Below are 230,686 nucleotides of genomic sequence, written 5' to 3'. Positions count from 1 at the left end.
GAAGGATGGAGCGTATTCCTTTTCATATGAGGAATTGATGGAAGAGATGGAAAGAAGTCCGGAACGCTTTAGTAATAATGTTGTAACGCGCCCTCTTATGCAAGAGTATCTATTTCCTACGCTCGCGTTTATTGGAGGACCAGGGGAATTAGCTTACTGGAGTGAATTGCAACAAGTTTTCCATACGATTGGTTTCCAAATGCCGCCTGTCGTTCCGCGTATTACAATCACTTATGTAGAGAGGGATATAGCGACAGATTTATACGATTTGCAATTGCAAGACAGTGATCCTTTTTTAAATAACGTAGATAAGTTGCGTGAAAACTGGTTATCTAATCAAATAGAGGAACCGATAGATGATCGATTTGTAGAAGCGAAAAAAGAAATAATTGATATCCATACGTCATTACAACAGTTTGTGAAGAAAATAGATCCTGGATTAAGTGCGTTTGCAGGGAAAAATGAATTCAAAATTAATGAACAAATTGAACTGTTGGAAAGAATGTTGAAAAGAAATGTTGAGAAAAAACATGAAGTACAGCTAAATAAATTCCGTCGTATACAATTTGCACTTCGTCCATTAGGGGCGCCGCAAGAGCGTGTGTGGAATGTATGTTACTATTTAAATCAGTTTGGTTTGGATTTCGTTGATCGTGTAATGGAAAAATCGTTTTCTTGGGACGGAAAACATCATGTTATAAAACTATAGAATCTTGCTCTTAGGAGCAGGATTTTATTTTTGTCTTGTTGAATTTACTGTGAAGTGAAATTTTTCTGAATTATCAATTTTAAAAAAGTGAATATCGTAATTATGCAGGATACTTAAATATATGACAAAATAGCACAAAATGTAAACGTATTATCATCTTTTTCGACAGTTTTTTATTTAAATTCCCGCAAAAGATGATAAAATTTAGTATATAATAAAAGAAAATAGCGATTTGTATAGTATGCTGCTTTTGTAGGCAAGTTAAATGAGTCGTTCTTTCATAGTATTTCGTTCTCTAATCGTGAAATATGCGTTTGGAGGAGGAGATGCATTCAACATAATTAATTGGAAAAAGAGTAGGTGCAACAATGTTTAAACACGTAACAGTGCTTTTGAAGGAAACAGTAGACGGCTTAGATATAAAGCCAGGTGGTACATATGTAGATTGTACACTGGGGGGAGGAGGACATAGTTCTTATTTATTATCCCAATTAACTGAAGGTGGAAGATTAATCGCGTTTGATCAAGATGAGATAGCGATTCAAAATGCGAAAGAAAGATTCTCTTCATACGGTGAGCAGTTCATAACAGTAAAGAGTAATTTCCGTTATTTATCTGAAAAACTACAGGAATTAGGTATAACAGAAGTAGATGGTATTTTATTTGATTTAGGTGTTTCATCCCCACAATTAGATACACCAGAGCGTGGCTTTAGTTATCATCATGATGCACCGTTAGATATGCGGATGGATCAAGATGCCCCATTAACAGCATATGATGTTGTAAATAGCTGGTCATATGAGCAACTTGTAAGAATTTTCTTCCAGTATGGTGAAGAGAAATTTTCAAAACAAATAGTAAGGAAAATTGAAGCGTATCGTGAGAATAAAGCTATTGAAACGACAGGAGAATTAGTAGAACTAATTAAAGAGGGTATTCCAGCTCCTGCTCGTAGAACGGGTGGACACCCTGCGAAGCGAGTGTTCCAAGCAATCCGTATTGCGGTAAATGATGAATTGAAAGTATTTGAAGAAGCGTTGGAATCTGCAATTGAGATGGTCAAGCCGGGCGGAAGAGTTAGTGTTATAACATTCCATTCTTTAGAAGACCGTATTTGTAAAACGACGTTTAAACGAAATAGCACAACGCCACAATTGCCACCAGGATTACCGATTATTCCTGATGAATTTAAGCCAAAATTAAAGCTTATTACGAGAAAACCGATTTTACCTTCTGATATAGAGTTAGAAGAAAATAATCGAGCGCGTTCTGCGAAATTGAGAATCGCTGAAAAACGATAAAAAGGGGAGAGAGGTATGAGTAACTTAGCTGTAAAGTACAAACAACAAGCGCAAGAAGAGATACAGATTCAAACGCCCCCACAGCAGATGGTTCAGCCAAAAGCTAAAGCGAAGATTACAAGAATCGAAAAACTGTTGTATGTAGCATTTATTGGCTTTTTATTGTATGCCTGTGTAGCGTTTATTGGAAATAAAGCAGGCCTTTATCAAGTTAATGTAGAAGCAGCGACGATAGAACAAAAAATTGTACAGAAGCAAAAAGAAAATCAAGAGTTACAGGCTGAAGTAGAGAAGTTAAGTCGCTATGAACGAATCGCTGAAGTTGCAAAAAAACACGGGCTAGAAATTAATGCGAATAATGTGAAGGGCCTCAAATAAGGCAATAGGTGTGAAGGGAAAATGAAGAGAAATATGACTAAATTTCATACCAATAAGGGAGCAGGGTATTTTATGATTTTATTCCTCCTGCTCTTTTTGCTATTATTAGCCCGATTTTTTTACATACAAGCAACAGGAACAGTGCATAATCAAGATTTGGATAAACTCGCTCAGCAAAAACATAGTAAAGCAGGAGTTCTCGAAGCAAATCGAGGAACGATTTATGACCAAAATGGTCATGTATTAGCGCAAGATGCAAACTCTTATAAACTTGTAGCGGAATTAAAAGGTGCGAAGCCGGTTGAGAATAAAGAGGACACTGCAAAGAAAATTGCAGGAGTACTTGGAAAAGGCGAAGAAGATATTTTAGCTGCGTTAAATAAAGATAAAAGTCAAGTGGAATTCGGGAAATTAGGTAAGGGCTTGACGAAAGAACAGAAAGATCAAATAGAAGCATTAAAATTGCCAGGTATATCTTTTATTACTGAAAATGCCAGAGTATATCCAAACGGTGATTTCGCATCTTATGTCGTAGGTCATGCGAGACCTGATGATAAGGGGATTGCTATAGGACAATTTGGTTTAGAAAAGAGTTTGGATAAGTATTTAGGAGCTTCTAACGGAGAAGTAGCTTATACAGGCGATCGTAGAGGCGTATCTCTTGACGGCGGAAAAGTGAATGTAAAGGCACCTAAAAATGGAGATAATGTATATTTAACGCTTGATCAGCGTATTCAAAGTTTTTTAGAAGACGCAATGAAAGAAGCGAGTAAACATTATGAACCAGAAAGCTTAATAGGGATTGTTGCGGATCCAAAAACAGGGAAAATATTAGGAATGTCTACTAAACCTAGTTATGATCCGAACCGAGAGGATATTAAATATTTTTATAATGACGCAATTGCAAATGCATTTGAACCTGGATCAACAATGAAAATTTTCACGCTAGCAGCAGCTATTAATGAAGGTGTGTACAAAGGACAAGATTATTATCAGTCTGGTACATATCAAGTCGGAAACCGAAAAATAAAAGATCATAACGGTGGCGCTGGATGGGGATCTATCACATTTGATGAAGGGGTAGAGCGCTCTTCCAACGTAGCGTTTGCAATTTTAGGGGATCAAAAACTTGGACCAGAACGATTCCGAAAATATATTCATAGTTTTGGATTAGATGAAAAAACGAAGATTGATTTACCTGGTGAAGGTTCAAATACAATTATATTCGATCAGCAAATACAGCAAGTAACAACAGCTTTTGGACAAGGTTCTACTGTAACACCAATTCAGCTTGTGCAAGCTGCAACTGCTATTGCAAATGACGGAAAAATGATGAAGCCTTATACAGTTGATAAAATTGTAAATCCAATAACAGGGGAAGTAAAATTAGAACATAAGCCAGAAGAAGTGGGAAAACCTGTTGCAAAAGAAACAGCAGCGCAAGTAAGACAGTTATTAGAACGTGTTGTTACATCGCCGAAAGGAACAGGAACCGCTTATAAAGTCGATGGTTATTCAGTTGGTGGTAAAACAGGAACAGCCCAAATTCCGGATGGAAAAGGTGGCTATATGACAGGGAGAGAGAATTATATATTCTCGTTCTTAGGTATGGCACCTATGGATGATCCGCAACTTGTTGTATATGTAGCTGTTAAACAACCGAAATTGAAAGATGATGAGAGTGGCGCACAACCTTTAGCTGATATTTTTAAATATGTAACGAAGAATAGTTTAGAGTATTTAAAGATTAAGCCTAATGAAGTGAAAGATCCGAAGAAATATGTGAAAGAGCAGCAAACTGCTGTTCCAGATGTAACCGGAAAAACGATGGAAGAAGCGAAAAAAGCTATTGATAAAGCAAAACTTCGTCCAATCGTATTAGGTGAAGGGAAAGTACAGCAACAAGTACCGAAAGCGACTGAACAAACATTGAAGGGTGACCGAGTCTTCTTAGTGGGAGATAAACCTACAATGCCAAATATACAAGGCTGGGCGCTTCGTGATGTTATGAATTTAGCAAAAACATTAAAGCTTAACCTAAAACCTACTGGTACCGGATACGTAACCGAACAAAGTGTGGCAGAAGGAACATTGTTACAACCTGGTACAGAGTTAGGTGTAACGCTTGTACCGCCACTTGAACCACAACAAGAAGCAGAAGAACAGTAATGGTAAAAGAGAAGAAGTTCTAATTAAATAAGTACAAGCATATATTGGAACAAGCTAGGCGTAAGGGAGGCTTGTTCCAATATGCGTGTATCAAATGTAACGGTTAGAAAACGACTTATTTTTATACTCATATCAGGTATACTTATTTTCACTATCATCGATATTCGTCTTGGATATGTGCAATTTTTTCTTGGCAATATGTTAACGGATCGTGCGAAGGATTCATGGAGTCGAAATATTACTTTTGAACCTGAACGTGGGAAAATTTTAGACCGGAATGGTGTGGAACTTGCTACGAATAAAAGTGCCCCAACTGTCTTTGTTGTACCGAGGCAAATTGAAAAACCAGCAGAGACTGCAGAGAAGTTAGCTGCAGTATTAGGTGTGGAAAWAGATGAGATTTATAAGAGAATTACAAAAAAAGAATCAATTGTAAGGTTAGATAAAGGCGGAAGGAAAATATCACATGATAAAGCGAAAGAGGTACGAGGATTAAGTTTGAAAGGTGTTTATATCGCAGAGGACTCTATCCGGTACTATCCATTTGGCAACTTTTTATCACACGTATTAGGGTTTGCAGGTAGTGATAACCAAGGTCTTATGGGACTGGAAAAATATTATGATAAAGAGCTAAATGGTGATGAAGGTCATGTGCGTTTTTTTGCAGATGCAAAAGGACAAAGGATGCCTAATGTTGGCGATGATTTCAAAAAACCAGAAGCTGGTTTGAATTTAGGTTTAACAATTGATGCACGTATTAATAGAATTATGGAAAGAGAAATGAATATTGCAGAGTCGACATATAATCCAGATGGTATGATTGCGATTGCAATGAATCCGAAAAATGGTGAAATTTTAGGTATGTCGAGTCGGCCGAGTTTTGATCCAGCAGATTTTCAAAGTGTTTCTCCAGAAGTGTATAATAGAAATTTACCAGTATGGAGTACGTATGAGCCTGGTTCAACATTTAAGATCATTACGTTAGCAGCAGCCTTGAATGAAAATTTAGTAGACTTAGAGAAAGATACGTTTTATGATGATGGAGCAGCTGAAGTGGGTGGAGCTAGATTGAAATGCTGGAAAGCGGGAGGCCATGGTAGCCAAACGTTTTTAGAAGTAGTTCAAAACTCATGTAACCCAGGATTTATTGAACTTGGTGATCGTCTTGGTAAAGACCGATTGTTTAAATACATTCGTAATTTTGGCTTTGGACAGAAAACCGGAATTGATTTGCAAGGTGAAGGTAGTGGGATTTTATTTAATTTAGATAAAGTCGGTCCAGTCGAGCAAGCAACTACTTCATTTGGTCAAGGAGTTTCTGTAACACCAATTCAACAAGTAGCAGCAGTAGCAGCGGCTGTAAATGGTGGGACATTGTATCAACCGTATATAGCTAAGGAATTTATTGATCCGAAAAATAATCAAATTGTAAGTAAAAAGACACCTGTGGAAAAAAGAAAAGTTATTTCCAAGGAAACTTCAGAAAAAGTTCGGTATGCATTAGAGAATGTTGTAGCAAAGGGATCTGGTAAAGGTGCTTTCATTGATGGGTATCGTGTAGGTGGAAAAACAGGTACGGCTCAAAAGGTGAAAGATGGTAAATATTTAGAGAATAATTATATAGTATCTTTTATCGGTTTTGCTCCAGCGGATGATCCGGAAATTGTTGTCTATGTTGCTGTTGATAATCCGAAAGGTGTAACGCAATTTGGTGGAGTAGTAGCAGCTCCAATTGTTGGGAATATTCTTCGGGATGCACTTCCTGTTATGGGAGTGAAACCGAGAAAAGAACAAGTTGAGAGAGAATATAAATGGGGCGATACACCAACTGTGGAAGTTCCGAATTTAATTGGTATGAAAAAGAAAGACTTACAGACACAACTCGTCGATTTGAAGCTTGATATAAGTGGAGACGGAGAGAAAGTAATTAAACAATCCCCAGAAGCAGGAGCTAAAGTGAAAGAAGGCTCAAAAATTAGAATTTACTTCGGGAATTAAAGGTAACCTAGTACGTTTTATGGTACAATTGGTGGAAGTGAGTTCTTTATAGAAGAGTTACTTAATTTGAGGCTGTAAGAGCCCCAATTATAAATAAGTCTATTTATTAGACACAGTAGCACTTACCTCCTATTTTACATATTTAGGAGGTAACGTGTTGCTTATTAAAAAAGAGATAAATACACAATGTAGAGAGGGTTTAGTGAAATGAAGTTGCATACACTTTTATCATGTTTGCATGATTTTCCAGTTGTTCCAAAAGAAAATCCAGAAATCACATCTATAGAAGCTGATTCACGTAAAGTGAAAGAGGGAAGCTTATTTGTATGTATGAAAGGATATACGGTTGATAGCCATGATTTTGCTAAGCAAGCAGCGGCACAAGGAGCGGCTGCTATTGTTGCGGAAAGACCAATTGATGTTGACGTTCCAGTTGTACTTGTGAAAAACACTTTTCGTTCGTTAGCGGTTTTAGCTGATTATTTTTATGGTCAACCAACACACAAGTTACATTTAATCGGAATTACAGGTACAAATGGAAAGACAACAACATCGCATATTATGGATGAGATTATGCGCGCACATGGTCATAAAACGGGGCTAATTGGAACGATTAATATGAAAATCGGTGATGAAACATTTGAGGTGAAAAATACAACACCAGATGCACTAACACTTCAACAGACATTTTTAAAAATGGTTGAGCACGGTGTAGATAGTACAGTAATGGAAGTTTCGTCACATGCTTTAGATCTTGGTCGTGTACACGGATGTGATTACGATGTAGCAGTGTTTACAAATTTAACACAAGATCATTTAGACTATCATAAAACGATGGAAGAATATAAACATGCAAAAGGGTTGCTATTTGCACAACTTGGCAATAGTTATAACCATGATCGTGAAAAGTACGCGGTACTGAATAACGATGATGCTGTAACTGCGGAATATATGAGAAGTACTGCGGCAACTGTTGTAACGTATGGAATTGATACAACAAGTGATATTATGGCCAAAGATATCGTTATGACGAGTGCTGGAACTACATTTACGCTTGTAACACCGTATGAAAGTGTAAATGTTACGATGAAATTGATTGGGAAATTTAATGTATATAACGTACTAGCGGCAACAGCGGCAGGACTTGTTTCTGGTGTAAGTTTAGAAACGGTTATTGATGTAATAAAGCAACTAGCTGGAGTTCCAGGACGTTTTGAAGTAGTTGATGGTGGACAAAATTATACAGTTATTGTTGATTATGCACATACACCAGATAGCTTAGAGAATGTATTAAAAACAGCAAAACAGTTTGCAAAAGGCGATGTATATTGCATCGTCGGTTGTGGTGGAGATAGAGATCGAACAAAGAGACCAATCATGGCAAGTGTTGCAACAAAATATGCAACTCATGCAATTTACACTTCAGATAATCCAAGAAGTGAAGAGCCAGGAGCTATTTTAGATGATATGGTGCAGGGTGCAAATGGGAATAATTATGAAGTAATTATTGATAGAAAAGAAGCGATATACCATGCAATTGCTAACGCGAAAGCTGAAGATATCATCATTATTGCTGGTAAGGGTCATGAAACGTATCAAATTATTGGTAAAGACGTTCATCATTTTGACGATCGTGAAGTCGCTAAAGAAGCAATTACAGAGCGTTTAAACAACGAAGAGTAACAACGTGAGAGGAGGACTACATGTGCTTGAGCAAGGTTTATTAGTAACGGCTGGGGTAGCATTCTTAATTTCTGTTGCCCTTTCGCCATTGTTTATTCCATTTTTAAGGAAATTAAAGTTCGGACAGAGTATTCGTGATGAGGGACCAAAGTCACATCAAAAAAAATCAGGGACACCTACAATGGGTGGTATTGTCATATATGTATCTATGATGGTAACTTCACTTATTATGGCGATTAAGTTTAATCATTTAGGTGCAGAGGTTTCGTTATTATTATTAGTGACATTTGGCTACGGATTAATTGGATTTTTAGATGACTACATAAAGGTAGTTAAGAAGAGAAATCTTGGTTTAACATCAAAACAAAAATTAGTAGGTCAGCTTGTTATTGCTATTGCGTTCTTTTTAATTGGAAAAGGGCAAGCGCTCCACACATACATCATGATTCCGGGAACAGATGTTAAGTTTGAACTAGGTTGGGCGTATTTTGTACTTGTATTATTTATGCTTATTGGTGGATCAAATGCAGTTAACTTAACTGACGGTTTAGATGGTTTATTATCAGGAACAGCTGCTATTGCATTTGGAGCTTTTAGTATTATTGCAGTAGCGCAAGAGCAATTTGGAGTAGCGATATTCTGTATGGCAGTTGTAGGAGCTGTACTTGGATTTTTAGTATTCAATGCAAATCCAGCGAAAGTGTTTATGGGAGATACAGGTTCCTTAGCTTTAGGTGGAGCCATTGCAGCTGTAGCGATTTTATTAAAACAAGAATTACTACTTGTAATCATTGGTGGAGTATTCGTAATGGAAACTTTATCTGTTATTATTCAGGTCATTTCTTTTAAAACAACAGGAAAACGTGTCTTTAAAATGAGTCCATTACACCATCATTATGAATTATGTGGTTGGTCAGAGTGGCGTGTTGTTGTGACATTTTGGTCTGTAGGATTTTTATTAGCTGTGTTAGGAATTTATATCGGGGTGTGGATGTAATTGAAAACTGTAACTGAATTTCAAAATAAAAATATTCTTGTATTAGGCATTGCAAAAAGTGGTTATGCAGCAGCTACGTTGTTACAAAAATTAGGGGCAAATGTTATTGTAAATGACGGAAAGCCTTTAGCAGATAATGTACTTGCTGCAGAATTACAAGCAAAAGGAATGGACGTTGTATGCGGTGGTCATCCTTTAGAATTGTTAGAGAGAAATATTTCTCTTGTAGTAAAAAATCCAGGAATCCCGTATTCTAATCCAATATTAGTTGCTGCGAAAGAAAAGCAAATCCCAATTGTTACGGAAGTTGAATTAGCATATCGTATTTCAGAAGCGCCATTTGTTGGGATTACGGGGTCTAACGGTAAAACGACGACGACAATGCTTGCATTTGAAATGCTAAAAGAAGGACAAAAGCATCCTATAATTGCAGGGAACATAGGAACTGTAGCGTGTGAAGTAGCACAGGGTGCAAAAGAAAATGAAGTTGTAGTTACAGAGCTTTCATCGTTCCAACTGATGGGAGTAGAATTGTTCCAACCTAAAATTGCTGCGTTTTTAAATTTATTTGAGGCCCACTTAGATTATCACGGGACGAAGAAGGAATATGGTTTAGCAAAAGCAAATATTTTTAAAAACCAAACAGAAAATGATTATAGTGTAATAAATGCAGATGATGCAGATGTGATGGCTTTATCTGCTTATAGTAAAGGGCAAAAAGTACTATTCTCGACAAAGAAAGAAATTGAAGATGGTGCGTGTATAAAAGAGAATGCTCTTTGTTTTAAAGGTGAAAAAGTTGTTGAAGTAGGCGATATCGTTTTACCTGGTCAACATAATTTAGAAAATATTTTAGCAGCGATGAGTATCGCAAAATTATTGGGTGTTTCTAATGAAGCGATTACGGTGGTATTAAAACGTTTTACAGGTGTAAAACATCGTTTAGAATATGTAACAACTATTAACAATCGTAAGGTTTATAATGACTCAAAAGCAACGAATATGTTAGCGACTGAGAAAGCTTTATCTGCGTTTACACAACCGATTGTGTTATTAGCAGGTGGGCTTGATCGTGGAAATGAATTCGATGATTTAATTCCATATTTCAAAAATGTAAAAGCAATTGTAACATTTGGACAAACAGCTCCAAAACTAGTAAGAGCTGCAGAAAAAGCGGGATTAGATACAATTGAAAGTGTCGATACTTTAGATGAAGCGGTAGTGAAAGCTTATGCTCATTCTACAGATGGCGATGTAATTCTTCTTTCTCCAGCATGTGCAAGCTGGGATCAATTTAAAACATTTGAAGAAAGAGGAGACATTTTTATACAAGCTGTGCATAAACTTATATAAAGTAAATCAAAACATCAGTAGGCTAACACCTACTGATGTTTTGTTACATAGGGCAAAAGTTTCTGCCTAAAGAGGTGGTGTTTATGGGTAATGAAGAAAACGCCTGATTTTATTCTCATCATCGTTACACTTGCGTTGTTAACAATCGGAATGGTTATGGTGTATAGTGCGAGTGCGGTTTGGGCCTCTTATAAAATGGGGGACTCATTCTTTTTTGCAAAAAGGCAATTGCTATTTGCAAGTATTGGTGTAGTGGCTATGTTTTTAATTATGAAAATTGATTATTGGGTGTGGCGTACGTATTCAAAAGTAATTTTGCTAGTTTGCTTCATTCTTCTTATTCTTGTTCTTATTCCTGGGGTAGGACTTGTTCGAGGAGGGGCGCGAAGTTGGATTGGAATCGGGGCATTTTCCATTCAACCGTCAGAATTTATGAAGTTTGCGATGATTATTTTCTTAGCAAAATTTTTAGCGGAACGACAAAAATTAATTACCTCTTTTAAACGTGGTTTACTACCAGCTCTTAGTTTTGTATTTCTTGCTTTTGGGATGATTATGTTACAGCCAGATCTTGGCACAGGAACCGTAATGGTTGGGACATGTATTATTATGATATTTATCTCGGGGGCAAGGGTCTTTCACTTTGCAATGTTTGGTTTGCTTGGTGTAGCAGGATTTGTAGGGCTAATTGCATCAGCACCGTATCGAATGAAACGTATTACATCATATTTAGATCCGTGGTCAGATCCGCTTGGAAGTGGATTTCAAATTATTCAATCGTTACTCGCAATTGGACCTGGTGGATTATTCGGGCTTGGACTTGGACAAAGTAGACAAAAGTTTCTTTATTTACCTGAACCGCAAACAGACTTTATATTTGCGATCTTATCGGAGGAATTAGGTTTTATTGGTGGTTCATTTGTGTTATTATTATTTAGTCTATTATTATGGCGTGGGATTCGTATAGCTTTAGGAGCGCCAGATTTATATGGTACGTTTTTAGCAGTAGGTATTGTGGCGATGATTGCGATTCAAGTAATGATTAATGTTGGTGTTGTAACAGGATTGATGCCTGTAACAGGTATTACTTTGCCGTTTTTAAGTTATGGTGGATCAAGTTTGACATTAATGTTAATGGCAGTAGGTGTATTATTAAATATAAGTCGCCATTCTCGCTACTAAACCCTGTTTTATAAGACAGGGTTTTTCGTATGTGCGCGAAGAAACATGATGTATATAGAAATAAATACGACTGAAATAAGAAAAGAGAAGCGGAGGAGTTAGTAGTGCGTGTATTAGTAAGTGGTGGGGGCACTGGAGGTCATATTTATCCGGCTCTTGCTCTAATAAGAGAAATAAAAAAATTAAATCCGGAAGCAAGGTTTTTATATATTGGTACGGAGAGTGGATTAGAGAGCACGATCGTTCCAAAAGCAGGCATACCGTTTCAATCTATTGTTATAAGTGGATTTAAGCGTAAAATATCGTTAGATAACGTGAAAACGGTGATGCGTTTCCTAAAGGGTGTACAAGATAGTAAACGATATATTCGTCGTTTTAATCCAGATATTGTGATTGGAACGGGTGGATATGTATGTGGACCAGTTGTATATGCTGCAGCAAAATTAGGTATTCCAACCATTGTACATGAACAAAATAGTGTACCTGGTGTAACGAATAAATTTTTAAGCCGCTATGTTGATAAAGTTGCGGTTTGTTTTGAAGCGGCTGCAGAACATTTTCCACAGTCAAAAGTGGTGATGACAGGAAATCCAAGAGCATCAGAAGTAATGGATCAGAATGGAATGAAAGGAAAACGTTCAGTAGGTTTATCTCTTCCTAAAAAATCGGTACTTATTTTTGGTGGAAGTCGTGGGGCTAGACCGATTAACGATGCTTTCGTAGAGGCAATTGAACAGTTTGGAAATAAAAGTTACGAAATATTGTATGTAACAGGTGAAGTTCATTATGACAAAGTGATGGAAGCAGTGAAGCAAAAAGGGAATCCGAATAATGTTATTATTAAACCTTTCATTCATAATATGCCAGAGGTACTTACAGGTGTAGATCTTGTTGTTTCAAGAGCGGGGGCAACAACACTTGCAGAATTAACCGCGTTAGGTAAGCCAAGTGTGTTAATACCGAGTCCTTACGTAACAAATAACCATCAGGAAAAGAATGCACGTTCCGTTGTCGATAAAGGAGCAGCAAAAATGTTGCTTGAAAAAGATTTAACAGCAGAAACGCTTATTCGTGATATTGATGAGATTTTATTGGATGCACAAACATTACAAAATATGAAGCTGGCTGCGGGGCAATTAGGTATTCCAGATGCAGCAAATAAGCTGTATGAAGTAATGAATAAGCTTGTAAAAAAATAACGTTAGGTGAACGCCCTGCATACTACTGTAATAAGGATACTTAGTATGGGGGAGATTGTTTATGGAGCAATTAGTAAATGAGCTTATAGAAGCAAATGTTGGTCGCGTGTTAGTGAATGAAGCGTTAGCGTGTTATACCACTATGAAAATAGGTGGACCAGCTGATATTTTAATTGTGCCAAAGCATGTTGCCAGTATTGAAAAAACGTTGCAGTTAGTAAAAAAATATAAAACAAAGTGGACTGTAATTGGTCGAGGTTCGAACCTTCTTGTATCTGATCTAGGTATAGAAGGTGTCGTTATTCGTTTAGGAGAAGGATTAGACCACTTAGAAGTCGAAAAACATAGAGTAAGAGTTGGTGGTGGGTATCCCCTTATTAAATTATCAACTTTACTTAGTCGTCAAGGGTTATCCGGCCTGGAATTTGCCAGTGGTATTCCAGGAAGTGTTGGTGGTGCAGTGTATATGAATGCAGGAGCACATAAATCGGATATATCAAACATATTATCAAAAGCTCTTATTTTGTTTGAAAACGGAACAATTGATTGGTTAACACATGAAGAAATGGAGTTTTCCTATCGTACTTCTGTATTGCAAACGAAACGTCCTGGTATTGTTTTGGAAGCTGAGTTTCAATTGCAGGTAGGGGAGCGTGAGGGAATCGTAAGCGTCATGCAAAAGAATAAAGACTACCGTCGTGAAACACAGCCGTGGAATCATCCTTGTGCAGGAAGCATATTTCGGAATCCAATCCCATACTTTGCAGGAGACTTAATAGAAAAGGCGGGGCTTCGTGGTTATCAAATAGGCGGAGCTCAAATTTCTGAAATGCATGGGAATTTTATTATTAACACTGGGGGAGCCAGTGCGCAAGATGTCTTATCTTTAATTGCATTAATAAAACAAACAATCGAGGATAAATTTGGCGTAGAAATGCATACAGAAGTAGAAATCATTGGAAGATAACGGTTATTCGTTCCGCTCATTATCATTTATGTTATAATAAGAAGATAAGAACGGCATGAGGAACATGCCGTTTTTTATGTTACGTAGGGGGATCGTACATGAAAAATAGTAAAGTGATTAAACTACAGGATCGTGTACCAAAGTTAAAAAATCAACAGAAGAAAAACAAGAAAAATGTTAATCATCGGTTGATTTTATACATATCAATTTTATTTTTATTAGTGCTCTTTTTAATTTATTTTCGGTCTCCGCTAAGCAATATCAAAAAGATAAGTGTGTTTGGAAATCATTATATGACAGATGAACAAGTGATGAAGGAATCAGGTGTGACGTATGATACAAGTTATTTCCGAGTGACAGCACATAAAGCAGAAGAAAACCTAACGAAACGAAAAGAAATTAAAGCAGTAAATGTAAAAAAACGTTTTCCAAATAAAATTGATGTTCATATTGAAGAATATTTAACGATTGGTTATATAAACAAAGATGGGAAATTACAACCGTTACTAGAGAACGGGAAAACACTTGATGTACTTCCGAACGGAAAACTTCCTGTTGCAGCACCAATTTTTGAACCTTTTAAAGAGGAAAAAATGAAGGAGTTAATTGCTGAGCTTGAAAAATTAACACCAACTATTTTAAGGTCTATTTCTGAAATTCGTTATTCACCGACGAATGCGAATGAAGATCATCTTACTTTATATATGAACGAAGGGTACGAAGTGAGCACTACGATTCAAAATTTCGCAAAGCGTATGGAAGCTTATCCGCTTATCTTAAAAACAATTGAGCCGGGTAAAAAGGTATTAATTGATTTAGAAGTAGGGGCATATACGAAAGAATTAGGAGCGGAAGAAAAAAAAGAATAGAACGATAGTTTTTACTACGTTCCTGTAGAAAAAACGAAACGAACGTTCTATTGAATGCATCTGAATTTACAAGAATGGTTCATTTGATGAAAAAGATGTAAAAATTCTTAGATTCATACTAGGATTGGTACAAGTTTCACTTTTCTATGAGTACATCTTAGTGTAGACTTATACTTGGCGGTAATCTTTACACTTGAAATAGAATTATTTCAAGATAAGCAGTTATTCACAGTTTACTGCGATATTCTTAAATGAATGTTAAATAAAAATAAGAAAAATATAGGGTTAAAAAAGGGAAACGTATAAAGACGTTGAATATTTTTCTTATAAATAGTAAAGTTGCGATTGTTGTTCCATATATTGAGTTGTATGGTATAAATAAAGAAGGAGGTGCCAAAGAATGAACAGCAATGAAATATATGTTAGTCTTGACATCGGTACATCCAATGTTAAAGTCATCATTGGTGAAATGGTTAATGACAGCTTAAACATTATTGGTGTTGGAAATGTAAAATCAAATGGTTTAAAGAAGGGATCGATAGTTGATATAGACGAGACTGTTCGATCAATTAAAAAAGCAATTGAACAAGCTGAGCGCATGGTGGGAATCCACATTGAGCAAGTTGTAGTAGGTGTCAATGCAAACCAGGTACAGCTACTTCCTTGTCACGGAGTAGTCGCTGTTTCAAATGAAGATCGTGAAATCGGGAATGAAGATGTCTTACGCGTTCTAGATGCAGCACAAGTTGTGTCAATTGCTCCAGAGCGTGAGTTTATTGATGTGGTACCTCGACAGTTCATCGTAGACGGTCTTGACGAGATTAACGATCCACGCGGGATGATCGGTGTAAGATTAGAAATGGAAGGTACACTTATAACAGGCTCGAGAACTTTACTACATAACCTACTTCGTTGTGTAGAAAAAGCAGGTCTTGAAATAGTTGATATTTGTCTTCAACCTTTAGCGGCTGCAACAGTTGCTATATCTTCAGATGAAAAAAATAGAGGAGTAGCCCTTGTTGATATGGGGGGAGGATCTACAACTTTATCTATTTTTAAAGATGGAGAGTTACAAGCGACGAGTGTATTACCGTTAGGTGGAGACCATATAACGAAGGATATTGCGATTGGGTTGAAAACTTCAACAGACAATGCAGATCAAATAAAGTTGAAATATGGACATGCTTTTTATGATACAGCATCTGAAGAAGAGATGTTTACGGTTCCTATTATGGGAAGCGATCAAACAGAACAATATTCTCAGTTGGAATTATCGGATATAATAGAGGCTCGTGTAGAGGAAATTTTAATGTTTGTTCAAGATGAAGTGCGTAAGTTAGGAGTAAAGCAAGTAGCTTCTGGCTATGTACTAACTGGTGGAATTGCTTCTATGCCGGGTGTTCTTGATCTTGCATATGATATTTTACATGAAAATGTTCGTATAGCGACTCCTGATTATATTGGTGTGCGTGAGCCCCAATATACAAGTGGAGTAGGATTAATTAAACATTCTTATCAAAAAGCTAAATTACGTGGAAAAAATGTGCAGGAAAAGCAAGAACATTTTGAACCAGTACCAGCACCAGCACCAGCACCAACGCCGGTACAACAGCAACCTGCGAAACAAAAAACTCGTAATCAAAACAATAATAATCAAAATGATGAACGTATGRTGTCAAAAGTAAAACGTGTATTCCGTTATTTATGGGATTAAAATTGGACACGAAAAATGAGGTTCTAGGGGGATTTCGACATGTTAGAGTTTGATACTACTCAAGATCAATTAGCGAATATAAAAGTTATCGGTGTCGGCGGTGGCGGAAACAATGCTGTAAACCGTATGATTGAACACGGTGTACAAGGTGTAGACTTTATCGCTGTGAATACTGATGCACAAGCATTAAATCTATCAAAAGCTGAAACAAAAATGCAAATTGGTGGAAAATTAACACGTGGACTTGGTGCAGGTGCAAACCCTGAAGTAGGGAAAAAAGCTGCAGAAGAAAGTAAAGAACAGATCCAAGAAGCACTTCGTGGTGCGGATATGGTCTTCGTAACTGCTGGTATGGGCGGCGGAACTGGAACTGGTGCAGCTCCAGTTGTTGCTCAAGTTGCAAAAGAATTAGGTGCATTAACAGTTGGTGTTGTGACACGTCCATTTACATTTGAAGGACGTAAACGTGCAACGCAAGCAGCATCTGGTATTGCGGCATTTAAAGAAAATGTAGATACACTTATTGTAATTCCAAACGATCGCTTATTAGAGATTGTTGATAAAAATACGCCGATGTTAGAAGCATTCCGTGAAGCAGATAACGTATTACGTCAAGGTGTTCAAGGTATTTCTGATTTAATTGCAACACCAGGTTTAATTAACTTAGACTTCGCAGACGTAAAGACAATTATGTCTAATAGAGGTTCTGCTTTAATGGGTATTGGTTCTGGTAATGGAGAAAATCGTGCTGCTGAAGCTGCGAAAAAAGCGATTTCTAGTCCATTATTAGAAACATCTATTGATGGAGCTCAAGGTGTTATCATGAACATTACGGGTGGAGCTAACTTAAGCTTATATGAAGTACAAGAAGCGGCAGACATTGTAGCTTCAGCTTCAGATCCAGAAGTAAATATGATCTTCGGTTCTGTTATTAATGAAGGATTAAAAGATGATATCGTTGTAACTGTAATTGCAACTGGTTTTGATGATAGTGCTTCGACGCAGCCACCAAAACCAATTATCCGTCCGACTGCGAATCACACGCAACAACAGCAACAGCAAGTAGCTCAACCTTCAAAACAACGTGAAGTTAAGCGTGAAATGAAACGTGAAGAGCCGGTTGTGCATGAGCGTCATACAGATTCAGATGACATCGATATTCCAGCATTCTTACGTAACCGTCGTAGACGATAAAAGAAAAGGAGCTTTTATGCTCCTTTTTTGTTTTATACAGGGAAAAGATCTGCTAAGCAGGTCTTTTTTTATTTTATATATTTTGATTTAGCCCGCTATTTGCTGGGCAGCCTGATTGGTGCGGGGTGATTAAAGTTTCACTTAATATATAAGTAAAAAGATATAGTATTCTATGAAACATATACTTTTATTTTTTACCGACAGATTTTGTCTAGAAAGCACAAAATAACAAAAAAACACCTCCGCAAATTGACACACTTTCCTATTGGATATGCATTATACTAGTCTCAACTTAAAAAAAGAGGTGAATTGTTTGGTTGTTTACGCCGACGTTGTTTGGTTGTTAAACGCCTGCATTGATTTTCTTTTACTTTTATTAACAGCAACCGTGTTAAAAAAGAAGATCAAAAGATGGAGGCTTGTGTTAGGGGCATTTATAGGTTCAACCATTGTTATTTTTGCCTTTACTCCTTTTGCTTCTATGATGACACATCCAATTATGAAACTACTGTACTCGTTACTTATTGTGTATACAGCATTTGGGTTTACAACGTTTAGAAACTATGCACAAACTGTTTTTACTTTTTACTTTGTAACCTTTATGGTTGGCGGAGGGTTAATTGGGACTCATTTCTTTTTGCAAACGAATGAAATGGTAAATGGATTGGTTCAATCTCAATCAATTTCTTACGGTGATCCAATTAGCTGGCTGTTTGTTGTTTTTGGTTTTCCAGTAATTTATTATTTTTCTAAAAAGCGTATTGAAAGCGTAGAGGTTACAAAAATACACTATGACCAAATTGTGAAATTGAAAATTCAATTAGCTGAAGAGGAACTAGAACTCGCAGGTTTAATTGATAGTGGGAACCAACTTTACGACCCGTTAACAAAAACACCCGTTATGATTATGCATATTTCATCATTAGAGCATTGCTTGCCAGCTTGGTTAACAGAACAAATTTATTCCAAAACAGAGATTCCTCAAATACCAGAAAATGATTCTGGCTGGGCGACAAAATTACGCTTAATTCCTTTCAGAGCAGTAGGAGTAGAGAATCAATTTTTATGGGCAATTAAGCCAGACAGTGTGCAAATTTATCATGAAGGTAGTTCTATTGTAGTCAGCAAAGTATTGATTGGATTAAATACACAACAGTTGTCAACCAATGGAGAGTATCAATGTATTGTGCATCCGAAAATGTTAATTTCGCAAAAAATGGTAATTGCTTAATAATGGGAGGCGGGATAATATGATGAAATTAAAATTTTATTTAGTATACCTTTGGTATAAAGTATTGTTGAAATTAGGAATTAAGACCGATGAAATTTATTATATCGGTGGAAGTGAAGCGTTGCCACCACCGTTAACGAAAGAAGAAGAGGAAGTTCTTTTGAATAAATTGCCAAAAGGAGATCAGGCAGCAAGATCGTTACTGATTGAACGCAACTTACGGTTAGTTGTATATATAGCAAGAAAGTTTGAAAATACAGGGATAAATATTGAAGATTTGATTAGTATAGGAACAATCGGCCTTATTAAAGCAGTGAATACATTTAATCCGGAAAAGAAAATAAAATTAGCGACATATGCCTCACGTTGTATAGAAAATGAAATTTTAATGCATTTGCGTCGGAATAATAAGAATCGTTCAGAAGTTTCTTTTGACGAACCGCTTAACATCGATTGGGATGGGAATGAACTTTTGTTATCAGATGTATTAGGTACAGATGATGATATTATTACAAAAGATTTAGAAGCTACTGTAGATCGTCATCTTCTAATGAAAGCATTGCATCAATTAAATGATCGTGAAAAACAAATTATGGAACTTCGGTTTGGGCTTGCTGGAGAAGAGGAAAAGACGCAAAAAGATGTGGCGGATATGCTTGGGATTTCACAGTCATACATTTCGCGTTTAGAAAAAAGAATCATAAAAAGATTACGAAAAGAATTTAATAAAATGGTGTAAAGAATAAGACCAGCCGTTATCTAGGCTGGTCTTATTCTCTTTCGTTGTATGAGAAGAGACAACGAAAATGAAAAATGAAGAGAAAACCGCATGCATAAAATCCCCTTCAAAGGAAATACTTTACACTGTACAGCAACTCCCGATAGGAGGGAACACTTTGACGAGAAACAAAGTAGAAATTTGCGGTGTTGATACAGCTAAACTTCCCGTACTAAAAAATGATGAAATGCGTAAATTATTTCGTGAAATGCAAAGTGGAGAGATAAGCGCAAGAGAGAAATTAGTGAATGGAAACTTACGTCTTGTACTGAGCGTCATCCAAAGATTTAATAACAGAGGAGAATATGTTGACGATTTATTTCAAGTTGGTTGCATCGGACTTATGAAATCCATTGATAACTTTGATTTAGGCCAAAATGTAAAATTTTCAACGTATGCTGTGCCGATGATTATTGGGGAAATACGCAGATATTTGCGTGATAATAATCCGATTCGCGTATCTCGATCATTACGAGATATTGCGTATAAAGCGTTACAAGTAAGAGAGAAATTGATTGCAGAAAATTCAAAAGAACCAACAGCAATGGATATTGCAAAAGTGCTTGAAGTGACTCATGAAGAAATTGTTTTTGCATTAGATGCGATTCAAGATCCAGTTTCATTATTTGAACCGATTTATAACGATGGGGGAGATCCTATCTTTGTTATGGATCAGTTAAGTGATGAAAAACAAAAGGACGAGCAGTGGGTTGAAGAGTTAGCACTGAAAGAAGGGATGAAGCGTTTAAATGATCGTGAGAAAATGATTATTCGAAAACGTTTCTTTCAAGGAAAGACACAAATGGAAGTTGCAGAAGAAATTGGGATTTCTCAAGCACAAGTGTCACGTTTAGAGAAATCAGCTATTAAACAAATGAATAAAACGATTCAAGGATAAGGTTTCACCATTTATGGTGAAACCTTTTTATATGTAATATAGTTTGTCTTCGCTCATAGTAGGGAAGCTGTGTTCATATAATGAAAATAATATGGGATTAGTAGAGGGTGCTTCCTGTTAATTTGAGAAACAGTGTTTTTTCAATTCGTCATATATAAGGGAGAGGATGAAAATGATAAGAATTTCGGAGTTGCAGATGAAAGAGGTAATAAATATTTCAGATGGAAAAAGGCTTGGGAATATTGGAGATATTGAAATTGATATGAACACAGGGAAGATCGGGTCTATTATTATTTCCAAACAGGCACGTATGTTAGGGATCTTTGGGAAGGATGTAGAAATTGTAATTCCTTGGGAGGAAATTATGAAAATTGGGGAAGATGTCATACTTGTTAGAGTAAATCCTGTTAATTCTGTAACAGAATCAATACAAACACCGACAATTTCATAAAGAATATTACAAATTCCTCTTTTTTTTCTGTTGGCATTATGAAAAAATAAAAGTATGGTAAAATAGACAGGAAGTACCATGCTTTTTTATGTTATTTTAATTAAAAGGAGTCACTTTATGAGACAACCATTTAAATATGTGGACGGTATACTGTATTTACAAGCGTGGAAAGAACTTGGAAACATTACTGCTGGATTTACGACAAAAGATGGTGGGGTAAGTACGGGCTCCTTTCATGCGATGAATTTAGGATTACATGTGAATGATATCGTGGAGAACGTTCATGAAAACAGACGCATTTTAGCAAATAAGTTACAAAAACCATTAGAAAACTGGATTTGCTCTGAACAAGTTCATGATCATCATGTTGAAAAAGTAGGACAACAGGAAAAAGGAAGTGGCGTCTATTCATATGAAGACGGCATTTCAAAAACAGATGGCATTTATACGACTAATAATGATGTTCTTCTAACATCATGTTACGCGGATTGTGTTCCACTCTATTTTTATGCACCATCACATGGTATGATAGGACTTGCGCATGCTGGATGGAAAGGGACTGTAAAAGAGATTGCAAAGGAAATGATTCAAAAATGGAATGCAGAAGGGATTTCAAGTGATGAAATTCATGTTGCAATTGGACCAGCAATTGGATCTTGTTGTTACGTTGTTGATGATCGAGTGTTAACAGCAGCAGAGCAAGTAGTAAACGGCTCTGTCCCTTATAAAAAAATTTCTGATGGGCAGTACGCAATTAATTTAAAAGAAATTAATCGTATATTATGTGTACAATCAGGCATAAAAGAAGAGAATATTGTAATGTCATCTCTTTGTACAAGCTGTGAAGAACAACTATTTTTCTCTCATCGTCGTGATCAAGGTAAGACAGGAAGAATGTTGAGTTTCATAGGTTTTAAGGAGGAAGAAAGCAAGTGACAGTACAAAAAAATTTAACAACTGTAAATGAAGCAATTAAACAATCTTGCGTACGAGCGGGACGTTCGTTGCAAGATATTAAACTCGTTGCGGTTACAAAAACGGTAGGAATTGAAAAAACAAACGAAGTAATTGAAGCTGGAATTATCGATTTAGGTGAAAATAGAAATGAAAGTTTCTTACAGAAGTACGAACATTTCGGTTCAAAAGTGAATTGGCATTTTATTGGATCATTACAAACGAGAAAAGTAAAAGAAATCATTAATGAAATTGATTATTTACATTCGTTAGATCGTCTTTCACTTGCAAAAGAAATTCAAAAACGTGCTGATAAGAAAGTGAAATGTTTTATTCAAGTGAAAACATCATCTGAAGAATCAAAGCAAGGATTGGCAATAGAAGAAACCGTTTCTTTTATTCAAAGTTTGCAAGAATTGGATAAGATTGAAGTGGTGGGACTAATGACAATGGCTCCGTTTACAGAAGAAGAGGAAGAAATCAGACGCTGTTTTAAGGAGTTGTGTATGCTACAAACAGAGGTGCAGGAGCTAGAATTATTACATGCGCCATGTAAAGAATTATCAATGGGAATGTCTAATGATTACACGATTGCAATTGAAGAAGGTGCTACATATATTCGTTTGGGGACGATTTTAGTAGGAAAAGCGTAAAAGGAAGGAGAATCTTATTATGAGTTGGTCAAAAGTAAAATACTTCTTTTTTGATACACCGGAAGAAAAAGAAGCAGCTCAATATAGTTATGAAAAGGAGCAAACAGACATGAAGAAGCAGCAAGATCCGCCAGAACAACAAGATGTTGCGTTTCCAAAAGCGCAACCGAAACAAAATGTTGTGAGCATTGAAACGGCAAAGCAATCTTCAAAAGTTGTTTTATTAGAACCACGCACATATTCGGAAGCACAAGGGATTTCGGACCATTTAAAAGGTAGACGAGCTGTTGTGATTAATTTACAACGAATGTCTACTGATCAAGCTGTACGTATCGTTGACTTTTTAAGTGGTACTGTATACGCTATAGGCGGGGACATTCAAAAAATAGGACCGAAAACATTTATGTGTACCCCTGAAAATGTAGATATTGTTGGTGCAATTTCAGAGTTATTCGGTGAAGAAGAAGACACAAATATAAAGAGGTGGTAATACGCCATGGTAACAGTTTTAAACGTTTTAATTACTGCTATCGAGATCTACTCGTGGGCACTTATTATTTACATTCTTCTATCATGGTTCCCTGGTGCAAAGGAATCAACTTTTGGAGAAATTCTTGCGCGTATTTGTGAACCGTATTTAGAACCATTTCGCAGATTTATTCCGCCGCTTGGTATGATTGATATCTCTCCACTCGTTGCGATTTTCACGTTAAAGCTTGCTACGAATGGTTTAATAAGTATATTCAACTATTTCTTATAGTAAGAGGTTAAATACATGAGCATCTATGAACATTTCAGACCCGATGAAGAGGTCTTTGTGGATAAGGTGTTAGAGTGGAAGCGAGCAGCGGAGTACCATCAAGTGAAGTTAACAGACTTCCTTGATCCAAGACAACAACAAATTGTCACTATGGTAATAGGACAAGGGGATGTTGCTGTACAGTTTGATGGTGCAACGCCTCATGCAGAGCGTAAGAGAGCACTCATTTATCCGGACTATCTAGTAGTGAATGAAGAGGAATTTCAAGTAGAAGTATTGGAAATTGACTATCCTTCCAAGTTTTATACGCTAGAACATAGGCAAATATTAGGTACATTTATGTCTCTTGGTTTAACGAGAGAAAAATGTGGTGATATTTTGCTTCAAGAAGATCGTGCCCAAATTGTAGTCGCGAAAGAAGTTGTATCTTATATTGAGATGAACTTACAATCTATAGGGAAAGTGAAAGTCTCCTTATCACCAGTGCAAGGAGAAAAAATTCTACAGATGCAAGAAACGTGGGGAGAGAAATCTGGAACGGTTTCTTCACTTCGTTTAGATGTTATGTTAGCTGAAATGTTACATATATCCAGACAAAAAGTACAACCTTTCATAAAAAATGGTTTAGTAAAAGTTAATTGGAAAACAGTGGAGCAAACTTCTTATGAATGTTATCCAGGAGATGTTTTTTCAGTGAGAGGATATGGACGAAGTAAATTGTTTTCTGTAGAAGGTAGAACAAAGCGCGACAAATGGAGAATTTTGTATGGTATACTAAAATGATTGGTTTTTTAGAAGGAAATCCTCCTATTTTGTCGAAGAAAAGATATAATTGAAATAGGAAATTTAGATAACTACTTGGAGGTGGCGTTGTGCCGTTAACACCATTAGATATTCATAACAAAGAATTTGGTCGCGGATTCCGTGGCTATGATGAAGATCAAGTAAATGAGTTTCTTGATCAAATTATCAAAGATTATGAATTAGTCATTCGTGAGAAAAAAGCTCTAGAAGAAAAAGTTGCGCAATTAGAAGGGAAGTTAGATCATTTCTCTAATATTGAAGATACGTTAAACAAATCTATCATCGTTGCACAAGAAGCAGCGGAAGAAGTAAAACGTAATGCGCAAAAAGAAGCAAAATTAATCGTACGTGAAGCTGAAAAGAATGCAGACCGTATTATTAACGAAGCGTTAGTAAAATCAAGAAAAGTTGCCTTTGATATTGAAGAGCTAAAGAAACAAGCGAAAGTATTCCGCACTCGTTTCCGTATGTTATTAGAAACACAGCTTGAAATGTTAAACAACGATGATTGGGATAAACTAATTGAGTTAGAAGACGAAGTAGATGAACTGTTGAAAAAAGAAGAAACAGTGTAAGCTTGACGTTTTTCTCATTATTACATATAATTTTAAACAACATATTTATTAAGAAAAACGAAGATAGGGATAAGTACCTTTTTCATACCTTATATAGCGAACTGAGGATGGTGTAAGCTCAGGATAAGGAGATAATGGGAATATCACCCTGGAGTTCCGCGCTGAACAAATAGAGTAAGCGTAGGCGTATATTCGCGTTAAGAATATAAAGAGGATTGTATACATACGTATAGGATCTACTAGGGTGGTACCGCGGGAGACTTTCTCGTCCCTTTTTGGGATGAGAAGGTCTCTTTTTTATTCCGTTTTTTAAGTGTTTCTTTTATACATGTAAGGAGGAATTGAGCATGGAGTACAAAAATACATTACTAATGCCAAAAACAGAGTTCCCAATGCGTGGGAATTTACCAAAACGTGAGCCTGCAATGCAAGAACAGTGGGCTGAAATGAATATTTATGAAAAGGTACAAGAACATACGAAAGGTCGTCCTTTATTTGTACTGCATGATGGACCTCCATATGCGAATGGTGACATTCATATGGGACATGCATTAAATAAAGTGTTAAAAGACTTTATTGTTCGTTATAAATCAATGACTGGTTACTGCGCACCATATGTACCGGGTTGGGATACACACGGTTTACCAATTGAGCAAGCTTTAACAAATAAAGGTGTAAAGCGTAAAGAAATGACAGTTGCTGAGTTCCGTAAGTTATGTGCAGAGTATGCATATGAACAAGTAGAACGTCAACGTGAACAATTTAAGCGTTTAGGTGTACGTGCAGATTGGGATAACCCATATATTACTTTAGAGCCGGCTTATGAAGCGCAACAAATTAAAGTGTTCGGTGATATGGCGAAAAAAGGTTATATCTATAAAGGGCAGAAACCAGTTTACTGGTCTCCAACGAGTGAATCAGCTTTAGCAGAAGCTGAAATTGAATACCAAGATAAAAAATCAGCATCTATTTACGTAGCATTCCCTGTAAAAGACGGAAAGAACGTATTAGAAGGTGATGAGAAATTCATTATCTGGACAACAACACCTTGGACGTTACCTGCAAACTTAGGTATTTCTGTTCACCCAGAACTTGAATACGCTATTGTAAAAGTAAATGCTGAAAAATATATTATTGCTTCTGAACTATTTGAGACAGTTGCAAAAACGTTAGAGTGGGAAAATGCTGAAGTTGTGAAAACGGTAAAAGGTAGCGAACTTGAGTATACAGTTGCAAAACATCCATTCTACGATCGTGATTCATTAGTTATGCTAGGAGATCACGTAACAACAGATGCAGGTACAGGTTGTGTTCATACAGCACCAGGACACGGGGAAGATGACTTCGTTGTTGGTAAAAAGTATGGATTAGAAGTACTTTGCCCAGTTGATGATAAAGGTGTATTAACAAATGAAGCACCTGGATTTGAAGGCTTATTCTATGATAAAGCTAACAAGCCAATTACAGAAAAATTAGAAGAAGTAGGCGCGTTACTGAAGCTAACATTCATTACGCATTCATACCCACATGATTGGAGAACGAAAAAACCAATTATTTTCCGTGCGACAGCACAGTGGTTTGCATCTATTGAAGCGTTCCGTAAAGAATTATTAGAAGCTGTTGCGGAAACAAAATGGGTACCAGCATGGGGAGAAACTCGTCTTCATAATATGGTTCGTGACCGTGGTGACTGGTGTATTTCTCGTCAGCGTGCATGGGGTGTGCCAATCCCTGTATTCTATGCAGAGAATGGTGATCCAATTATTACAGATGAAACAATTAACCATGTAGCAGATTTATTCCGTGAGCACGGTTCTAACGTATGGTTTGAGCGTGAAGCGAAAGATCTATTACCAGAAGGATTTACACATACAGGTAGCCCAAATGGTGAATTCCGTAAAGAAACAGACATCATGGATGTATGGTTCGATTCAGGTTCTTCTCACCAAGCAGTATTAGAAGAGCGCGAAGACTTACAACGTCCAGCTGATTTATATTTAGAAGGATCTGACCAGTATCGTGGTTGGTTTAACTCTTCATTATCAACAGCAGTTGCTGTAACAGGTAAAGCTCCATATAAAGGCGTACTAAGCCATGGTTTCGTATTAGATGGTGAAGGACGTAAAATGAGTAAGTCGATTGGAAACATCGTCGTACCGAAGAAAATTATGGATCAATTAGGTGGAGATATTTTACGCTTATGGGTATCTTCTGTTGACTATCAATCTGATGTACGTATTTCAGATGATATTTTAAAACAAGTAGCAGAAGTGTATCGTAAAATCCGTAACACATTCCGTTTCTTATTAGGAAACTTAGATGACTTTAAGCCAAGTGAAAATACAGTAGCTGTAGCTGAACTTCGTGAAGTAGATCGTTACATGTTAGTGAAATTAAATGACTTAATTACAAAAGTAAAAGAAGCATATGAAACATACGACTTCGCTGCTGTGTATCATGCAATTCATAACTTCTGTACAATTGATTTAAGTTCATTCTACTTAGACTTTGCAAAAGACATTTTATACATTGAAGGTGCAAACCATGAAGATCGTCGTGCAATTCAAACTGTATTATATGATGTTCTTGTTGCATTGACGAAACTTGTAACACCAATCTTACCGCATACAGCTGATGAAGTATGGCCATACATTCCGGGTGTAACAGAAGAAAGTGTACAATTAACTAATATGCCAGAAGCTGTACAATTAGATGGTGCGGAAGCATTAAAAACAAAATGGGATGCATTTATGACGCTGCGTGATGACGTATTAAAAGCGTTAGAAGTAGCTCGTAATGAGAAAGTAATCGGTAAGTCATTAAATGCAAGTATTACGCTATATCCGACTGTAGAAATGAAAACTATGTTAGAGTCTATTAGCGAAGACTTAAAGCAATTATTCATCGTTTCTGAGTATAAACTTGGTGGTATGATGGAAGAAGCGCCAGCAGATGCGCCGAAGTATGAGCATACAGCGGTTGTTGTTGCTCAAGCAACTGGTGAAACATGTGAACGTTGTTGGGTAGTTTCAGAAACAATTGGTAAAGACGCTGAACATGAAACATTATGTGAGCGTTGTGCAACAGTTGTTAAAGAAAACTATGTAAAATAATAAAAAAACTGACTGTGCGTAAGTACAGTCAGTTTTTTTGTTGATGATATATTAAAATAACTTTCACTCTCTTTCCTATGAAGGAAAAATGTGTGTGAGGTAAGCATAGAAATTTCGGACACACTAATCGTACATTGCAGCTGGGAGGAATGTACACGTGAATGAAATGTATATGGAAATCAAAGAAGAATTGCAATTGATGCGAAAAGAGTTACAAGAGAGGCTAGCTAAAGAGGTCATGCACAAATATGATACAGAGTTTAGCGAAGAGCTTGGATATGAAATTAAGGAAGAGATAAAGAAAAAACTCCTATTACATGATATAAAAGAGGACTTAAAAGATGTAGAACGTGCATTATTTAAAATGGAAATAGATATGTATGGTATTTGTGAAGAAACGGGGAGAGCAATTTCGGTAAAACAAATGAAGACGATGCCGACTGCCCGTACCATTCATGAATTTTTCTATGAAAAAGTAAATGTATGAATGCGCACAATGATATTATATTACCTTTTTTTAATTTATTTTATTCTTCTATAAAGGTTCATTGTGAAAAGGTTGCAGCTATGCTAAAATTTTGAGGTACACTGTCTTTGTGGGGGAAATGAAAATGATATATTATGTAATAGCGTTATTTGTCATTGCCATCGATCAAATATCGAAATGGCTAATTGTAAAGAACATGGAATTGGGTACGAGCATTCCGATTATCGATAATGTATTATACATAACATCACATCGAAATAGAGGAGCTGCCTGGGGGATTTTAGAAAATAAAATGTGGTTTTTCTACATTATTACAGTCGTTTTTGTAGTATTTATCGTAATTTATATGCAAAAATATKCGAAAACAGACAAACTTCTAGGGATTTCATTAGGTCTAATATTAGGCGGAGCAATTGGTAATTTCATTGATCGTGTATTTAGACAAGAAGTAGTGGATTTCATTCACGTGTATATTTTCTCGTACAACTATCCAGTATTCAATATAGCTGATTCAGCATTATGTATTGGTGTTGTATTAATTATTATTCAAACATTATTAGAAGGCAAGAAAACGAAGGAGTAATTGGATGAGTGAAGTAGTACAAGTAACAGTTGCAGAAGAACAAAAAAGTGAGCGAATTGATAAATTCGTTGCAGAAATAAACAGTGAATGGTCACGTTCACAAGTACAACAATGGATTAAAGATGATGTCGTTACAGTTAATGGAAAATCGGTAAAAGTGAATTATAAAGTTAAAGAAAACGATGAAATTACAGTAACGATTCCTGATCCAGAAGAGTTAGATATCCAAGCAGAAGATATGGGCTTAGAAATTTATTATGAAGATGCAGATGTACTCGTTGTAAATAAGCCACGTGGTATGGTTGTACATCCAGCTCCAGGGCATACAAGCGGTACGCTTGTAAACGGACTTATGCACCATTGTACAGACCTGTCAGGTATTAACGGTGTAATGCGTCCTGGTATTGTGCATCGTATTGATAAAGATACATCTGGACTATTAATGGTTGCTAAAAATGATGTGGCGCATGAGTCACTTGTAAATCAACTTGTAGCAAAAACAGTAACAAGACGTTACAAAGCGATTGTACACGGTGTGATTCCGCATGATAAAGGAACGATCGATGCGCCAATTGGTCGCGATAAGAAAGAACGTCAAAGCATGACAGTTGATGAAAATGGTAAGAATGCTGTTACACACTTCCAGGTGTTAGAACGCTTTAAAGATTTTACACTTGTAGAATGTCGCTTAGAAACGGGACGTACGCACCAAATTCGTGTTCATATGAAATATATTGGCTATCCACTTGCAGGAGATCCGAAGTATGGTCCGAAGAAAACATTAGACATGAATGGACAAGCACTTCACGCAGGTATTTTAGGGTTTGACCATCCTCGTACTGGTGAATATATTCAGTTTGAGGCACCGATTCCAGAAGTGTTTGAAGACGCATTAAATATTTTACGGAAATAGTATTGACAAATCATAAGAAAACTGAGATACTGACAACAGTTAAATAATGATCCTTTAACACAGCCCCGTGAGGTTGAGAAGGTAACGGTTTGAAATACATAGGGTATGCTGTACCCTTTTTTCAAAAGTCCTCTCGCACACGCTGAGAGGACTTTTTTTATACGATTACTCTCACGCAAGAAAAAAGCTTGGAGGTGTAGAGCATGCAAGAGAAAGCTGTCGTTTTAGATGACCAAATGATTCGCCGCGCTTTAACACGAATTAGTCATGAAATCGTGGAACGAAATAAAGGTGTCGATAATTGTGTTCTTGTCGGAATTAAAACTCGTGGAATTTTTATTGCACAACGTTTGGCAGAACGAATTGGTCAAATTGAAGGAAAAGAAATGGAAGTTGGAGAGCTAGATATTACGTTATATCGTGATGATTTAACACTACAATCGAAAAATGAAGAACCGCTTGTAAAAGGTTCTGATATCCCTGTAGATATTACGAAGAAAAAAGTTATCCTTGTGGATGATGTATTATATACAGGAAGAACAGTTCGAGCAGCAATGGATGCTCTTATGGATTTAGGTAGACCATCACAAATCCAACTGGCGGTTCTTGTTGATAGAGGTCATCGTGAACTACCAATTCGCGCTGATTATGTAGGAAAGAACATTCCAACATCAAGTGAAGAGCGTATCGAAGTTGATTTGCAAGAGACAGATCAACAAGATCGAGTAAGCATATACGATAAGTAAAGCCCTTTTAAATGTAGTCCTGTGAGGCTGCCAAAGGGTCTTGGCTTTCATATGTCAAATTTGGCATACGAAAGTGTAGGACTCTTTGTGCACAGGCACAAAGAGTTTTTTTATTGCAAAGATTTAAACTGAAGGAGGATGTAACAATGGAACAAAAGCCAGTGTTAGACGTTAATGAAGTACCGAAACCGGGAAAATGGTTATTTTTAAGTATACAACATTTGTTCGCGATGTTTGGATCAACAGTGCTTGTTCCGTTTTTAACAGGATTGAATCCGTCAGTAGCATTAATATCAAGTGGATTAGGAACGCTAGCGTTTCTTCTTATAACGAAAGGTCAAGTACCTGCCTATCTAGGATCATCATTCGCCTTTATCGCACCGATTATAACAGCGAAAACAGCAGGTGGACCTGGAGCAGCAATGCTTGGTGGTTTGTTTGCAGGACTTGTGTACATCTTAATCTCACTCGGAATTAAGAAGTCAGGATCAGAGTGGATTATGAAATTACTTCCGCCAATCGTAGTTGGTCCAGTCGTAATGGTAATCGGTCTAGCTTTAGCACATACAGCAGTTAACATGGCGATGAACGGTGCGGATGGCAAATATAGCTTTACACACTTTTCAGTAGCATTAGTAACATTAGCAATTACAATTATCTGCTCTATATTCGGAAGAGGGTTTTTCAGTATCATACCAGTGTTACTGGGCATTATCGGCGGATATATCTTTGCTTACTTCCAAGGGCTAGTAAACTTAAAGCCGGTAGCTGAGGCAAAATGGTTTGTTGTACCAGATTTCACAGTACCATTTGTAACATATACTCCGGAGTTTTCGTGGAAGATTGTACTCTTGATGGTACCAGTAGCATTAGTAACAATTTCAGAACATATCGGACATCAAATTGTACTAGGAAATGTTATTAAAAGAGATTTAATTGAAAAACCAGGTTTACATCGCTCAATCTTCGGTGATGGAATAGCAACATTGATTGCATCGCTAATAGGTGGACCACCGAATACAACGTATGGTGAAAACATCGGTGTGTTAGCAATTACGAGAGCATACAGTGTATACTTATTCATCGGCTCAGCAGTGTTTGCAATCATGTTCGGATTTATCGGTAAGATTTCTGCACTGATTCATTCCATCCCAACACCAGTTATGGGTGGTGTATCAATCTTACTATTCGGTGTAATTGCATCAAGCGGATTACGCATGATGGTAGATGATAAAACAGACCTAAGTGACAAACGAAACTTAATGATTGCATCAGTAATACTAGTAATCGGTATTGGTGGAGCGGTACTCCACGTAGGAGAATCGTTCCAAGTAGAAGGAATGGCACTAGCAGCAATTGTGGGTGTACTATTAAATCTACTACTACCAGAAACGAAACAAATAAAACAATCTAAGCAGATTGCTTCATAATAATAACCTTTTAATTCAGTCCTGTGAGACCGGAAAGGGTGGCTTCTTCCTTGCACCCTAGTCTCAAATGACTAGGGTATTTTTATGCAAAAGTTGTTATAAAAATACAAAAGTGGTAACATAAAAATCAGAAAGATGAGGGATGACGATGAGCCATTTGTTAACGATGAGTGAATTATCGGAAGTAGAAATTTCAGAAATCCTAAAAGACTCAGAAGATTTCGCGAATGGAAAAGAGAGCAAAACGACAGAGCAAACTTTTGTTGCGAACTTGTTCTTTGAGAATAGTACGAGAACGAGATTTAGCTTTGAAGTTGCCGAGAAGAGATTAGGACTTGAAGTTTTAAACTTTTCAGCGGATGCATCAAGCGTACAAAAAGGAGAAACTTTATACGATACGATAAGAACACTGGAATCAATCGGAACAAAAGCGGTGATCGTCCGCCATGAGCAAGATCGCTACTTCGATGAACTAAAAGAACAGGTAAATATCCCAATCTTAAACGCTGGAGATGGATGTGGAAACCATCCAACGCAGTGCCTACTCGATCTTCTTACAATTAAACAAGAGTTTGGAAGATTTGAAGGATTAAAGATTGCGATAGTAGGAGATATTCGTCATAGCCGAGTAGCACGTTCTAATGCAGAAGCATTAACGAAACTGGGTGCAACAATTTACTTTGCAAGTCCAGAAGAGTGGAAAGATGAAGACAGCACGTTTGGAACATACAAACCATTAGATGAACTTGTTCCAGAAGTGGATGTAATGATGTTACTTCGTGTACAACATGAGCGTCATGATCATTATGAAACAGACATTATGAAAGAGTATCATGAGAAACACGGATTAACAGTGGAAAGAGAAAAGCGTATGAAAGAAGGAAGCATTATTATGCATCCAGCTCCTGTAAACCGTGATGTTGAAATTGCAAGTGAACTTGTTGAGTGTGAGCGTTCACGCATATTTAAACAAATGGAAAATGGAGTTTACGTAAGAATGGCTGTACTAAAACGCGCCTTACCAAATGTATTAGGAGGAATGAAACATGAATTACTTGTTTAAAAATGGTCGTTATATGAATGAAGAAGGAAAAATCGTAGCAACAGATCTTCTCGTACAAGACGGTAAAATCGCTAAGGTAGCAGAAAATATTACGGCAGATAATGCTGAAGTAATCGATGTGAACGGAAAGTTAATCGCACCTGGATTAGTAGATGTACACGTACATCTTCGTGAACCAGGTGGTGAACATAAAGAAACAATTGAAACAGGTACACTAGCAGCGGCAAAAGGTGGGTTCACTACAATTTGTGCAATGCCAAATACACGCCCAGTACCAGATTGCAGAGAACATATGGAAGACTTGCAAAATCGTATTAAAGAAAAAGCGCATGTCAACGTACTACCATACGGAGCAATTACAGTACGCCAAGCTGGTTCTGAAATGACAGATTTCGAAACATTAAAAGAACTTGGAGCATTTGCTTTCACTGATGACGGTGTAGGCGTACAAGATGCTAGCATGATGTTAGCTGCTATGAAGCGTGCAGCGAAATTAAATATGGCAGTAGTTGCGCATTGTGAAGAGAATACTCTTATTAATAAAGGTTGTGTACATGAAGGGAAGTTTTCTGAGAAACACGGATTAAACGGTATCCCATCAGTATGTGAATCTGTACATATTGCAAGGGATATACTGCTTGCTGAAGCGGCAGATTGTCACTATCACGTATGTCACGTAAGTACGAAAGGTTCTGTACGCGTAATTCGAGATGCGAAACGCGCTGGAATTAAAGTAACAGCAGAAGTAACACCTCATCACTTAGTGTTATGTGAAGATGATATCCCATCAGCTGATCCTAACTTTAAAATGAACCCGCCGCTTCGTGGAAAAGAAGATCACGCAGCACTAATTGAAGGTTTATTAGATGGAACAATTGATATGATCGCAACTGATCATGCACCGCATACAGCGGAAGAGAAAGCGCAAGGAATTGAAAGAGCACCATTCGGAATTACTGGTTTTGAAACAGCATTCCCACTTCTATACACAAACCTTGTGAAAAAAGGAATTATTACATTAGAGCAGTTAATTCAATTCTTAACAGAAAAACCAGCTGATACATTCGGCTTAGAAGCAGGTCGCCTGAAAGAAGGTAGAACAGCTGATATTACAATCATTGATTTAGAACAAGAAGAAGAGATTGACCCAACAACATTCTTATCAAAAGGAAAAAATACACCATTCGCAGGTTGGAAATGCCAAGGATGGCCGGTAATGACAATCGTTGGTGGTAAGATCGCATGGCAAAAGGAGAGTGCATTAGTATGAAAAGACAACTTATCTTAGAAGATGGAACAGTATTAATTGGAAAAGGTTTCGGAGGAGAAATCGAAAAGTCAGGTGAGGTTGTATTTACAACAGGAATGACTGGATATCAAGAAACATTATCTGATCCATCATATTGCGGTCAAATCGTAACATTCACGTACCCATTAATCGGAAACTACGGCATCAACCGTGACGATTTTGAATCAATTCACCCATCTGTAAATGGTTTAATCGTAAACGAAATTTGTGATCATCCATCAAACTTCCGTAATGAAATTTCGTTAAATGATTACTTAAAAGAAAGAAATATCCCAGGGTTAGCAGGAATTGATACAAGAAAATTAACGAGAAAAATTCGTCAATACGGTACATTACGTGGACGTCTATGTAACATGGATGCAGATGTAGAATACATCGTGAGCCAATTAAAAGCGACAGTATTTACAGATCACGTGAAACGCGTATCAACGAAAGATCCATACCCAAGCCCAGGCCGTGGACACCGAGTTGTACTTGTAGACTTCGGAATGAAACATGGTATTTTACGAGAATTAAATAAACGTGACTGTGATGTAATTGTAGTACCTTACAATACAACAGCAGAAGAAATTTTACGTCTTAGCCCAGATGGAATTATGTTAAGTAACGGACCTGGAGATCCAAAAGATGTACCAGAAGCAATTGAAATGTTAAAAGACATTATCGGTAAAGTTCCTTTATTCGGAATTTGCTTAGGACATCAACTATTCGCTCTAGCATCTGGTGCGAATACAAGTAAGTTAAAATTCGGTCACCGTGGTTTAAACCATCCGGTAAAACATCTTGCAACTGGAAAAGTAGCAATTACATCTCAAAATCATGGTTACGCAGTAGAAGAAGAATCAGTTAAAAATACAGAACTTGAAATTACACATGTTGCTTTAAATGATGGAACAGTAGAAGGTCTTCGTCATACGAAGTTCCCAGCATTTACAGTGCAATACCATCCAGAAGCTTCTGCAGGGCCAGAAGATGCAAACGATTTGTTCGAAGATTTCTTAGCAATGATTGAAAACTTCAAGAAAGAAGGGGAAGAGTTATGCCAAAACGCCTAGACATTAACACAATTTTAGTAATCGGATCAGGACCAATTGTAATTGGGCAAGCAGCAGAGTTTGACTACTCTGGTACACAAGCTTGTCAATCTCTTAGAGAAGAAGGTTACAAAGTAATCCTTGTTAACTCTAACCCAGCAACAATTATGACAGATACTGCAACGGCAGATAAAGTATATATAGAACCATTAACACTAGAATTCGTAAGCCGTATCATTCGTAAAGAACGTCCAGATGCAATCTTACCAACATTAGGTGGTCAAACAGGCCTGAATATGGCTGTTGAACTTGCGAAATCAGGCATACTTGAAGAGTGCGGAGTTGAAATTTTAGGAACAAAATTGTCAGCAATCGAGCAAGCGGAGGATCGTGATTTATTCCGTACCTTAATGCAGGAATTAAATGAACCAATTCCATCTAGTACCATTATTCATACGCTAGAAGAAGCACATGAATTTGTAAAAGAAATTGGATATCCAGTTATTGTTCGCCCAGCATTTACAATGGGGGGAACAGGTGGCGGAATCTGTAGTAATGAAGAAGAACTAATTGAAATCGTATCAGGTGGATTAAAACATAGTCCGGTAACACAATGTTTATTAGAAAAGAGCATTGCTGGTTGTAAGGAAATTGAATATGAAGTAATGCGTGATTCAAATGATAACGCGATTGTAGTATGTAACATGGAAAATATCGATCCAGTTGGGGTTCACACAGGTGATTCTATCGTTGTAGCACCGAGCCAAACATTAAGTGACCGTGAATATCAAATGTTACGAAACACTTCATTACGAATTATTCGTGCATTAGGAATTGAAGGTGGATGTAACGTTCAGCTTGCACTTGATCCACATAGCTTCCAATATTATGTAATCGAAGTAAACCCGCGTGTAAGTCGTTCATCTGCACTAGCATCTAAAGCAACTGGATATCCAATTGCGAAGCTAGCGGCAAAAATTGCAGTCGGTTTAACATTAGATGAAATTATAAATCCAGTAACACAAAAAACATATGCTTGTTTCGAACCAGCATTAGACTATGTTGTTTCAAAAATTCCACGCTGGCCATTTGATAAGTTTGAATCAGCAAACAGAACACTGGGTACACAAATGAAGGCAACTGGTGAAGTTATGTCAATCGGACGTAACTTAGAGCAATCATTATTAAAAGCGATTCGTTCTTTAGAACTTGGTGTTTATCACTTAGAGTTAGAGCATTTAAAAGAGCTTGATAAAGAGACAATGAAAAAACGCATTATAAAAGCTGATGATGAGCGACTGTTTATTGTAGCAGAAGCAATTCGTCAAGGTGTAACGAAAGAAGAAATCAACAATTGGTGTGAAATGGACTTCTTCTTCTTACAAAAAGTTGAAAATATCGTAAACATGGAACGCGAAGTAAAAGCAAATGTAGGAAATATGGAAGTATTACAATCAGCGAAGGAAATGGGCTTCAGTGACCATTACATCGCCAATGCTTGGAACAAAACAGAGCGTGAAATTTACGATATGCGTAAAGAAAGCAACATAACTCCTGTTTATAAAATGGTAGATACTTGTGCGGCAGAGTTTGAATCTGCAACACCATACTACTACAGCACATATGGTGACGAGAATGAATCAGTTAGAACAGATCGTAAGAGTGTAGTAGTTCTAGGATCTGGTCCAATCCGTATCGGTCAAGGTGTTGAGTTTGACTATGCAACAGTTCACTCTGTATGGGCAATTAAAGAAGCGGGATATGAGGCAATCATTGTTAATAACAATCCAGAAACAGTTTCAACAGACTTCAGTATTTCTGACAAATTATACTTTGAACCATTAACAATCGAAGATGTAATGCACATTATCGATTTAGAAAAACCAGAAGGTGTTATCGTCCAATTCGGTGGACAAACGGCAATTAACTTAGCTGCTAAATTAGAGGCTCACGGTGTGAAAATCTTAGGAACATCACTTGAAGATTTAGACCGTGCAGAAGATCGTGATAAGTTTGAAGCAGCTCTAACACAACTTGGTATTCCGCAACCAGTTGGTAAAACAGCAACGACTGTAGAGCAAGCGGTAGCAATCGCTGACAAAATTGGTTACCCAGTATTAGTAAGACCATCTTACGTACTAGGTGGACGCGCGATGGAAATCGTATATCGTCAAGAAGAACTGCTGCACTACATGAAAAATGCGGTTAAAGTTCACGCAGATCACCCAGTATTAATCGATCGTTACATGGTTGGTAAAGAAATTGAAGTAGATGCAATTTCAGACGGTAAGAATGTATTCATTCCAGGTATTATGGAACATATTGAACGCGCTGGAGTTCACTCTGGTGACTCAATCGGAGTATATCCACCGCAAAGCTTATCTGCAAAACTGAAAGAACAAATTATTGAACATACAATTGCACTTGGAAAAGGTTTAAACATTGTTGGATTACTAAACATTCAGTTTGTAGTATTCAAAGATGAAGTGTATGTAATTGAAGTAAATCCACGTGCGAGTCGTACAGTACCATTCTTAAGTAAAATTACAGGCGTACCGATGGCGAATGTTGCAACGAAAGTTATTTTAGGTCAAGATCTTGTAGAACAAGGATATGGAACTGGTTATCACCCAGAAGAGAAAGAAGTGTATGTAAAAGCACCGGTATTCTCATTTGCGAAGCTACGTTCAGTTGATACAACATTAGGACCTGAAATGAAATCAACAGGGGAAGTAATGGGTAAAGACTTAACACTTGAAAAAGCATTATACAAAGGGTTAGTTGCTTCAGGAATTAACATCCCAACGCACGGATCAGTAATCATCACTGTAGCGGATAAAGATAAAGAAGAAGCAATGGAAATTGCAAAACGTTTCCACGAAATCGGTTATAACTTATTAGCAACAGCTGGAACAGCACAATCGTTAGCAGAGCAAAACATTCCAGTGCAAGTTGTAAATAAAATTGATTCTGAAGAATACAACTTACTTGATATTATCCGTCAAGGAAAAGCACAGTTTGTAATCAATACATTAACAAAAGGCAAACAACCAGCGCGTGATGGTTTCCGCATTCGCCGTGAATCAGTAGAAAATGGTGTGGCTTGCTTAACATCACTTGATACAACGAGAGCAATCTTACGAGTACTAGAATCTATGACATTCTCAGCTCATTCAATGAAAGAAATTACGCAAACGAAGCGTCACGAGGTGGTACATGCATGATGCAAAAGCAAAATATGATCGTCGTTAACCAAAAAGAAATCGCAAAAAACATTTACGAATTAGTGCTTCAAGGGGATCTAGTGCAGCAAATGAACGATCCAGGGCAGTTTGTACACATTAAGGTAGCAGAGGGCATTACGCCCCTTCTGCGCCGTCCAATTAGTATTTGTAATGTCGATCAAGACAAGAACGAATTTACAATGCTATATCGTGCGGAAGGACAAGGAACAAAAACATTAGCGAAAAGAAAACAAGGCGAACTTGTAGATGTGTTAGGACCACTTGGACATGGTTTTCCTGTAGAAGAAGCGGAAGCTGGACAAACGGCTCTATTAGTTGGAGGGGGAATTGGTGTACCACCACTATATGAATTGTCACAGCGTCTTGTAGCAAAGGGAGTACGCGTTATTCACATCTTAGGTTTCCAAACGAAAGATGTTGTCTTCTATGAAGAGAAATTCGCAGAGCTTGGTGATACGTATGTTGCAACAGTTGATGGTACGCATGGTACAGAAGGCTTTGTAACAGATGTAATTGATAGCTATGGAATTGACTTTGACATTCTATACTCATGTGGACCTTTAGCGATGCTTCGTGCATTAGAAGGACGCTATAAAGAGAGAAAAGCCTACATTTCATTAGAAGAGCGTATGGGCTGTGGCATTGGAGCATGTTTCGCATGTGTATGTCATTTACAAGCAGATCCGAGTGGACATTCTTACAAGAAGGTGTGTAGCGACGGACCAGTATTTCCAATCGGGGAGGTTGTACTATGAACAGATTGCAAGTTGAATTACCAGGGTTATCATTAAAAAATCCAATCATCCCAGCATCTGGTTGCTTCGGATTTGGTCGTGAGTATGCACAGTTCTATGATTTAAGTGTACTTGGATCAATTATGATTAAAGCGACAACAGAACAGCCTCGTTACGGAAACCCAACGCCTCGTGTTGCGGAAACACCAGGCGGAATGCTAAATGCAATCGGGCTTCAAAATCCTGGATTAGAAAAGGTAATGAATTCTGAATTACCTTTTCTCGAGCAATTTGATCTTCCGATTATTGCGAATGTTGCTGGCTCACAAGCTGAGGATTATGTAGCAGTTGCGAAAGAAATTTCAAAGGCACCTAATGTTCATGCGCTAGAATTAAATATTTCTTGTCCAAACGTAAAAACGGGTGGTATCGCTTTTGGTACGAATCCTGAAATTGCTGCTGATTTAACGAAGCGAGTAAAAGAGGTTTCTGAAGTACCGGTATATGTGAAATTGTCACCGAACGTGGCAAACATTGTGGAGATTGCAAAAGCAATTGAAAATGCGGGTGCGGACGGTTTAACGATGATTAATACATTGCTTGGTATGCGTCTAGATTTAAAAACAGCTAAACCAATTTTAGCAAACCGTACAGGCGGATTATCAGGTCCTGCGATTAAGCCAGTAGCAATTCGTATGGTACATGAAGTAAGCCAAGCGGTTAACATTCCGATTATCGGAATGGGTGGTATTGAAACTGCGGAAGATGTAATTGAATTCTTCTATGCTGGCGCAAGCGCGGTTGCAGTTGGAACAGCGAACTTTATCGATCCGTTCGTATGTCCGACAATTATTGAAGAATTACCAGCATTACTAGATGAATTAGGATTTGATCACATTTCGGAATGTCAAGGAAGGAGCTGGAAGCAAACATGTCACAGTCGTTAATCGTTGCACTAGATTTTCCAGGGAAACAAGATGTAGAACAATTCTTACACCACTTTGAAGGGGAAGAGTTATTTGTCAAAGTGGGTATGGAGTTATTTTACAAAGAAGGCCCTGCGATTATTACGTACTTAAAAGAAAAAGGGCATAAGATCTTCCTAGATTTAAAACTTCATGATATTCCGAATACAGTAAAAAGCGCTATGCGTAGCCTAGCTAGTCTAGATGTTGATATGGTAAATGTTCATGCTGCTGGGGGAAGCAGTATGATGAAAGCTGCGATTGAGGGATTAGAGGAAGGTAAGCAAGAAGGAAAAGAGAGACCGATTTGTATTGCAGTTACACAACTAACAAGCACTTCGGAAGCTATGATGAAAAAAGAGATTGGCATTGAGAAAACGTTAGAAGAAGCGGTTGCTCATTATGCAAAACTAACGAAAGAAAGTGGACTTGATGGTGTTGTTTGTTCAACACTTGAAGTTCCGAAATTACGTGAAGTATGCGGAAATGAATTTGTAACAGTAACACCGGGGATTCGTCTTGCAAGCGATGATGTAAATGACCAGGTGCGCGTAGCAACACCGAAACGTGCGAGGGAACTTGACTCAAGCTACATCGTAGTTGGACGTAGTATTACAAAAGCGGAAAATCCGCTTGAAGCGTATAAAATAGTAAAACAACAGTGGGAAGGTGTAACAGTATGAAAAAAGAAATCGCATCGCATTTATTAGAAATTGGAGCAGTATTTTTACAACCGAATGATCCATTCACTTGGTCTTCAGGTATGAAATCACCAATTTATTGTGATAATCGTTTAACTTTATCTTATCCAAAAGTACGTCAAGCGATTGCAGCTGGATTAGAAGAGTTAATTAAAGAGCACTTCCCAACTGTAGAAGTTATTGCAGGAACAGCAACTGCTGGTATTGCGCACGCTGCATGGGTAAGCGATCGTATGGATTTACCAATGTGCTACGTACGTAGTAAAGCAAAAGGTCACGGTAAAGGGAACCAAATTGAAGGAAAAGCTGAAAAAGGTCAAAAAGTAGTAGTAGTAGAAGACTTAATTTCAACTGGCGGTAGTGCAATTACATGTGTAGAAGCACTTCGCGAAGCTGGATGTGAAGTATTAGGAATCGTATCAATCTTCACATACGAGCTAGAAGCAGGAAAAGAAAAACTAGAAGCAGCTAACGTAGCATCATACTCTTTAAGCGACTACAGTGCATTAACTGAAGTAGCAGCAGAAAAAGGTATGATCGGACAAGCTGAAACGAAAAAATTACAAGAGTGGCGTAAAAATCCAGCAAACGAAGCTTGGATCACAGCGTAACACGAAAAAGACGACCGCGGGGGAACGCGGTCGTCTTTTTTATATTATTGTTAAAACTTCATGTAAAGAACAGATAGTAGGAACATCAAACTTGAGTTGCAAGTTATCCCGATTTAACCATATCCCATGCATTCCAGCTGCTGTACTACTAATTGCATCTGTTTCTAATCGATCGCCAATATAATAGCAATCTTTCATTTCAAGATTTGATTGTAATACAGTTCTTTGAAAAATTTTAGGGTCTGGTTTCGATATCCCAATTTCACTAGAAGTAAATATGTATTTGAAATATTGTAGAATGTTTAGAGTAGTTAACTTTTCGACTTGTTGCTCATATTCACCATTACTAATGATACCTAATGAGTGCCCTTTTTCCTGCAAGGTCTGTAATGTATAGTTTACATCTTCAAACGCGGCCAGTTGTTCTTATATAGTTCTATATATTGATTGAATTTATGCTGAGATTCCTCGGGAGATAAGTTTACTCCATATGCTTTAAATAAATGATACATTCGCATACTTTGTTGTTCTTGAAAAGATAATTCTTTGGATAAAAATTTGTTGAAATATTCTTCTGATAATTCATGCCAGACTTTCGTTGCCTCTAATTCATTGCCTGAAAAAATAGTATTATATATTTGAAAAAAATCTATAATACCATTTCTTTCAGCGGCCTCATAATCAAGTAAAGTTCCATCAATATCAAAGAAAACCATATTCCTGTCTCCTTGCTAACAACTATTTAGCATTTTCCGCAACTTCATATCCTCTTACAAACAATAGCGTCATATAAGAAACAATAAATGAGAAAATGCTATACATGCCAACCCAAAAGAAAAATTTTGGAGTAAAGGCGATAACACCTATTATTAAAAAACTAGCAAACGTTACAATCGGCATTACGTAATACGTTTTCGTCTTGCGCGTTCCAATAACAGAAACGATAAAGATAAGTAATGGACAAATTAATAAGACGAAAATCAATTCATTCATAGTTATGTCCCCTTTTCTAATGGAAGTAATCTGTTTCTCGTAAACGTTTTGGAATAAATACTCTCTTAATATAATTTCGCTAACATATACATAACTCCTTTTGAAAGCCAGTAATTCATGATGAATTTTACAATAAAAAAACATAAGCAAGAGAACACTTGCTTATGTTATAGGATAAACATCGCAACGATTGTGGTGACAATTAAGCCAATCACAACCGGTAAAAAATTTCGTCTTGCAAGTTCAAATGGATCCACTTTACAAATGGCAGCGGCAGGAATAAGCGCCCAAGGAATTAAAGTCCCGCCTCCGGTCCAGATTGCAGCAATTTGCCCGAGTGCTGTTAATGTAGCTGTTCCATGCCCAAGTGCTGTTCCGAAAAGATTGGCAATTGAACCAGCAAGTGATATACCGGAAAAACCAGACCCATCTAAGCCTGTTATGACACCAACGATAGTTAATGTTCCCGCCGATACATATTGGTTTAAAGGAACAGTTTGAGATAAGGCGATCCCTAAGTCGTTAATGATTCCATGTGAACCTTTCGGTAAATAGTCTCCGATAATTTTTACAAAACCGCTATCTCCTAAATAAAAGAGTGCAGCAATTGGAATAACTGGGCCGAAAATTTTAAATCCAAATTGGAGCCCTTCTATAAAATAATCGGTCGTTTTATTCAGTCCATTTCCTTTGTAAGCGATGAGGGAAATAATGATAATCATAATAACAGTCGTCCCGCCGATAAGTGCAGTTGCGTCGCTTCCTTGTAGTTTAAATTGAATCATGCAAAGGATATCGATGGCATATACGATCGGAATACAAATAGCGAGCCATTTTTTTGTCCGAGGAGATAATGAAGTGAGCGTTTTAGAAGACTCAGTTGATGGGATAGATTCTTGTATAGATAAGCCTGTATGGAATTCTTTTCGTAAGAAGAAAAATGCGACGGAAGTTGTCACAATACCCATAACGATAACGAGGGGAACACTGGCAGAAACAACGCTGGAAACAGGAAAACCAGCAGCATCCGCTGTTAATTTCGGTGCACCTTGAATAACGAAGTCACCAGATAAGGCGATGCCGTGTCCGAACAAGTTCATAGCAATGGCAACTCCAATTGGTGGAAGGCCGACGCGTACAGCGACGGGTAATAAAATAGCTCCCATTAAAGCGACAGCTGGAGAAGGCCAAAAGAAGAAAGAAATTGTCATCATTAAAAGGCCGATAATCCAGTAGGCGAGGGTAGGGGTACGAATCATCTTTGTAAATGGTGAAATCATCGTATCATTTATGCCAGTATGAACGAGTAGATTGCTCATTGATACGATAATGGAGATGATTAATATAGTTGGTAATAGTTCAGTAATAGCGTAAATGAAACTTTGAAAAATACCGCTAACGGCAAGAGGGATAGAACTTGTAGCGGTTAATGCTAATAAAAAGATAAAAACGATACAAATAATCGTCGTATCTTTCCGGAGAATAAAAAAAGTAATAATAGTGAGTAAACAAAGAATATAGAGAGCATGCAACAGCGTTAATTCAACTCCCATAACATTCACATCCTTTAGGCATTCGTGTAGTTTATTGTATGAAAGCAGTAAAAGTATGTGAGTATAGGAAAAAGAAAAAAGTGAAATTTCATGTACTGTAATGGTAAGAAGTAGAAATGGATGTTACAATACAATTAATCCTAAAAATGGAATTTAAGGAGGGTTTATGCGCAAAAAAATTGGGTTTTGGGGATTCATCCTTTCTTGTAGTCTATTAATCATTTTGAATCTGTTTACAAGTAATGAATGGATCAGTATTATACCTGTTTTCGGGTTTGTATTTATACTTTTATATAACTGGGAAGATATGAAACAATATAGTAAGAAAAGTATCGGAATGATGATAGGTATCATTGTTATTTGCTCATTTTTCGTAGGGTTTATTTTAATAGAAGGGCAGAAGCAAATGGAGAAAATGTCTATTTTTCAAGAATGGATGTCTTCTGCAAAAGGTCTTTATCTTGTAATTGTCGTTGTTGTTTTTCTAAGAATTGTTATAAGCGTAGTAAGTTACATATTAAAGGAGAAGTAGAATGAGAAAATAGGTTATTATGGTGTGCTCGTTTGTTTACTATTATCAGTTGTTTCAGGGCATATGTATAGGAGTATTGATTTTTGCACCTATGTATCGCTGGAAAGAATGGAAGGCATATAGCCGAAAAAAGAAAATTGTTTTCAGCATCGAGTTTGTCATTGTAATAAGCACGATTCCATTTTTGTTATTGAAAGGAAATGAGATAATAGATGGAATTGTAATGTTTCAAGGCTGGTTATTTATTGCGAAATCGATATATTTAATATGCATTTTAATGTTGGTAGCGGTAGTCGCTAAAAAAGTAAATGAAAAGCTATTCGCTAATGAATAAAAGAAAATGCCACCTTATTCGGTGGCATTTTCTTCTATGATTTCAACAAGGGATAACAATTAGTTCCCGATTTGATTTTGTAATAACTTCATATCCGTCTTTTGTGATGACAATATCATCTTCAATTCTACAACCGCCCCAGTTTGGTATGTAAATACCAGGTTCAACGGTAACAACCATACCTTCTTCTAAAGTAGCCTTACTTTCTTGGGATAGACGAAGAGGTTCATGTATTTCTAATCCAAGACCATGACCAGTAGAGTGTCCAAAATATTGACCGTATCCATGTTCTGTAATGTAATCTCTCGTTATATCATCGATACTTTTCGCAGTTTCTCCAGGCTTAATTGCTTCAGTCCCACGTTTTAACGCTTCTCGTACAACATTGTATATCTTTTTGAATTCTTCGGATGGTTCTCCGATTGCTACAGTACGAGTTATATCGGAACAATATCCATCGTAAAGTGCACCGAAATCTAATGTAACAACGTCGCCTCGTTCGATTATTTTATTTGATGCAACTCCATGAGGAAGTGAAGAACGAACGCCAGAAGCTACAATGATTTGGAATGAAGAGGATGTAGCTCCTTTTTTTCTCATGAAAAATTCTAACTCATCTCGTACATCATTTTCACTTATTCCTGGTTTTAGAAACGTAAGGATGTGGTGAAATGCTTCGTCAGCAATATTAGCTGCGATTTTCATTGTTTCTATTTCAGGCATGTCTTTAATAATACGAATATTTTCGATGATTTCGCACACTTGAACCATTTCTACATGTACGTATTTTTGTAAGTTTTTATATTGTTGCAATGTCATGTTGTTCTCTTCAATTCCGAGTTTTTGAATGTTTAATTTTGATACTTGATTTGCAATTTCTTTTTCTAAATTTCCTTTATGCATAATAATTTCAGCATCTTTTATTTGTGATTTTGCTTGATCTACATAGCGAAAATCAGTTATAAAAACAGCTTTATCCGCAGAGATTAAGACGACGCCAGCACTACCTGTAAAGCCTGTTGCATATTGGCGATTTTCTTTTTTTGTAATAAGCAATCCGTCAATTTCATAATTTTGTAGTTGATTTTGGATTTTATTAATTTTTAAAGTCATGTTAATTCCCCCTATTCACAGTATTGAATAAAGCAAATAGCGTGCCAAAAAATATTGTTAGAGAAAAGATAACAGAAATTGCATATCTTTTAGGTAGGGAATTTATCCCGCTTTAATGGGCAGTAAGACCCACACCTCAAAATTCAGCGAAAGCAAAGGAGTTAGGTGGGGGATGAAGAAAACCCCCACTGATTAAAGTTTCACTTTATCCCGCTATTTATGGGTGGTGGGCTGCTCGTGAAATACAGATTATTTCAATTATCAGTGGGAGAATGAGAAAAATATCGATCACAATTTCAGTTTCTTTACAAGGTGTCAAAAATTTTATACAAATTCGAAAGAGCGCTGTCAATTTTTTTGACAATATGGAAGAAAAGGATAAGAGGTTTTTAGTATATATTTTGAAAGTATGTCCTTTGTTTCGTTCTGATATAAAATTTAATATATAAATAAACAACTGTTATTGATATAATAGGTAATTGTTGGATTTCTCTCGGAAATAGGGAAACGTAACGAATATGAAGGAATAAGGATTGTGAGTACATGAAGAAATTAAGTAAAGTAATATCATTTTGCTTGACTGCTAGTATGCTAGTTGTAACAGGTTGTGAAAAAGGTGAAAACAAAGTTCAAGTAAATGAAACGATTGAACAGCTTGATGAAGCGCCAGAAGTGAAAGAAAAAGAAGCGAAAAAGATTGTAAGAAAGAGTGTAGATGCAATAGCAAATGCATTTAGTGAGATGGAAAAAGAAAATGGATGGAGCCGAAATAATCCTGGAGATTTAGCTACAGCTAAAAAAGGCGTTGAGGGGCTAGTTTCAGATAAGTTTGTGGAGAAGGAGCTTCCAGGATTGCTTGATACATTTAATAGATCAAGGGAAACAGATATGTTACCATTTCCGATTCATATTGAGCCGGACGTGAGGACAACTTATTCACAGAAAAATGATGTCTTAAAGATTGAGACGCTTACTCTTGCAAATGATATGGGTAATGAAGCGGAGATGTGGGAATTTGTCTTAGTGTATACCGATGGAAAATGGTTAATGGATAGATGGTCATCAAATACGTCAGTAGATTTAAAGTTAACTAAAGAAGAAGCTAAAGAACTTCTTAGAGTACAAGGTTTCAAGAATGTCTCTTTCGTTAGAGAAGAGAATAGTGGAAATAAAAAATATATTTTTAAAGAAAGTAACGGAGTAGTTGCTGTCGACGCAAAAAACTCGGTTATTACTCACAATGTAGATGATGAAGAGCAAGAAAAGGTAACGAAAAAAGATTTTGTTCAAGAGCAAGAAACAGTTAAGGGGAATGATTCTAGTACGTCTACTAGTTCAAAAAAAGAAACTTCGTCAGCGGTGGGGAAAACTAAGGTTTTAAATGAGTTAGCAGCTCTAGAAAACCAAGAAAAACATACAAATGTTATGTCAACAAATGACATAGTAAATGAAATAGAAGGAAATTATCAACTGTGGGATAATAAACTAAATGAAATTTACAGCACATTAAAAAATACGATGTCAGCTGATGCGTTTCAGTCGTTGAAAAAGAAACAAGTTGCATGGGTTAAAGAAAAGGAAAGTAAGGTTAAAGCAATTGCTATGGATGAAAATAATGGAACGATGAAATATATTGAAGCAGCAGATGAAAAATACAAGATGACAAAAGAAAGATGTTATGAATTAGTGAATGGGTATATGAACTAGTGTGAACGAATGTAAAAAATGCGTTGCTTATAAGCAACGCATTTTTTATTTACGCTTTTAATTTCATTACAGTATCAGCATCAGGTGTTACATATACGGTTTGCTGATTGTCGTACGTAACAAAACCAAGTTTTGCACCACTCGGTTTTTTGACATGGCGTATTTTGGTGAAATCTACAGGAACAGAACTAGAATCTTTTGCTTTACTGAAATAGGCAGCGATTTTAGCAGCTTCTAACACGGTTTCTTCGGTAGGTTCAAGAGAACGAATGACAACATGAGACCCAGGGATATCTTTCGTATGTAACCAAATTTCATCACGACGGGCAAACTTCGTTGTTAAATAATCATTTTGCTTGTTGTTTTTACCGACGAAAATTTCTGTTCCGTCACTAGCTAAATATTTGTCTAATACCGGTTTAGTTGGTTTCTTCTTAGCATTTTTTGCTTTACGATTGCGCATATAACCTTCTTCAGCTAATTCCTCGCGAATTTCTTCAATATCTTTTGAAGAAGCAGCTTCCATTTGTTGAAGTAAGCTATCAAAATAAATAATTTCTTCATTTGTTTTTTCGATTTGTTCTTCTACAACAACAACTGAATTTTTCGCTTTTTGGTACTTTTGGAAATAGCGTTGCGCATTGTCAGATGGTGTTTTTAAAGGATCTAATGTAATTTTTACAGTTCCGCCATTTTCGTCGTAATAGTTAACGACTTCAATATCTTTATCACCTTTTTTCAAAGCGTACATATTGGCTGTAAGTAGTTCTCCGAATAGTTGATATTTATCTGCTTTTCCGGCATCTTGTAATGTTTTTTCTAGTTTAATGAGTTTCTTCTCATTTTTATTTTTTTCGTTTTGCATAAAGCGCTCTAAATCATAAGCTTGTTGTTTTACACGGTCGCGCTCTGCTTTTCCGAAAAAGAAACGGTCTAGCAATTCACTAACAGATGAGAATGTCTTGTCTTCTCCTTGCAAGTGTGCAAGAGGGAAAAGATAAAAGAATTCTTTCCCATTTGAAGTAGTCATTGTTGGTGAATATGTATGAGTTAGTAATGGTTTTTGTATGGAGAAAAATGCGTCCGCTAATGCTTTTTCATTTACCATACCTGCTTTTTTCACTACTTCTTTTGCGAATAACGGCGAAATTCCCGTGAAGGTGCCGACAAGCTGTTTATCCATATTTCCAGATAGAAAGTCTAGCGGTCTAATAAATGCATCATTTGTTTCAATCTGGAGTGGGTTAATTTTATGTTGTGCTGGTGGTGCAATGTACTCCGCTCCAGCATATACAGTTCGATGTCTGTTTACCGCTAAAGAAACGTGTTTTAAGCTATCTAAAATATTGTTTGTTTTTGTGTCTACTAAAATGATGTTACTATGTCGTCCCATTATTTCAATTACTAATGTTTTTAGCGATTCGTCACCAATTTCATTTCTGCTACGAACGGTAATTTGAATAATGCGCTCTAAATCAATTTGTTCAATTTTTTCAATGAACCCACCTTCTAAATGCTTACGAAGAAGCATACAAAACATTGGCGGAAGTGCAGGTGAATCGTAATTTTGATTTGTTAAGTGTAAACGTGCATATGTCGGATGAGCGGAAAGAATTAGTTTTTGATTTTTTCCGTTTGCTCGAATATGTAATAAAATCTCGTATTTTGAAGGTTGATATATTTTGGAAATTCTTCCTGTGTAAAGAGAATTTGCAATTTCATGTGTAATTGCTCTTGTAAATAATCCATCGAATGCCATAAATGAACACTCCTTTCTAACTAAAAGTTAATTATAGCATTTTTTTGGACGAGGCTGAATAAGCTTTCAATAGAGTATGTCTGGAATCAGGAGGTCGATAGCGGGATGAACTGGTATGGAATGCGCGCACACGAAGTGGAAGAAAGAACGAATACGAATGTGAAGGTTGGGCTTACAGAGAAGGAAGCAGAAGGGCGAATAAAAAAATTTGGTACAAATGAATTAGATGAAGCCAAAAGGCCTTCTGCACTGATGGTATTTTTGGCGCAGTTTAAAGATTTTATGGTACTTGTTTTATTTGGTGCAACAATAGTTTCAGCTTTTTTAGGTGAATACATTGATTCTATTGCGATTGTTGCGATTGTTATTATCAATGGTATTCTTGGCTTTTTTCAAGAAAGAAAGGCTGAAAAGTCACTGGAAGCTTTAAAAGAGCTAGCCGCCCCGCAAGTTACTGTAATGCGGAATGGAAATTGGGTAAAAGCACCGTCTAAAGCACTTGTTTTAGGTGATATCATTAAATTTTCTAGTGGTGATCGTATTGGGGCGGATGTACGTCTTGTTGAGGCATCAAGTTTATATATCGAAGAATCAGCTTTGACAGGAGAGTCAGTACCGGTGCAGAAGAAGGTAGAAGCTCTGCAGGGGCAAGATGTTTCAATTGGTGATCAAAAAAATATGGCTTTTATGGGTACGATGATTACACGAGGAGCTGGAACAGGGGTCGTTGTAGCAACTGGTATGAATACAGCGATGGGCCAAATTGCAAATATGTTACAAAATGCAGAGCAAATGGAAACACCACTGCAAAGAAGATTAGAGCAACTCGGGAAAATATTAATTATTGTGGCTCTTATTTTGACAGCGCTTGTCGTATTAGCCGGTGTGTATCAAGGGAATGAAGTGTATCATATGTTTTTAGCAGGCGTGTCGCTAGCTGTTGCTGCTATTCCTGAAGGATTACCAGCAATTGTTACAGTAGCTTTATCGCTTGGTGTACAGCGTATGATTAAAAAGAGAGCAATTGTAAGGAAGTTACCAGCGGTAGAAACGTTAGGATGCGCTTCTGTTATATGCTCTGATAAAACAGGAACAATGACGCAAAACAAAATGATGGTAACACATATGTGGTCAGGTGGGGAATTATGGAAAGTTACGGGTCAAGGATATGAACCTAATGGCTCTTTTTTGAAAGGTGAAAAAGAATGCGATCCAGCTAAAACAAAAGCACTGTATCAACTACTAACATTTGGTTCACTTTGTAATAACGCAAATATTATTCAAAAGAAAAAGGCGTATGTATTAGATGGAGATCCAACTGAGGGAGCACTTGTAGCTGCAGCAATGAAAGCGGGGATAACACGTGAGGCACTGAAAGGGAAATTTGAAATTATTCGTGAATTTCCATTCGATTCAACTCGAAAAATGATGAGTGTTATTGTGCGAGATAGAGAGGGGAAAAAGTTTCTTGTTACGAAGGGAGCACCAGATGTCCTCCTGCAAATGAGTCAAACGATTTTATGGGGGGATAAGCAACAACCGTTAAGTGAGTTGTATAGAAAAGAAGTACAGGCGGCTATTCATAGTTTAGGTAGTCAAGCGCTCCGAACAATTGCAATTGCATTTAAGCCATTAAAAGTAACAGATTCTATTGAACATGAAAGAGACGTTGAAAAAGATTTTATGTTGGTCGGGATACAGGGAATGATTGATCCGCCAAGACCAGAGGTAGAACAGGCTGTAAAAGAGTGCAGAGAAGCTGGTATTCGAACAGTGATGATTACAGGAGATCATAAAGTGACAGCAATGGCAATTGCGGAACAATTAGGGGTTTTACCACCTGGTGGACGTGTTGTTGAAGGAGTAGAACTCGCGAATATGGATGTAGAGGAACTAGAAAGTGTTGTAGAAGATACGTATGTATTTGCTCGAGTATCACCTGAACATAAATTGAAGATTGTTAAGGCGTTGCAAAATAAAGGGCATATAGTAGCGATGACAGGTGATGGAGTAAACGATGCTCCGGCTATAAAAACAGCGGATATTGGGATAGCGATGGGAATTACAGGGACAGACGTTGCGAAAGAAGCTTCTTCTCTTGTTTTGCTAGATGATAATTTTGCTACGATTAAATCAGCAATTAAAGAAGGTAGAAATATATACGAGAATATACGTAAGTTTATTCGTTATTTATTAGCATCGAACGTAGGAGAAATTTTAGTCATGTTATTTGCAATGTTACTTGCATTACCGCTGCCGATGGTTCCCATTCAAATTTTATGGGTGAACTTAGTGACTGACGGATTACCGGCGATGGCATTAGGATTGGATAAGGCGGAAGGAGACGTTATGAAGAGAACGCCGCGTCATCCGAAAGAAGGGGTATTTGCTAGAGGGCTTGCCTGGAAAATTATAAGCCGTGGCTTTCTAATTGGAGCAGTGACGTTAGTGGCGTTTATTATTGCATATAATCAACATCCAAATGAACTGAAATATGCACAAACTGTGGCGTTTGCGACGTTGGTACTTGCACAACTTATTCATGTATTTGATTGCCGGAGTGAACATTCTATCTTCCACCGTAATCCGTTTGGGAACGTGTATTTAGTAGGAGCGGTTATTATTTCTTTACTGTTAATGTTAGTGGTTATATATTATCCACCGCTACAACCGATCTTTAGTACAATGCCAATACAAGCGAGAGATTGGTTGTTAATTGGAGGTTTGTCATCAATTCCGACCTTCTTGTTAGTAGGTTCTTTATTAACAGGGAAAAAGGGGAAGAAGGAAAAGCCAGTATTATATAAGAAGGGATTAAACTTGAAATAGTCAATGATATGAAAATGTGATATAATTTACAGAAGGTAGTAGAGCCTTGTCTCTATTACCTTTTTCATTGAGTTATTTCATGGCTTGGATGTGATAAAAATGATTTGTAGTATGACAGGATTTGGAAGATCGAAAGTGGAAAATGATACTTTTCAAATTACAGTAGAAATGAAATCGGTGAACCACCGTTTCCTAGAGATGAGTATTCGACTTCCGAAGCAAATGATGATATTTGAAGAAAAAATTCGTAAAATAATTGCAGAACAAGTTCGGCGTGGACGCATTGAAGTGTCTATTAGTATAACGGGTGAAGGGCTTGTTGAAAGAAAATTAAGTGTGAATTGGTCGCTTCTTGAGCAGTACCAATCGATTATGGAAGATATAAAAGGAAAATTTCAATTACAAGATTCTATTACACTTCAGCAATTAATGGAAATGCCAGAAGTAACAGCGATTGAAGAAGTAGAAAATGTAAATGAACAATTTGAGAACGGTTTATATGAGGCTGTTCGCCAAGCTGCTCATATGTTAAAAACGATGAGAGATGGCGAAGGAGAACGATTACATAAAGATATAGCGTATCGTTTACAAGAGATTCACAATTGTGTAAATGCAATTATTCCGCATGTACCGATTGTTACACAAAAATATCGTGAACGATTAGAAAATCGCTTAAAAGAATTACATAATCAAGATCTAGATGAACAAAGATTGTTAACAGAAGTCGCAATCTTTGCAGAGCGTTGTGATATTCACGAAGAGTTAGTTCGTTTGCAAAGTCATTTAGAGCAATTTCGTGAAACACTGCAGATTGAAGAGCCTGTTGGAAGGAAAATGGATTTCATCGTGCAAGAGATGCATAGAGAAATTAATACGATTGGTTCTAAGGCAAATGACTTAACAATTTCAAAATATGTTGTAGAAATGAAAAATAACCTTGAAAAAATTCGTGAACAAGTACAAAATATTGAGTAGCTTTCAAAAAATATATAAAGTTATACGTGGTGGAGAAATCGGATAGACTTACTAGGAGGCGCAAACTATGGCCATGCGGTTTTTAAATATTGGATACGGAAATATTGTATCTGCTCATCGAATTATTGCTATTGTAAGTCCGGAGTCAGCTCCTATTAAACGAACAGTACAGGAAGCACGCGAACATAATGCTTTGCTTGATGCTACGTATGGGAGAAAAACAAGGGCGGTTATTGTTATGGATGATGGGCATGTGGTATTAAGTCCAATTCAGCCAGAGACGATTGCACATCGTTTGAATAATAAAGAAGATTTAAGTGAGGAAGGGTAGGTTTTACATATTTATGAGAAGTAGAAGAGGATTGCTCATCGTTCTTTCAGGACCTTCTGGGGTTGGTAAAGGAACGGTTCGAAAAGAGCTGTTTAGTCATGAGGATACACGTTTTCAGTACTCCATTTCAGTAACGACACGTAAGCCACGTGAAGGTGAAGTAGATGGTGTGGATTATTTCTTTAAAGAGAGAGAAGAATTTGAGGAAATGATTCGTAATGAAAAATTACTTGAGTGGGCTGAGTTTGTAGGTAATTATTACGGAACACCGATTGACTATGTTGAAAAAACATTACAAGAAGGAAAAGATGTATTCTTAGAAATTGAAGTGCAAGGAGCAATTCAAGTTAAGAAAGCTTTCCCAGAAGGTGTATTTATTTTCTTAGCACCTCCAAGTTTATCTGAACTAAAGAACCGTATTGTCGGCCGTGGTACAGAAACTGAAGATGTTATTGAAAATCGTTTAACGGTAGCGAAAGAAGAAATCGAAATGATGGACGCTTACGACTATGTTGTAGAAAACGATCAAGTTGAATTAGCTTGTGAAAGAATTAAAGCAATTGTGGTTGGTGAACATTGCCGCCGCGAAAGAGTAGCAAAATATTATAAAGAAATGACGGAGGGTCTATAATTATGTTAAATCCATCAATTGATTCATTATTAACAAAAATCGATTCTAAATATACACTTGTAACAGTAGCTGCAAAACGTGCGCGTGAAATGCAACTTGCTGATAACTGTGTTATCGAGCAACCTGTTTCTCATAAATGTGTAGGTAAATCATTAGAAGAAATCGATGCAGAAGTATTAAAATATGTACCAAGCGAAGGCAAAATCATCGATTAAGACATTCTTTTCGACAAATTAAAACATAGACTTTATAATTTTCTATGTAACGGTAACAACCTATTTACAAGTAGGTTGTTATTTTTTTACGATAGGGAAGAAATATTGGTACTGATGAGCTGGGAATTCTGTTTCAGTATTATAAGTTTGAAAAAGAAAGAGGACGAGCCATATGCTAAAAGGGAAAAAGATACTTCTATGTGTAACAGGAGGCATTGCGGTCTTTAAAGCGGCTGCGTTAACTAGTAAATTGACACAAGCTGGTGCTATTGTAAAAGTAATGATGAGTGGGTCGGCAATGAAGTTTGTTACGCCTCTTACATTTCAAGCACTTTCTCGCCATGATGTATATACAGATACATTCGATGAGAAAGACTCGGCTGTTATTGCACATATCGATTTAGCAGATTGGGCAGATGTAGTACTTGTTGCACCTGCTACTGCCAATTGTATTGGGAAGTTAGCTGGTGGTATTGCAGACGATATGATTACAACTACTTTGTTAGCTACTACAGCCCCAGTGTGGATTGCACCTGCTATGAATGTGCATATGTATGAAAACAAAATTGTACAAAAAAATATGATGACGTTGAAAACGTTAGGATATACATTTATTGAGCCTGGAGAAGGTTTTTTAGCGTGTGGTTATGTTGCGAAGGGAAGACTAGAAGAACCGGAAGCAATTATTGCACGGTTAGAAGAGGCTTTTTCCGAACAAAAACCGTTGCAAGGAAAAAAAATATTAATAACTGCTGGCCCAACTCGTGAAAAGATTGATCCAGTGCGTTTTATGACCAATTTTTCTTCTGGGAAAATGGGATATGCAATTGCGGAAGTGGCAGCGAACTTAGGTGCTGATGTCATACTTGTTTCGGGACCGACAGCATTAAACCCACCATTACATGTAAATACGGTACAAGTGGAATCTGCACAAGATATGTTAGAAGTAGTTCTGCAACAGTATCAAAACGTAGATGTTGTCATTAAAACAGCAGCAGTTGCAGATTATCGCCCGAAATATGTTCATGATAATAAAATGAAAAAGAAAAATGGAGATGCTGTAATCGAACTCGAGAGAACAGTAGATATTTTAAAAACGTTAGGTGAGATGAAGGATCAACAGTTACTTATCGGTTTTGCGGCTGAAACGACAAAGGTAGAAGAATACGCAACAAAAAAATTACGTGAGAAAAATGCGAATATGATTGTTGCGAACGATGTAAAGGCACAAGGAGCTGGATTTGGTACAGATACAAACATTGTAACAATGTATAGAAAAGATGGAGAAGTCATCGAGTTACCACTTTTAACGAAGAAAGAGGTTGCTCGTGAAATATTAAAGCAAATTGAAATGATGTTAGAAGATGATCGTCTATGAAATTTGCAAGTGTAATTGTTGATGTACCTGCACGTCAGACAGATCGACCATTTGATTATATTATCCCTAAAAAGTGGGAAGATATTGTCCAGACAGGCATGCGTGTAGTAGTTCCATTTGGCCCAAGGAAATTGCAAGGCTTTATTATTGGGATCAAAGATTCGGCTGAAGTAGAAAGTAAGAAGCTAAAGACAATCCATGAAATATTAGATGTAACACCAGTTTTAAACGAGGAATTATTAAAGCTTGGATATTGGCTTACAAGCGAAACGTTATGTTATATGATTTCAGCCTTTCAAGTCATGCTTCCAACGGCGATAAAAGCTACGTATAAAAAGCGTCTACAACTTCGTAAACAAGAAGTAGTAGCACCTGAACTACTGTTTTTATTTCAGGACAAAGAAGCGATAGATTGGGAAGCTATTGAGACGCAGCCGCATCTATACCGCACGATTCAACAAGAAATTAAAAATGGCACGATTGAAGTTGTTTATCAGGTAAAAGATAAAGTGCAAAAGAAGAAACAAAGAGTCGTTCAACCGGAGTTGTCAGAAGATAAATTGGAGTTAGCAGCATTTGAACTGAAAAGTAAAAAACAACAAGATGTACTCTATTATTTTGTGGAAAATTATAAAAGTGTGCCGTTGAAAGTGATAACAGAAGAGTTGCAAATAACAGACGCTCCGATTAAAGCACTTGTTAAAAAGGGGCTAATTTCAGAAAAGTATGTGGAAGTGTACCGAAATCCGTATGACGATGATGATTTTGAACAAACGAAACCATTCCCACTTACGGAGGAACAAAAGCAAGTTATTGCACCGATTTTATCATCAATTACAAATGAAACTTACAATCCATTTTTACTATATGGTGTTACAGGAAGCGGAAAAACAGAAGTATATTTACAATCTATAGCAGCGGTGCTCGCGAAAGGGAAAGAAGCTATTGTACTTGTTCCTGAAATTGCACTAACGCCTCAAATGGTAGATCGTTTTAAAGGCAGATTTGGCTCGCAAGTTGCGGTTCTTCATAGTGCGCTGTCTGTTGGAGAAAAATATGATGAATGGCGTAAGATTTTAAGAAAAGAAGTGAAAGTTGTAGTTGGTGCACGTTCAGCTGTATTTGCTCCTTTTGAAAATTTAGGGATTATTATTATTGATGAGGAGCATGAATCGAGCTATAAGCAAGAAGATAATCCGAGGTATCATGCAAGGGATGTAGCTGTCTGGAGGGGGCAATATCATAAATGTCCTATCGTTCTTGGTAGTGCAACACCGACACTTGAATCGTTTGCAAGAGCGAAAAAAGGTGTGTATGAATTACTAACGATGGAAAAACGTATGAATAAACAAGCGTTACCAACAGTAGAGATTGTTGATATGCGTGAGGAACTTCGTGACGGGAATCGTTCCATGTTTTCGAAGGCATTGCATGAAAAAATAGCAGATCGATTAGAAAAGAAAGAACAGATGGTGCTCTTTTTAAATAGAAGAGGTCATTCTACATTTGTTATGTGCCGTGATTGTGGGTATGTTGTACAATGTCCGCATTGTGATATCTCGCTGACATATCATAAAATGAACCATCGTTTAAAATGTCATTACTGCAGTCACGAAGAGAATATGCCGACTGCGTGTCCTGCTTGTCAAAGTACATATATTCGTTTCTTTGGTACAGGTACACAAAAGGTAGAAGAAGAAATTACAAAACTATTTCCAGAGGCACGAGTCATTCGAATGGATGTAGATACGACAAGTCGCAAAGGAATGCATGAAAAATTATTAAAGGCGTTCGGGGAAGAAAAAGCGGATATACTACTTGGAACACAAATGATTGCGAAAGGATTAGATTTTCCTAAAGTAACGCTTGTCGGGGTTTTAACTGCAGATACGATGCTTCACTTGCCTGATTTTCGAGCGAGTGAAAAGACGTATCAGTTATTGACGCAAGTAAGTGGACGAGCAGGCAGACATGAATTGCCAGGGGAAGTTATAATTCAAACGTATACGCCAGAACATTATAGTATAGAGTTAGCAAAGAACCAACAATATGATGTGTTTTTTGACCAAGAAATGCAAATGAGACGAACAAGACAATATCCACCTTATTACTATGTTGTACTTGTAACAGTATCTCATCCAGAATTATTAAAGGCGGTGCAAGTGACGGAAAAAATTGTCGGTCATTTACGGGCGCACTGCACAGAACAAACGATGGTGTTAGGACCGGTTGCTTCAGCAATTCCAAGGATAAAAGATAGATATCGTTATCAATGCATGATAAAATACAAACGGGAACCAAACTTAAAGAACGTGCTCAAAATGGTAAATGAACATTATCAAGCAGAAATGCAAAAAGAGCTACAAATCTCAATTGATTTTAATCCAACAATGTTAATGTAGCGGAGGGAAATATGGCAGTTTTAGAAATAGTAAAGCATCCAAATGAAGTGTTAGAAACACCATGCGAAAGAGTAATTAACTTTGATAAAAAGTTAGTGAAATTGTTGAAAGATATGCATGAAACAATGTTAATTGCGGACGGAGTCGGTTTAGCTGCGCCTCAAGTAGGTGTAAGCTTGCAAGTTGCGGTAGTTGATATCGGTGATGATACGGGGAAAATCGAGTTAATCAATCCATCGATACTAGAAAAACGTGGTGAACAAGTAGGTCCCGAAGGCTGTCTAAGCTTCCCGGGACTTTATGGTGAAGTGGAACGTGCGGATTATATTAAAGTACGTGCTCAAAATCGCCGAGGTAAAGTATTTTTACTAGAAGCAGAAGGATTTTTAGCACGTGCAATTCAACATGAAATCGATCATTTACACGGTGTGTTATTTACATCGAAAGTGACAAGATATTATGAGGAAAACGAATTAGAATAGGTATTAAAAGGAGCGGTTTTTGAATGATAAAAGTAGTATTTATGGGAACACCGGACTTTTCAGTGCCGGTGCTTCGTCGTCTTATCGAAGATGGCTATGATGTAATAGGTGTTGTGACGCAGCCTGATCGTCCGGTAGGTAGAAAAAAAGTATTAACACCTACGCCTGTTAAAGTTGAAGCAGAAAAACATGGTATTCCGGTGTTACAACCGTTAAGAATTCGTGAAAAAGACGAATATGAACAAGTCTTGGCATTAGAGCCTGATTTAATTGTAACAGCTGCTTTCGGTCAGATTGTACCAAATGAAATTTTAGAAGCACCGAAGTATGGATGTATTAACGTCCACGCGTCTTTACTACCTGAACTTCGTGGTGGTGCACCAATCCATTATGCAATTATGGAAGGTAAAGAAAAAACGGGTATTACAATTATGTATATGGTAGAGAAATTGGATGCTGGTGATATCTTAACACAAGTAGAAGTCGAGATTGAAGAGCGTGAATCGACAGGCTCTTTATTCGATAAGTTAAGTGAAGCAGGGGCACACCTTCTATCTAAAACAGTACCTTTATTAATTCAAGGTAAGTTAGAACCAATTAAACAAAACGAAGAAGAAGTAACGTTTGCATATAATATAAAACGTGAGCAAGAGAAAATTGATTGGACAAAAACAGGTGAAGAAGTATACAATCACATTCGCGGATTGAATCCATGGCCAGTCGCTTATACGACTTTGGCAGGACAAGTTATTAAAGTATGGTGGGGAGAGAAGGTCTCTATTACAGAGAAAGCTGAACCAGGTACAATAGTAGCTCTTGAAGAAGATGGATTTGTTGTTGCAACAGGGAATGAGACAGGTGTTAAAATCACTGAATTGCAACCTTCTGGTAAAAAACGTATGAGTTGTTCGCAATTTTTACGTGGCACAAAACCTGAAATTGGAACGAAGTTAGGAGAAAATGCATGAGACAAAATGTTCGTGAGTTAGCTCTTGATGGCTTAATTCAAGTAGAAAAAAGTGGTGCATACAGTAACTTACTTTTAAATAATCTAATTGAAAAAAATGCAATTGATAGAAAAGATATTGGTTTGTTAACTGAAATTGTATATGGAACGATTCAACGTCGTGACACATTAGATTATTATTTACAGCCTTTTTTAAAAAAGAAGGTTGAGGCGTGGGTAAGAGTATTACTTCGCTTATCTTTATATCAAATGATTTATTTAGACCGAGTGCCAGAAAGAGCGGCTATTCATGAAGCAGTTGAAATTGCAAAGCGTCGCGGGCATAAAGGGATTGCTGGTATGGTAAACGGGGTATTACGTTCGATTCAGAGAGAAGGGGTACCTTCTGTAGATGAAATCAAGGATCCAATAGAACGTTTGGCAATTGCAACAAGTCATCCAATGTGGCTTGTGCAAGACTGGGCTTCTGAATATGGTTTAGAGACAGCAGAGAAAATGTGTGAAGTGAACATGTTACCCCCGGTACCAACAGCGCGTGTAAATGTTGATAAAATAACAGTAGAAGAAGCAATAGAGTTGTTGGCTGGTGAAGGTATAGAAGCGAAGCGCGGCGATTTATCAGAGGATGCAATTCAAATTGAAAGAGGGAATGTAGCGCATACAGATGCGTTCAAAAAAGGTTTTCTTTCTATTCAAGATGAAAGTTCTATGCTTGTAGCACGCGCTTTAGAACCGAATGAGGGAGATGAAGTTCTTGATAGTTGTGCTGCTCCGGGCGGAAAGACAACGCACATTGCAGAGCGATTAAAAGGAACAGGTCAAGTTATGTCTCTTGATTTACATGCACACAAAGTACGTTTAATTAAACAACAAGCGGAGAGACTTGGTCTAGAAAATGTCGAAACAAAAGCACTAGATGCTAGAAAAGTGCAAGAACACTTTGCGAATGAAACATTTGATAAAATATTAGTAGATGCACCATGTTCTGGATTTGGTGTGATTAGACGTAAACCTGATATTAAGTTAGGTAAAAATAAAGGCGATAGTGAAAGATTATCGACGATTCAACTTGCAATACTAGAAAAAATAGCACCGTTATTAAAACAAGGTGGTCGCCTTGTTTATAGTACGTGCACAATAGAAAAAATAGAAAATGAACAAGTAATAAAGCAATTTTTACAAGAGCATCCTGAATTTGAATGGGATACTACGATAAAAGATCGCATGCCAGAAAAGTTAAATCCGTATATTGATGAAGGTCAAGTGCGAATTTTACCGCATTATTTTGCAACAGATGGCTTTTATATTGCTTGTTTAAGGAAGAAGGTGTAGCATCGTGGAAACGACTGTGAGAAAACAAAAGAAAAATCTAGAAACGAAGAAACCATCAATTTATTCTTTACAACTTCATGAAATGCAAGATTGGTTAAAGGAACAAGGAGAACCTAAATTCCGTGCAGGACAAATCTTTGATTGGCTATATAAAAAACGTGTAAAAAATTATGACGACATGTCGAATCTTTCTAAAGGATTACGCGATAAATTGTCGAATTCCTTTGATATTACTACTTTAAATACATTAGTAAAACAAACATCTTCTGATGGAACAATTAAATTTTTATTCCAATTATATGATGGTTATTCTATTGAAACAGTGTTAATGCGACACGAATATGGAAATTCTATTTGTGTAACAACACAGGTTGGATGCCGTATTGGTTGTACGTTCTGTGCATCTACACTTGGTGGGTTAAAACGAAACTTAGAGGCTGGAGAGATTGTAGCGCAAGTAGTAGAAGTGCAACGTGCACTTGATGAAACAGAAGAACGTGTAAGTTCGCTTGTTGTTATGGGAATTGGAGAGCCGTTTGATAATTACGACAACTTAATGTCATTCTTACGCATTGTAAACCATGAAAAAGGAATTCATATTGGTGCAAGACATATGACAGTTTCAACAAGTGGAATTGTTCCAAAAATTTATAAGTTCGCTGAAGAAGATATGCAAATTAATTTTGCGATTTCATTGCATTCTGCAAATACAGAGTTACGTTCAAAATTAATGCCGATTAACCGTGCTTATAAGCTACCAGACTTAATGGAAGCTGTTAAATACTATGTAAATAGAACAGGGCGTCGTATTACGTTTGAATATGGCTTATTTGGAGGAGAAAATGACCAAGTTGAGCAAGCTGAAGAACTTGCTGCGCTTTTAAAAGGTGTAAAATGTCATGTAAACTTAATTCCGGTAAACTACGTACCTGAACGTGATTATGTACGTACGCCACGTGAACAAATTTTCTTATTTGAAAAAACGTTAAAAGATCGTGGAGTGAATGTAACAATTCGCCGTGAACAAGGTCATGATATTGATGCAGCCTGCGGTCAGTTACGTGCGAAGGAGCGTAAAGAAGAGACGAGGTGACGAGATGAAAGCCGTGTTTCTATCAGATAAAGGAAAAGTTCGTCAACATAATGAAGATAGTGCGGGAGTTTTTCACAATTTAGATGGAAATATTTTAGCGGTAGTAGCAGATGGAATGGGAGGTCATCGAGCTGGTGATGTAGCTAGCTCGATGACCATTCAATTATTTCATGATTATTGGAAGCAAACGCATAATATGAATGAACCAAAAAAAGTAGAAGAGTGGTTACATACGAGTGTTGGGATTATTAATGAGCGTATATATGAGTACTCTAAGCAACATGTAGAATGTAATGGTATGGGAACAACACTTATAATAGCGATTTGTACGCCAAACTTTGTGACAATAGGTCATATAGGAGATAGTCGTTGTTATATGGTATCAGAGGGAGAAATCTCGCTTGTAACGGAAGATCACTCACTTGTAAATGAACTTGTAAGACATGGTGAAATTTCAAAAGAAGACGCAGAATATCACCCGAAAAAGAATGTTTTGTTAAGGGCATTAGGAACAGAAGAAAAAGTCGGATTAGATGTTAAAACATTGGTGCTTGAGGAAGATGATCAGTTACTTCTTTGCTCGGATGGGTTATCTAACAAAGTTTCTATTGCTGATATGCAACAAATTTTACAGTTAAATGAACAGCTTGAAACTAAGGGACAACGTCTCATTCAATTGGCGAATGATCGTGGCGGGGAAGATAATATCACCCTTGTTCTTATTGATTATGCGGGTTCGACAAACGAAAGTAGGTGAAGTGCAACGTGCTGATTGGAAAACGCTTAAATGACCGTTATAAGCTGCTGAAAATGATTGGTGGTGGTGGAATGGCCAATGTGTATTTAGCTCATGATGATATACTTGGCCGAGATGTAGCGGTAAAAATATTAAGACTCGACTATTCAAATAATGAAGAGTTTATTAAACGTTTCCATCGAGAAGCGCAGTCTGTTACAACGTTGTCGCATCCAAATATTGTGAATATGTATGATGTCGGAGAAGAAGATGGTATATATTATCTTGTAATGGAGTATGTACCAGGACAAACATTGAAGCAATACATAATTGAGCGAGGGATGTTACCTATAGGAGAAGCTCTTGATATTATGGAGCAGTTAACATCCGCCATGGCACATGCCCATCATTTTGAAATTGTGCACCGTGATATTAAACCGCACAATATTTTAATTCGAGCTGATGGAGTAATAAAAGTAACAGATTTTGGAATTGCGACAGCTACAAGTGCAACAACAATTACACATACAAATTCGGTACTCGGTTCGGTACATTACTTATCACCAGAACAAGCACGCGGCGGGATAGCAAATAAACAATCAGATATTTATTCCCTAGGAATCGTTATGTTTGAGTTGTTAACAGGAAGACAACCGTTTTCTGGCGAATCTGCTGTTGCTATAGCTTTAAAACATTTACAAAGTGAAATTCCGTCTCCAAAGAGATGGAATGAAAATATTCCGCAAAGTGTTGAAAATATTATATTAAAGGCAACTGCGAAAGATCCGTTTCACCGATATCAATCTGCCAATGCGATGAAACGAGATATTGAAACTGCGCTATATCCAGAGAGGATAAATGAGCAGCCATTTTACATACCGGAAGATATGGAAGCGACAAAAGCGATTCCGATTATTCAACAAGAACAATTATTCGAAAATGTAACTGATGAAACAATTGTTTTAAAAGGAAGTAAAGTGGATGAACAGAAAAGAAAAGAAGAAACGGAATTATATAAGAAGAAAAAACGAAGTAATAAATGGATTAAAGTTTTAATTACGACATTTTTACTTTTAGCAATTGGAATAACGTTAGCGCTTACTGTTATTCCGGGATTCTTTATTCCAAAAGATGTAAAAGTCCCTGATGTGGCTGGTATGAAGTATACGACAGCAGTAAATACATTAGTTGAAAAGGGTTTTGAGGTTACGGAACCTAATATTGTATATACAGATGATGTTGAAACCGGTGATGTGATAAAAACAGACCCTGTGGCAGGTAGAGTCGTGAAAGAAAACTCTAAAATTACTATCTATCAATCAGGTGGAAAAAAGAAAAGTAAGATGAGTGATCTCACAGGAAAAGATTTTGAGAGTATAAGGAATGAATTAGAAGAAAAATATAAGCAAGTTACAATAAATTATATTGAAAATGATAGGCCAAAAGGTGAAATCGTAGAGCAAATTCCGACGCCTGATCAAATGGTAGTAGAGGCGGAACAAGAACTGAAAATTTGGGTAAGTAAAGGTCCTTATCAAATTAGACCAGGTGATTTTTCAGGATGGACTGAAAATAGCGTAAATGGTTATTTGAATGAGAGAAAACTAACTCCAGATATAAAACGAGAGTATTCCGATACTGTTGATAAAGGACTTGTAATTTCGCAATCTCCAAAACCAGGAACGCCGTTAAAAGAAGGAGATAAAGTGACGATTATCATCTCAGAGGGGCCTAAGCCGAAAGTAACGAAAACAGTGAAAGTGGATAATATTTCTATTCCGTATGAGTCTTCTATAATTGGTGAGAAAAAACCGCAAACAATAGAAATTTATAAAGAAGATATGCAACAAAAAATGGATAGACCAATTGAAACTAGAACAATTTCAGAGTCGGCAACTATTTCTTTAGAATTTGTAATTCAAGAAGGTACAAAAGGACACTATAAAATTGTACGAGATGGTGTAACAATTATCGACAAAGAAGTACCATACCCAACTCAATAATAATGACTTCCATTTTCTTTCTAGAGGGGATGGAATGTATTACTCTTGCCTGTTATGCTGTCTACATATAGTGGACTGTATAACAGGCAAAAATATATGATTCAAAAAGCTATAAAAGTGATACTGTTATAAATAATATTTTAAATTTGATGGTAGATTAAATATATTAACTTGTATATATGACGGGTTTTGAAATAAGTATTTAAAGAATTTTAAACCATTTAATATTAATGACAGCTTCACTTTATACAAAATAAAGGAGAATTATATGCCAGAAGGAAAAATTGTAAAAGCTCTAAGTGGATTTTATTATGTGCAGCATGAAGAAGGGATTACACAATGCCGTGGGCGTGGTGTGTTCAGAAAAAATAAAATTACGCCATTGGTAGGAGACCAAGTTGTCTTTCAAGCAGATAATCCAACTGAAGGATATGTGCTTGAAGTATTTGATCGGAAAAATGAACTTGTTAGGCCTCCTATTGCTAATGTTGATCAAGCGATTCTCGTTTTCTCTGCAGTAGAACCAGATTTTAATCCGGGACTATTAGATCGATTTTTAGTGCTGATTGAATATCATAACATTAAGCCGATTATTTGCATTAGTAAGATGGATTTAGTGGATGAAAAAATGAGAGAGACTGTTGAATCTTATGCAAATGACTATCGTGAGATGGGATATGATGTATTATTTACTTCTATAAATACATCGGAAAGTATTGATATTTTAAAACCATTCTTAGAAGGGTGTATTTCTGTCGTTGCAGGGCAATCTGGTGTTGGGAAATCTTCTATGCTTAACGTTTTACGTCCAGAGTTAGAACTGAAAACGAATGATATTTCCTCGCATTTAGGACGCGGGAAACATACGACAAGACACGTGGAATTAATTGCGGTTGGAAGCGGACTAGTTGCAGATACACCTGGTTTTAGTTCACTGGATTTCATAGATATAGAGGTAGAAGATCTTACATATTGTTTTCCAGAGTTGAAAGAAGCGAGCCAATACTGTAAATTTAGAGGGTGTACACATCTTTCTGAACCGAAATGTGCTGTGAAGACAGCAGTTGAAGAAGGGAAGATTACAGAATATCGTTATAAAAATTACAAACAATTCGTAGAAGAAATTAGAGAGAGAAAGCCGAGGTATTAGTTATGATTAAAATTGCACCATCGATCTTATCAGCAGATTTTTCAAAATTAGGGGAAGAGATTAAAGATGTAGAAAAAGGTGGAGCGGATTACATTCACGTCGATGTAATGGATGGACATTTCGTACCAAATATTACGATTGGACCATTAATTGTAGAAGCTATCCGTCCAATTACATCTTTACCATTAGATGTACATTTAATGATTGAAAATCCTGATAACTATATCCCGACTTTCGCAAAAGCGGGAGCAGATATTATTACTGTTCATGTAGAGGCGTGCCCTCATTTGCATCGTACAATTCAGCTAATTAAGTCTCATGGCATTAAAGCGGGAGTTGTATTAAATCCGCATACGCCAGTTTCGACGATTGAGCATGTATTAGAAGATATCGATATGGTATTGCTTATGACAGTAAACCCTGGATTTGGTGGACAGAAATTTATCCATTCTGTATTACCGAAAATTAAACAAGTGGCAGAAATGGTTAAAGAGCGCAATCTAGAAGTAGAAATTGAAGTTGATGGTGGTGTAAACACTGAAACAGCACGACTTTGTGTTGAAGCAGGAGCAAATGTACTTGTAGCTGGATCAGCAGTATACAATCAAAAAGACCGTGGTGAAGCAATTCGTGTCATTCGTGGATAATGAATGAACGAGTCTTTATCCTAGTGAAACTGCTAGTGTAGTAAGTTTTCACTATTTATAAAGGATAGAGAAAAAATATGTAAAAAGGCAATCTACCGAATGGCAGATTGCCTTTTTACAATAGAAGGGGAAGGAAACATGATTATTCATATTTTAGCGGGTGGACCTGCGGAATATTGTGCAGATTTTTCTCGATATGAAAATGAGAAAGTAGTGTGGGCGGCAGTTGATAGAGGAGTATATCGTCTATTAAAAGGAGGGATTACTCCAGCTGTTGCATTTGGAGATTACGATTCAGTTACTGAAGAGGAATTAGTATGGATGGGCCAGCAAACAAATGACTTACATATTGTTCCTCGTGAAAAAGATCAAACAGATTTAGAAATTGCGATTAACTGGGCGTTAGAACAAAATCCGACATTGATTCGTATTTTTGGTGCCACCGGTGGAAGGCTGGATCACGGTTTAGCAAATATACAGATGCTTTTAAGAGGGTTAGAAGTAGGGATAGAAATGTGTATTGTAGACAATAAAAATGAAATAAGCGTGAAAAAAGTGGGTACACATATAATTGAAGAAAATAAAAATTTCCCTTATGTATCTTTTGTGCCGGTTACTGAAATAGTAGAAGGGATTACATTACTTGGTTTTAAGTATCCTCTAACTAATAAAACAATAGAATGGGGATCAACACTTTGTATTAGTAATGAACTCGTTGAGGAAAAAGGTACTTTTTCATTTACTTCTGGCATATTAATGGTGATAAGAAGCACTGATTAAAGAAACAATTTTGCTCCTTACATCATATAGTGAACAAGTGGAGTAATGGGGATTAGGAGGGAAACCATGAGATTTTATACAATTAAGTTACCTAAATTTCTTGGTGGAATTGTTCGTGCCATGTTAAATACCTTCAAAAAAGATTAAAAAAAGCACCTATTACCGGTGCTTTTTCCATTGTCATAGTAAAAAAAGAGCCTAGCGGCTCTTTTTTTTATTATTAAACACGTTCGATTTTGCCAGATTTTAATGCTCTAGCAGAAACGTAAACACGTTGAACTTTTCCGTCGATGCGTACGCGAACTTTTTGAAGGTTAGCGCCCCATTTACGTTTTGTAGCGTTCATTGCGTGAGAACGAGAGTTACCAGAACGAGCTTTTCTTCCAGTGATAGCACAAACACGAGCCATTTATATTTCCCTCCCTTGATACCTTACCATACGTAATTTTTCAATGTTAGTCTTTTTTGCGATGCTAAAAACACTACTATAATTTAACACAACTAAAAAGAGAATGCAACACCGTAGAAAAAAGAAATCAAGAAAAATTACTTGACACCATATGTCGATGATGAAAAGTTGAAATCAAGAAAAATTGCTTGACATATTATAGTGGTACATGTTGTATAATAACAATGGACTATTTTGCTCATCATAAAAAATGTGATTTAAAACATAAAATATGAGAGTGAAAAGAAAGAACGATGGAATTTTCTTTAAAAAGATTATATGATAGTAACTAAAGTAGTCTAGCTCACTTTCACCATTTATGAAGGGGGAAACGAGATGTCAATTGAAATTAAAACGAAGTATGGTCAAATTGATATTAGTACAGATGTAATTGCAACAATTGCTGGAGGTGCCGCAGTAGATTGCTACGGTATCGTAGGTATGGCATCAAAAAATCAGTTAAAAGATGGTTTAACAGACATTTTACGAAAAGAAAACTTCACTAGAGGTGTTATTGTTCGTAAAGATGAAGATGAAGTACATATTGATATGTATATTATTGTGAGCTATGGTACGAAAATTTCAGAAGTAGCACATAACGTGCAGACGAAAGTGAAATATACATTAGATCAAACTGTAGGACTAGCAGTAGATTCTGTAAACATCTACGTACAAGGAGTTAAAGTAATAAACTTGTAATGTGCATTAAGGAGGAAAATCTGTGTCAATTCAAAAAATTGATGGGAAACGTTTATCACAAATGATCATGCAAGGAGCGAATAATTTAACAAATAATGTTCAGCTTGTTGATGCATTAAACGTATTTCCGGTTCCAGATGGCGATACCGGTACAAACATGAACTTATCAATGACTTCAGGCGCACGTGAAGTGAAAGCAAATCCTTCACAGCATGCTGGTAAAGTCGGCGTAAGTTTAGCCAAAGGATTATTAATGGGAGCACGTGGTAACTCTGGAGTTATTTTATCTCAGTTGTTCCGTGGTTTCTCTAAATCCATTGAACAAAAAGAAGAATTAACAACAGTTGATTTTGCTGCAGCTTTAGATGCTGGGGTAGAAGCGGCTTACAAAGCGGTTATGAAACCGATTGAAGGAACGATTTTAACGGTTGCAAGAGAAACGGGTAAATATGCAGTGACAGTTGCGAAAAAACAGCGCGACTTTGTTTTGTTTATGGAAGACGTTGTGAAAGAAGCGAATGCATCGTTAAATCGTACGCCGGATTTATTACCTGTATTAAAACAAGTTGGCGTTGTAGATAGCGGTGGTAAAGGTCTTGTTGTTGTATACGAAGGATTTTTAGCTGACTTAAAAGGAGAAACGATTTCTTCTAATGTGTCTGCCCAACCATCTATGAATGACATGGTACGCGCAGAACATCACCGTAGTGTACAAAGCCAATTGAGTACAGAAGATATTAAGTATGGATATTGTACGGAATTCATGGTGAAATTAGAGCCTGAAAAAATGAAAGAACATAATTTCTCTGAACAAAAATTCCGTGAAGATATTAGTGTGTACGGAGATTCACTACTTGTTGTATCAGATGATGAGGTTGTTAAGGTTCATATTCATGCGGAACATCCTGGAGATCCTATGAATTATGGACAACGCTATGGTAGTTTAATTAAGATTAAAGTAGAAAATATGCGTGAACAGCATACTGCTTTATTAGATGAGCCTACTATGATGCCTGAGCCAACTAGCCAGTCTAAAGAGAAACAACCGTACGGTATCGTAACTGTTGCTATGGGATCTGGTATCAAAACTTTATTTGAGAGCATTGGCGCGACGAAAGTTATCGAAGGTGGCCAAACGATGAATCCAAGTACGGAGGATATTGTGAAGGCGATTGAAGAAGCGAATGCTGAAAAAATCATTATTTTACCGAACAACGGAAATATCGTGATGGCAGCAGAACAAGCAGCGTCAGTTGTGGATCAAGAAGTGATTGTAATTCGTTCAAAAACAGTTCCTCAAGGTATGGCTGCAATGTTAGCATTTAATCCAGTTGGAACGTTAGAAGAGAACGAAGAAAACATGAAAGAAGCTTTATCTCATGTGAAAACCGGTCAAATTACGTATGCTGTACGTGATACGGAAATTGATGGTGTAGCGATTCAAAAAGATGATTTCATGTGTATTGCAGATGGAAAAATTGTATCAACAAATGCTGCAAAAGTAGGAGCTGCAAAGCAATTACTAGAAGCACTTATTGATGAAGATTCTGAAATTGTAACGATTCTACAAGGTGAAGATGCAACCGACGAAGAAGTAGCTGAGTTAGTTGCATTTGTAGAAGAGAATTTTGAAGATGCAGAAGTAGAAGTACATGCTGGAAACCAACCGGTGTATTCGTTCATCTTCTCTGTAGAATAAGAAAAAATTCGTTTTGAAAATAAATGGATTACTTACTTGCTAATGGATAAGAAGTAGTAATATGAAGTTTATTACTAGTTTTTATTCAAAAGGCTAGCATATTGAAGATAAAAAAGAGCCTTGCTGCTAATAGTGAGGCTCTTTTCTTTCGTATTGTTTATGAGGGATTTGAGTAGTTTCTCTAAGAATGCCTATGATAGAATATATAGGGTGAAAGAGAGCGATTACAGATGTCAATAGTATGAATGAATCAAAGAAAATAATGTGACGGAGCGTGAGAATCTTGAATGAAGTTGTACAAGTTCCTGTTACGGATGTAAAGGGAATCGGAGGAGAAACATCTGAATTACTACACGAGATGGGGATTTATACAGTTTCTCATCTATTAGAACATTTTCCGTACCGTTATGAAGATTATGCGATGAAAGATCTTGCTGAAGTAAAGCACGATGAACGTGTAACAGTTGAGGGAAAGGTTCATAGTGCTCCTTTACTGCAATATTATGGGAAGAAGAAGTCGCGTCTTACGGTTCGTGTCCTCGTCGGTCGTTATTTAATTACAGCTGTATGCTTTAATAGGCCGTACTATAAGCAGAAGTTAAATTTAAATGAAACGGTAACGATTACTGGTAAATGGGATCAGCACCGTCAAACGATTGCGGTATCAGAGCTTCATTTTGGACCAGTTGTACGTCAACAAGAAGTAGAGCCTGTATACTCAGTGAAAGGGAAACTTACAGTAAAACAGATGCGCCGTTTTATTGCCCAAGCGTTCAAGGAGTATGGAGAATCTATAGTTGAAGTGTTACCTGATGGATTGCTAAGTCGATATAAATTATTGCCGCGTTATGAAGCGCTTCGGTCGTTGCATTTTCCAGCAGGACAGGAAGATTTAAAACAAGCACGTCGCCGTTTTGTATATGAGGAGTTTTTCTTATTTCAGCTAAAAATGCAAACATTACGGAAAATGGAGAGGGAAAATTCGAAAGGGACGAAAAAAGAAATTCCTTCAGCAGAATTGCAAGAGTTTATTGATGCACTTCCGTTTCCATTAACTGGTGCACAGCGTCGGGTAGTAGATGAAATTATGAAAGATATGACATCTCCTTATCGGATGAATCGTCTGTTGCAAGGTGATGTAGGTTCTGGGAAAACAGTCGTTGCAGCGATTGGCCTTTATGCAGCGAAGTTAGCACATTATCAAGGTGCTTTAATGGTTCCTACAGAAATTTTAGCAGAGCAACATTATCAATCGCTTGCAGAGACGTTCTCGCACTTTGGTATGAATGTTGAATTGTTAACCAGTTCTGTTAAAGGTGTAAGGCGTCGAGAGATTTTGGCAAAATTAGAACAAGGAGAAATAGATATCCTTGTTGGAACACATGCTTTAATTCAAGATGAAGTTATCTTTCATAGGTTAGGTCTCGTTATTACTGATGAACAACATCGATTTGGTGTAGCGCAGCGACGAGTTTTAAGGGAGAAAGGTGAAAGTCCGGATGTTTTATTTATGACGGCGACGCCAATTCCGCGTACGTTAGCAATTACTGCATTTGGAGAGATGGATGTTTCTATAATCGATGAGATGCCAGCTGGTAGAAAGGTAATTGAAACATACTGGGCAAAACATGATATGTTAGATCGAGTTCTCGGTTTTGTGGAGAAGGAGATAAAAAAAGGAAGACAAGCATATGTTATTTGTCCCCTTATTGAAGAATCTGAGAAACTTGATGTACAAAATGCGATTGACTTACATAGTATGCTGACTCATCATTATCAAGGGAAATGTCAAGTCGGATTAATGCATGGCAGACTCTCATCTCAAGAAAAAGAAGAGATAATGGGACAATTTAGTGAAAATAAAGTGCAAATTCTTGTGTCGACAACAGTTGTTGAAGTAGGTGTGAACGTACCGAATGCGACTGTAATGGTTATTTATGATGCAGAGCGTTTCGGTTTATCGCAGCTCCATCAGCTCAGGGGACGTGTTGGGCGTGGTAGTGAACAATCATATTGTTTATTAATCGCGGATCCAAAATCGGAAACGGGAAAAGAGCGAATGCGTATTATGACCGAAACGAATGATGGATTTGTATTGTCAGAAAAAGATTTAGAGTTAAGAGGTCCTGGAGATTTCTTTGGAAGTAAGCAAAGTGGTTTACCAGAATTCAAGGTTGCTGATATGGTACATGATTATCGAGCGTTAGAAACAGCTAGACAAGATGCGGCGTTACTAGTAGAATCAGAAGCGTTTTGGCATAATGATCAGTATGCTTCGCTGCGTACTTATCTTGACGGGACAGGTGTGTTCCAAGGAGAGAAGCTCGATTAAAGGGAGGCAACGAAAGTTTTTGTTGCATTCTACTTTTAATGATTATATACTACTGTTAGTACCTAGTCATAAAAATGGATGGTGCGGTATGAAAAAAAGAAGAAGTAAAAAAGAAAGACAACAATTATTACAACAAACAATAGAAACGAATCCTTTTATTACGGATGAAGATTTAGCAGAAAAATTTCAAGTGAGTATACAAACCGTACGTCTTGACCGTATGGAATTATCTATTCCTGAATTAAGAGAAAGAATTAAACATGTAGCTACAAAGCAACATGAAGAAGATGTGAAATCTTTACCGTTAGAAGAGGTTGTCGGAGAAATTATCGATATAGAATTAGATAGACATGCGATTTCTATCTTTGAAGTGAAGGTAGAACACGTATTTAAAAGAAATCAGATTGCCCGTGGGCATCATTTGTTTGCACAAGCAAACTCACTAGCTGTTGCGGTTATTGATGAAGAATTAGCTTTAACTGCAAAGTCTACCATTCGATACATTCGTCCTGTAAAATTAGGAGAGCGTGTTGTTGCAAAAGCGCGCGTTGAAGATGTAGAGAATGATAAAGGACGGACCGTTGTCAAAGTGCGTAGCTTTGTTGGAGAAGAACTTGTTTTTACAGGCACTTTTGAAATGTATCGATCTAGTAATTATAGTGAGGAAGGTAACAACTTATGAAAATCGCAATAGATGCAATGGGCGGCGATCATGCTCCAAAGGCTGTCGTATTAGGAGCAATGAAAGCTATTAAGGAATATTCTGATTTACATATTACGTTAGTAGGGAAAGAAGAGGAAATTCGTCAATACTTAACGAGTGAAGAACGAATTACTATACTTCATACAGATGAAAAAATAGAATCGACAGATGAACCAGTAAGAGCCGTTCGTCGAAAAAAACAAGCCTCAATGGTACTAGCAGCGCAGCAAGTGAAAGACGGCGTAGCGGATGCTTGTATATCAGCTGGTAGTACAGGAGCTTTAATGGCGGCTGGATTGTTCGTTGTAGGTCGTATGGAAGGAATTGAGCGACCAGCTTTATCCCCTACAATGCCGACGGTTGATGGAGAAGGTTTTGTTATGTTAGATGTTGGAGCGAACGTTGATGCAAAACCAATTCATTTATATCAATATGCAGTAATGGGATCTGTATACGCTGAGAAAGTAAGAGGAATTAAAAATCCTCGCGTTGGACTTTTGAACGTTGGAACAGAGGATGGCAAAGGGAACGAGCTTTCAAAACAAGTCTTTGCAATGCTTAAGGATGCCCCAATTAATTTCGTTGGGAACGTTGAATCAAGAGATTTATTGCAAGGTGTAGCAGATGTTGTTGTATGTGATGGTTTTACAGGGAATGTAGCGCTAAAATCATTAGAAGGAACAGCACTTGCGTTATTTTCTATGTTAAAAGAGCAGTTAATGAGTTCGTTTACGAGCAAATTAGCAGCAGCGGTATTAAAGCCAAAACTTATGGTATTAAAAGATAAAATGGATTATTCGGAGTATGGAGGAGCGGCATTATTTGGATTGAAAGCTCCAGTCATTAAGGCTCACGGTTCTTCCAATGACCAATCAATATTTAGTGCGATTCGTCAAACGAGAGAAATGGTAGCGAAAGAAGTTATTCCTACTATTTCAAGCGTAATGGAGAAAGAGCCACTCCAATAAGAGGAGGATTTGAAATGGGAAAACTAGCATTTCTTTTTCCGGGCCAAGGTTCACAGGCAGTTGGAATGGGTAAACAGTTAGCGGAGAATAATAAAGAGGTTGCAAATGTGTTTGCGAAAGCAGATGAGGTGTTGCAAGATTCACTTTCAGAAGTGATTTTTGAAGGGCCGCAGGAAAAGCTTACGTTAACGACAAATGCGCAGCCGGCCTTATTAACAACGAGTTTTGCTATTTTGACAGCTTTGAAAGAGTATTATATTACACCAGACTTTGTTGCAGGGCATAGTTTAGGTGAATATAGCGCTCTTGTAGCAGCGGGTGCAATAACTTTTGAAGACGCTGTATATGCTGTAAGAAAACGTGGGGAATATATGGAAGAAGCTGTTCCTAGTGGAGAAGGTGCAATGGCGGCTATTTTAGGTGCTGATCCACATATGCTGAAACAAGTTACAGAAGAAGTAACAAGTGAAGGATATGCAGTGCAAATCGCTAATATGAATAGTACGAAGCAAATTGTGATTTCTGGAACAAAGCAAGGAGTTGAGATTGCTTCTCAAAGAGCGAAAGAAAATGGTGCAAAGAGAGCAATTCCGCTTAAGGTAAGTGGACCGTTCCACTCTTCGCTTATGAAGCCAGCAGCGGAGAAGTTCCAAAGTGTCTTAAAAGAAATTACAATTCAAGATACGAATATTCCTGTTATCGCAAATGTAACAGCAGACGTTATTACAAGTGGTGCACTTATTCAAGAAAAGCTAATTGAACAGCTCTATTCGCCTGTCTTATGGTACCCGTCCATTGAAAACATGGTGAATCAAGGGGTAGATACATTTATTGAGATTGGACCTGGGAAAGTACTTGCTGGGCTTATGAAGTCAATTGATTCATCAGTGAAAGCATATGCGATATACGATGAAGAGACATTAAAAGATACCATTTCAAATTTGAGAGGAGAAAACTGATGTTAAAAGGGAAAGTAGCATTAGTAACTGGCGCTTCACGTGGAATTGGTCGTGCGATTGCGATTGATTTAGCGAAACAAGGGGCAAATGTTGTAGTAAATTATGCTGGTAATGAGCAAAAGGCGAATGAAGTAGTTGATGAAATAAAGAAATTAGGTTCGGATGCAATTGCAGTAAGAGCAGATGTTGCAAATGCTGAAGACGTTACAAATATGGTGAAACAAACTGTAGATACATTTGGACAAGTTGATATTCTTGTAAATAATGCAGGTGTAACAAAAGATAATTTATTAATGCGTATGAAAGAAGAAGAATGGGATACAGTTATTAATACAAACCTAAAAGGTGTATTCTTATGTACGAAGGCAGTATCTCGATACATGATGCGCCAGCGTCATGGACGTATTATTAATATCGCTTCTGTTGTTGGAGTGACAGGTAATCCAGGACAAGCAAACTATGTTGCTGCTAAAGCGGGTGTAATTGGATTAACAAAAACATCAGCAAAAGAATTAGCGAGCCGTAATATTACTGTAAATGCAATTGCTCCAGGTTTTATTGCGACTGATATGACGGATATATTAGATGAAAATATAAAAGCCGAAATGTTAAAGTTAATTCCTGCAGCTCAGTTTGGTGAAGCGCAAGATATCGCAAATACTGTAACGTTTTTTGCTTCTGATCAAAGCAAATATATTACAGGGCAAACGTTAAATGTTGATGGCGGAATGGTAATGTAATAAAAGAATTGATTTCAACTAGTTTTTTTGGCCAATATTTAATATAATATTTGAGGGGAGGTGAATGGAATGGCAGATGTTTTAGAGCGTGTAACAAAAATCATCGTTGATCGTTTAGGTGTAGAAGAAACTGAAGTAGTACCAGCTGCGAGCTTTAAAGAAGATTTAGGCGCAGACTCCCTAGATGTAGTAGAACTTGTAATGCAATTGGAAGATGAATTCGAAATGGAAATTTCTGATGAAGATGCTGAAAAGATTGCTACTGTTGGCGATGCTGTGACTTACATAGAGAGTCATCTATAATGCTTAAGTGAAGTCCCGTTTTTTTAGCGGGGCTTCTCGGCTTATATCTGGAGGGACTTATGCCGTACCGAAAACATAGAGAAAAAAAATACGAAACAAAATATCGTGAAGCGTTTAAAGTATTTCAAGAAGAGATAGGTATTACGTTTTCAGATGAAAAATTATTGATTCAAGCATTTACGCATTCATCGTATGTGAATGAGCATCGAAAAAAACCGCATGAAGACAATGAGCGTCTCGAATTCCTTGGAGATGCAGTATTGGAACTTACTGTGTCACAGTATCTGTTTCAAAAATATCCGACAATGAGCGAAGGAGAGTTAACGAAACTACGTGCAGCTATTGTATGTGAACCATCTCTTGTTCGTTTTGCAAACGAGTTGTCATTTGGTAGCCTTGTTTTATTAGGAAAAGGTGAGGAAATGACAGGTGGACGTGAACGACCAGCTTTATTAGCGGATGTCTTTGAAGCGTTTATTGGTGCCCTTTATCTTGATCAAGGGTTAGAAACAGTATGGGGCTTCTTAAAAGAAATTGTATACCCTAAAATTAATGAAGGTGCTTTTTCTCATGTGATGGATTATAAGAGTCAATTACAAGAGTTGATTCAGCGTGATGGTAGTGGGAATATTGAGTATCAAATTTTGCAGGAAAAAGGACCGGCCCACAATCGAGAATTTGTGTCACGTGTTACGTTAAATAACGTGGCTTTAGGTCTTGGTAGTGGCAAGTCGAAAAAAGAAGCAGAGCAACAAGCTGCTGCAGAAGCATTGAAAAAATTAAAAGAACAACTATAAGGAATCCCCCTTTGAATGAGGGGGATTCCTTATGCATAGAATGAAACTTTCTTTTTGTTTGTGAATAAAGGGAAGGGAAATCCGTATAATAGCTTGTTTTTGTATAGACAACAGTTATAACAACGGAGAATAGGAGGAAGGCCTTTCGTGTTTTTAAAAAGATTAGAAATAGCAGGGTTTAAGTCTTTTGCTGAGCGTGTATCTGTTGATTTTGTCCCAGGTGTAACTTCCGTAGTAGGACCTAATGGAAGTGGGAAAAGTAATATTACTGATGCGATTCGCTGGGTACTTGGTGAACAATCTGCAAAATCATTACGTGGTGCAAAGATGGAGGATATTATTTTTGCAGGCAGTGATACGAGAAGAGCAGTTAATGTTGCTGAAGTAACAATAACTTTAAATAATGAAGATCAACGTTTACCGATTGAATATAATGAGGTGTGTGTAACGCGTCGTGTATCTCGTTCTGGTGATAGTGATTTTTATATTAATAAACAATCATGTAGATTGAAAGATATTATCGATTTATTTATGGACTCTGGTATGGGAAGAGAAGCTTTTTCGATTATTAGCCAGGGGAAAGTTGAAGAGATTTTAAGTAGTAAATCAGAAGAACGTCGTGGTGTATTTGAAGAAGCTGCGGGAGTGCTGAAATACAAACTTCGTAAAAAGAAAGCTGAAGTGAAATTAGCAGACACACAAGAAAACTTAAATCGTGTACAAGATATCATTCACGAATTAAGTAGTCAAGTAGAACCTTTAGAAAGACAAGCTTCTATTGCGAAAGATTATCTCGAGAAAAAAGAAGAATTAGAGAAAGTAGAAGCGGCGCTTATTGTACATGAAATTGAAGAATTACATGAGAAATGGGAAGCGCTTCGAAATCAGTTTGGGCATAATAAAAACGAAGAAGCTAAAATGTCAACGCATTTACAAAAAGGTGAAGAAGAGCTTGAGGAATTACGAGGACAATTACAAGCAGTAGATGAGTCTGTAGATTCCTTACAAGAAGTGCTGCTTCTTTCTAGTAAAGAGCTAGAAAAGTTAGAAGGACAGCGTGAGTTATTAAAAGAGAGAAAACAAAATGCAACGACGCATTGTGCACAACTCGAACAGTTAATTGTTGAATTAACAGAGAAGGCTACAAGTTATGATGGTGAAATTGAATCCAGTACAGAAGTGTTGATGCAATTTGTAAATCAAGTAAAAGAGTTGGAGACGAAATTGCATGATAATGAGCTACTGCTTGCAACTTTTGCTGACAATTTAGAGGAACAAATTGAGAATTTAAAAGGTGACTATATTGAACTTTTAAATCAACAAGCTAGTCATCGTAATGAGTTATCTATGATTGAAGAACAATCTAAACAACAAAACTCAAAAAATGAACGCCTCGATGAAGAAAATGCGAAATATGTAGAAATACGCATGGAAATTACAGCGAAAAAGACGAAACTTGTGGAAAGTTATGAACAAGTGAAAGAAAAAGTAGCTGGTATCCTTTCGAATATACAAAAGACAGAAGCGGCACTTGGGAAATGCAAGACGCAGTATAGTGAAAATGAAACAAAACTGTATCAAGCGTATCAATTTGTACAACAGGCACGTTCTCGAAAAGAAATGCTAGAAGAGATGCAAGAGGATTACTCTGGTTTCTATCAAGGGGTACGTGAAGTATTAAAAGCTAGAGAAGATAGGTTGCAAGGTATCGAGGGTGCTGTTGCAGAACTGCTAACGGTACCGAAAGAATATGAAATTGCAATGGAAATTGCTCTAGGTGCAGCGATGCAGCATATTGTCGTACAAAAAGAAGAACATGCTCGTAATGCAATTACGTTTTTAAAACAAAATAAACATGGACGAGCAACGTTTTTACCACAAGCTGTTATTAAAAGTAGATCGTTATCATTTGAACAATTACGTATTGTAAATCAACACCCATCGTTTGTAGGTGTGGCGGCAGAACTTGTGCAATATAACAATAAATATGAAAATGTAGTTTCAAATTTATTAGGTACTGTTATTGTTGCGAAAGATTTACGTGGGGCGAATGAGTTGGCGAAACAACTGCAATACCGTTATCGCATTGTAACAATCGAAGGTGATGTAGTGAACCCTGGTGGTTCTATGACTGGTGGAGCGGTAAAACAGGCGAAATCTTCTTTATTAGGACGTCAACGTGAGCTAGAAGAGTGGACGAACAAGTTAACTGATATGGAAGAAAAAACGACAAAGTTAGAAAACTTTGTTAAAGCAGTAAAGCAAGAGATTCAAGAAAAAGAAGTGAAAATACGGGAACTAAGGCAAAGTGTAGAAGCAGAGCGTGTAGATGAACAGAAATTAAGAGAAGAAATTAGTCGCTTAGAATTAGAAGAACATCGTATTAATGATCGTTTATCTATTTACGATTTAGAGATTGAAGGATTCTTACAAGATCAAGTGAAAATACAGGGACGTAAAGAAGAGCTAGAAAAGATTTTAGCAACGCTTCAAGCGGAGATTACGGAATTAGATAGCAAAATTGTCGCTTTAACAAAACAAAAAAGTGAGCAGCATTCTTCAAAGGAAAAAGTGCAAAAAGAAATGACTGAGTTAAAAGTGTTGGCGGCTGAAAAGCAACAACGCTTATCTAATCAAAAAGAAAAAGTTGAACGATTGACGAAGGAAAAAGAAGAAACGGATGCAACGCTTGTCAAAACGAAAGAGGATTTAGCATTCTTAAAACAAGAAATGACATCTAATTCAAGTGGTGAAGAACAGATTACGAATATGATTGAGAAGAAAGCATATGATCGTAATCAAACTTCAGAGTTAATTCGCTCTCGTCGTGAACAACGCGTATCGTTACAAGAGAGAGTAGAACATTTAGAACGTAATCTGAAAGAAACAACAGGTAAACATAAATACATTCTTGAGATGCTGAAAAATCAAGAAGTAAAAATAAATCGACTTGATGTAGAGTTAGAAAATAGATTACAACATTTACGTGAAACATATACAATTTCATTTGAAGCAGCAAAACTGAAGTATACAATGATGATGCCTGCAGAGGATGCACGTAAAAAGGTGAAACTAATTAAATTATCCATCGAAGAGCTAGGCACAGTGAACTTAGGGGCAATTGAAGAGTATGAGCGTGTAGCAGAGCGTCATATATTCTTACTAGAGCAAAAAGATGACCTAGAAGAAGCGAAAGCGACATTGCACCAACTTATTACCGAAATGGATGAAGAAATGAAAAAACGTTTTTCTACTACGTTTGAAGGAATTCGAATGGAGTTTCAATCGGTATTCTCTGAATTATTTGGAGGCGGTAGAGCGGATTTAGTCATGACGAATCCAGAGGACTTATTAAATACTGGTATTGATATTGTAGCGCAACCGCCAGGGAAGAAACTGCAAAACTTAGGTTTACTTTCTGGTGGGGAGCGTGCTTTAACAGCAATTGCGCTGTTATTCGGTATTTTAAAAGTGCGCCCAGTCCCATTCTGTGTATTAGATGAGGTAGAGGCGGCTCTTGATGAGGCGAATGTTGCCCGTTTTGCGCAGTATTTAAAGAGATTTAGTGATGAGACACAGTTTATTGTTATTACACATAGAAAAGGTACAATGGAAGAGTCTGACGTATTGTACGGTGTAACAATGCAAGAGTCAGGGGTATCTAAACTTGTTTCGGTTCGTTTGGATGATGGAGAAGAACTAGTTGCAAGTAATTAGGAAGGATGGGACAGTATGAGTTTTTTTAAAAAATTAAAAGAAAAAATTTCAAAACAAACAGATACGGTAACAGAGAAATTTAAACATGGATTAGAAAAAACGAGAAATTCGTTTGCAGATAAAGTAAATGATTTAGTTTATCGTTATCGTAAAGTAGATGAAGATTTCTTTGAGGAATTAGAAGAAATTTTAATTGGTGCAGATGTCGGAGTTTCGACGGTAATGGAATTAATTGATCAATTGAAAGAAGAAGTGCAACGTCGTAACATCCAAGATCCAAAAGAAGTACAAGCTGTTATTTCAGAAAAGTTAGTAGGAATTTACAAAGGCGACAGTGAGTTTAGTAACGAAATTAATATGCAAGAGGATCAATTAACAGTTGTTTTATTTGTCGGTGTTAACGGCGTAGGGAAAACGACGACGATTGGTAAACTAGCACATAAATTCAAATCAGAAGGTAAGTCTGTCCTATTGGCGGCAGGAGATACATTCCGCGCAGGAGCGATTGAACAATTAGAAGTATGGGGCGATCGCGTTGGTGTAGAAGTGATTAAACAAGGGTCAGGATCTGATCCAGCGGCGGTTATGTATGACGCTGTACAAGCCGCGAAAGCACGTAAAGTAGACGTATTACTATGTGACACAGCAGGACGCTTACAAAATAAAGTAAACTTAATGAAAGAGTTAGAGAAAGTGAAGCGTGTAATTGAGCGTGAAGTACCGGGGGCTCCTCACGAAGTATTACTTGTTATTGATGCAACAACAGGACAAAACGGTTTAAGTCAAGCGAAGACATTCCGTGAAGCAACGAATGTTACTGGTATTGTTTTAACGAAGTTAGATGGAACTGCTAAAGGTGGTATTGTATTAGCGATTCGTAACGAAATGGATGTACCGGTGAAATTCGTTGGATTAGGAGAGCAAATGGATGACTTGCAGCAGTTTGATCCAGAACAATATGTGTATGGTTTATTTGCGAACTTAGTAGAAACAGAAGAAGTGTAAGTGAAAGAAGCGGTATTTTCCGCTTCTTTTTCTATAAAAATATGTGATGTTAAGAAAAAAACTTGACACTCTTTTGTACTCCATGTAAACTAATTCATGTAAAGGGAAATCACTTAACAAAGGATGATCCAACATGCTCGAGAAAACAACGAGAATGAACTATTTATTTGATTTTTATCAATCGTTGTTAACGCAAAAACAAAGAAGTTATATGTCGCTTTATTATCTAGATGATTTATCTCTTGGTGAAATTGCGGAAGAATTTGATGTAAGTCGCCAAGCCGTGTATGATAACATTAAACGGACTGAAGCGATGCTTGAAGAATATGAAGATAAATTAGTATTACTTCAAAAGTTTCAAGAGCGACAGCGACTTGTTGCAAAGCTAAAACAGCTAATCAGCGAAGAAGAGCATGTGAATGAAGAAATGAAACAAGTTGTTGAAGCTATCGAAAAATTAGATTAGGAGGGCGGCAATATGGCATTTGAAGGATTAGCCGACCGACTTCAACAGACAATGCAAAAAATCCGCGGCAAAGGAAAAGTTTCTGAAGCCGATGTGAAAGAAATGATGAGAGAAGTTCGTCTAGCTCTTTTAGAAGCGGACGTTAACTTTAAAGTAGTAAAAGATTTTGTAAAGCGTGTGTCTGAACGTGCTGTCGGACAAGATGTAATGACAAGTTTGACACCTGGACAACAAGTAATTAAAGTCGTACAGGAAGAACTTACAGAACTTATGGGCGGAGAGCAAAGCAAAATTGCTGTTGCTAATAGGCCACCGACTGTTATAATGATGGTTGGTCTGCAAGGTGCGGGTAAAACAACGACGACAGGTAAGCTTGCGAATTTGCTTCGTAAAAAGCATAATCGTAAACCAATGCTTGTTGCAGCGGATATTTACCGTCCAGCAGCGATTAAACAGCTTGAAACATTAGGGAAGCAATTGGACATGCCTGTATTCTCTTTAGGAGATCAAGTAAGTCCTGTTGAAATTGCGAAACAAGCGATTGCAAAAGCAAAAGAAGATCATCACGATTATGTTTTAATTGATACAGCAGGTCGCCTGCATATTGATGAAGAACTAATGGATGAATTAGCGAAAGTGAAAGAAGTTGCGAAACCGGATGAAATTTTCCTTGTTGTCGATGCGATGACGGGACAAGACGCGGTAAATGTTGCACAAAGTTTCCATGAACAGTTAGGTTTAACAGGTGTTGTATTAACGAAATTAGATGGTGATACGCGCGGTGGTGCGGCATTATCTATTAAGGCGGTAACAAATACACCGATTAAATTTGCTGGTATGGGTGAAAAACTAGATGCGATTGAAGCGTTCCATCCAGAGCGTATGGCATCCCGTATTTTAGGGATGGGAGACGTCTTAACATTAATTGAAAAAGCGCAAGCTACAGTTGATGAAGAGAAAGCAAAAGAACTTGAGCAAAAAATGCGTACGCTTTCGTTTACGCTTGACGATTTCCTAGAACAACTTGGACAAGTGCGTCAACTTGGACCGCTTGATGAATTGTTAGGAATGCTTCCTGGTGCAAATAAAATTAAAGGGCTGAAAAATGCGCAAGTTGATGAAAAACAAATTGGGCATATTGAGGCAATTATTCGTTCTATGACTAAATTAGAGCGAGAACAACCGGAAATAATCAATGCTAGTCGCAAAAAGCGCATTGCCAAAGGTAGCGGTACAACGGTACAAGAAATCAATCGTTTAATCAAGCAATTTGATGATATGAAAAAGATGATGAAAACGATGACGGGAATGCAAAAAGGTAAGAAAAAAGGACTAGGTGGATTGAAGTTTCCATTCATGTAAGGAAAAAAGATGGCTCTGTTAAGAAAAAATACTTTACAAAGCAATAGTCTTTTTGCTAATATAATTATCTGTGTGAAATAAATTCGGAGGTGCTTTATAAATGGCAGTTAAAATTCGTTTAAAACGTATGGGAGCTAAAAAAACTCCTTTCTATCGTGTAGTTGTTGCAGATTCTCGTTCTCCTCGTGACGGACGTTTCATTGAGGAAATCGGTACTTACAATCCGGTTGCTCAACCAGCTGAAGTTAAGATCAACGAAGAAGCAGCATTAAAATGGTTAGGAAATGGTGCTAAACCATCTGATACAGTTCGTAACTTATTCTCTAACCAAGGTATCATGGAGAAATTCCACTTATCTAAACAAGGTAAGTAATTGAGGCAATGACTATGAAGAAGTTAGTCGAGACGATTGTCAAGCCTCTTGTCGATCATCCTGAAGATGTAAAAGTTACACAGGAACTTTACAACGGAGAGATAAAGTATCGATTAACTGTACATCCTGAGGATGTTGGAAAAGTCATTGGAAAGCAAGGGAAAGTTGCGAAAGCAATTCGAATGCTCTTGTATTCAGTGGGACATCATAATGATGAAAAAGTAACACTGGAAATTCAATAAACGTAAAAAGGGCGAGGAGTTATTTCCTCTCCCTTTTTTAACATTTAAAGAGAAGTTGCATGTTCCATATGTGAAATGGAGATGCTTAATTTATATAGAAACCAGGGGTGACATACTATTTATGACAAAATGGTTTAACGTAGGGAAAATTGTAAATACTCATGGCGTAAGAGGAGAAATACGTGTTATTTCTCGTACTGATTTTCCAGAAGAGCGATATAAAGTAGGAAACACGTTATACATAAGTAATGAGAAAAGTACAGACTACCTTCCAGTGAAAGTAACTTCTCATCGTCAACATAAGACATTTGATCTATTAACATTTGAAGGATACAACAATGTAGATGAAGCAGAGAAGTTTAAAGGTTCTTTAATAAAAGTACCAGAAGAGCAGTTAGGTGAACTAGCTGAAGGCGAATACTACTACCATGAAATTATTGGTTGCAGTGTTGTAACGGAAGAAGGAGAAGCGTTAGGAACAATAAAAGAAATTTTATCTCCTGGTGCAAATGATGTTTGGGTAATTAAACGTCCAAAAGGTCAAGATCTATTAATTCCTTATATTGATGATGTTGTACTTCAAGTTAACATTGAGAATAAATTAGTAACCATTCATGTAATGGAAGGGCTATTATAATGAAAATTGACATTTTAACATTGTTTCCAGATATGTTTACGGGTGTGTTTGGATCTTCAATTTTAAAGAAAGCGCAAGAAAAAGAAGCGGTAGAGCTTCGTGTTGTCAATTTCCGCGATTATACAACGAGTAAGCATAATAGCGTAGATGATTATCCGTATGGTGGTGGCGCTGGGATGGTATTAACCCCCCAGCCTATCTTTGATGCAGTGGAAGAGTTAACGAAGGAAACAGACCGTAAACCGAGAGTTGTCCTAATGTGTCCACAAGGAGAGCGTTTTACGCAGAAGAAGGCAGAAGAACTTGCTGAAGAAGAGCATGTTATTTTTGTGTGTGGTCATTATGAAGGGTACGATGAACGAATTCGTGAGCATCTCGTAACGGATGAAATTTCTATCGGTGACTACGTATTAACCGGCGGAGAGTTAGCCTCTATGGTTATTACGGATAGTGTCGTGCGTCTCCTCCCGGGAGTGCTAGGAAATCATGCTTCACAAGTCGAGGATTCGTTTAGTACAGGTTTATTAGAACATCCTCATTATACACGTCCAGCTGATTTTCGTGGTATGAAGGTACCGGATGTACTAATGTCAGGAAATCATAAAAATATTGATGAATGGCGACACAAAGAATCACTACGTCGTACGTACACGCGTAGACCGGATTTACTGGAAGAACGAGAATTATCTAAGCAAGAAGCGAAATGGCTAGAACAAATTAAAGAAGACAAGTAAGGGCTTGATATATTTTCTATTGCAACAGTCCTAGCAATATGCTATTATAACACTTGTGCTGCTGAAATCAGTGGCCGTATTAACGATGTTCCGCTGTAATTTATTAAGACTTTATAAGAGCATCTGTTTAAAGGAGAGAATTTAATATGCAACAATTAATCGCAGAAATTACTCAAGGCCAATTAAAAACTGACCTTCCTTCATTCCGTCCTGGAGACACTTTACGTGTACACGTAAAAGTAGTTGAGGGAACTCGTGAAAGAATTCAGCTTTTCGAAGGTGTTGTAATTAAACGTCGTGGTGGCGGAATCAGTGAAACATTCACAGTTCGTAAGATTTCTTACGGTGTAGGTGTTGAGCGTACATTCCCAGTTCACACGCCAAGAATCGCGAAACTTGAAGTACTTCGTCGTGGTAAAGTACGTCGTGCTAAGTTATACTACTTACGTAACCTTCGCGGTAAAAAAGCACGTATTAAAGAAATTCGATAAGACATGTATGGGAGCTTGTAAATACACAAGCTCCCTTTTTCCAATCTATATAAAATTTTGATATAATACGAGCAGCTTACATAATCGTGGAGGGGAAATGCATGAAAAAAGAAAAGAGTTCACTTTGGGAATGGATCAAAGCAATTTTGATTGCTGTTGTATTAGCGGGTGTTATTAGACAGTTTTTCTTTGCTCCAATTCTCGTAGATGGAGTATCGATGGCGTCTACTTTACATGATCGCGATCGAATGATTGTCAATAAAATTGGTTATCACATAGGAGATCCGAAACGATTTGATATTATCGTATTCCGAGCAACGGAAGATAAAGATTATATTAAGCGCATTATCGGCCTGCCAGGCGATGAAATAGAGTATCGTAATGATAAACTATATGTTAATGGAAAGGCTTATGAGGAGCCGTATTTAGACAAGCAAAAAAAACAAATTGCTGACGGACCGCTTACATATGATTTTACTCTTGAAGAAATGACAGGGAAGAAAACTGTTCCAGAAGGTCAATTATTTGTTTTAGGCGATAATCGTCGTTTTAGTAAAGATAGCCGTTCGATTGGTACAATTGCAATGGACCAAGTGATTGGAAAAGCAAATATACTATATTGGCCGTTAAAAGATGCTCGTATTGTGAAATAAAAGAAAAAGAAGGTGGCAACATGGTAATTCAATGGTTCCCGGGACATATGGCAAAGGCTAGACGCCAAGTAACAGAAAAATTAAAGTTAATTGATGTTGTAATTGAGCTTGTAGATGCTCGATTACCTTTATCTTCTCGAAATCCAATGATCGATGAGATTATTACACATAAGCCGAGGCTTGTTGTTTTAAATAAAGCGGATATGGCAGATGATCGTTTAACAAAGCAGTGGATTGCATATTTTAAAGAAAAAGGCCAAATGGCAATTTCAATTAACGCACAAGCTGGACAAGGTATGAAGGAAATTGCAGCGGCTTGTAAAGTGTTGGTGAAAGAAAAATTTGATAAAATGGTTGCAAAAGGTATTAGACCGAGAGCAATTCGTGCATTAATTGTAGGTATACCGAATGTTGGTAAATCTACGTTAATTAATAAGTTGGCGAAGAAAAATATTGCTAAAACAGGAGATCGTCCTGGTGTAACAACAGCTCAACAATGGATTAAAGTTGGGAAGGAAATGGAACTGTTAGATACACCGGGTATTTTATGGCCTAAATTTGAAGATCAATTAGTGGGTCTTCGTTTAGCGACAACAGGCGCAATTAAAGATTCAATTTTAAATTTACAAGATGTTGCTGTTTACGCTTTACGTTTTATGGAAAAACATTATCCAGAACGTTTGAAAGATCGATATAATTTAAATGAAATTCCAGAGGATATTGTGGAGTTATTCGATGCAATTGGAAAAAATAGAGGCTGTTTAATGGGCGGCGGAATGATTGATTATGATAAAACATCTGAGCTTATACTTCGTGAGCTTCGTGGTGGGAAACTTGGGAAAATGACGTTTGAAACACCAGAAGAGTTTGCGGAGCAAGTAGAAGGTGTTGAAAAAGTAGAAGAAGTATAAGACGTGCGTTTGTACGTCTTTTCTTTTTTGTATATAAAAGGAGTGTGCGTGAATGCAAAAAGTGACTATTCAAGAAGCGGAACATTTACTGCAAAAAATTATGAGTGAAGAGGACGACCGCTTTCAAATATTAATGAAAGATGAGCGAAAAGGGGTACAAAAGCTCATTTTGAAGTGGCATAAACAAAAAGAGTTAGCGCAGAAAGAAAAAGAAAAGTTTTTCGAAATGTCCAAGTATGAGATTGCATTACGTGAAAAAGGGCTCACATTTATTGCAGGTATAGATGAAGTAGGGCGTGGGCCGCTAGCTGGGCCTGTCGTGACGGCAGCTGTTGTCCTTCCGGAAGATTTTTATATTCCAGGGTTAAATGACTCGAAAAAGCTGAGTGAGGCGAAGCGAGAGCGTTTTTATGATGAAATTAAAGCACAAGCAATTGCAATTGGAGTTGGAATTGTATCACCACAAGTTATTGATGAGATAAATATTTATCAAGCGACGAAACAAGCGATGTTAGATGCTGTTGCGAATTTATCTTGTGCACCAGAACATTTATTAATTGATGCGATGAAACTTCCTACACCAATTCCGCAAACATCCATTATTAAAGGTGATGCGAAAAGTATTTCTATTTCAGCTGCATCCATTATTGCGAAAGTAACGAGAGATCGTATGATGAAAGAGCTTGGAGAAAAGTATCCTGCATATGGATTTGAACAACATATGGGATATGGCACAAAACAACATTTAGAAGCGATTGAAGCGCATGGAGTATTAGAAGAACATCGCAAATCGTTTGCACCAATTAAAGATACGATTCACAAATAAGCTGCGAATATGCAGCTTATTTTTTTATTTTGGTATATGAACATTATTATTTTTAAAAAAGAATAAAGCGATTTCAGTTTTCTGACACTTTATTGTAGACAGCGTGCCAATCATCTTATACAATGGCAATGTAATGTTTTTTAAACATTTAAAAACTTTTCGAGTAAAACAGGAAAACAGGGGAGGATGGGACCATGAATATCCATGAGTACCAAGGTAAGGCAGTCCTTAAAAGCTATGGGGTTAGCGTTCCGAACGGGAAGGTTGCATTTACAGTAGAAGAAGCTGTAGAAGCAGCGAAAGAATTAGGAACGGATGTATGTGTAGTAAAAGCACAAATTCACGCTGGTGGACGCGGCAAAGCTGGCGGAGTAAAAGTTGCAAAAAATTTAGATGAAGTTCGTACATATGCAGAGAGCATTTTAGGAACTACACTTGTGACACATCAAACAGGTCCTGAAGGTAAGGAAGTAAAACGCTTACTTATCGAAGAAGGTTGCGATATTAAAAAAGAATATTATGTTGGTCTAGTTTTAGATCGTGCAACTTCTCAAGTTGTTTTAATGGCATCTGAAGAAGGTGGAACAGAAATTGAAGAAGTAGCAGAGCAAACACCTGAAAAGATCTTTAAAGAATATATTGATCCAGCAGTAGGCTTACAAGGCTTCCAAGCGCGCCGAATCGCGTTTAACATCAATATTCCAAAAGAGCTTGTAGGACAAGCTGTGAAGTTTATGATGGGCTTATACCGTGCGTTTATCGAAAAAGATTGCTCTATCGCGGAGATCAATCCACTTGTTACAACAGGTGACGGTAAAGTTATGGCATTAGATGCGAAATTAAACTTTGATTCTAATGCTTTATATCGCAATAAAGACATTTTAGAACTTCGTGATCTTGATGAAGAAGATTCAAAAGAAATTGAAGCTTCTAAATATGACTTAAACTACATTCCTTTAGATGGAAATATCGGTTGTATGGTTAATGGTGCAGGTTTAGCGATGGCTACAATGGATATCATTAAACATTACCATGGCGATCCAGCTAACTTCTTAGATGTTGGTGGCGGTGCAACAGCTGAAAAAGTTACAGAAGCATTCAAAATTATCCTTTCTGACAAAAATGTAAAAGGTATCTTCGTTAACATTTTTGGTGGCATTATGAAGTGTGATGTTATCGCAGAAGGTGTTATTGAAGCGACGAAACAAGTAGGTCTTGAATTGCCTTTAGTTGTACGTCTTGAAGGTACAAACGTAGAGTTAGGTAAGAAAATTTTAAATGAGTCTGGCTTAAATATTGTTGCAGCAGAATCTATGGCAGACGGTGCACAAAAAATTGTTTCACTAGTGGGCTAATAGAAAGCGGGGGAGAAAAATGAGCGTATTAGTTAATAAAGATACAAAAGTTATTGTTCAAGGTATTACAGGTTCTCAAGGTTTATTCCACACAAAACAAATGATTGAATACGGTACGAAAATTGTCGGTGGTGTAACGCCAGGTAAAGGTGGCACTGATATTGAAGGTGTACCAGTATTTGATACTGTAGAAGATGCAGTGAAAGCAACAGGCGCAAACGCTTCAGTTGTATACGTTCCACCCGCTTTTGCGGCTGATGCAATTATGGAAGCAGTTGATGCAGAAATCGATTTAGTAGTATGTATTACTGAAGGTATTCCTGTATTAGATATGGTAAATGTAAAGAGATATATGGCAGGTAAACATACACGTTTACTTGGACCAAACTGTCCTGGTGTTATTACGCCTGATGAATGTAAAATTGGTATTATGCCAGGGTACATTCATAAAAAAGGCCATGTAGGTATCGTATCTCGCTCTGGTACATTAACGTATGAGGCTGTACATCAGTTAACACAAGAAGGTATTGGCCAATCTACTGCTGTAGGTATCGGCGGGGACCCAGTTAACGGTACGGACTTTATAGATGCGTTAAAAGCATTTAATGAAGATGAAGAAACACATGCTGTAATTATGATTGGTGAAATTGGTGGTACAGCGGAAGAAGAGGCGGCTGAATGGGTGAAAGCTAATATGACAAAACCTGTTGTAGGCTTCATTGGTGGCCAAACAGCGCCTGCTGGCAAACGTATGGGCCATGCTGGTGCAATCATTTCTGGTGGTAAAGGAACTGCTGCAGAAAAGATTAAAACGATGGAAGCTTGTGGTATTAAAGTAGCGGAAACTCCAGCGGTTATGGGCGAAACGCTAATCTCTGTCTTAAAAGAAAAAGGGCTATTTGAGACTTGTAAAAACTACTAATCTGTTGAAAGACACCTTCTTGCTTGAAGGTGTCTTTTTACGCAATTCTTGTTTACATAATAAAAATTATGGGTAAGGAGAATTAAGATGAAAAGAGAACGATTATTACATCTTCATTATTTTTTAGCAGATCATTGGAAGGCGATGGAAAGACTACTATATGTCGATCCTGAATTGAAGGGAATATACACTTTTAATACGAAACAAATGGAATACTACACTGGAATATCCTCGAAAAAATCTTCAGAATTAGTAAATTTTCTTCAAAGTTCAAATCTCTCGCAATATATATCTTATTTAGAGAAAAATCGAATTTTTTATATGACTATATGGGATGAAGATTATCCACAATTATTACGTGAAATACAAGATCCCCCATTTGTATTATATGGAAAAGGAGAGAAGTATTTTCTCAATAAATCGAATAAATTGGCGGTTATTGGAACGAGAGAACCGACTTTATATGGACATGAGAGTTTAAAATTTATTTTACACCCATTATTAGAAAGGGAATGGCTTATTGTCAGTGGGTTTGCAAGAGGGATAGATACAATGTCTCATGAAATTACAGTAAGACGGCATTGCCCGACTATTGCAATACTAGGACATGGATTATCGTATATGTATCCAAAAGAGAATAGACATTTATATGAAACGTGGAATGAATATATATTGTTATTAACAGAGTATCCGCCGCACTATGCACCGAAAAAATGGTATTTTCCAAAAAGGAACCGGATTATTAGTGGTATAAGTAAGGGTGTTTTAGTTGTAGAAGCGAAATCAAGAAGTGGAACACTTATTACTGCGGACCTTGCTTTAGAGCAAAATAGAGAGGTATTTGCACTTCCGGGACCTATATTTATAGATAGTGCATCAGGAACGAATCATCTGATTCAACAAGGAGCAAAACTAGTAAGAAATGCAGAAGATATCTTGGAAGAAGTTTTAAATTAACTTTATATTTTTATGTTTTTATTAAACAATTATTGACAAATGGTAGATAGGCACTGTATGGTATATTCATTCTTGATTGACAAAAACAAGAGAAATCAATAAGATTGATGAAGACTTGAATCCACCTCTTAAGGAGGCACTAGCATGTCAGATTACCTCGTAATCGTGGAGTCGCCTTCTAAGGCGAAGACCATTGAGAAATATTTAGGGAAAAAATACAAAGTTGTCGCGTCTATGGGACACGTTCGCGATTTACCTAAAAGCCAAATGGGGATAGAAGTAAAGAACAACTTCACCCCGAAGTATATTACCATTCGTGGTAAAGGTCCCGTCTTAAAAGATTTAAAATCAGCGGCCAAAAAAGCAAAGAAAGTCTATCTCGCGGCCGATCCAGACCGCGAAGGGGAAGCGATTGCTTGGCATTTAGCCAATACGTTAAATGTGGACGTTGAATCAGATTGCCGAGTTGTGTTTAATGAGATTACAAAAGATGCAATAAAAGAATCATTTAAACATCCTCGTGCGATTAATATGGATTTAGTAGATGCACAGCAAGCAAGGCGTATACTAGATCGTCTTGTTGGTTACAATATTAGTCCTTTATTATGGAAGAAAGTAAAAAAAGGATTAAGTGCAGGACGCGTACAATCTGTAGCAGTTCGTTTAATTATCGAACGTGAAAAAGAAATTCAAATCTTTGAGCCTGAAGAATTCTGGACAATTAAGACGGAATTTGTGAAAGGGAAAGACACATTTGAAGCAAGTTTTTACGGTGTAGATGGTGAAAAAGTTCAATTAACGAATGAAACGCAAGTGAATGAAATAATTGAACAGATGAAAGATAATGCGTTTTCAGTTGAAAATGTAACGCGAAAAGAGCGAAAACGTAATCCTGCATTACCGTTTACAACATCTTCCTTGCAACAAGAGGCAGCTCGTAAGTTAAACATGCGAGCAAAGAAAACAATGATGCTCGCGCAGCAATTGTATGAAGGGATAGATCTTGGAAAGCAAGGGACTGTAGGTCTTATTACGTATATGAGAACTGACTCAACACGTATCTCAGAAACAGCTCAAACAGAGGCGCGTACTTACATTACTGAGGCGTTTGGTGCGGAATACATAGGGACAGAAAAGAAGAAAGAAACGAAAAAGTCGAACGCGCAAGATGCGCATGAGGCAATTCGTCCTACTTCGGTAATGAGAAGGCCAGAGGAACTAAAGAGTTTCTTAAGTCGTGATCAACTTCGGTTGTATAAACTGATTTGGGAGCGATTTGTTGCAAGTCAAATGGCGTCTGCTATAATGGATACTGTGACAGCTAGACTCATTAATAACAATGTTCAGTTCCGTGCAAGTGGATCGGTTGTAAAGTTTCCAGGATTTATGAAAGTGTATGTAGAGTCGAAAGATGACGGGGCTGAAGAAAAGGATAAAATGTTGCCACCTTTAGAAGTAGGGGAAACGGTATTTTCGAAGGATTTAGAACCGAAGCAACACTTTACACAACCTCCGCCGCGCTATACAGAGGCTCGTCTAGTAAGAACACTTGAAGAGCTTGGAATTGGAAGACCGTCGACTTACGTACCGACACTTGAAACGATTCAAAAACGTGGATACGTAGGTTTGGATAATAAACGCTTCGTTCCAACTGAACTTGGTGAAATAGTAATTGAACTTATTTTAGAGTTTTTCCCAGAAATTATTAACATTGAATTTACTGCTAACATGGAGCAAAGTCTTGATGAAGTAGAAGAAGGAAATGCGAATTGGGTAAAAATTGTTGATGATTTCTACGTAGGCTTTGAACCGCGTTTAGAAAAAGCGGAAAAAGAAATGCGTGAAGTGGAAATTAAAGATGAACCAGCTGGGGAAGACTGTGAATTGTGTGATCACCCAATGGTCTTTAAAATGGGTAAATACGGGAAATTTATGGCTTGTTCGAATTTCCCAGATTGTCGTAATACAAAACCGATTGTGAAAGAAATCGGTGTTACTTGTCCGAAGTGTGATAAAGGTCAAATTATTGAACGCCGTAGTAATAAAAAGAAACGTCTTTTCTATGGATGCGGTACGTATCCAGAGTGTGACTTTGTATCTTGGGATAAACCAATTGGTCGTAAATGTCCGAAGTGCGAAGGTATGCTTGTAGAGAAGAAGTTGAAAAAAGGCGTGCAAGTACAATGTATTTCGTGTGATTATGAAGAAGAACAACAAATGTGAGCGTAACTGCTCACATTTTTTTCGGGAAGAAAAGGAAAGGTGATAAATATGACAACACAAGTAGTAAACGTCATTGGCGCAGGTCTTGCAGGAAGTGAAGCAGCTTACCAAATTGCAAAACGTGGTGTCCAAGTGAAATTATATGAAATGAGACCAGTAAGGCAAACGCCAGCTCATCACACAGATAAATTTGCAGAGTTAGTATGCAGTAACTCGCTTCGCGCAAACACATTAACAAACGCTGTTGGTGTTATTAAAGAAGAAATGCGTTTAATGGACTCTGTTATTATTCGTGCAGCTGATGAGTGCTCTGTACCAGCAGGAGGAGCTTTAGCTGTAGATCGTCATGAATTTGCGGCAAAGGTAACAGAGTATGTGAAAAACCATCCGAACGTAACTGTGATGAATGAAGAAATTACTGAAATTCCAGAAGGGCCTACTGTTATCGCGACAGGTCCACTTACGTCTCCTGATCTTGCTGCACAATTAAAAGAATTAACAGGTGAAGATTATTTTTATTTCTATGATGCTGCAGCACCGATTGTTGAGAAAGATAGCATTGATATGAATAAAGTATATTTAAAGTCTCGTTACGATAAAGGGGAAGCTGCATATTTAAACTGCCCAATGACGGAAGAGGAATTTGACCGTTTTTACGAGGCATTAATTGCTGCTGAAACAGTACCTTTAAAAGAATTTGAAAAAGAAATTTTCTTTGAAGGTTGTATGCCGGTAGAAGTTATGGCAAGTAGAGGAAGACAGACGCTAGTATTTGGACCGATGAAACCTGTTGGATTAGAAGATCCGAAAACAGGAAAAACGCCATATGCTGTTGTTCAGTTACGTCAAGATGATGCAGCAGGAACGTTATACAATATCGTAGGTTTCCAAACGCATTTAAAGTGGGGACCACAAAAAGAAGTGTTACAGTTGATTCCAGGACTGGAAAATGCAGAGATTGTACGTTATGGTGTAATGCATCGTAATACGTTTATTAATTCACCTAACTTGCTTCGTCCAACATATCAATATAAACAACGTGATGATTTATTCTTCGCTGGCCAAATGACTGGAGTAGAGGGATATGTTGAATCGGCGGCATCAGGATTACTAGCGGGTATTAACGCTGCTCGACTTGTGAAAGGTGAAGAGCCGGTTGTATTACCGCCTGTAACTGCAATGGGAAGTATGGCGAATTATATTACTGCGACAAACGCGAAAAACTTCCAGCCAATGAATGCAAACTTCGGTTTGTTTGCACCGTTAGAGAAGAAAATTAAGAGGAAAGCAGAACGAAATGAAGCATATGCAACACGCGCTTTAGAAACAATTCAAAATTTTGTAAATATTTAGTTAAATTTCTTGCAAAGGCTACTAAGTTGTGATACGATTTAGTAGCCTTTATTGAGGTGAATTGTGTGAATGTGAAGAAATTGTTACAATTATTCGTTGGATATTTACAAATTGAAAGAAATTATTCAAAATATACAATTGCAAGTTATCAAAATGATTTAGAACATTTTGTGCAATTTATGGAGCGAGAAGGCATATCCTCTTTTTTAGATGTTACATACGCGGATGTTCGTTTGTACTTAACGACGTTGCACGACGAAAAGTTAGCCCGTAAATCTGTCGCAAGAAAAGTATCAAGCTTACGAAGTTTATATCGTTTTTTGATGCGTGAAGGTTATCGGAAAGATAATCCGTTTGCACTTGCGTCACTCCCCAAAAAAGAATTGTCAATCCCAAAGTTTTTATATGCTGAAGAATTAGAGGAATTATTTGAAGTTGCTGATACGGAAACACCGCTAGGTCAAAGGAATCAAGCTTTATTAGAGTTGATGTATGCGACTGGAATCCGTGTGAGTGAATGTGTCAATTTACAACTTACCGATATTGACTTCGCGGTGGGAACAATTTTAGTAATGGGAAAAGGAAAAAAACAAAGGTATATTCCGTTCGGAAGCTATGCGCAAGATGCTTTAATTACTTATATAGAGAACGGGAGAAAACAGTTGGCTCACAAAACTGAAGAACACTCTCATATGGTATTTTTAAATGCGAAAGGCACGCCGCTAACAAGTCGAGGGGTACGCTATGTATTAAACGAACTCATTAAGAAGGCTTCACTGACAATGCGGATAAGTCCCCATATGTTAAGGCATACATTTGCTACACATATGTTAGATGAAGGGGCAGATTTACGTACTGTACAGGAGCTACTCGGTCATGAGAATTTGTCGACGACACAAATTTATACGCATGTCTCTAAAGAAAGATTGCGTTCGGTCTACATGAAGCATCACCCGCGGGCATAAATTGCTTTTAAAGCTATAAAAACATATAAAGGAGTTTTTTCTATGGGAAATTTCCACGCTACAACGATATTTGCAGTTCATCATAATGGAGAATGTGCAATGGCTGGAGATGGTCAGGTGACAATGGGAAATGCAGTTGTAATGAAACATACAGCTCGTAAAGTCCGTAAACTTTTCCAAGGGAAAGTTTTAGCTGGCTTTGCAGGTTCCGTTGCTGACGCATTTACTCTTTTTGAAATGTTTGAAGGGAAATTAGAAGAGTACAATGGGAACTTGCAGCGTGCTGCAGTTGAGATGGCAAAACAATGGCGTGGCGACAAAATGTTACGTCAGCTAGAAGCGATGCTCATTGTCATGGATAAAACAACTATGCTTCTTGTTTCAGGTACAGGAGAAGTGATTGAACCAGATGATGGGATTTTAGCGATTGGATCTGGTGGGAATTATGCGCTTTCTGCAGGTCGTGCTTTAAAGCAATATGCAAGTGAACATTTAACAGCGAAGCAAATTGCGAAAGCGAGTTTAGACATTGCTGGCGATATTTGTGTTTATACAAACCACAATATAATTGTGGAAGAATTGTAGAATCGTAAGGGAGGCATTTTATATGCATTTACATTTTACTCCGCGTCAAATTGTGGAAAAATTAGATCAATACATTATCGGTCAAAAAGATGCGAAGAAAGCGGTTGCTGTAGCTTTAAGAAATCGATATCGTCGAAGTAAATTAGCTGAAAATCTACGTGATGAAATTGCGCCTAAAAATATTTTAATGATTGGACCGACAGGTGTTGGTAAAACAGAGGTAGCACGACGAATGGCGAAACTCGTTGGAGCACCTTTTATTAAGGTTGAAGCTACCAAATTTACAGAAGTTGGATATGTAGGTAGAGATGTAGAATCGATGGTACGTGACCTTGTGGAAACGTCAGTTCGTATCGTGAAAGAAGAAATGGTAATTAAAGTACAAGACAAAGCAGAAGAACAAGCGAACCAACGTCTTGTTGAAATTTTAGTGCCGAGTCCGGAGAAACAATCTGGATTTAAAAACCCATTAGAAATGCTATTTGGCGGTGCTCAAAATTCGAATCAAACATCTGATGCACAGGAAGATGGTGAAATCGAAAAGAAACGTCAAGATGTGGAAAGAAAGCTTGCTGCAGGACTTCTTGAAGATGAAATTGTATCGATTGAAGTGACTGAGCAACAGTCTTCCATGTTCGATATGTTACAAGGAACTGGTATGGAACAAATGGGAATGAATTTCCAGGATGCATTAGGAAGTTTTATGCCGAAAAAAACAAAAAAACGTAAACTTTCTGTGAAAGAAGCAAGAAAACTCTTGACAAATGAGGAAGCACAGCGCTTAATTGATATGGATGAAGTTACACAAGAGGCTGTTTATCGTGCTGAACAGCTCGGGATTATTTTTATCGATGAAATTGACAAAATTGCTGGTAAGCAGTCGAATAGCGTAGATGTATCACGTGAAGGTGTGCAACGTGACATTTTACCAATTGTAGAAGGATCGAATGTTGCGACAAAATACGGATCAGTAAAAACGGATTATATTTTATTCGTTGCAGCTGGAGCGTTTCATATGTCTAAACCGTCGGATTTAATTCCGGAACTGCAAGGGAGATTTCCGATTCGAGTAGAATTAACAAAATTATCGACAGATGATTTTGTTAAAATATTAATCGAGCCTGACAATGCGTTAATTAAACAATATATGGCTTTATTAGCGACTGAAGGTATAGAAATTGAATTTTCAGACGAAGCTATTCGTAAGATTGCTGAGATTGCTTATCAAGTTAATCAGGATACAGATAATATTGGAGCAAGAAGACTTCATACGATTATGGAGAAACTCCTTGAAGATTTATCGTTTGAAGCATCTGAAATTACGTTAGAGAAAATAACGATAACACCTCAATACGTTGAGGAGAAATTAGCAACGATTGCTAAAAATAAAGATGTGAGCCAGTTTATTTTGTAATAGTGTCATCAGGTGACTCGCCCTAGTTTCCAAGTGATGAAAAAATATGTAAGTAACATGTAGGAGGAACTTTTGAAATGGAATTATTAGCAAAAACAAGAAAATTAAATGCGTTATTACAGAGCGCAGCAGGAAAGCCTGTAAACTTTAGAGAAATGTCTGACACAATGTGTGAAGTAATTGAAGCGAACGTATTCGTAGTAAGTCGTCGTGGTAAATTACTAGGTTATGCAATTCACCAACAAATTGAGAATGAGCGTATGAAACAAATGCTTGCAGAGCGTCAATTCCCGGAAGAGTACACGCAAAGCTTATTCAACATTACAGAAACATCTTCAAACTTAGATGTAAACAGTGCTTACACAGCATTCCCAGTAGAAAATAGAGAATTATTCGGTCAAGGTTTAACTACAATCGTACCAATCGTTGGTGGTGGTGAGCGTCTAGGCACATTAGTGTTAGCTCGTCTTGGTCAAGAGTTCTTAGACGATGATTTAATCCTTGCTGAATACAGTTCAACTGTAGTAGGTATGGAAATCTTACGTGAAAAAGCAGAAGAAATCGAAGAGGAAGCACGTAGTAAAGCTGTTGTTCAAATGGCGATTAGCTCATTATCTTACAGTGAGTTAGAAGCAATCGAGCATATCTTCGAAGAATTAAATGGAACAGAAGGTTTACTTGTTGCAAGTAAAATTGCTGATCGCGTAGGAATTACTCGCTCTGTAATCGTAAATGCACTACGTAAATTAGAAAGTGCTGGTGTTATTGAGTCTCGCTCTTTAGGTATGAAAGGAACATACATTAAAGTGCTAAACGACAAGTTTCTACAGGAACTTGCTAAATTAAAAACAAACTAATTTATAAAACTCTCCTCGTTTTTTGAGGAGAGTTTTTTGTGTGTAAAAGATTAATGGTGTCTGTAAAAAGCGTCATAATCATGTTCTTTGGAAAAGCTATGAGTTGAATTTCACTTTTTTGCTTAAAAGAAATGCAGGTTGGTAATACTAGAATTCGAGTGTGAACAAAGAAAGTTTTACATTGTTCGCATTTTCGACTTGATTGTAATATTTCAGTATGATATAGTAAGCAGTGGTGTCAGTACAAAGTACACACGTTTGCTGATTTAAGTGTTGGTGCTACGTTTGTAGTTTCGCTTAGAGATGAAGTAAACGGAGGATATCAAAAACCATTTAGGAGGAACTATATTATGTCAGTAATTTCTATGAAGCAATTGCTTGAAGCTGGTGTTCATTTCGGACATCAAACTCGTCGTTGGAACCCAAAAATGAAGCGTTACATTTTCACAGAGCGTAACGGTATCTACATCATCGACTTACAAAAAACTGTGAAAAAAGTTGAGGAAGCTTACAGAACGATGCGCGACATCGCTGCTGAAGGTGGAGACATTTTATTCGTAGGTACTAAAAAACAAGCACAAGAAGCTATTAAAGAAGAAGCAACTCGTGCTGGTATGTACTTCGTTAACCAACGTTGGTTAGGTGGAACTTTAACAAACTTCCAAACAATCCAAAAGCGTATCAAGCGTCTTAAAGACATCGAAAGAATGCAAGAAGATGGTACTTTCGAAGTACTTCCTAAGAAAGAAGTTGTTCAACTTAAAAAAGAGTTAGAGCGTCTTGAGAAATTCTTAGGCGGTATTAAAGATATGAAAGGTCTTCCAAGTGCATTATTCATAGTAGACCCTCGTAAAGAGCGTATTGCAGTTGCTGAAGCACGCAAATTACACATTCCAATCATCGGTATCGTTGATACAAACTGTGATCCAGACGAAATCGATCACGTTATCCCAGCAAACGATGATGCAATTCGTGCTGTAAAACTTCTTACATCTAAAATGGCAGACGCGATCCTTGAAGCAAAACAAGGTGAAGAAACTGTTACTGCGTAACAAATTTGGAAAGGTGATAAGGGGTTCGGCCTTTTATCACCTTTTTTAAGGTATAAACGCCTTTATAAAAGGTATAAATACATATTTTAGGAGGATGAAAAATATGGCAATCACTGCACAAATGGTAAAAGAACTTCGTGAAAAAACAGGCGCAGGTATGATGGACTGCAAAAAAGCTTTAACTGAGACTAATGGCGACATGGAGAAAGCAATTGACTTCTTACGTGAAAAAGGTATTGCAAAAGCTGCTAAAAAAGCAGACCGCATCGCTGCTGAAGGCTTAACTTTCATCGAAACAAACGGTAACGAAGGTTTAATCTTAGAATTAAACTCTGAAACTGATTTCGTTGCGAAAAACGAAGGTTTCCAAGCATTAATTAAAGAATTAGCTGCACACTTATTAACTAACAAACCAGCTAACATTGAAGAAGCTATGGCTCAAACAATCGAAGGCGGCAAAACAGTAGAAGAGCACATCAACGAAGCAATCGCTAAAATTGGTGAAAAACTTACACTTCGTCGTTTCGAAATCGTATCAAAAACTGATGCTGATGCATTCGGCGCTTACCTACACATGGGTGGACGTATTGGTGTATTAACAGTTCTTGAAGGTTCTACTGACGAAGCTGCTGCTAAAGATGTAGCAATGCACATCGCAGCAGTTAACCCTAAATACATCGACCGCGATGCTGTAACAGCTGAAGAAGTTGAGCATGAGCGTCAAGTATTGACACAACAAGCTTTAAACGAAGGCAAGCCTGAAAAAATCGTTGCAAAAATGGTTGAAGGCCGTCTAGGCAAATTCTTCGAAGAAATTTGCTTACTTGACCAAGCATTCGTTAAAAACCCTGATATGAAAGTTCGTCAGTTCGTTGAGTCTAAAGGCGGAACATTAAAAGGATTCGTTCGCTACGCTGTTGGTGAAGGTATCGAAAAACGCGAAGACAACTTTGCTGAAGAAGTAATGAACCAAGTAAAAGGTAGCAACTAATAAAGATTAGGGAACACATTGTGTTCCCTTTTTTAAAATAAAGATGTAAGCAATTGGAGGTTCATTATGAGTAAACCGAAATATAATCGTGTCGTATTAAAGCTAAGCGGAGAAGCGTTAGCTGGCGAACAAGGATTTGGAATTAACCCGTCTGTTATTAAATCAGTTGCGGAACAAGTGAAAGAAATTGCAGAACTTGATGTAGAGGTTGCTGTTGTTGTTGGTGGCGGAAACATTTGGCGTGGAAAAATCGGAAGTGAAATGGGAATGGATCGTGCTGGAGCAGATTACATGGGTATGTTAGCAACAGTTATGAACTCATTAGCTCTTCAAGATAGCCTAGAGAACATTGGAATTCAAACTCGTGTTCAAACTTCAATCGAAATGCGTCAAGTAGCAGAGCCTTACATTCGTCGTAAAGCAATTCGTCATCTAGAGAAAAAACGTGTTGTGATCTTTGCAGCAGGTACAGGTAACCCATATTTCTCTACAGATACAACGGCAGCACTACGTGCAGCGGAAATCGAAGCAGACGTTATCTTAATGGCGAAAAACAATGTAGATGGCGTATATAATGCAGATCCATCTCTTGACCCAACAGCTACGAAATACGAAACACTTACTTACTTAGATGTATTAAAAGAAGGTTTAGGTGTAATGGATTCAACAGCTTCTTCTTTATGTATGGACAATGATATTCCATTAATTGTATTCTCGGTTATGGAAAAAGGTAACATTAAACGTGCCGTTTTAGGCGAAAATATCGGAACAGTTGTAAGGGGGAAATAAATATGGGACAACAAGTATTGAAGTCTTCAAATGAAAAAATGGAAAAAGCAGTTGCTGCTTACTCTCGTGAATTGGCAACAGTTCGCGCAGGTCGTGCAAGCTCGTCTGTATTAGATAAGGTACAAGTTGATTACTATGGTGCACCAACACCTGTTGTGCAATTAGCGAACATTACAGTTCCAGAAGCACGTTTACTTGTAATTCAACCTTATGATAAAACTTCTATCGGTGATATTGAAAAAGCAATCTTAAAAGCAGATTTAGGCTTAAATCCTTCTAATGATGGAACTGTAATTCGTATTGCATTCCCTGCATTAACAGAAGAGCGTCGTCGCGATCTTGTAAAAGTTGTGAAAAAATATGCTGAAGAAGCAAAAGTTGCTGTTCGTAACGTACGTCGTGACAGTAACGATGATCTTAAGAAGCTTGAAAAAGCTGGCGATATTACAGAAGATGATTTAAGAGGATATACTGAAGATATCCAAAAAGAAACAGATAAATATATTGCAAAAGTTGACGAAATCGCAAAAAACAAAGAAAAAGAAATCATGGAAGTGTAATAGCGATACCTTCGCAAATATGACCCTCTTCTTAAGGGGGTCTTTTTACACTTTTAGGCATACGTCTGCTTGCTGGAGGGTATGAATGATGTTTAAAAACTTTCCTTTTTTTAAAAGTAAAAAGGTCGCATCGTTTGATCATCTCGTTGAAAAAGTGAAAAAAGGATACATCCCAGAACATATTGCCATCATTATGGATGGTAATGGAAGATGGGCAAAGAGGAGAGCGATGCCTCGTATTGCGGGACATCATGAAGGCATGCAAGTTGTAAAGAAAATCACAAAATTTGCAAGCAAACTTAATGTGAAAGTGTTAACTCTTTATGCTTTTTCAACTGAGAACTGGAAAAGACCGAAAAAGGAAGTTGACTATTTAATGAGGCTTCCAGAAGAATTTCTAGGTACATTTTTACCAGAATTGATTGAAGAGAACGTACAAGTCCGAGTGATAGGACAACAAGATCGTCTTCCTACGCATACACGCAGAGCGATGGAAAAGGCCATGGAAGATACGAAAGAGAATACGGGATTAATTCTTAATTTCGCGTTAAACTATGGAAGTCGAGATGAGATCGTTTCTGCTGTGCAACATATGGTGAAAGATAGTGAGGAAGGAAAAATTCGTGTTGAAGATGTAAGTGAAGAAATGCTTTCTTCCTACTTAATGACGAGTTCTTTACCTGATCCAGAGTTGTTAATTCGTACGAGCGGAGAGCTACGTATTAGTAATTTCATGTTATGGCAAATTGCATATTCGGAGTTTTGGTTTACAGATGTGTATTGGCCAGATTTTACCGAGGAACATTTGCTAAATGCGATTACAGACTTTCAACATAGAGGGCGCAGATTCGGAGGCGTGTAGAAAGAGAGGGTTTGGTAGTGAAACAGAGAATTATTACTGGAGTGGTTGCTGCCGCGCTATTCATTCCCATCGTAATTTACGGTGGCGTGCCTTTTACGGTTTTAGTGTATGCACTTGCTTCTACAGGTTTATATGAATTAATTCGTATGAATAAGCTTACGCTTATTTCAATACCAACAGTTTTAGCTGCAGTATTATTATGGGTTATTTTAATTCCAAGCAGTGCATCAGAACTGTTTACTTGGATTGGATTAGGTAAATTAGAAATCACATTTGTGATTGTTTTATTACTTTTATCATATACAGTCCTTTCTAAGAATACATTTACTTTTGACCATGCTTCCTTTTTACTAATGGCAACAACATATGTTGCAATGGGATTCTTATATTTGAATGAAACGAGAATTTTAGGAATTAAATATGTGTTTTGCGCATTATTTGTTATATGGGCTACCGATTCAGGCGCATATTTCGTAGGGAAAGCATTAGGAAAAAGAAAATTATGGCCAGAAATTAGTCCGAATAAAACGATTGAAGGTTCATTAGGCGGCATCGTTTGTGGGATTGTTGTGGCACTTGTTTACAATATGTTCTTCCCAGTTGAGGCTAATGTAGGGATTTTAATTGTGTTGACAATTATCATTTCTATTTTTGGACAAATTGGTGATTTAGTACAATCTGCATTTAAACGTCATTATGGCGTAAAAGATTCAGGTACAATTTTACCTGGACATGGTGGTATATTAGATCGAACAGATAGTTGGTTATTTGTTTTACCAATTCTCTACTTCTTATTACAATACAATTAATAAATGAACGAGGGGTTGGAGTCATGAAAAACATTAGTTTATTAGGTGCAAGCGGATCAATTGGTACACAAACTTTAGATGTATTACGCTCGCACCCAGACCAATTCCGTCTCGTTGCTTTTTCTGTAGGGAAAAATATTGACTACGCAGTAAAGGTAATTCAAGAATTTTCTCCGCAAATTGTCTCTGTGCAAAGAGAGGAAGATGTTTTAAAATTACAAGCTGTCTCTGGTAATACAAAAATTGTATATGGTAGTGAAGGGCTTTTAGAAGTAGCATTACATCCAGATGCAGAGATTGTAGTAAATGCTGTTGTAGGTAGCGTAGGGTTGTTACCAACACTTCGTGCAATTGAGGCGAAAAAAACAATCGGAATTGCAAACAAAGAAACGTTAGTAACCGCAGGGCATCTTGTAATGGAAGCAGCACGAAAACATAATGTTTCGTTACTTCCAGTAGACAGTGAACATTCAGCTATTTTTCAATGCTTGAATGGTGAAAATGAAAAAAGAATTTCTCGACTAATTATTACGGCTTCTGGTGGAAGTTTCCGTGATAAAACGAGAGATGAATTGCATCATGTGACCGTAGAAGATGCGCTTCGACATCCAAACTGGTCAATGGGTTCGAAAATTACAATTGATTCTGCTACAATGATGAATAAGGGGCTAGAAGTAATTGAAGCACATTGGCTTTTTGGTATCCCTTATGAGCAAATCGATGTTGTTTTACATAAAGAAAGTATTATTCATTCTATGGTTGAATTTGAAGATCGTAGTGTGATGGCACAGCTTGGTTCACCTGATATGCGAGTACCAATTCAATACGCACTTACATATCCTGATCGATTACCTCTTTCAGACACAAAGCAGTTAAATTTATGGGAAATGGGAACATTGCATTTTGAGAAAATGAACCAAGAACGTTTCCGTTGTTTGCGTTTTGCGTATGAAGCTGGAAAAACAGGTGGAAGTATGCCAGCTGTAATGAATGCAGCGAATGAAGTAGCTGTTGAAGCGTTTTTACAAAAGAGAATTGGTTTCTTAACAGTGGAAGACCTCATTGAAAAAGCAATGAACCATCACAATGTCATTGCACGTCCGAGCTTAGAGGAAATTCTGGAAATTGATGCAACCACAAGACGGTTTGTGATGGAACAAATTTAGCAAAGGTGGTATGGAATTGAATACAGCGATTGCCTTTATATTAATTTTCGGTGCACTCGTATTTTTCCATGAGCTAGGGCATCTATATTTCGCAAAAAGAGCAGGTATTTTATGCCGTGAGTTTGCGATTGGTTTTGGTCCGAAAATATTCTCATTTGAAAAGAATGAAACGGTGTATACGATTCGATTACTGCCCCTTGGTGGCTATGTAAGAATGGCTGGCGAGGATGCAGACACAGTTGAGTTAAAGCCTGGAAAAAAGGTTGGCCTTGTATTAAATGAAAAAGACGAAGTTGCGAAATTAGTTTTTGATGGATATGAAAAGTATCCAAATGTTCGTGTCATTGAAGTCGAACAAGCTGATTTAGAGCATAATTTAACAATTTCGGGCTATGAAGAGTACGAGGAAGAGCTTCAAACATTCCGAGTGAATGAAAAGGCTCGTATTATTACTGCTGGTGAAGAAATACAAATTGCTCCGTATAATAGGCAATTCGGCTCCAAGAAATTGGGTCAACGTGCCTTAACAATCTTTGCAGGTCCTGCAATGAACTTCATTTTAGCATTTGTTATTTTTGTGATTCTTGGATTTGTACAAGGTGTTCCTGTTGACAAGCCAATGGTCGGAAAAGTAATGGAGAATAGTGCAGCCGAGCAAGCCGGATTAAAAGAAAATGATACAATTCAAGCAATCGATGGGAAAAACACAAGTACATGGAAAGATGTTGTTACCATTGTACGTGGAAACCCAAATAAAGAAATTACGTTACAAGTAAAGCGTGATAATGAACAGTTTAATGTAAAAGTAACGCCAACACTCGATAAAGAAGGAAAAGACGAAGTAGGTAGAATTGGTGTTTACTCTCCAGTAGAGAAAACAGTAATGGGTTCTATTAAATCAGGATTTGAACAAACATACCAATGGACAAAACTAATTTTTGATTCACTTGTGAAATTAGTAACTGGTCAATTCTCTATTAATGAGTTGTCAGGTCCAGTAGGAATTTATAATCTAACAGATCAAGTCGTAGATTATGGATTTACGCGTGTATTAAGTTTAGCAGCAGTTTTAAGTATTAACCTTGGTTTATTTAATTTACTACCAGTCCCTGCTTTAGACGGTGGACGTTTGTTCTTCTTCTTAATTGAAGCGTTACGAGGGAAACCAATTGACCGCCAAAAAGAAGGAATGGTTCACTTTATTGGTTTTGCATTATTAATGTTACTTATGTTAGTTGTAACTTGGAATGACATTCGTAAGTTTTTCTTGTAAAATAAAGTGAAACTTATAATGAAATAGAGCTCGTAGAATAAAATCCCTCACCTAACTCGAGGTGAGGGGTTTTACTGCGTGTAAGAGTAAAATGAAGAGGTGCGAATAAATGAAACAAAGTATGGTATTCAGTCCTACATTACGTGAAGTTCCAGCTGATGCGGAGATTAAGAGTCATCAGTTATTACTTCGTGCAGGTTTTATGCGTCAAAATGCTTCTGGTATTTATAGTTTTCTACCATTTGGATTAAAAGTACTACACAAAGTAGAACGTATCGTTCGAGAAGAAATGGAGCGCGCAGGAGCTGTAGAATTATTAATGCCAGCGATGCAAGCTGCAGAATTATGGCAAGAATCAGGCCGTTGGTATTCTTACGGATCTGAATTAATGCGTATGAAAGATCGTAACGCTCGTGAATTCGCATTAGGAGCGACACATGAAGAAGTAATTACGGATCTTGTACGTGATGAAGTGAAATCATATAAAAAATTACCGTTAACATTGTACCAAATTCAAACGAAATTCCGTGATGAACAAAGACCTCGTTTCGGTTTATTACGTGGAAGAGAGTTTCTAATGAAAGATGCATACTCTTTCCATGCTACACAAGAGAGTTTAGATGAAGTATACGATCGCTTATACAAAGCATACTCTAACATTTTTGCTCGTTGTGGCTTGAATTTCCGTGCAGTTATTGCTGACTCTGGAGCAATGGGCGGAAAAGATACGCATGAATTTATGGTATTATCTGAAGTTGGTGAAGATACAATTGCATACTCTGATACATCTAATTATGCAGCAAACATCGAAATGGCTCCTGTGGTAGCTACGTATACGAAGAGTGATGAAGCAGAAAAGGCACTTGAAAAAGTAGCAACACCAGATCAAAAAGCAATTGAAGAAGTATCTGCATTCTTAAACATTGAAGCTGACAAGTGCATTAAGTCTATGGTATTTAAAGTAGATGAGAAATTAGTAGTTGTACTTGTTCGTGGTGATCATGAAGTAAACGATGTAAAAGTGAAAAATGTATACGGCGCTTCAGTTGTTGAGCTTGCTTCTCATGAAGAAGTGAAAGAGTTATTAAACTGTGAAGTTGGTTCTTTAGGACCGATTGGTGTAACAGGTGATATCGAAATTATCGCAGACCATGCTGTAGCATCAATTGTTAACGGATGTTCAGGAGCGAACGAAGAAGGGTTCCATTATGTAAATGTAAATCCAGAACGTGACTTTAAAGTAAGTCAATATACAGATTTACGCTTCATCCAAGAAGGAGACCAGTCTCCAGATGGAAATGGAACAATTCTTTTCGCACGCGGAATTGAAGTTGGCCATGTATTCAAATTAGGAACTCGTTATAGTGAAGCAATGAACGCAACATTCCTAGATGAAAACGGAAAAACACAACCACTTATTATGGGTTGTTACGGTATCGGTGTATCTCGTACAGTGGCAGCAATCGCAGAGCAGTTTAATGATGAGAACGGTTTAGTTTGGCCAAAAGCTGTTGCACCGTTCCATGTGCATGTAATTCCAGTAAATATGAAATCTGATGCGCAACGTGAAATGGGTGAAAACATCTACAACTCATTACAAGAGCAAGGGTACGAAGTATTACTAGATGATCGTGCAGAACGTGCAGGTGTTAAATTTGCAGATGCAGATTTATTCGGCCTTCCAGTTCGCGTGACAGTTGGTAAAAAAGCAGACGAAGGTATTGTAGAAGTGAAAGTACGTGCTACAGGCGAGTCTGAAGAAGTGAAAGTAGAAGAACTTCAAACATATATTGCAAATATTTTAAAATAAGAAGAGGTACCTCGTAATGAGGTACCTTCTCTTTCTTTGTAAACGTATTTTGTAAAAGAAGAAGGGAGAAATCTTTCTTTGTAGTACGTTTCAATTTATAATAGCAAATGGAAGGAGAGTGCTTATGTCTTTAACAAATGAACAACAAGAGCGATTTCAAATTTTGCTCCAGCAGTTGCAAATACCAGACGACCTTATAAATCAATATTTACAAGGTGGTGGCATTGAAAGGCTCGTTATTGATAAAACGAATAAAAGTTGGCATTTTGATTTACAAGTGCCACGAATTTTGCCTACAGAATTATATGAATTGCTAGAAACAAAGCTTAAGCAATCATTTTCTCATATTGCAAGAACAACATTTGCATTAGAAACAGAGAATAAACAATTTACAGAAGAAGAAGTGAGGGCGTATTGGCCACTTTGTACGGAACGAATTACATTTTCACCTATGTTTGCTTACTTAAAAAAGCAGCTTCCGCAGGTGAATGGAGTGAAGTTGCTAATAAATGTGAATAATGAGCTGGAATCTACTGCTTTAAAGAAAAACGTTGCGAAACCAGTAGGGGATCAATACGAAACTTTTGGATTCCCGCGTTTTCAGTTAGACACACATATACAGCAAAATACAGAAGAAATGCAAAAGTTTCGTGAGCAAACGCAGCAAGAAGATCGTGAACGTGTTATACAAGCTATGGAAGAAATGGCAAAGAAGCAAGCTGAAGAAAGTAGCGTTGTGCATGAAGGACCGGTTGTACTCGGATATCTTATTAAGCCGGATGAAGAGATTACACCGATGCGAGAAATTCAAGATGAAGAAAGAAGAAAAACAGTTCAAGGGTATGTCTTCCATGTAGAAACGAAAGAGCTACGTAGTGGCCGTACGTTATTAACTTTAAAAATAACAGACTATACGGATTCAATTATGATCAAAATGTTCTCGCGTGACAAAGAAGATATTCCAATGCTGCAATCCTTGAAAAAAGGAATGTGGGTGAAAGCGCGTGGTTCTGTTCAAAATGATACATTCGTTCGAGATTTAGTAATGATTGCAAATGATATAAATGAAATAACAGGACCGTCTCGTAAAGATAAAGCGCCAGAAGGTGAAAAACGTGTAGAGCTGCATCTTCACACACCGATGAGCCAAATGGACGCTGTTACTCCTGTTTCTAGACTTGTTGCCCAAGCAGGTAAATGGGGACATGAGGCAATCGCTGTTACAGACCATGCTGTTGCGCAGTCTTTCCCAGAGGCATATTCTGCGGGTAAAAAGGCTGGGGTTAAAGTTATATATGGTGTAGAGGCGAATTTAGTTAATGATGGTGTACCGATTGCATATAACGAAGCGCATCGTTTACTTGCAGAGGAAACTTATGTTGTTTTCGACGTTGAGACGACAGGTTTATCAGCTGTATATGATACTGTTATCGAGTTAGCGGCTGTAAAAGTAAAAGGTGGCGAAATTATTGACCGCTTTGAATCTTTCGCAAATCCACATCAACCATTATCTGCGACGATTATTGAATTAACAGGTATTACAGATGATATGTTAACGGATGCACCAGAAGTGGACGAAGTGTTTAAAAAGTTTGAAGAATGGATGGGCGACCATACACTTGTTGCTCATAACGCAAGTTTTGATATGGGCTTTATTAACGTAGGTTTTAAAAAGGCTGGACTAGAAAAAACGAATAATCCTGTTATTGATACGTTAGAACTTGCAAGATTCTTATTCCCGGAAATGAAAAACCATCGATTAAATACGATGTGTAAAAAGCTTGATATTGAATTAACGCAACATCACCGTGCGATTTATGATACAGAAGCAACGGGATACTTACTTGTGAAAATGTTAAAAGATGTGATTGAAAAGGGATTTGAATATCACGATCAATTAAATGATAGCATGGGGCAAGGGGATGCGTATAAGCGTGGACGTCCAAGTCATATGACGTTACTTGCGACATCAGATGTAGGGTTGAAAAATTTATATAAACTTGTTTCCTATTCTCACCTAAATTACTTTTACCGTGTACCACGAGTACCAAGGTCACTATTAAAAAAATATCGTGAAGGAATTTTAGTAGGAACGGCTTGTGATAAAGGTGAAGTGTTTGAGGCGATGATGCAAAAAGCTCCTGAAGAGGTAGAAGAAATTGCGCAGTTCTATGATTACATTGAAGTAATGCCTCCAGAGGTGTTACGTCATTTAGTAGAGCGTGAACTTGTTCGAGATGAGGGACAATTAAAAACAATTATTTCTAACTTAGTAAAACTAGGTGAGACGTTAGATAAACCAGTTGTTGCTACAGGAAACGTGCATTATATAGATCCAGAGGATGCAATGTATCGCAAGATTTTAGTCAGTTCGCAGGGCGGAGCCAATCCGTTAAACCGACATTCATTACCACCTGTACATTTCCGTACAACGGATGAAATGTTAGAGTGTTTTTCATTCTTAGGTGAAGACGTAGCGAAAGAAATTGTTGTAACGAATACACAAAAGATTGCATCATTAATTGGTGATGTTCATCCAGTGAAAGATGATCTATATACACCGAAAATTGAAGGTGCAGATGATGAGACGCGTGATATGAGTTATAAAATGGCGCGTAGCATTTATGGTGAAGAGTTACCTGAAATTGTAGAAGCACGTTTAGAAAAAGAATTAAAAAGTATTATTGGGCATGGATTTGCCGTAATTTATTTAATTTCACATAAGCTTGTGAAAAAATCGTTAGTAGACGGATATTTAGTAGGTTCGCGTGGATCGGTAGGTTCATCATTCGTTGCAACGATGATGGAAATTACAGAAGTAAACCCATTACCACCACACTATGTATGTCCGAAGTGTAAGCAATCAGAATTCTTTAATGATGGTTCTGTAGGTTCTGGTTTTGACTTGCCGGATAAAGAATGTCCTGCATGTAATGTTCCATACGTGAAAGATGGACATGATATTCCGTTCGAAACGTTCCTTGGATTTAAAGGAGATAAGGTACCCGATATCGATCTGAACTTCTCCGGGGAATACCAACCACGTGCCCATAACTATACGAAAGTACTGTTCGGTGAAGATTATGTATACCGTGCGGGTACAATAGGTACAGTTGCGGAAAAAACGGCTTATGGATATGTAAAAGGTTATGCAAATGATCATAATTTAACGATTCGAAATGCAGAGATTGACCGCTTAGTAGCAGGATGTACGGGCGTAAAACGTACAACCGGACAGCATCCAGGTGGTATTATCGTTGTGCCAGATTACATGGATATCTTTGATTTCTCACCAATTCAGTTTCCGGCAGATTCAATAGGGGCTGAGTGGAGAACGACACACTTTGATTTCCACTCCATTCATGATAATTTATTGAAACTTGATATACTAGGACACGATGATCCTACTGTTATTCGTATGTTACAAGATTTAAGTGGTATTGATCCGAAAACAATCCCAACAGACGATCCGGAAGTAATGAAAATTTTCTCAGGCCCGGAATCGTTAGGGGTAACGGAAGAACAAATTAACTGTAAAACAGGTACACTTGGTATACCAGAGTTTGGTACGAAATTCGTAAGGCAGATGTTAGAAGAGACGAAACCTACGACATTCTCTGAGTTAGTCCAAATCTCTGGACTATCACATGGTACAGACGTATGGCTTGGTAATGCAAACGAGTTAATTTATAACGGTACATGTACGCTGAGTGAAGTTATCGGTTGTCGTGATGACATCATGGTATATTTAATCTATCAAGGTTTAGACCCATCATTAGCCTTCAAAATCATGGAGTCAGTTCGTAAAGGTAAAGGTGTACCGGAAGAATGGGAAGATGACATGAAAAGTAATAATGTACCAGGTTGGTATATTGATTCATGTAAGAAAATAAAGTACATGTTCCCTAAAGCCCATGCGGCTGCTTACGTACTTATGGCTGTACGTATTGCATACTTTAAAGTACATTTCGCGCTTCTATTCTATGCGGCATACTTTACAGTTCGTGCAGATGACTTTGATGTAGAGGCGATGGCGAAAGGTTCAGCATCTATACGTGTAAGAATTGATGAAATTGCGCAAAAAGGTTTGGATGCAGCGCCGAAAGAGAAAAGTTTATTAACAGTACTAGAAATGACACTTGAAATGTGTGAGCGTGGATACTCATTCCAAAAGGTTGATTTATACCGTTCGCATGCAACAGAATTTATTATTGATGGGGATACTTTAATTCCTCCATTTAATGCAGTGCCTGGACTTGGTACAAATGCAGCTTTAAGTATTGTAGAAGCACGCAAAAATGGAGATTTCTTATCAAAAGAAGATTTACAGCAGCGCAGTAAGGTTTCGAAAACAATTATTGAGTATTTAGATAGTCAAGGTTGCTTAGGCGATCTACCTGATCAAAACCAGTTATCACTGTTCTAATAGGTAGGAAAATTCTTTGCAAATCAACATTTGCTATGGTATACTATTAACCGAGATAACCATGTCATGTATATTGTGTAAAAAAAAGAGTGGGGAAACCCACTCTTTCGTGTTACTATCTACGTTTTATTGATGTGGAGAGGTAAGAAATTTCTGTCGTATATACATATTTTGTTACAAGTTTTACTTCTTAAATTTGGTAATACTAAGACAGATATTCCCTGCTTAACGGCAGGGGCTTTTGTTAGCTAACGAGAAAGAATAAGATGGACCGTTTTTATGGACGGGGTCTTTTCTTGTAAATGGTACATGGCGGCAGGAAGGAGGCTGTTTATGGATAAGAAAGTCACAGAAGTTGTAGAAGCATTTGCGCAGCCAATCGTTGAAGAGTTAAATCTTGAACTTGTAGATGTAGAGTATGTGCAAGAAGGACAAGACTGGTTCTTACGCGTATTCATCGATTCTGAAAAGGGAGTCGACATTGAAGAATGCGGTGCGGTAAGTGAACGTTTAAGCGAAGCTTTAGATAAAGAGGATCCAATTCCTCATCTTTACTTTTTGGATGTATCATCTCCTGGAGCGGAACGCCCATTAAAGAAAGAGAAAGACTTCCAGCAAGCGGTAGGAAAACAAGTGGCAATTAAAACATATGAGCCGATTGATGGTGAAAAAATGTTTGAAGGAAAGCTACTTTCCTACGATGGTACTACAATTACATTATTATTAACAATTAAAACACGTAAAAAAGAAATCCAAATTTCAATGGATAAAGTTGCAAATGCGCGACTTGCTGTTACGTTTTAGTTAGAAGGGGGATCTTCATGAGCACTGAGTTGTTAGATGCCTTGCTCGTATTAGAGTCAGAAAAAGGAATTAGCAAAGATATTATTATTGATGCGATTGAAGCAGCGTTAATCTCTGCTTATAAACGCAATTTTAACCAAGCACAAAACGTTCGTGTGAGCTTTAACCCAGAAGTGGGAACAATTCAAGTTTTAGCACGTAAAGACGTTGTTGATAATGTGTTTGATCCACGTCTTGAAATTTCTGTTGAAGAAGCAAGACAAATTAATCCAAACTATCAAGATGGTGACGTACTAGAGATTGAAGTAACACCAAAAGATTTCGGTCGTATTGCAGCACAAACTGCAAAACAGGTTGTAACACAACGAGTGCGCGAAGCAGAGCGTGGTGTTATTTACTCTGAGTTTAGTGACCGTGAAGAAGATATCATGGTGGGTATCGTACAACGTCAAGATGCTCGTTTCATCTATGTAAGCTTAGGGAAAGTAGAAGCTTTATTACCTGTAAGTGAGCAAATGCCAAACGAACAGTACAAACCACATGATCGTATTCGTGTATTCATTACGAAAGTAGAAAAAACAACGAAAGGACCACAAATTTACGTATCACGTACACATCCTGGTCTTTTAAAACGTTTATTCGAAATGGAAGTTCCTGAAATTTATGATGGAACTGTTGAAATTCGTTCTGTAGCACGCGAAGCAGGCGATCGCTCTAAAATTTCTGTACATGCAGAGAACATTGATGTTGATCCAGTAGGTTCTTGTGTAGGACCGAAAGGACAACGTGTACAACGCATTGTAGACGAACTAAAAGGCGAAAAGATTGACATCGTTCGCTGGTCAAATGATCCAGTAGAATATGTTGCAAATGCTTTAAGCCCATCACAAGTTGTTAAAGTGCTTGTAGATGAAGAAGAAAAAGCAACAACAGTTGTTGTTCCAGACCACCAACTGTCATTAGCTATTGGTAAGCGTGGACAAAATGCACGTCTTGCAGCTAAATTAACAGGTTGGAAAATTGATATTAAGAGTGAGTCTGATGCGAAACAACTTGGTATTGTAACAGAAGAAGATAGCGTAATCGCATTCGGATTCGATTCAGTTGAAGACGAAATCGAATAGAGGTGATGAGTATGAGCAATCGAAAAGTTCCGTTACGAAAATGTGTTGCAACGCAAGAAATGAAATCAAAACGAGAGCTCGTTCGCATTGTTCGTTCCAAAGAGGGAGAAGTGTCCATTGATTTAACTGGAAAGAAATCAGGACGAGGTGCTTATTTATCAAAAGATAAAGAAAGTATTCTTCAAGCCCAAAAGAAAAATGTTTTGGAACATCATCTAAAAGCGAAAATCGACGGTTCTCTATACGAAGAGCTTCTTGAGCTTGTTGAGAAGGAGTCGAAATAAGTGTCCGATTGGAAATCGTTTTTAGGACTAGCAAACCGGGCTCGGAAAATTATTTCGGGTGAAGAACTTGTTTTAAAAGAAGTACGAAGTGGCAAAGCAAAACTTGTATTGCTATCTGAAGATGCGTCAGCAAATACTACAAAACGCATCACGGATAAAGCGACGTATTACAACGTACCAATGAGAAAGGTCGAAAATCGACAACAATTAGGGCATGCGATTGGGAGAGACGAGCGAGTCGTTGTAGCTGTGTTAGATGAGGGCTTTGCGAAAAAGCTGCGTAGCATGCTCGATACAAATTACCGGGGGTGAAGGTATGAGTAAAATTCGAGTGCATGAATATGCAAAACAACATAATATCTCAAGTAAAGATCTTATGACAAAACTAAAAGAAATGAATATCGAGGTTTCGAATCATATGACAATGTTAGAAGATGAAGTAGTAAATAAATTAGATAATGCGTATCAAACTGAAAAACCTTCTGTTGCAGATGAGTTTGAAGTAGAAGAAAAAGTTGTTCGTAGTAAAAAGAACAGCAATAAGAAAAAGAAAAAAGGCAAAGGAAATGAAGACAAACGTCAAGATAACTTTGCTGGAAGACAACAAACACAAACTGTAGAAACACCAGATAAAGTTACTTTCTCTGGAAGTCTTACAGTAGGTGAGCTTGCTAAAAAATTAAGCAAAGAGCCATCTGAAATTATTAAGAAGCTCTTTATGCTTGGAATTATGGCAACAATTAACCAAGACTTAGATAAAGATACAATTGAGTTAATTGCTACTGATTATGGTATTGAAGTAGAAGAAGAAGTAGTTGTAAGTGAAACTGAATTTGAAACATTCATCGATGAGCAAGATGATGAAGAGAACTTAAAAGAGCGTCCAGCTGTAGTTACAATTATGGGGCACGTTGACCATGGTAAAACAACTTTACTTGACTCTATCCGTAATTCAAAAGTAACTGCAGGCGAAGCAGGTGGAATTACTCAGCATATTGGTGCATACCAAGTTGAAGTAAATGACAAGAAGATTACATTCTTAGATACGCCTGGTCACGCGGCATTTACAACGATGCGTGCTCGTGGTGCGCAAGTAACGGATATTACAATCCTTGTTGTTGCAGCTGATGACGGTGTTATGCCACAAACAGTTGAAGCAATTAGCCATGCGAAAGCAGCTGGAGTACCAATTATTGTAGCTGTGAATAAAATGGATAAACCAGCGGCAAATCCTGATCGTGTAATGCAAGAATTAACAGAATATGAATTAGTTCCAGAAGCTTGGGGCGGAGATACAATTTTCGTACCAATTTCTGCAATTCAAGGTGAAGGAATTGACAACTTATTAGAAATGATTCTTCTTGTAAGTGAAGTAGAAGAATATAAAGCAAATCCAAACCGCTATGCAACTGGTACTGTAATCGAAGCACAGCTTGATAAAGGTAAAGGAACTATCGCGACATTACTTGTTCAAAACGGTACACTTCGAGTTGGAGATCCAATCGTTGTTGGTACTTCATTCGGACGTGTTCGTGCAATGGTAAGTGATATTGGTCGTCGTGTAAAAGTTGCTGGTCCATCAACTCCTGTTGAAATTACAGGTTTAAACGAAGTACCACAAGCAGGAGATCGTTTCATGGCATTCGCTGATGAGAAGAAAGCTCGTCAAATCGGTGAATCACGTGCACAAGAAGCGTTACTTGCTCAGCGTGGTGAAAAATCTAAATTAAGCCTTGAAGATTTATTCCAACAAATCCAAGAAGGCGATGTAAAAGAAATTAACTTAATTGTGAAAGCAGACGTACAAGGTTCTGTAGAAGCAATGGCAGCGTCACTTCGTAAAATTGATGTTGAAGGTGTTAAAGTTAAAATTATCCATACAGGCGTAGGTGCGATTACAGAATCTGATGTTATTTTAGCTTCTGCATCTAATGCAATTGTAATTGGATTTAACGTACGCCCTGATGTGAATGCGAAGCGTACAGCTGAATTAGAGAATGTTGATGTTCGTTTACACCGTATTATCTATAAAGTAATCGAAGAAATCGAATCAGCAATGCAAGGTATGCTGGATCCAGAATTCGAAGAAAAAGTAATCGGTCAAGCGGAAGTACGCCAAACATTCAAAGTAACAAAAGTTGGAACAATCGCAGGTTGTTACGTGATTGACGGTAAAATTACACGTGATAGTGGCGTGCGTATTATCCGTGATGGCGTAGTAATTTTCGAAGGACAACTTGATACGTTAAAACGTTTCAAAGATGACGTAAAAGAAGTTGCACAAAACTATGAGTGTGGTATTACAATTGAGAGATATAATGATCTTAAAGAAGGGGACATCATTGAAGCGTACATTATGGAAGAAGTGAAGCGATGATTATCGCTTCACTCTCATTCGAGTGTATGATTTACGATGTGCATTCTTTAAAAGAGAAACGAGCAATTTTGCAACGGGTGCTAACTCGTGTGAAGCAGCGTTATAATGTAGCTGTTTCAGAAGTAGGGCATCAAGATGTATGGCAACGTACAGAAATTGCAATTGTTTCTGTATCCTCTAATCGTGTTATTTGTGAAAAAGAAATGAATCGTGTACTCGAGTACATCGATTCATTTCCTGAAATTGAACGTACAATAACACAATTGGAATGGTATTGAATGAGGTGAAGAGTTATGAAATTACGTGCAAACCGTGTAGGCGAGCAAATGAAAAAAGAATTAGGCGACATCATCAGTCGTAAAATTAAAGATCCACGTGTTGGATTTGTTACAGTAACAGATGTACAAGTGAGTGGAGATTTACAAATTGCTACAGTATATATTTCTGTTTTAGGTGATGAGGAACAGAAAGAAAGTACATTAAAAGGTTTAGCGAAGGCAAAAGGTTTCATTCGTTCAGAAATTGGCCAGCGTATTCGTCTTCGTAAAACACCGGAAATTTCCTTTGAGTTTGATGAGTCTATCGGATATGGTCATCGAATTGATACACTTTTACATCAAATTAATAAAGACGGTAAACGTGAAGAATAATGGATAGACATTTGTCTATCCATTTTTTCAATGCAAAATTAATTTTGGATAATTACTATGAAAGAATTATGATGAGGTGAACATATATGGAAGGTGTAGTATTATTACATAAGCCAAAAGGCATGACATCACATGATTGTGTATTTAAATTAAGAAAGATATTGCGTGAGAAACGAATTGGTCATACAGGAACATTAGATCCAGATGTAACAGGAGTATTACCTATTTGTGTAGGACGAGCAACGAAGATTGCACAATTTTTAACAAGTGAGACGAAAACATATGAAGGTGAAGTAACACTTGGATTTTCAACGACAACTGAAGATGCTTCTGGTGAAGTTGTTGAAAGGAAAAATGTAGATCGTGTTATTACTCGTAAGGAAGTAGAAGGGGCTCTTGCTGCATTAACAGGTACGATTGAACAAATGCCTCCGATGTTTTCAGCTGTAAAAGTTAACGGAAAAAAATTATATGAATATGCAAGAGCAGGACAAGAAGTTGAACGTCCAGTTCGTACAATTACAATTCATGAATTTGTATTACTAGATGACCGTGAAGTGTTTGAGGGAGAAAATATTTCATTCCGTTTCCGTGTAACGTGTAGTAAAGGGACATATGTAAGAACGTTAGCAGTAATGATTGGTGAAAAACTTGGTTTCCCATCACATATGTCTCACCTTGTAAGAACAGCTTCTGGTGAGTTTTTATTAGAAGATTGCATATCATTTGAAGAAATTGAAGAAAACGTGCAAAATGGAACAGTAGAGTCTATCTTCATTTCAATTGATGAAGCATTAAGTAAGTTTCCGAAAATGGTTGTAGATGAAAAGCAAGCAGAGAAAATAAAGAATGGTATGTTCTTAAAAAATGAATTGCAAATAACGGCGCCATTTATAACAGTGTTTGATACAAATAATCGTTGCCTTGCAATTTATGAGCACCATCCAAAACACCCTGGTATGCTAAAGCCGATGAAAGTACTTGTGAATAATCAAGAACTAAAGCTATAATGAATTATTGGAAGGATTATTACAGAAAAAGGTGAATTCAAGCGTGAAACTTATTCATTTAACTCATCCACATGAACAAAATAAATTAGAATTACCACCTACTGTAATGGCATTAGGATTTTTTGATGGCATTCATTTAGGACATCAATGTGTGATTCGAACTGCGAAACAAATAGCTGATGAACGAGGATATAAAAGTGCAGTTATGACATTTTATCCGCACCCATCTGTTGTTTTAGGAAAAAAGGAAGCGCATGCGGAGTATATTACACCAATGTGTGATAAAGAAAAAATAGTCGAAAACTTAGGGATCGATATATTATATGTTATTAAATTTGATGAATCGTTTGCAGGCTTATTGCCACAACAATTTGTAGATGATTATATTATTGGTTTGAATGTAAAGCATGTAGTAGCAGGGTTTGATTATTCATATGGACGTTTAGGAAAAGGAAAGATGGAGACTTTACCATTTCATGCAAGAGGGGAGTTTACACAGACTGTGATTGAAAAAGTTGAATTTCAAGAAGAGAAAGTAAGTTCTACAGCATTACGAAAGTTAATTCGAAATGGCGAAATGGAACAAATTCCATCTATTTTAGGTAGAGCATATACAGCAGGGGGAACAGTTGTACACGGTGATAAGCGTGGACGTCAAATTGGTTTTCCCACAGCTAATATAGGTTTAAGTGATGAGTATCTATTACCACCTGTAGGTGTTTATGCAGTGAGATTAAAAGTTCACGATGAATGGTACGATGGTGTATGTAATATTGGATATAAACCAACTTTTAAAGAAGATGAGCGTCAATTATCTATTGAAGTGCACTTATTTGAATTTAACAAAGACATATATGATCAAAATGTTACAGTAGAGTGGCATATGCGTATAAGAGAAGAAAAGAAATTCAATGGCATCGATGAGTTAGTTGAACAAATTGCAAAAGATAAGAAAATAGCACAAGAATATTTTGCGAAAGAAAAGAATATACTTGCTTTTTCAAATGAAAAGTAGTATTCTATGTTATGTACTTTATGACAACCATTGCTTGGCATTGCGACTCACCGACGCTTGCTAGGTAATTGGGGGTTTAATTAATAGGAGGTGAAATAGGATGGCTTTAACACAAGAGCGTAAAAATGAAATCATTGCACAATTTAGAACTCATGAGACTGATACTGGTTCTCCAGAGGTTCAAATTGCTGTCCTAACGGAGCAAATTAACACTCTAAACGAGCACTTACGTACTCACAAGAAAGATCATCATTCACGTCGTGGTCTATTAAAGATGGTTGGTAAACGTCGTAACTTACTAACTTACCTTCGTAATAGCGATATCACACGTTACCGTGAATTAATCACAAAGCTTGGCTTACGTCGATAGTCAAAGAAGCGGGAATATTCCCGCTTTTTTGTTAGGTAAAAATATATCTTCTACCCTTTATAGCTTACTTCATTTTCGGTAATACTAGAGGTAGAATATTGTGATATACTATCCATTTACATAGAAGAATTGAATACTTTAAATTGAGAGGGGTACTTAAATGAGTCAAGAAAAGCAAGTCTTCTCGATAGATTTAGCTGGTCGCCAGCTAACAGTTGAAACAAGTCAGCTTGCGAAGCAAGCGAACGGAGCAGTATTAGTAAGATATGGCGATACAGCGGTTCTATCTACAGCAACTGCATCAAAAGAACCAAAAAATGTAGATTTCTTCCCACTTACAGTAAATTATGAAGAGCGTTTATATGCAGTCGGAAAAATTCCTGGCGGTTTCATTAAACGTGAAGGTCGTCCGAGTGAAAAAGCAATTTTGGCAAGTCGTTTAATCGACCGTCCAATTCGTCCGCTTTTCGCAGATGGTTTCCGTAACGAAGTACAAGTTGTCAGCATAGTAATGAGTGTTGATCAAGATTGTTCTTCTGAAATGGCAGCTATGCTAGGTTCTTCATTAGCGTTATCGATTTCAGATATTCCATTTGAAGGCCCAATCGCGGGTGCAACAGTTGGTCGTATTAACGGCGAATTCGTTATTAATCCAACAGTAGAACAGCAAGAACAAAGTGATATTCACCTTGTTGTAGCTGGTACGAAAGATGCAATTAACATGGTTGAAGCAGGAGCAGATCAAGTGCCTGAAGAAACAATGTTAGAAGCAATTATGTTTGGACATGACGAAATTAAACGTCTAATTGCATTCCAAGAAGAGATTGTACAAGCTGTAGGTAAAGAGAAATCAGAAGTGAAACTTTATGAAGTTGACGCTGATCTTAATCAAGCTGTACGTGAAATGTCTGAGAAGGATATGCATTCTGCAATTCAAGTACATGAGAAACATGCACGTGAAGATGCAATTAACGAAGTGAAAAAGCGTGTAATTGAGCATTACGAAGCGCAGGAAGCTGACGCTGATACATTAGGACAAGTAAGTGAGATTTTATATAAAATTGTAAAAGAAGAAGTACGTCGTCTTATTACAGTTGAAAAAATCCGCCCAGATGGCCGTAAAGGTGACGAAATCCGTCCATTAGCATCAGAGGTTGGTATTTTATCTCGTACACACGGTTCTGGTTTATTCACACGTGGACAAACACAAGCATTAAGTATTTGTACATTAGGTGCATTAGGCGATGTACAAATTTTAGATGGTCTTGGTGTAGAAGAATCAAAACGTTTTATGCACCATTACAATTTCCCATCATTTAGTGTTGGTGAAACAAGACCGATGCGTGGACCAGGTCGTCGTGAAATTGGTCACGGTGCACTAGGAGAACGTGCTCTTGAGCCTGTAATTCCATCTGAAAAAGATTTCCCATATACAGTACGTCTTGTATCTGAAGTTTTAGAATCAAATGGTTCTACTTCACAAGCAAGTATTTGTGGTAGTACTTTAGCAATGATGGATGCTGGTGTTCCGCTTAAAGCTCCAGTTGCAGGTATTGCAATGGGTCTAGTTAAAACTGGTGAGCATTACACAATTTTATCTGATATTCAAGGTATGGAAGATCATTTAGGTGATATGGACTTTAAAGTAGCAGGTACAGCAAAAGGTGTAACTGCACTGCAAATGGACATTAAAATAGATGGTCTATCTCGTGAAATTTTAGAAGAGGCATTACAACAAGCAAAAGTTGGTCGTGTGCACATTCTAAATCATATGTTATCTGTTATTGCAGAGCCACGTACTGAATTATCAGCTTATGCTCCAAAGATTATTACAATGACAATTAACCCAGATAAAATCCGTGACGTTATTGGGCCGAGCGGTAAACAAATCAATAAAATTATTGAAGAAACTGGCGTTAAAATTGACATCGAGCAAGATGGTACAGTATTCATTTCTTCAATAAATCAAGAAATGAATGACAAAGCTAAGAAAATTATCGAAGATATCGTTCGCGAAGTACAAGTAGGTGAAATCTACGAAGGAAAAGTGAAACGTGTTGAGAAATTCGGTGCTTTCGTTGAATTATTCAGCGGTAAAGACGGATTAGTTCACATTTCTGAACTTGCACTTGAGCGTGTAGGTAAAGTAGAAGACGTTGTGAAAATCGGTGATGTAATTACAGTTAAAGTTATCGAGATTGACAAGCAAGGTCGCGTGAATCTATCTAGAAAAGTATTGCTAAAAGAAGAGCAAGAAAAAGAAGCTGCTAAAGAAGAAAACAAACAAGAGCAGCAATAAGTAAAAGCCAGTTAAACTGGCTTTTTTTGTTATGTAAAAAATATGATTTACATATATTTTTATGTCAGTATAGGTATAGTTTTCATTATAACGCTCAAATTAACAAAGATAAGAAGAAAAAAGGTTTTTATATAGTTAATGGGAGGGTTTATATGAAAGCTCGTGTATTGGCATACATATGTATATTCTTTTTATATGTCAGTGTAGGCTCTTATTCCGTTTTTGCACAGGATAACTTATATGAAGAAATTCAAAAACATGCAAAACAATATGAGATTGCACCTCAAAATGCGATGATTGATAAGATATGGAAATCAACACCAGGATATAATGGAAGACAAGTTGATATCGAAGCATCCTATAATAATATGAAGAAACTAAAGAAATTTGATCAAAGAAATCTTGAATTCAAGGAAGTATCACCGAGTGTCCACTTAGAAGATTTATCACCAGCCCCAATTTATAGGGGACATCCAAATAAAAAGATGGTGGGATTAACAATAAATGTGGCGTGGGGAAACGAGTATTTGCCTCGTATATTAGAAATATTGAAAAAACATGATGTGAAAGCGACTTTCTTTTTAGAAGGACGTTGGGTGAAGGAAAATTTGCGATTTGCCAAAATGATTGTTGATGCAAATCAAGAAGTCGGAAATCATTCTTACACACACCCTAATATGAAAACGCTATCTTCTGATGAAATCCGAGATCAGTTACAAAAAACAAATCGAATGATCGAAGCAGCTACGAATCAAAAGGTAAGATGGTTTGCTCCGCCGAGTGGAAGTTTTCGGGATGAAGTCGTGAAAATTGCAGATGATTTCCAAATGGGAACGATTATGTGGACTGTAGATACAATTGATTGGAAGCGACCTGAGCCAGAGGTACTATTGCAGAGAGTGATGAGAAAAATACATCCAGGTGCTATCGTATTAATGCATCCAACGTCATCTACAGCAGAAGCATTAGATACAATGATTACAAAATTGAAGGAACAAGGATATAAAGTAGGGAATATAACAGAATTACTGGATGAAAAACGTGTGGATTAAATACATTTGCATGACATTCATCCTTAAACTTGTTATCATTAAATAATAGCACTTATTTAGAGAAACTGGCAGTAGGAGGAAAGTTTTTGATTAAAAAATATACTTGTAAAAATGGTGTAAGAATTGTTATGGAGAATATACCAACTGTAAGATCGGTTGCGATTGGTATTTGGATCCATGCGGGATCAAGAAATGAAAATGAAAAAAATAACGGGGTTTCCCACTTTTTAGAGCATATGTTCTTTAAAGGAACAGAAACACGTAGTGCACGCGAAATTGCAGAATCATTTGATAGCATTGGTGGGCAAGTGAATGCTTTTACTTCAAAAGAATACACTTGTTATTATGCAAAAGTGCTAGATGAGCATGCTAAATATGCTTTAGATGTATTAGCAGATATGTTCTTTAATTCAACATTTGATGAGGAAGAACTGAAAAAAGAGAAGAATGTCGTATGTGAAGAAATTAAAATGTACGAAGATGCTCCAGATGATATTGTGCATGATATGTTAACGAAAGCAACATATGAAACGCATCCGCTTGGATATCCTATTTTAGGAACAGAAGAAACGCTTGATACGTTTACAGGTGATACGCTACGCCAATATATCAAGGATCATTACACACCTGAAAATGTCGTTGTTTCAGTTGCAGGGAATATTGATGAAGCCTTTTTACAAACAGTAGAGCAATATTTCGGTAGTTATGAAGGAACAACAAATCGTGAACAAGTACATAGCCCAATTTTCCATTTTAATAAGGTAGCACGTAAAAAGGAAACAGAACAAGCTCATTTATGTTTAGGATATAAAGGCTTACAAATGGGACACGAAGATATTTATAACTTAATTGTATTAAATAACGTTTTAGGCGGTAGTATGAGTAGCCGTTTATTCCAAGAAGTACGTGAGCAACGCGGGTTAGCCTATTCAGTATTTTCTTACCATTCTTCTTATGAAGATACAGGTATGTTAACGCTGTATGGTGGAACAGGTAGCCAACAATTAGATACACTGTATGAAACAATGCAAGAAACATTAGAAACATTGAAAAATACAGGTATTACAGAAAAAGAGCTTATTAATAGTAAAGAGCAATTAAAAGGAAACTTAATGTTAAGTTTAGAAAGTACGAATAGCCGTATGAGCCGTAATGGTAAAAATGAATTGCTACTTCGTAAGCATCGTTCACTTGATGAGATTATTGAAAGTGTAAACACAGTAACAAAAGAAAATGTTGATGAGTTAATTCGTAACATGTTTACAGATGAATTCTCTGCAGCATTAATTAGTCCAGATGGAAAACTTCCAAAAGGAATAAAACTATAATTGCTTTATATGAAGTATGTAAAAATAACCGTATCTCTTTTAAATGAGATACGGTTATTTTTTTGGGATATACAGAATAGGTACTAATTATAGATAACTTAAATTCATAATTCGGTAGGGGGAGAGTGTATGCGATTAAGTGAATTAAGTGGCAAAGAGATTGTAAATTTAGAAAGAGCAGAAAAAATGGGAGTTTTAGGTTATGTTGATTTAGAGATTGATGAGAAGGATGGCCAAATACAGGCTCTTATCATACCGGCTGGGAAATGGGGAGGTTTTAAAAAGGAACCACAAGAAGTAAGAGTCACGTGGAGCCAAATTAAGAAAGTAGGGCACGATATGATCCTTTGTGATATTACGGATCATTCAAATTCGAAGTGAAAGGTGGCCATTTTGGTCATCTTTTTTTGTTCATTCTCCTCTGAGTAAAAGCTCACATGAATCGAGCGTTTACCGGAAATCAATTTCCCGTATAATGTCCTCTCATATGTCGAATGTTGAGATGGAGGTCTAACTGCATACAAATAGCGGGATAAATCATACGTGCTTTTGTTTTTCAATCACCTAAAACTCGTACATTACATATGATGTGGAGGAAAAAGAAAAAGTAGGCACTTTTCTTATAAATGACAGAAAAAGAAGGTGAATTAGGGAATGTTGACTGAGATGCATATTGCTGTCATAGGAGGAGATGCAAGACAGCTAGAAGTAATTCGCAAGCTAGTTGAATTGGATGCGAAACTTTCATTGATAGGGTTTGATCAGTTAGATCATGGCTTCACAGGGGCAGCAAAAGAAAGTATACAAAATTTAGATTTCACTTCTGTAGATGCAATTATTTTGCCAGTTGCAGGTACAAATGCCAAGGGAGAAGTAGATACTATTTTTTCAAACGAAAAAGTTTCTATAACGAAAGAACAAATTGAAAATACACCAGAACACTTTACTATATATTCAGGTATTGGTACGCCTTACTTGGAAAATCTCGTATCTACTACAAACCGCAAACTTGTTAAATTATTTGATCGTGATGATGTGGCAATCTACAATTCTATACCAACTGTAGAAGGTACATTAATGATGGTAATTCAACATACCGACTATACAATTCATGGTTCCAATGTAATGGTTTTAGGATTTGGTAGAACAGGGATGAGTGTTGCCAGAGCATTTCAATCATTAGGAGCCCATGTCAAAGTTGGAGCAAGACGATCGGAACATATTGCACGTATTACAGAAATGATGTTTTCTCCTTTTCATATGCAAAATATTGAGAAAGAAGTAGGAAATATCGATATTGTCATTAATACAATTCCGCATCTCGTCGTGACAGCGAATGTTATTTCGAAAATGCCGGCTCATACGTTAGTAATTGATTTAGCTTCTAAACCAGGTGGTACCGACTTTAGATATGCGGAAAAAAGAGGAGTCAAAGCGCTGTTAGCACCTGGATTACCAGGTATTGTTGCTCCAAAAACAGCAGGACAAATTTTAGCGAACGTTCTTTCTCAGTTACTAGCAGAAGATGTAATAGCAAGAAAGGAGAATGGGGAATGAATTTAAAAGGGAAAAGAATAGGGTTTGGTTTTACTGGTTCACATTGTACGTACGAAGAAGTAATGCCTCATTTAGAAAAATTAATTGCTGAGGGAGCAGAAGTACGCCCCGTTGTTTCTTACACTGTTCAATCAACAAACACGAGATTTGGAGAAGGCGCAGAGTGGATTAAAAAGATTGAAGAAGTAACAGGATTTAAAGCAATTAATTCAATCGTTGGCGCAGAACCACTAGGACCTAAAATTCCACTAGATTGTATGGTAATTGCACCACTAACAGGAAATTCTATGAGTAAATTTGCAAATGCAATGACAGACTCTCCAGTACTAATGGCAGCGAAAGCGACGTTAAGAAATGGCAAGCCTGTCGTATTGGCTGTTTCGACGAATGATGCTTTAGGGCTGAATGGAGTAAATCTCATGCGCCTAATGGCAACAAAAAACATCTACTTCGTCCCATTCGGTCAAGATGCACCAGAGAAAAAACCAAACTCCATGGTAGCTCGCATGGAGCTGCTGGAAGATACAGTATTAGAAGCGCTGCAAGGGAAGCAATTGCAGCCGGTTGTCGTAGAAAAATTCAGATATATGAATTAAAAAACGAAAAAAAACGGACAATTTTTGATGAAACCATCATTCTTACCGTAGAATATGATAAAATTAACGTTATTAAGATTAGAAGGGGTATTGTATACTCCTTCTAATTCTAAGTTATAGAAGGATTGGTATCTAGAAAGGGGCATAGTGATGGAAAAGCAAAAAACTTTTCATGTCGCTGTAGTTGGAGCAACCGGCGCAGTTGGTGAACAAATGTTAAATACTTTAGAGAAACGAGAATTTCCAATCGGGAAGTTAACGTTACTTTCATCTAAACGATCTGCAGGTAAGAAACTTGTATTTAAAGGCGAAGAATTTACAGTTCAAGAGGCAACTCCTGAAAGTTTTGAAGGAGTAGATATCGCACTATTTAGTGCTGGTGGATCTGTATCAAAACAATTAGCGCCAGAAGCAGCAAAGCGCGGTGCGATTGTTGTTGATAATACAAGTGCATTCCGTATGACAGAAAACGTGCCACTTGTTGTACCTGAAGTAAATGAAAACGACTTAAAAGAACATAATGGTATTATTGCAAATCCAAACTGTTCTACAATTCAAATGGTAGTAGCTCTTGAGCCAGTTCGTCAGCAATATGGTTTAAAACGAGTAATCGTTTCCACATATCAAGCTGTATCAGGTGCTGGTGCGGCAGCGATTGAAGAACTTCATGAACAATCACAAGCAATCTTAAATGGTGAAGAAGTGAAGGCGAATGTTTTACCTGTATCAGGTGATAAGAAACATTTCCAAATTGCTTTCAACGCGATTCCACAGATTGATAAATTCCAAGATAATGGATTTACGTTTGAAGAAATGAAAATGATTAATGAAACGAAAAAAATTATGCATATGCCTGAATTAGAAGTAGCGGCAACATGTGTACGTTTACCAGTTGTATCAGGTCACTCTGAGTCTGTTTACATCGAAGTAGAAAAAGAAGGTGTAACAGTAGAAGAATTCAAGAGCTTACTTGCAAATGCGGAAGGTATCGTTCTGCAAGATAATCCAGAAGAGCAGTTATATCCAATGCCAGCTACTGCAGTAGGTAAAAACGAAGTATTCGTTGGAAGAATCCGTAAAGATTTAAATAACGATAAAGGATTCCATCTTTGGGTCGTATCTGATAACTTATTAAAAGGCGCTGCATGGAATTCTGTTCAAATTGCAGAGCGCTTAGTAAAATTACAATTAGTGTAAACGGCTAAGAGAAGGTGCAAAATATGAAAATTATTGTTCAAAAATTTGGTGGCACATCCGTACGTGATGAAAATGGACGTAAGCATGCGCTTCATCATATAAAAAAATCGCTAGATGCGGGTTATAAAGTAGTTACTGTCGTATCTGCTATGGGCCGTAAAGGTGAACCATATGCAACTGATACTTTGTTAAGTCTTGTAAATCAAGAGGAATCTCGCATTTCTAATCGTGAGCAAGATTTATTATTATCATGCGGAGAATTAATCTCAGCAATCGTCTTCTCTAACATGTTAAATGAGAACGGTATAAAAGCAGCGGCATTAAATGGTGCACAAGCTGGTTTTGTAACAAATGATGATTTTACAAATGCTAAGATTATTGAAATGAACTGCGATCGTATACATGAAGAGCTAGAAAATCTAGATGTAATCGTCGTTACAGGATTCCAAGGACAAACGAAAAAAGGTGATACGACAACACTTGGACGCGGAGGTAGCGATACTTCAGCTTCTGCATTAGGTGTTGCGCTTCATGCTGAATTTATTGATATCTTTACAGATGTAGAAGGTGTTATGACTGCGGATCCTCGCATTGTAAAAGATGCACGTCATCTTCAAACGGTAACATACAATGAAATTTGTAACATGGCATATCAAGGTGCAAAAGTCGTTCATCCACGTGCAGTTGAAATTGCGATGCATGCCAAAGTACCACTTCGTGTACGTTCTACGTATTCTGATAGTGAAGGTACGCTGATTTCAGCATCGGACGGTGCGACAAAAGGCCGTGATGTAGAAGAACGTCCTGTTACAGGTATCGCTCATGTATCAAATGTGACGCAAATTAAAGTGCTTGCAAAAGAAACAGCATATGATTTGCAACAGCATGTGTTTAAAGAAATGGCGAATGAAGGAATCAGTGTCGATTTAATTAACATTTCACCTACTGGGGTAGCTTATACGGTGAGTGATAGTGTATCAAGTCGTGCAGTTGAATTATTAAAAAACCTTGGATATGAGCCAATTGTGACAGAGCATTGTGCAAAAGTATCTATTGTAGGAGCTGGAATGGCAGGATACCCAGGGGTTACTGCGAAAATCGTTACAGCTTTAGCGGAAAAAGGTATTCAAATTCTGCAATCGGCAGATAGCCATACGACAATTTGGGTTCTTGTAAAAGAAACTGATTTAGTGGAGGCTGTAAATGCATTACATAGTGCGTTTGAGCTTTCAAAAGAAAAGCAACTGGAACAATAAGGAGTGAGACCATGATAGATTTTGGGACAATTGCAACCGCGATGGTAACTCCGTTTGATAAAAACGGAAATATCGATTTTGCGAAGACAACGAAATTGGTAAATTATTTAATAGATAACGGTACAACAGCAATCGTGGTAGGAGGAACGACAGGAGAATCTCCTACATTAACTTCAGAAGAAAAAGTAGCGTTATATCGCCATGTCGTATCTGTTGTCGATAAAAGGGTGCCCGTAATCGCTGGAACAGGTAGTAATAATACGCATGCTTCTATTGACTTAACTAAAAAGGCAACAGAGGTTGGTGTTGATGCAGTAATGCTAGTAGCACCGTATTATAACAAACCGAGTCAAGAAGGAATGTATCAGCACTTTAAAGCAATTGCTGAAAGCACGCCGCTTCCGGTTATGCTATATAACGTTCCAGGACGATCTATTGTACAAATCTCCGTTGATACAGTTGTTCGTTTATCAGAAATAGAAAACATTGTTGCGATTAAAGATGCAGGCGGCGATGTGTTAACAATGACAGAAATCATTGAAAAAACAGCGGACGACTTTGCAGTATACAGCGGTGATGATGGTTTAACGTTACCAGCTATGGCAGTTGGAGCGAAAGGTATCGTTTCTGTAGCATCTCATGTGATTGGAAATGAAATGCAAGAAATGATTGCAGCATTCCAAGCAGGAGAATTTAAAAAGGCGCAAAAATTACATCAATTACTTGTAAGAGTAACGGATTCATTATTTATGGCGCCAAGCCCAACGCCAGTAAAAACAGCGTTACAAATGGTTGGGTTAGATGTAGGTTCTGTACGTTTACCACTTCTTCCATTAACAGAAGAAGAAAGAGTAACGTTACAATCTGTTATGCAATCTATCCCTCGTTAATAAAAAAATGACCTAGTGTAGAACTAGGTCATTTTTTATGGTATGAAAATCTTTGCCGCTCTTTTTTACCTACCATATTACTCCATGTGTTTGATCGCTTTTTCATTATGTATTGCAACATGTACAAGAAAATAATTGTACCCCTTTAAATGAATCAAAAAAACACAGTTATTATAGAATAAACATTTGTATAAACGTAATAAACTATCGATTCTGTTTTTCAGAGGAATTGTCTCAAATGTGACGTGATTCATAAAAAAGCTTCATTTTATAAGTGTTTTTGTTCGATTCTAGAAAAATAAGTCTTGAAAATCCATATAATGAAATAAATTTAGCGTATTTATGGCTATTTCTTCAAAATAATATGGAGTATAAAATCGGAGTAAATATAAAGGAAATACGTTCGATACTTTTGTTGTAATTCCGTTCTTTTACTTTCTCTTTCGCACGATTTAACTTGTGTTCTATTTCTTGTATCAGGTATAATATGGCTAAGTAGCTTAGTACGGGTATGCTTAGCAAAATTGGTAAAAATTATAATTTGATTACATTTTCATATCATATCGAATAAGATATTTGATTTATATAATGAAAGAGAGGTGAAACCTGGTTTAAAAAATAAACAAGGACATGATATCGCATAACGGTAAGGACATTCGTCTTGGACGGTGAATATATGGTGGTTGTAGAGTTTCCCCTGGTGTCTCTGCAATTTTAGTGAAATCAGTGTTTGAAAGATTTTTAAACCAGGCAACAACATGAAGAGAAAAGAGAATGAGTCTGTTAAAGTATTTGCTCTTGGTGGAGTAGGTGAAATCGGGAAAAACATGTACTGTGTTGAAATTGATTCTGAAATCTTTATTGTAGATGCAGGATTAATGTTCCCAGGAGATGAAATGTTTGGAATTGATATCGTTATTCCTGATATTACATATTTAGTGGAAAACCAAGAGCGAGTAAAAGGTTTATTTATTACTCACGGTCATGAAGATCATATTGGTGGAATTGTTTACGTACTTCGTAAATTATCAATTCCAGTGTATGCAACGAAATTAACAGTAGGACTTATACAAGAAAAACTTGGCGAAGCGGGTATGTTAGGCCGTGTAGACTTAAAAACAATCGATTCAAATTCAACAGTAGAGTTTAATACTACAACGGTGTCATTCTTTGGAACGACACATAGTATTCCAGATTCTGTTGGTGTTTGTTTCCATACATCAAAAGGTGCTATCGTATACACGGGAGACTTTAAATTCGATCAAACTCCAATTGGAAATAGTGGAGCAGACCTTGGAAAAATGGCACAAATCGGAAATGAAGGCGTACTGTGCTTATTATCTGATAGTACAAATGCTGAGCGTCCAGGCTATACAGGTTCTGAAAAAGAAGTTGGTGTAGAAATTTCTAAAGTGTTCTACGGCGCAGAAGGACGTATTATCGTTGCTTCATTTGCATCGAATGTACATCGTATTCAACAAGTATTTGATGCAGCTGCTGAAACAGGACGAAAAGTAGCGGTTGTAGGACGTAGTATGGTGAAAGTGGTAGATATCGCAAGACGTCTTGGTTATTTAGATGTTCCAGAAGGTATGGTTATTTCACTACAAGAAGTAGACAATTTCCCAGAGAAAAAGGTAGCTATTTTAACGACAGGTAGCCAAGGTGAACCGATGGCAGCCCTTTCTAGAATGGCGAAGCAAGCTCATAAACAAATTTCAATTCGTAAAGGCGATACGGTTATTATTGCGGCTTCTCCAATTCCGGGTAATGAAATATCTGTATCGAAAATTATTGACTTGTTATTTAGAGCTGGAGCTGATGTTATTTATTACGGTGAAAGAAAAGTTCACGTTTCAGGTCACGGTAGCCAAGAAGAATTAAAGTTAATGTTAAATTTAATGAAACCGAAATATTTTGTACCCGTACATGGTGAGTTCCGTATGCAAAAAGCACATGCATATTTAGCTGAAGATGTAGGTATTGCAAGAGAGAATATCTTTATCGTAGAAAAAGGTGATGTGATTGCTTTTGGTGACGATGACGCAAACTTAGTTGGCAAAGTACAAGCTGGTAATGTGTTAATTGATGGATTAGGTGTAGGTGACGTTGGTAATATCGTTCTTCGAGATAGAAAAATGTTATCTCAAGATGGAATATTAGTAGTTGTTGTAACACTTGGTAAAGATGAAAAGAAAATTATCTCTGGTCCAGAAATCATTTCACGTGGTTTTGTGTATGTTCGTGAATCAGAAGCGTTAATTGACCGCTCTACAGAGATTGTACGTATGATTGTTGAGCAATCGATTAAAGAGTATTCAATTGAATGGTCTATGTTAAAACAAAATATTCGTGAATTATTAGGGCAGTTCTTGTACGAAGAGACAAAGAGAAAACCTATGATTTTACCGATTATTATGGAAGTATAAAAAAGATCACCTTTACGGGTGATCTTTTTTTCTTTTTAAACTCTATCGAATGAAATTTATAACTTAAGAAATAATAGTTATATACGAGTGAAAGGGGATGCGATATGACAGAACGTGATCGTTATACAAATGAAGGGAAAGAGGCTGAGCCGAAAGAAACTGGGAAAGAAGCTTCGATAGTGGAAAAAATTCAACAGCTAGGGCAAACGAATGTACCACAAATGAATGAATCAAGTATTCATTGTTTAACAATCATCGGGCAGGTGGAAGGTCATGTTCAGTTGCCGCCGCAAAATAAAACAACAAAATATGAGCATATTATTCCGCAAATTGTTGCGATAGAACAAAATCCGAAAATTGAAGGTTTGCTTTTAATATTAAACACGGTCGGAGGTGACGTTGAAGCAGGGTTAGCAATTTCTGAGATGGTAGCTTCGCTTTCAAAGCCAACGGTATCACTTGTTCTGGGCGGAGGGCATTCTATCGGTGTACCAATCGCCGTCTCTACGGATTATTCATTTATTGCGGAAACTGCGACGATGACAATTCATCCCATTCGTCTAACAGGTCTTGTTATAGGTGTGCCGCAAACATTTGAGTATTTAGATAAAATGCAAGAAAGAGTCATTCGATTTGTGACGAAGCATTCGAAAGTAACCGAAGATCGTTTTAAAGAACTTATGTTTGCGAAAGGGAATTTGACGCGAGATATTGGGACGAATGTAATTGGTGGCGATGCAGTGAAATATGGTCTTATAGATGATGTCGGTGGTATTGGGAATGCGATTCGAAAACTGAATGAATTAATAGATGCTCGCATGGATAATAGTGCAGAAGGGACAATGTTACAATGATTTTATACACAATTATGCCAGAGCAACTTGTATATCCAGCTGATTATTCGCAATGTGAAAGCCAAAAAGTTGTAAATATAAACGGTGTTGAATTAATGGTTTCTGAAGAAGAACATGGGTGTTATTCTATTGTACGTGTGTTAAGTACGGATCCGCTACACTACTTAGAGTTTGAGCCCGGCCAGAAAATAACCTTTTAGCAAAAAGAAGGATTTTGTTTAGAAGCTATGGTATAATATAAAAAACAAGACGGTTGAGCAGCCATGAGAGGGCTGCTTTCTTCTGTTTATTTAACAATTTACAAGAAGTGTAAAAATAGAAGATATAAGACCTGAAAAAATAGAGAAAACAGACATATAAGTAGTGCTTTTTATGGAAGCCCTACTTACATGTAGAACACGAGGTGAAGAAATGGCAAAACAAAAGCAAAGAGGGACGAAGGCAAAAGCAAGACGCACGATAAAGCCAACTTTGTATTATGAAATCGTCGGTTTAACTCTTTTTGCACTTTCAATCATTACGATTTTACAGCTAGGTGTTGTAGGGAAATCGTTTGTGTTATTTTTTCGCTTCTTCTTTGGTGAGTGGTACATAATTGGTGTGTTAGGTGTAATAGCTTTATCGGTTTCGTTTGTTATCAAACGTGGATGGCCGAACCTTTTAAATAAACGGTTAATTGGTTTTTATTTAATAGTATTGGCGATATTAATGTTTAGTCATATTACATTATTTAACCTTCTTACGAAAGATGGAGCAGTGCAAAATACTTCTGTTATTGTGAGTACGAAAGATAACTTCTTTCTTGAAATGAAAAAGGGGCCGGATAGCGTTCATTTAGGCGGTGGTATGTTTGGTGCGCTTATGTTCGCGACGTGTTACTTCTTATTTGACGAAGTAGGAGCTTATATCATTGGCATTATTTTAGTGATTCTCGGCATACTTTGTATAACAAATAAGCATATTGGGGAAGTGCTTGCCCCAGTAGGAAGAATCCTTAGAAGTCAATTTGAAGTAATGCAAGGGGATTATAAAGATTGGAGATCCAAAAGGACGGCTGAACAAACAGAAAAGAAAAAAACAACGAGAAGCACAAGGAGCAAACGTGCTGCAGAACAAGAAGAGATTATTGAGCCGATGGAAGAAATCTCAATTGATCCCCCAATTATTTCGAATTTCACTGAGAATTATCCTGTAAATGAAGAAGAGAATAAACGAATTAGCGAAGAACAGGAAGCAGAGTTAATAAATTCACCGTCTATTGAAGAGGCTCCGCCTGTTGAAGAATCTAAGAAAAAGCGTGGAGAAAAGATTGTAGAATCTTTAGAGGCGGAAACAAGTGCCCCACCAATGCAATTTYCAAATGTAGAAAATAAAGATTACAAGCTTCCTGCACTGGATATATTGAAATTTCCTAAGAATAAGCAAGTTACAAATGAAAATGCAGAAATTTATGAGAATGCTCGTAAATTAGAACGTACATTCCAAAGTTTTGGAGTGAAAGCGAAAGTAACAAAAGTACATAGAGGTCCTGCAGTTACAAAATATGAAGTGTATCCTGATATGGGAGTAAAGGTAAGCAAAATCGTTAGTTTGAGTGATGATTTAGCACTTGCTTTAGCTGCGAAAGACATTCGTATTGAAGCACCTATTCCCGGGAAATCAGCTGTAGGGATTGAAGTTCCGAACTCAGAAGTATCTATGGTAACGCTTAGAGAAGTTCTTGATTCTAAGGCTAATAATCATCCGGAAGAGAAGTTGTTAATTGGTCTTGGACGAGATATTACAGGTGAAGCTGTATTAGCCCGTTTAAATAAAATGCCCCATTTACTAGTAGCTGGTGCGACAGGTAGCGGGAAAAGTGTATGTATTAATGGTATTATTGTTAGTATTTTAATGCGTGCAAAACCACATGAAGTAAAATTAATGATGATTGATCCGAAAATGGTAGAGTTAAATGTATATAACGGTGTTCCGCATTTATTAACACCAGTTGTAACTGATCCGAAAAAAGCATCACAAGCTTTGAAAAAAGTCGTGAGTGAAATGGAACGACGTTATGAATTATTTGCTCATAGTGGCACGCGTAACATTGAAGGATATAATGATCATATTAAAGAACATAATAGTCAATCAGAAGCGAAACAACCGGAATTACCTTATATTGTAGTAATAGTGGACGAGTTAGCCGATTTAATGATGGTTGCTTCATCAGATGTAGAGGATGCGATTATGCGTTTAGCACAAATGGCTCGTGCGGCTGGTATTCATTTAATTATTGCGACGCAGCGTCCATCGGTTGATGTTATTACGGGAGTTATTAAAGCGAATATTCCATCACGTATTGCATTCGCGGTATCTTCTCAAACGGACTCTCGTACAATTCTTGACGGTGGTGGTGCAGAGAAACTGCTAGGTCGTGGAGATATGCTGTTTATACCAATTGGTGCATCGAAGCCTGTACGTGTACAAGGTGCATTTTTATCCGATGATGAAGTTGAGAGAGTTGTAGAGTATGTTATTGGTCAGCAAAAAGCGCAATATCAAGAAGATATGATTCCACAAGATGTTCCTGATACGAAGCAGGAAGTAGAAGATGAATTATATGATGAAGCAGTTCAGCTTGTAGTGGAAATGCAAACAGCATCTGTTTCTATGTTGCAACGTAGGTTTAGAGTAGGTTATACGCGAGCTGCCCGTTTAATTGATGCAATGGAAATGAATGGTGTAGTAGGTCCGTATGAAGGTAGTAAACCACGAGAAGTACTCATTAATGATGTACAAGAAAAAAGTTCATAAAAAAAGCCTAATTGTTTTTACAATTAGGCTTTTTTATATGCTATTTTTGTTATATACTATATTCAGCGATAAAGAAAGGGCTTACATCTAAAGTGATTCTTTAGAATACGAATACTTTGATTATGTTTTTAATGAATGTTCGATATTTAATGTAGAAAAATGTTAAATTTTGTTGACACGTATGGGAGCAAGTGGTAAGATTACTTCGAAAAGAATCACTGCCTCATATAATCTTGGAGATAAGGTCCATAAGTTTCTACCCGGCAACCATGAATTGCTGGACTATGAGGGGAAAAGTGTGTAACAAAGGATGTAAGAGATCTTTGTGCCGAACTTTTTCTCGAAATGAGGAATGTTTATGGTGCGAAGTTTTTTTTATGCAGTAAAGAGTGAAAATTTCATCTTGAAAAATTATTAATATTTATTCGACAATTAAGCTTATTTTTAGTATTTAGCAATTTTTATTATGTTGTAAGTTGAAAAAAGAGAAAAGAAGTCTTACATCAGAGGTCGAATAATTGAAATGCGGGGGAGTCTTATGTCAGTAAAATCCGATAGTCGTCACCTATATTTACGGGTGATTGATCACATCAAAGAAAAAATTAAAGATGGAGCTTACAAAGAAAGACAGAAGTTACCATCAGAGTTTGATTTAGCGAAAGAACTTGGTGTAAGTAGGGCGACTTTAAGGGAAGCACTGCGTATTTTAGAAGAAGAAAATGTTGTCATTCGTAGACATGGTGTAGGAACATTTGTAAATGCAAAGCCGTTATTTTCTTCTGGGATTGAACAACTTTCTAGTATTACAGATATGATTTCTAGTGTGGGGAAAACACCAGGAACTATCTTTTTATCATCATCTACAACAAGTTTAACAGAAGAAGAAAAAGAGAAGTTTAATAGTGAAGACGGTTTTAATGCCGTAATGATTGAGCGTGTGCGTACAGCAGATGGGGAACCTGTTGTATATTGTATCGATAAACTTGCAAAAGAAATCTTGCCAGATTTATCGGGATACAACGAAGAATCGTTACTTACAGTGATACATAACAATACGCACAAACGTATCACATACGCAGTTGCTCACATTGAGCCAATTGGCTATCATCCGAAAATCTCACCGATTTTAGAATGTGAACCGGAAACGGCACTGCTAGTTTTAAAACAAATGCACTATGATCAAAATGATGAGCCAATCTTATATTCTATCAATTACTTTAGAGCTGATAAGTTTAGCTTCCACGTATTAAGAAAACGTATGTAGGTAAGTTCCATTTTAGGGAGGTGACAGCAAGAAGTTAGGGACAGCAGCGTAAGAATAAAGAGATATATATAATTTTAGGAGGGGTTTCTAGTATGAAGAAAAAAACAGGTCTTTTATTATCATTAACATTAGCAGCAAGCGCGATTTTAGGTGCATGTGGTAACTCGGATAAGGCGAGTAGCGACAAAAAAGAGTTCAAAGTTGGTATGGTTACAGATGTTGGGGGCGTTGATGATAAATCATTTAACCAATCAGCTTGGGAAGGTTTAACGAAATTTGGTAAAGACAACGATTTAAAGAAAAATGAAGGATATCGTTATCTTCAATCAAGTAAAGATGCAGACTATATTCCAAACTTAACAAAATTTGCGAAAGATCATTATAACACAACATTCGGAATTGGATTTTTAATGCAAGACTCGATTGAAAAGGTTGCAAAACAATATCCGAAAGAGCAATTTGCAATTGTAGATAGTGTTGTGAAAGAGCCGAATGTAACAAGTATTACATTTAAAGACCATGAAGGTTCATTCCTAGTTGGTGCTGTAGCAGCAATGACGACGAAATCAAATAAAGTTGGATTTGTTGGCGGCGTGAAGAGTCCATTAATTACAAAGTTTGAATCAGGTTTCAAAGCTGGTGCAAAAGCAGTAAATCCAAATATCGAAATTGTAGCGCAATATGCAGATGCATTTGACAAACCAGAAAAAGGATCTGTATTAGCTTCAGCAATGTACGGTGGTGGAGTTGACGTAATTTATCATGCTTCAGGTGCAACTGGTAACGGTGTATTCACAGAAGCGAAAAACCGTAAGAAAAAAGGTGAAAACGTTTGGGTAATCGGTGTTGACCGTGACCAAAATCAAGAAGGTATGCCTGAAAACGTAACTTTAACTTCTATGGTAAAACGTGTTGATATTGCAGTAGCAAAAGTAGCACAAGAAGCGAAAGATGGTAAATTAAAAGGCGGTAAAGTAGAAGAGTTTGGATTAAAAGATGACGGTGTTGGTATTGCGAAAACTACTGACAATGTGAAAAAAGTAAATCCAGAAATCTTAACAAAAGTAGAAGAGTTTGAGAAGAAAATCACTGACGGTGAAATTAAAGTACCTGCAACTGACGAAGAATATAAAACATATGAAGCTTCTCTAAAGAAATAATAATAGAGAAATAGCAAAGGTTAGTTCTTAGAACTAACCTTTGTATATATAAAAATACCTTTAATAGACTGCAATTGGGGAGTGTTCCCTGCTAGAAGGAGGAACAAAATGGAATACGTAATTGAGATGAACAATATTACAAAAGTATTCCCAGGCATTGTAGCGAATGATGATATTACGCTGCAAGTAAAACAGGGAGAGATACACGCTTTACTTGGAGAAAATGGTGCAGGGAAATCAACATTGATGAATGTACTGTTCGGTTTGTATCAACCAGAACAGGGAGAAATTAAGATTAAAGGAAAACCTGTAAAAATTACAAATCCGAATATAGCAAATGACCTTGGTATTGGGATGGTCCATCAGCATTTTATGCTTGTTCATAATTTTACAGTTACAGAGAATATTATTCTTGGAAATGAGCCGAAGAAAAAAGGAAGGATTGCTGTTGAAGAGGCTGCGAAAGAAATTAAACAATTATCTGAACAGTACGGTTTAGCAGTTGATCCAAATGCAAAGATTGAAGATATTTCGGTTGGGATGCAGCAAAGGGTTGAAATATTAAAAACGCTTTATCGTGGTGCGGAGATTTTAATATTCGATGAACCAACTGCGGTGTTAACTCCTCAAGAAATTCACGAGTTGATTCAAATTATGAAAAAGCTTGTGCAAGAAGGAAAATCTATCGTTCTTATTACACATAAATTGAAAGAAATTATGGAAGTTTGCGATCGTTGCACAATTATTCGTAAAGGTAAAGGAATTGGTACAGTTGACGTTGCGGAAATGAATGAACATAAACTTGCAGAATTAATGGTCGGACGTCAAGTGAATTTTAAAACAGAAAAAATAGAGGCTAAACCGAAAGAAGAGGTTCTATCTGTTTCGAATATTGTCGTTCATGATGCACGCCAATTACCTGCTGTAAAAGGCCTTGACTTAACTGTTCGTGCAGGAGAAATCGTTGGTATTGCAGGGATTGATGGAAATGGACAAAGTGAATTGATAGAGGCAATTACTGGTTTACGAAAAGTTGAGTCAGGTTCTATTGCAATTAAAGGAAAAGAAATAACAAATTGGCCTGTTCGAAGAATTACAGAGGAAGGAATTGGTCATATTCCAGAAGATCGTCATAAACACGGTCTTGTGCTTGATTTTTCTGTTAGAGATAATATAGTTTTGCAAACGTACTATAAAAATCCATTCTCAAAGAAAGGGATTTTAAACTTTAGTCAAATCACACAAAAAGCAAAAGCGCTTATTGAGCAGTTTGATGTGCGTACACCAGGTGAACACACGTTAAGTCGTGCACTATCTGGTGGAAACCAGCAGAAGGCAATTATCGCACGTGAAGTGGATCGTAATCCAGATTTATTGATTGCAGCACAGCCAACACGTGGTTTAGATGTAGGTGCGATTGAATTTATTCATAAAAAATTAATCGAGCAGAGAGATAAAGGGAAAGCAGTATTGCTTCTATCGCTAGAACTGGATGAAATATTAAATGTAAGTGATCGAGTTGCTGTTATATATGAAGGGAAAATTGTAGCAATTGTTGATGCGAAAGAAACAAATGAACAACAGCTTGGTTTGTTGATGGCTGGCGGAACGGAGAAAGAGAAGGTGAATACAAATGGCTAAAAAATTTTTAACGGAGCGAACAATTAATATTTTAGTTCCTGTATTATCCGTTATTTTTGGTTTACTTGTTGGTGCCATTGTAATGTTATTTAGTGGATATGATCCAATTGTTGGGTATGCAGCGCTTTGGGAAGGAATGGTTGGAAACCCACAAGCAATTGGTGAAACATTACGTACGATGATTCCGCTTGTATTAGCAGGACTTTCTGTAGCATTTGCATTCCGTACAGGCCTTTTTAACATCGGAGTAGAAGGGCAGTTATTAGTCGGGTGGCTTGCTGCTGTTTGGTTTGGATATGCAGTATCATTACCGGCAATTTTACATATTCCGTTGTCAATTTTAGTAGCGGCAATAGCTGGTGGGCTATGGGGATTTATCCCGGGATATTTGAAAGGGAAATTTAAAGTAAATGAAGTAATCGTAACGATTATGATGAATTATATTGCACTTTACGTGACGTATGATTTAATTAAGCGCTTCTTACATGAGGCGAATGAGAAGTCATATGATATAAAATCTAGTGCTTCTTTATCTTCTGAATGGTTATCCTCTTTAACAGATGGTTCTCGTTTGCACTGGGGGATTGTCGTAGCGATATTAGTAGCAATTATTATGTGGTTCTTATTGGACAGAACGACATTGGGATACGAATTGAAATCTGTTGGATTTAATCAACATGCTTCTCAGTATGTGGGGATGAAAGTTTCTCGAAATGTTGTACTATCTATGACGATTGCGGGTGCATTTGCAGGGATTGGTGGTGCGATGGAAGGGCTTGGTACATTCCAAAACATGACAGCGATGTCTTCGTTTACTGGTATCGGATTTGATGGGATTGCGGTAGCTCTACTTGGGGGGAATAATCCGTTTGGTATATTATTAGCGGCTTTACTGTTCGGTGGTTTGAAAAGTGCAGCCCCTCAAATGAATTTTGAAGCAGATGTACCTTCTGAGTTAATTAACGTTATTATTGCATGTATTATTTTCTTTGTAGCGTGCAGTTATGTTTTACGCTGGGCACTTACACGCATGAGCAAGGAGGGGAAATAAATGAGCTTTTTAGATATTTTAGCCATTCTTGTGACGGGTACGTTATATACGGCAGCGCCACTTATTTTTACGGCGTTAGGTGGAGTGTTTAGTGAACGTTCTGGAGTTGTAAATATAGCGTTAGAAGGTTTAATGTTATTTGGTGCATTTACTGGTATCGTTACAACGTTATTAATGGGTGATACGTGGGGAGCGATGACTCCTTGGATAGCTCTATTATTTGCAGCGATTGGTAGTGGGTTATTTGCACTTCTTCATGCAGTAGCATCCATTACATTCCGTGCGGATCAAGTAGTGAGCGGGGTAGCGATTAATTTCTTAGCTCTTGGTTTAACGGTATTTGCGATTAAGAAAATCTTTGGCAAAGGACAAACTGATTTCATTCAATACCGTATTGAAAAAATCGATGTTCCGGGTCTTTCGGATATTCCGGTAATCGGAAAAATCTTTTTCTCAAATGTACCGTTAACATCGTATATTGCTATTATTTTAGCGTTTGTCGTTTGGTATGTCATTTATAAAACGCCGTTCGGTCTTCGTCTTCGTGCTGTTGGTGAACATCCAATGGCAGCAGATACGATGGGGATTAATGTATATAAAATGCGTTATATTGCAGTTGCTATATCTGGAATGTTTGCAGGGGTTGGTGGAGCGGTCTTCGCTATGTCGATTTCTGGTAACTTCTCAGGTGCTACAATTACGGGACAAGGTTTCTTAGCGCTAGCAGCTATGATTTTCGGTAAATGGAATCCATTAGGTGCTCTTGGAGCGGCTCTGTTCTTCGGATTTGCTCAATCACTAGGAATAACAGGTGGTACCATCCCGGTACTGAAAGAAATTCCAAGTGTATTCTTAACGATATTACCGTATGTATTCACAATATTAGCACTTGTTGGTTTTGTAGGTCGTTCTGAAGCTCCGAAAGCGTTAGGAACGCCGTATGAAAAAGGAAAACGATAAGTATAAAAAAGCTCGCACATTAGTGCGGGCTTTTTTACATAGAATATATGTAATACGGAATTTTACTATGTTCCTTACATATGAAAGTTTTTAGAAAGAGCCTCATGTAAGTATAGTGAGGAAGAAAAGTTGATTTTTCATTTCTAAAAACTGTATATTGAAGAGGAATATTCCTATATACGTAAAGGAGGGCTATAAATGAAACTAATGGAACAACAGTTACATGAGTTAGGTGGTTTGCGAGTACATATTATTCCGACTGATAAATATAAAACAAATACTTTTGTATTTCGTTTTAAAGCACCTTTAAATGAGGAGACGGTGACAGAGCGTGCCCTATTGCCATACGTATTGCAAAGTGCGACAGAAAAGCTTCCTTCTGTAATTCGTCTTCGTCAATATTTAGAAGAATTATACGGATCTTCTTTGGCAGTAGATGTAAGTAAAAAAGGAGAAGACCATATTATCTCTATTTATGTAGACATTGCAAATGAAGTATATTTACATGATGCACCACCGCTATTTGAAAAAGCGCTTTCTATGTTATCGGATATCGTTTTACATCCAGCAACAGAGGGGAATGGTTTTTTACCTTCTATCGTAGAAAGTGAAAAGAGAGCGCTCTTGCAACGAATTGAAGCTACGTACGATGATAAAATGCGCTATGCAAACGAGCGTTTAATTGAAGAAATGTGCAAAGTAGAACCGTATCGTTTAAGTGCACATGGGAAAAAAGAAATTGTTTCTTCTATTACAAATGAAAGTTTGTATCAATATTATCAAAAAGTGTTAGCAGAAGATGAAATGGATCTATACATTATTGGTGATATTTCAGAAAACGCAGTGGATCTTGTAAGTAAGTATTTTTCTATTTCAGCGCGTCCTGCGAGAGAAAGAAATGTACTTCTTCATAAGAGAAATAATGAAGAAAAAGAAGTTGTTGAAAAACAAGAATTAAAACAAAGTAAATTACACATTGGTTATCGTACGTTTATTACGTATAAAGACGAAGATTATTTTGCGCTACAATTGTTCAATGGATTGTTTGGAGGATTTTCTCATTCGAAGCTATTCGTTAACGTTCGTGAAAAAAATAGTTTAGCGTACTATGCGGCATCCCGCTTTGAAAGTCATAAAGGCTTATTGTTTGTCATGTCAGGGATCGAAGCGAAAAATTATGAAAAAGCTGTTGAGATTATTAAAGAACAAATGTTAGCGATGCAAAATGGTGATTTTTCTGAAGAAGAGATGCATCAAACGAAAAGTGTTATTCAAAATCAAATATTAGAGGCGATTGATACACCACGCGGATTTGTGGAGATGCTGTATCATGGTATTATTTCAGATCGTACGCGTCCGGTTGAAGAATGGCTTACAGGCATTGAAAGTGTGACGAAAGAAGAGATTGTGAAAGTTGCTAAAAATATTGAACTAGATACAATTTACTTTTTACAAGGAACGGAGGGAGAATAAATGGAGAAAATTGTTTATGAGCAATTAAAAGAGACACTCTATTATGAAAAACTTCCTAATGGATTAGATGTATATATTTTACCAAAGCAAGGATTTAATAAAACATTTGCAACGTTTACGACAAAATATGGTTCTATGGATAATACATTCGTACCACTAGGTAAAGAAGAAATGGTTCGTGTGCCTGATGGAATTGCTCATTTTCTTGAACATAAATTATTTGAAAAAGAAGATCACGATGCTTTCCAATTGTTTAGTAAACAAGGAGCATCAGCAAATGCTTTCACATCTTTCACAAGAACAGCTTACCTGTTTTCATGTACATCAAATGTAGAACAAAATTTAAATACATTGTTAAACTTCGTACAAGAGCCTTACTTCTCTGAAAAAACAGTTGAAAAAGAGAAGGGGATTATTGGGCAAGAAATTCAAATGTATCAAGATAATCCAGATTGGCGCTTATACTTTGGATTAATTGATAGCTTGTTTGTAAAGCACCCAATTAAAATTGATATTGCAGGGACAATCGAGTCTATTAGTAAAATTACGAAAGACTTATTATATGAATGTTATGAAACATTTTATCATCCGAGCAATATGTTATTGTTCGTTGTGGGGGCAATTGATCCAGAGAAAACAATGGATTTAGTACGTGAAAATCAAGCGAAAAAAGATTATAAAAACCAGCCAGAAATTGTACGTTCATTTGAAGAAGAACCAGATGAGGTAAATGAAAAGAAGAAAATTATTTCCATGCCTGTACAAACACCTAAATGTTTAGTTGGTATTAAAGCGACAAATTTAAAAGAAAAAGGGAAAGCCCTTTTAAAACAAGAAATTGCGCTTACGTTACTTTTAGATTATTTATTTGGGAAAAGCTCCGTTCATTACGAATCTTTATATAATGAAGGTCTTATTGATGATTCGTTCTCGTATGATTATACGGAAGAGAATAACTTCGGTTTTGCAATGGTTGGCGGCGATACGAAGCAACCTGATGAGCTGGAAGAGCGTTTGAAAAGCATTTTACTAAATACAAATTATGATCAATTAGATGAGGTGGCATTAGAACGAGTAAAGAAAAAGAAAATAGGTGGCTTTTTACGCTCGTTGAATTCGCCGGAATATATTGCAAATCAATTTACACGATATGCGTTTAATGAATCTAGTCTGTTTGAGGCATTGACTGTATTAGAAAGTTTAACTGTTCAAGATTTACAAGAAGTAGCCAAATTATTATTATCAGAAGAGAAAATGAGTGTTTGTCAAGTTTTACCGAAAAAATAAAAGATTTCATAATAATACCCTCATCTTATCATTGATAAATTGTAAGATGAGGGTATTATTTATAAGAGAAAGATTTTGTTGAGATAAGAGAGGAATTGTATGAAAAAGTATGCATTAGTAACTGGAGGAAGCGGAGGGATTGGCTCTGCTATTTCAAAACAATTAATTCAAGATGGATATACAGTATATGTTCATTATAATAACGGTGAAGAGAAAGTGAACGAATTGCAGAAAGAATGGGGTGAAGTGATTCCTGTTCAAGCGAATTTAGCTTCTACTGATGGGGCAGAGCAGTTGTGGGAACAAATTGAACATCCTCTTGATGCTATCGTATATGCAGCTGGGAAGAGTATCTTTGGACTCGTAACAGATGTAACGAACGATGAATTGAATTATATGGTAGAACTTCAAGTGAAGAGTATCTATAAATTATTATCAAGGGCGCTGCCATCTATGATTCAGCGGAGAAGTGGTAATATTGTACTTGTTTCTTCTATATGGGGCCAAATCGGCGCATCATGTGAAGTGCTTTACTCGATGGTAAAAGGTGCACAGAATTCATATGTGAAAGCTTTAGCGAAAGAAGTTTCATTAAGTGGATTAAGGGTTAACGCGGTGGCGCCAGGTGCAATTGAAACGGAAATGTTACAAGTATTTTCAGAAGAGGATAAGAATGAAATTGCTGAAGAGATCCCGTTAGGCAGGTTGGGGCTACCAGAAGAGGTAGCGAAAACAGTGTCATTCCTCGTATCACCAGGAGCATCTTACATAACTGGACAAATTATCGGAGTAAATGGTGGTTGGCATTGCTAAAAATTTCTTACATAAAAAATGAAAAACTGTACAAATTAAGCATGATTCTATTACTAAGTAGTGAGGTGCTTACACATGTCAGTTTTAGATAATTTTGATCAATGGAAGAGCTTTTTAGGAGAACGTTTAGAACAGGCATCAGGAAAAGGTCTTGATGGTGGTGCTGTATCAGATATGGCATTTCGTGTTGGAGATTATTTAGCAAATGAAGTAGAAGCGCGCAACGATCAAGAGAAATTATTGTCTGAGCTTTGGAAAGTTGCTGATGAACAAGAGCAACATACAATCGCAAACTTAATGGTGAAGTTTGTACAGCATAAGTAAAAAATAGAGAGGAGATTCTCCTCTCTATTTTTTTTGTATAATAATTGAACGGGATAGATTATACATTTAGCTTCCCTATTAAGGTGAAATCATATAATATAGTACGTAGGTGTAAAGTAAGCAAGGGGAGTGATCTTGGATGATTGAATGGTATTTTGAATATGAAATACATAAAAACCGACCTGGCTTGCTTGGTGACGTTTCTTCGTTAATCGGTATGCTCGGCATTAATATTGTCACAATTAATGGTGTAGATAATGCACGACGTGGATTACTCCTTATGTGTGATAATCAAGAGCAAATCTCTAGACTTGAATCAATTTTAAATACGATGGATAACATAACGGTAACGAAATATCGTCCGCCAAAGCTAAGAGATAAGCTAGCGGTTAGACATGGTAGGTACATACAACGAGATGCAGATGATAAGAAGACATTTCGATTTGTACGTGATGAATTAGGGTTACTTGTAGACTTTATGGCTGAAATAATGAAAAAAGAAGGTCATAAACTAATCGGGATACGAGGAATGCCTCGTGTCGGAAAAACAGAATCCATTGTTGCCGCAAGTGTTTGTGCAAATAAAAGATGGTTATTTGTATCATCTACTCTTATTAAGCAAACTGTTCGTAGTCAATTGATTGAAGATGAGTATAGCGACGACAATATTTTTATCTTAGATGGAATCGTGTCAACAAAGCGTGCTAACGAAAGGCATTGGCAGCTTGTTCGTGAAATTATGAGATTACCTGCAACGAAAGTTGTGGAACATCCTGACGTATTTGTGAGTCAGTCAGAATACACATTGGATGATTTTGATTATATTATCGAGTTGCGTAACGATTATGATGAAGAAATTCAATATAATTTAGTAGATGAAATTGAGCAAGGTACGCAAAATAATTTCTCTATGTTTGACTTTTAAAGAAATATTGAGGTGTTAGTAGTGACAGAATTAGGACAAAAGCTGAAAGAAGCAAGAGGAACGAAGGGCTTGTCTATGGATCAGCTGCATGAGATTACAAAAATTCAAAAACGCCATTTAGTAGCGATTGAGGAAGGCAATTATGATGTATTGCCCGGAGCTTTTTATGCGCGTGCATTCATTAAACAATACGCAGATGCGGTTGGGTTAAATGGAGAGGAACTGCTTGTAGAATATCAGAGTACGATACCACAATCTGAAAAACGCGACGTTCCACAAGTATCAACAGGACAGAAAACACAAGAAACAATGCAAAAATCTTCATCATGGCCAATTGCAGATCATATGCCGAAAGTTTTAGTTGCGCTATTAGTAATTGCATTTGGAGTGGTAATTTGGTTTGTTTTCCAAGCGTTAACTGGAAAAGGTGATGAGAAAGTTCCGAATGCTCAAAGTGAGAAAATTGAAGTTAAAAAAGCAGAAAACTCTCCGTTAGATACGAAGAAAGATGAAGTGAAAGCGGAAGAGCCGAAAAAAGAGGAACCAAAGAAAGAAGAGCCAAAGAAAGAGGAACAACCAGCACAACCAACGGGACAAGAAGAAGTAAAAGTAGTTGGTACAACTGGTAAAGTATCTACTTTGGAAATTCATAACAATAAAACATTAGAACTGGAAATATCGGGTAAAGGTGCGAGTTATGTAGATGTTAAAGATGATGCGGGGAATGTGATTCTAAACGCTACAGTACAAGAGGGCCAAATAGAAAAACGTGATGTATCAACATTAAAAGAAGTGCGACTTAATATTGGGAATGCAACGAATGTTGAAGTTAAACTGAATGGCCAAGTGGTCGCTTATCCATTGGATCCAGAAAAAGAACTTCACCAAAGATTGGTGATAAAAAACCAAGGGATAGGGCAACCTGCACAATAATAGTCATCGCCTCGATGACTTTTTTCAATGAACAAATGTTTTTGATATGATGGAGGAATAGCTGTGAATTTACCAAATAAAATTACAATATCTAGAATCTTCTTAATTCCAATTTTTATGGTAATTATGTTAGCGCCCTTTGATTGGGGTTCATACACAATTGGTGATGTTGATTTACCAATTCAACATTTAGTAGGGGCACTTATCTTTATTATTGCTTCGGCTACAGATTGGATTGATGGACATTACGCAAGAAAGTATAATCTTGTAACGAATTTAGGGAAGTTTCTTGACCCGTTAGCTGATAAATTACTTGTTTCAGCAGCGCTTATTACATTAGTTGAGATGCAATACGTACCTGCTTGGATCGTTATTGTAATTATCAGCCGTGAGTTTGCAGTAACTGGTTTACGCCTTGTACTTGCTGGAACAGGAGAAGTAGTGGCAGCAAATCAGTTAGGGAAAATTAAGACGTGGACACAAATTATTGCAATTGCGGCGTATTTATTACACGATGTACCTTTAAATTTAATCCATATCCCAGTTGCTGATATTTTCATATGGATTGCATTAATCTTTACTGTTATTTCAGGGTGGGATTATTTCTGGAAAAATAGAGCTGCTTTTGTAAACTCAAAATAGAAGTTTATGGGGGAATTGGGATGAATGCTGAAATTATTGCGGTTGGAACTGAATTATTACTTGGACAAATTGCAAATACAAATGCCCAGTTTTTATCTGAAAAGTTAGCTTCAATCGGAATTAATGTGTACTACCATACTGTAGTTGGAGATAATAACAAGCGATTACAGCAGGCGATTGAAGTTGCGGAAGAACGTGCTGACATACTTATTTTCACAGGTGGATTAGGCCCGACAAAAGATGATTTGACGAAAGAAACGATATCTTCTAGGTTGGGTGAAGAGCTTGTATATGATGAAAAGGCATTAGCATCGATAAGCGAGTACTTTAAGCGTACAGGTCGCGAGTTCACAGAGAATAATAAAAAGCAAGCGCTCGTTTTGAATGGAGCAACTGTATTTGCGAATGATCACGGCATGGCACCTGGTATGGGGCTAAATAAGAACAGGAAAGTTTATATTTTATTACCAGGACCACCGAAAGAGATGAAGCCGATGTATATAAGTTATGTAGAGCCTTTTTTACGTAACTTTACAACAGGAGAAAACATTTATTCTCGTGTGCTTCGCTTTTTCGGGATTGGGGAATCTCAATTAGAAGTGAAAGTTCAAGATTTAATTGATGGACAAACGAACCCGACAATCGCCCCCCTTGCGAATGATGGAGAAGTGACACTACGTTTAACTGCCAAACATCAAAATGCTGATGAAGCTGCGAAACGCATTCAGCATATGGAAGATTTGATTTTAGAAAGAGTAGGAAAATTTTTCTACGGGTATGATCAAGAGTTTCTGCATGATAAGGCGATAGAGTTATTGAAGAAAAAAGGATTAACTTTAGCGTGTGCAGAAAGTTTAACCGGTGGTCTCTTTGGCAATCAAGTAACAGAAAGTGCTGGTGTGTCTTCAGTATTTAAAGGCGGTATCATATGTTATCATAATGATGTGAAGCAACATGTTTTACATGTACCTGCGGAAGTGTTGTCTACTGATGGTGCAGTTAGTAAAGAATGTGCTCGTTATCTTGCTGAAAATGTTAAGGGCTTATTAAAAGCGGATATCGGAATTAGTTTCACTGGGGTAGCAGGACCGGATGCTTCAGAACATAAAGAGCCGGGAACAGTATTCGTTGGATTGGCGATTAAGGATGAACCAACTGTAGTCTTTCCTCTTATTTTAAGTGGAAGTCGTCAACAAATTAGGGAACGTTCGGTGAAATATGGATTTTATCATTTATATAAAAAGCTAGAAGAGATATAAGTTTCTTCTAGCTTTTTTTATGGTTAAACTCATTTTTATTTAATGGAAAATAAAAAAATCGAATAAATGTTCGATTTTGTTGGCAAATTGAATTGAAAATAGGTATAATAAGATTAGCAATTGAGTTAAGGAGGAATTTTGAATGAGTGATCGTCAAGCGGCGTTAGATATGGCGTTAAAACAAATAGAGAAGCAATTCGGTAAAGGTTCAATTATGAAATTAGGAGAACAAGCGGAGCGTAGAATTTCTACAATTTCAAGTGGTTCTTTAGCACTTGATGTGGCATTAGGGGTAGGCGGATACCCACGTGGCCGTATTATCGAAATTTATGGACCAGAAAGTTCAGGTAAAACAACAGTTTCATTACACGCAATCGCGGAAGTACAGCGTCAAGGTGGACAAGCAGCGTTTATTGATGCGGAGCATGCAATGGATCCTGTATATGCACAAAAATTAGGCGTTAACATAGATGAATTACTATTATCACAACCTGATACAGGGGAGCAAGGACTAGAAATCGCAGAAGCACTTGTACGAAGTGGCGCAGTTGATATTATCGTAATTGACTCTGTAGCAGCTCTTGTACCGAAAGCTGAGATTGAAGGAGACATGGGTGACTCACACGTAGGTCTACAAGCTCGTTTAATGTCTCAAGCACTTCGTAAGCTGTCAGGTGCAATCAATAAATCAAAAACAATCGCAATCTTTATTAACCAAATTCGTGAAAAAGTTGGGGTTATGTTCGGGAACCCAGAAACAACTCCAGGTGGTCGTGCGTTGAAATTCTATTCAACAGTTCGTCTTGAAGTGCGTCGTGCGGAGCAATTAAAGCAAGGTAACGACATCGTTGGTAATAAAACAAAAGTAAAAGTAGTTAAAAATAAAGTGGCACCACCATTCCGTGTTGCTGAAGTTGATATTATGTACGGAGAAGGTATTTCAAGAGAAGGTGAAATCTTAGATATGGCTTCTGAACTTGATATCGTTCAAAAGAGTGGTGCTTGGTACTCTTATAATGAAGAGCGTTTAGGGCAAGGTCGTGAAAATTCGAAGCAATTCTTAAAAGAGAATACGGATTTAAGAGAGGAAATTGCCTTCTTTGTTCGTGACCATCACGGAATTGGTGAAGACTCTGGCGCTGAAGAAACGGAAGATTCAAATCTTCAAGATTAAAAAATAAAAGACACGGTTCCGTGTCTTTTATTTTTAATTATTATGAAAGCGTTGTATATCGTTGGAGATAAAATATTTAATCTGCCTAAAAGGCTATGTATAAAGAGGGATATATGCATGTTTTGTATGCATAAACTGGAATTCACTAAGGTTTTCCAGGATAATATGCTGTCTTCTTTTTAAATTCATATATGAATTAGAGCTGAAGGTAAAGAAAGTAAAAGTAGACAACGCTTGACAATGAAAATTGCGATAGATACAATGAGAATGTATATTTTTTCTTATATACGAAACACTCTTCTCAAGAAGAGAAGTAATATTCGGAGTAAGACTTAAATCTTGCCGAAATAATAATATGACATTTTAATTGTGAAATGAAGAAAGTCCCTTAAAAAAGCGGGACGACGGTCTTTGCTGTATGTTGGTATTCAATGTACATGCCGACAGTCTTTTTTCATTCATAGCAAGGGGAGGTGAAATCATGAGTAGTACAGTTTGGATACTCATCTCCATTTTGCTTGCAACAGTCGGTGCAGTTGTTGGCTTTTTTGTTCGAAAGTCTATTGCTGAAGCGAAGATTAATGGTGCAGCTAACGAAGCGAAACGTATTCTAGACGAAGCGAATCGTGAGGCTGAAGCACTTAAGAAAGAAGCGCTTTTAGAAGCAAAGGATGAAATTCATACACTTCGTACAGAAGCTGAATTAGAAATTCGTGACCGTAGAAGCGAATTACAAAAACAAGAAAATCGTTTAATGCAAAAAGAAGAGAACCTTGATCGTAAAGACGAAACGCTCGATAAACGCGAGCGACAGTTAGAAAAGAAAGAGGAATCTCTTGTAGCGAGACAACAACAGATTGAAGAGTTGGAAAGCAAAGTGGGAGAGTTAGTTCAAAAGCAACAAACAGAATTAGAGCGCATTTCCAATCTGACACGCGAACAAGCGAAAGCAATTATTCTTGGTAAAGTAGAAAGTGAAGTTTCTCATGAAATTGCCGTAATGGTAAAAGAAAGTGAAGTTCGTGCGAAAGAAGAAGCGGATAAGAAAGCAAAAGAGATTTTATCTCTTGCAATGCAAAGATGTGCAGCTGATCATGTTGCTGAAACAACCGTTTCGGTTGTAAATCTTCCAAATGACGAAATGAAGGGACGTATTATCGGACGTGAAGGTCGAAATATTCGTACGTTAGAAACGTTAACAGGTATTGACCTAATTATCGATGATACACCAGAAGCGGTTATCCTTTCTGGATTCGACCCAATTCGTCGTGAAACAGCTCGTATCGCTCTTGATAAACTAGTACAGGACGGACGTATTCACCCAGCGCGTATTGAAGAGATGGTCGAAAAATCAAGACGTGAAGTGGACGAGTATATTCGCGAAGTCGGAGAGCAAACAACGTTTGAAGTGGGTGTTCACGGATTACATCCAGATTTAATTAAGATTTTAGGTCGTTTAAAATACCGTACAAGTTACGGACAAAACGTCTTAAAACACTCTATGGAAGTTGCATATTTAACTGGACTTATGGCAGCGGAGCTTGGTGAGGATGAAAAACTAGCAAGACGTGCTGGTCTATTACATGATATCGGTAAAGCAATTGATCATGAAGTAGAAGGTAGCCATGTTGAAATTGGTGTCGAACTCGCAACGAAGTATAAAGAGCATCCTGTAGTTATAAACAGTATTGCATCTCACCATGGGGACACAGAACCAACTTCTATCATTGCAGTTTTAGTTGCAGCAGCAGATGCATTATCAGCTGCAAGACCTGGAGCTCGTAGTGAAACACTTGAGAACTATATTCGTCGTCTTGAAAAGTTGGAAGAGATTTCAGAGTCTTATGAAGGCGTAGAAAAATCATTCGCAATTCAAGCAGGACGAGAAGTTCGTATTCTGGTAAAACCAGATACAATTGATGATTTAGAAGCTCATCGTTTAGCTCGTGATATTCGAAAACGTATTGAGAATGAACTGGATTACCCAGGACACATTAAAGTAACAGTTATTCGTGAAACACGTGCAGTGGAATACGCAAAATAAAGTGGTGAAACACCACTTTATTTTTTTGTGTTGGAATTGGTTAAAATAAAGGGAATTAGTATACAAGTGAAACAAACTTATAATAAATATATTGTAAGGAAATCACTTGAAGCTATAGTAATAAAAAATGTAGTACATAGGAAGGGTAAGACATATGAGAATATTATTTGTTGGGGATGTAGTAGGATCTCCTGGTAGAGGTATGATTCAACAATACGTACCGGCATTAAAGAAGAAATATACACCTACAGTAACCATTATTAATGGAGAAAATGCAGCAGGTGGACGTGGAATTACGGAAAAAATATATCGAAACTTTTTAGAATGCGGGGCACAAGCGGTTACACTTGGAAACCACGCTTGGGATAACCGTGAAGTATTTGAATTTATTGATGACGCAAAATATCTTGCAAGACCAGCTAACTTCCCAGAAGGAACTCCAGGAAAAGGACTTATCTTTGTGAACTGCAATGGAACAGAAGTGGCAGTTATTAACTTACAAGGACGTACATTCCTTCCTCCAATTGATTGTCCATTCCGTAAAGTGGATGAATTAATTAACATTGCAAAAAAACGTACGAATATTATCTTTATTGATTTTCATGCGGAAACTACGAGTGAAAAACAAGCGTTAGGTTGGTATGTAGATGGTCGTGCTACAGCAGTAGTGGGTACACATACACATGTTCCTACAGCAGATAATCGTATTTTACCAAGCGGAACTGCATATATCACAGATGTTGGTATGACAGGTCCTTACGATGGGATTTTAGGTATGGAACGAGAAGCGGTATTGAAGAAGTTTTTAACAAACTTACCAGTACGATTTGAAGTGACAAGTGGTAGAACACAATTAAGTGCAGTGCTAGTTGATGTGGATCCTAATACAGGAAAAGCTAAGAAAATCCAGCGTATCTTAATTAATGATGATCAGCCATTTTTTGAGTAATTTCTGGGTAAGATTTAGAAAAGTTATTATTTTTTAATTTTTTAGAAAAATTACAGAAATTTAGCAGGAATACGCGTCATTCCTCGTGAATATAAGTTAAAGTGAAATAATTGCTAATACTTTTTATAGAAACGAGGAGGAAACGCGGAATGGAAATATTAAAAGTTAAAGCAACGTCGGTCCCTAATTCTGTAGCTGGTGCACTTGCAGGTGTTATTCGCGAACGCGGAACAGCAGAAATTCAAGCCATTGGTGCAGGTGCATTGAACCAAGCGGTAAAGGCAGTAGCAATTGCAAGAGGATTTGTAGCGCCTAGTGGTTTAGACCTGATTTGTATCCCAGCGTTCACAGATATTATGATTGATGGGGAAGAGCGTACAGCAATAAAATTAATTGTAGAACCTCGTTAAGTTTAAACAACCTGTTTGCAGTATGCAAACAGGTTGTTTTTATAATGGAGGAATGAAAATGAAAATTTTTGATGCTCATTGTGATGTGCTTCTTCAGTTATGGAGTGCACAAGGGAAAAAGAATTTTAAACATGATCCGCAATTACATATTACATTTGAACAATTAAAGAGAAGAAAAGGAAGTATACAATGTTTTGCTATATATGTGCCAGAAACAGTGGCATATGAAAACCGATTTGAAGTAGCATTACAAATGGTAGATATTTTTTATAATGAAATTTTATCCCTACCAGGTGTGAAGTTTATTCAGACAAAAGATGATATTAACATGTTAAAACAGGACGAGATTGGAGCGATATTAACACTAGAAGGATGCGAAGCAATTGGAAGAGATGCAATGAAATTACGGTTGTTGTATCGCCTAGGAGTACGTTCTTTTGGACTAACATGGAATTATGCCAATCTATTAGCTGATGGTGCGCTAGAGACACGTGGGGCAGGTTTAACGACTTTCGGTAAAGAAGTTGTACAAGAACTTAATACGTTACATGCATGGACTGATGTGTCTCATCTAAATGAAAGAAGTTTTTGGGATGTTGTAGAAAGTGCAAAAAATCCTATTGCTTCCCACTCAAACTGTATGAAACTTTGTCAGCATCCACGTAATTTAAACGATGAACAACTTAAAGCTCTTATAAAGCGAAATGGCATGATAGGTGTCACTTTTGTACCGCAGTTTCTAACAAATGAAAAACAAGTGAATATAGCAGATATAGTAAGACATATCGAATATATTTGTTCATTAGGTGGAGAGAACAATATAGGATTTGGTTCAGATTTTGATGGGATTTTAGAAACGGTTGTAAATGTATCAGCGTATCGAGATTATGAAAATGTAATGAATGAGCTTTGTAAACACTATGCTGCATCTACTGTAGAGCGATTTTTATATGATAATTTTGTTGAACATATAAGTTTTTGAGATTTTCGTTTTAAAAATCCAGAAAAATTAGAATTAATTCATTTGATATTATTGCTTTTTTTAAGACCTAATACTAGAATGAAAAACAAAATAGCTTTATACTAAAGATTCAGGGAAATCAGAAGAGGCATAATTTGCGTCCGTTGTAGTTTATTTGTATAAAAAATGCTAAACTATTACTGTAAAAAAATACACTACAATGAATGCAGCCAAAAGGGGTGTAGGAGATGATTAGTCAACTTTCATGGAAAGTTGGAGGCCAACAAGGTGAAGGAATTGAAAGTACAGGAGAAATCTTCTGTATTGCATTAAACCGATTAGGATATTACCTATACGGTTACCGCCACTTCTCATCACGTATTAAAGGCGGCCATACAAATAATAAAATTCGCGTAAGTACAACAGAAGTACGCGCGATCTCAGATGATTTAGATATTCTAATTGCTTTTGATCAAGAAACAATTGATTTTAACTTCCACGAACTACGTCCAGGTGGAATTGTAGTTGCGGATGCGAAGTTTAATCCAACAATACCTGATAATACAGATGTAAATCTATATGTGATACCGTTTACAGATATTGCTTCAGAATTAGGCACATCATTAATGAAAAACATGGTTGCTGTTGGGGCATCAAGTGCGGTATTAGGATTAGATGAAACAGCTTATTTAAATGTTGTTGAAGAAATCTTTGGTCGTAAAGGAGAGCAAGTTGTTCAAAAGAATATGGACGCAATTAAGCGCGGCTCTCAATATATGAAAGAATTGCTAGGTGAGAAAGTAAACATGATGCAGCTTGAAAAAGCTGATGGTAAGAAACGCATGTTTATGATTGGAAACGATGCAATCGCATTTGGAGCGGTAGCTGGTGGTGCTCGCTTTATGTCTGCATATCCAATTACACCTGCATCTGAAATTATGGAATACTTAATTAAAAAATTGCCAAAAGTTGGCGGGACAGTAATCCAAACTGAGGATGAAATCGCAGCTTGTACAATGGCAATCGGTGCAAATTATGCTGGTGTTCGTACATTAACTGCATCTGCTGGTCCGGGTCTATCTTTAATGATGGAAGCGATTGGTTTAGCAGGTATTACAGAAACACCATTAGTAATTGTTGATACACAACGTGGTGGTCCAAGTACAGGATTACCAACGAAACAAGAGCAGTCTGATTTAATGGCGATGATTTACGGTACGCACGGTGAGATTCCAAAAATCGTAATGGCGCCAAGTACAGTTGAAGAAGCTTTCTATGATATTGTAGAAGCATTTAACCTAGCTGAAGAATATCAAGTTCCTGTTATTTTCTTAACAGATTTACAGCTTTCTTTAGGAAAACAAACGGTAGAACCGCTTACGTTAGATAAAGTGGAAATCCGTCGCGGTAAGCTTGATTTAGAAGCGGAATTACCAGAACGTGAAAATAAAGCATACTTCAAGCGTTATGAAGTAACAGAAGATGGCGTTTCACCACGTGTTTTACCTGGTATGAAAAATGGTGTTCACCATGTTACAGGTGTAGAACATGATGAAACTGGTAAACCATCTGAATCAGCAATAAACCGTAAAGATCAAATGGACAAACGTTTCCGTAAAATGGAGAACTTGAAGTTTAACACCCCTGTCTATAAAAATGTTAAGCATAAAGAAGCGGACGTATTGCTTGTTGGGTTTAACTCAACTCGTGGTGCAATCGAAGAGGCGATGGAGCGCTTAGAACAAGAGGGTATGAAAGTAAACCATGCTCATGTACGTTTAGTTCACCCGTTCCCAACAGCTGAAATCGATCCACTTGTGAAAAATGCGAAGCGTGTTGTAGTGGTAGAAAACAACGCAACAGGTCAGCTTGCTAACATTATGAAAATGAATCTTGGTAACGGTGAGAAAATTTCTAGTCTTTTAAAATATGATGGGAATCCATTCTTGCCGAAAGAGATTTACAACGAATGCAAAAAAGGGGTTGTATTAAATGGCAACATTTAAGGACTTTCGTAACAGCGTAAAACCAAACTGGTGCCCAGGTTGCGGAGACTTCTCGGTGCAAGCTGCAATTCAACGTGCGGCAGCTAACGTTGGTTTAAATCCAGATGAACTTGCTGTTATCTCCGGTATCGGCTGTTCAGGTCGTATTTCAGGTTATATTAATTCATATGGTGTGCATAGTATTCATGGTCGTGCCCTTCCAATTGCACAAGGTGTGAAAATGGCAAATCGTGATTTAACAGTTATCGCATCAGGTGGTGACGGTGATGGATTTGCGATTGGTATGGGACATACAATCCATTCTATTCGTCGTAACATCGACATTACGTACATCGTAATGGATAACCAAATTTACGGATTAACAAAAGGGCAAACTTCACCGCGTAGTGAAGCTGGATTTAAAACGAAAAGCACACCACAAGGTTCAATTGAACCGTCACTAAATGTTATGGAAATGGCTTTAACAGCTGGTGCTACATTTGTGGCGCAAAGCTTTTCAAGTGATTTAAAAGAACTAACACAAATTATTGAAGCTGGTATTAACCATAAAGGATTTTCATTAATTAACGTATACAGCCCATGTGTTACTTACAATAAAGTAAATACTTACGATTGGTTTAAAGAGAATTTAACAAAACTAAGTACAGTAGAGGGATATGATCCATCTAATCGCATGATGGCTATGCAAACGTTAATGGAAAATAACGGATTAGTAACAGGTTTAATATATCAAAATACAGCGCAACCTTCATACCAAGAACTTGTAAAAGGCTATAGTGAGAAGCCTTTAGTGCAAGCTGATTTAAATATGGATCAGAAAATGTTTGATGAACTCGTAGCTGAATTTATGTAATGCAAGAAGAGGAGGTTGCCATTTGGTAACCTTTTTTTATGAGTAAAAAATATAGGATAGTCTTATTTACTTAGAAAATTCAGAATGGTAAAATAATATATAAATCGTTGTATGAAAATGGCGAGTTCATTGCTGATGAAATGTAAGATCAGACAGAGCCTCTTTCTTGTTAAAATTGGCGCAACGCTTCATACTATGGTAATGTTTATAGGGATAAAGCAATATGCTTTTGGATAGGACAAAAAGAAGTATGAAAAGGGAATGTCTATTTGTGTGGGGAAGACTTCATTCTTATGAATGATTAGATTGATTACTCAAGTTTCAAAGGACAAGTTATCTCTCAAGCTATCTAACCATTTTTGAGGTGAGTCAAAGCGCATTAAAATGGACTATAGAGTGTGTATAGTTAAGGGTGAAAGGAGATTACCAATGAACGAGCAACAACGATTAGCAAGTCGACAAGCAAATTCCTCTACGAAAAAAGAAGAGAAAGATTATAGTAAATACTTTGAAAGTGTATACCAACCACCTTCCTTAAAAGACGCGAAAAAACGAGGAAAAGAAGAAGTTAAAATTGAACGGGATTTTGGCTTATCTGAAGAATTTCGCAATTTTGGTACAGGAAGAAAGTTCTATATTCGTACATATGGTTGTCAAATGAATGAGCATGATACGGAAGTAATGGCGGGTATTTTCACCGCACTTGGATATGAGCCAACCTTTTCAACTGAAGATGCAGATGTAGTTTTATTAAATACTTGTGCAATTCGTGAAAATGCTGAAAATAAAGTTTTCGGTGAACTAGGTCATTTAAAGTCATTAAAAAGAAGAAATCCGGACCTTTTAATTGGTGTATGTGGTTGTATGTCTCAAGAAGAATCTGTTGTAAATAAAATTATGCAAAAAAATCAGCATGTAGATATGGTGTTTGGAACGCATAATATTCATAGATTGCCGTATATTCTTAAAGATGCGATGTTCTCGAAGGAGACGGTAGTTGAAGTTTGGTCAAAAGAAGGGGATGTAATTGAAAACCTTCCGAAAGTACGCCGTGGTGATATTAAAGCTTGGGTAAATATTATGTATGGCTGTGATAAGTTCTGTACATATTGTATCGTGCCGTATACACGTGGAAAAGAGCGAAGCAGACGTCCAGAAGACATTATCCAAGAAATTCGTCATTTAGCTGCGAATGGTTATAAAGAAATTACATTACTTGGCCAGAACGTAAATGCATATGGTAAAGACTTTGAAGATTTTGAATACGGTCTTGGCGATTTAATGGACGAACTCCGTAAAGTTGATATTGCCCGTATTCGTTTTACAACGAGCCATCCACGTGATTTCGATGATCACTTAATTGAAGTGCTTGGAAAAGGTGGAAACTTAGTAGAACATATTCACTTACCAGTTCAATCTGGAAGCACAGATATGTTAAAAATTATGGCGCGCAAATATTCACGTGAGCATTATTTAGAACTTGTAAGAAAAATTAAAGAAGCAATTCCAAATGCAGTATTCACAACTGATATTATCGTTGGTTTCCCGAATGAAACAGATGAGCAATTTGAAGAAACGATGTCGTTATATCGTGAAGTAGGATTTGATACTGCCTTTACCTTTATTTATTCTCCGCGCGAAGGTACACCAGCTGCAAAAATGAAAGATAATGTACCGATGGAAGTGAAAAAAGAACGTCTTCAACGCTTAAATACACTAGTAAATACGTTGGCGATTGAAAAGAATAATCGTTACAAAGGTCAAATTGTAGAAGTGTTAGTTGATGGGGAAAGTAAAAATAATCCAGAAGTACTCGCAGGTTATACTCGTACGAATAAACTTGTAAACTTCGTCGCTTCAAAATCTTTAATTGGTCAGCTTGTGAAAGTAAAAGTAACGGAAGCAAAAACTTGGTCTCTTAACGGGGAATTAGTTGAAGAGCCGATTGAGGTGGAATAATAGATGAAAGCATATTCGAAAGATGAAATTGTTGAACAAGCGAAAGAATTAGCAAAAATGATTTCTGAAACAGAAGAAGTTGATTTCTTTAAGAAAGCAGAGGCGCAAATTCATAAAAATGAAAATGTAAAGCGCGCAATTGATGAAATTAAAGCACTGCAAAAACAAGCAGTAAACTTGCAGCATTACGGGAAATGGGAAGCTTTGAAAAAAGTAGAAGCTGACATTGATGCATTGCAAGATAAGTTGGATAGTATCCCAGTTGTGCAAGAATTTAAATCTTCACAAACATATGTAAATGACTTACTGCAGCTAGTTGCAAGTACGATTTCTAACAACGTAACAGATGAAATATTAATTTCAACTAATGGCGATGTATTGAAGGGTGAAACGGGCGCAGCGGTAGAAAGTAAAAAAGGAAATTGTGGTTGTTAAAGAGATGTCGAATTGACATCTCTTTTTTTAATGGGTTAAACGTAAGTTCTTCTCGAAAAAAGAATGACACATTCCGCTATTGTCACGCATATGATTAAGTGAATAGTGATTGAGGAGGGTTACGAATGTCCGAATTTAGAGAGATTATTACAAAAGCAGTGGTTGGAAAAGGACGTAAGTATACAAAGTCAACGCATACATGTGAATCGAATAATGAGCCAACAAGTATTTTAGGGTGCTGGGTAATTAACCACTCGTACGAAGCAAGAAAGAATGGAAAGCATGTGGAAATTGAAGGTTTCTATGATGTGAACACTTGGTATTCATTTGATGGTAATACAAAGACAGAAGTTGTAACAGAACGTGTGAACTACACTGATGAAGTGAGTATTGGGTATCGTGATAAAAACTTTTCTGGTGATGATTTAGAAATTATTGCTCGTGTCATTCAGCCACCAAATTGTTTAGAAGCTCTTGTATCACCAAATGGTAATAAAATTGTTGTAACTGTAGAACGTGAATTTGTAACAGAAGTAGTTGGGGAAACGAAAATTTGTGTAAGTGTAAATCCTGAAGGCTGCGTAGAATCAGACGAGGATTTCCAAGTCGATGATGATGAGTTTGAAGAATTAGATCCGAACTTTATCGTCGATGCAGAAGAAGAGTAATAGAAAGCTAGGGAGAAGTTCTTCCTAGCTTTTTACTTTACATAAGTGATGCTTGAATGAACATGATTCCTTATGAAATGTGCTATAATGAGGAAAGACTCCTGAAATAGGAGATATGGATGTCCGTGAAGTGTGACATATATGAAAATTGATTACTATGTAAGAATTATGGAGGAAAAGTATGACTCAATATACCCCTATGATACAGCAATATTTAAAGGTTAAGGCAGACTATCAAGATGCCTTTTTATTTTTCCGATTAGGTGATTTTTATGAAATGTTCTTTGAAGATGCGGTTAAAGCAGCTCATGAACTTGAAATTACATTAACGAGCCGAGATGGTGGTAGTAGTGATCGTATACCGATGTGCGGTGTACCACATCATGCAGCTAAAAATTATATTGAACAACTTGTTGAAAAAGGATATAAAGTAGCTGTTTGTGAGCAAGTGGAAGATCCAAAAACAGCTAAAGGTGTAGTACGCCGTGAAGTAGTACAACTAATTACGCCAGGAACGATGATGGAAGGGCGTACTATTGATGAGAAAGAAAATAACTTCTTAGCAGCATTAACACATTTTGAAGATGGATCGTATGCTTTAGCTTGTAATGATTTAACGACTGGACAAAATACAGTAACGTTGTTAACAGGTTCAGTAGAAGATATTTTATTAGAAGTGTATGCAACTGGTTCAAAAGAAATTGTTGTAGATTCTACATTTTCAAAAGATGAATTAAATAAATTAACTGCAACATTAAAAATGACGATTTCGTATGAAGATGCAACAACGATTCCGGAAGGGTTAGAACATCTTGTGAAAAACGTTTCGCAAGCAAAGTTAATTAAAGCAGTTGGACGTTTATTTAACTATGTAATAAGAACGCAAAAACGTTCGTTAGACCATTTACAACCAGTGGAAATTTATTATACGAATCAATTTATGAAAATTGATGTGCATTCAAAGCGAAATTTAGAGCTGACAGAAACACTCCGAACGAAAGAAAAAACAGGATCATTATTATGGCTATTAGATAAAACGAAAACAGCTATGGGGGGTCGTATGTTAAAACAGTGGATGGAACGTCCGCTGATCCAAAAAGAAAAAGTAGAAGAGCGTTTAGAAATGGTTGAAACATTTGTAAATGATTACTTCTTACGTGAAGATTTAAAAGAAAAATTAAAAGAAGTATATGATTTAGAACGTTTAGCAGGGAAAGTTGCATTTGGTAATGTGAATGCACGGGACTTATTACAGTTAAGACGATCTTTACTTCAAGTACCGGCTATTTTAGAAGCGATTAGTTTGTTAGATAATGCTTATGCAGCAAGGTTAATTCAAGGTGCGGATCCATGTGAGAGCTTAACTGAATTACTAGGAAGAAGTATTCAAGAAAACCCACCGCTTTCTATTAAAGATGGAGATATTATTAAAGACGGTTATAATGACAAGCTTGATCAATATCGTTACGTTAGTAAAAACGGGAAAACGTGGATCGCTGAGCTTGAAAAACGAGAGCGTGATATTACAGGAGTTAAATCGTTAAAAATCGGGTACAACCGTATTTTCGGCTACTACATTGAAGTGACGAAGGCGAATCTTGCAGCGCTTCCAGAAGGCCGCTATGAGCGTAAACAAACGCTTGCTAATGCGGAACGTTTCATTACAGATGAATTGAAAGAAAAAGAAACATTAATCTTAGAAGCAGAAGAGAAAATTGTACAATTAGAATATGATTTATTTACAGCGCTTCGTGAAGAAGTAAAAGTATTTATTCCGAAATTACAACATTTAGCGAAAGTAATTAGTGAATTAGACGTACTGCAAAGTTTCGCGACAGTTAGTGAAGAAGAACAGTTTGTAAAACCTGTTTTAACAACTAAGCGCGAAATCTTTATTAAAGATGGTCGTCATCCTGTCGTTGAAAAAGTATTGAACGGGAAATTGTATGTACCGAATGATTGTATTATGCCGGAGAAGATGGATGTCTTTTTAATTACAGGACCGAACATGTCTGGTAAAAGTACGTATATGAGACAATTAGCACTTGTAACTGTTATGTCACAGATTGGTTGTTTCGTGCCAGCAACAGAAGCGGTATTACCTGTATTCGATCAAATCTTTACGAGAATTGGTGCAGCGGATGATTTAATTTCGGGTCAAAGTACATTTATGGTCGAAATGTTAGAAGCAAAAAATGCAATTGCAAATGCATCAGAAAGAAGTTTAATTTTATTCGATGAAATTGGACGCGGTACATCTACGTATGATGGTATGGCACTTGCACAAGCAATTATTGAACATATTCATGACCAAATTGGTGCGAAAACGTTATTCTCTACGCATTATCATGAATTGACGGTGCTAGAAGAAAGTTTAGGACAATTGAAGAATGTACACGTTTCAGCTATTGAAGAGAATGGAAAAGTAGTATTCCTTCATAAAATCCAAGATGGAGCAGCTGATAAAAGTTACGGAATTCACGTTGCGCAACTTGCGGAGCTTCCAGATAGCTTAATCGCTCGTGCGAAAGAAGTGTTAGCGCAACTAGAAGGACAAGAAGAAATTATTATTCCAAAGCGTACAGAAGTGAAAGTACAAGAAGTGGCTCCAGAACCAGCTGTTGTAAAAGAAGAACCAGCAGAAATACAAGAGACGAAAGTAGAGACTGAGGAAGAATCGCAATTATCATTCTTTGGTGGAGAACAGTCTTCGAAAAAACAAGACAAGTCAGTTCTAGATGCAAAAGAAACGGCAGTACTTGCGCAAATTAAAAAAATTGATTTACTTGATATGACACCTTTAGAGGCGATGAACGAACTGTATCGCTTGCAGAAAAAGTTAAAGAAAGGATGAGTAAGTAGATGGGGAAAATTCGCAAACTCGATGATCAACTCTCTAACTTAATTGCGGCAGGGGAAGTAGTAGAGCGCCCTGCCTCAGTCGTAAAAGAACTTGTGGAAAATTCTATCGATGCGAATAGTACATCTATTGAAATCCACTTAGAAGAAGCTGGTTTATCAAAAATTCGCATCATTGATAATGGGGATGGCATTGCAGAAGAAGATTGTATCGTCGCTTTTGAACGACATGCGACGAGCAAAATTAAAGATGAAAACGACCTGTTTCGCATTAGAACACTCGGTTTCCGCGGTGAGGCATTGCCGAGTATTGCCTCAGTTAGTGAATTAGAATTAATCACTAGCACAGGTGATGCGCCTGGTACACACCTTATGATTAAAGGTGGAGACATTATAAAGCAGGAGAAAACAGCGAGCCGAAAAGGAACAGATATTACAGTACAAAACTTATTCTTTAATACACCAGCGCGTCTTAAATATATGAAAACCATTCATACAGAGCTTGGGAATATTACAGATATCGTGTATCGTATTGCAATGTCACATCCAGAAGTATCATTAAAGCTGTTTCATAATGAAAAGAAATTGCTTCATACATCAGGAAATGGTGATGTAAGACAAGTACTTGCATCAATTTATAGCATTCAAGTTGCGAAGAAGCTTGTTCCAATTGAAGCTGAATCTTTAGATTTTACAATTAAAGGCTATGTCACATTACCAGAAGTAACGAGAGCATCTCGAAATTATATGTCAACGATCGTAAATGGTCGTTACGTTCGAAATTTCGTATTAATGAAAGCCATTCAGCAAGGATACCATACATTACTGCCAGTCGGACGATATCCAATCGGCTTCTTATCGATTGAAATGGATCCAATGCTTGTTGACGTTAACGTACATCCATCGAAATTAGAAGTTCGTTTTAGTAAAGAACAAGAATTACTAAAGCTTATCGAAGAAACATTGCAATCGGCATTCAAAAAAATACAGCTCATTCCAGATGCAGGTGTAACAACGAAGAAAAAAGAAAAAGATGAAAGTGTGCAAGAACAGTTCCAGTTTGAGCATGCGAAGCCGAAAGAGCCATCTATGCCAGACATTGTTTTACCGACTGGCATGGATGAAAAACAAGAAGAACAACTGGCTGTGAAACAGCCAGCACAACTGTGGCAACCGCCGAAACAAGAATGGCAACCACCACAGTCGCTCGTAAGGGAAGAACAAAGTTGGCAGCCATCTACTAAACCGATAATGGAAGAACCAATTCAAAAAGAGAAATCGTGGAACAGTAACGATGAAGACTTTGAATTAGAGGAATTGGAAGAAGAAGTTCAGGAAATAGAAGAGATTGAAATGAACGGTAATGACTTACCACCGCTTTATCCAATTGGACAAATGCACGGAACATATATTTTCGCTCAAAATGATAAAGGCTTATATATGATTGACCAACATGCCGCGCAGGAACGTATTAATTATGAATACTTCCGGGATAAGGTAGGAAGGGTAGCGCAAGAAGTACAAGAACTACTTGTACCATACCGTATTGACCTATCTCTTACTGAATTTTTACGTGTCGAAGAGCAACTAGAAGAACTGAAAAAAGTTGGACTATTCTTGGAGCAATTCGGCCATCAATCCTTTATCGTCCGCTCGCATCCAACGTGGTTCCCAAAAGGTCAAGAAACAGAAATTATCGACGAAATGATGGAACAAGTTGTCAAACTAAAAAAAGTGGATATTAAAAAGTTACGTGAAGAAGCAGCCATCATGATGAGCTGTAAAGCATCCATTAAAGCAAATCAATATTTAACGAACGATCAAATATTTGCTTTACTGGAAGAACTACGTACAACAACAAACCCATATACATGCCCGCACGGAAGACCGATTCTTGTGCATCATTCTACTTATGAGTTGGAGAAGATGTTTAAGAGGGTTATGTAGGGATACTGTTCATAGAGAAAAAATGGTTTCTTGTTATTTTAATAAAATATAGAGTGAAATAAAAAGGAGCGATAGTAATAAGTCGCTCCTTTTTAATATAATTCTTTTCCAACTATATTTTTAAAAAACATTTATAAACTAGAGATAACCAGATAAGCTCAACCTATTTGTACTTTATATGTGTTTTCTCAATTTTTTTGTAAGGAAAGAGGCTTTTAATTTACAGATTTATCAGAATTATGTAGAGTGTAGATAAAACTATAAAATGGGGTGTTCTTTATGTGTACGAGTTTGACATTACAGACAAAAAACGGTCAGCATCTTTTTGCAAGAACGATGGACTTCACATTAGATTTGAATCAAGAAGTAATAATCATTCCTCGACATTATCAGTGGAATAATATAACTGGTGAAATCATTAATACGAAACATGCTACGGTCGGAATGGGAATTAATCATCAAGGAAGGATCATTATGGCGGACGGAGTAAATGAAGCAGGTATGACATGTGCAACACTATATTTTCCAGGATTCGCTACTTATAGTCAAAGCATAGATGACAACAAGACGAATCTGGCTCCATTTGATTTTGTGACTTGGAGTCTGACACAATTCAATTCTGTCAAAGAGTTAAAGAAATCTGTGGATAGCCTTACCTTTTTGGATATACCATTACCGGATTTAGGACTTACGCCACCACTACATTGGATTTTAGCGGATAAATGGGGAGATTGCATTGTACTGGAGCCGACAAATGAAGGATTAAAAATGTATGATAACCCACTAGGAGTGATGACGAATAGTCCGGAGTTTAATTGGCATTTGCAAAATTTAAGACAATATATTGGCCTTAAATCGCAGCCATTCGCGCCAACTGAGTGGAGTAACTTACCATTAAGTGCTTTTGGTCAGGGCTCAGGTTCAATGGGACTTCCAGGGGATTTCACCCCGCCATCAAGGTTTGTGCGAGCAGCATATGGCAAACAAAACATTCAAGGTATAGATAGTGAAGAAGAGGGAGTATCGGCCCTATTTCATATTTTATCAAATTGCGAGGTTCCTAAAGGCGGAGTAATAACAGAAGAAGGCGCGTTAGATAATACCATATATACAAGCGTAATGTGTATGGAGTCCGGAACATATTATTATCATACCTACGATTGTAGACAAATTATAGCCATTCATTTATTTCATGAAAATTTAGATACAGATGAGATTAAAGCTTATCCGTTCCAACGGAAACAAAAAATATTTTATGAAAACTAAGTAGCTTTGAAACAACTTTTAGTAAATTTTTAAATATATAATAGAGCAATAATGGCCAATATAATTGTTGGGTGCTTCTTTAACTTTGTGATTTATCATAAATTTACTCCTTTCTTCAATTACGCCAACGAGTAGATTTATGCTGGTAGGAGCATTGGCTAAGAAATTTATTTTTAATTAAACTAGTTTTTATTTTTTCTAGAGGGGCCATTAAAGTGCTACTAGGTAAAATAAATATGGGCGTACTTTATTTATAAATAGTAAAGAACAAAAAGGGTATGGAAACTATCCATACCTTTTTTGTTCTTCTATTATCTATGTATAAAAAAGCGCTGTATATCAGCACTTTTTAAAAGTACATGAGTTGTATAAGAAAAATTTATTTATTACCTATAACTATGCAAGGTCTAATATAGATTCTTATTCGATTAATTGTTATAAGGGCCTATAAGGTTATTTGTTTTTATTATTATTAATTTTTTCCGTATATAACACCTGTTCTTTATAGTGTTTTTTAATTGGGAAAGTATGTGTACCAGAGCCATTTTTGAAAGTTTTATTGATGGGGTTTTTTAGCGGGATTGTTGTAGTTTCAGTAAATTCATATGGGTAGTTTATTTTAGATTTATCTTCAAACATGAAAATGCCTCCTTTTAGGATTTCCTGAATTCTTTACTATAACATGATATGCATATAGATTTTTTTTGGACTAGTTATTTATAGAGGTTAATGGAATTAAATTACGTAACTACTGAAATATTTCAAAGGAAAACAATGTGAGAAATATATGATAATGCTTCTTTTATTTATTAGGGAAGGGAATAATGCATATATATTCGTTATAAATTGTTTTTATAATATGGGTTTATATAGACTTTTCCTGATAATATAATGCAGGAGATTATAGTGTTATTAGGTTATTAGGAACATTTAATGCTGTTTCATAACTGAAAGGAAATTGAAAAAAAACTGAAACTTTTCTCATAAAAATTCAATCTAACTTGAAAAATGAAAGGAAAATGAAATTTTCCAAAAGATATTCTTTGTTAAGATAAAAAGCATACATACAAAAAGTATTGACATATCTTAAAAATGTATTTTCAAGATATAGTGGGGGAAAAGATGAGAGTAGAAAAACAATTAATAAAAAAGATGTATTATGAAACATTCCTAATGGAGAATGAAACAAAACCACCTATTGATGTACTTGGAGAAGCTTATGTAAACGAAGAAAGAAATGAGATTTCTGATGGATCTTACATTCGTTTTGCACAAGGTGAATTTTATTATCGCCATCAAGATTTTGAAGCAGCTATTTTTAAATGGGAAAAAGTTAATAATGAATTAGCACCATGGGCACAAAAAAATATTGCCGATGCTTATTTCGAGCTTAATCAATTACCAGTTGCTGAAAATGTTTATACGTCCATTACTACTGATAATATAATATTGATGACGGAGATTAGATTACAATTACTTTCTCTTTACATAGAGCAAAATAATTTTGACTCTGCTTTCGCTGTTATTAAAGAAGCAGTTTCTTTAAATCCGGATTATCCAAATGTCACAAAAATTGCCCGTTCCTTTTATGAGGAGCAGCAAGATTTTGATAGTGCAGTAGAGCTTGCTGTGAATGAGTTAATTCGAACAGAATCTTATCCGTGGTTTGAGGTTTTAAAAGGATATATCGATAAAAGATTTACTAAACATATTTCACCAGATTATTTTTATGAAGTATTAGTTACGTTAAATAATGTAGATCAAGTACAATTTACGCAAATGGTTTCATCACTTTGGAATAGTTATAAAAACGAACAAAATTACTTATCATGGCTTAACACAATAAATGAATTTTTCTTACATATTGAAATACATTCGTCCGATATATGGGACAAAATTTCTTCTCTTTACGAAGGAACGTACTTTGAATTAATTCAAGGTCAATATATGCTTAAACAATTGCACGATATCATTCCAAACTTGTTAACAAATTGGTTAAAGGTTGTCAATCCATCTTATGCTGTATTTCCATCTGCAGCTGTATTGGCATGGGATGAGATTTTCCCTTCCGAAATAGATTCAGCAAATATAAAACATGCTGAAAACCTGTTGTTATATTCTATTAATCATGTGGATGGCTTAGAGTATAGTTTGCATCTTTTTGAATCTATTACAGAGTGGGCACAAAAACATAATATAGAAATGGGTCACCGATTTAGATGGTTAGTTGGCGAGCTCGCAGATTTAAGCACAAATCGCATTTTAGTAACGGGAACTTCAGGAAACGGAAAAACTACATTTATTAACTCTATAATAGGAGAAAATATATTAGAAAAATCAATTTCAAATGTAGTAGTTTTAAAAAATGATGCGCATACAGAAATTAACGCCATAACAGACTCAGCAATTACAACAACGGAAGATGTCTCTGATTACCATAATATGATGTCTCAGCACCATCAAACATATAGAGATAGAGCATGTGTTGAATTTAAATTACCATGCAGATTTTTAAGTGAAAATAAACTTACATTTGTAGTTACACCTGGATTTAATAGGAATAACGATACTAGAGATGAGGTATTCGAATATTTAAATTCTGTAGACGAATTACTATTCGTATTGAATGCGGATTCACCTTTTACTGACAAAGAACGTGATATTCTATTAAGCATTCAAGAACATACACCAAATTTACAAATTCATTTCTTATTAAATAAAATCGATAACATTTACAGTGATGCAGAAGTGAAAAGAGTATTACATGATACGCAAGCGAGAATAAACACATATTTCCCGCATGCGAGAATTTTCCCTTACTCTTCGTTATATACAAGTAGTCAACAATTAAATGATTTAACTGAGTTTATTCATTTTAACTTTAATCATAAAAATGTCGATGCAGAACGTACGGAAAAGCTATTGTTTTTCATTCGAAAAACAATTACATATCTATTGGATAAACGCGTTGAGAAAGAAAACAATTTAGTGGATTCTATTCATTGGAATGAAGATATGCTAGTGAAACTAAATGGTAGCAGTAATAATCTTACTACTTTTGAGAAGGAAAAAATTCATTTCATTACACAGTCATATCGTACAATGAAAACGGAAATTACGAATGAACTTACTGAAAATATTCCGAAGATATTACAGAGTTGTTCAGATTTAATTAGTGAAGAAAGCGATTTCGGGCACATTGATACGGAACTAAATAAAGCGATGAATGAAAGAGTACATAAATATTTAGAACAAACTGTATTACCTAATTTTGCTCTTTCTATGAAAAATTGGATTGCGATTTCTAATAATGAGCTCCTTCAAAGTCAATCGTACTTAGAAGAACTTAGTGAAGGACTTAATTCTTTATTTGGAGAAAATCGAATACAGTTAGAATGTGATTTTAAAGTGCTTGATGACTGGCGCAGAGATACTGACAGAATGACGACTAGAATACAAATGGATGAAGTAAATATTTTACGTCGCTTTACGCCAGCACAATTTTTACTGAAAAGTGCCGGTAAATTATTTGGAGTTCTTCCTAAAAACAAAGGTATGCTATATAACAAATACAAACAGTATGTAGAAAATGAAGATTATACCGAGGTAACGGCTTCTATTATGAAGAAATTTTTCTTGCAATTTGAGCTATTTGAAAACACGCAAGAGCGGGATATTAACATATTCTTTAGGAATCCATTTAACTCCTTGAAACAAGCTGTAGAAAACACTCATTTAGAAATACAAGAAAAACAAGAGATGTTACATAAGATGAAATCACAACCTGAAGTTTATCATGATTCTATCATGCTCTTTGAATTGAGATTACGTCAATGTGAAGTAATTTTAAATATAGGTGATGATCATACCTATACAGATGTAACTTTAGAAACAAGCGTAGAATAAAAGTAAAATATACGAGGTTTTTATATGACATTGCATCATATGTTATACGATAGTAAAAGGGAGCAACTTATTACAGTTGCTCCCTTTCATATTTAGATTATTTTTCAGTCTCTTTAATTTTAGTTTGTACTTCGCCAGTTTTAATTTTATTACTTTCTGAGAAACGTAATAAATCGCCTTCAATAATTTTGTCAGACATTCGTAATTCATTTTGTGCACGGTTAATGAGTGCTCGTGCTTCTTTTTTTGGTAAATCTACAATTTCACCTGTTATGCGGTCATAGAAAGTGTTGTTTGTGTATGCATACTTGTTTGTAATAAAGCTACCATCACGTAAAACAACAAAACCGGTATATTCATCTGAAAACATATCATGACCAAAACGAATATCGTTCGTAGTATCAATCCCAAGTAAGTTTAGAATAGTAGGTTTTATATCGATTTGTCCCGTAGGTTTTGAAATCGTTTGACCTTCTGTTTGGCCAGGCATATGAATATATAAAGGTGTGCGTTGTAAATTTAAAGTATCAAATTCTGTTATTTGATCTTTTTCTAAAAACTGTGCCATTGCACGATTGTGTTTTTCAGAAATACCATAATGATCACCATACAACACAATAATAGAATCATCATACATTCCCTCGGCTTTTAAACGCTCAATAAATTTTTTAATTGATTCGTCTAAGTAACGTGCTGTTACGATATAACGATCAAATACGCCATTACCAGAGTTGTATGGTTCAATGAATTTTGTATCTTCATCATAAGTAAATGGATAATGGTTCGTTAAAGTAAGGAAACGAGCGTAAAATGGTTGGTCAACAGTTTTTAATATATCTACTGATTGATCAAAGTATTCGATATCTTTTAATCCCCAATTTAAATTTGTTTCGGGCGTAATTTTGTAATCAAGTTCATTATAGTAACGATCATAACCGAGAGCAGAGTACATAATGTTACGATTCCAAAATGTTGCGTTATTCGCATGGAATACAGAAGTGAAATAACCTTGCTGACGTAAAATCTCTGGAGTCGCAGTATAATCATTGTTACCGTGCGTGAAAAATACAGATCCTCGATTTAATGGATACAGCGACGTATCGATTAGAAATTCAGAATCGGACGTTTTTCCTTGCCCAGTTTGGTGGAAAAAGTTATCGAAGTAATAGCTTTCATTGATGAATTCATTCAAGAATGGTGTAACTTCTTGACCGTTAACTGATGCGCCTATTAAAAAGGTTTGCAGAGATTCAAGAGTGACAACAATTACGTTTTTTCCTTTCGCTGCACCAAACATGTTAGGGTTTGGCTCACTTTGGTTTGCCTTTACGTAGTTTTCAGTTTCTTGTAATTTACTACTATCAGCAAGTGCTTTTTGTGATCCTGCTTTTACTTGCAGTGTTAAATCATATATTTGATGAGTGTATAGTCCTAAATTTTTAACAAGCATGACTCGGTCGAATGATCTCGTTAATAGTTCAGGGCGCTCTTTTTCTGCAAGGTGTAGATTCGCAAAAAATACACCAATCGTTAAGAGAAAATATACGAAGCGTGCCGGATGAGTTACACGTCCGGTTTGGAAGACTAGTGCCTTCTTCTTTAACAAAATAAAGAAGAAAATAATGTCTACGAATGCGAGAATAATTTTGTAGTTCAATATTTCTATAATACTGCCGCCTAATTGGCCAAAGTTTGATGTTTGTCCAAGTACTGGTAACGTAACGAAATCACTATAAAAATCATAGAACATTACATTCCCAACAAGTACGATTGTTAATAAGAGATTAATACATAGCGCTATATAATTTCGCTTTTCACCGGTTGCAAATAATGCTAATCCGACAAAAGCTAATGATGCAGCGAGAGGGCTAATAAACAAAATAAGCTCTTGTGTAGAAGACTCAATTTTTAAATCAAAACTGAATCTTGTAATAAGATATGTTTTTAACCATACTGTTAACGCAATTATTAAAACAAAGCTTATATTTTGCATTTGTAAATTAATTTTATTTTTCATTTTTACACCTTCTTTATACGATTTATTTAACTTGTGTTATATATTATATTTTCATAACTATTAGAGTGTAATGAACCATTTAATGGTTTCTAAAGGTAACAATATGAAGTATTCATATACGTACAATAGGGAATTTTAAAGCGCAAATCTATTTTTGGAAATAGAACAGAAAAAGTCATAGTTGTAGTAAAAAATACTTATAGACATCCTAACATATTAAACACTATAGTGATGTTACAAAATATCGAACAAATGAAAGTGGAAATGAATAGAGGCTTTTAAAACTGTTGACATTCAATTTGTTAGAATTGAATGTCGATAGTTTTACCATACATAGTTATGTTAAATATGTATCTCGTAAAATCCCGATTTTTGGTGGGATAATCATTAGCGGGGGAAGGACAAGGTACATAAATAAAGCGTTATGGAAGTTAAAATATTTGATTGCTATCTTAATGAAAGAAATTAAATATGAGATAAATATTTTCCAACATATAACCCACTTGCAGCAGCTTGAGATAATGAATGAGTGACGCCTGAACAATCTCCAACTAAAAATAGTCCATGCACACTTGTTTCAAAATGGTTATTTATTTTTATCGTAGGAGCATAGAATTTTCCGTCAATTCCATATAATAAAGTATCTTTATCGATCGGTTCTTGGATGAATTGTTCTAAACGTAATAAAAATTCTTTAAGCCCTTCAATATATAATGGAGGAATTTCTGTATGCAAATCGCCATAATCTCCTTGTAGTGTAGGCTGTATACGGTTATGTTTCATGCCTTTCTCTGTTGTAGGTTGTTTATTTAGTAAGTCCTCTAAGCGCTGTATAACAATTCGATCTCGTCCTTGGTTAATGCTTTTAATAATTGAACTTGCGTATACATTTGCTTCTTTGAGAGTTGAAAAATAGCGCGGGATAAATAAAGTGAAATTTAAGTTAGGTGTGCCAGTTCCTTCCTCTCGAAAATTTTGACCGTCAGGCATAACTAAACCTTCTTCGTACTTTCTAATGATGCGTCCTTTCGGATTCATACAGTACGTAGTTGCTGTGAATTGTTCATGCTCATAAGAAAGTTTTGTCTCAAATGTATCTTTTAATATAGAACGTAATTGGTGTTCTTTCATCTCTACTCTAATACCTAAATCTACACGAGTTTGTTCCTGAGAAATATTTAGAGAAGTGCACATTTCTTTTAACCAATCCGCTCCGGAACGCCCAGTTGCAAACACTAGTTGCTTAGATTGAACTATTCCTTCATTTGTCTCTATTGTAAAATGATCTTTCTGTTTCATAATATGTTGTACATCTATATGAAATTGAATATTTATTTTCGTAAGTAAAAATTCATAGAGCTGCTGAAAAATGTCACTTGAAAGGGTAGTACCAAGATGTCTTACTTCTGTTGTTAGCATTTGTAAACCACACGTTTCAGCTCTCTTATTGAGATTTGGATTTTCTGTAGAGTATTTTGAAACAGAACTTCCTCCGAACTGACATAGAATTTCATCTACTTCAGCCATGAGTTGAATAAAGCTTTCTTTACCGACTTTTTGCTCAAGTTCTCCGCCAAATCCGTTTGTATAATTAAATTTCCCTTCAGATTTTCCTAAACCGCCAAACCCAAAATATTTATCACATGTAGTACAAGTACACACTTTTCCTTCGTCTAAAGGACAATGGCGATCTTCTAGCGCTTTACCTTTATCAAGAATTAAAACCTTTTTGTTACTTTTAGCCAGTGAATAAGCCATAAAAATGCTACTTACTCCAGCACCGATAATTGTAACGTCATACATATTTTTCCACCTGCTAACGAATAGTTTGTTTTTATTTTTCTAGTGTATAACAATTTTATGAAGTTAAGAAATAGCTTTTATTAATAAAGAGGGAGTTTTTGAACTTGATGCTTTTTTAATTTCTCGGAGTGGTGGGATAAATACAAATGTTTTTATTTGAAAGAAGAAATAGTTTTAAATAATCACTATGTCATATGATTAATAAAATCTAACATATAAAGAAACAGACCTTTCAAGTGAAGAGGTCTGTTAATGATTTCAAATGTTATTTAGCAAACAGATGGTTACCAATTACTGCTACTGTTTGACGTGTCGTAATCCATTTGTCTGTTGATGTTTTTGGATTATAGAAATAAAGCCAATCAGAATGTATGCCATTTGTGGAGATAGCTTCTTCTACTGCCATTTTTGCTTCTGGGCTTGCAGGCTGATTAATTCTTCCATCTGTAACAGGAGTAAAGGCATATCCGTATTTAATAGGTTCATAAATAACGCCTGTTATTGTATTTGGAAAACCTTTTGTGTTTACACGATTTAGTATAACTTTTGCTACAGCTACTTTACCTTTATAGGATTCGCCACCTGCTTCAGCGGTAACTAAGCGTGCCATTAAGTCTTTTTCTTTTTCTGAAATGCTTGAGTTAATTTTTAAATGTTGTCCTGTATAAAGCTTGTTTCCGGCTGTATTGTTAATTTGTTTTATAGATTGAACGGTAACATTGTAACGCTTTGCTATCGTTTCTAATGAATCTCCCTGTTGTACTTGATAAATAATTTGTCTAGAAATGTTCGCAGGTTTGGGTTTGGCATTTTGACGACCGGTGATTTCATTTGAGTTCGTGGCCCCTGGAATATTTAACTGTTCACCAATAAAGGTTTGATCGTTTCCTTTATTATTAGCCTGTTTAATGGATTGTATTGAAACCCCGTATTGTTTACTAATGCCCCAAAGTGTATCATTCTTTTTTACTGTATGAATGGTAGATGCTTCAGCTGTACTTTGATGACATACGAATGTAATTGCAGCTGCAGATATAGGGATTATATGTTTTATTTTTAATAATTTCATTGTAAATCCTCCTAGCAAAAATAAGGTGAAATTGTTAAGTAATATAGTTCAGAATGTCTATACATAATATTTTAATATAAGTATATTAGCACGTATAAAATAAATAATCATCATAAGTTTCTTATTTATGTAGTGTAGAGTCCGAATATGAAATATTGCATATGAAAATACATTGAAGTTCATATTGCTGATTACTATAATCTATTTAGTAGAAAGGGAATATGTTATATAAATAAAATCATTATAGATTAATATAATGATTACATATTATTAATAGGAGGAGTGATGTAATGAATATATTTAAAAGAATATCTGTTTCAGCTGTAATTATTTCAATATTTTTAGGAATAGGGGACACGGTCAATAGTGTAAAGGCTGATTCTATAGAACAGCAGAGTAAATTAGGGATAGAACAAGAAACAGATAAGCAAATCATTGTAAAATTCAATGCGGATTTGAAATTACCATATGAAGATGGTATTGAAAAACAGATACAAGCTCAAGCAAGTGATAAAGCACTAGAAGATCTTTTGGTAGAATATCCAGATGTAACATTCACTCGTTTATTCACATCTGTAAGTCCAGAAGAAATACAAGACCTTGAAGTGAAAGCACCCAATAATGTATCTACAAGTTTATTAAACTACTATATTCTTCAAACTCAAAATGGTGAGCAGAAAGAGGAACTAGTAGATAAGTTAAAGACATCTTCTTTAATAGAAGATGTGTATATGCAGAAGCAAGAAAAAATAACGCCACCGGAAGTGCAAATATCAAGTGTAGCTCTTAGTCCTAATAACAATCCTAGATTTAAACAACAAGGTTATCTTGAAGCAGCACCATACGGTATTAATGCGCCTTTCGCCTGGGGAGTTCAAGGCGGTAATGGAAATGGTATAACTTTTGTTGATATGGAATATGGATGGCTATTAAATCATGAGGATTTAGTACATCAAAATATTGAATTAATGTCTGGAAGAAATATAGATCAGCATGTTGGACATGGGACCTCTGTACTAGGAATTGTATCCTCCGAAGATAATGAAGTGGGGAATATTGGGATTGCGCCAAAAGCGAAAGCGAAAGTGATTTCTCAAATAAGAGATAACGGACAATATAATACAGCTGATGCGATATTAAGTGCTGTAAATCATTTAGAAGCTGGGGATGTTTTATTATTAGAGGCACAAGCTTCCTTTGATGGATATGGTGATAAATATTTACCTGTTGAAGTACAACCAGATATCTTTGATGCAATTCGTGCTGGTACAGATAAAGGTGTTGTAATTATAGAGGCTGGAGCAAATGGGTGGAATGATTTAGATCAATTTAAAGATAGAAATGGCAAACAAGTCTTAAATCGTAATAGTAAAGAATTTAAAGATTCAGGTGCAATTATGGTAGGAGCGGGCTCTTCATCTTTCCCTCATGAGCGTATGTGGTTTTCAAATTATGGAAGTCGGATTGATGTGTACGGGTGGGGAGAAAATGTAGATACAACTACAGCCGAGCAAAGTAGAAGTGCTGTAAATCTTTATACTACAAGCTTTAGTGGAACATCTAGTGCGTCGCCAATTATTGCTGGGGCAGCGACTTTAGTACAAAGCATTGCTAAAAAAAATTTAGGACAACCGTATAGACCAAGTGAATTAAGAACGATATTAAGTAACCATAACACTGGAACGAAATCTAAAAATCCATATGCAGATAAAATTGGTGTTTTACCAGATTTGAAGTCTATACTAGTAAACTTAGGGTATGAACAAAGAGAACTGAACGGTGGGAATGAGTTACAAGTAACAGAAAATGAACCAAATAATGAACCTAGACAGGCAAATAAAGTTAACTTTCATACACCAATGAAAGGAACACTACATAATCGTGATAAGGTAGATGTATTTACTTTCCAAATTGACTCACCAGAAAATATTAATATTTCTCTACTAAATGAACAAAACATTGGAATGACATGGGTACTTCATCATGAATCAGATTTAAACAACTATGTAGCATATGGTGAAAATGAAGGGAATGTAGTTAAAGAAACTTATAATGCAAAGCCAGGTAAATATTATTTATATGTTTATAAGTATGAGAATAAAGATGGTTCATATATATTGAATATAAAATAAACGAAAGGAACTTCAGATGAAGTTCCTTTAAATTTTTCTAATTCAGTATATGTGAATGATTTTTTAACTTTACTTCTATGCAATATTTCATATTGATGAAATGTTATTTATTTTTTACTCACCAGATTATATTATATTCAATAAGTTTGATATAAAACAGAAAAAGGAGGAATAATAATGAGCAATAAGAAGTTTATTTTGAAATTATTCATATGTAGTATGATATTTATCACATCTGTATTTGCTTTACACGATAAGCAAGTCGTTGCAGCTAGCTCTGTTATTGAACTTGAAAATTGGTCAAAATGGATGCAACCTATACCTGATAACATCCCGTTAGCACGAATTTCAATTCCAGGAACACATGATAGTGGTACGTTTAAATTACAAAATCCAATAAAGCAAGTATGGGGAATGACGCAAGAGTATGATTTTCGTTATCAAATGGATCATGGAGCTCGCATTTTTGATATAAGAGGCCGTTTAACAGATGATAATACGATAGTTCTTCATCATGGGCCATTATATCTTTATGTAACACTGCATGAATTCATAAACGAAGCGAAACAATTTTTAAAAGATAACCCAAGTGAAACAATTATTATGTCTTTAAAAAAAGAGTATGAGGATATGAAAGGGGCAGAAGGTTCATTTAGTAATACGTTTGAAAAAAATTATTTTGTTGATCCTATCTTTTTAAAAACAGAAGGAAATATAAAACTTGGAGATGCTCGAGGGAAAATTGTACTACTAAAAAGATATAGTGGTAGTAATGAATCTGGAGGATATAATAATTTTTATTGGCCAGATAATGAGACGTTTACGACAACTGTAAATCAAAATGTAAATGTAACAGTACAAGATAAATATAAAGTGAGTTATGATGTGAAAGTAAAATCTATTAAAGATACGATCAAGGAAACGATGAACAATAGTGAGGATTTAAATCATCTATATGTTAATTTTACAAGCTTGTCTTCTGGTGGTACAGCATGGAATAGCCCATATTATTATGCCTCTTATATAAATCCCGAAATTGCGGCATATATTAAACAAGAGAATCCAAAAAGAGTTGGTTGGGTGATCCAAGATTATGTTAGTGATAAGTGGTCACCGATTCTCTATCAAGAAGTTATAAGAACTAATAAGTCACTTTAATTTTCACCATAATTTCATAGAAACAATGTAACGCTATTAAAAGTCTTGTGGAATTCCCATAAGACTTTTTAGTATTGGATATTATGAGAATCAAAGTTCTTTGAATAGGTTTATATAGTTAATATAATAATTTAATGCAGTTATAAAATCGACACAAAAAAATGTCGATAAATGTCGAATGTTATTGTAATATAAAACATATAAGTATAATATACAGATGAGGTGGAATTGTTGTCTTTTATTAAAAATAGTAAAATTGGAACGAAATTAAATGTGTTAGTCATTATATCGAGTTTGGCTTGTATCATGTTATCTTCTCTAGGGTTTTTAGGGCTTCAAAAAGGTGAAAATACATCTTCTAGTATGTATGACGAAAGGCTATTACCAATTGAATGGATAGGAACTGTAGAATCAAATTTTTACCATGTTAATATGAATTTTATGGAGATTATGATATCGAAAGATGAAAAAAGAATGAAAGAACTAATAACAGAAATGGATAAGACTAGGAAAGAAAATGATGAGTTATTAAAACAATTTGAAACTAGAATTAGTTCTCATAAAGAAAAGGGCTTGTATAATGCATTTCAAAGTCAATTCAAAGATTTAAGAATACAAATGAAGAAAGCACAGGATTTGGGACTGACTAATAATGAAGAAGCTTATAGCTATTATTTAAAAGAAATTGAGCCTAATATGGGAAAAACAATTCAGTCTATCCGTGAACTTATTTTATATAATAATACCGCGGCTGAACAACTACAAAAAGAGAATATCAATAGTGTGAAAAATACAATAATAACATTTGTAATTATTTCATGTGTTGGAATCATAATAATTATTTTTATTGGTTTTATAATAAAAAATACTATAAAAAAACCAATTGTATTATTACAAAAAGATATGGAACGAGTATCTGCTGGAGATTTAACAATTCGAACTTCTTATAAATCCGAGAACGAATTAGGCCATATTGTACAATCCTTTAATAGTATGTTAGATAACTTGCAACAATTAGTCGGTCAGGTGAAGGTTACAGCAAAAGAAGTGATTATTTCAACTGAAAATATGTTACAAGAGACAAAAACGGCAGCACATATATCAAACGAGGTTGTTCGAACTACTTCTGAAATAAATAAAGAAATAGAGGGACAGGTGACTAGTATTCAAGAAAGTTCAACTGCGATGGAAGAAATTGCAACTGGAGTTCAAACAGTAGCTGAATCTTCAGCGATGGTTGCTGAAGTTGCTGTTGCAACAATAGACCAAGCAAATTCTGGTAGTGAAGTTATAAAACAATCTATTCGTCAAATGAATAGTGTGAATGAAGTTGTCGAAGAAACTTCTAAGGTCATTGATAGACTTGTTACACGTACACAACAAATTGAAGAAGCGCTAGATATTATTACTAATATTGCAGAACAAACGAATTTACTGGCCTTAAATGCTGCAATTGAGGCGGCACGCGCCGGAGAAAATGGAAAAGGATTTGCAGTAGTTGCAGCTGAAGTAAGAGGTCTGGCTGAGAAATCTAAAACGTCTGTAAATGATATAAATAATTTATTACATTTTATACATCAAGATACACAGGATACAGTTCATGTAATGAAAAAAGGTCAACAACAGGCTAGTGGTGGTAAAGAAGCAGCATATAAGGCAGAACTCGCATTTTCATCTATTATGCAAGATATTAATAGAATAACGTCCCAAATTCAAGAAGTGTCTGCTGCCACAGAAGAAATGTCTGCTGGGACAGAAGAAGTGAATGCCTCTTTATCAATAGTCTCTGAAACTGCAACACAAGTCTCGCAAGAAACGAATCGAACGGTACAATCAATTCAAGCACAAGCCACATTGATTCAAGAAATAACGACGAAATCTAATGAAATGAAAAAGAAAGTCGAAAATTTAGAAATGCTAATTTCACAATTCATTATTGAAGAATAAGTTTGTTAACATTTATCAGTAGTATAAACTTTAAGATACTCAATATAGTGCTGCGTTGCACAATTTGAAAAAGGACCTTTATAGGTTCTTTTTTTGTAAATGGTGTGAATGCTATGTTTAATTATAGTGAAAAACAGAAATTTATTATATAATAATCATTTAAATTTGTACCTATAAATTTTATATGTAATAATGAATTTGATTTATTCTAATGAAATGGAGATATATACTATGAAGTTTCCACATGATTTTTTATTCGGAGCTGCTTCAGCTTCTTATCAAGTAGAAGGTGCATGGAATGAGGATGGAAAAGGTGTTACGAATTGGGATGAGTTTTCAAAAATTCCTGGCAAAACATACAATGGAACAAATGGTGATGTAGCGGTTGATCATTATCATCGATATAAGGAAGATGTTCGTTTAATGGCTGAGATGGGATTGGAATCGTATCGTTTTTCGATTTCTTGGGCGAGAATATTGCCGAATGGAGATGGAGAGGTAAATGAAAAAGGCATTAAATTTTATAACAATTTAATTGATGAATGTTTAAAGTACGGGATTGTACCGTTTGTCACTTTATATCATTGGGATCTACCATTACCGTTAGAAAAGGATGGTGGGTGGACGAATAAACGAACAGCAGATGCTTTTGTAAAGTATGCCGAAATTTGCTTTAAAGCATTTGGTGATAGAGTGAAACATTGGATTACTTTTAATGAAACAGTAATGTTTTGTGGATTAGGCTATTTAAAAGGTGCACATCCACCAGGGATAAAAAATGATGTTCCAAAGTATTTTCAAGCGACTCATTATGTATTTTATGCACATGCGAAAACAGTTGCGGTGTACAAGCAGCTGAAACAATATGGGGAGATTGGGATTACACATGTTTTCTTACCTGCTTATAGTGTGGATGATGAAAAAGAAAATATACTAGCAGCAAATCATGCGAATGAATATGAAACGTATTGGTATTATGATCCAGTTTTAAAAGGTGAGTATCCACCTTATGTTGTTCAACAATTAAAGGAAAAAGGGTGGACTCCTAATTGGACGGTTGAAGAATTAGAAATCATTAAACAAAATGCCGAAAAGAATGATTTTATTGGCTTGAATTATTATCAACCAATACGAGTAGAAAGATACGATATGGATATAAAGAGCGATGAGCATTCTCGAGAAAACTCAACACTTGCTCCAGGTAATCCTTCTTTTGATGGTTTTTATCGCACAGTAAAAATGGATGATAAAACATATACAAAATGGGGATGGGAAATATCTCCCGAAGGTTTCTTAGATGGATTGCATATGTTGAAAGAGCGTTACGGTGACATAAAGATGTATGTAACGGAAAATGGACTTGGTGATGAAGATCCAATCATTGAAGGAGAAGTTGTAGATGTTCCGAGAATTAAATTTATTGAAGAGCATTTAAAAGTAATAAAGCGTGCAATTGAAGAGGGAATCAATTTAAAAGGTTATTATGCATGGTCAGTGATTGATTTATTAAGTTGGTTAAATGGGTATAAAAAGCAATATGGCTTTATTTTTGTCGATCATAATGATAACTTAAAACGTAAGAAAAAACTTTCGTTTCATTGGTATAAACATGTGATCGAAACGAGAGGAGAAGAGTTATAACAGATAAAAGAGTATTTTAGGAGAAAGTGTATGAGTGCAAAGTATAAACAAATTGCAGATGTGTTAGAGCAAAACATTAGAGATGGGCTTTTTAATGAAACGAAAAAACTACCTACAGAAGAAGCTTTGATGAATCGGTTTGAAGTAAGCCGTAATACGATACGTAAAGTAATTAGTCAGCTTGTAAATAGAGGTTATATTTTTCAAGTGCAAGGTAGTGGTATGTTTTTACGTGAAACTTCTGTAACAGATTACATTAATTTAGGAAGTTTACGTGGATTAACGAAAAATCTCGTTTCGCAAAATATTGAAACGAAAGTGTTAGAGCTTGAAGTAATAGATGCGGACGAAGATATAGCAAAGCGGATGCAATGCGAAGCTGGAATTAGGATATATTTTTTGAAGCGTTTAAGAATTGTAGATGGTAAACCATTCTCTATTGAAGTAAGTTATTTCAAAAAGGATATTATTCCATATTTGAATAAAGAAATAGCATTAAGCTCTGTATACAGTTATTTCATTGAAGATTTACAATTAAATATTGGCTTTGCCGATAAATTTATTAGTTGTGAAAAAGTAAATAAAGAAAACGCGCAACTGTTAGAATTAAATGAAGGTGATCCGGCGCTTCTTATTGAAAATACAGTATGTCTTGTAAACGGGACAATTTTCGAGTTATCTCAATCGATGTTTCATTATGAAAAGACTAAACTTTTAAATCGAATTAATTTCAAATAAAAATAGAAAATAATTTATCGTGTGAAAAGCAACTGAGTCCAAAGTGATCAGTTGCTTTTTATTTTTTAAAGTGGATGAGCAAAAAAACACAAAAGTGGTTGGTCCGTTTTTTGTAAACATCTATTATGATAAGAGAAGAAAGGTAGTATGTTATTAAAGTTTTAAAGAGGAAGTTCTTTATTAAAATAGATTGTCTTTAGAGAGGTGAAAATACAATGATTTTTGCAATTTCACTAGTGGTTATTATTGTAATTGGATCCCTGTTTGGGACCGTGTTAGTTGCACGAAATGTGGAGGAGAATTACGGCAAGTCTACAAAGAGAAATGTGAAAAACTTATCAACTATTTATATTCTTCTTCTTTTCGTACTACTTGTTGGGGTAACGTGGTATGCGGTAGTGATTTAATAGTTTTGAAAGAAAAAAGTTAATATTGTATATGATGGAGGAGTATGATTTTGATAAAAAATGAACGCCACGTTTTAATTGTTTTTCCGCATCCAGATGATGAGTCATATTGCGTGGCAGGTACAATTTTAGCTTATGCGCAGCGAAATGTTCCTCTTACTTATGTTTGCTTAACGTTAGGTGAAATGGGGAGAACGATGGGGAATCCTCCTTTTGCAACACGTGAATCATTAAATGTTATAAGAGAGACGGAACTAAAGAGGGCTACAAATATTTTAGGGATTAAAGATTTACGTATGATGGGATATCGTGATAAAACTCTTGAATTTGAAACTCCCGGAGAGTTAAGACGTGTATTACAAAAATGTGTAGAAGAAGTGAATCCTTCGTTAGTTATTTCTTTTTATCCGGGATATGCGGTTCATCCAGATCATGATGCAACAGGAGAAGCGGTAGCAGAGGCGTTAGCTAATATTCCGGAATATAAAAGGCCAACATTTTATGCGGTAGCTTTTTCGAAGAATCATGAAGCGGAAATAGGTCCTCCGCATTTTAAAAACGAAGTGAAAGAATATGTTCCCAAAAAATTAGAGGTATTGCAAGCACATGCATCACAATTTGCGACGAAAGTAACGGAACTAAAAAGAGAGTATGAAGAAGGTGTACCGGAAACAGTAGAGTGGTTAGAAAAGGAACCATTTTGGATATATTCATTCAAAGATAAGAGTAAGTGACGTTATAGCTGAAGGTGATGAATATGTATTTTGAATATAAGAATCGGAAAATTTCTTACAATATAGAAGGATCGGGCCCTGTTATATTGTTATTACACGGTCTTGGTGGGAACGCAAAAAATTGGCTATATCAAAGGCAATATTTCAAAGAGAATTGGACGGTGATTTCTCTTGATTTACCGGGGCATGGGAAATCGGAAGGGCTGGAAATTCTTTTTAAAGAATATGCAAATGTATTGTATGAGTTATGCAGTTATTTAAAGCTACAAAAAGTAGTTATGTGTGGTCTTTCAAAAGGAGCTAGAGTCGGTATCGATTTTGCTATTCAATATCCAGGCTTTGTTTCTAGTTTAATTGTTGTAAATGCATTTCCCTATTTGGAGCCTGAAGATCGAAAAGAACGAATTGAAGTATATGATTTACTTAGCTTACACGATAATGGAAAAACATGGGCGGATACATTATTGAATGCGATGGGAGTAGCAGATAATGAAGTAATTGTTAGGGGATTTTATCAATCTTTACAGTCTATTAATTCGGTGCATATTCAAAGATTATTTGCTGAATTAGTAGATTATGATCAAAGACCGTTTCTTTCAAATATTTCATGTCCTACTTTAATTATAAGAGGGGAAAATGATGATTTCGTTCCCGAGAAATATGTAAGAGAGTTTGAAAGACGTTTGAAAAATACAACTTTTATTGAGTTTAAAAATAGTGGACACTTACCTTATTTAGAACAGCCGACTAGCTTTAATATGACGGTAGAAAGATTTTTAAATCATGTAATTAATTAATACTATTATTAAAGTTAATACTGTTATTAGGGAATCAAGGATAGTTCGTTTTGAGAGGGGGCAACAAGGTGGAATGGAAACCAAATCGTGCAGATAAGACGCCTGTATATAAACAAATAGCGGATTATATGGAAAGGGGTATTTCTTCAGGTGAGTTTCCTTCTGACAGCAAGTTACCTTCTGAGCGTACGTTAGCGAAAGAATTACAGGTGAACCGGAGTACAATAGTAGCTGCGTATGAAGAATTAAAATCACTTGGAGTAGTAGAACGGCAAAAGGGAAGCGGAACAAGGGTCAATACAGATATATGGGGTGTCTCACATAAACGAATACCGAACTGGGGTAGGTACGTGGAGGATGGATCGTTCTTACCTAACGTACCACTCGTTCAACAAATTAGAACGGAAACACAAAAAGACGACTTAATTAATTTAGCGAGTGGTGAATTGTCACCAGAATTGATTCCGAGCGATAGATTCCGAACGATTTTGTCGGAGAAAACATTTATGGAAAACCTCGGTTATGACCATCCGCTTGGAAATGAAATGTTGAGAAAAACAATTGCAGCACATGTTCAGCAATATAAACAAATTGAAGCAGATTCGAATTCTATCCTTATTACATCTGGCGCACAACAGGCACTTAACCTTATCGTGCAATGCTTATTAAAACCAGGAGACGCGATTGCAATTGAAGATCCGTCGTATTGTTTTTCATTGCCGATGTTTAAATCTGCTGGCTTAAAAATATTCCATCTACCTGTTGATCAGCATGGAATGAATCCAGATGACTTAATTGATTTGCATAAAAAGCATCGTATTCGCATGGTATTTTTGAATCCAGATTATCAAAATCCAACGGGAACTGTGTTGTCATTAGCAAGGCGTAAAAAGGTTTTAGAGCTGTCTTCTGAATTTGGTATACCGATTGTAGAAGATGATCCGTATAGTTTAACTTCATTTAATGGAGAAGTGAATCCTACATTAAAGTCAATGGATCAAAACGGGAATGTTCTTTATATAAGTTCATTATCAAAAATTGTTGCATCAGGATTACGTATTGGCTGGGTAATTGGCCCTACGCGTGTAATAGAACGTTTAGCGGATGCAAAACAGCAAGTTGATTTTGGCCATAGTGTATTTACACAGTGGGTGGCAAATCAATTTTTAGAATCAGAAGATTTTCATGCACATATTACAATGCTTCGTGAGCAATTGAAAGACAGAAGAGATGTGTTAATTAGAAAGCTTGAAGAAATATTAGGGGACCAGGTTGAATTTTTTGTTCCAGAGGGTGGAATACATTTATGGTGCAAAGTGCAAGGAACATTTGATGAATATCATTTATTAGGCGAATCTATACGAAATGGTGTAGCGTTTGTCCCGGGAAGTGTTTTAGGTACTAAAAATGAATATATTCGTTTTACTTTTGGGAGAGTAGATGTCGAACAAATTCAACTGGGAATTACGAGGTTTGCGGAAACGTTAAATGAGATCTCATAATAGTGATGCGTAATATTGAAATGAGGGAAAGAAATGAAGTACGTGGCGCTTTTACTGCAAGTAGGCGTGCTATATGTATTTAGCTTAGTTGGTACGTGGATTCAGGAAGTATTCCATTTATCAATGCCAGGAAGTTTAATTGGGATGTTAATGCTGTTTCTGCTCCTTTCTACTCGTATTTTACCATTAAAGTGGTTTGAGGAAGGTGCGGAAAAGTTACTCGTATTTTTACCGTTATTTCTAATTCCTTCGACAACAGGGCTGATGGAATTCGGGTCTTTTCTTTTCGGTAAGGGGAGTATTATATTCCTGTTAGTAGTTGCAAGTACGGTAGTAACTTTAATTGTTTCAGGATATATAAGTCAATTATTAGTAACATCAAAAAAATAAAATCGACAAGGTGCACGATGCAAATGGTCTTAATTATTATTACTGTAGTAATGTATGTATTGGCGACAAAGTTATATAAAAAAATTCCGTTTCCATTTACGTTACCGGTGTTAACAGTTACAGCGAGTATGATTTGCTTATTTTTAATTTTTGATATTTCTCATCATGAATATAGGGAAAATGGGGGAGATATTCTTTCCGGCTTATTAAGTCCTGCAATTGTAGCGTTAGCGATACCTTTATTTAAAGAGCGAAACATACTGATGAAAAACTTTTTGTCGATACTTATCGGTGTAGCGGTAGGTATAGTGGTTTTAACGAGTATGAATGTAGTGATTGGCGGGATGTTAAATATAGATAAGGAACTCATATTAACAACACTGCCGCAATTAGCGACGATGCCTATTGCTATTTCATTAGCGGATCAAATTGGCGGTATTCCATCTATGACTTCTAGTTTTGTAGTTGTTGCAGGGATAACAGGTGCTATTATCGGACCAACAGTACTTAAGTTTTTCCGAATAACAAGTACGATTGGAAAAGGAGTGGGGATGGGCTGCGCATCACATATTATCGGTGTGAGCCGTCTCGTGAAGGAAGGCGAAAAAGAAGCGACAATCGGTTCGGTAACGATGATTGTAACGGGAATACTCATTAGTATATTCATACCGTATGGAACGAAATTTATATTTTAAAATGTAATGGAGATGAGAAAATGACAACATGGTTTATAGTTACTTTATTTATTTTTGGCGCTGTTAAAGTGCTAGTTTCTAGTATGCCAACTTCTGTTGTAGAATCAATTATTAGTAGATTTGAATTGCATCAAAAACTTGAGGAAGAGAATACCTCTATATCGATAGATGGAAAGAATATAGAGGGAGAAATGAAACGACAAGTTATTCATGAATTTAATGAAGCTTTATTTTTAGATAAACATTATTTCCCGCCACATGGAGAAGGAACACCACTTGTTATTGATACGAAGAAAGGGAATAAAGAGATTAGATTTTCTCTATATAGCCATGAGGAACATGTTGATGTAATCAAGCAATATAAGAAGAAAATCGTTGCTTATCGTTTACGTTCAAAAAGTCTTCAAACTCTTGCACCATTAGCAATAACCGAAGATTATGCTTAAGAAGAGATCGATTATGGTCTCTTCATTTTTGTATGAAATGATATACTTTCCAAATAAAAGAAAAGAAAATCATATAGCCAAATAAAGAATATGTATGATTCCAATCCAAGCTATGAATAAAGAAACCGAATCTTTCAGCAACTTGTTCAAAAATGCTGGCAAAAATACCTATTGAAATAATAAGTAGAATTCTAGAAATTGTAGATAATGTTTTGGAAATTTGTATAAAAACAGCTGTTAAAATCGGTAGTACAAACAAAGTAAAGCCAATGTTAACTGAAAATATGGATGAGAATGGTCTAACGGGAAAGGAATAGATTTGGTTCGCAACAAAGAAAGCATCTAAGCAAGTTCCGATAATAGAAGAGAGTAAGATTGTAACTGCTAATGCTAGAAAATCATTCTTCTTCTCGAAGGAGGACGTTTTTCTTTGCAAGAATTGCCAACTCAATTGTTTCGAGTGTTTTACAGTAGTCTTCTGTAATTTGTCCATTTATATTTTCCTCCTTATCTACTAAGTAATTTACAACTTGCCAGTCCGTAAACCAATCTTCATTGTCAACTTCTTCATGCTTCATATCTCGCCATGCATAGATGAGTGCAGGACTGTATATACGATAAGCGCCACTACGCAACTGGCATTTCTTTATTCGACGCTTATAAAACTCACGGGAAAAAGATTCATTGACACTTGAAAATAAATGAGGCCAGTAATCTTTCCTTGATCCTGTATGCGGATGGTGCTGGGCCCAGCTTATTATTTGAGATAAAACATGTGTGTCTCGAAATAATAATGAATACAACCTTTTTCCAATTAAGATTCGTTCGTGTAAGGAAGTGAAATGTTTCATTGTATCACCAAATAGTAATACTTTGAGTTTCTTATCATTTTCGTAGAATGGGAAAAGAATATGATTAAATTGAAAGAAATCAAAGAGTTTAAATCCAATACTATTAAGTACAGTCTTTTTAAATTGTATATTTTGAATCACTCTTTTTTCTAAGTAGTGTTGCTCATTAATAATAGTTGCAATGGCTAATGTTTTTTTGTTACCTGTTTTCCAAAAATCGTTCCACATCGTTTCCATAAATGTAGAAACATTTAGGTGAGGGAGAAGGTGAAATAGCTTTTGTGCTCTTTTCACACTTTGTTCATAAAGCAGAAATTGAGGATATACATCTTGGAAAATAAGCCAATTCCCTCTTTCTAAAAAAGAAAAAAATGTGATTTGATCTTTCTCTGATAAAATTTTCGTATATAAATCGCCCTTTAAATCAGTCATATTCCAACCGCCGTTACGTGATACCATATGCCCAAGTAGTGCCCAATGTATTTCTGGATATTGAGTGTAAAATTGGTAGTATGCTCGTGTTCTTGTCACATTATTTTTATTTAGCTGTTCAGTTTGTATTTTTATGTTGTTGATGATGAGTTGCTCTTCTTTCGTTAATTTATACATCGAGCCAGAATGTATGAGTTTGCTTTTTTGTTTTAATTCATTTTTTACATCAAATAGGGAGAGAGGCAGTGCTTTGGAAGGTCCGTTATATGTATGATTTGAATTGCTTCGGTACATTCCGTTACCTCCATTTTCATAAATTTAAACATGATTATTGGCTATGAATCGTTCTATTTATTTTATTACGAGTATAAGAAATAAATGAGCGGTGTTTTTTATAAGGGTTTAGTTATCATGCAAAAGGTATAAAAAATCTTACTGTTGTGAGGTGAAATAAAAAACAGAAACTATTTTTAATAGTTTCTGTTTTTTTTATTTTGTCAATTAAATGTAACAAACGACAATTATGATTTAAATCAATTGAAAATAATTCAATAAATTTTATAAATACAATTTTAATTGAAATGTGTGGTAGGAGGAAAAGAAATGCTAAATAAAATAATTTTAATTACTGGTGGTACAGGTTCGTGGGGACAGGAACTTATAAAACAATTATTAGAAAAATCACCGAAAGAAATTAGAGTTTTTTCAAGAAATGAAACGGTTCAGTTTGAAATGCAGCAACAGTTTATAAATGATGATAGATTAAAATTTATTATTGGAGATATTCGTGATAAAGATCAACTAGTCTATGCATGCCAAGGTGTCCATTATGTATTCCATCTTGCAGCTTTAAAACATGTTCCAGTATGTGAGTATTATCCTTATGAAGCTATAAAAACAAATATACATGGTACACAAAATGTAATTGAAGCATCTATACAGATGCAAGTTGAGAAAGTTATATATGTTTCAACGGATAAAGCAGCCGATCCATCAAATACGTATGGGATGACAAAAGCAATTGGTGAGAAGTTAATGGTGCATGCGAATATGCAAACGAAGAAAACAAAATTCATTTGTGTTCGTGGTGGAAATGTTTTGGGGACGAGCGGAAGTGTGGTACCACTCTTTAAAAAACAAATTAAAAAATCTTTACAAGTAGGGATTACCGATGCAAATATGACTAGATTTTTCTTAACGATTGAAGATGCTGTTGGATTGTTATTTAAAGCCGTATATCAAGGTAGAGGTGGGGAAATCTTTGTTATGAAAATGCCGGCATGTAAAATAACAGATTTAGCAGAAGTGTTAATTGAAGATTCGAAAAAGGAAAACGTGAAGGTAAAAGAAGTAGGGATAAGACCGGGTGAAAAATTAAGTGAAATGCTTTTATCTGAGGTAGAGAGTAAAACAAGTATAAGTTTTGATCAAAATTATTTTGTGGTACTACCGACTATTCCTATAGAAGGACTGCAAGAATATTATGCTAGCTATCCGCTTGTGGATGTGAAGAGTTTTAGTTCTCAACAAGACTTACTTACAAAACACGAGGTGAAACAAATGTTATTAAAAGGAGGGTTTTTACGATGAAAAAAAATGCGAGTCTTTTAATAACTGGTGCAAATGGTTTCACAGGACGCCATGCTTGCCAATATTTTTTAGAGCAGGGCTTTCATGTAATTCCTATGTTTCAAAATCGTGCACATAGAGAAATAATTGGGAATGGTATTACTTGTAATTTAACTAATAAGAGCGAAGTAATGAAGGTAATGAAACAAATAAAGCCAGATTATGTATTGCATTTAGCAGGAAAGAATTCGGTCATAGAGTCTTGGACAGCTGCTCTTGAATATGTAGAGGTTAATGTAATAGGGACGTTATATTTATTAGAAGCAATTAAGCAAGAAGTACCTCACTGTAGAACATTGGTTATAGGATCTGCTTTGCAAGCAGATAGTATGAGCAATATAAAAATTTCAAATCCATATAGTTTAAGTAAAACGATGCAAGTCATTATTGCAGAGGCGTGGAGTGAATTAATGAATTCAAATATTATCATTGCAAAGCCCTCGAATTTAATTGGTCCAGGAGTATCGAATGGTATTTGTTCTATTCTTGCAAAAAAAATGATAACTATAGAGTCGAATAAAAGTGAAGCAATTATTGAAGTAAACAGTTTGAAAGATAGTAGGGATTTTCTAGATGTACGTGATGCGGTTAAAGCGTATCATGTGTTATTGCGCGATGGAATAAATGGAAAACAATATAATATTGGATCAGGGATAAAACGGTCTTTATTAGATGTAATAGAACAATACAAAGAATTAACACAGCTGAGTTTTTCCATAAAAGAAGCAGAGCATAGTGGAAGCGAATCAAATGAGAGTTTAGTAATAGAGGATATAAAAAGGTTAGGTTGGGTCCCAGAAATTCAATTCCATCAATCATTAAAAGATGTACTCGAGTATGCGAAGTGTAGTGAAATCTGCATTCAATGAAAAATGAAAAGGGTGTAAGAAATATATGAATGGCTATAAAACAATGGATAATCAAAATACGCTATTTCTTTTAATTGTTGATACGCTGGACTGGAAAGATGAGGAAGAGCATGTTTTGTGTATCTATGAGGCGATAAATAAATGTCAAGCCTATGTGGAAGGTAAAAAGGGTGATAGGAAAAATCCAGTAATAGGTACAGGAACTAGGCCTGTAATTCAAGTCTTTGCTCAGTATGAATGTAGTGAGTATGGAAATGATTTTTATGATCTTATTAAAGATTTTTTGCAAGATATAGGGTTTGAGCTAAATGTTTATATAAATAATAGTAAGTTTACTTACATTTAATAGATTAGTATAAAACAAGATTTTTAATGATAAAGGTGGATATAAATTATGAATAAAAAGATTCTCTTTACTGGGGGCGGTACAGCCGGACACGTAATGATTAATATGGTATTGATTCCTAAATTTATGGAAAAAGGATGGGGAATTGAGTATATTGGATCTCAAAATGGAATTGAAAAACTATTAGTTCAAAATGTGAAATACAATAGTATTTCAACGGGGAAGCTTAGGAGATATTGGGATTGGGAGAACTTTAAAGATCCTTTTAAAATAATAAAAGGTTGCATACAAAGTTATAAATTGATGAAACGAATAAAACCAGATGTTGTTTTTTCGGCAGGAGGATTTGTGTCCGTTCCTGTAGTAATAGGAGCGTGGATGAATAAAGTACCTGTAATAATACGTGAACCAGATAGTACGTTAGGATTAGCAAATAAAATAGCATTACCTTTTACTACAAAACTATGCACAACATTTCCTCAGACAGGAGAAAATGTAAGTAATGAGAAGAAGGTTTATGTAGGACCAATTGTAAGGGAAGAAATTGAGAGGGGCAATGTATTGCGGGGAAGAAGCTATTGTAAATTTCAGCAAGATAAACCAGTATTGTTAATTATGGGTGGGAGTCAAGGTGCTCAATGGATAAATGATATGGTAAGGGGAAGTTTGGAAAAATTACTATTAAATTTTAATATTGTTCATATGTGCGGTAAAGGGAAGGTGGATTCATCTATTGGTATGGAAGGTTATATGCAATTTGAGTATATAGGGGACGAGTTGCCGCATATACTAAATATGGCGAGTGTTGTAGTTTCTAGAGCAGGTTCTACTGCTATTTCTGAATTGCTATTTTTGAAGAAACCGATGTTGCTTATCCCGTTAACTAACAGTTCTAGTAGGGGAGATCAAGTTTTAAATGCTGAATATTTTTCTCGGCAAGGATATGCGGAAGTTATAATCCAGGACAGGATAAGTACGAATGTATTCATACATGCAGTAAATAAGTTGTATACAAATAAGGAGAGATATATTCAAAACATGAATGGATATAAGAAAACAAATGATGAGGGGATTCATCAATTAATAGATATAATAAATGAAGTGGTGAAGGAATAGAAATTTAAATAAAAAAACAAAAGGAAAGAAGATATCTTCTTTCCTTTTTACTATAGTTGTTCAAATTCATTATTACTTATCCATATTAGCAATATACTATAGGTGAATACCGATTTCTAATAGCTCAGTAAATGCATGAGTATGGATAGGTTTACTATAATAGTAACCTTGAATAAACTGACATTTATTTTTTTGAAGGAAATTCACATGTTCTTTCGTTTCTACACCTTCTGCAATGACAGACATTTCTAATGTATGTGCTAATGTGATAATCGTTTTAATAATTTCCATTCCATCTTCACACGTTTCAGACATTGTAATAAATTCTCTTGGGATTTTTAACGTATCTATTGGATATAAAGGTAAATACGCTAGTGAAGAATAACCTGTACCAAAGTCGTCGATTGAAATGTGAACTCCTAAACCCTTTAGTGTGCGGAGCTTTATCAATGTTTCTCGCTCATCCATCATTGCAATGCGCTCTGTTAATTCAAGGTCGAGAGAACTTGCCGGTAAGCCTGTAGTTGCTAATGTAGAAGAAATAGACTTTACAAAATCTTCTTGTTCAAATTCTTTAGCAGATAAGTTTACACCAATTTTTAAATGAGAATATCCGAGTGTGTGCCAACGTTTCATTTGCTCACAAGCCTGCTGCAATGTCCATTTTCCTATTGGAATAATTTGTAGTGTTTCTTCAGCAATCGGAATAAATTCATATGGAGAAATAACGCCTAATTCAGGATGATTCCACCTGATTAGAGCTTCTGCACCGATAATTTTATTAGATTCACTATCAACTTGAGGTTGATACAAAAGGAACAATTCTTCATTTTGTATTGCGTTTGGTAAATCTTTTTCTAATCGTAATCGTCTTTCAATTTTTTTAGCGATTACATCGTCATAAATAGAGACAGAGTTAAGCTCTTTTGCCTTTGCATCATACATTGCAACATTAGCGTTTTTCAAAAGTGTAGCGGTATCGATTCCGGAATGTGGATAAATAGCGATGCCGATACTAAGTGATAAAGTTAATGTATGCTCATGTATGACAAACGGTTTTTCCATGCATTCAAATAACTGGTTGCATAAATCGAATAAGGAATCTTCGTCAGTATAGTTTTCAATTAAGATTGTAAATTCATCGCCACCGATTCTTGACAGATGAGTATGTGATGGAAGACATGATTGGAATCGCTTCGCTACTTCTTCTAATATGTGATCTCCTGCCGAATGTCCAAGTGTATCGTTAATTGCTTTAAAGCGATCTAAATCTAAGTATAATAATGCGAACTCACTGTCTGTTGTTTTAGCATTTTTTATAACTCTTTTTAATTTCTTATGGAAAAAGGCACGGTTCCCAATTTTCGTTACCGTATCATGGAATGCTAAATACTTTATTTCTTCTTGTTGCTTTTTTAGTGCGGTAATATCTTTTACCATAATATAACTTCCTGAAATTTGTCCGTCTATTATAATAGGGACGATGGTAACGTATAAAAAATAAGTAAAACCATCTTTATATTTAGAACTTAGTTGTAAGTATGCCGATTCTTGTTGTTTCACCTTTTCTAATGCAGATGTTAGTTTATGTTTGTCTTCATCTAAAATAATCGAAAAACAAGTTTCACCGAGTAACTCATCTGTTGGTGCTCCAAGTAGTATACTTCCGGCTTGATTTACATTTAAGAATACGCCATGTAAATCAATTGTAAAAATAGGATCAGGGTGATATTCATATAACGATTTAAACTTTTGTTGTTTTTGAGATAGAGCCTCTGATTTATGAACTAAATCAGAAGTCCGTAAAGTCACCTTTTCTTCTAGTTGTGCATTGAATGCCTGTAAACGTTTTGTTAGGGAATTGTTTTGCATACGTACAATAGAATGACGAATGAGTACGAAAATAAAAGTAATACAATTTCCTGTAATGAGAGTTGAGGATGATGTTTGTTCTTTTAATGTAAACCCGATTAGTATTGCAACAGCAAGATAGGGAAATACAACTAAAGCCTTTTTTCCTATTATAGGGTTAACAATGAAATAATTTTTATGGCTATTACGATCTGCTGAAATAGATCCAGCTATTGCAATAAATAATATAGGTATTCTATATAAAAGACGTAATAATGTTATCGTTTCAGTTGCTAAATGGTTATTTAAGTAAAAATAAATATAGTTAAAAGTTGCAGAACTTATCAATACAAAAATAAAGATATAAATCTTCCGTTTAGAATTAAAAATTGTCGGACGGAAAAAGAGACTAACGCCTAGTAGAAGAAACAATAAATCTGCAATTGGATATAGAAATGAAAGGAAAACATCGCCTAGTGAAAGAGAGAATATATTTAAATTTGGTTGATTAAATAAATACCACTCTAATGTGAATATGGAAGTAAGTACTATACATATATCACAAATAAAGAACGTTTTTTCCCATTTATCGCATTCTTTTAAAATTTTATAACTGAAAGCGATAAGACAAAAGAGTAGAAAAAACATGTAAAATACATCAGAAATAGTAAAACGATGTATTGGAATTTCGAAGAAACTATCTTGATATGTATATACTATTTTACCTAATAAAAAACTCCCAATTGCTATCGTGATACATATCCAAAACGGATTTGAACTGACTTTTTTAGAATATATAGAATAAATTAGTGATACAAATGTAATGGCTTCAACAATAAGTGAAGCGAAGCGTACATCCGAATTTGAAAAATGAGTAGGGAACAGATAAAAAAATATAAAATAGATTGAATAGCATATTAATGTTCCGATTAATATACATAGTTGTAAATTTTTATTTAATTTCAATAAAATCACCTTCTTTAATTATGCACTATATTCGTAATATCTATACATAATAATATTACTTAAAAATTGTATCAGATTTCCTTGTAAAAATCTTGTTTATAAGGAAAGTATTGAAGAGTTTAATACTTCTTAAAATTAAAAAAACATTGCGTTTGATAGTATGTATTGCATCAAGATTTTAAATAGAAATTGTATATTTAGTCATCCTTTGAATTGTAAAGGTTTTTTAGTGATTTGCAAGCGGAGATGCAAAATTGCATATAAAATGATGAGAATCCTCTTTCTAGCTGATCTTTTGATTGTTATAGGCTATTTTAAGTAAGATTTTCATTTTTAATCTGAAAATTAACATTTGTAAAAATGTTACAAAAGGATATAAAATAAGAACGTGTATTCTTACAGAGTGGATAGTATTTTCACTAAATAGGGAGGACTTTTTATGTTATGGCGAATTAAAGATGCGGAAATATACTATGAAATTGTTGGAGAGGGTAAGCCAGTCATTATTATACATGGCTGTGCGCCGGATCATAGGTTAATGATGAAATGTATGGAATCATTATTTCAAAAATATGAAGGTTATCAACGAATATATATTGATTTACCTGGAATGGGAAAGTCGAACGCTCCAGATTGGGTAAATAGTTCAGATCATATATTAGAAGTGTTAACTATATTTATTGAAGAAATCATTCCAAAGAAAGATTTTTTACTAGTAGGAGAGTCTTTCGGCGGATATTTAGCTAGAGGGATACTTTCAAAAATGTTTGAGAGAGTCAATGGATTATTATTAATATGTCCTGTGGTTGTTGCACTGCAAAAAGAAAGACGTTTACCGGATAAACAGATAATTGTACAAGATAAGGAGTTTTTAAATACGTTAACTTCTACCGAAAGAAAAGAATTTAGCGAGTTAGCAGTGGTAGCAAATGAATATACATATAAGCGATTTAAAGAAGAAATTAAGCCGGGGTTAGATGTTGCTAATTATGAATTTATTGAAAGATTGCAAAAAAAATATTCTCTTACTATGGAGTTTCACCGAAAGAAATATGAGAAACCCGTTCTTTTATTAGCAGGAAGACAAGATATATCGGTAGGTTATCGAGATATTATAGAAATTATTGAAGATTATCCAAGAGCAACATTAGCGGTGCTTGATATGGCGGGACATAATTTGCAAATTGAACAGCCTGAACTATTCGAGAGTTTAGTAGGAGAATGGATTACACGAACAAAACAACAAAATTTATAAAAAACGAATGAATATTTTCAAGGAGGAAGTATGAATACATATATTTATATGGTTAGGCACGGTGAATCATCAAAATTAGAAGGGAGTGAAAGAACACGTGGTTTAACTGAAAAGGGAAGTTTAGACGCTCATAGAGTAACAGACATATTAAAAACAGAGGGAATCGATACTTTCATTTCAAGTCCATATAAGAGGGCTGTGTTAACGATAGAAAAAACAGCCAATTTCTATGAAAAAGAAATATTAATATATGAAAACCTTAAAGAGTGTATGTTTTCCAGTGGGGATCAAGTTATATCAGATAAAGAGGTATATCCGCTTGTAAAGAAGATGTTCTCTGATCCGGATTTTGCACTAACAGAAGGAGAGTCATATAAGGATTGTCAGAGACGGGTAGTGAAAGTGTTAAAGGAAATATTAATGGATTTTCAAGGACAAAAAATTGTAATTGGCACACATGGGCTTGTAATGACACTCATGATGAATTATTTTGATAAGCAATACGGGTTTGAATTTCTAATACATACATCAAAGCCTGACATATATAAGCTGGAATTTAATGATGAACAATTATTGAATGTAAAAAAATTATGGATAGGAGAATGAAACTGAATATATGGAGTGTGTTTTAATTCGTACTTATAAAATATACTTTTTTTATAGAAAGCATTTTTATCAACTATTTTTAGAATCTTAAATCAATAAGTAATTATTCAATTTCTGAATAATATAAATGGAAGTTGGGTTAAGGAAACAATTTAAAATGTGACAAAACTCCAAACGTTGGATTTCTATTCAATTGGAAAAAAAGATGTAGAATTTTGTCTTACGGTCCCCGTTTACTTTTCATTTCATTACATATAGGCTTTGTGGTGTAAAGGGGAAAATCACCTTTATACAAAATTTATAAGGAGGACAATGTGATGAAAAAGATTAAAAAGTTTGCGGGAGTAGCTTTAGCAGGTACGGTTGGATTAAGTGGACTACTGTTTTTAGAACCAAGTGTAAGCGCTGCGGAAACAAAGCAGGTGAAAGAAGGAAATTTCAATGCGATTGATGTAACGATGAATCAAAGTGAATTTTATGTATTGAGTGGTAGAAGTATTGATATTCTTTCTGGAGATAAAGAAGCAATTCAGTTAAATAATTACACAATTCGTTTTAGTAAACCAGGGAAGTATGTAATTAAAGTAAATGGCTGTATTTATGACGATGTATATACTTTTATTGTAAATGAGTAGTATATATTCTGAAATTGTGAGATGAAAAAAGAAACACCCTATTTGCGGTGAGAATCGTAAATAGGGTGAATACTTTGTATTAAGTTGTAGTTTAAATATGTTCATTAACTTTCTCTTTGTTATGTAAAGTATGTAAGAGGGTTTGAAACATCTTAAATGATTGCTGAAAGATCGGACTTTGAATAAAGGTGTAAAGAAAAGTTACGATGAAAACAGGACCTCCTAGCATAAATCCAATAACTAGTACAACACATTCTACTATGATTCTAGCACGGCTAATAGATAGCCCTGTTTTGTCGGAAATAGTAAGCATGAATCCATCTCGAGGGCCAGCACCAATCCCAGCCGCAACATACATCCCTCCCCCAATACCTGTAATTGCAATCCCAGCAAATAAAATGAGTAAGTTTATCCATAAAAAATCACTAGCGTTTGGAAGAATATTTGATTGTAAGAAAAAGTCCATAATGGGACCGATAAGTAGTGCATTTAAAAATGTGCCCACATTTATATATTTTCGATCTACTAATAAAGAAATGAGAACGAGACATAATCCACATATGACACTCCACGTACCAATGGTCCATCCAAATCTTTGGTAGAGAGCCATATTTAAAACTTCCCAAGGATGTAAACCGAGAAATTTCACTTTGACTGCAAGAGCATTTCCAAGGCCAAAAAAAATTAACCCTAAGAAAAAAAGAAAATAGCGAAAGAGAGTTAGCCTCATCTTTAATACCTCCTATATTTTATAATTATGTATATTACATGTAAGATTTTTAATGTACAAATATTAAGACTTTTTAGTTGTTATTTAAAATTGCTAAAATACAAATGAAATATATATTCGCAGTCAAAAAAGTTAAAATATTTCGTTTTAAGGATTATAATAGAGAGAGAAACATAAAAGGGAGTGAATGAGTTTGAAACAAGAACTTATTGAAAGATTTACGAGATATGTAAAGATTGATACACAATCGAATGAAGAAAGTCATACAGTACCAACAACATCTGGACAAATTGAGTTTGGTAAGTTATTAGTGGAAGAGTTAAAAGAGATTGGCTTAACAGAAGTAACAATGGATGATAATGGGTATGTAATGGCAACACTTCCTGCTAATACGGATAAGGATGTTCCAGTAATCGGCTTTTTAGCACATTTAGATACGGCAACAGACTTTACAGGGAAAAACGTAAAACCACAAATTCATGAAAATTTTGATGGCAATGCAATTACGTTAAATGAAGAGCTAAATGTTGTGTTAACGCCAGAACAGTTTCCAGAATTACCATCATATAAAGGACATACGATTATTACAACGGATGGTACGACACTTCTAGGAGCAGATGATAAAGCTGGCCTGACTGAAATTATGGTTGCAATGAACTATTTAATACATAATCCGCAAATTAAACATGGGAAAATAAGAGTAGCATTTACGCCGGATGAAGAAATTGGTCGTGGGCCAGCGCATTTTGATGTAGAAGCGTTTGGTGCATCATGTGCTTATACGATGGATGGAGGTCCATTAGGTGGTTTAGAGTATGAAAGCTTTAATGCTGCAGGTGCTAAGTTAACGTTTAACGGAACGAATACACATCCTGGAACAGCGAAAAATAAAATGCGTAACGCAACTAAACTTGCTATGGAGTTTAATAGCTATTTACCGGTAGAAGAGGCACCAGAATATACAGAAGGCTATGAAGGATTCTATCATTTACTTTCATTAAATGGTGATGTTGAGCAAAGTAAAGCGTATTATATTATTCGAGATTTTGATCGTGAAAATTTTGAGGCGCGTAAACATAACGTTGAAAATATTGTGAAGCAAATGCAAGAGAAGTATGGACAAGATGCAGTCGTTTTAGAAATGAATGATCAATACTATAACATGCTTGAAAAAATTGAACCAGTGAGAGAAATTGTTGATATTGCATATGAGGCGATGAAAAGCTTAAATATCGAACCAAACATTCATCCGATTCGTGGTGGAACAGATGGGTCACAATTATCGTATATGGGATTACCAACGCCGAATATTTTCACAGGTGGTGAAAACTATCACGGTAAATTTGAATATGTTTCGGTAGATACGATGGAAAAAGCTGTTCAAGTTATTGTGGAAATCGCAAGACGATTCGAAGAACAAGCTTAAAAAAGAACCAAGTAGTGCGGATGCGCTACTTGGTTTTTTAGTATAATACTCGCCACAAATAAAAAGTTGCGTAAGACTCCCAGTTGGTCCAATTTGCCGCAAAATCTTTTATTTCCTGTTTAGTCGGTTTACTTTCAGAACCTGTTATATATTTAATTGCATTGTGCAAGCCAACATCGTCAATGGGAAAAGCGGAAGGAAATCGTAAACAGCGCATTAAAATATAGTTGGCAGTCCACGGTCCTATTCCATGTATAGCAGTTAATTGTTTTTCAGCTTGTTGCACATCTTGTATTTGCAGTAAAGATTCTTTTGATAATTTTCCTTCTGTAATAAGCTTTGCGATACCGATTACATATTCGCATTTTCTAGTCGTCATTTTTAAGTTTTTAAGATCCTCTACATGTAAATTGGCAATCGTTTCAGGAGAAGGGAATATCCAATGTTTTCTATCGTTCCATTCTACATAATTTCCAAAGTGTTCGACTAATCTTCTTTTTAGTGTATAAGCATATGTGAGATTAATTTGCTGACCGATAATTCCCCAGGAAAGTGCTTCAAATAAGTCTGGAATACCTAAAGTACGAAGCCCATAATATTGTTCAATTGGTCCTTGAAGGAGTACATCATGTTTAGCTAATGTATAAAAGGGAGCTAAATCAGTAGTTAAATCAAACCACTCTTTTACATAGTGAGCTACAGCTTCGCATATCGATTCTTCAGACGTATATGATTCTTCTAAAAAACGTATTTGAATATTATCATCCGAGTTCATACTAATTTCAACTAAAGGATGTACATCCTGAACAGGGATAACTTTATAAATTTTGTTATCTTCAATGTGGAACATACATTCATTGTTAGAACGTGATAGATAGCGTAAATTTTCTTGGAAACTAAATTCTGCTGGAACTGCTAAAGTTAATGTGCTAGTATATTTTGCTGTCATATGCATTCTACCGGAGACTTTTCTAATGTAAGCAACACTTTCTTCATTTCTAATCCACCTCTAAAACCGGTTAGTTTACCATTCTTTCCAATAACACGATGGCAAGGAATTGTAATGAGAAGAGGGTTGGCAGCAATAGCAGTAGCAACGGCACGCACAGCAGTAGGTTTTTGCATTCTTTCGGCAATTTCTGAATAAGAATATGTCTCCCCATAAGGAATTTCACGTACCGTATTCCAAACAGATAATTGAAAATCAGTTCCGTAAGCATCGATAGGGAATGTAAAAGTTTCTCGTTTACTTTCTAAATACTCGATAACTTCTTTCGTATATGATTGTAGGTAATCTGGATTACATGCCAATATATGTTGTGGCAATTTCTTTCTAGCCCATATATTTAGTTCTTCAAATTTTTCATCTTGTGATCCAATGAAGCATAGTCCATTTTCAGTTGCAGCAATATGAAACTGCCAATTTTCATGTGTAAGTAGCGTCCAATATATAAATTTATTTTTGGAGGAATTCATTATTTTATCCTTCTTTCATTTCGTTCTTTTTTCGATATTCAGTAGGAGTGAATCCGGTTTTCTTTTTAAATAAAGTTGCGAAATACTCTGGGTTTTCTATCCCGACAGCAGTACTAATTTCTTTAATGGATTGATTTGTGTGTAAAAGGCGTTCTGCCGCTTTAACAATCCTAAACTGCTGTATATATTCTATTGGACTTATTCCTGTTACTTTTTTGAAAGTGCGTTGCAAATGAAATGGGCTACCATGACATATTTCAGCAAGTATGTTGAGAGTTAATAATTCGTCAAAGTGCTTTTTGATATAATCTTTAATTTGTTCTACCCACTCTTCATTAGGTAAAGTGAGCCCATTTGGTTTACAACGTTTGCAAGGGCGGAATTTTTCGCTTAATGCTTGCTCTGCATGATGAAAAATTCGTACATTGTTTCTATTCGGTATTCTTGATTTGCATGACGGTCGGCAAAAGATTCCGGTTGATTTCACAGCATAAAAGAATTTACTATCATAGGAAGAATCATTATGAATAATTGCTTGCCAATGCTTATTTGTTAACGTAATCCCTTCATTGTGCAAAGAACATCACCTCTGAAATTAGTATAACCTGAATAAAGTGCGTATGTATGTATTCACAAATGTAAGAGCAAGATTACAAAGGTGAAAATATGATTGTTTTTCTATTTTGTGATAGCATGAAATTTGAAAGTGAACATCAAGAGGAGGACTATAGGTGAAGTTAATTTCGTGGAATGTAAATGGTTTGCGAGCAGTTATCGCAAAAGGTGGATTTTTAGAATATCTTGAGGAATCAAATGCTGATATATTTTGTTTACAAGAGATTAAATTACAAGATGGGCAAATTGATTTGAATCCAGAGGGATATTATACATACTGGAATTATGCTGTGAAAAAAGGTTATTCAGGAACGGCTATTTTTTCGAAAAAAGAACCGCTATCTGTAACATACGGTTTAGGAATTGAAGAGCATGATCAAGAAGGACGAGTTATTACTTTAGAATTCGAAGATTTTTACATGATAACGTTATATACACCAAACTCAAAACGAGGATTAGAACGATTAGATTACAGAATGAAATGGGAAGATGATTTCAGGGCTTATATTAAGCAATTAGATGAAAAAAAGCCCGTTGTTTTTTGCGGTGATTTAAACGTTGCTCATAAAGAAATCGATTTAAAAAATCCAAAAAGTAATCGTAAAAACCCTGGATTCTCTGATGAGGAACGAGAGAAATTCACATGTATTTTAGAAGAAGGATTTATTGATACGTATCGTTATCTGTATCCTGATCAGGAAGGTGCATATTCGTGGTGGTCGTATCGTATGGGAGCGAGAGCAAAAAATATTGGATGGCGTTTAGATTATTTTGTTGTTTCGGAAAGAATGAAAGACAAAATAACAGAGGCGAAAATTAATAGTGAAGTGATGGGATCAGACCATTGCCCAGTTGAATTACATATAAATTTCTAAAAAAAGAAGTATCTTCCTAAGATTAGGCGGATACTTCTTTTTTATTCAGTTTGTTAAAATTTTTCAAATCTTTCTTGAAATAATTGCATATTAAATATATACTTAGTAACGATAATCATTATCAATGAAAAGTGTTATCAATAGATGAGGTGTAAAAGAATTATAGTTTAGGGGAAGTGAACGAGAATGAGTTCTGGATAGAATTATTAATCTAATGAAATATATATGTGAGACAAGTTTCATATAGTTAAATTTTATTGAGAATATAGTTTGAGAATTCGAGAGGAGTTATATAAAGATGAACAAGAAGTTATTTACTTTAGGGATGGTTACAGTTTTAAGTGTAGGACTAGCAGCATGCAATAGTACGGATAAAACTTCAGGAGGACAAAAGCAACAGACAAAAGCTACGGAAACGAAAAAAGACGAAAAAAGAAAAATTACATATTTAGGTAAAGAATATACAGTACCAGCAAAAATAGATAAAATTGCGACAGCTAGTTTAGAGTCAATGGAAGATGCAGCGGTACTTGGTATTAAGCCAGTAGGTGCCATTACTGTTGGTGGTAAATTACCGAAGTATCTTGAGAAAGATTTAGAGGGTGCGAAATCTGTTGGCGAGAAAATGCAACCAAATTTTGAAACATTACTACAATTAAAGCCAGACGTTATTACATCAAGTACGAAATTCCCAGCAGAAACAGCTGAAAAGTTTACGAAAGTAGCTCCTACATTCCCGGTATCACACGTTTCAACAAATTGGGAAGATAACTTAAAGTTAATGGGAGAATTAACTGGTAAAAAAGATAAAGCAGAAAAAATTATTAAAGATTACAATTCAGACGCTGAAAAGGCAAAAGCAAAACTAGGAGATAAGTTAAAAGACAAAAAAGTACTTGTCATTAGACTAAGAGCAAACGAATTATTCCTATATCCAGAAGGAGTATATTTCAACCCTGTCATTTATAAAGATCTTGGATTAACTGCTCCAGAACAATTGAAAACTGTAAAAGCACAAGAGAAAATTTCATTTGAAAAACTTGCTGAACTTAATCCGGATTATATTTTCTTACAATATGAGACAACTGAAAATAAAAATCCGAAAGTGCTAGAAGAAATTGAAAGTAATCCAATTTGGCAAAGTATGAATGCTGCGAAGGAAAAGAAAGTATTTGTAAACGTTGTAGACCCAATGGCACAAGGTGGTACTGCTTGGAGTAAAACAGCATTCTTAAAAGAAGCAGTGAAAAATTTATCTAAATAATACAATAAGTAAGGTGCGTTGAATGATATGCAGAAAACAAATGCAGTACCAGTGACTATATTATGTATAGCACCCATACTCATCTTATTTACAGTTATATTTTCTATTTTGTATGGGGCGAAGAGTATTGATGCTGAAATAGTGTGGAGCGCATTATTTCATTTTGATTCAAGCGATGTAAATCATAATATTATTATTACTTCACGTTTACCAAGGGTAGTTGCAGCTCTTTTAGTTGGAGCATTTCTAGCCATATCAGGAGCACTTATGCAGGGGATGACAAGAAACTATCTTGCATCCCCTTCTATTATGGGTGTGACGGATGGGGCAGCCTTTGTTATTACACTTTGTATGATTTTTCTTCCGGGAATGTCATCAATTGGTATGGTTTTATGTTCAATGATTGGTTCTGCACTAGGAGCCGGTATCGTGTTTGGTTTTGGCTCGCTCCTTCAAAATGGCTTATCACCAGTTAGGTTAGCGATTATCGGAACAGTTATTGGAACATTTTTAAGTAGTGTATCGGCCGCGATGGCATCATATTTCCAAATCTCTCAAAATGTTAGTTTTTGGTTTAATGCAAAGTTAGACCAAGTGGATCCTAATATCATTAAAATCACGATACCGTTTGGGATAATCGGAATAATTTTAGCGTTGTTAATATCAAAATCTATTACCATTCTTTCTTTAGGAGAAGAAGTTTCTATTAATCTAGGGCAGCGTACAAAACTAGTTAAAGCGATGGCAATTTTATCAGTTATCTTTTTAACAGGAACAGCAGTTGCTTTAGTAGGAAAAGTTGGTTTTGTAGGTTTAATTATTCCGCACATTACTCGCTTTATAATTGGGGTAGATTATAAGTGGATTTTGCCATGTGCAGGCGTTATTGGTGGAGTTTTCTTAGCGTTATGTGATGTTTTAAGTAGATTTGTAAACTATCCATTTGAAACACCTATTGGGGTCGTTACCTCCTTAATTGGAATTCCTTTCTTCCTTTATTTAATTCGTACAAGAGGAGGAGAGAGACATGCTTAAAAGTTCAAGTCAACGTTTCGGAATGACGATGGGGATTAGTGTATTTTTAATACTATGTGCTATTTATATTAGTTTAACGAATGGTACGTTTGATATTACGATTACAGATGTATTTAAAACACTCTTTAGAATAGATCCAGTACCAGACCATGATTTAGTTATTTTTGAGTTTCGTCTTCCTCGTATCGTAATTGCTGGGCTAGTAGGATTAGGCCTAGGCGTTGCAGGTGCTGTTATTCAAGGGATTACGAGAAATGGATTGGCAGACCCAGGTATTTTAGGAGTGAATGCTGGGGCCGGCACAGCAATCGTTATTTTTATGTTTTTCTTTCAAGGGCAATTAAAGAGCACAGACTGGATGTCTATTATGATGATGCCAATGTTTGGTTTAGTCGGCGGATTAGGTGCAGCTATCATCATTTATCTGTTTTCATGGAAAAACGGTAAGCTAGACTCCCAACGTCTTTTATTAACAGGGATTGCGATTGGGTCAGGATTTGGAGCATTTTCTATGTACTTATCACTCAAAATGAAGTCAACTGATTTCGAGATGGCTGCAGTTTGGGTGTCAGGAAGTATATATAGTGCAAACTGGAAGTATATTATTGCTATGTTGCCGTGGCTTATCATATTAATTCCGCTTATACAAAAGAAAGCTTATTTATTAGATTTATTTCAATTGGAAGAAACGAGTATTACAAGTTTAGGTGTTTCAGTAGAAAGAGAGAAATCTATTTTACTATTAAGTAGTATCGGACTTGTAAGTGCATGTGTTGCAGTTTCAGGAAGTATTGGTTTCATTGGATTAATGGCACCGCATATAGCAAAAAGGCTTGTCGGTATTCAGCATAAGCATATCATTCCTACGTGCGGAGTAATCGGAATGTTCCTTGTAATAGCTTCAGACTTTATTGCAAAAACAGTTTTCACCCCTGTAGAGTTACCTGTTGGAATCGTTATTTCTATTGTCGGTGTACCGTATTTCTTATATTTACTTTATAAGGCGAAAGCGTAAGAGGAGGAATAAAAGTGAGTATTTTAAGTGCAAAAAATTTAGAAACGAGTTATGAAAAGCTTACAGTGTTTCGCGATTTAAATGTGGAAATACAAGAAGGAAAAGTAACGACAATTATAGGGCCAAACGGGTGCGGGAAATCAACACTGTTAAAAACAATGGGAAGAATTTTAAAGCAAAAGAGCGGTAAAGTATATTTGCAAGGACAGGATTTAAATACGATTCCAACAAAAGAAATTGCGAAGCAGTTAGCTTTACTCCCGCAAACTCCAATTGCACCAGGAGAACTTAAAGTGGAAGAATTAATTTCCTATGGACGCTATCCACATCGAAATAATGTAAATAAGTTAACTTCAAAAGATAAAGAGATGATTGATTGGGCATTAGATATAACGAAAACTTCTGAATTTCGAACGAGACAAATTGCAAATTTATCAGGCGGTCAAAGACAAAAGGTATGGCTAGCGATGGCTTTAGCACAAGAGACAGAAGTGTTACTACTAGATGAACCAACTACATATCTCGATATGTCTCATCAATTAGATGTATTACAAATTGTGGAGAAGTTAAATAAAGAACATAATTGTACGGTTGTTATGGTACTACATGATATTAACCATGCAGCAAGGTTTTCAGATGAAATTATTGCGATGAAGGAAGGGGAAATCGTTACAACTGGTAGCCCAGAAGAAATCATTACAAATGAAGTGTTAAAAGAAGTATTTCATATTGATGCGCGTGTCATGATTGATCCGTATAATGGGTCTCCTGTTTGTTTTGGATACGATAGCGTTGCACTTCAAGAAGAGAAAGTAGAGATATATGTAACGAGTTAAGAAGGGGGGAATATAAGATGAATACTACTATTGAAAAACAGCAGATTATTACATCTAATACAGAACAGTGGAAACTGTATTCAAAATTAGACTGTAAGGAATATCAAATTCATATTTCAAAGCCGAGGCGGCCAGCACCAGAGTCAGGATATCCTGTTATATACGTATTAGATGGCAATGCCTTTTTTCAAACATTCCATGAAGCGGTTAAAATACAATCAGTTAGAGCGGAAAAAACAGGTGTTTCACCAGCCATTATAATAGGTATTGGTTATCCAATTGAAGAGGCATTTTCAGGAGAAGAAAGATGTTATGATTTTACGCCAAGTGTAATTTCAAAAGATGCGCCTTTAAAACCAGATGGCAAACCGTGGCCTAAAACAGGAGGAGCACATAACTTCTTTACTTTTATGGAAGAAGAACTGAAACCTCAAATTGAAAATAATTATAAGATTGATAAAGGAAAGCAAACATTATTTGGGCATTCGTTAGGTGGCTTATTTGCTTTACATATATTATTTACAAACGTAAATGCCTTTCAAAATTATTTTATTAGTAGTCCATCAATCTGGTGGAATAACCAATCTGTGCTTGAAAAAGAAGCGAATCTTATAAATGAATTAAACAGTGCCAAGTTTCAAACGGGAGTGTTCCTTACAGTTGGGTCACTAGAACGAGAGCATATGGTTGTAGGGGCAAATGAATTATCAGAGCGTCTTCTCCAAGTCAAACACGATCAGTTTCGATTTACGTTTTATGAAGCTGAAGGGGAGAATCACGCATCTGTTGTGCCGACTTCTTTAAGTAAAGGGTTAAGGTTTATTAGTTACGTATAAATTGAAATGAATATCTAATAAAATGCAAACAAAAGGCTATGGTAAATTTTCCATAGCCTTTTGTTTGTGCAAGTAGAATTGTCTTTTTTGAACGTTTTGTTTCAACTTTTCGTCTAAAGAGACAAAAAGTTGTCACAATTCGGTCACAATTAGCATAAACATAAAATAGACGAAATGAACTTATTTCCAAAAAGGCTTGATTCATTCCATTCATGATTAGAAGAGCTGAAACAGCATGGATTAAAAGTTCACTATATTCTCAAGGAGGTAGATCGTATGAAAACTATTCTTGCTATCGCTGGGCTTATTTGGGTTTTATCACATGGCATTCCAATTTATGAAGGAGAACAAATTCGCAGTGCTCTGAATAAAAATTTTAATGAATATCACGTTATTGATCGGCAAGATAATGTCGTGACAGTTCGTGTAAATGATTGTTTTCATACGGTAACCGTTGAAGGAACTTCAGTAGTGAATGATACAAAAGTATGTGATCAGCAATAATTATATATAGGAAGAAAAAAGTCTCAATTTACACGTGTGAAAATTGAGACTTTTATATTTGTGGATGAATAATAAGCGGGGATGGATAATCCCTGCTTATTATTGTTTTTTGAAAAAAAGGCAAGGGTATCATAATAATTGAGTCTGAGAAGCTAATAAGTTGTTAAGAATAAGCATAGAGCGGAAATATACTCATATGGGGTATCATACGTAGATAATTAATGCTATAATTGGTATACTCGTAAAAGCAATTGTTTTATTGGATGAAGAGAAACTTTAAGAAGGTGATAATTATGGATCATAAAGAGCATGAAGCGGTAACACATAGATCAGAAAAAGAAAAAGAGCAGATTATAAATAGATTAAAGAGAATTGAAGGACAGGTCCGCGGTATTCAAAATATGATTGAAAATGATCGTTATTGCGTGGATATTTTAGTGCAAATTTCAGCGATTAATGCAGCGATGAAAAAAGTAGGAATGGGTGTATTAAAAAACCATACAAGTCATTGTGTTTCAGGTGCTATTAAAGATGGCAATGGTGACGAAGCAATTGAAGAATTAATGACTGTATTTGAACGTTTTTCAAAAGCGTAAAAACAAGCTAGTATGTAACTGGCTTGTTTTTTGTTTACCTTCATATAAGATTTCGGGGTATTGATGTGAAAAAGTGTATGTAAAATAAACTTTTAGAAAATAATTGAAAAATCATGATACAAAACCATTGATTACCTTAGGGGGGTATGGTAAGATGTAATTGTGATTAACAAACAATGAAGAAACAAGAGGAGGATTTTAAATGGAACAGTTAACATTAAAAGTTGAAGGTATGTCTTGTGGACATTGTGTAAATTCTATTGAAAGCAGTGTGAAAGAACTAAACGGTGTTGAACAAGTGAAGGTTCAATTAGCAGAAGGAACTGTTGAAGTTACTATCGACTCGTCTGCTGTAACACTAAAAGATATCGTTGCTGTAATTGAAGATCAAGGATACGATGTTCAATAATTATTTTTAGATATGGAAATAAATCGTACTTTATAGGAAGTACGATTTATTTTGTTAATAATTATACCTTATGAGGGTATATAGAGGTGAGAGACATGAATGAACAGAAAGAGGCTAATCTTCAAATATCAGGAATGACATGTGCGGCATGTGCGAATAGAATTGAAAAAGGTCTGAAAAAAGTAGAAGGTGTTCATGATGCAAATGTAAATTTTGCACTTGAAAAAACAAAAATAATGTATGATCCCCAAAAAACAAATCCGCAACAGTTTAAGGAAAAAGTTGAATCGTTAGGATATGGAATTGTAAGTGATAAAGCTGAGTTTACTGTTTCAGGGATGACATGCGCAGCATGTGCGAATAGAGTAGAAAAGCGTTTAAATAAGTTAGAAGGTGTGAACGGAGCGACAGTAAATTTCGCTTTGGAATCAGCTACAGTAGATTTTAACCCTGATGAAATTAATGTAAATGAAATGAAGAGTGCAATTACGAAATTAGGATATAAATTGGAAGTGAAATCAGATGAGCAAGATGGATCAACTGATCATCGCTTACAAGAAATTGAGCGACAAAAGAAGAAATTTATCATTTCATTTATTTTATCATTCCCGTTACTGTGGGCAATGGTAAGTCATTTCTCATTTACATCGTTTATTTATTTACCTGATATGCTTATGAACCCTTGGGTGCAGCTAGCTCTTGCAACTCCAGTTCAGTTTATCATTGGTGGGCAGTTTTATGTTGGAGCTTATAAAGCGTTACGAAATAAAAGTGCCAATATGGATGTTCTCGTGGCACTTGGAACGTCGGCAGCGTATTTTTACAGTGTGTATTTAAGTATTAGGTCGATTGGTTCTTCGGAACATATGACAGACTTGTATTTTGAAACGAGTGCAGTACTTATTACATTAATTATTTTAGGTAAATTATTTGAAGCAAAGGCAAAGGGACGCTCGTCAGAAGCAATTAAAAAATTAATGGGATTACAGGCGAAAACCGCTACTGTTCTACGAGACGGAACAGAAATGAAAATTTTAATCGAAGAAGTAGTAGCTGGTGATATCGTTTATGTAAAACCTGGTGAAAAAATCCCGGTAGATGGAGAAATTGTAGAAGGAAAGTCAGCAATAGATGAATCGATGTTAACAGGTGAGAGTATTCCAGTTGATAAAACAATTGGGGATGTAGTAATCGGTTCTACAATGAATAAAAATGGATTTTTAAAAGTGAAAGCAACTAAGGTAGGAAGAGATACTGCATTAGCTCAAATTATTAAAGTAGTAGAAGAGGCGCAAGGGTCAAAAGCTCCTATTCAAAGAGTAGCTGATCAAATTTCAGGTATTTTCGTACCCGTTGTAGTTGTGATTGCTATTATCACATTTGCAGTGTGGATGCTATTTGTTACACCTGGTGATTTTGGCGGAGCACTTGAGAAAATGATAGCCGTACTTGTTATAGCTTGTCCATGTGCATTAGGTCTTGCGACACCTACATCTATTATGGCTGGATCAGGAAGATCAGCTGAGTATGGTATTTTATTTAAAGGTGGAGAGCATTTAGAAGCAACGCACCGATTAGATACAGTTATTCTAGATAAAACAGGTACTGTGACAAACGGAAAGCCTGTTTTAACAGATGTAATTGTAGCAGATGGATTCCATGAAGAAGAAATACTACGTTTAGTCGCTGCGGCAGAAAAAAATTCTGAACATCCACTTGCAGAAGCGATTGTAGAAGGAATTAAAGAAAAGAAAATTGATATCCCAAGTTCAGAAACGTTTGAAGCGATTCCAGGATTCGGTATCGAATCAGTTGTAGAAGGGAAACAATTATTAATTGGTACACGTCGATTAATGAAGAAATTCGATATTGATATTGAAGAAGATTCTAAATCGATGGAAGAGCTAGAACGAGAAGGAAAAACAGCAATGCTTATTGCGATCAATAAAGAATATGCTGGTATAGTGGCCGTTGCAGATACTGTAAAAGATACTTCAAAAGCAGCTATCGCAAGACTTAAGAAAATGGGTCTAGACGTTGTTATGATTACAGGAGATAACACACAAACTGCTCAGGCAATCGCTAAGCAAGTTGGTATTGATCACGTAATTGCAGAAGTATTACCAGAAGGAAAAGCAGAAGAAGTGAAAAAACTCCAAGCACAAGGTAAGAAAGTAGCAATGGTTGGAGATGGAATAAATGATGCTCCTGCTCTTGCTACGGCGGATATCGGTATGGCAATTGGAACAGGAACGGATGTAGCGATGGAAGCGGCAGATATTACGTTAATCCGTGGGGATTTAAATAGTATTGCTGATGCAATCTTTATGAGTAAGATGACGATAAGAAATATTAAGCAAAATTTATTCTGGGCACTAGCTTATAACGGATTAGGAATCCCGATTGCGGCGTTCGGTTTCTTAGCACCTTGGGTTGCAGGAGCGGCTATGGCATTTAGTTCTGTATCCGTTGTATTAAATGCATTACGATTACAAAGAGTGAAATTAAAAAAATAAAAATCTAGAGAGTAATTGCATATGCTTTTAAACGAAAAACAATACTTTGAAATAAGTATTGTTTTTTGTTTATATAGAAAGAAAAAAGATATAATAAAGCAGAAATATTGAATACTAGATGGTAGACAAGTTAAATGATAGTTTAGTAAGGAGGTTCATATATGTTAAAAGATACGATCATTAGAATATTCCATAAGGAGGATTTAGAACAAGTATTACAGTTGTTCTATGAAACAGTTCATACAATTAATGCAAAAGATTATAACGTGTTACAGCTACAGGCATGGGCACCAGATCAACTAGATAGGGAAAGTTGGTTACAGTCTTTAGAGAAGAATATTAGTTATGTAGCGGATCATAACGGTAGGATAGTGGGATTTGGGGATTATAATGATGATCATTACGTAGATCGCTTATTTACGCATAAAGATTATCAAGGGAAAAGGATAGCCTCATACATACTAAAGAAGCTAGAAAAAGAAGCAGTGAACTTGGGGCATAGGGAGATTTATACAGAAGCAAGTATTACAGCAAAACCTTTCTTTGAAAGTAAAGGCTTTATTTGCATAAAGGAACAAAAGAAACAGCATAATGGCCAGATTTTTATTAATTATGTAATGAAAAAAATAGCCCTCTCGTAAACGAGAAGGCTATTTTTTCATTATTTTACAGCTTCTTTAAGTTCTTTACCAGCTTTGAAAGCAGGTACTTTAGAAGCTGCGATTTGCATTTCTTCACCAGTTTGTGGGTTACGGCCTGTACGAGCAGCTCTTTCGCGTACTTCGAATGTACCGAATCCGATAAGTTGTACTTTTTCACCAGCAGCTAAAGTGTTAGTGATTGATTCTACTACAGTTTGTACAACTACAGTAGCTTCTTTTTGAGAAATCTCAGCATTTTGTGCTACGTTTTTAATTAATTCTGTTTTGTTCATGTTTTTCACCTCATATGTAAATAATGCTATTTAAGTTGTTATTATAACGTATAAAACATTCGAGAACAAGTGTACGCACATATATTCGTAAAAAAAATGAAATTTGTAATATTTTTTAGAGCCACTGTATAGACTTTCAATTTAAGCGGATACAGATTTTTTCTTTAATGCAGTTTGCTCTTTATTGGAAGGGAGTTCCTTATTATAGGATATGAAATAAGGTAATGCTACAAATAACATACCTCCTACTAAGTTTCCGAAGAAAACAAAAATGAAGTTTGGAAAATATTCAATCCAAGTTAAATGACCGGCAAAAATTGCAGCTGGGATGACAAACATATTGGCTACAACGTGTTGAAATCCAATCGCAACAAAAGTCATAACTGGGAACCAAATACCGATAATCTTCCCGATAAATTCTTTACTTCCCATACTGAGCCAAACAGCTAAACAAACGAGCCAATTACATCCGATTGCAGAAATGAAGGCTTGTAGTGGTGTATCTTGTAGTTTAGCTTGCGCAATAGAAACTGTTTTCGCTAAAAAAGCTCCCTCTGTTAATCCGACGATATGACCGAAAAAATAAGCAACGAATACAGCACCTATGAAGTTGCTAAACGTAACAATAACTAAATTTCGAATGAAGTGAAATAATTCGATTTTTTTGTGAAGCCACGCCATTGAAACGGTCATCATATTGCCAGTTACTAACTCACCGCCTGCAAGAATAACGAGTATAAGACCGATAGGGAATACAGCGGCACCTAGAAAACTAGTAAATGATCCCCAAGACTTTGGCATTGTTCCAATAACATGAATATCGAGTAAATACCCTAATGCTATGAAAGCACCACCAAAAAAACCGAGAATTAGCATAGGGAGTAATGATAAATGAGCTTTTTTTCTTCCGGAATTCGCAGCAAGTTCCGTAATTTCTTCTGGTGTAAATACAGACATGAATAATCTCTCCTTAATAAAATGATAGAATGAATAGAAGGAACATTTTTAAGAATCTATGTATTATAAAAATATGTTATGACTTCTGTATAAATTTGTCAAAGTGAATGAGGATAGAATTGGATATAGCTAACATTGTTCATGTTGTCACATTAATGTAACAATAAGGCTTTAAAGTACTTCTAGAGGTGAGAACATGAATACGAATCATGTAAAAAAAGAACAAAAAAAATCAATCGTCAAGATATGTATAATCAGTTTCATAAGTATAGTAATGATTTCAATAAGTTTGTATTTCTATGCGACAGAAATAGAACGAAAACTAGTAACAGTTACGTGGAATGAAATAGAAGCTTCTACAATTCCTAAAGAGTTTAATAACAAAAAGATATTACAATTCTCAGATGTGCATTTAGGGCCAGAATTTACATTGAAACAACTAGAAAATTTGGTAGAGAAGATGAATACGTTACATCCAGATATAGTAGTTTTTACAGGGGATTTAATAGATAAGTTTGGATCGTATAAGGCAGAAAGAGAAGAAGCGCAAAGCATTTTGCAGAAAATACATGCGCCCTTAGGGAAATATGCAGTGTTTGGGAATCATGATAGGGGCGGGGGAGGTAGTTTATTTTATAAAAAGTATATGGAGGAAGCTGGTTTCTCTGTGTTAGTAAATGAAGTGCATAAAATTAATGCGGAAAATGGCAAATATATTACAATATCAGGTTTGGATGATTTTTTATTAGGGAAGCCGCAAATAGACGCGACTTTAAAACAAGTAAGGCAACAAGATTTTAATATGCTCTTAGTACATGAGCCGGATGTTGTAGACAAAGTAGCTCGTTACCCAGTTGATTTTCAAATGTCAGGACATAGTCACGGAGGACAAGTTCAAATTCCTTTTATAGGTCCATTAATTACTACAAAATTAGCTGAGAGTCATGTTGAAGGTATGTATGAATTAGAAGGGAAGAATAAGCCGTTACATTTATACGTAAATCGTGGTATTGGGACAACCCGAATGCCTGTTAGATTTTGGAGTGTACCTGAACTTTCAGTATTTGTGTTAAAGCAAAATAGCAACTAGACTATTTTAGAGTAGTAACAGGACTTTCAGAGAAAGTTCTCTTTTTTTATTGGGTAAATACAGAATGTTATGTGATTTTTATTTAAAGTGTTAAAAAGGAAAGGGGAATTTCTATGGTAGAAACATGGCATAAAGAATTGGAAAGTTTATATAACGAAATGGTTTCGTGGCAAATTACTTTTAAGTATTGTAAATAGTTATGTAGAGATGGAAAAGAATCTTTTCATCATGTAGAAGTGAAAAAGTAATTTACATAAATAAAAAACAACAATAGGTTATGTAACCTATTGTTGTTTTTTATTATTTTTCCAAGGGAATAGCATCAAAATATGTTCTATAGTTATTAGAGAATTCAAAGTTGTTTTTTGCATCCCAATTAATAGACCAAGACATTAGGCCGCGGAATGCAGGGTAGCCACTCTGATTTGAAAGTTTATACTTTCCTCCGAAAGGAATTCCTTTAATGATATAATCTAAAGCTTTTTTCATTTCAGTTGGAGAAATATATCCGCCACTTGGAGCGGCCGCTGGTGCTGCAGGAAGTCCAATCATGACTTGATCCGAACGAAGAGCTGGGAAAATGTTAGTTGCATTACCACCTACAGGAAAACCATGTAAGAGCATATCTGCCATAGCGACTTCGTAGTCTGCAGTGCCTTGATTGTAGTTATTACCGTCCATTCCAATCCCGCTACCAGCGTTGTAGTGTTGAACGTGAATGTATGTTAGTTTGTCTTTTACTCCGTAAATAATCGGTAAATAAGCACCCCAGATGCTTCCGTATGCGCTATAACCACCTTGAACATAAGCTGTTTCAGGAGCCATGCTTAATAGAAAATCTGGACCGTAATGATCTGAGATTGTTCGAATAGCTGAGATAAGATTTACGATTTGAGGAGTAGTTGGGTTTTTAAAATTAGTGTCATTTCCGTTTAAGTAAATACCTGATTCAAGGTCAATATCTATTCCATCAAAACCGTATTTATCGATCAGAGATTGTAGGGAATTAATAAAACGTTGCTTAGCCGCATTGTCAGGAAGTAAAACGACCCCATTTTGTCCACCTATTGAAAGAACTATTTTCTTACCTTTACTTTTTAAATAAGAAATATCTGATTTAAACTCTGCATCTGTACCATACACAGGAGAAAATTCAACAGTGGAACGATCACCACCAGTTTCACCGAAAGATACATTGATTACATCCCATTTTGGTGAAACGTCCCTTAATTTAATAATACCAGTACCGTTATCGAAGTTATGCCAGTATCCAACGAGTAATTTTGATCCTAAATTGTTTGCAGCTTGTGCTTGGAAGGGAGCTAGCGGTAGCAGTAAGAAAATTACTAAAGTACAACAAATAAATTTGAACTTGTTTAACATATCAACACTCCTATACAAAAAGTTGTCTAGATGTATAATCTTGTTTATTTCATGATATCTGAAAATTTGAACTTTTGTAAGGTGACTATAATTTTCTCAACAATTGTGTATGGAAAATTATTAAACCTAATGTAATAATTTTTGGAGGAGGTCGAATTACGATTGTTAAATTCAGAATATTTTGATATATTTTAAAGTATAGGACAAGATTTTTCGCATAATACTCTTACATAAAGTGAAACTTTAATCAGTGGGGCTTTGTTCATCCCCCGCTGATTATCAGCCCTCACCAATCGGGCTTTTACGGGCAGTAGATTCCCACCTAACTTCTTTGCTTCCGCTGAATTTTGAGGTGGGGGTCTTACTGCCCGTTAATGCGGGGGAAATTTCAAAATTAAGTTTGGAAGGGGATGTACAAGAGTTGGATAAAAATCTTAAGAAAGACCTCAAAATACGCCACATTACAATGATTTCCATTGGTGGCGTAATAGGAGCTGGTTTGTTTGTTGGAAGCGGTGCGGTTGTGCATTCAGCAGGGCCAGGTTCTATCGTTTCATATGCATTAGCAGGACTTCTAGTCATTTTCGTTATGAGAATGCTAGGGGAAATGGCAGCTATTAACCCGACAAGTGGTTCATTTGCAACATATGCAAGAGAAGCAATTGGTCCATGGGCGGGTTATACAATTGGGTGGCTATATTGGTTTTTCTGGGTAATTGTTATTGCGATAGAAGCTACAGCAGGTGCTGGTATTATTCAATATTGGATTCCAGAAATCCCGCTCTGGTTATTAAGCTTAATATTAACGATTTTATTAACATTGACGAATGTTTTTTCGGTGAAATCATTTGGAGAGTTTGAATATTGGTTTTCATTTATTAAAGTAATAAGTATCGTTTTGTTCCTTTGTCTTGGACTCGCTGTTATTTTAGGATTTGTACCAGGAACGGAAGCACCTGGCACTTCGAATTTAGTAGGGCAAGGAGGATTTATGCCAAATGGTATAAGTTCGGTGCTACTTGGAATTACCGTCGTTATATTTTCATTTATGGGATCAGAGATTGTCGCAGTAGCCGCTGGAGAGTCTGCCGAACCTGTAAAAGCAGTAAAACAGCAACAAATAGTGTAATTTGGCGTATTCTCGTATTTTTCATTGGATCGATTGCTGTAGTTGTTACACTCCTTCCGTGGAATTCAGCGAACATACTAAAAAGCCCGTTTGTGGCGGTGCTGGAACATATAGGGATACCAGCGGCAGCACAAATTATGAACTTTATCGTTTTAACAGCTGTACTTTCTTGTTTAAATTCGGGTTTATATACGAACTCAAGAATGCTTTTTTCAATGGCAGAAAGAGGAGACGCGCCAAAGGCATTTTTGAAATTGAATAGTAGTGGTGTTCCAGTTCGGGCGGTTTTATTTGGAACTTTCTTTGCTTACATTGGAGTTGTTTTTAGTTACATATCTCCAGATAAAGTATTTTTATTTTTAGTGAATGCATCTGGCGGGATTGCGTTACTCGTTTATCTCGTTATAGCAGTTTCACATTTCAAGATACGTAAAAAAATGGGGAAAGCGGAACAACAAAATTTGAAAGTCAAAATGTGGCTTTTTCCATATGTAACATATGTTACAATTACTGCGATTATAGCAGTTTTAGTTGCCATGCTCGCAATTGAATCTTTACGTTCACAAGCGCTTTTAACAATGCTTGTTACTGTTCTTATAATAATTTCTTATTTTATTTTTAATAGAAATAAAAATAGTACATTGTTGAATCCTAAAAGCAAGAATGAGGAATCTGTTCGATTCTAATTTCTTGTTTTAGAAGAGAGTTACACCCAATCATTGCTATAAAAGAATCATATATAATCATAGAAACAAGTAATTACTATTGTCATAGTGGATATAAACTTTTTTCTTGACTTTTTATATGAAGGCGAGCAAAATGGTAAAAAAGGAAGGGGGGATGACGATGGAAGAGTACGTACTAGAGCTGTATAACTTGTTATATACGACAGAATGGCAAGATATTGTTTCATTTCTAGGAATAATGTTTTGTATGAAAATTGTAATTGTATATATGGAAGAGCAAGGTATGTTCTATTCCTTCTCATCTCCGTTCGATGTGCAGCGCGAGCCGTTGCCAAACTATGCCAAGGTAAATTACGAACAGTTTCCTTTTGTGATTTTCTTTATGATTCGATTTATAACAGCAATTGTAAAGAAAAAGGAAAGTGACGATGAAGAGTGCCATTCAACTTGTAATATAGCGACTGCTTTTTAAGCTAAATACAAGGAGGAGATTTATATGTGGTTTCGATTTCTTATGATTGGTTTCTTTTCATTAACAGCAATTTCTTTAATGGGATATCAAGTGTCTGAAATTTATCAAGCATATAGCAATACGTTTTTTAACAAAAACTAATTACATTGCTATTTAAATAATAAAGCGATAAAATCCTTCTTAAGAAGTTTTATTAAGAAGGATTTTTTTCTTTGCGCTGTCTTACTGTGTCAAACTATTGTCACATTTACACTGTGAATAATATGTTAAAATAGTGAGGTTACGTATACATATTTGAAGGAAGAGGAGTGACCATTTTGGTGGATCAATCAACTAATCAGAAAAGCTATGCTCCTATTGTGATAACGCTTTCTGTAATTGTAAATGCGATTATTTTATTTTTGTTCTTTGGACCTGTTGGCTATGAAGGAGAAGTACATTTTGATGTAACAATTTTACCAATGTTAAATGCAATTTTTAATAGCTTTACGTTCGTATTCTTATTAGCAGCTTTATACTCTATTATTAAGAAGAATGTGAAAATGCACCGTGGTTTCATCTTAGCAGCATTTACAACGACGTTGCTATTTTGTGTTTCTTATTTATCGTATCATTACTTGGCGCCAGCAACACATTTTGGTGGAGAAGGATTCATTAAATATGTGTATTTCATCATTTTAATTACACATATTATCCTGGCAGCAATTATTGTACCACTTGCATTGTTTGCACTTGTATTTGGTTTTACAAATCAATTAACACGTCATCGTAAAATTGTACGTTGGACGATGCCAATTTGGTTATATGTAAGTTTATCTGGTGTTATTGTTTACTTAATGATCTCACCTTATTATCAATAAAAAATCTCAGCCTTTAGGCTGGGATTTTTTTTGTTAGGCAAATATTTTTGTGAAATGAAAAAAATATGGTATACAAAAGTATAGTTGCTTTTCATATAGAAGGGATGGTAAAGGGATATGCAAAATTTTGTATTTCGTAATCCAACGAAACTTATTTTCGGTAAAGGTCAATTGGAACAGTTAAAAACTGAAATTCCACAGTTCGGTAAAAAAGTTCTTCTCGTATACGGGGGAGGCAGCATTAAAAGAAACGGTATTTATGATAATGTAATTTCTATTTTAAAAGATATAAATGCGGAAATATTTGAATTGACAGGTGTTGAACCGAATCCTCGTGTATCAGCTGTAAAGAAAGGGATTCAAATTTGTAAAGATAATGGTGTCGAATTCATATTAGCGGTTGGCGGAGGAAGTGTAATCGACTGTACGAAAGCAATTGCTGCTGGTAGCAAATATGATGGAGATGTATGGGATATTGTAACGAAAAAAGCATTTGCTAGTGAGGCGTTACCATTTGGTACGGTACTTACGCTTGCGGCAACAGGATCTGAAATGAATGCTGGTTCTGTAATTACAAACTGGGAAACGAATGAAAAATATGGCTGGGGTAGCCCAGTTACTTTCCCGCAGTTTTCGATTTTAGATCCAGTTCATACTGCGTCTGTGCCGAGGGATCAAACAATTTACGGTATGGTAGATATTATGTCACATGTATTAGAGCAATATTTCCATCATGGAACAAATACAGAATTACAAGATCGTTATTGTGAATCTGTTTTAAAAACAGTAATTGAAACTGCTCCTAAGCTTTTAAGTGATTTAGAAAATTATGAGCATAGAGAAACCATTTTATATTGCGGTACTATGGCGTTAAACGGTATTTTAGCGATGGGAGTAAAAGGAGATTGGGCGACTCATAATATTGAACATGCAGTTTCTGCGGTTCATGATATACCACACGGGGGTGGCCTTGCGATTTTATTCCCGAACTGGATGAAGCGTGTTGTAGATGAAAATGTAAGTCGTTTTAAACAGTTCGCTATTCGCGTATTCGATGTAGAAACAGATGAAAAGACTGATCGAGAAATTGCGTTAGAAGGAATTGAGGCGTTACGTCAATTTTGGACTTCAATTGAGGCACCAGTAACGTTAGCGGATTACGGTATTGGGGAAAATGAAATTGATTTAATGGCTGATAAAGCGATGGCTTATGGTGAATTTGGTAACTTTAAAAAATTAAATAAAGACGATGTTTTAAGTATATATAAAGCTTCTTTATAAGTGAATCGAAAAAAGAAACCCATTTGATATAACAATCAAATGGGTTTCTTTTTTGTTGTTTATAACTGTTTATAACTGTTTGTGACTGTTTCTGGTTATTTGTGAATGTTTATGGTTGATTTTTGTGATCGTTTTCATTATACTGTAATCAAAGAAGAGGTGAATAAAATGTTAACTCCTGAACGTCATCAAATGATATTGCAACTTGTAAAAGAGCAGAAGGTTGTTAAATTACAGCAATTAGTGGAAAGAACAGAAAGCTCTGAATCAACAATTCGTCGTGATTTAGCGCAATTGGAAAAGCAAAGGTTATTAAAAAGAGTTCATGGTGGTGCTGCTGTTTTAACAGGAAAAGGACAAGAGCCAACGATGGTTGAAAAATCATCCAAAAACATTCAAATAAAACAACAAATTGCTAACTATGCGGCTAGCATTGTTGAACAAGGTGATTGCATTTATTTAGATGCAGGAAGTACAACATTTGAAATGATTCCATTTTTAATAAATAAAGATGTTACTGTCGTTACGAATGGACTTATGCATATTGAAGCTTTAGTTGAAAATAATATTCGTGCGTATTTACTAGGCGGAATGATGAAAAGTAGGACGAAAGCTTTAATTGGTGCTATGGCACAGGAAAGCATGCAGAAGTACCGTTTTGATAAATGTTTCTTAGGAGCGAATGGTGTGCATGAACAGCTTGGTTTTACAACTCCAGATCCAGAAGAGGCACTTTTAAAACAAATGGCATTAACATTAGCAAACGAAGGATATTTCTTAATTGATGAAAGTAAGTTTTCAGAAGTTGCGTTTGCGAAAATTGCCAATGTTGAAGAAGCAAATATTATTACAAACTATTTAGAAATTGATTTAGAAAAATATAAAAGACAAACCAATGTAATTGAGGCTGATAAACAATGATCTATACAGTTACTTTAAACCCATCTATTGATTATGTAGTACAAGTTAATTCCTTCGATTTAGGAGCAGTAAATCGAGCAGAGAAAGATATGAAATTTCCTGGAGGGAAAGGCATTAACGTTTCTCGTGTTCTTCATCGTTTAGGTGTTGAAAATGTAGCGCTTGGATTTACTGGTGGATTTACCGGTCGATTTATTAAAGATGTATTACAGGCGGAAGGTGTAACAACAAACTTCGTCCAAGTAGACGGTGATTCCCGAATTAATGTGAAAATAAAAGGGCAAGAAGAGACAGAATTAAATGGGCAAGGTCCTAATGTGACAAATGAACAATTTGAACAATTAATGAAACAAATTGAAAGTATGAGGCAGGGAGATTGTGTTGTACTAGCTGGAAGTGTACCGGCGTCTATCTCAACTACTTTTTATGAATCAATCGCAGCGCTCGGAGCTGAGAAAGGTATTCGCGTAGTAGTTGATGCAAGTGGAAGTGCGCTGCAGCATGTAATTAAAAATAAACCATTTTTACTAAAGCCTAATCATCATGAACTTGGTGAGTTATTCGGAGTAGAGATTTCAACAGTAGAAGATGTTTTACCGTTTGGAAGAAAATTAGTTGAACAAGGTGTAGAGCACGTTATCGTATCAATGGCTGGAGATGGGGCTTTATTATTTACGGCAGAAGGTATATATGAAGCAACTGTTCCAAAAGGTGTTGTAATTAATTCGGTCGGGGCCGGAGATTCTCTCGTTGCAGGATTTGTAGGTAAATATGAACAGACAAAAGATATTGAAAAGGCATTTCAATATGGCGTTGCAACAGGGAGTGCAACAGCATTTTCAGCTGATTTATGTGAAAAAGAAAAAGTAGAAGAATTATTGTCGCAAGTAATTGTAACTAAGCGATAGGGGGAAGTAACATATGAAAATTACAGAACTATTAAAAAGGGATACAGTTATTATGAACTTGACAGCTTCAAATAAAGAAGCTGTCATAGATGAATTAGTTGAGAAATTAGACGGAGCAAATCGTTTAAATAGTAAAGCTGAATTTAAAGAAGCTATTTTAAAGCGAGAGTCACAAAGTACGACTGGTATAGGGGAAGGGATTGCAATACCTCATGCGAAAACAAAAGCTGTTAAGCAACCAGCGATTTGTTTTGGTAGAAGTGTAAGCGGTATCAACTATGAATCGCTTGATGGGCAGCCTGCACATTTATTCTTTATGATTGCTGCGAGCGAAGGGGCGAATAATACTCATTTAGAAACGTTATCGCGCCTATCTACATTATTAATGGATGAAGGATTTCGTAAGCAATTGTTAGAAGCGAAGGATGAAGAGGAACTTCTTCGTTTATTTGATGAAAAAGAGAATGAAAAAAAAGAAGAAGACATTGAAGTTGCAAAACCAGAAGGAAATGAACCATACGTACTAGCAGTTACGGCTTGCCCAACTGGAATCGCTCACACCTATATGGCAGCGGATAGCTTGAAAGCAAAAGCAGCAGAGCTAGGAATAGCGATTAAAGTTGAAACGAATGGATCAACAGGTATAAAAAACGCTTTAACGAAAGAGGACATTGAACGAGCAACAGCTATTATCGTTGCCGCAGATAAACAAGTAGAAATGAACCGTTTTGCTGGGAAGCATGTTATTCAAGTGCCAGTCGCTGATGGGATTAGAAAAACGGAAACACTTCTTAATCGAGCTGTAAAACAAGACGCGCCAATCTTTAATGGAATAAAGGAAGATGGGAAGACAGAAAGTACAGAGAAAGAAAAAGGGTTAGGAATTTATAAGCACTTAATGAACGGTGTAAGTAATATGCTTCCATTCGTTGTGGGTGGAGGAATTTTAATTGCACTAGCATTTTGGATTGGTGGTATAAAAGCAGAAGGACCATTGGCTGAATTGTTAATGTCTATTGGTGGAGGCAAAACAGGTGCGTTTTTATTCCTCGTACCAATTTTAGCTGGATTTATTGCGAGTTCTATTGCTGATCGTCCAGGATTTATGCCTGGTGTTGTCGGTGGATTTTTAGCAGCACATGCGAATGCTGGATTTTTAGGGGGATTAATTGCTGGTTTCTTAGCTGGGTATGTTGTTTTAGGATTGAAAAGATTATTTTCAGGATTACCAGCACAGTTAGAAGGAATTAAACCTGTATTGTTATATCCGGTCTTTGGATTGTTGATTACAGGAGTTGTTATGCAAAAAGTAGTAATTCCGCCTGTAGTAGCATTGAATGAAATGTTAACAGGATGGTTAAATGGTTTGAACGGTACAAATGCTATATTACTAGGTCTTATATTAGGTGGTATGATGGCAATTGATATGGGTGGTCCAATTAATAAAGCTGCATTTACATTTGGTATTGCTGCAATAGAAGCGCAGAACTTTGGCGTACACTCTGCTGTTATGGCCGGTGGTATGGTACCACCATTAGCGATTGCATTTGCAACTACTTTCTTTAAATCAAAATTTACTGAAGCAGAGCGTAAATCTGGTTTAACAAATTATATTATGGGAGCATCGTTTATTACAGAAGGTGCGATTCCATTTGCAGCTGCAGATCCGATTCGAGTAATAGTAAGTTGTGTTGTTGGTTCAAGTATTGCGGGTGCATTATCTATGTTATTCCAAATTACATTACCAGCACCGCATGGTGGATTGTTTGTTATCGCATTAGTAAATAAACCGGTGCTATATATTTTCTCGATATTCATAGGGACAGTTATTTCAGCTCTTATGATGGGGATTTGGAAAAAGAAAGTTAAATAACACATGAAAAAGGAGTAGCTTTTATTAGCTGCTCTTTTTTATTACAAAAAAGGAGTTAATAATTGGAGAATGATGAATTTTGGTAAAAGATGTAATGAAATATGGTTTTTTTGTAACAAAAAAGTAATACTGTAATTTTTTTTGGAAAAAAATTCTGGGCTAGTATGTGGAAAATATATGAAAACTATTGGGGATTCTATTAGAAATGGAATTCATTAATATGGAAATTTATGTTACAACTCATTAATCGTGTATTACGAATGGTTTGTAATTGTGTGATTTCTAAAAATCCTAAAAATCTGTTGCTATAATGAAAATACGAAAACAAAGCAAATGGAGGCTATTCATGAAAAAATTATTAGGTATAGCAACGGCGGCAGTTTTTGGTCTTGGGATTTTTGCAGGTTCTGCGAAAGCAGAAACGATTGTAACAACAGACGTATTAAATGTTAGAGAAAACCCAACTGTAGAGTCAAAGCTTGTAGGTAAAATGTTAAGTGGAAATAAATTAGATGTTATAAATACAGAAAACGGATGGGCAAAAATTAAATTAAATGGTAAAGAAGCGTTTGTAAGTGCTGAATTTACAAAAAGTACATATTATGTAACGCCGGGCGTGTTAAATGTTCGTGCTGGAGCGAATACTGACTCTGAAATTCTTGGTAAACTGAATAAAGATGATGTAATTGAAACGACAAATCAAGTTCAAAATGAATGGTTACAATTTGACTATAATGGAAAAACGGGATATGTTCACATGCCATTTTTAACAGGGACGGCACCTGTAATTGAAAAGAAAGAAGTTGTAACGCAAGAAGAGGCGCCAGTAAGAGTAAATACGCCAGTTAAAAATAATAAAGTAGTTAAGAGCAAAGAGTCTGTTAAAAATGTAGAATCAAGTAAACCTGTAGCAAAACAGCAGTCAACTACGAAACAAGTTACGAAATCTACTGAAACAAGTGCACCTGCTGGTGGACGTGAAATAACAGTAGAAGCGACAGCGTATACAGCGCATCCAAGTGAGAATGGTACGTATGGTGGTCGTGTATTAACTGCAATGGGGCATGATTTAACAGCAAATCCGAATATGAAAGTAATTGCTGTTGATCCTAAAGTAATTCCGCTTGGATCAAAAGTATGGGTAGAAGGATATGGAGAAGCGATTGCTGGAGATACTGGCGGTGCGATTAAAGGGAATCGTATTGATGTATTAGTCGGTTCAGATGGTAGTGCCGATAGCTGGGGGCGCAAATCTGTAAAAGTAAAAGTTATAGAGTAGTGTATATGTATTAATATAAAAGGCGGTTGCTTGAACGTGTGTAAGCAACCGCCTTTTATGGATCATTGAAAAGGATAAATAGTTTTACCTGTAATAATTTTATATGCACTGCAAAATTGATTTTGTATATACTCTGTATTTTTATTTTCTGGATGTAATGTTGTTTCTTGGAGAGTAGAATGAAAAGAACGTAGCAAACAATTTAAGGCGAAATATAATTCTTCTTGTGAACAATTTTGTTCTTTTGTAGCAGTAGCTAAAATAAGATCTTTTGTTAAAGATGAAAAATTGATGGTGGATTGTTTCATAGTCAACTCATCCTCTCGAAGGTATTTTTAATCATGTATATGCGGAATTGGACAAACTATGTTCTTTTTTATTTATAATTTCATGTACCGAAATGAAAGAACTTGCAATCATGCCGTTAAAATTGGTAAGATTGGATATAATCAATAGATGGAGTACATTACATAAAGAGAGTTGAATGATATGGGAGAAGTGCAACGTGAAAAAGTTGCTGTCATCATTGGACCAACTGCTGTTGGAAAGACGAAGTTAAGTATTGATCTTGCCAAAGCGTTGAATGGTGAAATTATAAGTGGAGATTCCATGCAGATTTATCGTACGATGGATATTGGAACTGCAAAGGTGACAAAAGAAGAGATGGATGGAATTCCGCATTATATGGTCGATATAAAAAATCCGGAAGACTCATTTTCTGTTGCCGAATTTCAAGAACGTGTTCGTAAGCATATTCGAGAGATTACAGAGCGTGGTAAATTGCCAATTATCGTTGGTGGAACTGGTCTGTATATACAATCTGTTTTATTCGATTATCAGTTTACGGATGATGCTGGCGATACTATATACCGAGAACAAATGGAAAAGTTAGCATTAGAACGTGGTGTGGAATATGTACATAAGAAATTACAAGAAGTAGACCCAGAAAGTGCTGAGCGTATTCATGCAAATAATGTACGTCGTGTCATTAGAGCGTTAGAAATTTTCCACACGACGGGTGAAAAAATGAGTGATCAACTTGAAAAACAAGAAAACGAGTTATTATACGATGTTTCCTTGATTGGCTTGACAATGGATCGAGAAATGCTATACGATCGCATTAACTTACGAGTTGATATAATGATGGACCAAGGGTTATTAGAAGAAGTAGAAGGATTGTATAATAGAGGGATACGAGATTGTCAATCTATTCAAGCGATTGGGTATAAAGAGATATATGATTATTTTGAGGATCGTGTCTCTTTAGAAGAAGCGGTATCACAATTAAAGACGAATTCACGTCGTTATGCAAAGCGTCAATTAACGTGGTTCCGTAATAAGATGGATGTCACGTGGTTTGATGTTACAGGCGGTGAAAAAACGTCAGAAATTTTACGATACATAGAAGGAAAGTTACAACTAAAGTCGAATAATAGTAAGTAGAGAAAAAGAGGAGGATTCGACATGAAGCAATCAATCAATATTCAAGATCAGTTTTTAAATCAACTCCGTAAAGAAAATACGTTTGTTACGCTGTACTTATTAAATGGTTTCCAGCTTCGTGGATTAATTAAAGGATTTGATAATTTTACAGTCCTACTGGAAACAGAAGGTAAGCAACAGCTTATTTATAAACATGCAATTTCTACATTTGTACCACAAAAAAATGTTTCAATTGAATTAGAGTAGTAATGAATTATTGTACATAACAAAAAAAGAGCGAATTTCTCGCTCTTTTTTTATTTGCCATAAACGATACATAGTGAAATTTAAGCGATTCTAAATACAGTAAGGCGAATGTTAGTGTTTCCTGTTTCAGGAATTGTAATTTCGCTAAGGGTAGGTTTGACGGAAATGTTTGCGCCGGCAGCTAATGTTTCGATCGTAGTGAATGAAAGTGAGTCGCCTATTAGATTTGAAGAGAAGTTGTCAGTTGCGACTGCTCCATTTATTGAAATTCCTACTCCAAGTGGGGCGCATCCTGGTGCAGTTGTAGAGATGGATACGCTAATGACATAAATACCAGCGTTGATAACAGTAACTGTATCTGTGCCATTGAAGATAATGTTGTTTACGTTGATTGCAGTATTAAAAATGAAGTTGTTAAATTGGAGTACTGTTTGTTGAATGTTGTTTGTAACAACAATTGTTGCTACAGGGAAGCTAGGTCCAGTAGGCCCGGTTGGTCCAGTAGGTCCACCAGAAGGTCCAGTAGGTCCAGTAGCTCCTATACCAGTGGCGCCAGTAGCACCTGTTGGTCCTTGAACGCCTTGAGGTCCAGTAGCGCCCGTGTTACCTTGAACGCCTTGAGGTCCGGTAGCACCCGTGTTACCTTGAACGCCTTGAGGTCCAGTAGCACCCGTGTTACCTTGGGCCCCTTGAGGTCCCGTGGCACCAGTAGCGCCTGTGTTACCTTGAACGCCTTGAGGTCCAGTAGCACCCGTGTTACCTTGGGCCCCTTGAGGTCCCGTGGCACCAGTAGCACCCGTGTTACCTTGAACGCCTTGAGGTCCAGTAGCACCCGTGTTACCTTGGGCCCCTTGAGGTCCCGTGGCACCAGTAGC

General features: G+C 36.2%; 209 protein-coding genes, 4 pseudogenes, 1 riboswitch and 1 other annotated feature (1 of these 215 cut by a window edge). Of the genes and pseudogenes, 191 read left to right on the top strand and 22 right to left on the bottom strand.

Annotation, left to right across the window (positions count from 1 at the left end; genetic code table 11):
* The 38 genes from bshC to pyrE form a co-directional block, all read left to right on the top strand.
* Window positions 1-709, top strand: partial view of a bacillithiol biosynthesis cysteine-adding enzyme BshC gene (bshC, locus tag AC1DMU_RS01065; RefSeq protein WP_088064311.1) — the final stretch only. 908 nt of this gene lie to the left of the window's left edge; the window shows 709 of its 1,617 coding nt (coding positions 909-1,617); its start codon lies off the left edge, out of view; its stop codon occupies window positions 707-709.
* Window positions 710-1,077: 368 nt separating this feature from the next.
* A complete protein-coding gene (rsmH, locus tag AC1DMU_RS01060; RefSeq protein ID WP_000472512.1) occupies window positions 1,078-2,010 on the top strand; it encodes a 16S rRNA (cytosine(1402)-N(4))-methyltransferase RsmH in 933 nt (310 codons plus the stop codon).
* A gap of 15 nt (window positions 2,011-2,025) precedes the next feature.
* A complete protein-coding gene (gene ftsL, locus AC1DMU_RS01055) occupies window positions 2,026-2,388 on the top strand; it encodes a cell division protein FtsL (RefSeq protein ID WP_000067078.1) in 363 nt (120 codons plus the stop codon).
* A 21-nt stretch (window positions 2,389-2,409) separates the two neighbouring features.
* Window positions 2,410-4,557 carry a penicillin-binding protein gene (locus AC1DMU_RS01050; RefSeq protein ID WP_088064310.1) on the top strand — a complete coding sequence of 716 codons (2,148 nt, stop codon included), beginning with the start codon at window positions 2,410-2,412 and terminating at the stop codon, window positions 4,555-4,557.
* A gap of 81 nt (window positions 4,558-4,638) precedes the next feature.
* Window positions 4,639-6,555 (top strand): stage V sporulation protein D, encoded by a 1,917-nt coding sequence (locus tag AC1DMU_RS01045; protein WP_476941455.1) that lies wholly within the window; start codon window positions 4,639-4,641, stop codon window positions 6,553-6,555.
* 207 nt (window positions 6,556-6,762) lie between these two features.
* Window positions 6,763-8,238 carry a UDP-N-acetylmuramoyl-L-alanyl-D-glutamate--2,6-diaminopimelate ligase gene (murE, locus tag AC1DMU_RS01040; protein ID WP_048546093.1) on the top strand — a complete coding sequence of 492 codons (1,476 nt, stop codon included), beginning with the start codon at window positions 6,763-6,765 and terminating at the stop codon, window positions 8,236-8,238.
* Between the two features lie 22 nt (window positions 8,239-8,260).
* Window positions 8,261-9,235 carry a phospho-N-acetylmuramoyl-pentapeptide-transferase gene (gene mraY, locus AC1DMU_RS01035; RefSeq protein ID WP_088064308.1) on the top strand — a complete coding sequence of 325 codons (975 nt, stop codon included), beginning with the start codon at window positions 8,261-8,263 and terminating at the stop codon, window positions 9,233-9,235.
* Complete coding sequence (gene murD / locus AC1DMU_RS01030) at window positions 9,236-10,588, top strand: UDP-N-acetylmuramoyl-L-alanine--D-glutamate ligase (RefSeq protein ID WP_088064307.1); 1,353 nt, start codon at window positions 9,236-9,238, stop codon at window positions 10,586-10,588.
* A 90-nt stretch (window positions 10,589-10,678) separates the two neighbouring features.
* Complete coding sequence (gene spoVE, locus AC1DMU_RS01025) at window positions 10,679-11,770, top strand: stage V sporulation protein E (RefSeq protein ID WP_000753516.1); 1,092 nt, start codon at window positions 10,679-10,681, stop codon at window positions 11,768-11,770.
* 104 nt (window positions 11,771-11,874) lie between these two features.
* Window positions 11,875-12,969 (top strand): undecaprenyldiphospho-muramoylpentapeptide beta-N-acetylglucosaminyltransferase, encoded by a 1,095-nt coding sequence (gene murG, locus AC1DMU_RS01020; protein WP_001265424.1) that lies wholly within the window; start codon window positions 11,875-11,877, stop codon window positions 12,967-12,969.
* Window positions 12,970-13,030: 61 nt separating this feature from the next.
* Entirely contained in the window at window positions 13,031-13,936 is a 906-nt protein-coding gene (murB, locus tag AC1DMU_RS01015) for a UDP-N-acetylmuramate dehydrogenase (protein WP_088064306.1), read from the top strand.
* Window positions 13,937-14,034: 98 nt separating this feature from the next.
* A complete protein-coding gene (divIB, locus tag AC1DMU_RS01010; RefSeq protein ID WP_000798232.1) occupies window positions 14,035-14,805 on the top strand; it encodes a cell division protein DivIB in 771 nt (256 codons plus the stop codon).
* Between the two features lie 400 nt (window positions 14,806-15,205).
* A complete protein-coding gene (ftsA, locus tag AC1DMU_RS01005) occupies window positions 15,206-16,519 on the top strand; it encodes a cell division protein FtsA (protein WP_476941454.1) in 1,314 nt (437 codons plus the stop codon).
* Window positions 16,520-16,558: 39 nt separating this feature from the next.
* On the top strand, window positions 16,559-17,713 hold the full coding sequence (ftsZ, locus tag AC1DMU_RS01000; protein WP_000888983.1) for a cell division protein FtsZ: 1,155 nt from the start codon (window positions 16,559-16,561) through the stop codon (window positions 17,711-17,713).
* A gap of 313 nt (window positions 17,714-18,026) precedes the next feature.
* Window positions 18,027-18,944, top strand: a complete 918-nt coding sequence (gene spoIIGA / locus AC1DMU_RS00995; protein WP_000261976.1) for a sigma-E processing peptidase SpoIIGA — start codon at window positions 18,027-18,029, stop codon at window positions 18,942-18,944.
* A 19-nt stretch (window positions 18,945-18,963) separates the two neighbouring features.
* Window positions 18,964-19,683: an RNA polymerase sporulation sigma factor SigE gene (gene sigE, locus AC1DMU_RS00990; RefSeq protein WP_000976947.1), complete on the top strand. Its 720-nt coding sequence runs from the start codon at window positions 18,964-18,966 to the stop codon at window positions 19,681-19,683.
* 157 nt (window positions 19,684-19,840) lie between these two features.
* Window positions 19,841-20,620: an RNA polymerase sporulation sigma factor SigG gene (gene sigG / locus AC1DMU_RS00985; RefSeq protein ID WP_000197753.1), complete on the top strand. Its 780-nt coding sequence runs from the start codon at window positions 19,841-19,843 to the stop codon at window positions 20,618-20,620.
* A 172-nt stretch (window positions 20,621-20,792) separates the two neighbouring features.
* The gene (locus AC1DMU_RS00980; RefSeq protein ID WP_476941453.1) at window positions 20,793-21,071 is read left to right on the top strand and encodes a YlmC/YmxH family sporulation protein; all 279 of its coding nucleotides are present in this window, start codon (window positions 20,793-20,795) and stop codon (window positions 21,069-21,071) included.
* A gap of 117 nt (window positions 21,072-21,188) precedes the next feature.
* The gene (gene pgeF, locus AC1DMU_RS00975) at window positions 21,189-22,007 is read left to right on the top strand and encodes a peptidoglycan editing factor PgeF (protein WP_046956465.1); all 819 of its coding nucleotides are present in this window, start codon (window positions 21,189-21,191) and stop codon (window positions 22,005-22,007) included.
* Entirely contained in the window at window positions 22,004-22,678 is a 675-nt protein-coding gene (locus AC1DMU_RS00970; protein WP_000218035.1) for a YggS family pyridoxal phosphate-dependent enzyme, read from the top strand. Before pgeF ends, AC1DMU_RS00970 begins: the two co-directional genes overlap by 4 nt.
* A 19-nt stretch (window positions 22,679-22,697) precedes the next feature.
* Window positions 22,698-23,168 carry a cell division protein SepF gene (locus tag AC1DMU_RS00965; RefSeq protein ID WP_000119131.1) on the top strand — a complete coding sequence of 157 codons (471 nt, stop codon included), beginning with the start codon at window positions 22,698-22,700 and terminating at the stop codon, window positions 23,166-23,168.
* A gap of 6 nt (window positions 23,169-23,174) precedes the next feature.
* Window positions 23,175-23,438, top strand: coding sequence for a YggT family protein (locus tag AC1DMU_RS00960; RefSeq protein WP_000259082.1), 264 nt, complete (start codon window positions 23,175-23,177; stop codon window positions 23,436-23,438).
* A 15-nt stretch (window positions 23,439-23,453) separates the two neighbouring features.
* A complete protein-coding gene (locus AC1DMU_RS00955) occupies window positions 23,454-24,221 on the top strand; it encodes a YlmH family RNA-binding protein (RefSeq protein ID WP_000029706.1) in 768 nt (255 codons plus the stop codon).
* A gap of 89 nt (window positions 24,222-24,310) precedes the next feature.
* Window positions 24,311-24,817, top strand: coding sequence for a septum site-determining protein DivIVA (gene divIVA / locus AC1DMU_RS00950; RefSeq protein ID WP_001131609.1), 507 nt, complete (start codon window positions 24,311-24,313; stop codon window positions 24,815-24,817).
* Window positions 24,818-24,868: 51 nt separating this feature from the next.
* Window positions 24,869-25,093, top strand: a binding site (T-box leader).
* Window positions 25,094-25,164: 71 nt separating this feature from the next.
* On the top strand, window positions 25,165-27,930 hold the full coding sequence (ileS2, locus tag AC1DMU_RS00945) for an isoleucine--tRNA ligase (RefSeq protein ID WP_088064304.1): 2,766 nt from the start codon (window positions 25,165-25,167) through the stop codon (window positions 27,928-27,930).
* A gap of 157 nt (window positions 27,931-28,087) precedes the next feature.
* Window positions 28,088-28,417 (top strand): TraR/DksA C4-type zinc finger protein, encoded by a 330-nt coding sequence (locus AC1DMU_RS00940; RefSeq protein ID WP_001004658.1) that lies wholly within the window; start codon window positions 28,088-28,090, stop codon window positions 28,415-28,417.
* A 124-nt stretch (window positions 28,418-28,541) separates the two neighbouring features.
* A complete protein-coding gene (gene lspA, locus AC1DMU_RS00935; protein WP_476941452.1) occupies window positions 28,542-29,000 on the top strand; it encodes a lipoprotein signal peptidase LspA in 459 nt (152 codons plus the stop codon).
* Between the two features lie 4 nt (window positions 29,001-29,004).
* Window positions 29,005-29,913: an RluA family pseudouridine synthase gene (locus AC1DMU_RS00930; protein WP_000005846.1), complete on the top strand. Its 909-nt coding sequence runs from the start codon at window positions 29,005-29,007 to the stop codon at window positions 29,911-29,913.
* 203 nt (window positions 29,914-30,116) lie between these two features.
* Entirely contained in the window at window positions 30,117-30,659 is a 543-nt protein-coding gene (gene pyrR / locus AC1DMU_RS00925; protein ID WP_001156490.1) for a bifunctional pyrimidine operon transcriptional regulator/uracil phosphoribosyltransferase, read from the top strand.
* 146 nt (window positions 30,660-30,805) lie between these two features.
* A complete protein-coding gene (gene uraA, locus AC1DMU_RS00920; protein WP_000435919.1) occupies window positions 30,806-32,089 on the top strand; it encodes a uracil permease in 1,284 nt (427 codons plus the stop codon).
* Window positions 32,090-32,237: 148 nt separating this feature from the next.
* Entirely contained in the window at window positions 32,238-33,152 is a 915-nt protein-coding gene (gene pyrB, locus AC1DMU_RS00915; protein WP_088064303.1) for an aspartate carbamoyltransferase, read from the top strand.
* Window positions 33,136-34,422 carry a dihydroorotase gene (gene pyrC / locus AC1DMU_RS00910; RefSeq protein WP_001108374.1) on the top strand — a complete coding sequence of 429 codons (1,287 nt, stop codon included), beginning with the start codon at window positions 33,136-33,138 and terminating at the stop codon, window positions 34,420-34,422. Before pyrB ends, pyrC begins: the two co-directional genes overlap by 17 nt.
* Entirely contained in the window at window positions 34,419-35,516 is a 1,098-nt protein-coding gene (locus AC1DMU_RS00905) for a carbamoyl phosphate synthase small subunit (protein ID WP_000828668.1), read from the top strand. The genes pyrC and AC1DMU_RS00905 overlap by 4 nt, the downstream gene beginning before the upstream one ends.
* Complete coding sequence (carB, locus tag AC1DMU_RS00900; protein WP_088064302.1) at window positions 35,501-38,719, top strand: carbamoyl-phosphate synthase large subunit; 3,219 nt, start codon at window positions 35,501-35,503, stop codon at window positions 38,717-38,719. Before AC1DMU_RS00905 ends, carB begins: the two co-directional genes overlap by 16 nt.
* The gene (pyrK, locus tag AC1DMU_RS00895) at window positions 38,716-39,495 is read left to right on the top strand and encodes a dihydroorotate oxidase B electron transfer subunit (RefSeq protein ID WP_000983346.1); all 780 of its coding nucleotides are present in this window, start codon (window positions 38,716-38,718) and stop codon (window positions 39,493-39,495) included. The genes carB and pyrK overlap by 4 nt, the downstream gene beginning before the upstream one ends.
* A complete protein-coding gene (gene pyrD / locus AC1DMU_RS00890; protein ID WP_001081053.1) occupies window positions 39,492-40,421 on the top strand; it encodes a dihydroorotate oxidase B catalytic subunit in 930 nt (309 codons plus the stop codon). The genes pyrK and pyrD overlap by 4 nt, the downstream gene beginning before the upstream one ends.
* Window positions 40,406-41,122 (top strand): orotidine-5'-phosphate decarboxylase, encoded by a 717-nt coding sequence (pyrF, locus tag AC1DMU_RS00885; protein ID WP_088064301.1) that lies wholly within the window; start codon window positions 40,406-40,408, stop codon window positions 41,120-41,122. The genes pyrD and pyrF overlap by 16 nt, the downstream gene beginning before the upstream one ends.
* Complete coding sequence (gene pyrE, locus AC1DMU_RS00880) at window positions 41,119-41,751, top strand: orotate phosphoribosyltransferase (protein ID WP_000711449.1); 633 nt, start codon at window positions 41,119-41,121, stop codon at window positions 41,749-41,751. Before pyrF ends, pyrE begins: the two co-directional genes overlap by 4 nt.
* 39 nt (window positions 41,752-41,790) lie before the next feature.
* On the opposite strand, the pseudogene AC1DMU_RS00875 reads toward pyrE, so the two are convergent.
* From AC1DMU_RS00875 to AC1DMU_RS00865, 3 genes and pseudogenes are all read right to left on the bottom strand, one after another.
* Window positions 41,791-42,467 (bottom strand): annotated as a pseudogene (locus tag AC1DMU_RS00875) (HAD family hydrolase).
* A gap of 22 nt (window positions 42,468-42,489) precedes the next feature.
* On the bottom strand, window positions 42,490-42,744 hold the full coding sequence (locus tag AC1DMU_RS00870; protein WP_001003934.1) for a YbeF family protein: 255 nt from the start codon (window positions 42,742-42,744) through the stop codon (window positions 42,490-42,492).
* Between the two features lie 167 nt (window positions 42,745-42,911).
* Window positions 42,912-44,297, bottom strand: coding sequence for a hypothetical protein (locus tag AC1DMU_RS00865; RefSeq protein WP_088064300.1), 1,386 nt, complete (start codon window positions 44,295-44,297; stop codon window positions 42,912-42,914).
* 166 nt (window positions 44,298-44,463) lie between these two features.
* Here AC1DMU_RS00865 and AC1DMU_RS00860 point away from each other — a divergent pair, with 166 nt between their 5' ends.
* Together AC1DMU_RS00860 and AC1DMU_RS00855 are read left to right on the top strand one after the other, a co-directional pair.
* The gene (locus tag AC1DMU_RS00860) at window positions 44,464-44,829 is read left to right on the top strand and encodes a YoqO family protein (RefSeq protein ID WP_088064299.1); all 366 of its coding nucleotides are present in this window, start codon (window positions 44,464-44,466) and stop codon (window positions 44,827-44,829) included.
* Window positions 44,830-44,853: 24 nt separating this feature from the next.
* Window positions 44,854-45,163, top strand: a pseudogene (locus tag AC1DMU_RS00855) (YoqO family protein).
* 42 nt (window positions 45,164-45,205) lie between these two features.
* Here the strand turns inward: AC1DMU_RS00855 and AC1DMU_RS00850 are convergent.
* Window positions 45,206-46,276 (bottom strand): M24 family metallopeptidase, encoded by a 1,071-nt coding sequence (locus AC1DMU_RS00850; RefSeq protein ID WP_088064298.1) that lies wholly within the window; start codon window positions 46,274-46,276, stop codon window positions 45,206-45,208.
* Between the two features lie 543 nt (window positions 46,277-46,819).
* Here AC1DMU_RS00850 and AC1DMU_RS00845 point away from each other — a divergent pair.
* Window positions 46,820-47,983 (top strand): lysozyme inhibitor LprI family protein, encoded by a 1,164-nt coding sequence (locus tag AC1DMU_RS00845; protein ID WP_088064297.1) that lies wholly within the window; start codon window positions 46,820-46,822, stop codon window positions 47,981-47,983.
* Window positions 47,984-48,032: 49 nt separating this feature from the next.
* Here the strand turns inward: AC1DMU_RS00845 and AC1DMU_RS00840 are convergent, their stop codons facing one another.
* Complete coding sequence (locus tag AC1DMU_RS00840; protein WP_088064296.1) at window positions 48,033-49,742, bottom strand: Rqc2 family fibronectin-binding protein; 1,710 nt, start codon at window positions 49,740-49,742, stop codon at window positions 48,033-48,035.
* A gap of 105 nt (window positions 49,743-49,847) precedes the next feature.
* On the opposite strand from AC1DMU_RS00840, the gene AC1DMU_RS00835 reads away from it, so the two are divergent.
* The 17 genes from AC1DMU_RS00835 (at window position 49,848) to spoVM (ending at window position 67,840) form a co-directional block, all read left to right on the top strand.
* Entirely contained in the window at window positions 49,848-52,571 is a 2,724-nt protein-coding gene (locus AC1DMU_RS00835; RefSeq protein WP_215558949.1) for a calcium-translocating P-type ATPase, SERCA-type, read from the top strand.
* A 99-nt stretch (window positions 52,572-52,670) separates the two neighbouring features.
* The gene (locus tag AC1DMU_RS00830; RefSeq protein WP_000563111.1) at window positions 52,671-53,546 is read left to right on the top strand and encodes a YicC/YloC family endoribonuclease; all 876 of its coding nucleotides are present in this window, start codon (window positions 52,671-52,673) and stop codon (window positions 53,544-53,546) included.
* Window positions 53,547-53,613: 67 nt separating this feature from the next.
* Entirely contained in the window at window positions 53,614-53,877 is a 264-nt protein-coding gene (remA, locus tag AC1DMU_RS00825) for an extracellular matrix/biofilm regulator RemA (RefSeq protein ID WP_001251456.1), read from the top strand.
* Window positions 53,878-53,890: 13 nt separating this feature from the next.
* On the top strand, window positions 53,891-54,508 hold the full coding sequence (gene gmk, locus AC1DMU_RS00820) for a guanylate kinase (protein WP_001257740.1): 618 nt from the start codon (window positions 53,891-53,893) through the stop codon (window positions 54,506-54,508).
* A 2-nt stretch (window positions 54,509-54,510) separates the two neighbouring features.
* Window positions 54,511-54,723 carry a DNA-directed RNA polymerase subunit omega gene (gene rpoZ / locus AC1DMU_RS00815; RefSeq protein WP_000933965.1) on the top strand — a complete coding sequence of 71 codons (213 nt, stop codon included), beginning with the start codon at window positions 54,511-54,513 and terminating at the stop codon, window positions 54,721-54,723.
* Window positions 54,724-54,895: 172 nt separating this feature from the next.
* The gene (coaBC, locus tag AC1DMU_RS00810) at window positions 54,896-56,101 is read left to right on the top strand and encodes a bifunctional phosphopantothenoylcysteine decarboxylase/phosphopantothenate--cysteine ligase CoaBC (RefSeq protein ID WP_088064294.1); all 1,206 of its coding nucleotides are present in this window, start codon (window positions 54,896-54,898) and stop codon (window positions 56,099-56,101) included.
* Window positions 56,098-58,503: a primosomal protein N' gene (gene priA, locus AC1DMU_RS00805; RefSeq protein ID WP_088064293.1), complete on the top strand. Its 2,406-nt coding sequence runs from the start codon at window positions 56,098-56,100 to the stop codon at window positions 58,501-58,503. The genes coaBC and priA overlap by 4 nt, the downstream gene beginning before the upstream one ends.
* A gap of 11 nt (window positions 58,504-58,514) precedes the next feature.
* Window positions 58,515-58,985, top strand: a complete 471-nt coding sequence (gene def, locus AC1DMU_RS00800) for a peptide deformylase (protein WP_000279468.1) — start codon at window positions 58,515-58,517, stop codon at window positions 58,983-58,985.
* Between the two features lie 23 nt (window positions 58,986-59,008).
* Window positions 59,009-59,953, top strand: a complete 945-nt coding sequence (gene fmt / locus AC1DMU_RS00795; protein ID WP_088064292.1) for a methionyl-tRNA formyltransferase — start codon at window positions 59,009-59,011, stop codon at window positions 59,951-59,953.
* Window positions 59,950-61,284, top strand: coding sequence for a 16S rRNA (cytosine(967)-C(5))-methyltransferase RsmB (gene rsmB / locus AC1DMU_RS00790; protein WP_001249653.1), 1,335 nt, complete (start codon window positions 59,950-59,952; stop codon window positions 61,282-61,284). The genes fmt and rsmB overlap by 4 nt, the downstream gene beginning before the upstream one ends.
* 4 nt (window positions 61,285-61,288) lie before the next feature.
* The gene (rlmN, locus tag AC1DMU_RS00785; RefSeq protein WP_000450539.1) at window positions 61,289-62,377 is read left to right on the top strand and encodes a dual-specificity RNA methyltransferase RlmN; all 1,089 of its coding nucleotides are present in this window, start codon (window positions 61,289-61,291) and stop codon (window positions 62,375-62,377) included.
* Between the two features lie 4 nt (window positions 62,378-62,381).
* The gene (locus tag AC1DMU_RS00780; protein ID WP_000648694.1) at window positions 62,382-63,134 is read left to right on the top strand and encodes a Stp1/IreP family PP2C-type Ser/Thr phosphatase; all 753 of its coding nucleotides are present in this window, start codon (window positions 62,382-62,384) and stop codon (window positions 63,132-63,134) included.
* 8 nt (window positions 63,135-63,142) lie between these two features.
* Window positions 63,143-65,116 (top strand): serine/threonine protein kinase PrkC, encoded by a 1,974-nt coding sequence (prkC, locus tag AC1DMU_RS00775; RefSeq protein ID WP_088064291.1) that lies wholly within the window; start codon window positions 63,143-63,145, stop codon window positions 65,114-65,116.
* 268 nt (window positions 65,117-65,384) lie between these two features.
* Window positions 65,385-66,266, top strand: coding sequence for a ribosome small subunit-dependent GTPase A (gene rsgA, locus AC1DMU_RS00770; RefSeq protein ID WP_001113945.1), 882 nt, complete (start codon window positions 65,385-65,387; stop codon window positions 66,264-66,266).
* Between the two features lie 2 nt (window positions 66,267-66,268).
* Complete coding sequence (rpe, locus tag AC1DMU_RS00765) at window positions 66,269-66,913, top strand: ribulose-phosphate 3-epimerase (protein WP_000589963.1); 645 nt, start codon at window positions 66,269-66,271, stop codon at window positions 66,911-66,913.
* A gap of 99 nt (window positions 66,914-67,012) precedes the next feature.
* Window positions 67,013-67,693, top strand: coding sequence for a thiamine diphosphokinase (locus AC1DMU_RS00760; protein ID WP_060488423.1), 681 nt, complete (start codon window positions 67,013-67,015; stop codon window positions 67,691-67,693).
* Between the two features lie 66 nt (window positions 67,694-67,759).
* Window positions 67,760-67,840: a stage V sporulation protein SpoVM gene (gene spoVM / locus AC1DMU_RS00755; RefSeq protein WP_001213599.1), complete on the top strand. Its 81-nt coding sequence runs from the start codon at window positions 67,760-67,762 to the stop codon at window positions 67,838-67,840.
* 73 nt (window positions 67,841-67,913) lie between these two features.
* Here the strand turns inward: spoVM and rpmB are convergent, their stop codons facing one another.
* The gene (rpmB, locus tag AC1DMU_RS00750) at window positions 67,914-68,102 is read right to left on the bottom strand and encodes a 50S ribosomal protein L28 (RefSeq protein WP_000124776.1); all 189 of its coding nucleotides are present in this window, start codon (window positions 68,100-68,102) and stop codon (window positions 67,914-67,916) included.
* A 375-nt stretch (window positions 68,103-68,477) separates the two neighbouring features.
* Between rpmB and AC1DMU_RS00745 the strand changes: the two genes are divergently transcribed.
* From AC1DMU_RS00745 to AC1DMU_RS00305, 89 genes are all read left to right on the top strand, one after another.
* Complete coding sequence (locus AC1DMU_RS00745; protein ID WP_000021109.1) at window positions 68,478-68,840, top strand: Asp23/Gls24 family envelope stress response protein; 363 nt, start codon at window positions 68,478-68,480, stop codon at window positions 68,838-68,840.
* A gap of 22 nt (window positions 68,841-68,862) precedes the next feature.
* Complete coding sequence (locus AC1DMU_RS00740) at window positions 68,863-70,539, top strand: DAK2 domain-containing protein (RefSeq protein ID WP_000027123.1); 1,677 nt, start codon at window positions 68,863-68,865, stop codon at window positions 70,537-70,539.
* 283 nt (window positions 70,540-70,822) lie between these two features.
* The gene (recG, locus tag AC1DMU_RS00735) at window positions 70,823-72,871 is read left to right on the top strand and encodes an ATP-dependent DNA helicase RecG (RefSeq protein WP_088064290.1); all 2,049 of its coding nucleotides are present in this window, start codon (window positions 70,823-70,825) and stop codon (window positions 72,869-72,871) included.
* A gap of 88 nt (window positions 72,872-72,959) precedes the next feature.
* A complete protein-coding gene (fapR, locus tag AC1DMU_RS00730; RefSeq protein ID WP_048546022.1) occupies window positions 72,960-73,553 on the top strand; it encodes a transcription factor FapR in 594 nt (197 codons plus the stop codon).
* Window positions 73,550-74,542 (top strand): phosphate acyltransferase PlsX, encoded by a 993-nt coding sequence (gene plsX, locus AC1DMU_RS00725; protein WP_000684108.1) that lies wholly within the window; start codon window positions 73,550-73,552, stop codon window positions 74,540-74,542. The genes fapR and plsX overlap by 4 nt, the downstream gene beginning before the upstream one ends.
* Before the next feature lie 14 nt (window positions 74,543-74,556).
* Entirely contained in the window at window positions 74,557-75,501 is a 945-nt protein-coding gene (gene fabD / locus AC1DMU_RS00720) for an ACP S-malonyltransferase (RefSeq protein WP_088064289.1), read from the top strand.
* Window positions 75,501-76,241, top strand: coding sequence for a 3-oxoacyl-[acyl-carrier-protein] reductase (gene fabG, locus AC1DMU_RS00715; protein ID WP_000911777.1), 741 nt, complete (start codon window positions 75,501-75,503; stop codon window positions 76,239-76,241). Before fabD ends, fabG begins: the two co-directional genes overlap by 1 nt.
* A 69-nt stretch (window positions 76,242-76,310) precedes the next feature.
* A complete protein-coding gene (gene acpP, locus AC1DMU_RS00710; protein WP_000786062.1) occupies window positions 76,311-76,544 on the top strand; it encodes an acyl carrier protein in 234 nt (77 codons plus the stop codon).
* A gap of 59 nt (window positions 76,545-76,603) precedes the next feature.
* Window positions 76,604-77,341 carry a ribonuclease III gene (gene rncS / locus AC1DMU_RS00705; protein WP_001146867.1) on the top strand — a complete coding sequence of 246 codons (738 nt, stop codon included), beginning with the start codon at window positions 76,604-76,606 and terminating at the stop codon, window positions 77,339-77,341.
* 147 nt (window positions 77,342-77,488) lie between these two features.
* On the top strand, window positions 77,489-81,058 hold the full coding sequence (gene smc / locus AC1DMU_RS00700) for a chromosome segregation protein SMC (RefSeq protein WP_088064288.1): 3,570 nt from the start codon (window positions 77,489-77,491) through the stop codon (window positions 81,056-81,058).
* 15 nt (window positions 81,059-81,073) lie between these two features.
* On the top strand, window positions 81,074-82,063 hold the full coding sequence (ftsY, locus tag AC1DMU_RS00695; protein WP_000007644.1) for a signal recognition particle-docking protein FtsY: 990 nt from the start codon (window positions 81,074-81,076) through the stop codon (window positions 82,061-82,063).
* A gap of 133 nt (window positions 82,064-82,196) precedes the next feature.
* The gene (locus AC1DMU_RS00690) at window positions 82,197-82,529 is read left to right on the top strand and encodes a putative DNA-binding protein (RefSeq protein ID WP_000891061.1); all 333 of its coding nucleotides are present in this window, start codon (window positions 82,197-82,199) and stop codon (window positions 82,527-82,529) included.
* 12 nt (window positions 82,530-82,541) lie between these two features.
* Complete coding sequence (gene ffh, locus AC1DMU_RS00685; protein WP_000863466.1) at window positions 82,542-83,891, top strand: signal recognition particle protein; 1,350 nt, start codon at window positions 82,542-82,544, stop codon at window positions 83,889-83,891.
* Between the two features lie 100 nt (window positions 83,892-83,991).
* A complete protein-coding gene (gene rpsP / locus AC1DMU_RS00680; protein ID WP_000268750.1) occupies window positions 83,992-84,264 on the top strand; it encodes a 30S ribosomal protein S16 in 273 nt (90 codons plus the stop codon).
* 14 nt (window positions 84,265-84,278) lie between these two features.
* Window positions 84,279-84,506: a KH domain-containing protein gene (locus AC1DMU_RS00675; RefSeq protein ID WP_000737397.1), complete on the top strand. Its 228-nt coding sequence runs from the start codon at window positions 84,279-84,281 to the stop codon at window positions 84,504-84,506.
* A 121-nt stretch (window positions 84,507-84,627) separates the two neighbouring features.
* A complete protein-coding gene (gene rimM / locus AC1DMU_RS00670; protein WP_000170282.1) occupies window positions 84,628-85,143 on the top strand; it encodes a ribosome maturation factor RimM in 516 nt (171 codons plus the stop codon).
* Window positions 85,143-85,877 (top strand): tRNA (guanosine(37)-N1)-methyltransferase TrmD, encoded by a 735-nt coding sequence (trmD, locus tag AC1DMU_RS00665; RefSeq protein ID WP_000686894.1) that lies wholly within the window; start codon window positions 85,143-85,145, stop codon window positions 85,875-85,877. The genes rimM and trmD overlap by 1 nt, the downstream gene beginning before the upstream one ends.
* 146 nt (window positions 85,878-86,023) lie before the next feature.
* A complete protein-coding gene (gene rplS, locus AC1DMU_RS00660) occupies window positions 86,024-86,368 on the top strand; it encodes a 50S ribosomal protein L19 (RefSeq protein ID WP_001186518.1) in 345 nt (114 codons plus the stop codon).
* Window positions 86,369-86,469: 101 nt separating this feature from the next.
* Window positions 86,470-87,021, top strand: a complete 552-nt coding sequence (lepB, locus tag AC1DMU_RS00655; RefSeq protein WP_087981660.1) for a signal peptidase I — start codon at window positions 86,470-86,472, stop codon at window positions 87,019-87,021.
* 20 nt (window positions 87,022-87,041) lie between these two features.
* Window positions 87,042-87,932 (top strand): ribosome biogenesis GTPase YlqF, encoded by an 891-nt coding sequence (ylqF, locus tag AC1DMU_RS00650; protein ID WP_048546006.1) that lies wholly within the window; start codon window positions 87,042-87,044, stop codon window positions 87,930-87,932.
* A gap of 52 nt (window positions 87,933-87,984) precedes the next feature.
* Complete coding sequence (locus AC1DMU_RS00645; protein ID WP_088064287.1) at window positions 87,985-88,758, top strand: ribonuclease HII; 774 nt, start codon at window positions 87,985-87,987, stop codon at window positions 88,756-88,758.
* Between the two features lie 194 nt (window positions 88,759-88,952).
* Window positions 88,953-90,113, top strand: a complete 1,161-nt coding sequence (gene sucC, locus AC1DMU_RS00640) for an ADP-forming succinate--CoA ligase subunit beta (RefSeq protein WP_001020778.1) — start codon at window positions 88,953-88,955, stop codon at window positions 90,111-90,113.
* 19 nt (window positions 90,114-90,132) lie between these two features.
* Complete coding sequence (gene sucD / locus AC1DMU_RS00635; protein ID WP_000115178.1) at window positions 90,133-91,035, top strand: succinate--CoA ligase subunit alpha; 903 nt, start codon at window positions 90,133-90,135, stop codon at window positions 91,033-91,035.
* A gap of 87 nt (window positions 91,036-91,122) precedes the next feature.
* On the top strand, window positions 91,123-91,992 hold the full coding sequence (dprA, locus tag AC1DMU_RS00630) for a DNA-processing protein DprA (protein ID WP_088064286.1): 870 nt from the start codon (window positions 91,123-91,125) through the stop codon (window positions 91,990-91,992).
* A 144-nt stretch (window positions 91,993-92,136) separates the two neighbouring features.
* Window positions 92,137-94,215 carry a type I DNA topoisomerase gene (topA, locus tag AC1DMU_RS00625; protein ID WP_001286953.1) on the top strand — a complete coding sequence of 693 codons (2,079 nt, stop codon included), beginning with the start codon at window positions 92,137-92,139 and terminating at the stop codon, window positions 94,213-94,215.
* Window positions 94,216-94,263: 48 nt separating this feature from the next.
* Entirely contained in the window at window positions 94,264-95,568 is a 1,305-nt protein-coding gene (gene trmFO, locus AC1DMU_RS00620) for an FADH(2)-oxidizing methylenetetrahydrofolate--tRNA-(uracil(54)-C(5))-methyltransferase TrmFO (RefSeq protein WP_000211996.1), read from the top strand.
* 65 nt (window positions 95,569-95,633) lie between these two features.
* On the top strand, window positions 95,634-96,533 hold the full coding sequence (gene xerC / locus AC1DMU_RS00615; protein WP_001101235.1) for a tyrosine recombinase XerC: 900 nt from the start codon (window positions 95,634-95,636) through the stop codon (window positions 96,531-96,533).
* Between the two features lie 42 nt (window positions 96,534-96,575).
* Complete coding sequence (gene hslV, locus AC1DMU_RS00610) at window positions 96,576-97,118, top strand: ATP-dependent protease proteolytic subunit HslV (RefSeq protein ID WP_000526271.1); 543 nt, start codon at window positions 96,576-96,578, stop codon at window positions 97,116-97,118.
* A 22-nt stretch (window positions 97,119-97,140) separates the two neighbouring features.
* On the top strand, window positions 97,141-98,532 hold the full coding sequence (gene hslU / locus AC1DMU_RS00605) for an ATP-dependent protease ATPase subunit HslU (protein WP_060488429.1): 1,392 nt from the start codon (window positions 97,141-97,143) through the stop codon (window positions 98,530-98,532).
* A 77-nt stretch (window positions 98,533-98,609) separates the two neighbouring features.
* The gene (codY, locus tag AC1DMU_RS00600; protein WP_000421290.1) at window positions 98,610-99,389 is read left to right on the top strand and encodes a GTP-sensing pleiotropic transcriptional regulator CodY; all 780 of its coding nucleotides are present in this window, start codon (window positions 98,610-98,612) and stop codon (window positions 99,387-99,389) included.
* Between the two features lie 350 nt (window positions 99,390-99,739).
* Window positions 99,740-100,441, top strand: coding sequence for a 30S ribosomal protein S2 (rpsB, locus tag AC1DMU_RS00595; RefSeq protein WP_048546000.1), 702 nt, complete (start codon window positions 99,740-99,742; stop codon window positions 100,439-100,441).
* A 103-nt stretch (window positions 100,442-100,544) separates the two neighbouring features.
* The gene (gene tsf, locus AC1DMU_RS00590; protein WP_048545999.1) at window positions 100,545-101,432 is read left to right on the top strand and encodes a translation elongation factor Ts; all 888 of its coding nucleotides are present in this window, start codon (window positions 100,545-100,547) and stop codon (window positions 101,430-101,432) included.
* A 66-nt stretch (window positions 101,433-101,498) separates the two neighbouring features.
* A complete protein-coding gene (gene pyrH, locus AC1DMU_RS00585; protein WP_000042666.1) occupies window positions 101,499-102,221 on the top strand; it encodes a UMP kinase in 723 nt (240 codons plus the stop codon).
* Between the two features lie 2 nt (window positions 102,222-102,223).
* Entirely contained in the window at window positions 102,224-102,781 is a 558-nt protein-coding gene (gene frr / locus AC1DMU_RS00580; protein ID WP_000531506.1) for a ribosome recycling factor, read from the top strand.
* A gap of 85 nt (window positions 102,782-102,866) precedes the next feature.
* A complete protein-coding gene (gene uppS / locus AC1DMU_RS00575; protein WP_000971311.1) occupies window positions 102,867-103,643 on the top strand; it encodes an isoprenyl transferase in 777 nt (258 codons plus the stop codon).
* A 17-nt stretch (window positions 103,644-103,660) separates the two neighbouring features.
* A complete protein-coding gene (cdsA, locus tag AC1DMU_RS00570; protein ID WP_088064285.1) occupies window positions 103,661-104,452 on the top strand; it encodes a phosphatidate cytidylyltransferase in 792 nt (263 codons plus the stop codon).
* A 23-nt stretch (window positions 104,453-104,475) separates the two neighbouring features.
* Entirely contained in the window at window positions 104,476-105,618 is a 1,143-nt protein-coding gene (dxr, locus tag AC1DMU_RS00565; protein ID WP_000790363.1) for a 1-deoxy-D-xylulose-5-phosphate reductoisomerase, read from the top strand.
* 16 nt (window positions 105,619-105,634) lie between these two features.
* Window positions 105,635-106,891 carry an RIP metalloprotease RseP gene (rseP, locus tag AC1DMU_RS00560; RefSeq protein WP_060488431.1) on the top strand — a complete coding sequence of 419 codons (1,257 nt, stop codon included), beginning with the start codon at window positions 105,635-105,637 and terminating at the stop codon, window positions 106,889-106,891.
* Window positions 106,892-107,000: 109 nt separating this feature from the next.
* Window positions 107,001-108,701 carry a proline--tRNA ligase gene (locus AC1DMU_RS00555; RefSeq protein ID WP_046956487.1) on the top strand — a complete coding sequence of 567 codons (1,701 nt, stop codon included), beginning with the start codon at window positions 107,001-107,003 and terminating at the stop codon, window positions 108,699-108,701.
* A 124-nt stretch (window positions 108,702-108,825) separates the two neighbouring features.
* Window positions 108,826-113,127: a PolC-type DNA polymerase III gene (locus AC1DMU_RS00550; RefSeq protein WP_048545990.1), complete on the top strand. Its 4,302-nt coding sequence runs from the start codon at window positions 108,826-108,828 to the stop codon at window positions 113,125-113,127.
* 333 nt (window positions 113,128-113,460) lie between these two features.
* On the top strand, window positions 113,461-113,931 hold the full coding sequence (gene rimP, locus AC1DMU_RS00545) for a ribosome maturation factor RimP (RefSeq protein WP_000359099.1): 471 nt from the start codon (window positions 113,461-113,463) through the stop codon (window positions 113,929-113,931).
* A gap of 17 nt (window positions 113,932-113,948) precedes the next feature.
* The gene (nusA, locus tag AC1DMU_RS00540; RefSeq protein ID WP_000102596.1) at window positions 113,949-115,055 is read left to right on the top strand and encodes a transcription termination factor NusA; all 1,107 of its coding nucleotides are present in this window, start codon (window positions 113,949-113,951) and stop codon (window positions 115,053-115,055) included.
* Between the two features lie 11 nt (window positions 115,056-115,066).
* Entirely contained in the window at window positions 115,067-115,339 is a 273-nt protein-coding gene (gene rnpM, locus AC1DMU_RS00535; RefSeq protein ID WP_000071127.1) for an RNase P modulator RnpM, read from the top strand.
* On the top strand, window positions 115,340-115,651 hold the full coding sequence (locus tag AC1DMU_RS00530; RefSeq protein ID WP_001286521.1) for a YlxQ family RNA-binding protein: 312 nt from the start codon (window positions 115,340-115,342) through the stop codon (window positions 115,649-115,651).
* Window positions 115,652-115,655: 4 nt separating this feature from the next.
* Window positions 115,656-117,716: a translation initiation factor IF-2 gene (gene infB, locus AC1DMU_RS00525; RefSeq protein ID WP_000036353.1), complete on the top strand. Its 2,061-nt coding sequence runs from the start codon at window positions 115,656-115,658 to the stop codon at window positions 117,714-117,716.
* A complete protein-coding gene (locus AC1DMU_RS00520) occupies window positions 117,713-117,994 on the top strand; it encodes a DUF503 domain-containing protein (RefSeq protein ID WP_000582364.1) in 282 nt (93 codons plus the stop codon). Before infB ends, AC1DMU_RS00520 begins: the two co-directional genes overlap by 4 nt.
* 15 nt (window positions 117,995-118,009) lie before the next feature.
* Entirely contained in the window at window positions 118,010-118,366 is a 357-nt protein-coding gene (gene rbfA / locus AC1DMU_RS00515) for a 30S ribosome-binding factor RbfA (protein WP_000776445.1), read from the top strand.
* 86 nt (window positions 118,367-118,452) lie between these two features.
* Window positions 118,453-119,376 carry a tRNA pseudouridine(55) synthase TruB gene (gene truB, locus AC1DMU_RS00510; protein WP_046957399.1) on the top strand — a complete coding sequence of 308 codons (924 nt, stop codon included), beginning with the start codon at window positions 118,453-118,455 and terminating at the stop codon, window positions 119,374-119,376.
* Window positions 119,377-119,419: 43 nt separating this feature from the next.
* Entirely contained in the window at window positions 119,420-120,391 is a 972-nt protein-coding gene (gene ribF / locus AC1DMU_RS00505) for a bifunctional riboflavin kinase/FAD synthetase (RefSeq protein WP_088064283.1), read from the top strand.
* A 100-nt stretch (window positions 120,392-120,491) separates the two neighbouring features.
* Window positions 120,492-120,761, top strand: coding sequence for a 30S ribosomal protein S15 (gene rpsO, locus AC1DMU_RS00500; RefSeq protein WP_001229392.1), 270 nt, complete (start codon window positions 120,492-120,494; stop codon window positions 120,759-120,761).
* Window positions 120,762-120,921: 160 nt separating this feature from the next.
* Window positions 120,922-123,060 carry a polyribonucleotide nucleotidyltransferase gene (gene pnp / locus AC1DMU_RS00495; RefSeq protein WP_046957398.1) on the top strand — a complete coding sequence of 713 codons (2,139 nt, stop codon included), beginning with the start codon at window positions 120,922-120,924 and terminating at the stop codon, window positions 123,058-123,060.
* Between the two features lie 152 nt (window positions 123,061-123,212).
* The gene (locus AC1DMU_RS00490; protein ID WP_088064282.1) at window positions 123,213-124,112 is read left to right on the top strand and encodes a polysaccharide deacetylase family protein; all 900 of its coding nucleotides are present in this window, start codon (window positions 123,213-123,215) and stop codon (window positions 124,110-124,112) included.
* An 86-nt stretch (window positions 124,113-124,198) separates the two neighbouring features.
* Window positions 124,199-125,440, top strand: coding sequence for a M16 family metallopeptidase (locus AC1DMU_RS00485; protein ID WP_000593006.1), 1,242 nt, complete (start codon window positions 124,199-124,201; stop codon window positions 125,438-125,440).
* Between the two features lie 129 nt (window positions 125,441-125,569).
* Entirely contained in the window at window positions 125,570-125,821 is a 252-nt protein-coding gene (locus AC1DMU_RS00480) for a YlmC/YmxH family sporulation protein (protein ID WP_001239751.1), read from the top strand.
* Window positions 125,822-126,094: 273 nt separating this feature from the next.
* Complete coding sequence (gene dpaA / locus AC1DMU_RS00475; protein WP_000954740.1) at window positions 126,095-126,997, top strand: dipicolinic acid synthetase subunit A; 903 nt, start codon at window positions 126,095-126,097, stop codon at window positions 126,995-126,997.
* Complete coding sequence (gene dpaB / locus AC1DMU_RS00470) at window positions 126,994-127,593, top strand: dipicolinate synthase subunit B (RefSeq protein WP_001049480.1); 600 nt, start codon at window positions 126,994-126,996, stop codon at window positions 127,591-127,593. The genes dpaA and dpaB overlap by 4 nt, the downstream gene beginning before the upstream one ends.
* 150 nt (window positions 127,594-127,743) lie before the next feature.
* Window positions 127,744-128,790 (top strand): aspartate-semialdehyde dehydrogenase, encoded by a 1,047-nt coding sequence (gene asd, locus AC1DMU_RS00465; protein ID WP_000414854.1) that lies wholly within the window; start codon window positions 127,744-127,746, stop codon window positions 128,788-128,790.
* A 23-nt stretch (window positions 128,791-128,813) separates the two neighbouring features.
* Entirely contained in the window at window positions 128,814-130,046 is a 1,233-nt protein-coding gene (gene dapG, locus AC1DMU_RS00460) for an aspartate kinase (protein WP_000692477.1), read from the top strand.
* 11 nt (window positions 130,047-130,057) lie between these two features.
* Window positions 130,058-130,936, top strand: coding sequence for a 4-hydroxy-tetrahydrodipicolinate synthase (dapA, locus tag AC1DMU_RS00455; protein ID WP_000564777.1), 879 nt, complete (start codon window positions 130,058-130,060; stop codon window positions 130,934-130,936).
* A gap of 758 nt (window positions 130,937-131,694) precedes the next feature.
* Entirely contained in the window at window positions 131,695-133,365 is a 1,671-nt protein-coding gene (locus AC1DMU_RS00450; protein ID WP_000823079.1) for a ribonuclease J, read from the top strand.
* Between the two features lie 104 nt (window positions 133,366-133,469).
* Window positions 133,470-134,219, top strand: a complete 750-nt coding sequence (tepA, locus tag AC1DMU_RS00445; RefSeq protein ID WP_000139829.1) for a translocation-enhancing protein TepA — start codon at window positions 133,470-133,472, stop codon at window positions 134,217-134,219.
* Window positions 134,216-134,419 (top strand): YlzJ-like family protein, encoded by a 204-nt coding sequence (locus AC1DMU_RS00440; protein ID WP_000605020.1) that lies wholly within the window; start codon window positions 134,216-134,218, stop codon window positions 134,417-134,419. Before tepA ends, AC1DMU_RS00440 begins: the two co-directional genes overlap by 4 nt.
* Before the next feature lie 211 nt (window positions 134,420-134,630).
* Window positions 134,631-137,015, top strand: coding sequence for a DNA translocase FtsK (locus AC1DMU_RS00435; RefSeq protein ID WP_476941451.1), 2,385 nt, complete (start codon window positions 134,631-134,633; stop codon window positions 137,013-137,015).
* 203 nt (window positions 137,016-137,218) lie between these two features.
* A riboswitch (purine riboswitch) is annotated at window positions 137,219-137,320 on the top strand.
* Window positions 137,321-137,553: 233 nt separating this feature from the next.
* Window positions 137,554-138,279, top strand: a complete 726-nt coding sequence (locus AC1DMU_RS00430; protein WP_000114176.1) for a GntR family transcriptional regulator — start codon at window positions 137,554-137,556, stop codon at window positions 138,277-138,279.
* 92 nt (window positions 138,280-138,371) lie between these two features.
* Window positions 138,372-139,439: a BMP family lipoprotein gene (locus AC1DMU_RS00425; protein ID WP_088064279.1), complete on the top strand. Its 1,068-nt coding sequence runs from the start codon at window positions 138,372-138,374 to the stop codon at window positions 139,437-139,439.
* 108 nt (window positions 139,440-139,547) lie between these two features.
* Window positions 139,548-141,080 (top strand): ABC transporter ATP-binding protein, encoded by a 1,533-nt coding sequence (locus tag AC1DMU_RS00420; RefSeq protein ID WP_088064278.1) that lies wholly within the window; start codon window positions 139,548-139,550, stop codon window positions 141,078-141,080.
* The gene (locus AC1DMU_RS00415; RefSeq protein WP_088064277.1) at window positions 141,073-142,131 is read left to right on the top strand and encodes an ABC transporter permease; all 1,059 of its coding nucleotides are present in this window, start codon (window positions 141,073-141,075) and stop codon (window positions 142,129-142,131) included. The genes AC1DMU_RS00420 and AC1DMU_RS00415 overlap by 8 nt, the downstream gene beginning before the upstream one ends.
* Window positions 142,132-143,091 carry an ABC transporter permease gene (locus AC1DMU_RS00410; RefSeq protein WP_000008847.1) on the top strand — a complete coding sequence of 320 codons (960 nt, stop codon included), beginning with the start codon at window positions 142,132-142,134 and terminating at the stop codon, window positions 143,089-143,091.
* 198 nt (window positions 143,092-143,289) lie between these two features.
* Window positions 143,290-144,564 carry an EF-P 5-aminopentanol modification-associated protein YfmF gene (gene yfmF / locus AC1DMU_RS00405; protein ID WP_048545971.1) on the top strand — a complete coding sequence of 425 codons (1,275 nt, stop codon included), beginning with the start codon at window positions 143,290-143,292 and terminating at the stop codon, window positions 144,562-144,564.
* The gene (yfmH, locus tag AC1DMU_RS00400; RefSeq protein ID WP_048545969.1) at window positions 144,565-145,851 is read left to right on the top strand and encodes an EF-P 5-aminopentanol modification-associated protein YfmH; all 1,287 of its coding nucleotides are present in this window, start codon (window positions 144,565-144,567) and stop codon (window positions 145,849-145,851) included.
* Window positions 145,852-145,950: 99 nt separating this feature from the next.
* Complete coding sequence (ymfI, locus tag AC1DMU_RS00395) at window positions 145,951-146,664, top strand: elongation factor P 5-aminopentanone reductase (RefSeq protein WP_088064276.1); 714 nt, start codon at window positions 145,951-145,953, stop codon at window positions 146,662-146,664.
* Between the two features lie 75 nt (window positions 146,665-146,739).
* Window positions 146,740-146,988, top strand: coding sequence for a DUF3243 domain-containing protein (locus AC1DMU_RS00390; protein ID WP_000114455.1), 249 nt, complete (start codon window positions 146,740-146,742; stop codon window positions 146,986-146,988).
* A gap of 139 nt (window positions 146,989-147,127) precedes the next feature.
* Window positions 147,128-147,913 (top strand): DUF3388 domain-containing protein, encoded by a 786-nt coding sequence (locus AC1DMU_RS00385; protein WP_000574107.1) that lies wholly within the window; start codon window positions 147,128-147,130, stop codon window positions 147,911-147,913.
* 21 nt (window positions 147,914-147,934) lie between these two features.
* Entirely contained in the window at window positions 147,935-148,846 is a 912-nt protein-coding gene (locus tag AC1DMU_RS00380; protein ID WP_000137490.1) for a helix-turn-helix domain-containing protein, read from the top strand.
* A 63-nt stretch (window positions 148,847-148,909) separates the two neighbouring features.
* The gene (pgsA, locus tag AC1DMU_RS00375; protein ID WP_046956497.1) at window positions 148,910-149,488 is read left to right on the top strand and encodes a CDP-diacylglycerol--glycerol-3-phosphate 3-phosphatidyltransferase; all 579 of its coding nucleotides are present in this window, start codon (window positions 148,910-148,912) and stop codon (window positions 149,486-149,488) included.
* Between the two features lie 20 nt (window positions 149,489-149,508).
* A complete protein-coding gene (gene cinA / locus AC1DMU_RS00370; protein ID WP_046956498.1) occupies window positions 149,509-150,747 on the top strand; it encodes a competence/damage-inducible protein CinA in 1,239 nt (412 codons plus the stop codon).
* A 142-nt stretch (window positions 150,748-150,889) separates the two neighbouring features.
* On the top strand, window positions 150,890-151,921 hold the full coding sequence (gene recA, locus AC1DMU_RS00365) for a recombinase RecA (protein ID WP_048545964.1): 1,032 nt from the start codon (window positions 150,890-150,892) through the stop codon (window positions 151,919-151,921).
* Between the two features lie 481 nt (window positions 151,922-152,402).
* Window positions 152,403-153,965: a ribonuclease Y gene (rny, locus tag AC1DMU_RS00360; protein ID WP_048545962.1), complete on the top strand. Its 1,563-nt coding sequence runs from the start codon at window positions 152,403-152,405 to the stop codon at window positions 153,963-153,965.
* A 154-nt stretch (window positions 153,966-154,119) separates the two neighbouring features.
* Window positions 154,120-154,914 carry a TIGR00282 family metallophosphoesterase gene (locus tag AC1DMU_RS00355; protein ID WP_088064274.1) on the top strand — a complete coding sequence of 265 codons (795 nt, stop codon included), beginning with the start codon at window positions 154,120-154,122 and terminating at the stop codon, window positions 154,912-154,914.
* 149 nt (window positions 154,915-155,063) lie between these two features.
* The gene (gene spoVS / locus AC1DMU_RS00350; protein WP_000404341.1) at window positions 155,064-155,324 is read left to right on the top strand and encodes a stage V sporulation protein SpoVS; all 261 of its coding nucleotides are present in this window, start codon (window positions 155,064-155,066) and stop codon (window positions 155,322-155,324) included.
* Window positions 155,325-155,382: 58 nt separating this feature from the next.
* Window positions 155,383-156,306 (top strand): dipeptidase, encoded by a 924-nt coding sequence (locus tag AC1DMU_RS00345; RefSeq protein ID WP_088064273.1) that lies wholly within the window; start codon window positions 155,383-155,385, stop codon window positions 156,304-156,306.
* 227 nt (window positions 156,307-156,533) lie between these two features.
* Window positions 156,534-158,291 carry a 2-oxoacid:acceptor oxidoreductase subunit alpha gene (locus AC1DMU_RS00340; RefSeq protein ID WP_048545957.1) on the top strand — a complete coding sequence of 586 codons (1,758 nt, stop codon included), beginning with the start codon at window positions 156,534-156,536 and terminating at the stop codon, window positions 158,289-158,291.
* Window positions 158,278-159,144 (top strand): 2-oxoacid:ferredoxin oxidoreductase subunit beta, encoded by an 867-nt coding sequence (locus tag AC1DMU_RS00335; RefSeq protein WP_000190158.1) that lies wholly within the window; start codon window positions 158,278-158,280, stop codon window positions 159,142-159,144. The genes AC1DMU_RS00340 and AC1DMU_RS00335 overlap by 14 nt, the downstream gene beginning before the upstream one ends.
* A 429-nt stretch (window positions 159,145-159,573) precedes the next feature.
* Window positions 159,574-161,103, top strand: coding sequence for a tRNA (N6-isopentenyl adenosine(37)-C2)-methylthiotransferase MiaB (miaB, locus tag AC1DMU_RS00330; RefSeq protein ID WP_087985036.1), 1,530 nt, complete (start codon window positions 159,574-159,576; stop codon window positions 161,101-161,103).
* A gap of 3 nt (window positions 161,104-161,106) precedes the next feature.
* The gene (locus AC1DMU_RS00325) at window positions 161,107-161,538 is read left to right on the top strand and encodes a YlbF/YmcA family competence regulator (RefSeq protein ID WP_000649386.1); all 432 of its coding nucleotides are present in this window, start codon (window positions 161,107-161,109) and stop codon (window positions 161,536-161,538) included.
* A 125-nt stretch (window positions 161,539-161,663) separates the two neighbouring features.
* Window positions 161,664-162,206 (top strand): outer spore coat protein CotE, encoded by a 543-nt coding sequence (gene cotE, locus AC1DMU_RS00320; RefSeq protein ID WP_001288802.1) that lies wholly within the window; start codon window positions 161,664-161,666, stop codon window positions 162,204-162,206.
* A 181-nt stretch (window positions 162,207-162,387) separates the two neighbouring features.
* On the top strand, window positions 162,388-165,060 hold the full coding sequence (gene mutS / locus AC1DMU_RS00315; RefSeq protein WP_076539630.1) for a DNA mismatch repair protein MutS: 2,673 nt from the start codon (window positions 162,388-162,390) through the stop codon (window positions 165,058-165,060).
* Window positions 165,061-165,068: 8 nt separating this feature from the next.
* Window positions 165,069-167,012 carry a DNA mismatch repair endonuclease MutL gene (mutL, locus tag AC1DMU_RS00310; RefSeq protein ID WP_088064272.1) on the top strand — a complete coding sequence of 648 codons (1,944 nt, stop codon included), beginning with the start codon at window positions 165,069-165,071 and terminating at the stop codon, window positions 167,010-167,012.
* A 279-nt stretch (window positions 167,013-167,291) separates the two neighbouring features.
* Window positions 167,292-168,278 (top strand): choloylglycine hydrolase family protein, encoded by a 987-nt coding sequence (locus AC1DMU_RS00305; RefSeq protein ID WP_088064271.1) that lies wholly within the window; start codon window positions 167,292-167,294, stop codon window positions 168,276-168,278.
* 453 nt (window positions 168,279-168,731) lie between these two features.
* Here the strand turns inward: AC1DMU_RS00305 and AC1DMU_RS00300 are convergent, their stop codons facing one another.
* Window positions 168,732-168,917, bottom strand: coding sequence for a hypothetical protein (locus AC1DMU_RS00300; protein WP_000461129.1), 186 nt, complete (start codon window positions 168,915-168,917; stop codon window positions 168,732-168,734).
* Window positions 168,918-169,400: 483 nt separating this feature from the next.
* Here AC1DMU_RS00300 and AC1DMU_RS00295 point away from each other — a divergent pair, with 483 nt between their 5' ends.
* Entirely contained in the window at window positions 169,401-172,184 is a 2,784-nt protein-coding gene (locus tag AC1DMU_RS00295) for a dynamin family protein (RefSeq protein WP_088064270.1), read from the top strand.
* 97 nt (window positions 172,185-172,281) lie between these two features.
* Here AC1DMU_RS00295 and AC1DMU_RS00290 read toward each other — a convergent pair whose 3' ends face one another.
* The 3 genes from AC1DMU_RS00290 to AC1DMU_RS00280 all read right to left on the bottom strand — a co-directional run bounded on the left by AC1DMU_RS00290 (window position 172,282) and on the right by AC1DMU_RS00280 (window position 177,073).
* Window positions 172,282-174,201 carry an LTA synthase family protein gene (locus tag AC1DMU_RS00290; RefSeq protein ID WP_088064269.1) on the bottom strand — a complete coding sequence of 640 codons (1,920 nt, stop codon included), beginning with the start codon at window positions 174,199-174,201 and terminating at the stop codon, window positions 172,282-172,284.
* A gap of 465 nt (window positions 174,202-174,666) precedes the next feature.
* Window positions 174,667-176,004: an NAD(P)/FAD-dependent oxidoreductase gene (locus AC1DMU_RS00285; protein WP_088064267.1), complete on the bottom strand. Its 1,338-nt coding sequence runs from the start codon at window positions 176,002-176,004 to the stop codon at window positions 174,667-174,669.
* Between the two features lie 265 nt (window positions 176,005-176,269).
* Entirely contained in the window at window positions 176,270-177,073 is an 804-nt protein-coding gene (locus AC1DMU_RS00280; protein ID WP_088064266.1) for a cell wall hydrolase, read from the bottom strand.
* Between the two features lie 290 nt (window positions 177,074-177,363).
* Between AC1DMU_RS00280 and AC1DMU_RS00275 the strand changes: the two genes are divergently transcribed.
* From AC1DMU_RS00275 to AC1DMU_RS00220, 12 genes are all read left to right on the top strand, one after another.
* Complete coding sequence (locus AC1DMU_RS00275) at window positions 177,364-179,205, top strand: S8 family peptidase (protein ID WP_215558948.1); 1,842 nt, start codon at window positions 177,364-177,366, stop codon at window positions 179,203-179,205.
* A gap of 177 nt (window positions 179,206-179,382) precedes the next feature.
* Window positions 179,383-180,363: a phosphatidylinositol-specific phospholipase C gene (locus AC1DMU_RS00270; RefSeq protein ID WP_088064265.1), complete on the top strand. Its 981-nt coding sequence runs from the start codon at window positions 179,383-179,385 to the stop codon at window positions 180,361-180,363.
* 231 nt (window positions 180,364-180,594) lie between these two features.
* Window positions 180,595-182,310 carry a methyl-accepting chemotaxis protein gene (locus AC1DMU_RS00265; RefSeq protein ID WP_088064264.1) on the top strand — a complete coding sequence of 572 codons (1,716 nt, stop codon included), beginning with the start codon at window positions 180,595-180,597 and terminating at the stop codon, window positions 182,308-182,310.
* 231 nt (window positions 182,311-182,541) lie between these two features.
* The gene (locus tag AC1DMU_RS00260; protein ID WP_088064263.1) at window positions 182,542-183,951 is read left to right on the top strand and encodes a GH1 family beta-glucosidase; all 1,410 of its coding nucleotides are present in this window, start codon (window positions 182,542-182,544) and stop codon (window positions 183,949-183,951) included.
* 30 nt (window positions 183,952-183,981) lie between these two features.
* Complete coding sequence (locus AC1DMU_RS00255; RefSeq protein WP_088064262.1) at window positions 183,982-184,689, top strand: GntR family transcriptional regulator; 708 nt, start codon at window positions 183,982-183,984, stop codon at window positions 184,687-184,689.
* A 215-nt stretch (window positions 184,690-184,904) separates the two neighbouring features.
* A complete protein-coding gene (locus AC1DMU_RS00250; protein ID WP_000575326.1) occupies window positions 184,905-185,096 on the top strand; it encodes a hypothetical protein in 192 nt (63 codons plus the stop codon).
* A 53-nt stretch (window positions 185,097-185,149) separates the two neighbouring features.
* Window positions 185,150-185,830, top strand: a complete 681-nt coding sequence (gene bshB2, locus AC1DMU_RS00245; protein WP_088064495.1) for a bacillithiol biosynthesis deacetylase BshB2 — start codon at window positions 185,150-185,152, stop codon at window positions 185,828-185,830.
* 23 nt (window positions 185,831-185,853) lie between these two features.
* The gene (locus AC1DMU_RS00240) at window positions 185,854-186,627 is read left to right on the top strand and encodes an alpha/beta fold hydrolase (RefSeq protein WP_476941450.1); all 774 of its coding nucleotides are present in this window, start codon (window positions 185,854-185,856) and stop codon (window positions 186,625-186,627) included.
* 68 nt (window positions 186,628-186,695) lie between these two features.
* Window positions 186,696-188,129, top strand: coding sequence for a MocR-like pyridoxine biosynthesis transcription factor PdxR (pdxR, locus tag AC1DMU_RS00235; protein WP_048545917.1), 1,434 nt, complete (start codon window positions 186,696-186,698; stop codon window positions 188,127-188,129).
* 33 nt (window positions 188,130-188,162) lie between these two features.
* Complete coding sequence (locus AC1DMU_RS00230) at window positions 188,163-188,519, top strand: CidA/LrgA family holin-like protein (RefSeq protein WP_060487518.1); 357 nt, start codon at window positions 188,163-188,165, stop codon at window positions 188,517-188,519.
* 23 nt (window positions 188,520-188,542) lie between these two features.
* Window positions 188,543-189,214, top strand: a complete 672-nt coding sequence (locus AC1DMU_RS00225) for an LrgB family protein (RefSeq protein WP_060487517.1) — start codon at window positions 188,543-188,545, stop codon at window positions 189,212-189,214.
* Window positions 189,215-189,234: 20 nt separating this feature from the next.
* Window positions 189,235-189,660, top strand: a complete 426-nt coding sequence (locus tag AC1DMU_RS00220) for a YfmQ family protein (protein ID WP_088064260.1) — start codon at window positions 189,235-189,237, stop codon at window positions 189,658-189,660.
* Window positions 189,661-189,682: 22 nt separating this feature from the next.
* On the opposite strand, the gene AC1DMU_RS00215 is transcribed toward AC1DMU_RS00220, so the two are convergent.
* A complete protein-coding gene (locus AC1DMU_RS00215; protein ID WP_137035405.1) occupies window positions 189,683-190,096 on the bottom strand; it encodes a CBO0543 family protein in 414 nt (137 codons plus the stop codon).
* Complete coding sequence (locus AC1DMU_RS00210; RefSeq protein ID WP_087985011.1) at window positions 190,059-191,237, bottom strand: DUF2515 domain-containing protein; 1,179 nt, start codon at window positions 191,235-191,237, stop codon at window positions 190,059-190,061. Before AC1DMU_RS00210 ends, AC1DMU_RS00215 begins: the two co-directional genes overlap by 38 nt.
* Window positions 191,238-191,546: 309 nt before the next feature.
* Between AC1DMU_RS00210 and AC1DMU_RS00205 the strand changes: the two genes are divergently transcribed.
* The 4 genes from AC1DMU_RS00205 to AC1DMU_RS00190 are packed head-to-tail and all read left to right on the top strand — an operon-like array spanning window position 191,547 to window position 194,903.
* A complete protein-coding gene (locus tag AC1DMU_RS00205; protein ID WP_088064259.1) occupies window positions 191,547-192,533 on the top strand; it encodes a UDP-N-acetylglucosamine 4,6-dehydratase family protein in 987 nt (328 codons plus the stop codon).
* Window positions 192,530-193,441 (top strand): SDR family oxidoreductase, encoded by a 912-nt coding sequence (locus AC1DMU_RS00200; protein ID WP_060487513.1) that lies wholly within the window; start codon window positions 192,530-192,532, stop codon window positions 193,439-193,441. Before AC1DMU_RS00205 ends, AC1DMU_RS00200 begins: the two co-directional genes overlap by 4 nt.
* A gap of 25 nt (window positions 193,442-193,466) precedes the next feature.
* Complete coding sequence (locus AC1DMU_RS00195) at window positions 193,467-193,787, top strand: DUF6572 domain-containing protein (RefSeq protein WP_060487512.1); 321 nt, start codon at window positions 193,467-193,469, stop codon at window positions 193,785-193,787.
* Window positions 193,788-193,835: 48 nt separating this feature from the next.
* Window positions 193,836-194,903 (top strand): undecaprenyldiphospho-muramoylpentapeptide beta-N-acetylglucosaminyltransferase, encoded by a 1,068-nt coding sequence (locus AC1DMU_RS00190; RefSeq protein ID WP_087985008.1) that lies wholly within the window; start codon window positions 193,836-193,838, stop codon window positions 194,901-194,903.
* A 96-nt stretch (window positions 194,904-194,999) separates the two neighbouring features.
* On the opposite strand, the gene AC1DMU_RS00185 is transcribed toward AC1DMU_RS00190, so the two are convergent.
* Window positions 195,000-197,720, bottom strand: a complete 2,721-nt coding sequence (locus tag AC1DMU_RS00185; protein ID WP_137014260.1) for a sensor domain-containing phosphodiesterase — start codon at window positions 197,718-197,720, stop codon at window positions 195,000-195,002.
* A gap of 439 nt (window positions 197,721-198,159) precedes the next feature.
* Between AC1DMU_RS00185 and AC1DMU_RS00180 the strand changes: the two genes are divergently transcribed.
* The 3 genes from AC1DMU_RS00180 (at window position 198,160) to AC1DMU_RS00170 (ending at window position 200,216) form a co-directional block, all read left to right on the top strand.
* Window positions 198,160-198,975: an alpha/beta fold hydrolase gene (locus AC1DMU_RS00180; protein WP_088064257.1), complete on the top strand. Its 816-nt coding sequence runs from the start codon at window positions 198,160-198,162 to the stop codon at window positions 198,973-198,975.
* Between the two features lie 30 nt (window positions 198,976-199,005).
* Window positions 199,006-199,581, top strand: coding sequence for a histidine phosphatase family protein (locus AC1DMU_RS00175; RefSeq protein ID WP_088064256.1), 576 nt, complete (start codon window positions 199,006-199,008; stop codon window positions 199,579-199,581).
* 317 nt (window positions 199,582-199,898) lie between these two features.
* Complete coding sequence (locus AC1DMU_RS00170; RefSeq protein ID WP_060487508.1) at window positions 199,899-200,216, top strand: hypothetical protein; 318 nt, start codon at window positions 199,899-199,901, stop codon at window positions 200,214-200,216.
* Between the two features lie 91 nt (window positions 200,217-200,307).
* Here AC1DMU_RS00170 and AC1DMU_RS00165 read toward each other — a convergent pair whose 3' ends face one another.
* On the bottom strand, window positions 200,308-200,946 hold the full coding sequence (locus AC1DMU_RS00165) for a YczE/YyaS/YitT family protein (RefSeq protein ID WP_088064255.1): 639 nt from the start codon (window positions 200,944-200,946) through the stop codon (window positions 200,308-200,310).
* Window positions 200,947-201,139: 193 nt separating this feature from the next.
* On the opposite strand from AC1DMU_RS00165, the gene pepT reads away from it, so the two are divergent.
* Entirely contained in the window at window positions 201,140-202,372 is a 1,233-nt protein-coding gene (gene pepT, locus AC1DMU_RS00160) for a peptidase T (protein WP_088064254.1), read from the top strand.
* A gap of 37 nt (window positions 202,373-202,409) precedes the next feature.
* Here pepT and AC1DMU_RS00155 read toward each other — a convergent pair whose 3' ends face one another.
* From AC1DMU_RS00155 to AC1DMU_RS00145, 3 genes are read right to left on the bottom strand one after another with little or no spacing between them, the layout of a single operon-like run.
* Window positions 202,410-203,321, bottom strand: a complete 912-nt coding sequence (locus tag AC1DMU_RS00155; RefSeq protein ID WP_088064253.1) for a DNA-3-methyladenine glycosylase family protein — start codon at window positions 203,319-203,321, stop codon at window positions 202,410-202,412.
* A complete protein-coding gene (locus AC1DMU_RS00150) occupies window positions 203,318-203,848 on the bottom strand; it encodes a methylated-DNA--[protein]-cysteine S-methyltransferase (RefSeq protein WP_088064252.1) in 531 nt (176 codons plus the stop codon). The genes AC1DMU_RS00155 and AC1DMU_RS00150 overlap by 4 nt, the downstream gene beginning before the upstream one ends.
* Before the next feature lie 4 nt (window positions 203,849-203,852).
* Window positions 203,853-204,425 carry a bifunctional transcriptional activator/DNA repair enzyme AdaA gene (locus tag AC1DMU_RS00145; RefSeq protein WP_088064251.1) on the bottom strand — a complete coding sequence of 191 codons (573 nt, stop codon included), beginning with the start codon at window positions 204,423-204,425 and terminating at the stop codon, window positions 203,853-203,855.
* 154 nt (window positions 204,426-204,579) lie between these two features.
* Here AC1DMU_RS00145 and AC1DMU_RS00140 point away from each other — a divergent pair, with 154 nt between their 5' ends.
* From AC1DMU_RS00140 to AC1DMU_RS00090, 11 genes are all read left to right on the top strand, one after another.
* On the top strand, window positions 204,580-205,338 hold the full coding sequence (locus AC1DMU_RS00140) for an exodeoxyribonuclease III (RefSeq protein ID WP_048545879.1): 759 nt from the start codon (window positions 204,580-204,582) through the stop codon (window positions 205,336-205,338).
* Between the two features lie 298 nt (window positions 205,339-205,636).
* Complete coding sequence (locus tag AC1DMU_RS00135; RefSeq protein WP_476941449.1) at window positions 205,637-206,602, top strand: iron-hydroxamate ABC transporter substrate-binding protein; 966 nt, start codon at window positions 205,637-205,639, stop codon at window positions 206,600-206,602.
* A gap of 27 nt (window positions 206,603-206,629) precedes the next feature.
* On the top strand, window positions 206,630-207,637 hold the full coding sequence (locus AC1DMU_RS00130) for a FecCD family ABC transporter permease (protein ID WP_088064249.1): 1,008 nt from the start codon (window positions 206,630-206,632) through the stop codon (window positions 207,635-207,637).
* Window positions 207,630-208,652: a FecCD family ABC transporter permease gene (locus AC1DMU_RS00125; RefSeq protein WP_087984997.1), complete on the top strand. Its 1,023-nt coding sequence runs from the start codon at window positions 207,630-207,632 to the stop codon at window positions 208,650-208,652. The genes AC1DMU_RS00130 and AC1DMU_RS00125 overlap by 8 nt, the downstream gene beginning before the upstream one ends.
* A 14-nt stretch (window positions 208,653-208,666) precedes the next feature.
* A complete protein-coding gene (locus AC1DMU_RS00120; RefSeq protein WP_046956533.1) occupies window positions 208,667-209,488 on the top strand; it encodes an ABC transporter ATP-binding protein in 822 nt (273 codons plus the stop codon).
* Between the two features lie 17 nt (window positions 209,489-209,505).
* The gene (locus tag AC1DMU_RS00115) at window positions 209,506-210,324 is read left to right on the top strand and encodes an alpha/beta hydrolase (protein WP_088064248.1); all 819 of its coding nucleotides are present in this window, start codon (window positions 209,506-209,508) and stop codon (window positions 210,322-210,324) included.
* Window positions 210,325-210,600: 276 nt separating this feature from the next.
* The gene (locus AC1DMU_RS00110) at window positions 210,601-210,828 is read left to right on the top strand and encodes a hypothetical protein (protein ID WP_000849106.1); all 228 of its coding nucleotides are present in this window, start codon (window positions 210,601-210,603) and stop codon (window positions 210,826-210,828) included.
* Window positions 210,829-211,121: 293 nt separating this feature from the next.
* Window positions 211,122-211,424 carry a metal-sensing transcriptional repressor gene (locus AC1DMU_RS00105; protein ID WP_000349636.1) on the top strand — a complete coding sequence of 101 codons (303 nt, stop codon included), beginning with the start codon at window positions 211,122-211,124 and terminating at the stop codon, window positions 211,422-211,424.
* Window positions 211,425-211,626: 202 nt separating this feature from the next.
* Window positions 211,627-211,833: a copper chaperone CopZ gene (gene copZ, locus AC1DMU_RS00100; RefSeq protein WP_002014669.1), complete on the top strand. Its 207-nt coding sequence runs from the start codon at window positions 211,627-211,629 to the stop codon at window positions 211,831-211,833.
* A gap of 95 nt (window positions 211,834-211,928) precedes the next feature.
* On the top strand, window positions 211,929-214,349 hold the full coding sequence (locus AC1DMU_RS00095; RefSeq protein WP_088064247.1) for a heavy metal translocating P-type ATPase: 2,421 nt from the start codon (window positions 211,929-211,931) through the stop codon (window positions 214,347-214,349).
* Between the two features lie 161 nt (window positions 214,350-214,510).
* Entirely contained in the window at window positions 214,511-214,990 is a 480-nt protein-coding gene (locus tag AC1DMU_RS00090) for a GNAT family N-acetyltransferase (RefSeq protein WP_088064246.1), read from the top strand.
* Between the two features lie 20 nt (window positions 214,991-215,010).
* Here the strand turns inward: AC1DMU_RS00090 and AC1DMU_RS00085 are convergent, their stop codons facing one another.
* Window positions 215,011-215,283: an HU family DNA-binding protein gene (locus tag AC1DMU_RS00085; protein ID WP_001043904.1), complete on the bottom strand. Its 273-nt coding sequence runs from the start codon at window positions 215,281-215,283 to the stop codon at window positions 215,011-215,013.
* Between the two features lie 141 nt (window positions 215,284-215,424).
* Window positions 215,425-216,240: a formate/nitrite transporter family protein gene (locus AC1DMU_RS00080; protein WP_087984993.1), complete on the bottom strand. Its 816-nt coding sequence runs from the start codon at window positions 216,238-216,240 to the stop codon at window positions 215,425-215,427.
* A gap of 196 nt (window positions 216,241-216,436) precedes the next feature.
* Here AC1DMU_RS00080 and AC1DMU_RS00075 point away from each other — a divergent pair, with 196 nt between their 5' ends.
* Both AC1DMU_RS00075 and AC1DMU_RS00070 read left to right on the top strand, forming a co-directional pair.
* Complete coding sequence (locus AC1DMU_RS00075; protein ID WP_088064245.1) at window positions 216,437-217,330, top strand: metallophosphoesterase; 894 nt, start codon at window positions 216,437-216,439, stop codon at window positions 217,328-217,330.
* A gap of 168 nt (window positions 217,331-217,498) precedes the next feature.
* Window positions 217,499-217,578: pseudogene (locus AC1DMU_RS00070) on the top strand (N-acyl-L-amino acid amidohydrolase); the annotation flags it as partial.
* A gap of 52 nt (window positions 217,579-217,630) precedes the next feature.
* Here AC1DMU_RS00070 and AC1DMU_RS00065 read toward each other — a convergent pair.
* On the bottom strand, window positions 217,631-218,713 hold the full coding sequence (locus tag AC1DMU_RS00065; RefSeq protein ID WP_088064244.1) for a chitinase: 1,083 nt from the start codon (window positions 218,711-218,713) through the stop codon (window positions 217,631-217,633).
* Between the two features lie 421 nt (window positions 218,714-219,134).
* Between AC1DMU_RS00065 and gabP the strand changes: the two are divergent.
* The 8 genes and pseudogenes from gabP to entD all read left to right on the top strand — a co-directional run bounded on the left by gabP (window position 219,135) and on the right by entD (window position 228,122).
* Window positions 219,135-220,528, top strand: a pseudogene (gene gabP / locus AC1DMU_RS00060) (GABA permease).
* Window positions 220,529-220,661: 133 nt separating this feature from the next.
* Window positions 220,662-221,000 carry a hypothetical protein gene (locus AC1DMU_RS00055; protein ID WP_113732328.1) on the top strand — a complete coding sequence of 113 codons (339 nt, stop codon included), beginning with the start codon at window positions 220,662-220,664 and terminating at the stop codon, window positions 220,998-221,000.
* A 317-nt stretch (window positions 221,001-221,317) separates the two neighbouring features.
* Window positions 221,318-221,860 carry a DUF420 domain-containing protein gene (locus AC1DMU_RS00050; protein WP_000228316.1) on the top strand — a complete coding sequence of 181 codons (543 nt, stop codon included), beginning with the start codon at window positions 221,318-221,320 and terminating at the stop codon, window positions 221,858-221,860.
* 117 nt (window positions 221,861-221,977) lie between these two features.
* The gene (locus tag AC1DMU_RS00045; protein ID WP_088064243.1) at window positions 221,978-223,141 is read left to right on the top strand and encodes an iron-containing alcohol dehydrogenase; all 1,164 of its coding nucleotides are present in this window, start codon (window positions 221,978-221,980) and stop codon (window positions 223,139-223,141) included.
* A 168-nt stretch (window positions 223,142-223,309) separates the two neighbouring features.
* Window positions 223,310-224,062 carry a DeoR/GlpR family DNA-binding transcription regulator gene (locus tag AC1DMU_RS00040; protein WP_088064242.1) on the top strand — a complete coding sequence of 251 codons (753 nt, stop codon included), beginning with the start codon at window positions 223,310-223,312 and terminating at the stop codon, window positions 224,060-224,062.
* Window positions 224,059-224,970 (top strand): 1-phosphofructokinase, encoded by a 912-nt coding sequence (pfkB, locus tag AC1DMU_RS00035; RefSeq protein ID WP_060487493.1) that lies wholly within the window; start codon window positions 224,059-224,061, stop codon window positions 224,968-224,970. Before AC1DMU_RS00040 ends, pfkB begins: the two co-directional genes overlap by 4 nt.
* Before the next feature lie 13 nt (window positions 224,971-224,983).
* Window positions 224,984-226,843 (top strand): PTS fructose transporter subunit IIABC, encoded by a 1,860-nt coding sequence (locus tag AC1DMU_RS00030; RefSeq protein ID WP_088064241.1) that lies wholly within the window; start codon window positions 224,984-224,986, stop codon window positions 226,841-226,843.
* Window positions 226,844-227,189: 346 nt separating this feature from the next.
* Entirely contained in the window at window positions 227,190-228,122 is a 933-nt protein-coding gene (gene entD, locus AC1DMU_RS00025; RefSeq protein WP_088064240.1) for a cell wall-binding protein EntD, read from the top strand.
* A gap of 62 nt (window positions 228,123-228,184) precedes the next feature.
* Here the strand turns inward: entD and AC1DMU_RS00020 are convergent, their stop codons facing one another.
* Entirely contained in the window at window positions 228,185-228,430 is a 246-nt protein-coding gene (locus tag AC1DMU_RS00020; protein WP_000814419.1) for a hypothetical protein, read from the bottom strand.
* Window positions 228,431-228,611: 181 nt separating this feature from the next.
* Here AC1DMU_RS00020 and miaA point away from each other — a divergent pair, with 181 nt between their 5' ends.
* Complete coding sequence (miaA, locus tag AC1DMU_RS00015; RefSeq protein WP_088064239.1) at window positions 228,612-229,565, top strand: tRNA (adenosine(37)-N6)-dimethylallyltransferase MiaA; 954 nt, start codon at window positions 228,612-228,614, stop codon at window positions 229,563-229,565.
* Between the two features lie 21 nt (window positions 229,566-229,586).
* Complete coding sequence (gene hfq / locus AC1DMU_RS00010) at window positions 229,587-229,811, top strand: RNA chaperone Hfq (RefSeq protein ID WP_000813896.1); 225 nt, start codon at window positions 229,587-229,589, stop codon at window positions 229,809-229,811.
* Between the two features lie 80 nt (window positions 229,812-229,891).
* Here hfq and AC1DMU_RS00005 read toward each other — a convergent pair.
* Window positions 229,892-230,686, bottom strand: a 795-nt coding sequence (locus AC1DMU_RS00005) for a Gly-Xaa-Xaa repeat protein (protein WP_476941448.1), incomplete at its 5' end; no start/stop codon positions are given.

The sequence above is a fragment of the Bacillus sp. 01N45 genome (genome assembly GCF_056399205.1).
Note: the sequence above shows the minus strand (reverse complement) of the source record. Positions and strands in the feature narration are given on the sequence as shown.

What these genes read in the sequence shown, in the direction of transcription:
- rsmH (WP_000472512.1), top strand. Translation starts at nt 1,078, where the DNA reads ATGTTTAAACACGTAACAGTGCTTTTGAAGGAAACAGTAGACGGCTTA.
- ftsL (WP_000067078.1), top strand. Translation starts at nt 2,026, where the DNA reads ATGAGTAACTTAGCTGTAAAGTACAAACAACAAGCGCAAGAAGAGATA.
- AC1DMU_RS01050 (WP_088064310.1), top strand. Translation starts at nt 2,410, where the DNA reads ATGAAGAGAAATATGACTAAATTTCATACCAATAAGGGAGCAGGGTAT.
- murE (WP_048546093.1), top strand. Translation starts at nt 6,763, where the DNA reads ATGAAGTTGCATACACTTTTATCATGTTTGCATGATTTTCCAGTTGTT.
- spoVE (WP_000753516.1), top strand. Translation starts at nt 10,679, where the DNA reads ATGAAGAAAACGCCTGATTTTATTCTCATCATCGTTACACTTGCGTTG.
- murB (WP_088064306.1), top strand. Translation starts at nt 13,031, where the DNA reads ATGGAGCAATTAGTAAATGAGCTTATAGAAGCAAATGTTGGTCGCGTG.
- divIB (WP_000798232.1), top strand. Translation starts at nt 14,035, where the DNA reads ATGAAAAATAGTAAAGTGATTAAACTACAGGATCGTGTACCAAAGTTA.
- ftsZ (WP_000888983.1), top strand. Translation starts at nt 16,559, where the DNA reads ATGTTAGAGTTTGATACTACTCAAGATCAATTAGCGAATATAAAAGTT.
- sigE (WP_000976947.1), top strand. Translation starts at nt 18,964, where the DNA reads ATGATGAAATTAAAATTTTATTTAGTATACCTTTGGTATAAAGTATTG.
- AC1DMU_RS00980 (WP_476941453.1), top strand. Translation starts at nt 20,793, where the DNA reads ATGATAAGAATTTCGGAGTTGCAGATGAAAGAGGTAATAAATATTTCA.
- pgeF (WP_046956465.1), top strand. Translation starts at nt 21,189, where the DNA reads ATGAGACAACCATTTAAATATGTGGACGGTATACTGTATTTACAAGCG.
- AC1DMU_RS00965 (WP_000119131.1), top strand. Translation starts at nt 22,698, where the DNA reads ATGAGTTGGTCAAAAGTAAAATACTTCTTTTTTGATACACCGGAAGAA.
- AC1DMU_RS00960 (WP_000259082.1), top strand. Translation starts at nt 23,175, where the DNA reads ATGGTAACAGTTTTAAACGTTTTAATTACTGCTATCGAGATCTACTCG.
- AC1DMU_RS00955 (WP_000029706.1), top strand. Translation starts at nt 23,454, where the DNA reads ATGAGCATCTATGAACATTTCAGACCCGATGAAGAGGTCTTTGTGGAT.
- ileS2 (WP_088064304.1), top strand. Translation starts at nt 25,165, where the DNA reads ATGGAGTACAAAAATACATTACTAATGCCAAAAACAGAGTTCCCAATG.
- AC1DMU_RS00930 (WP_000005846.1), top strand. Translation starts at nt 29,005, where the DNA reads ATGAGTGAAGTAGTACAAGTAACAGTTGCAGAAGAACAAAAAAGTGAG.
- pyrR (WP_001156490.1), top strand. Translation starts at nt 30,117, where the DNA reads ATGCAAGAGAAAGCTGTCGTTTTAGATGACCAAATGATTCGCCGCGCT.
- uraA (WP_000435919.1), top strand. Translation starts at nt 30,806, where the DNA reads ATGGAACAAAAGCCAGTGTTAGACGTTAATGAAGTACCGAAACCGGGA.
- pyrB (WP_088064303.1), top strand. Translation starts at nt 32,238, where the DNA reads ATGAGCCATTTGTTAACGATGAGTGAATTATCGGAAGTAGAAATTTCA.
- pyrC (WP_001108374.1), top strand. Translation starts at nt 33,136, where the DNA reads ATGAATTACTTGTTTAAAAATGGTCGTTATATGAATGAAGAAGGAAAA.
- AC1DMU_RS00905 (WP_000828668.1), top strand. Translation starts at nt 34,419, where the DNA reads ATGAAAAGACAACTTATCTTAGAAGATGGAACAGTATTAATTGGAAAA.
- carB (WP_088064302.1), top strand. Translation starts at nt 35,501, where the DNA reads ATGCCAAAACGCCTAGACATTAACACAATTTTAGTAATCGGATCAGGA.
- pyrK (WP_000983346.1), top strand. Translation starts at nt 38,716, where the DNA reads ATGATGCAAAAGCAAAATATGATCGTCGTTAACCAAAAAGAAATCGCA.
- pyrD (WP_001081053.1), top strand. Translation starts at nt 39,492, where the DNA reads ATGAACAGATTGCAAGTTGAATTACCAGGGTTATCATTAAAAAATCCA.
- pyrF (WP_088064301.1), top strand. Translation starts at nt 40,406, where the DNA reads ATGTCACAGTCGTTAATCGTTGCACTAGATTTTCCAGGGAAACAAGAT.
- pyrE (WP_000711449.1), top strand. Translation starts at nt 41,119, where the DNA reads ATGAAAAAAGAAATCGCATCGCATTTATTAGAAATTGGAGCAGTATTT.
- AC1DMU_RS00870 (WP_001003934.1), bottom strand. Translation starts at nt 42,744, where the DNA reads ATGAATGAATTGATTTTCGTCTTATTAATTTGTCCATTACTTATCTTT.
- AC1DMU_RS00865 (WP_088064300.1), bottom strand. Translation starts at nt 44,297, where the DNA reads ATGGGAGTTGAATTAACGCTGTTGCATGCTCTCTATATTCTTTGTTTA.
- AC1DMU_RS00860 (WP_088064299.1), top strand. Translation starts at nt 44,464, where the DNA reads ATGCGCAAAAAAATTGGGTTTTGGGGATTCATCCTTTCTTGTAGTCTA.
- AC1DMU_RS00850 (WP_088064298.1), bottom strand. Translation starts at nt 46,276, where the DNA reads ATGACTTTAAAAATTAATAAAATCCAAAATCAACTACAAAATTATGAA.
- AC1DMU_RS00845 (WP_088064297.1), top strand. Translation starts at nt 46,820, where the DNA reads ATGAAGAAATTAAGTAAAGTAATATCATTTTGCTTGACTGCTAGTATG.
- AC1DMU_RS00840 (WP_088064296.1), bottom strand. Translation starts at nt 49,742, where the DNA reads ATGGCATTCGATGGATTATTTACAAGAGCAATTACACATGAAATTGCA.
- AC1DMU_RS00835 (WP_215558949.1), top strand. Translation starts at nt 49,848, where the DNA reads ATGAACTGGTATGGAATGCGCGCACACGAAGTGGAAGAAAGAACGAAT.
- AC1DMU_RS00830 (WP_000563111.1), top strand. Translation starts at nt 52,671, where the DNA reads ATGATTTGTAGTATGACAGGATTTGGAAGATCGAAAGTGGAAAATGAT.
- remA (WP_001251456.1), top strand. Translation starts at nt 53,614, where the DNA reads ATGGCCATGCGGTTTTTAAATATTGGATACGGAAATATTGTATCTGCT.
- gmk (WP_001257740.1), top strand. Translation starts at nt 53,891, where the DNA reads ATGAGAAGTAGAAGAGGATTGCTCATCGTTCTTTCAGGACCTTCTGGG.
- rpoZ (WP_000933965.1), top strand. Translation starts at nt 54,511, where the DNA reads ATGTTAAATCCATCAATTGATTCATTATTAACAAAAATCGATTCTAAA.
- coaBC (WP_088064294.1), top strand. Translation starts at nt 54,896, where the DNA reads ATGCTAAAAGGGAAAAAGATACTTCTATGTGTAACAGGAGGCATTGCG.
- priA (WP_088064293.1), top strand. Translation starts at nt 56,098, where the DNA reads ATGAAATTTGCAAGTGTAATTGTTGATGTACCTGCACGTCAGACAGAT.
- def (WP_000279468.1), top strand. Translation starts at nt 58,515, where the DNA reads ATGGCAGTTTTAGAAATAGTAAAGCATCCAAATGAAGTGTTAGAAACA.
- fmt (WP_088064292.1), top strand. Translation starts at nt 59,009, where the DNA reads ATGATAAAAGTAGTATTTATGGGAACACCGGACTTTTCAGTGCCGGTG.
- rsmB (WP_001249653.1), top strand. Translation starts at nt 59,950, where the DNA reads ATGAGACAAAATGTTCGTGAGTTAGCTCTTGATGGCTTAATTCAAGTA.
- AC1DMU_RS00780 (WP_000648694.1), top strand. Translation starts at nt 62,382, where the DNA reads ATGAAAGCCGTGTTTCTATCAGATAAAGGAAAAGTTCGTCAACATAAT.
- rsgA (WP_001113945.1), top strand. Translation starts at nt 65,385, where the DNA reads ATGCCAGAAGGAAAAATTGTAAAAGCTCTAAGTGGATTTTATTATGTG.
- rpe (WP_000589963.1), top strand. Translation starts at nt 66,269, where the DNA reads ATGATTAAAATTGCACCATCGATCTTATCAGCAGATTTTTCAAAATTA.
- AC1DMU_RS00760 (WP_060488423.1), top strand. Translation starts at nt 67,013, where the DNA reads ATGGCAGATTGCCTTTTTACAATAGAAGGGGAAGGAAACATGATTATT.
- spoVM (WP_001213599.1), top strand. Translation starts at nt 67,760, where the DNA reads ATGAGATTTTATACAATTAAGTTACCTAAATTTCTTGGTGGAATTGTT.
- rpmB (WP_000124776.1), bottom strand. Translation starts at nt 68,102, where the DNA reads ATGGCTCGTGTTTGTGCTATCACTGGAAGAAAAGCTCGTTCTGGTAAC.
- AC1DMU_RS00745 (WP_000021109.1), top strand. Translation starts at nt 68,478, where the DNA reads ATGTCAATTGAAATTAAAACGAAGTATGGTCAAATTGATATTAGTACA.
- fapR (WP_048546022.1), top strand. Translation starts at nt 72,960, where the DNA reads ATGAAAAAAAGAAGAAGTAAAAAAGAAAGACAACAATTATTACAACAA.
- plsX (WP_000684108.1), top strand. Translation starts at nt 73,550, where the DNA reads ATGAAAATCGCAATAGATGCAATGGGCGGCGATCATGCTCCAAAGGCT.
- fabD (WP_088064289.1), top strand. Translation starts at nt 74,557, where the DNA reads ATGGGAAAACTAGCATTTCTTTTTCCGGGCCAAGGTTCACAGGCAGTT.
- fabG (WP_000911777.1), top strand. Translation starts at nt 75,501, where the DNA reads ATGTTAAAAGGGAAAGTAGCATTAGTAACTGGCGCTTCACGTGGAATT.
- acpP (WP_000786062.1), top strand. Translation starts at nt 76,311, where the DNA reads ATGGCAGATGTTTTAGAGCGTGTAACAAAAATCATCGTTGATCGTTTA.
- rncS (WP_001146867.1), top strand. Translation starts at nt 76,604, where the DNA reads ATGCCGTACCGAAAACATAGAGAAAAAAAATACGAAACAAAATATCGT.
- ftsY (WP_000007644.1), top strand. Translation starts at nt 81,074, where the DNA reads ATGAGTTTTTTTAAAAAATTAAAAGAAAAAATTTCAAAACAAACAGAT.
- AC1DMU_RS00690 (WP_000891061.1), top strand. Translation starts at nt 82,197, where the DNA reads ATGCTCGAGAAAACAACGAGAATGAACTATTTATTTGATTTTTATCAA.
- ffh (WP_000863466.1), top strand. Translation starts at nt 82,542, where the DNA reads ATGGCATTTGAAGGATTAGCCGACCGACTTCAACAGACAATGCAAAAA.
- rpsP (WP_000268750.1), top strand. Translation starts at nt 83,992, where the DNA reads ATGGCAGTTAAAATTCGTTTAAAACGTATGGGAGCTAAAAAAACTCCT.
- AC1DMU_RS00675 (WP_000737397.1), top strand. Translation starts at nt 84,279, where the DNA reads ATGAAGAAGTTAGTCGAGACGATTGTCAAGCCTCTTGTCGATCATCCT.
- rimM (WP_000170282.1), top strand. Translation starts at nt 84,628, where the DNA reads ATGACAAAATGGTTTAACGTAGGGAAAATTGTAAATACTCATGGCGTA.
- trmD (WP_000686894.1), top strand. Translation starts at nt 85,143, where the DNA reads ATGAAAATTGACATTTTAACATTGTTTCCAGATATGTTTACGGGTGTG.
- rplS (WP_001186518.1), top strand. Translation starts at nt 86,024, where the DNA reads ATGCAACAATTAATCGCAGAAATTACTCAAGGCCAATTAAAAACTGAC.
- lepB (WP_087981660.1), top strand. Translation starts at nt 86,470, where the DNA reads ATGAAAAAAGAAAAGAGTTCACTTTGGGAATGGATCAAAGCAATTTTG.
- ylqF (WP_048546006.1), top strand. Translation starts at nt 87,042, where the DNA reads ATGGTAATTCAATGGTTCCCGGGACATATGGCAAAGGCTAGACGCCAA.
- AC1DMU_RS00645 (WP_088064287.1), top strand. Translation starts at nt 87,985, where the DNA reads ATGCAAAAAGTGACTATTCAAGAAGCGGAACATTTACTGCAAAAAATT.
- sucC (WP_001020778.1), top strand. Translation starts at nt 88,953, where the DNA reads ATGAATATCCATGAGTACCAAGGTAAGGCAGTCCTTAAAAGCTATGGG.
- sucD (WP_000115178.1), top strand. Translation starts at nt 90,133, where the DNA reads ATGAGCGTATTAGTTAATAAAGATACAAAAGTTATTGTTCAAGGTATT.
- dprA (WP_088064286.1), top strand. Translation starts at nt 91,123, where the DNA reads ATGAAAAGAGAACGATTATTACATCTTCATTATTTTTTAGCAGATCAT.
- topA (WP_001286953.1), top strand. Translation starts at nt 92,137, where the DNA reads ATGTCAGATTACCTCGTAATCGTGGAGTCGCCTTCTAAGGCGAAGACC.
- trmFO (WP_000211996.1), top strand. Translation starts at nt 94,264, where the DNA reads ATGACAACACAAGTAGTAAACGTCATTGGCGCAGGTCTTGCAGGAAGT.
- hslV (WP_000526271.1), top strand. Translation starts at nt 96,576, where the DNA reads ATGGGAAATTTCCACGCTACAACGATATTTGCAGTTCATCATAATGGA.
- hslU (WP_060488429.1), top strand. Translation starts at nt 97,141, where the DNA reads ATGCATTTACATTTTACTCCGCGTCAAATTGTGGAAAAATTAGATCAA.
- codY (WP_000421290.1), top strand. Translation starts at nt 98,610, where the DNA reads ATGGAATTATTAGCAAAAACAAGAAAATTAAATGCGTTATTACAGAGC.
- rpsB (WP_048546000.1), top strand. Translation starts at nt 99,740, where the DNA reads ATGTCAGTAATTTCTATGAAGCAATTGCTTGAAGCTGGTGTTCATTTC.
- tsf (WP_048545999.1), top strand. Translation starts at nt 100,545, where the DNA reads ATGGCAATCACTGCACAAATGGTAAAAGAACTTCGTGAAAAAACAGGC.
- pyrH (WP_000042666.1), top strand. Translation starts at nt 101,499, where the DNA reads ATGAGTAAACCGAAATATAATCGTGTCGTATTAAAGCTAAGCGGAGAA.
- frr (WP_000531506.1), top strand. Translation starts at nt 102,224, where the DNA reads ATGGGACAACAAGTATTGAAGTCTTCAAATGAAAAAATGGAAAAAGCA.
- uppS (WP_000971311.1), top strand. Translation starts at nt 102,867, where the DNA reads ATGATGTTTAAAAACTTTCCTTTTTTTAAAAGTAAAAAGGTCGCATCG.
- dxr (WP_000790363.1), top strand. Translation starts at nt 104,476, where the DNA reads ATGAAAAACATTAGTTTATTAGGTGCAAGCGGATCAATTGGTACACAA.
- AC1DMU_RS00555 (WP_046956487.1), top strand. Translation starts at nt 107,001, where the DNA reads ATGAAACAAAGTATGGTATTCAGTCCTACATTACGTGAAGTTCCAGCT.
- AC1DMU_RS00550 (WP_048545990.1), top strand. Translation starts at nt 108,826, where the DNA reads ATGTCTTTAACAAATGAACAACAAGAGCGATTTCAAATTTTGCTCCAG.
- rimP (WP_000359099.1), top strand. Translation starts at nt 113,461, where the DNA reads ATGGATAAGAAAGTCACAGAAGTTGTAGAAGCATTTGCGCAGCCAATC.
- nusA (WP_000102596.1), top strand. Translation starts at nt 113,949, where the DNA reads ATGAGCACTGAGTTGTTAGATGCCTTGCTCGTATTAGAGTCAGAAAAA.
- rnpM (WP_000071127.1), top strand. Translation starts at nt 115,067, where the DNA reads ATGAGCAATCGAAAAGTTCCGTTACGAAAATGTGTTGCAACGCAAGAA.
- infB (WP_000036353.1), top strand. Translation starts at nt 115,656, where the DNA reads ATGAGTAAAATTCGAGTGCATGAATATGCAAAACAACATAATATCTCA.
- AC1DMU_RS00520 (WP_000582364.1), top strand. Translation starts at nt 117,713, where the DNA reads ATGATTATCGCTTCACTCTCATTCGAGTGTATGATTTACGATGTGCAT.
- rbfA (WP_000776445.1), top strand. Translation starts at nt 118,010, where the DNA reads ATGAAATTACGTGCAAACCGTGTAGGCGAGCAAATGAAAAAAGAATTA.
- truB (WP_046957399.1), top strand. Translation starts at nt 118,453, where the DNA reads ATGGAAGGTGTAGTATTATTACATAAGCCAAAAGGCATGACATCACAT.
- rpsO (WP_001229392.1), top strand. Translation starts at nt 120,492, where the DNA reads ATGGCTTTAACACAAGAGCGTAAAAATGAAATCATTGCACAATTTAGA.
- pnp (WP_046957398.1), top strand. Translation starts at nt 120,922, where the DNA reads ATGAGTCAAGAAAAGCAAGTCTTCTCGATAGATTTAGCTGGTCGCCAG.
- AC1DMU_RS00490 (WP_088064282.1), top strand. Translation starts at nt 123,213, where the DNA reads ATGAAAGCTCGTGTATTGGCATACATATGTATATTCTTTTTATATGTC.
- AC1DMU_RS00480 (WP_001239751.1), top strand. Translation starts at nt 125,570, where the DNA reads ATGCGATTAAGTGAATTAAGTGGCAAAGAGATTGTAAATTTAGAAAGA.
- dpaA (WP_000954740.1), top strand. Translation starts at nt 126,095, where the DNA reads ATGTTGACTGAGATGCATATTGCTGTCATAGGAGGAGATGCAAGACAG.
- dpaB (WP_001049480.1), top strand. Translation starts at nt 126,994, where the DNA reads ATGAATTTAAAAGGGAAAAGAATAGGGTTTGGTTTTACTGGTTCACAT.
- asd (WP_000414854.1), top strand. Translation starts at nt 127,744, where the DNA reads ATGGAAAAGCAAAAAACTTTTCATGTCGCTGTAGTTGGAGCAACCGGC.
- dapG (WP_000692477.1), top strand. Translation starts at nt 128,814, where the DNA reads ATGAAAATTATTGTTCAAAAATTTGGTGGCACATCCGTACGTGATGAA.
- dapA (WP_000564777.1), top strand. Translation starts at nt 130,058, where the DNA reads ATGATAGATTTTGGGACAATTGCAACCGCGATGGTAACTCCGTTTGAT.
- AC1DMU_RS00450 (WP_000823079.1), top strand. Translation starts at nt 131,695, where the DNA reads ATGAAGAGAAAAGAGAATGAGTCTGTTAAAGTATTTGCTCTTGGTGGA.
- tepA (WP_000139829.1), top strand. Translation starts at nt 133,470, where the DNA reads ATGACAGAACGTGATCGTTATACAAATGAAGGGAAAGAGGCTGAGCCG.
- AC1DMU_RS00440 (WP_000605020.1), top strand. Translation starts at nt 134,216, where the DNA reads ATGATTTTATACACAATTATGCCAGAGCAACTTGTATATCCAGCTGAT.
- AC1DMU_RS00430 (WP_000114176.1), top strand. Translation starts at nt 137,554, where the DNA reads ATGTCAGTAAAATCCGATAGTCGTCACCTATATTTACGGGTGATTGAT.
- AC1DMU_RS00425 (WP_088064279.1), top strand. Translation starts at nt 138,372, where the DNA reads ATGAAGAAAAAAACAGGTCTTTTATTATCATTAACATTAGCAGCAAGC.
- AC1DMU_RS00420 (WP_088064278.1), top strand. Translation starts at nt 139,548, where the DNA reads ATGGAATACGTAATTGAGATGAACAATATTACAAAAGTATTCCCAGGC.
- AC1DMU_RS00415 (WP_088064277.1), top strand. Translation starts at nt 141,073, where the DNA reads ATGGCTAAAAAATTTTTAACGGAGCGAACAATTAATATTTTAGTTCCT.
- AC1DMU_RS00410 (WP_000008847.1), top strand. Translation starts at nt 142,132, where the DNA reads ATGAGCTTTTTAGATATTTTAGCCATTCTTGTGACGGGTACGTTATAT.
- yfmF (WP_048545971.1), top strand. Translation starts at nt 143,290, where the DNA reads ATGAAACTAATGGAACAACAGTTACATGAGTTAGGTGGTTTGCGAGTA.
- yfmH (WP_048545969.1), top strand. Translation starts at nt 144,565, where the DNA reads ATGGAGAAAATTGTTTATGAGCAATTAAAAGAGACACTCTATTATGAA.
- ymfI (WP_088064276.1), top strand. Translation starts at nt 145,951, where the DNA reads ATGAAAAAGTATGCATTAGTAACTGGAGGAAGCGGAGGGATTGGCTCT.
- AC1DMU_RS00390 (WP_000114455.1), top strand. Translation starts at nt 146,740, where the DNA reads ATGTCAGTTTTAGATAATTTTGATCAATGGAAGAGCTTTTTAGGAGAA.
- AC1DMU_RS00385 (WP_000574107.1), top strand. Translation starts at nt 147,128, where the DNA reads ATGATTGAATGGTATTTTGAATATGAAATACATAAAAACCGACCTGGC.
- cinA (WP_046956498.1), top strand. Translation starts at nt 149,509, where the DNA reads ATGAATGCTGAAATTATTGCGGTTGGAACTGAATTATTACTTGGACAA.
- recA (WP_048545964.1), top strand. Translation starts at nt 150,890, where the DNA reads ATGAGTGATCGTCAAGCGGCGTTAGATATGGCGTTAAAACAAATAGAG.
- rny (WP_048545962.1), top strand. Translation starts at nt 152,403, where the DNA reads ATGAGTAGTACAGTTTGGATACTCATCTCCATTTTGCTTGCAACAGTC.
- AC1DMU_RS00355 (WP_088064274.1), top strand. Translation starts at nt 154,120, where the DNA reads ATGAGAATATTATTTGTTGGGGATGTAGTAGGATCTCCTGGTAGAGGT.
- spoVS (WP_000404341.1), top strand. Translation starts at nt 155,064, where the DNA reads ATGGAAATATTAAAAGTTAAAGCAACGTCGGTCCCTAATTCTGTAGCT.
- AC1DMU_RS00345 (WP_088064273.1), top strand. Translation starts at nt 155,383, where the DNA reads ATGAAAATTTTTGATGCTCATTGTGATGTGCTTCTTCAGTTATGGAGT.
- AC1DMU_RS00340 (WP_048545957.1), top strand. Translation starts at nt 156,534, where the DNA reads ATGATTAGTCAACTTTCATGGAAAGTTGGAGGCCAACAAGGTGAAGGA.
- AC1DMU_RS00335 (WP_000190158.1), top strand. Translation starts at nt 158,278, where the DNA reads ATGGCAACATTTAAGGACTTTCGTAACAGCGTAAAACCAAACTGGTGC.
- miaB (WP_087985036.1), top strand. Translation starts at nt 159,574, where the DNA reads ATGAACGAGCAACAACGATTAGCAAGTCGACAAGCAAATTCCTCTACG.
- AC1DMU_RS00325 (WP_000649386.1), top strand. Translation starts at nt 161,107, where the DNA reads ATGAAAGCATATTCGAAAGATGAAATTGTTGAACAAGCGAAAGAATTA.
- cotE (WP_001288802.1), top strand. Translation starts at nt 161,664, where the DNA reads ATGTCCGAATTTAGAGAGATTATTACAAAAGCAGTGGTTGGAAAAGGA.
- mutS (WP_076539630.1), top strand. Translation starts at nt 162,388, where the DNA reads ATGACTCAATATACCCCTATGATACAGCAATATTTAAAGGTTAAGGCA.
- mutL (WP_088064272.1), top strand. Translation starts at nt 165,069, where the DNA reads ATGGGGAAAATTCGCAAACTCGATGATCAACTCTCTAACTTAATTGCG.
- AC1DMU_RS00305 (WP_088064271.1), top strand. Translation starts at nt 167,292, where the DNA reads ATGTGTACGAGTTTGACATTACAGACAAAAAACGGTCAGCATCTTTTT.
- AC1DMU_RS00300 (WP_000461129.1), bottom strand. Translation starts at nt 168,917, where the DNA reads ATGTTTGAAGATAAATCTAAAATAAACTACCCATATGAATTTACTGAA.
- AC1DMU_RS00295 (WP_088064270.1), top strand. Translation starts at nt 169,401, where the DNA reads ATGAGAGTAGAAAAACAATTAATAAAAAAGATGTATTATGAAACATTC.
- AC1DMU_RS00290 (WP_088064269.1), bottom strand. Translation starts at nt 174,201, where the DNA reads ATGAAAAATAAAATTAATTTACAAATGCAAAATATAAGCTTTGTTTTA.
- AC1DMU_RS00285 (WP_088064267.1), bottom strand. Translation starts at nt 176,004, where the DNA reads ATGTATGACGTTACAATTATCGGTGCTGGAGTAAGTAGCATTTTTATG.
- AC1DMU_RS00280 (WP_088064266.1), bottom strand. Translation starts at nt 177,073, where the DNA reads ATGAAATTATTAAAAATAAAACATATAATCCCTATATCTGCAGCTGCA.
- AC1DMU_RS00275 (WP_215558948.1), top strand. Translation starts at nt 177,364, where the DNA reads ATGAATATATTTAAAAGAATATCTGTTTCAGCTGTAATTATTTCAATA.
- AC1DMU_RS00270 (WP_088064265.1), top strand. Translation starts at nt 179,383, where the DNA reads ATGAGCAATAAGAAGTTTATTTTGAAATTATTCATATGTAGTATGATA.
- AC1DMU_RS00260 (WP_088064263.1), top strand. Translation starts at nt 182,542, where the DNA reads ATGAAGTTTCCACATGATTTTTTATTCGGAGCTGCTTCAGCTTCTTAT.
- AC1DMU_RS00255 (WP_088064262.1), top strand. Translation starts at nt 183,982, where the DNA reads ATGAGTGCAAAGTATAAACAAATTGCAGATGTGTTAGAGCAAAACATT.
- AC1DMU_RS00250 (WP_000575326.1), top strand. Translation starts at nt 184,905, where the DNA reads ATGATTTTTGCAATTTCACTAGTGGTTATTATTGTAATTGGATCCCTG.
- AC1DMU_RS00240 (WP_476941450.1), top strand. Translation starts at nt 185,854, where the DNA reads ATGTATTTTGAATATAAGAATCGGAAAATTTCTTACAATATAGAAGGA.
- AC1DMU_RS00230 (WP_060487518.1), top strand. Translation starts at nt 188,163, where the DNA reads ATGAAGTACGTGGCGCTTTTACTGCAAGTAGGCGTGCTATATGTATTT.
- AC1DMU_RS00225 (WP_060487517.1), top strand. Translation starts at nt 188,543, where the DNA reads ATGGTCTTAATTATTATTACTGTAGTAATGTATGTATTGGCGACAAAG.
- AC1DMU_RS00220 (WP_088064260.1), top strand. Translation starts at nt 189,235, where the DNA reads ATGACAACATGGTTTATAGTTACTTTATTTATTTTTGGCGCTGTTAAA.
- AC1DMU_RS00210 (WP_087985011.1), bottom strand. Translation starts at nt 191,237, where the DNA reads ATGTACCGAAGCAATTCAAATCATACATATAACGGACCTTCCAAAGCA.
- AC1DMU_RS00205 (WP_088064259.1), top strand. Translation starts at nt 191,547, where the DNA reads ATGCTAAATAAAATAATTTTAATTACTGGTGGTACAGGTTCGTGGGGA.
- AC1DMU_RS00200 (WP_060487513.1), top strand. Translation starts at nt 192,530, where the DNA reads ATGAAAAAAAATGCGAGTCTTTTAATAACTGGTGCAAATGGTTTCACA.
- AC1DMU_RS00195 (WP_060487512.1), top strand. Translation starts at nt 193,467, where the DNA reads ATGAATGGCTATAAAACAATGGATAATCAAAATACGCTATTTCTTTTA.
- AC1DMU_RS00190 (WP_087985008.1), top strand. Translation starts at nt 193,836, where the DNA reads ATGAATAAAAAGATTCTCTTTACTGGGGGCGGTACAGCCGGACACGTA.
- AC1DMU_RS00180 (WP_088064257.1), top strand. Translation starts at nt 198,160, where the DNA reads ATGTTATGGCGAATTAAAGATGCGGAAATATACTATGAAATTGTTGGA.
- AC1DMU_RS00175 (WP_088064256.1), top strand. Translation starts at nt 199,006, where the DNA reads ATGAATACATATATTTATATGGTTAGGCACGGTGAATCATCAAAATTA.
- AC1DMU_RS00170 (WP_060487508.1), top strand. Translation starts at nt 199,899, where the DNA reads ATGAAAAAGATTAAAAAGTTTGCGGGAGTAGCTTTAGCAGGTACGGTT.
- AC1DMU_RS00165 (WP_088064255.1), bottom strand. Translation starts at nt 200,946, where the DNA reads ATGAGGCTAACTCTCTTTCGCTATTTTCTTTTTTTCTTAGGGTTAATT.
- AC1DMU_RS00155 (WP_088064253.1), bottom strand. Translation starts at nt 203,321, where the DNA reads ATGACAGCAAAATATACTAGCACATTAACTTTAGCAGTTCCAGCAGAA.
- AC1DMU_RS00150 (WP_088064252.1), bottom strand. Translation starts at nt 203,848, where the DNA reads ATGAATTCCTCCAAAAATAAATTTATATATTGGACGCTACTTACACAT.
- AC1DMU_RS00135 (WP_476941449.1), top strand. Translation starts at nt 205,637, where the DNA reads ATGAACAAGAAGTTATTTACTTTAGGGATGGTTACAGTTTTAAGTGTA.
- AC1DMU_RS00130 (WP_088064249.1), top strand. Translation starts at nt 206,630, where the DNA reads ATGCAGAAAACAAATGCAGTACCAGTGACTATATTATGTATAGCACCC.
- AC1DMU_RS00125 (WP_087984997.1), top strand. Translation starts at nt 207,630, where the DNA reads ATGCTTAAAAGTTCAAGTCAACGTTTCGGAATGACGATGGGGATTAGT.
- AC1DMU_RS00115 (WP_088064248.1), top strand. Translation starts at nt 209,506, where the DNA reads ATGAATACTACTATTGAAAAACAGCAGATTATTACATCTAATACAGAA.
- AC1DMU_RS00110 (WP_000849106.1), top strand. Translation starts at nt 210,601, where the DNA reads ATGAAAACTATTCTTGCTATCGCTGGGCTTATTTGGGTTTTATCACAT.
- AC1DMU_RS00105 (WP_000349636.1), top strand. Translation starts at nt 211,122, where the DNA reads ATGGATCATAAAGAGCATGAAGCGGTAACACATAGATCAGAAAAAGAA.
- copZ (WP_002014669.1), top strand. Translation starts at nt 211,627, where the DNA reads ATGGAACAGTTAACATTAAAAGTTGAAGGTATGTCTTGTGGACATTGT.
- AC1DMU_RS00095 (WP_088064247.1), top strand. Translation starts at nt 211,929, where the DNA reads ATGAATGAACAGAAAGAGGCTAATCTTCAAATATCAGGAATGACATGT.
- AC1DMU_RS00090 (WP_088064246.1), top strand. Translation starts at nt 214,511, where the DNA reads ATGTTAAAAGATACGATCATTAGAATATTCCATAAGGAGGATTTAGAA.
- AC1DMU_RS00085 (WP_001043904.1), bottom strand. Translation starts at nt 215,283, where the DNA reads ATGAACAAAACAGAATTAATTAAAAACGTAGCACAAAATGCTGAGATT.
- AC1DMU_RS00080 (WP_087984993.1), bottom strand. Translation starts at nt 216,240, where the DNA reads ATGTCTGTATTTACACCAGAAGAAATTACGGAACTTGCTGCGAATTCC.
- AC1DMU_RS00075 (WP_088064245.1), top strand. Translation starts at nt 216,437, where the DNA reads ATGAATACGAATCATGTAAAAAAAGAACAAAAAAAATCAATCGTCAAG.
- AC1DMU_RS00065 (WP_088064244.1), bottom strand. Translation starts at nt 218,713, where the DNA reads ATGTTAAACAAGTTCAAATTTATTTGTTGTACTTTAGTAATTTTCTTA.
- AC1DMU_RS00055 (WP_113732328.1), top strand. Translation starts at nt 220,662, where the DNA reads ATGGTAAAAAAGGAAGGGGGGATGACGATGGAAGAGTACGTACTAGAG.
- AC1DMU_RS00045 (WP_088064243.1), top strand. Translation starts at nt 221,978, where the DNA reads ATGCAAAATTTTGTATTTCGTAATCCAACGAAACTTATTTTCGGTAAA.
- AC1DMU_RS00040 (WP_088064242.1), top strand. Translation starts at nt 223,310, where the DNA reads ATGTTAACTCCTGAACGTCATCAAATGATATTGCAACTTGTAAAAGAG.
- pfkB (WP_060487493.1), top strand. Translation starts at nt 224,059, where the DNA reads ATGATCTATACAGTTACTTTAAACCCATCTATTGATTATGTAGTACAA.
- AC1DMU_RS00030 (WP_088064241.1), top strand. Translation starts at nt 224,984, where the DNA reads ATGAAAATTACAGAACTATTAAAAAGGGATACAGTTATTATGAACTTG.
- entD (WP_088064240.1), top strand. Translation starts at nt 227,190, where the DNA reads ATGAAAAAATTATTAGGTATAGCAACGGCGGCAGTTTTTGGTCTTGGG.
- AC1DMU_RS00020 (WP_000814419.1), bottom strand. Translation starts at nt 228,430, where the DNA reads ATGAAACAATCCACCATCAATTTTTCATCTTTAACAAAAGATCTTATT.
- miaA (WP_088064239.1), top strand. Translation starts at nt 228,612, where the DNA reads ATGGGAGAAGTGCAACGTGAAAAAGTTGCTGTCATCATTGGACCAACT.
- hfq (WP_000813896.1), top strand. Translation starts at nt 229,587, where the DNA reads ATGAAGCAATCAATCAATATTCAAGATCAGTTTTTAAATCAACTCCGT.